This is a genomic window from Bradyrhizobium sp. U87765 SZCCT0048 (assembly GCF_018131225.1).
Classification (GTDB): domain Bacteria; phylum Pseudomonadota; class Alphaproteobacteria; order Rhizobiales; family Xanthobacteraceae; genus Bradyrhizobium_A.
This window is the reverse complement of record NZ_JAFCMM010000001.1, coordinates 1,940,785-2,167,898: the sequence shown is the minus strand read 5'-3', so window position 1 is coordinate 2,167,898 and position 227,114 is coordinate 1,940,785. Positions and strand designations below refer to the sequence as shown.

At 64.7% G+C, this 227,114-nt stretch carries 209 protein-coding genes, 2 tRNA genes, 4 pseudogenes and 2 CRISPR repeat arrays (1 of these 217 running past the window's edge); of the genes and pseudogenes, 131 read left to right on the top strand and 84 right to left on the bottom strand.

What is annotated here, in order from left to right; genetic code table 11:
- Positions 1 to 58: 58 nt before the first annotated feature.
- The 4 genes from JQ639_RS09565 (at position 59) to JQ639_RS09550 (ending at position 5,545) form a co-directional block, all read left to right on the top strand.
- Positions 59 to 1,297, top strand: a complete 1,239-nt coding sequence (locus tag JQ639_RS09565) for an MFS transporter (protein WP_211965876.1) — start codon at positions 59 to 61, stop codon at positions 1,295 to 1,297.
- 60 nt (positions 1,298 to 1,357) lie between these two features.
- Positions 1,358 to 2,344, top strand: a complete 987-nt coding sequence (gene acuI / locus JQ639_RS09560; protein ID WP_211965875.1) for an acrylyl-CoA reductase (NADPH) — start codon at positions 1,358 to 1,360, stop codon at positions 2,342 to 2,344.
- Between the two features lie 130 nt (positions 2,345 to 2,474).
- On the top strand, positions 2,475 to 3,008 hold the full coding sequence (locus JQ639_RS09555) for a hypothetical protein (protein WP_211965874.1): 534 nt from the start codon (positions 2,475 to 2,477) through the stop codon (positions 3,006 to 3,008).
- A gap of 542 nt (positions 3,009 to 3,550) precedes the next feature.
- On the top strand, positions 3,551 to 5,545 hold the full coding sequence (locus JQ639_RS09550; RefSeq protein WP_211966544.1) for a carbohydrate porin: 1,995 nt from the start codon (positions 3,551 to 3,553) through the stop codon (positions 5,543 to 5,545).
- A gap of 54 nt (positions 5,546 to 5,599) precedes the next feature.
- On the opposite strand, the gene JQ639_RS09545 is transcribed toward JQ639_RS09550, so the two are convergent.
- Positions 5,600 to 6,079: a hypothetical protein gene (locus JQ639_RS09545; protein WP_211965873.1), complete on the bottom strand. Its 480-nt coding sequence runs from the start codon at positions 6,077 to 6,079 to the stop codon at positions 5,600 to 5,602.
- A gap of 152 nt (positions 6,080 to 6,231) precedes the next feature.
- Positions 6,232 to 7,773: an efflux transporter outer membrane subunit gene (locus tag JQ639_RS09540; RefSeq protein WP_211965872.1), complete on the bottom strand. Its 1,542-nt coding sequence runs from the start codon at positions 7,771 to 7,773 to the stop codon at positions 6,232 to 6,234.
- A gap of 221 nt (positions 7,774 to 7,994) precedes the next feature.
- Here JQ639_RS09540 and JQ639_RS09535 point away from each other — a divergent pair, with 221 nt between their 5' ends.
- From JQ639_RS09535 to JQ639_RS09520, 4 genes are read left to right on the top strand one after another with little or no spacing between them, the layout of a single operon-like run.
- Positions 7,995 to 9,227 carry an efflux RND transporter periplasmic adaptor subunit gene (locus JQ639_RS09535; RefSeq protein ID WP_211965871.1) on the top strand — a complete coding sequence of 411 codons (1,233 nt, stop codon included), beginning with the start codon at positions 7,995 to 7,997 and terminating at the stop codon, positions 9,225 to 9,227.
- Between the two features lie 47 nt (positions 9,228 to 9,274).
- A complete protein-coding gene (locus JQ639_RS09530; RefSeq protein ID WP_211965870.1) occupies positions 9,275 to 12,514 on the top strand; it encodes an efflux RND transporter permease subunit in 3,240 nt (1,079 codons plus the stop codon).
- 40 nt (positions 12,515 to 12,554) lie between these two features.
- Entirely contained in the window at positions 12,555 to 12,935 is a 381-nt protein-coding gene (locus tag JQ639_RS09525) for a hypothetical protein (RefSeq protein WP_211965869.1), read from the top strand.
- Positions 12,936 to 12,985: 50 nt separating this feature from the next.
- A complete protein-coding gene (locus JQ639_RS09520) occupies positions 12,986 to 13,447 on the top strand; it encodes a hypothetical protein (RefSeq protein WP_211965868.1) in 462 nt (153 codons plus the stop codon).
- Here the strand turns inward: JQ639_RS09520 and JQ639_RS09515 are convergent.
- Entirely contained in the window at positions 13,413 to 14,018 is a 606-nt protein-coding gene (locus JQ639_RS09515; protein WP_211965867.1) for a response regulator transcription factor, read from the bottom strand. The two genes, JQ639_RS09520 and JQ639_RS09515, sit on opposite strands and share 35 nt — an antisense overlap.
- Before the next feature lie 244 nt (positions 14,019 to 14,262).
- On the opposite strand from JQ639_RS09515, the gene JQ639_RS09510 reads away from it, so the two are divergent.
- Positions 14,263 to 15,852: a sensor histidine kinase gene (locus JQ639_RS09510; protein ID WP_211965866.1), complete on the top strand. Its 1,590-nt coding sequence runs from the start codon at positions 14,263 to 14,265 to the stop codon at positions 15,850 to 15,852.
- Between the two features lie 12 nt (positions 15,853 to 15,864).
- Here the strand turns inward: JQ639_RS09510 and JQ639_RS09505 are convergent, their stop codons facing one another.
- Positions 15,865 to 16,287 (bottom strand): hypothetical protein, encoded by a 423-nt coding sequence (locus JQ639_RS09505; protein ID WP_211976400.1) that lies wholly within the window; start codon positions 16,285 to 16,287, stop codon positions 15,865 to 15,867.
- 93 nt (positions 16,288 to 16,380) lie between these two features.
- On the opposite strand from JQ639_RS09505, the gene JQ639_RS09500 reads away from it, so the two are divergent.
- Entirely contained in the window at positions 16,381 to 16,686 is a 306-nt protein-coding gene (locus JQ639_RS09500; RefSeq protein ID WP_211965864.1) for a hypothetical protein, read from the top strand.
- Between the two features lie 33 nt (positions 16,687 to 16,719).
- Here the strand turns inward: JQ639_RS09500 and JQ639_RS09495 are convergent, their stop codons facing one another.
- The 5 genes from JQ639_RS09495 to JQ639_RS09475 form a co-directional block, all read right to left on the bottom strand.
- Positions 16,720 to 19,422: a DUF2339 domain-containing protein gene (locus JQ639_RS09495; protein WP_211965863.1), complete on the bottom strand. Its 2,703-nt coding sequence runs from the start codon at positions 19,420 to 19,422 to the stop codon at positions 16,720 to 16,722.
- A 54-nt stretch (positions 19,423 to 19,476) separates the two neighbouring features.
- On the bottom strand, positions 19,477 to 20,460 hold the full coding sequence (locus tag JQ639_RS09490; protein WP_211965862.1) for an NUDIX hydrolase: 984 nt from the start codon (positions 20,458 to 20,460) through the stop codon (positions 19,477 to 19,479).
- 179 nt (positions 20,461 to 20,639) lie between these two features.
- Complete coding sequence (locus JQ639_RS09485) at positions 20,640 to 21,146, bottom strand: tyrosine phosphatase family protein (RefSeq protein WP_211965861.1); 507 nt, start codon at positions 21,144 to 21,146, stop codon at positions 20,640 to 20,642.
- A gap of 127 nt (positions 21,147 to 21,273) precedes the next feature.
- Positions 21,274 to 21,891 carry a YfbR-like 5'-deoxynucleotidase gene (locus tag JQ639_RS09480; RefSeq protein ID WP_211965860.1) on the bottom strand — a complete coding sequence of 206 codons (618 nt, stop codon included), beginning with the start codon at positions 21,889 to 21,891 and terminating at the stop codon, positions 21,274 to 21,276.
- Between the two features lie 78 nt (positions 21,892 to 21,969).
- Positions 21,970 to 22,620 (bottom strand): glutathione S-transferase family protein, encoded by a 651-nt coding sequence (locus JQ639_RS09475; protein ID WP_211965859.1) that lies wholly within the window; start codon positions 22,618 to 22,620, stop codon positions 21,970 to 21,972.
- Positions 22,621 to 22,735: 115 nt separating this feature from the next.
- On the opposite strand from JQ639_RS09475, the gene JQ639_RS09470 reads away from it, so the two are divergent.
- Positions 22,736 to 23,263 (top strand): winged helix-turn-helix transcriptional regulator, encoded by a 528-nt coding sequence (locus JQ639_RS09470; RefSeq protein ID WP_211965858.1) that lies wholly within the window; start codon positions 22,736 to 22,738, stop codon positions 23,261 to 23,263.
- On the opposite strand, the gene JQ639_RS09465 is transcribed toward JQ639_RS09470, so the two are convergent.
- A complete protein-coding gene (locus JQ639_RS09465; protein WP_211965857.1) occupies positions 23,247 to 27,890 on the bottom strand; it encodes an autotransporter domain-containing protein in 4,644 nt (1,547 codons plus the stop codon). The genes JQ639_RS09470 and JQ639_RS09465 overlap by 17 nt on opposite strands.
- 1,077 nt (positions 27,891 to 28,967) lie before the next feature.
- Here JQ639_RS09465 and JQ639_RS09460 point away from each other — a divergent pair.
- From JQ639_RS09460 to JQ639_RS09440, 5 genes are all read left to right on the top strand, one after another.
- Positions 28,968 to 30,449: an MFS transporter gene (locus JQ639_RS09460; protein WP_211965856.1), complete on the top strand. Its 1,482-nt coding sequence runs from the start codon at positions 28,968 to 28,970 to the stop codon at positions 30,447 to 30,449.
- Positions 30,450 to 30,451: 2 nt separating this feature from the next.
- Positions 30,452 to 31,975: an FGGY family carbohydrate kinase gene (locus JQ639_RS09455; protein WP_211965855.1), complete on the top strand. Its 1,524-nt coding sequence runs from the start codon at positions 30,452 to 30,454 to the stop codon at positions 31,973 to 31,975.
- Between the two features lie 63 nt (positions 31,976 to 32,038).
- Positions 32,039 to 33,670 carry a glycerol-3-phosphate dehydrogenase/oxidase gene (locus tag JQ639_RS09450; RefSeq protein ID WP_249123035.1) on the top strand — a complete coding sequence of 544 codons (1,632 nt, stop codon included), beginning with the start codon at positions 32,039 to 32,041 and terminating at the stop codon, positions 33,668 to 33,670.
- Between the two features lies 1 nt (position 33,671).
- Positions 33,672 to 35,219, top strand: coding sequence for an FAD-binding oxidoreductase (locus JQ639_RS09445; protein WP_211965853.1), 1,548 nt, complete (start codon positions 33,672 to 33,674; stop codon positions 35,217 to 35,219).
- An 8-nt stretch (positions 35,220 to 35,227) separates the two neighbouring features.
- Positions 35,228 to 35,815 carry a glycerol-3-phosphate responsive antiterminator gene (locus JQ639_RS09440; protein ID WP_211965852.1) on the top strand — a complete coding sequence of 196 codons (588 nt, stop codon included), beginning with the start codon at positions 35,228 to 35,230 and terminating at the stop codon, positions 35,813 to 35,815.
- Positions 35,816 to 35,865: 50 nt separating this feature from the next.
- Here the strand turns inward: JQ639_RS09440 and JQ639_RS09435 are convergent, their stop codons facing one another.
- The 10 genes from JQ639_RS09435 to JQ639_RS09390 all read right to left on the bottom strand — a co-directional run bounded on the left by JQ639_RS09435 (position 35,866) and on the right by JQ639_RS09390 (position 41,535).
- Positions 35,866 to 36,240 carry an antibiotic biosynthesis monooxygenase family protein gene (locus JQ639_RS09435; RefSeq protein ID WP_211965851.1) on the bottom strand — a complete coding sequence of 125 codons (375 nt, stop codon included), beginning with the start codon at positions 36,238 to 36,240 and terminating at the stop codon, positions 35,866 to 35,868.
- Between the two features lie 150 nt (positions 36,241 to 36,390).
- A complete protein-coding gene (locus JQ639_RS09430) occupies positions 36,391 to 37,596 on the bottom strand; it encodes a multidrug effflux MFS transporter (protein ID WP_211965850.1) in 1,206 nt (401 codons plus the stop codon).
- Positions 37,597 to 37,640: 44 nt separating this feature from the next.
- The gene (locus JQ639_RS09425; RefSeq protein WP_211965849.1) at positions 37,641 to 38,114 is read right to left on the bottom strand and encodes an SRPBCC family protein; all 474 of its coding nucleotides are present in this window, start codon (positions 38,112 to 38,114) and stop codon (positions 37,641 to 37,643) included.
- The gene (locus JQ639_RS09420) at positions 38,111 to 38,368 is read right to left on the bottom strand and encodes an SRPBCC family protein (RefSeq protein ID WP_211965848.1); all 258 of its coding nucleotides are present in this window, start codon (positions 38,366 to 38,368) and stop codon (positions 38,111 to 38,113) included. The genes JQ639_RS09425 and JQ639_RS09420 overlap by 4 nt, the downstream gene beginning before the upstream one ends.
- 77 nt (positions 38,369 to 38,445) lie before the next feature.
- Positions 38,446 to 38,856 (bottom strand): VOC family protein, encoded by a 411-nt coding sequence (locus tag JQ639_RS09415; protein WP_211965847.1) that lies wholly within the window; start codon positions 38,854 to 38,856, stop codon positions 38,446 to 38,448.
- Positions 38,857 to 38,979: 123 nt separating this feature from the next.
- Complete coding sequence (locus tag JQ639_RS09410) at positions 38,980 to 39,510, bottom strand: SRPBCC family protein (RefSeq protein ID WP_211965846.1); 531 nt, start codon at positions 39,508 to 39,510, stop codon at positions 38,980 to 38,982.
- Positions 39,511 to 39,535: 25 nt separating this feature from the next.
- Positions 39,536 to 39,943: a DoxX family protein gene (locus JQ639_RS09405; RefSeq protein ID WP_211965845.1), complete on the bottom strand. Its 408-nt coding sequence runs from the start codon at positions 39,941 to 39,943 to the stop codon at positions 39,536 to 39,538.
- A 193-nt stretch (positions 39,944 to 40,136) separates the two neighbouring features.
- Positions 40,137 to 40,568, bottom strand: a complete 432-nt coding sequence (locus tag JQ639_RS09400) for a VOC family protein (protein ID WP_211965844.1) — start codon at positions 40,566 to 40,568, stop codon at positions 40,137 to 40,139.
- 78 nt (positions 40,569 to 40,646) lie between these two features.
- Positions 40,647 to 41,204, bottom strand: coding sequence for an SRPBCC family protein (locus tag JQ639_RS35530; protein WP_211965843.1), 558 nt, complete (start codon positions 41,202 to 41,204; stop codon positions 40,647 to 40,649).
- The gene (locus JQ639_RS09390; protein ID WP_211965842.1) at positions 41,188 to 41,535 is read right to left on the bottom strand and encodes an ArsR/SmtB family transcription factor; all 348 of its coding nucleotides are present in this window, start codon (positions 41,533 to 41,535) and stop codon (positions 41,188 to 41,190) included. Before JQ639_RS09390 ends, JQ639_RS35530 begins: the two co-directional genes overlap by 17 nt.
- 198 nt (positions 41,536 to 41,733) lie before the next feature.
- Here JQ639_RS09390 and JQ639_RS09385 point away from each other — a divergent pair, with 198 nt between their 5' ends.
- Complete coding sequence (locus tag JQ639_RS09385; RefSeq protein ID WP_211965841.1) at positions 41,734 to 42,186, top strand: phage tail protein; 453 nt, start codon at positions 41,734 to 41,736, stop codon at positions 42,184 to 42,186.
- A 28-nt stretch (positions 42,187 to 42,214) separates the two neighbouring features.
- Here JQ639_RS09385 and JQ639_RS09380 read toward each other — a convergent pair whose 3' ends face one another.
- The gene (locus tag JQ639_RS09380; protein WP_211965840.1) at positions 42,215 to 42,877 is read right to left on the bottom strand and encodes a DNA-3-methyladenine glycosylase I; all 663 of its coding nucleotides are present in this window, start codon (positions 42,875 to 42,877) and stop codon (positions 42,215 to 42,217) included.
- Entirely contained in the window at positions 42,874 to 43,755 is an 882-nt protein-coding gene (gene ygfZ / locus JQ639_RS09375; RefSeq protein WP_211965839.1) for a CAF17-like 4Fe-4S cluster assembly/insertion protein YgfZ, read from the bottom strand. The genes JQ639_RS09380 and ygfZ overlap by 4 nt, the downstream gene beginning before the upstream one ends.
- A gap of 185 nt (positions 43,756 to 43,940) precedes the next feature.
- On the opposite strand from ygfZ, the gene JQ639_RS09370 reads away from it, so the two are divergent.
- Complete coding sequence (locus tag JQ639_RS09370; protein ID WP_211965838.1) at positions 43,941 to 45,275, top strand: dihydroorotase; 1,335 nt, start codon at positions 43,941 to 43,943, stop codon at positions 45,273 to 45,275.
- A gap of 186 nt (positions 45,276 to 45,461) precedes the next feature.
- The gene (locus tag JQ639_RS09365) at positions 45,462 to 45,908 is read left to right on the top strand and encodes a nuclear transport factor 2 family protein (RefSeq protein ID WP_211965837.1); all 447 of its coding nucleotides are present in this window, start codon (positions 45,462 to 45,464) and stop codon (positions 45,906 to 45,908) included.
- 201 nt (positions 45,909 to 46,109) lie between these two features.
- On the opposite strand, the gene JQ639_RS09360 is transcribed toward JQ639_RS09365, so the two are convergent.
- The 4 genes from JQ639_RS09360 to JQ639_RS09345 all read right to left on the bottom strand — a co-directional run bounded on the left by JQ639_RS09360 (position 46,110) and on the right by JQ639_RS09345 (position 47,942).
- On the bottom strand, positions 46,110 to 46,376 hold the full coding sequence (locus tag JQ639_RS09360) for a hypothetical protein (RefSeq protein WP_211965836.1): 267 nt from the start codon (positions 46,374 to 46,376) through the stop codon (positions 46,110 to 46,112).
- Positions 46,377 to 46,537: 161 nt separating this feature from the next.
- On the bottom strand, positions 46,538 to 46,915 hold the full coding sequence (locus tag JQ639_RS09355; protein ID WP_211965835.1) for a TIGR02301 family protein: 378 nt from the start codon (positions 46,913 to 46,915) through the stop codon (positions 46,538 to 46,540).
- Between the two features lie 77 nt (positions 46,916 to 46,992).
- On the bottom strand, positions 46,993 to 47,427 hold the full coding sequence (locus JQ639_RS09350; protein WP_211965834.1) for an NUDIX hydrolase: 435 nt from the start codon (positions 47,425 to 47,427) through the stop codon (positions 46,993 to 46,995).
- Positions 47,427 to 47,942 (bottom strand): hypothetical protein, encoded by a 516-nt coding sequence (locus tag JQ639_RS09345; protein WP_249123034.1) that lies wholly within the window; start codon positions 47,940 to 47,942, stop codon positions 47,427 to 47,429. The genes JQ639_RS09350 and JQ639_RS09345 overlap by 1 nt, the downstream gene beginning before the upstream one ends.
- A 63-nt stretch (positions 47,943 to 48,005) precedes the next feature.
- Between JQ639_RS09345 and JQ639_RS09340 the strand changes: the two genes are divergently transcribed.
- A complete protein-coding gene (locus JQ639_RS09340; protein WP_211965833.1) occupies positions 48,006 to 48,770 on the top strand; it encodes an SOS response-associated peptidase in 765 nt (254 codons plus the stop codon).
- A gap of 148 nt (positions 48,771 to 48,918) precedes the next feature.
- Here JQ639_RS09340 and JQ639_RS09335 read toward each other — a convergent pair whose 3' ends face one another.
- Genes JQ639_RS09335 through JQ639_RS09325 form a run of 3 tightly spaced genes read right to left on the bottom strand, consistent with a single transcriptional unit; the run spans position 48,919 to position 51,997 of the window.
- The gene (locus tag JQ639_RS09335) at positions 48,919 to 49,509 is read right to left on the bottom strand and encodes an NUDIX hydrolase (RefSeq protein ID WP_211965832.1); all 591 of its coding nucleotides are present in this window, start codon (positions 49,507 to 49,509) and stop codon (positions 48,919 to 48,921) included.
- Positions 49,510 to 49,544: 35 nt separating this feature from the next.
- Positions 49,545 to 50,972, bottom strand: coding sequence for an FAD-binding oxidoreductase (locus JQ639_RS09330; protein ID WP_211965831.1), 1,428 nt, complete (start codon positions 50,970 to 50,972; stop codon positions 49,545 to 49,547).
- A gap of 29 nt (positions 50,973 to 51,001) precedes the next feature.
- A complete protein-coding gene (locus tag JQ639_RS09325) occupies positions 51,002 to 51,997 on the bottom strand; it encodes an L-threonylcarbamoyladenylate synthase (RefSeq protein ID WP_211965830.1) in 996 nt (331 codons plus the stop codon).
- Positions 51,998 to 52,082: 85 nt separating this feature from the next.
- Between JQ639_RS09325 and JQ639_RS09320 the strand changes: the two genes are divergently transcribed.
- Positions 52,083 to 52,159, top strand: a tRNA-Pro gene (locus JQ639_RS09320).
- Here the strand turns inward: JQ639_RS09320 and JQ639_RS35245 are convergent.
- The 3 genes from JQ639_RS35245 to JQ639_RS09305 form a co-directional block, all read right to left on the bottom strand.
- A complete protein-coding gene (locus JQ639_RS35245; protein WP_349644615.1) occupies positions 52,138 to 52,410 on the bottom strand; it encodes a site-specific integrase in 273 nt (90 codons plus the stop codon). The genes JQ639_RS09320 and JQ639_RS35245 overlap by 22 nt on opposite strands.
- Positions 52,411 to 53,611: 1,201 nt before the next feature.
- Positions 53,612 to 54,220, bottom strand: coding sequence for an FMN-dependent NADH-azoreductase (locus JQ639_RS09310; protein ID WP_211965829.1), 609 nt, complete (start codon positions 54,218 to 54,220; stop codon positions 53,612 to 53,614).
- A 4-nt stretch (positions 54,221 to 54,224) separates the two neighbouring features.
- Complete coding sequence (locus JQ639_RS09305; protein ID WP_211965828.1) at positions 54,225 to 54,662, bottom strand: nuclear transport factor 2 family protein; 438 nt, start codon at positions 54,660 to 54,662, stop codon at positions 54,225 to 54,227.
- A gap of 113 nt (positions 54,663 to 54,775) precedes the next feature.
- Between JQ639_RS09305 and JQ639_RS09300 the strand changes: the two genes are divergently transcribed.
- Both JQ639_RS09300 and JQ639_RS09295 read left to right on the top strand, forming a co-directional pair.
- Complete coding sequence (locus JQ639_RS09300; protein WP_211965827.1) at positions 54,776 to 55,171, top strand: winged helix-turn-helix transcriptional regulator; 396 nt, start codon at positions 54,776 to 54,778, stop codon at positions 55,169 to 55,171.
- 74 nt (positions 55,172 to 55,245) lie between these two features.
- Positions 55,246 to 55,560 (top strand): annotated as a pseudogene (locus tag JQ639_RS09295) (integrase core domain-containing protein); the annotation flags it as partial.
- 100 nt (positions 55,561 to 55,660) lie between these two features.
- Here the strand turns inward: JQ639_RS09295 and JQ639_RS09290 are convergent.
- Positions 55,661 to 56,025: pseudogene (locus JQ639_RS09290) on the bottom strand (transposase family protein); the annotation flags it as partial.
- Positions 56,026 to 56,256: 231 nt separating this feature from the next.
- On the opposite strand from JQ639_RS09290, the gene JQ639_RS09285 reads away from it, so the two are divergent.
- The 6 genes from JQ639_RS09285 to JQ639_RS09260 all read left to right on the top strand — a co-directional run bounded on the left by JQ639_RS09285 (position 56,257) and on the right by JQ639_RS09260 (position 61,754).
- On the top strand, positions 56,257 to 56,685 hold the full coding sequence (locus JQ639_RS09285) for a tautomerase family protein (protein WP_211965826.1): 429 nt from the start codon (positions 56,257 to 56,259) through the stop codon (positions 56,683 to 56,685).
- A gap of 150 nt (positions 56,686 to 56,835) precedes the next feature.
- Positions 56,836 to 57,306: a (2Fe-2S)-binding protein gene (locus tag JQ639_RS09280; protein ID WP_211965825.1), complete on the top strand. Its 471-nt coding sequence runs from the start codon at positions 56,836 to 56,838 to the stop codon at positions 57,304 to 57,306.
- Between the two features lie 2 nt (positions 57,307 to 57,308).
- Entirely contained in the window at positions 57,309 to 59,483 is a 2,175-nt protein-coding gene (locus JQ639_RS09275) for a xanthine dehydrogenase family protein molybdopterin-binding subunit (protein ID WP_211965824.1), read from the top strand.
- On the top strand, positions 59,480 to 59,908 hold the full coding sequence (locus JQ639_RS09270; RefSeq protein ID WP_211965823.1) for a nuclear transport factor 2 family protein: 429 nt from the start codon (positions 59,480 to 59,482) through the stop codon (positions 59,906 to 59,908). The genes JQ639_RS09275 and JQ639_RS09270 overlap by 4 nt, the downstream gene beginning before the upstream one ends.
- Positions 59,909 to 60,031: 123 nt before the next feature.
- A complete protein-coding gene (locus tag JQ639_RS09265) occupies positions 60,032 to 60,526 on the top strand; it encodes a DUF3237 domain-containing protein (protein ID WP_211965822.1) in 495 nt (164 codons plus the stop codon).
- A gap of 7 nt (positions 60,527 to 60,533) precedes the next feature.
- Entirely contained in the window at positions 60,534 to 61,754 is a 1,221-nt protein-coding gene (locus JQ639_RS09260) for an MFS transporter (RefSeq protein WP_211965821.1), read from the top strand.
- 164 nt (positions 61,755 to 61,918) lie between these two features.
- On the opposite strand, the gene JQ639_RS09255 is transcribed toward JQ639_RS09260, so the two are convergent.
- Complete coding sequence (locus tag JQ639_RS09255; RefSeq protein WP_211965820.1) at positions 61,919 to 62,239, bottom strand: hypothetical protein; 321 nt, start codon at positions 62,237 to 62,239, stop codon at positions 61,919 to 61,921.
- 211 nt (positions 62,240 to 62,450) lie between these two features.
- Here JQ639_RS09255 and JQ639_RS09250 point away from each other — a divergent pair, with 211 nt between their 5' ends.
- From JQ639_RS09250 to JQ639_RS09235, 4 genes are all read left to right on the top strand, one after another.
- Entirely contained in the window at positions 62,451 to 63,080 is a 630-nt protein-coding gene (locus JQ639_RS09250; protein WP_211965819.1) for a flavin reductase family protein, read from the top strand.
- 194 nt (positions 63,081 to 63,274) lie between these two features.
- Entirely contained in the window at positions 63,275 to 63,685 is a 411-nt protein-coding gene (locus JQ639_RS09245) for a nuclear transport factor 2-like protein (protein WP_211965818.1), read from the top strand.
- Between the two features lie 17 nt (positions 63,686 to 63,702).
- Complete coding sequence (locus JQ639_RS09240; RefSeq protein ID WP_211965817.1) at positions 63,703 to 64,596, top strand: EthD domain-containing protein; 894 nt, start codon at positions 63,703 to 63,705, stop codon at positions 64,594 to 64,596.
- A gap of 27 nt (positions 64,597 to 64,623) precedes the next feature.
- Positions 64,624 to 65,736, top strand: coding sequence for an NADH:flavin oxidoreductase/NADH oxidase (locus JQ639_RS09235; RefSeq protein WP_211965816.1), 1,113 nt, complete (start codon positions 64,624 to 64,626; stop codon positions 65,734 to 65,736).
- 62 nt (positions 65,737 to 65,798) lie between these two features.
- On the opposite strand, the gene JQ639_RS09230 is transcribed toward JQ639_RS09235, so the two are convergent.
- Positions 65,799 to 66,788, bottom strand: coding sequence for a LysR family transcriptional regulator (locus JQ639_RS09230; RefSeq protein WP_211965815.1), 990 nt, complete (start codon positions 66,786 to 66,788; stop codon positions 65,799 to 65,801).
- A gap of 326 nt (positions 66,789 to 67,114) precedes the next feature.
- Between JQ639_RS09230 and JQ639_RS09225 the strand changes: the two genes are divergently transcribed.
- Positions 67,115 to 68,020, top strand: a complete 906-nt coding sequence (locus JQ639_RS09225; RefSeq protein WP_211965814.1) for a helix-turn-helix transcriptional regulator — start codon at positions 67,115 to 67,117, stop codon at positions 68,018 to 68,020.
- 190 nt (positions 68,021 to 68,210) lie between these two features.
- Here the strand turns inward: JQ639_RS09225 and JQ639_RS09220 are convergent, their stop codons facing one another.
- From JQ639_RS09220 to JQ639_RS09205, 3 genes are all read right to left on the bottom strand, one after another.
- A complete protein-coding gene (locus JQ639_RS09220) occupies positions 68,211 to 68,630 on the bottom strand; it encodes a DUF1304 family protein (protein WP_211965813.1) in 420 nt (139 codons plus the stop codon).
- Between the two features lie 297 nt (positions 68,631 to 68,927).
- The gene (locus tag JQ639_RS09215; protein WP_211965812.1) at positions 68,928 to 70,286 is read right to left on the bottom strand and encodes a flavin-containing monooxygenase; all 1,359 of its coding nucleotides are present in this window, start codon (positions 70,284 to 70,286) and stop codon (positions 68,928 to 68,930) included.
- 851 nt (positions 70,287 to 71,137) lie between these two features.
- A tRNA-Arg gene (locus tag JQ639_RS09205) sits at positions 71,138 to 71,213 on the bottom strand.
- A gap of 1,235 nt (positions 71,214 to 72,448) precedes the next feature.
- Between JQ639_RS09205 and JQ639_RS09200 the strand changes: the two genes are divergently transcribed.
- The 15 genes from JQ639_RS09200 (at position 72,449) to JQ639_RS09130 (ending at position 88,047) form a co-directional block, all read left to right on the top strand.
- Positions 72,449 to 73,669 (top strand): aminotransferase-like domain-containing protein, encoded by a 1,221-nt coding sequence (locus JQ639_RS09200; RefSeq protein WP_211965810.1) that lies wholly within the window; start codon positions 72,449 to 72,451, stop codon positions 73,667 to 73,669.
- A complete protein-coding gene (locus tag JQ639_RS09195) occupies positions 73,666 to 74,520 on the top strand; it encodes an SMP-30/gluconolactonase/LRE family protein (RefSeq protein WP_211965809.1) in 855 nt (284 codons plus the stop codon). The genes JQ639_RS09200 and JQ639_RS09195 overlap by 4 nt, the downstream gene beginning before the upstream one ends.
- Entirely contained in the window at positions 74,517 to 74,930 is a 414-nt protein-coding gene (locus JQ639_RS09190; RefSeq protein ID WP_211965808.1) for a Rid family hydrolase, read from the top strand. Before JQ639_RS09195 ends, JQ639_RS09190 begins: the two co-directional genes overlap by 4 nt.
- A 141-nt stretch (positions 74,931 to 75,071) precedes the next feature.
- Positions 75,072 to 75,914 carry a sugar phosphate isomerase/epimerase family protein gene (locus JQ639_RS09185; protein WP_211965807.1) on the top strand — a complete coding sequence of 281 codons (843 nt, stop codon included), beginning with the start codon at positions 75,072 to 75,074 and terminating at the stop codon, positions 75,912 to 75,914.
- Positions 75,915 to 76,018: 104 nt separating this feature from the next.
- Entirely contained in the window at positions 76,019 to 76,897 is an 879-nt protein-coding gene (locus JQ639_RS09180; protein WP_211965806.1) for a branched-chain amino acid ABC transporter permease, read from the top strand.
- Positions 76,897 to 78,708, top strand: coding sequence for a branched-chain amino acid ABC transporter ATP-binding protein/permease (locus JQ639_RS09175; protein WP_249123033.1), 1,812 nt, complete (start codon positions 76,897 to 76,899; stop codon positions 78,706 to 78,708). The genes JQ639_RS09180 and JQ639_RS09175 overlap by 1 nt, the downstream gene beginning before the upstream one ends.
- Positions 78,701 to 79,408: an ABC transporter ATP-binding protein gene (locus JQ639_RS09170; protein ID WP_211965805.1), complete on the top strand. Its 708-nt coding sequence runs from the start codon at positions 78,701 to 78,703 to the stop codon at positions 79,406 to 79,408. Before JQ639_RS09175 ends, JQ639_RS09170 begins: the two co-directional genes overlap by 8 nt.
- Before the next feature lie 117 nt (positions 79,409 to 79,525).
- Positions 79,526 to 81,076, top strand: coding sequence for a GMC family oxidoreductase (locus JQ639_RS35640; RefSeq protein WP_371745038.1), 1,551 nt, complete (start codon positions 79,526 to 79,528; stop codon positions 81,074 to 81,076).
- Positions 81,077 to 81,122: 46 nt separating this feature from the next.
- Positions 81,123 to 82,073, top strand: a complete 951-nt coding sequence (locus JQ639_RS09160) for an aldo/keto reductase (RefSeq protein ID WP_211965803.1) — start codon at positions 81,123 to 81,125, stop codon at positions 82,071 to 82,073.
- 124 nt (positions 82,074 to 82,197) lie between these two features.
- Positions 82,198 to 83,094 (top strand): enoyl-CoA hydratase, encoded by an 897-nt coding sequence (locus JQ639_RS09155; protein ID WP_211965802.1) that lies wholly within the window; start codon positions 82,198 to 82,200, stop codon positions 83,092 to 83,094.
- Positions 83,095 to 83,139: 45 nt separating this feature from the next.
- Positions 83,140 to 84,303, top strand: coding sequence for an acyl-CoA dehydrogenase family protein (locus JQ639_RS09150; RefSeq protein WP_211965801.1), 1,164 nt, complete (start codon positions 83,140 to 83,142; stop codon positions 84,301 to 84,303).
- 13 nt (positions 84,304 to 84,316) lie between these two features.
- A complete protein-coding gene (locus JQ639_RS09145) occupies positions 84,317 to 85,381 on the top strand; it encodes an acyl-CoA dehydrogenase family protein (protein WP_211965800.1) in 1,065 nt (354 codons plus the stop codon).
- Entirely contained in the window at positions 85,374 to 86,525 is a 1,152-nt protein-coding gene (locus tag JQ639_RS09140; protein WP_211966541.1) for an acetyl-CoA C-acetyltransferase, read from the top strand. The genes JQ639_RS09145 and JQ639_RS09140 overlap by 8 nt, the downstream gene beginning before the upstream one ends.
- Positions 86,526 to 86,527: 2 nt before the next feature.
- Entirely contained in the window at positions 86,528 to 87,130 is a 603-nt protein-coding gene (locus tag JQ639_RS09135) for a gamma carbonic anhydrase family protein (RefSeq protein ID WP_211965799.1), read from the top strand.
- Complete coding sequence (locus tag JQ639_RS09130) at positions 87,043 to 88,047, top strand: SDR family oxidoreductase (protein WP_349644788.1); 1,005 nt, start codon at positions 87,043 to 87,045, stop codon at positions 88,045 to 88,047. Before JQ639_RS09135 ends, JQ639_RS09130 begins: the two co-directional genes overlap by 88 nt.
- Before the next feature lie 248 nt (positions 88,048 to 88,295).
- Here JQ639_RS09130 and JQ639_RS09125 read toward each other — a convergent pair whose 3' ends face one another.
- The 5 genes from JQ639_RS09125 to JQ639_RS09105 all read right to left on the bottom strand — a co-directional run bounded on the left by JQ639_RS09125 (position 88,296) and on the right by JQ639_RS09105 (position 93,283).
- A complete protein-coding gene (locus tag JQ639_RS09125) occupies positions 88,296 to 89,879 on the bottom strand; it encodes a FadD3 family acyl-CoA ligase (RefSeq protein WP_211965797.1) in 1,584 nt (527 codons plus the stop codon).
- A 146-nt stretch (positions 89,880 to 90,025) separates the two neighbouring features.
- Positions 90,026 to 90,796: a TetR/AcrR family transcriptional regulator gene (locus JQ639_RS09120; protein WP_249123031.1), complete on the bottom strand. Its 771-nt coding sequence runs from the start codon at positions 90,794 to 90,796 to the stop codon at positions 90,026 to 90,028.
- 107 nt (positions 90,797 to 90,903) lie between these two features.
- Positions 90,904 to 91,797 carry an SDR family NAD(P)-dependent oxidoreductase gene (locus tag JQ639_RS09115; RefSeq protein WP_211965795.1) on the bottom strand — a complete coding sequence of 298 codons (894 nt, stop codon included), beginning with the start codon at positions 91,795 to 91,797 and terminating at the stop codon, positions 90,904 to 90,906.
- Positions 91,784 to 92,671 (bottom strand): SDR family NAD(P)-dependent oxidoreductase, encoded by an 888-nt coding sequence (locus JQ639_RS09110; protein ID WP_211965794.1) that lies wholly within the window; start codon positions 92,669 to 92,671, stop codon positions 91,784 to 91,786. The genes JQ639_RS09115 and JQ639_RS09110 overlap by 14 nt, the downstream gene beginning before the upstream one ends.
- 111 nt (positions 92,672 to 92,782) lie before the next feature.
- The gene (locus tag JQ639_RS09105) at positions 92,783 to 93,283 is read right to left on the bottom strand and encodes a nuclear transport factor 2 family protein (RefSeq protein WP_211965793.1); all 501 of its coding nucleotides are present in this window, start codon (positions 93,281 to 93,283) and stop codon (positions 92,783 to 92,785) included.
- A 112-nt stretch (positions 93,284 to 93,395) separates the two neighbouring features.
- On the opposite strand from JQ639_RS09105, the gene JQ639_RS09100 reads away from it, so the two are divergent.
- Positions 93,396 to 93,704 (top strand): nuclear transport factor 2 family protein, encoded by a 309-nt coding sequence (locus JQ639_RS09100; protein WP_349644616.1) that lies wholly within the window; start codon positions 93,396 to 93,398, stop codon positions 93,702 to 93,704.
- A 54-nt stretch (positions 93,705 to 93,758) separates the two neighbouring features.
- On the opposite strand, the gene JQ639_RS09095 is transcribed toward JQ639_RS09100, so the two are convergent.
- Positions 93,759 to 94,610, bottom strand: coding sequence for an SDR family NAD(P)-dependent oxidoreductase (locus JQ639_RS09095; RefSeq protein ID WP_211965791.1), 852 nt, complete (start codon positions 94,608 to 94,610; stop codon positions 93,759 to 93,761).
- 192 nt (positions 94,611 to 94,802) lie between these two features.
- Between JQ639_RS09095 and JQ639_RS09090 the strand changes: the two genes are divergently transcribed.
- The 10 genes from JQ639_RS09090 (at position 94,803) to JQ639_RS09045 (ending at position 103,578) form a co-directional block, all read left to right on the top strand.
- Positions 94,803 to 95,948 (top strand): acyl-CoA dehydrogenase family protein, encoded by a 1,146-nt coding sequence (locus JQ639_RS09090; protein WP_211965790.1) that lies wholly within the window; start codon positions 94,803 to 94,805, stop codon positions 95,946 to 95,948.
- The gene (locus JQ639_RS09085) at positions 95,945 to 97,135 is read left to right on the top strand and encodes an acyl-CoA dehydrogenase family protein (RefSeq protein WP_211965789.1); all 1,191 of its coding nucleotides are present in this window, start codon (positions 95,945 to 95,947) and stop codon (positions 97,133 to 97,135) included. The genes JQ639_RS09090 and JQ639_RS09085 overlap by 4 nt, the downstream gene beginning before the upstream one ends.
- Positions 97,136 to 97,161: 26 nt before the next feature.
- Positions 97,162 to 97,698 (top strand): nuclear transport factor 2 family protein, encoded by a 537-nt coding sequence (locus JQ639_RS09080; protein WP_211965788.1) that lies wholly within the window; start codon positions 97,162 to 97,164, stop codon positions 97,696 to 97,698.
- 92 nt (positions 97,699 to 97,790) lie between these two features.
- Positions 97,791 to 98,516, top strand: coding sequence for an SDR family NAD(P)-dependent oxidoreductase (locus JQ639_RS09075; RefSeq protein WP_349644617.1), 726 nt, complete (start codon positions 97,791 to 97,793; stop codon positions 98,514 to 98,516).
- A gap of 126 nt (positions 98,517 to 98,642) precedes the next feature.
- A complete protein-coding gene (locus tag JQ639_RS09070) occupies positions 98,643 to 99,716 on the top strand; it encodes an NAD(P)H-dependent flavin oxidoreductase (RefSeq protein WP_211965786.1) in 1,074 nt (357 codons plus the stop codon).
- Between the two features lie 11 nt (positions 99,717 to 99,727).
- Positions 99,728 to 100,501 carry an enoyl-CoA hydratase family protein gene (locus JQ639_RS09065; protein ID WP_211965785.1) on the top strand — a complete coding sequence of 258 codons (774 nt, stop codon included), beginning with the start codon at positions 99,728 to 99,730 and terminating at the stop codon, positions 100,499 to 100,501.
- 15 nt (positions 100,502 to 100,516) lie between these two features.
- A complete protein-coding gene (locus tag JQ639_RS09060) occupies positions 100,517 to 101,317 on the top strand; it encodes an SDR family oxidoreductase (RefSeq protein WP_211965784.1) in 801 nt (266 codons plus the stop codon).
- A 2-nt stretch (positions 101,318 to 101,319) separates the two neighbouring features.
- A complete protein-coding gene (locus tag JQ639_RS09055; RefSeq protein ID WP_211965783.1) occupies positions 101,320 to 101,778 on the top strand; it encodes a MaoC family dehydratase in 459 nt (152 codons plus the stop codon).
- A 41-nt stretch (positions 101,779 to 101,819) separates the two neighbouring features.
- Positions 101,820 to 102,482 carry a nuclear transport factor 2 family protein gene (locus tag JQ639_RS09050; RefSeq protein WP_249123030.1) on the top strand — a complete coding sequence of 221 codons (663 nt, stop codon included), beginning with the start codon at positions 101,820 to 101,822 and terminating at the stop codon, positions 102,480 to 102,482.
- Positions 102,463 to 103,578: an oxidoreductase gene (locus JQ639_RS09045; RefSeq protein ID WP_349644618.1), complete on the top strand. Its 1,116-nt coding sequence runs from the start codon at positions 102,463 to 102,465 to the stop codon at positions 103,576 to 103,578. The genes JQ639_RS09050 and JQ639_RS09045 overlap by 20 nt, the downstream gene beginning before the upstream one ends.
- 115 nt (positions 103,579 to 103,693) lie before the next feature.
- Here JQ639_RS09045 and JQ639_RS09040 read toward each other — a convergent pair whose 3' ends face one another.
- Entirely contained in the window at positions 103,694 to 104,779 is a 1,086-nt protein-coding gene (locus JQ639_RS09040; RefSeq protein WP_211965781.1) for a helix-turn-helix transcriptional regulator, read from the bottom strand.
- A gap of 255 nt (positions 104,780 to 105,034) precedes the next feature.
- Positions 105,035 to 106,192, bottom strand: coding sequence for an ABC transporter substrate-binding protein (locus JQ639_RS09035; protein ID WP_249123029.1), 1,158 nt, complete (start codon positions 106,190 to 106,192; stop codon positions 105,035 to 105,037).
- 378 nt (positions 106,193 to 106,570) lie between these two features.
- Here JQ639_RS09035 and JQ639_RS09030 point away from each other — a divergent pair, with 378 nt between their 5' ends.
- Positions 106,571 to 107,341 (top strand): SDR family oxidoreductase, encoded by a 771-nt coding sequence (locus JQ639_RS09030; protein ID WP_249123028.1) that lies wholly within the window; start codon positions 106,571 to 106,573, stop codon positions 107,339 to 107,341.
- A gap of 612 nt (positions 107,342 to 107,953) precedes the next feature.
- Here the strand turns inward: JQ639_RS09030 and JQ639_RS09025 are convergent.
- Positions 107,954 to 108,199 carry a hypothetical protein gene (locus JQ639_RS09025; protein WP_211965778.1) on the bottom strand — a complete coding sequence of 82 codons (246 nt, stop codon included), beginning with the start codon at positions 108,197 to 108,199 and terminating at the stop codon, positions 107,954 to 107,956.
- On the opposite strand from JQ639_RS09025, the gene JQ639_RS09020 reads away from it, so the two are divergent.
- From JQ639_RS09020 to JQ639_RS08990, 8 genes and pseudogenes are all read left to right on the top strand, one after another.
- Positions 108,198 to 109,739, top strand: a complete 1,542-nt coding sequence (locus JQ639_RS09020) for a porin (protein WP_211965777.1) — start codon at positions 108,198 to 108,200, stop codon at positions 109,737 to 109,739. The genes JQ639_RS09025 and JQ639_RS09020 overlap by 2 nt on opposite strands.
- Positions 109,740 to 110,187: 448 nt before the next feature.
- Positions 110,188 to 111,381: an ABC transporter substrate-binding protein gene (locus JQ639_RS09015; protein WP_211965776.1), complete on the top strand. Its 1,194-nt coding sequence runs from the start codon at positions 110,188 to 110,190 to the stop codon at positions 111,379 to 111,381.
- A 218-nt stretch (positions 111,382 to 111,599) separates the two neighbouring features.
- Positions 111,600 to 112,364 (top strand): ABC transporter ATP-binding protein, encoded by a 765-nt coding sequence (locus JQ639_RS09010; protein ID WP_211965775.1) that lies wholly within the window; start codon positions 111,600 to 111,602, stop codon positions 112,362 to 112,364.
- A complete protein-coding gene (locus JQ639_RS09005; RefSeq protein WP_211965774.1) occupies positions 112,357 to 113,079 on the top strand; it encodes an ABC transporter ATP-binding protein in 723 nt (240 codons plus the stop codon). The genes JQ639_RS09010 and JQ639_RS09005 overlap by 8 nt, the downstream gene beginning before the upstream one ends.
- 6 nt (positions 113,080 to 113,085) lie before the next feature.
- Positions 113,086 to 113,994, top strand: a pseudogene (locus JQ639_RS35635) (branched-chain amino acid ABC transporter permease); the annotation flags it as partial.
- Positions 113,995 to 114,126: 132 nt separating this feature from the next.
- Positions 114,127 to 115,035, top strand: a complete 909-nt coding sequence (locus JQ639_RS35630) for a branched-chain amino acid ABC transporter permease (RefSeq protein ID WP_349644642.1) — start codon at positions 114,127 to 114,129, stop codon at positions 115,033 to 115,035.
- Entirely contained in the window at positions 115,032 to 115,790 is a 759-nt protein-coding gene (locus tag JQ639_RS08995) for an SDR family NAD(P)-dependent oxidoreductase (protein WP_249123027.1), read from the top strand. The genes JQ639_RS35630 and JQ639_RS08995 overlap by 4 nt, the downstream gene beginning before the upstream one ends.
- The gene (locus tag JQ639_RS08990; RefSeq protein WP_249123026.1) at positions 115,780 to 116,586 is read left to right on the top strand and encodes an SDR family NAD(P)-dependent oxidoreductase; all 807 of its coding nucleotides are present in this window, start codon (positions 115,780 to 115,782) and stop codon (positions 116,584 to 116,586) included. The genes JQ639_RS08995 and JQ639_RS08990 overlap by 11 nt, the downstream gene beginning before the upstream one ends.
- 136 nt (positions 116,587 to 116,722) lie before the next feature.
- Here JQ639_RS08990 and JQ639_RS08985 read toward each other — a convergent pair whose 3' ends face one another.
- A complete protein-coding gene (locus JQ639_RS08985; RefSeq protein WP_349644619.1) occupies positions 116,723 to 118,300 on the bottom strand; it encodes a class I adenylate-forming enzyme family protein in 1,578 nt (525 codons plus the stop codon).
- Between the two features lie 318 nt (positions 118,301 to 118,618).
- Here JQ639_RS08985 and JQ639_RS08980 point away from each other — a divergent pair, with 318 nt between their 5' ends.
- The 13 genes from JQ639_RS08980 to JQ639_RS08920 all read left to right on the top strand — a co-directional run bounded on the left by JQ639_RS08980 (position 118,619) and on the right by JQ639_RS08920 (position 133,013).
- Complete coding sequence (locus tag JQ639_RS08980) at positions 118,619 to 119,542, top strand: NAD-dependent epimerase/dehydratase family protein (RefSeq protein WP_211965772.1); 924 nt, start codon at positions 118,619 to 118,621, stop codon at positions 119,540 to 119,542.
- Positions 119,543 to 119,665: 123 nt separating this feature from the next.
- Complete coding sequence (locus JQ639_RS08975; protein WP_249123025.1) at positions 119,666 to 120,562, top strand: SDR family NAD(P)-dependent oxidoreductase; 897 nt, start codon at positions 119,666 to 119,668, stop codon at positions 120,560 to 120,562.
- Between the two features lie 6 nt (positions 120,563 to 120,568).
- Positions 120,569 to 121,327 carry an SDR family NAD(P)-dependent oxidoreductase gene (locus JQ639_RS08970; protein ID WP_211965771.1) on the top strand — a complete coding sequence of 253 codons (759 nt, stop codon included), beginning with the start codon at positions 120,569 to 120,571 and terminating at the stop codon, positions 121,325 to 121,327.
- Between the two features lie 187 nt (positions 121,328 to 121,514).
- Positions 121,515 to 122,627 (top strand): helix-turn-helix transcriptional regulator, encoded by a 1,113-nt coding sequence (locus JQ639_RS08965; protein ID WP_211965770.1) that lies wholly within the window; start codon positions 121,515 to 121,517, stop codon positions 122,625 to 122,627.
- Between the two features lie 385 nt (positions 122,628 to 123,012).
- Positions 123,013 to 124,023 (top strand): NADPH:quinone oxidoreductase family protein, encoded by a 1,011-nt coding sequence (locus JQ639_RS08960; protein ID WP_211965769.1) that lies wholly within the window; start codon positions 123,013 to 123,015, stop codon positions 124,021 to 124,023.
- Entirely contained in the window at positions 124,020 to 126,113 is a 2,094-nt protein-coding gene (locus tag JQ639_RS08955) for a 3-hydroxyacyl-CoA dehydrogenase NAD-binding domain-containing protein (protein ID WP_211965768.1), read from the top strand. Before JQ639_RS08960 ends, JQ639_RS08955 begins: the two co-directional genes overlap by 4 nt.
- A gap of 53 nt (positions 126,114 to 126,166) precedes the next feature.
- The gene (locus JQ639_RS08950) at positions 126,167 to 127,045 is read left to right on the top strand and encodes a CoA transferase subunit A (RefSeq protein ID WP_211965767.1); all 879 of its coding nucleotides are present in this window, start codon (positions 126,167 to 126,169) and stop codon (positions 127,043 to 127,045) included.
- Positions 127,046 to 127,056: 11 nt separating this feature from the next.
- Positions 127,057 to 127,857, top strand: a complete 801-nt coding sequence (locus JQ639_RS08945; RefSeq protein WP_211965766.1) for a CoA-transferase subunit beta — start codon at positions 127,057 to 127,059, stop codon at positions 127,855 to 127,857.
- Between the two features lie 63 nt (positions 127,858 to 127,920).
- Positions 127,921 to 129,129 carry an acyl-CoA dehydrogenase family protein gene (locus JQ639_RS08940; protein WP_211966535.1) on the top strand — a complete coding sequence of 403 codons (1,209 nt, stop codon included), beginning with the start codon at positions 127,921 to 127,923 and terminating at the stop codon, positions 129,127 to 129,129.
- Positions 129,130 to 129,143: 14 nt separating this feature from the next.
- On the top strand, positions 129,144 to 130,214 hold the full coding sequence (locus JQ639_RS08935) for a phosphotransferase family protein (RefSeq protein ID WP_211965765.1): 1,071 nt from the start codon (positions 129,144 to 129,146) through the stop codon (positions 130,212 to 130,214).
- A gap of 10 nt (positions 130,215 to 130,224) precedes the next feature.
- Complete coding sequence (locus JQ639_RS08930) at positions 130,225 to 131,004, top strand: SDR family NAD(P)-dependent oxidoreductase (RefSeq protein ID WP_211965764.1); 780 nt, start codon at positions 130,225 to 130,227, stop codon at positions 131,002 to 131,004.
- Between the two features lie 173 nt (positions 131,005 to 131,177).
- Positions 131,178 to 132,383 (top strand): acetyl-CoA C-acyltransferase, encoded by a 1,206-nt coding sequence (locus JQ639_RS08925; RefSeq protein WP_211965763.1) that lies wholly within the window; start codon positions 131,178 to 131,180, stop codon positions 132,381 to 132,383.
- Positions 132,384 to 132,407: 24 nt separating this feature from the next.
- Positions 132,408 to 133,013: a VOC family protein gene (locus tag JQ639_RS08920; protein ID WP_211965762.1), complete on the top strand. Its 606-nt coding sequence runs from the start codon at positions 132,408 to 132,410 to the stop codon at positions 133,011 to 133,013.
- Between the two features lie 42 nt (positions 133,014 to 133,055).
- Here the strand turns inward: JQ639_RS08920 and JQ639_RS08915 are convergent, their stop codons facing one another.
- The 3 genes from JQ639_RS08915 to JQ639_RS08905 all read right to left on the bottom strand — a co-directional run bounded on the left by JQ639_RS08915 (position 133,056) and on the right by JQ639_RS08905 (position 137,611).
- Positions 133,056 to 133,808 carry a TetR/AcrR family transcriptional regulator gene (locus JQ639_RS08915; RefSeq protein WP_211965761.1) on the bottom strand — a complete coding sequence of 251 codons (753 nt, stop codon included), beginning with the start codon at positions 133,806 to 133,808 and terminating at the stop codon, positions 133,056 to 133,058.
- A gap of 303 nt (positions 133,809 to 134,111) precedes the next feature.
- Positions 134,112 to 136,559, bottom strand: coding sequence for an EAL domain-containing protein (locus tag JQ639_RS08910; protein WP_249123024.1), 2,448 nt, complete (start codon positions 136,557 to 136,559; stop codon positions 134,112 to 134,114).
- A 344-nt stretch (positions 136,560 to 136,903) separates the two neighbouring features.
- The gene (locus JQ639_RS08905; RefSeq protein WP_249123098.1) at positions 136,904 to 137,611 is read right to left on the bottom strand and encodes a transglycosylase SLT domain-containing protein; all 708 of its coding nucleotides are present in this window, start codon (positions 137,609 to 137,611) and stop codon (positions 136,904 to 136,906) included.
- Between the two features lie 463 nt (positions 137,612 to 138,074).
- Here JQ639_RS08905 and JQ639_RS08900 point away from each other — a divergent pair, with 463 nt between their 5' ends.
- The 3 genes from JQ639_RS08900 (at position 138,075) to JQ639_RS08890 (ending at position 139,452) form a co-directional block, all read left to right on the top strand.
- Positions 138,075 to 138,749, top strand: coding sequence for an HAD family hydrolase (locus JQ639_RS08900; RefSeq protein WP_211965759.1), 675 nt, complete (start codon positions 138,075 to 138,077; stop codon positions 138,747 to 138,749).
- 146 nt (positions 138,750 to 138,895) lie between these two features.
- On the top strand, positions 138,896 to 139,231 hold the full coding sequence (locus JQ639_RS08895) for a hypothetical protein (RefSeq protein ID WP_211965758.1): 336 nt from the start codon (positions 138,896 to 138,898) through the stop codon (positions 139,229 to 139,231).
- Between the two features lie 71 nt (positions 139,232 to 139,302).
- Entirely contained in the window at positions 139,303 to 139,452 is a 150-nt protein-coding gene (locus JQ639_RS08890) for a hypothetical protein (RefSeq protein ID WP_211965757.1), read from the top strand.
- Positions 139,453 to 139,502: 50 nt separating this feature from the next.
- On the opposite strand, the gene JQ639_RS08885 is transcribed toward JQ639_RS08890, so the two are convergent.
- Entirely contained in the window at positions 139,503 to 142,346 is a 2,844-nt protein-coding gene (locus tag JQ639_RS08885; protein ID WP_211965756.1) for an outer membrane protein, read from the bottom strand.
- 287 nt (positions 142,347 to 142,633) lie between these two features.
- Entirely contained in the window at positions 142,634 to 144,871 is a 2,238-nt protein-coding gene (locus JQ639_RS08880; RefSeq protein WP_249123023.1) for a sensor histidine kinase, read from the bottom strand.
- Between JQ639_RS08880 and JQ639_RS35805 the strand changes: the two genes are divergently transcribed.
- The 12 genes from JQ639_RS35805 (at position 144,788) to JQ639_RS08820 (ending at position 157,742) form a co-directional block, all read left to right on the top strand.
- Positions 144,788 to 145,570: a response regulator transcription factor gene (locus JQ639_RS35805; protein ID WP_211965754.1), complete on the top strand. Its 783-nt coding sequence runs from the start codon at positions 144,788 to 144,790 to the stop codon at positions 145,568 to 145,570. The two genes, JQ639_RS08880 and JQ639_RS35805, sit on opposite strands and share 84 nt — an antisense overlap.
- Before the next feature lie 392 nt (positions 145,571 to 145,962).
- The gene (gene goxA / locus JQ639_RS08870; RefSeq protein WP_211965753.1) at positions 145,963 to 147,927 is read left to right on the top strand and encodes a CTQ-dependent glycine oxidase GoxA; all 1,965 of its coding nucleotides are present in this window, start codon (positions 145,963 to 145,965) and stop codon (positions 147,925 to 147,927) included.
- Entirely contained in the window at positions 147,927 to 149,015 is a 1,089-nt protein-coding gene (locus JQ639_RS08865; protein WP_349644620.1) for an FAD-dependent monooxygenase, read from the top strand. The genes goxA and JQ639_RS08865 overlap by 1 nt, the downstream gene beginning before the upstream one ends.
- Before the next feature lie 97 nt (positions 149,016 to 149,112).
- Complete coding sequence (locus JQ639_RS08860) at positions 149,113 to 149,580, top strand: RidA family protein (RefSeq protein WP_211965752.1); 468 nt, start codon at positions 149,113 to 149,115, stop codon at positions 149,578 to 149,580.
- Between the two features lie 602 nt (positions 149,581 to 150,182).
- On the top strand, positions 150,183 to 151,736 hold the full coding sequence (locus JQ639_RS08855; protein ID WP_211965751.1) for an ABC transporter substrate-binding protein: 1,554 nt from the start codon (positions 150,183 to 150,185) through the stop codon (positions 151,734 to 151,736).
- 68 nt (positions 151,737 to 151,804) lie between these two features.
- A complete protein-coding gene (locus JQ639_RS08850; RefSeq protein ID WP_211965750.1) occupies positions 151,805 to 152,794 on the top strand; it encodes an ABC transporter permease in 990 nt (329 codons plus the stop codon).
- 8 nt (positions 152,795 to 152,802) lie between these two features.
- On the top strand, positions 152,803 to 153,708 hold the full coding sequence (locus JQ639_RS08845; protein ID WP_211965749.1) for an ABC transporter permease: 906 nt from the start codon (positions 152,803 to 152,805) through the stop codon (positions 153,706 to 153,708).
- Entirely contained in the window at positions 153,708 to 155,576 is a 1,869-nt protein-coding gene (locus JQ639_RS08840) for a dipeptide ABC transporter ATP-binding protein (protein WP_211965748.1), read from the top strand. Before JQ639_RS08845 ends, JQ639_RS08840 begins: the two co-directional genes overlap by 1 nt.
- A 24-nt stretch (positions 155,577 to 155,600) precedes the next feature.
- Positions 155,601 to 156,422, top strand: coding sequence for an SDR family NAD(P)-dependent oxidoreductase (locus JQ639_RS08835; RefSeq protein WP_249123021.1), 822 nt, complete (start codon positions 155,601 to 155,603; stop codon positions 156,420 to 156,422).
- Positions 156,423 to 156,471: 49 nt separating this feature from the next.
- Positions 156,472 to 157,083, top strand: coding sequence for a cupin domain-containing protein (locus JQ639_RS08830; protein ID WP_211965747.1), 612 nt, complete (start codon positions 156,472 to 156,474; stop codon positions 157,081 to 157,083).
- 117 nt (positions 157,084 to 157,200) lie between these two features.
- On the top strand, positions 157,201 to 157,377 hold the full coding sequence (locus JQ639_RS08825; RefSeq protein ID WP_211965746.1) for a hypothetical protein: 177 nt from the start codon (positions 157,201 to 157,203) through the stop codon (positions 157,375 to 157,377).
- Positions 157,378 to 157,475: 98 nt separating this feature from the next.
- Entirely contained in the window at positions 157,476 to 157,742 is a 267-nt protein-coding gene (locus JQ639_RS08820; protein ID WP_211965745.1) for a hypothetical protein, read from the top strand.
- A gap of 119 nt (positions 157,743 to 157,861) precedes the next feature.
- Here the strand turns inward: JQ639_RS08820 and JQ639_RS08815 are convergent, their stop codons facing one another.
- On the bottom strand, positions 157,862 to 158,626 hold the full coding sequence (locus JQ639_RS08815; protein ID WP_349644621.1) for a FadR/GntR family transcriptional regulator: 765 nt from the start codon (positions 158,624 to 158,626) through the stop codon (positions 157,862 to 157,864).
- 216 nt (positions 158,627 to 158,842) lie between these two features.
- Here JQ639_RS08815 and JQ639_RS08810 point away from each other — a divergent pair, with 216 nt between their 5' ends.
- Together JQ639_RS08810 and kdgT are read left to right on the top strand one after the other, a co-directional pair.
- Positions 158,843 to 159,994, top strand: a complete 1,152-nt coding sequence (locus tag JQ639_RS08810) for an alpha-hydroxy acid oxidase (protein ID WP_211965744.1) — start codon at positions 158,843 to 158,845, stop codon at positions 159,992 to 159,994.
- A 49-nt stretch (positions 159,995 to 160,043) separates the two neighbouring features.
- The gene (gene kdgT / locus JQ639_RS08805; RefSeq protein WP_211965743.1) at positions 160,044 to 161,078 is read left to right on the top strand and encodes a 2-keto-3-deoxygluconate transporter; all 1,035 of its coding nucleotides are present in this window, start codon (positions 160,044 to 160,046) and stop codon (positions 161,076 to 161,078) included.
- A 77-nt stretch (positions 161,079 to 161,155) separates the two neighbouring features.
- Here the strand turns inward: kdgT and JQ639_RS08800 are convergent, their stop codons facing one another.
- Entirely contained in the window at positions 161,156 to 162,178 is a 1,023-nt protein-coding gene (locus JQ639_RS08800) for an LLM class flavin-dependent oxidoreductase (RefSeq protein ID WP_211965742.1), read from the bottom strand.
- Between the two features lie 441 nt (positions 162,179 to 162,619).
- On the opposite strand from JQ639_RS08800, the gene JQ639_RS08795 reads away from it, so the two are divergent.
- Positions 162,620 to 163,228, top strand: coding sequence for a biliverdin-producing heme oxygenase (locus JQ639_RS08795; protein ID WP_211965741.1), 609 nt, complete (start codon positions 162,620 to 162,622; stop codon positions 163,226 to 163,228).
- Complete coding sequence (locus tag JQ639_RS08790; protein WP_211965740.1) at positions 163,225 to 165,783, top strand: HWE histidine kinase domain-containing protein; 2,559 nt, start codon at positions 163,225 to 163,227, stop codon at positions 165,781 to 165,783. Before JQ639_RS08795 ends, JQ639_RS08790 begins: the two co-directional genes overlap by 4 nt.
- A 130-nt stretch (positions 165,784 to 165,913) precedes the next feature.
- Here the strand turns inward: JQ639_RS08790 and JQ639_RS08785 are convergent, their stop codons facing one another.
- Positions 165,914 to 166,303: a PRC-barrel domain-containing protein gene (locus JQ639_RS08785; protein WP_211965739.1), complete on the bottom strand. Its 390-nt coding sequence runs from the start codon at positions 166,301 to 166,303 to the stop codon at positions 165,914 to 165,916.
- On the opposite strand from JQ639_RS08785, the gene JQ639_RS08780 reads away from it, so the two are divergent.
- The 5 genes from JQ639_RS08780 to JQ639_RS08760 all read left to right on the top strand — a co-directional run bounded on the left by JQ639_RS08780 (position 166,302) and on the right by JQ639_RS08760 (position 170,860).
- Complete coding sequence (locus JQ639_RS08780; protein ID WP_211965738.1) at positions 166,302 to 166,445, top strand: hypothetical protein; 144 nt, start codon at positions 166,302 to 166,304, stop codon at positions 166,443 to 166,445. The two genes, JQ639_RS08785 and JQ639_RS08780, sit on opposite strands and share 2 nt — an antisense overlap.
- A 103-nt stretch (positions 166,446 to 166,548) precedes the next feature.
- The gene (locus JQ639_RS08775) at positions 166,549 to 167,280 is read left to right on the top strand and encodes a S1 family peptidase (RefSeq protein ID WP_211965737.1); all 732 of its coding nucleotides are present in this window, start codon (positions 166,549 to 166,551) and stop codon (positions 167,278 to 167,280) included.
- 49 nt (positions 167,281 to 167,329) lie between these two features.
- On the top strand, positions 167,330 to 167,788 hold the full coding sequence (locus JQ639_RS08770; protein ID WP_211965736.1) for a hypothetical protein: 459 nt from the start codon (positions 167,330 to 167,332) through the stop codon (positions 167,786 to 167,788).
- Between the two features lie 107 nt (positions 167,789 to 167,895).
- Positions 167,896 to 169,956 carry a PQQ-dependent sugar dehydrogenase gene (locus JQ639_RS08765; protein WP_211965735.1) on the top strand — a complete coding sequence of 687 codons (2,061 nt, stop codon included), beginning with the start codon at positions 167,896 to 167,898 and terminating at the stop codon, positions 169,954 to 169,956.
- Positions 169,910 to 170,860: an SMP-30/gluconolactonase/LRE family protein gene (locus JQ639_RS08760; RefSeq protein ID WP_211965734.1), complete on the top strand. Its 951-nt coding sequence runs from the start codon at positions 169,910 to 169,912 to the stop codon at positions 170,858 to 170,860. Before JQ639_RS08765 ends, JQ639_RS08760 begins: the two co-directional genes overlap by 47 nt.
- Positions 170,861 to 170,883: 23 nt before the next feature.
- Here the strand turns inward: JQ639_RS08760 and JQ639_RS35625 are convergent.
- The 12 genes and pseudogenes from JQ639_RS35625 to JQ639_RS08700 all read right to left on the bottom strand — a co-directional run bounded on the left by JQ639_RS35625 (position 170,884) and on the right by JQ639_RS08700 (position 185,844).
- A pseudogene (locus JQ639_RS35625) lies at positions 170,884 to 171,665 on the bottom strand (PepSY-associated TM helix domain-containing protein).
- A 217-nt stretch (positions 171,666 to 171,882) separates the two neighbouring features.
- Positions 171,883 to 173,389: direct repeats of the CRISPR family, unit length 32 nt; unit sequence GTTTCTATCCACGCCTCCGCGGGGGAGGCGAC.
- 187 nt (positions 173,390 to 173,576) lie between these two features.
- Complete coding sequence (gene cas2, locus JQ639_RS08750; RefSeq protein ID WP_211965733.1) at positions 173,577 to 173,867, bottom strand: CRISPR-associated endonuclease Cas2; 291 nt, start codon at positions 173,865 to 173,867, stop codon at positions 173,577 to 173,579.
- Between the two features lie 10 nt (positions 173,868 to 173,877).
- Entirely contained in the window at positions 173,878 to 174,912 is a 1,035-nt protein-coding gene (cas1c, locus tag JQ639_RS08745) for a type I-C CRISPR-associated endonuclease Cas1c (RefSeq protein WP_211965732.1), read from the bottom strand.
- Positions 174,909 to 175,559 (bottom strand): CRISPR-associated protein Cas4, encoded by a 651-nt coding sequence (gene cas4 / locus JQ639_RS08740; RefSeq protein WP_211965731.1) that lies wholly within the window; start codon positions 175,557 to 175,559, stop codon positions 174,909 to 174,911. The genes cas1c and cas4 overlap by 4 nt, the downstream gene beginning before the upstream one ends.
- A gap of 15 nt (positions 175,560 to 175,574) precedes the next feature.
- Positions 175,575 to 176,528: a type I-C CRISPR-associated protein Cas7/Csd2 gene (cas7c, locus tag JQ639_RS08735; RefSeq protein ID WP_211965730.1), complete on the bottom strand. Its 954-nt coding sequence runs from the start codon at positions 176,526 to 176,528 to the stop codon at positions 175,575 to 175,577.
- Positions 176,525 to 178,276 carry a type I-C CRISPR-associated protein Cas8c/Csd1 gene (gene cas8c, locus JQ639_RS08730; RefSeq protein ID WP_211965729.1) on the bottom strand — a complete coding sequence of 584 codons (1,752 nt, stop codon included), beginning with the start codon at positions 178,274 to 178,276 and terminating at the stop codon, positions 176,525 to 176,527. Before cas8c ends, cas7c begins: the two co-directional genes overlap by 4 nt.
- Positions 178,273 to 178,938: a type I-C CRISPR-associated protein Cas5c gene (gene cas5c, locus JQ639_RS08725; protein WP_211965728.1), complete on the bottom strand. Its 666-nt coding sequence runs from the start codon at positions 178,936 to 178,938 to the stop codon at positions 178,273 to 178,275. The genes cas8c and cas5c overlap by 4 nt, the downstream gene beginning before the upstream one ends.
- A 120-nt stretch (positions 178,939 to 179,058) precedes the next feature.
- Positions 179,059 to 181,347, bottom strand: a complete 2,289-nt coding sequence (gene cas3, locus JQ639_RS08720) for a CRISPR-associated helicase Cas3' (protein WP_211965727.1) — start codon at positions 181,345 to 181,347, stop codon at positions 179,059 to 179,061.
- Between the two features lie 213 nt (positions 181,348 to 181,560).
- A CRISPR array of direct repeats spans positions 181,561 to 181,861; the repeat unit is 32 nt; unit sequence GTTTCTATCCACGCCTCCGCGAAGGAGGCGAC.
- 210 nt (positions 181,862 to 182,071) lie between these two features.
- Positions 182,072 to 183,328, bottom strand: coding sequence for an NAD(P)/FAD-dependent oxidoreductase (locus tag JQ639_RS08715; RefSeq protein ID WP_211965726.1), 1,257 nt, complete (start codon positions 183,326 to 183,328; stop codon positions 182,072 to 182,074).
- 145 nt (positions 183,329 to 183,473) lie between these two features.
- Positions 183,474 to 183,908 (bottom strand): pyridoxamine 5'-phosphate oxidase family protein, encoded by a 435-nt coding sequence (locus JQ639_RS08710; protein WP_249123020.1) that lies wholly within the window; start codon positions 183,906 to 183,908, stop codon positions 183,474 to 183,476.
- A gap of 13 nt (positions 183,909 to 183,921) precedes the next feature.
- Entirely contained in the window at positions 183,922 to 184,923 is a 1,002-nt protein-coding gene (locus tag JQ639_RS08705; protein WP_211965725.1) for a tripartite tricarboxylate transporter substrate-binding protein, read from the bottom strand.
- 147 nt (positions 184,924 to 185,070) lie between these two features.
- Entirely contained in the window at positions 185,071 to 185,844 is a 774-nt protein-coding gene (locus tag JQ639_RS08700; protein ID WP_211965724.1) for a GntR family transcriptional regulator, read from the bottom strand.
- A gap of 222 nt (positions 185,845 to 186,066) precedes the next feature.
- On the opposite strand from JQ639_RS08700, the gene JQ639_RS08695 reads away from it, so the two are divergent.
- The 4 genes from JQ639_RS08695 to JQ639_RS08680 all read left to right on the top strand — a co-directional run bounded on the left by JQ639_RS08695 (position 186,067) and on the right by JQ639_RS08680 (position 189,420).
- Positions 186,067 to 186,354 carry a UxaA family hydrolase gene (locus JQ639_RS08695; protein WP_211965723.1) on the top strand — a complete coding sequence of 96 codons (288 nt, stop codon included), beginning with the start codon at positions 186,067 to 186,069 and terminating at the stop codon, positions 186,352 to 186,354.
- Positions 186,355 to 186,442: 88 nt separating this feature from the next.
- Positions 186,443 to 187,645 (top strand): UxaA family hydrolase, encoded by a 1,203-nt coding sequence (locus JQ639_RS08690; protein ID WP_211966529.1) that lies wholly within the window; start codon positions 186,443 to 186,445, stop codon positions 187,643 to 187,645.
- 193 nt (positions 187,646 to 187,838) lie between these two features.
- Positions 187,839 to 188,261 (top strand): zinc-ribbon domain containing protein, encoded by a 423-nt coding sequence (locus JQ639_RS08685; protein ID WP_211965722.1) that lies wholly within the window; start codon positions 187,839 to 187,841, stop codon positions 188,259 to 188,261.
- A 166-nt stretch (positions 188,262 to 188,427) separates the two neighbouring features.
- Entirely contained in the window at positions 188,428 to 189,420 is a 993-nt protein-coding gene (locus tag JQ639_RS08680) for an Ldh family oxidoreductase (RefSeq protein ID WP_211965721.1), read from the top strand.
- Between the two features lie 9 nt (positions 189,421 to 189,429).
- Here the strand turns inward: JQ639_RS08680 and JQ639_RS08675 are convergent, their stop codons facing one another.
- Positions 189,430 to 190,074 carry a glutathione S-transferase family protein gene (locus tag JQ639_RS08675; protein WP_211965720.1) on the bottom strand — a complete coding sequence of 215 codons (645 nt, stop codon included), beginning with the start codon at positions 190,072 to 190,074 and terminating at the stop codon, positions 189,430 to 189,432.
- 115 nt (positions 190,075 to 190,189) lie between these two features.
- Here JQ639_RS08675 and JQ639_RS08670 point away from each other — a divergent pair, with 115 nt between their 5' ends.
- Positions 190,190 to 190,792 (top strand): TetR/AcrR family transcriptional regulator, encoded by a 603-nt coding sequence (locus JQ639_RS08670; protein ID WP_211965719.1) that lies wholly within the window; start codon positions 190,190 to 190,192, stop codon positions 190,790 to 190,792.
- Positions 190,793 to 190,888: 96 nt separating this feature from the next.
- Here JQ639_RS08670 and JQ639_RS08665 read toward each other — a convergent pair whose 3' ends face one another.
- Together JQ639_RS08665 and JQ639_RS08660 are read right to left on the bottom strand one after the other, a co-directional pair.
- Positions 190,889 to 191,437, bottom strand: a complete 549-nt coding sequence (locus tag JQ639_RS08665; protein WP_211965718.1) for a fasciclin domain-containing protein — start codon at positions 191,435 to 191,437, stop codon at positions 190,889 to 190,891.
- Positions 191,438 to 191,583: 146 nt separating this feature from the next.
- Positions 191,584 to 192,054: a MarR family winged helix-turn-helix transcriptional regulator gene (locus tag JQ639_RS08660; protein WP_211965717.1), complete on the bottom strand. Its 471-nt coding sequence runs from the start codon at positions 192,052 to 192,054 to the stop codon at positions 191,584 to 191,586.
- Between the two features lie 195 nt (positions 192,055 to 192,249).
- On the opposite strand from JQ639_RS08660, the gene JQ639_RS08655 reads away from it, so the two are divergent.
- The 5 genes from JQ639_RS08655 to JQ639_RS08635 all read left to right on the top strand — a co-directional run bounded on the left by JQ639_RS08655 (position 192,250) and on the right by JQ639_RS08635 (position 196,733).
- A complete protein-coding gene (locus JQ639_RS08655; RefSeq protein ID WP_211965716.1) occupies positions 192,250 to 193,290 on the top strand; it encodes an alpha/beta fold hydrolase in 1,041 nt (346 codons plus the stop codon).
- A 36-nt stretch (positions 193,291 to 193,326) separates the two neighbouring features.
- Entirely contained in the window at positions 193,327 to 193,743 is a 417-nt protein-coding gene (locus tag JQ639_RS08650) for an organic hydroperoxide resistance protein (RefSeq protein ID WP_211965715.1), read from the top strand.
- A 10-nt stretch (positions 193,744 to 193,753) separates the two neighbouring features.
- Complete coding sequence (locus JQ639_RS08645) at positions 193,754 to 193,951, top strand: hypothetical protein (RefSeq protein WP_211965714.1); 198 nt, start codon at positions 193,754 to 193,756, stop codon at positions 193,949 to 193,951.
- A 98-nt stretch (positions 193,952 to 194,049) separates the two neighbouring features.
- Entirely contained in the window at positions 194,050 to 194,469 is a 420-nt protein-coding gene (locus JQ639_RS08640; protein ID WP_211965713.1) for a hypothetical protein, read from the top strand.
- A 248-nt stretch (positions 194,470 to 194,717) separates the two neighbouring features.
- Positions 194,718 to 196,733 carry a GYF domain-containing protein gene (locus tag JQ639_RS08635; RefSeq protein ID WP_211965712.1) on the top strand — a complete coding sequence of 672 codons (2,016 nt, stop codon included), beginning with the start codon at positions 194,718 to 194,720 and terminating at the stop codon, positions 196,731 to 196,733.
- A gap of 28 nt (positions 196,734 to 196,761) precedes the next feature.
- Here the strand turns inward: JQ639_RS08635 and JQ639_RS08630 are convergent, their stop codons facing one another.
- Complete coding sequence (locus JQ639_RS08630; protein ID WP_211965711.1) at positions 196,762 to 197,019, bottom strand: DUF3551 domain-containing protein; 258 nt, start codon at positions 197,017 to 197,019, stop codon at positions 196,762 to 196,764.
- A gap of 212 nt (positions 197,020 to 197,231) precedes the next feature.
- Here JQ639_RS08630 and JQ639_RS08625 point away from each other — a divergent pair, with 212 nt between their 5' ends.
- Entirely contained in the window at positions 197,232 to 198,452 is a 1,221-nt protein-coding gene (locus JQ639_RS08625) for an MFS transporter (protein WP_249123094.1), read from the top strand.
- A gap of 24 nt (positions 198,453 to 198,476) precedes the next feature.
- Here the strand turns inward: JQ639_RS08625 and JQ639_RS08620 are convergent, their stop codons facing one another.
- Together JQ639_RS08620 and JQ639_RS08615 are read right to left on the bottom strand one after the other, a co-directional pair.
- Positions 198,477 to 200,117 (bottom strand): tetratricopeptide repeat protein, encoded by a 1,641-nt coding sequence (locus tag JQ639_RS08620; RefSeq protein ID WP_211965710.1) that lies wholly within the window; start codon positions 200,115 to 200,117, stop codon positions 198,477 to 198,479.
- Positions 200,118 to 200,352: 235 nt separating this feature from the next.
- Entirely contained in the window at positions 200,353 to 201,666 is a 1,314-nt protein-coding gene (locus tag JQ639_RS08615; protein WP_211965709.1) for an Hsp70 family protein, read from the bottom strand.
- Positions 201,667 to 201,866: 200 nt separating this feature from the next.
- Here JQ639_RS08615 and ribB point away from each other — a divergent pair, with 200 nt between their 5' ends.
- The 3 genes from ribB to JQ639_RS08600 all read left to right on the top strand — a co-directional run bounded on the left by ribB (position 201,867) and on the right by JQ639_RS08600 (position 205,685).
- A complete protein-coding gene (gene ribB, locus JQ639_RS08610; RefSeq protein ID WP_211965708.1) occupies positions 201,867 to 202,943 on the top strand; it encodes a 3,4-dihydroxy-2-butanone-4-phosphate synthase in 1,077 nt (358 codons plus the stop codon).
- Between the two features lie 299 nt (positions 202,944 to 203,242).
- Entirely contained in the window at positions 203,243 to 204,457 is a 1,215-nt protein-coding gene (locus JQ639_RS08605) for an acyl-CoA dehydrogenase (RefSeq protein ID WP_211965707.1), read from the top strand.
- Between the two features lie 307 nt (positions 204,458 to 204,764).
- Positions 204,765 to 205,685, top strand: a complete 921-nt coding sequence (locus JQ639_RS08600) for an MBL fold metallo-hydrolase (protein WP_211965706.1) — start codon at positions 204,765 to 204,767, stop codon at positions 205,683 to 205,685.
- A 9-nt stretch (positions 205,686 to 205,694) separates the two neighbouring features.
- Here the strand turns inward: JQ639_RS08600 and JQ639_RS08595 are convergent, their stop codons facing one another.
- Positions 205,695 to 206,543, bottom strand: a complete 849-nt coding sequence (locus tag JQ639_RS08595) for a DUF1499 domain-containing protein (protein ID WP_211965705.1) — start codon at positions 206,541 to 206,543, stop codon at positions 205,695 to 205,697.
- 384 nt (positions 206,544 to 206,927) lie between these two features.
- Positions 206,928 to 208,556, bottom strand: a complete 1,629-nt coding sequence (locus tag JQ639_RS08590) for a fatty-acid--CoA ligase (protein ID WP_211965704.1) — start codon at positions 208,554 to 208,556, stop codon at positions 206,928 to 206,930.
- 82 nt (positions 208,557 to 208,638) lie between these two features.
- On the opposite strand from JQ639_RS08590, the gene JQ639_RS08585 reads away from it, so the two are divergent.
- A complete protein-coding gene (locus tag JQ639_RS08585) occupies positions 208,639 to 209,838 on the top strand; it encodes an extensin family protein (protein ID WP_211965703.1) in 1,200 nt (399 codons plus the stop codon).
- 136 nt (positions 209,839 to 209,974) lie between these two features.
- Here JQ639_RS08585 and JQ639_RS08580 read toward each other — a convergent pair whose 3' ends face one another.
- Positions 209,975 to 210,655: a L,D-transpeptidase gene (locus JQ639_RS08580; protein WP_211965702.1), complete on the bottom strand. Its 681-nt coding sequence runs from the start codon at positions 210,653 to 210,655 to the stop codon at positions 209,975 to 209,977.
- A gap of 235 nt (positions 210,656 to 210,890) precedes the next feature.
- Positions 210,891 to 211,565 carry a L,D-transpeptidase gene (locus JQ639_RS08575; RefSeq protein WP_211965701.1) on the bottom strand — a complete coding sequence of 225 codons (675 nt, stop codon included), beginning with the start codon at positions 211,563 to 211,565 and terminating at the stop codon, positions 210,891 to 210,893.
- Between the two features lie 396 nt (positions 211,566 to 211,961).
- Here JQ639_RS08575 and JQ639_RS08570 point away from each other — a divergent pair, with 396 nt between their 5' ends.
- Together JQ639_RS08570 and JQ639_RS08565 are read left to right on the top strand one after the other, a co-directional pair.
- Entirely contained in the window at positions 211,962 to 212,936 is a 975-nt protein-coding gene (locus tag JQ639_RS08570; RefSeq protein ID WP_211965700.1) for a magnesium transporter CorA family protein, read from the top strand.
- Positions 212,937 to 213,089: 153 nt separating this feature from the next.
- Complete coding sequence (locus JQ639_RS08565) at positions 213,090 to 213,734, top strand: HAD family hydrolase (RefSeq protein WP_211965699.1); 645 nt, start codon at positions 213,090 to 213,092, stop codon at positions 213,732 to 213,734.
- Between the two features lie 218 nt (positions 213,735 to 213,952).
- Here the strand turns inward: JQ639_RS08565 and JQ639_RS08560 are convergent, their stop codons facing one another.
- Positions 213,953 to 214,708 carry an SDR family NAD(P)-dependent oxidoreductase gene (locus tag JQ639_RS08560; RefSeq protein ID WP_211965698.1) on the bottom strand — a complete coding sequence of 252 codons (756 nt, stop codon included), beginning with the start codon at positions 214,706 to 214,708 and terminating at the stop codon, positions 213,953 to 213,955.
- 73 nt (positions 214,709 to 214,781) lie between these two features.
- Positions 214,782 to 215,423: a pyridoxamine 5'-phosphate oxidase gene (pdxH, locus tag JQ639_RS08555; protein WP_211965697.1), complete on the bottom strand. Its 642-nt coding sequence runs from the start codon at positions 215,421 to 215,423 to the stop codon at positions 214,782 to 214,784.
- A 108-nt stretch (positions 215,424 to 215,531) separates the two neighbouring features.
- On the opposite strand from pdxH, the gene JQ639_RS08550 reads away from it, so the two are divergent.
- The 3 genes from JQ639_RS08550 to JQ639_RS08540 all read left to right on the top strand — a co-directional run bounded on the left by JQ639_RS08550 (position 215,532) and on the right by JQ639_RS08540 (position 217,475).
- Positions 215,532 to 215,951, top strand: a complete 420-nt coding sequence (locus JQ639_RS08550; RefSeq protein WP_349644622.1) for an RT0821/Lpp0805 family surface protein — start codon at positions 215,532 to 215,534, stop codon at positions 215,949 to 215,951.
- Positions 215,952 to 216,053: 102 nt separating this feature from the next.
- Positions 216,054 to 217,028 carry a DnaJ C-terminal domain-containing protein gene (locus tag JQ639_RS08545; protein ID WP_211965695.1) on the top strand — a complete coding sequence of 325 codons (975 nt, stop codon included), beginning with the start codon at positions 216,054 to 216,056 and terminating at the stop codon, positions 217,026 to 217,028.
- A 126-nt stretch (positions 217,029 to 217,154) separates the two neighbouring features.
- Positions 217,155 to 217,475 carry a hypothetical protein gene (locus JQ639_RS08540; protein ID WP_211965694.1) on the top strand — a complete coding sequence of 107 codons (321 nt, stop codon included), beginning with the start codon at positions 217,155 to 217,157 and terminating at the stop codon, positions 217,473 to 217,475.
- Positions 217,476 to 217,611: 136 nt separating this feature from the next.
- Here the strand turns inward: JQ639_RS08540 and JQ639_RS08535 are convergent, their stop codons facing one another.
- Both JQ639_RS08535 and JQ639_RS08530 read right to left on the bottom strand, forming a co-directional pair.
- Complete coding sequence (locus tag JQ639_RS08535) at positions 217,612 to 218,376, bottom strand: anti-sigma factor family protein (protein WP_211965693.1); 765 nt, start codon at positions 218,374 to 218,376, stop codon at positions 217,612 to 217,614.
- A 44-nt stretch (positions 218,377 to 218,420) separates the two neighbouring features.
- A complete protein-coding gene (locus tag JQ639_RS08530) occupies positions 218,421 to 218,909 on the bottom strand; it encodes a sigma-70 family RNA polymerase sigma factor (RefSeq protein ID WP_211965692.1) in 489 nt (162 codons plus the stop codon).
- Positions 218,910 to 219,073: 164 nt separating this feature from the next.
- Between JQ639_RS08530 and fabI the strand changes: the two genes are divergently transcribed.
- The 4 genes from fabI (at position 219,074) to JQ639_RS08510 (ending at position 222,318) form a co-directional block, all read left to right on the top strand.
- A complete protein-coding gene (gene fabI / locus JQ639_RS08525) occupies positions 219,074 to 219,892 on the top strand; it encodes an enoyl-ACP reductase FabI (RefSeq protein ID WP_211965691.1) in 819 nt (272 codons plus the stop codon).
- Positions 219,893 to 219,914: 22 nt separating this feature from the next.
- Positions 219,915 to 220,514 (top strand): histidine phosphatase family protein, encoded by a 600-nt coding sequence (locus JQ639_RS08520; RefSeq protein ID WP_211965690.1) that lies wholly within the window; start codon positions 219,915 to 219,917, stop codon positions 220,512 to 220,514.
- A 124-nt stretch (positions 220,515 to 220,638) separates the two neighbouring features.
- On the top strand, positions 220,639 to 221,727 hold the full coding sequence (gene aroC / locus JQ639_RS08515; protein WP_211966527.1) for a chorismate synthase: 1,089 nt from the start codon (positions 220,639 to 220,641) through the stop codon (positions 221,725 to 221,727).
- A 177-nt stretch (positions 221,728 to 221,904) separates the two neighbouring features.
- Positions 221,905 to 222,318, top strand: coding sequence for a hypothetical protein (locus tag JQ639_RS08510; protein WP_211965689.1), 414 nt, complete (start codon positions 221,905 to 221,907; stop codon positions 222,316 to 222,318).
- A gap of 77 nt (positions 222,319 to 222,395) precedes the next feature.
- On the opposite strand, the gene JQ639_RS08505 is transcribed toward JQ639_RS08510, so the two are convergent.
- Positions 222,396 to 224,078 carry a methyl-accepting chemotaxis protein gene (locus JQ639_RS08505; RefSeq protein ID WP_211965688.1) on the bottom strand — a complete coding sequence of 561 codons (1,683 nt, stop codon included), beginning with the start codon at positions 224,076 to 224,078 and terminating at the stop codon, positions 222,396 to 222,398.
- Between the two features lie 276 nt (positions 224,079 to 224,354).
- Entirely contained in the window at positions 224,355 to 226,037 is a 1,683-nt protein-coding gene (locus tag JQ639_RS08500; protein WP_211965687.1) for a methyl-accepting chemotaxis protein, read from the bottom strand.
- 411 nt (positions 226,038 to 226,448) lie between these two features.
- Between JQ639_RS08500 and JQ639_RS08495 the strand changes: the two genes are divergently transcribed.
- On the top strand, positions 226,449 to 227,114 hold the 5' portion of the coding sequence (locus tag JQ639_RS08495) for a DUF1194 domain-containing protein (protein WP_211965686.1). 174 nt of this gene lie beyond the right edge of the window; only the first 666 of its 840 coding nucleotides appear in the window; it begins with the start codon at positions 226,449 to 226,451; its stop codon lies beyond the right edge, outside the window.

Genomic DNA, 227,114 nt, shown 5'->3' with positions numbered 1-227,114 from the left:
TGTTTTCAGGCCGTGGCGCGACGATCCGATCGCGACCGGCCTTCCCGGGGGAAATGCCATGTCAGCCGACGCCGTCACCGTCACACCGCGTCCGTGGCGTACTCCGCTGCTGATCATCGCCTGCGGCGGTCTGATCGGCATGTTGACTTTCGGTCCGCGCTCGACCTTCGGTTTCTTCATTCAGCCGATGAGTCATGATCTCGGCTGGGGGCGGGACGTCTTCGCCTTTGCGCTCGCGGTGCAAAACCTGCTGTGGGGGCTCGGCCAGCCGTTCGCCGGCGCCATCGCCGATCGTTTCGGCACGCTGCGGGTGCTGTCGGTCGGAGCGCTGATGTATGCAGCCGGCCTGCTGCTGATGCGCTACTCCGGCTCGCCGACGGTGCTGACGCTGTCGACCGGCGTGCTGATCGGTTTCGGCCTGTCCGGCTGCTCGTTCAACCTCGTTCTCGCCGCGTTCAGCAAGCTGGTGCCGCCGCACAAGCGCAATCTCTCCCTCGGCGTCGGCACGGCGGCCGGTTCGTTCGGCCAGTTCCTGTTCGCGCCCGTCAGCGTCGCGCTGATCGACACCATCGGCTGGCCGGCGACGCTGACGATGTTCGCCGCGCTGATGCTTCTCGTGGTGCCGCTGTCGTTCGCAGTGGCGACGCCGCCTGCGGCCTCCATCGATGCGCCGGCGGAGGAGAAGCAATCCTTCACCCAGGCGCTGAGCGAAGCGTTCGGCCACCGCTCCTATGTTCTGCTGGTAATCGGCTTCTTCACCTGCGGCTTCCAGCTCGCCTTCGTCACCGCGCATCTGCCGGCCTATCTCGTCGATCGCGGCATGGCGGCGCAGACCGGCGGCTGGGTGCTCGCGGTGATCGGCCTGTTCAACATGGTCGGCTCGATCGGCGTCGGCTGGCTCTCCAGCTATTTTCCCAAGCGCTACATCCTGTCGACGATCTATTTCGTGCGCGCGATGTCGGTGGTCGCCTTCATCTCCCTGCCGATAACGACGACCTCGGCGATCCTGTTCGGCATCGTCACCGGCCTCACGTGGCTGTCCTCGGTGCCCCCGACGTCGTCACTGATCAGCCTGATGTTCGGCACGCGCTGGCTTGCCACGCTGTATGGTTTCGCGTTCGTCAGCCATCAGGTCGGCGGTTTCCTCGGCGCCTGGTTTGGTGGTCTCGCTTTCAATCACTACGGCTCGTATAACGTGGTGTGGTGGCTGTCGGTGCTGTTCGGCGTGCTGTCGGCGCTGATCAACCTGCCGATCGTTGAAAAGCCGGTGCTGCGCGCTGCGGCCGAGCCGGCGTGAGATGGGCGTGGGTCGGGGTGGGCCGGCCTCCGTCGTTGATTTCGAGATGGGGAGTTCGTCGTGGGTACGTTCAAGGCCATTCGCATCGACAAGGTTGACAAGGGCACGACCGCCGCGCTGACGCAGTTCGACGACGCCGACCTGATGGACGGCGACGTCACCGTCGCGGTGGAGTGGTCGACCATCAACTACAAGGACGGCCTTGCGATCACCGGCAAGGCGCCGGTCGTGCGCCGCTTTCCGATGATCGCCGGCATCGACTTCGCCGGCACGGTGCTGGAGTCGAGCAACCCGCAGTGGAAAGCCGGCGACAAGGTCATCGGCAACGGCTGGGGCATGGGCGAGACCCATCTCGGCGCCTATGCACAGAAAGCCCGCGTCAAGGGCGACTGGCTGGTGCGCCTGCCGGACGGCATGACAACGCGCGATGCCATGGCGATCGGCACCGCCGGCTACACAGCGATGCTGTCGGTGCTGGCGCTGGAGAAGCACGGCCTCAACCCGAAGCGCGGCGCCATCATCGTGACCGGCGCGGCCGGCGGCGTCGGCTCGGTGGCCATCGCCATCCTCGCCGGGCTCGGCTTTCATGTCATCGCCTCGACCGGCCGGACGTCGGAAGAGCAGTACCTGCGCAGCCTCGGTGCTGCCGAGATCCTTGATCGCAACGAACTTACCGCCGCGGCCAAGCCGCTCGCCAAGGAGTTGTGGGCCGGAGCGATCGACAGCGTCGGTTCGACGACGCTCGCCAACGTGCTGTCGATGACGAAGTATGGCGGCGCGGTTGCCGCATGCGGCCTTGCCGCGGGCATGGATCTGCCGACCTCGGTCGCGCCGTTCATTTTGCGTGGAGTGTGCCTTTTGGGCATCGATTCCGTGATGTGCCCGATCGAGACCCGCCGGCGGGCCTGGAGCCGTCTCGCTACCGATTTGGACCGCTCGAAACTCGCTGAAATTACTCAGGAAATTAGCCTCGACGAGGTCCTGTCCACAGCCCCTTCGATCCTCGCCGGTCAGGTCCGCGGCCGGCTGGTCGTGAAAATCATGTGAAACGTTCAGACTTTACCAACCATCGTGCGCCAATGTTGCCATGGTTGGTATGGTAAGCAGCGGGTTAAGGCAGGCCAAGGCGCGGCTTTCGGCGCGGTCGCCGGCAAACCCGATGAGTTGGAGTTGCATCATGTTGGCGCGTTTGATTGCTGGATCGCTCGTGGCTGCCAGTGTGGTCGTTCCCGCGATCGCCGAAGAAATGACCCCCGAACAGGCCCGGCAATTCGTCGCCAACAAGCTGTTCTCCTTCACCTGCTTCGATGGCTCGAAAGGATCGGGCCGCATCTACAGCGACGGTTCGGTCGCCGGCTCCATCCAGTTCGGCGGTTCGGGTCCGGTCCGCTACGCGCGGCTGCCGATCAACACGATCCAGGTTCGTCCCAATTCGGTATGCGCCTCGCTCAAGGGGCTGCCATTCGAACCTTGCTTCAACCTCACCAAGAACGACGAAGTCTCGTTCCGCGGCTCGGTATCGGGCATGGGGTTCGCGTACTGCGAATTCCACAAGCACGGCAACTCGATGATCATGGCGCGCGCGCAGATCCGTCCGCGCCGTCTGCACCCTGCGGAGACGCGCTCTGCCGATGCCACGCCGCGGTCGGAAAGCCGCGCCGAGCCGGTGAAGGCCGAACCCGCGCTGGAGCTGCGCCGCTCGACTGAGTGAGCGTTGCGTCGGGCGCTTTCTTCCATTCACGGCTGCCCGATACCGCAGGTCTCCCTGCGATGTAAGACACGCGCATGCGCTGTGGCTCGTACGCAACGTGCGACTGCTGTTTCTTCATCGTCACAGTCGTGCGCAATCATGGTGCTCGGCCGCATTCCGATGCGGTTCGGTCGACCTGCCTGTGTTGACAGAATGTCGCAGTTGGCTCATCAGGGCGGTGGGCATCCTATCCACCCGGGAGGATAGGCGCCGTCCGCAGGGGATGATGCGCGCGATGTCGTGGTCGTATTCCACGGCCTGTCGAGAGGGGCTCGTCCTCGCGCGCAAGGGGGCAGGCCAGCATGTTCGACGCCGTCGCTGATCGTGGGCCATCGGATCCCGTCGCATTACGTCTGTCACGTGGATGTCATAAATCGTGGAGCGTGACGGACGGTCGCTCGAACGTACGCATGGTGCGCGTGGCTCGCGCCTCGATCCCGTCTTTTGCGGCTCTCTGGCTGATGGCGTCTGCCACGCCGGGCATTGCCGCGGACTGGCCTGTCATGCCGGTGAAGGCGCCGATCGCCGCGGCAGGCTTCGACTGGAGCGGCTGGTATGTCGGCGGCCATGTCGGCTTCACGCGGGGCGAATCGAACTGGAGTGCCGCGCCGACCGGTGTCGGCGCGCCGGTGAATGGGGCCTTCGACCTGCCGTTTCATTTCGACGTGATGGCCGGAACGGGCAGCTACGTGGCCGGCCTGCAGGCCGGCTACAACTACGTCTCGCGATCGCGCGTGCTGCTCGGCGTCGAAGCCGATCTGACATTCCCCAATTCCGATGTGCTGGTGCCTTACTCGGTGCGCGGCAGCCAGCTCGTTGCGACGTCGCTGCTGGGTGCGGTGAGCTATGGCGAAGCCGTGATTCATTACGGCAGCGCCCGTGCACGCGTCGGTTATGTGTTCGATCAGTTCCTGTTGTATGGCACGGCCGGCTTCGCCTGGACCTACGATCAGGTCACGCGCACCCAGGTCGCCGGAACATCGCCCAACGGAAGCGCAACGCCGGGCACCGTAGACAACGCATTGCTGTGGCGGTTCGGCTGGGCGGCCGGTGCCGGCATCGAGTTGCCGATCGACAAGAACTGGAGCGCCAAGGCCGAGTATCTCGCCACTGGCTTTGGCCGCAAAGGCGCCGTGTTTCCCGCCGGCGCCGAAGGTTATGCGGCCGATCTGACGCTGCAAAGCATTCGCTTCGGCCTGAACTACCATCTCGGCGACACGTCGCGGCTTCCGGATCTGCTGATCAAGGGACCGACAGCGCTTGAGACCGACTGGTTCGCGGTCCACGGCCAGTTCACATACACCAACCAGTATGCGCCGCGTTTCCGCGCGCCCTACAGTGGCCCCAACAGCCTGGATGGCGGCATCGGCCGCGAGACCGCCGACCTCACCCTGTTCGCCGGCATCCGCTTGTGGCAGGGTGCCGAGGCTTGGATCAATCCCGAGATCGACCAGGGTCTCGGCCTCAGCAGCTCGCTCGGCGCCGCCGGTTTCCCGAGTGCCGAAGCCTACAAGGTCGGCGCCGACTATCCCTACCTGCGGCTGCACCGTGCGTTCCTGCGCCAGACCATCAATCTCGGTGGCGAGGTGCAGCAGCTCGATGCCGGACCCAACCAGTTTTCCGGATCGCAGACCTCGGACCGGCTGGTGTTCACGGTCGGCAAGTTCAGCGTCGGCGATGTCTTCGACACCAATCGGTACGCGCATGACCCGCGTAGCGACTTCCTGAACTGGGCGATCGTCGATACCGGCACGTTCGACTATGCCGCGGACGCGTGGGCCTATTCGGTCGGCGCTACCGCCGAGTGGTACCAGGGCCCGTGGACGCTGCGCTTCGGTCTGTTCGACCTGTCGATCGCGCCGAACCAGACGGCGCTCGACTCCCGCTTCGAGCAGTTCCAGTGGATCGGCGAGCTGGAGCGGCGCTACACCATCCTCGACCAGCCGGGCAAAGTCGCGGTCACAGGCTTCCTGACACGTGGACGAATGGGTAGTTTCGCCGACGCCATCCAGCTCGCCATGGTGACAGGCGGCCCTGCCGACATCACGGCGGTGCGCCGTTATGCCAGCCGCGGCGGTATCAGCATGAATCTGGAGCAGCAGCTCGTGCCGAACGTCGGTCTGTTCGTCCGCGCCGGCATCGCTGACGGCCGGCGCGAGCCCTATGAGTTCACCGATATCGACCGCACCGTCGCGGCGGGTCTCTCGCTGTCGGGCAAGCAGTGGGGGCGCGACGGCGATACCTTCGGCATCGCCGGGGTGGTCAACGGCATCACGACCGTGCATCAGGCGTTCCTCAACGCCGGCGGTCTCGGCATCCTGGTCGGCGACGGCATGCTGCCGAATCCGGGCTCCGAGAAGATCATCGAGGCCTACTACAGCTTCCCGGTGTTCGCCGCGAAGCTGACGCTGGACTATCAGTACATCGTCAACCCCGCCTACAACCGTGACCGCGGTCCGGTCTCTGTGCTCGGCGCCCGCTTCCATTCGCAGTTCTGAAGCGCCTGCGCAGGCCGTGACGGATCATGAATCCCCCGGCGTCATGCCGACGGATCAGTGACCGAACTGCCTGCCGTCCCAATGCAGCGTGGCCTGGCAGGCATCACCGCAATGCACGGTGAGCGCGGTGGCGCCGGCGGCCTGATCCAGATCGATCTCCCTGGCATACCCACGCCAGACCTCGCGGACCTCGACCGGTCCGCTCGCGATGTAGACATGGTGCAGGCAGCTGTCGCCGCGGCACAGTGCGGCGCGGTTGTTGCAGTGAACCTGATCGAGATGCAGCGAGACGAACGTTCCGCCATGAGCGCCGGGCAGGTAGCGCACATATCCGGTCCGCACCAGAAGCTGCTCGTCGCCGCAGGCCTTCTGCGCGGCACGAAGCGTGCGCTCCACGGCCGGCGGCAGCTGCTTCAGCCGTTCGACAGGAAGTGGCGTCCAGTCGCTGTGGGGACCCGCGAAGCTGAACGCAAACGCGTTCGATGCCGACGCGAGCAACAGTGACGTCGTCAACGCAATGATCGTCTTTATCATGTTGACCAACCTCCGTTCGAATCCGTCTGGCGCTGTCATTCGGCGCACGTGACTCGGGTCAGGCGGTGCAGCACACTACCACGACTCGCCGCCTGTCGCGAGTTGCGGTCGAAACACCGGACGCCGGCTCGGCACGCGCGCAGCAGTGCTGCTCAGAATGCGCCAGTCGCAGCGATGACCTCGGGGGTCTGCGGCGGCTCGAACACGCAGGCGCGCCAGTCGCGCGATGGACAATCGGCAGGCCAGTTTCCGCCAAGCGCCATGAACAATGCGGCGACGTCCGAAAGGCGGGTCGCTTCCGCCTGCACCCGCGCGATCGCGGCGTTGAAGTAGGTCTGCTGGGCGTTAAGGACAATCACCTGGTTGATCAGGCCGAGCGTGAGCTGCTTCTGGATCAGCTCGAGGCTGGCCTTGGCGGCGATCTCCGCCTTGATCGCGGCCTGCACCGCGGGCGCGTCGGTCTGCAGGCTGCGCAGCGCGTCGGTGACGTTCTGCATCGCGGTGATCACCGCCTGGCGGTACAGCGCTTCCGATTGCTCCAGCGCCGCCTCCGCCGCCTTCTGCTTGTGGTACAGCGTCATGCCGTCGAACACCGTGTGGCTGGCGCTCGCGGCCACGGTGTAGAACAGCGTCCCCGGCGTCATCAGCTCGGCGAACTTGAACGCGGCAGCGCCCGGGTTGGCCGACAGCGTGATGTTCGGCAGCCGCGCGGCGATCGCGACGCCGACAAGGGCGCTCGACGAATGCAGTGCCGCTTCAGCGGCGCGCACGTCGGGGCGCTGGCGCACCATGGTCGAGGGCAGGCTGACCGGCAGGTTGGCCGGCAGCGTCAGCCGCCGCAGGTCGAACTTCTGCAGCACTTCGTCGGCAGAGAACTGGCCGGCGAGGGCGGTCAGCAGGTCGCGCTGCACCGCGAGTTGCTTCTGCAGCGGCGGCAGGGTTTGCTCGACCTGGGCGAGCGCGGCCTCCTGGGTCAGCACATCAACAGCTGCGATATGGCCGAGCTCGAACTGGCTCTTGAGAATGCCGAGAATGTCGCGGGCGATCTTGATGATGCGCTCGGTGGCGGCGATCTGGCCGCGCAACGAGGCTTCCTGGATCGCCGCGGTGACGACGTTGGCGGTCAGCGTCAGGTACGCCGCCTCGAGCTGGTACTGGGCCTGCTCGGCCTGGGCGTCGAGGCTTTCGACGTTGCGCAGGTTCTGGCCCCAGATGTCCGGCGTGAAGCTGACGTTGAGCTGCGCGGTGTGCAGCGTGTAGCGGGTCTGCGGCGTCACTTCCGGGTCGACCGTGCCGTTGGCGGACTGCTGCAGGTCGGACGGGGTGTAGTTGGCGCCGATCTGCGGGAAGAACAGGCCACGCTGCGCCAGCGCATTGAACTGGGCGACGCGGATCGCGGCTTCCGACGCCTGCAGCGACGGATTGTGCTCGATCGACAGGCGGATCAGGTCGTTGAGCGGTTTTGAGCGGAACGCCGCCCACCAGCGGGTCGGGATGTCGGCGCCATTTGTGAAGCGCTGGCCGGCGACGCGCGGCGCGCCGGGGGCGGCGCGCGGCGAGGCCAGCGGCTCCGGGGTGTAGCCGGCGACGTCGGGCGTCGGCGGCGAGGAGAAGTTGGGCCCGACCGCGCAGCTCGACAGCAGAACGGCCGTGAAGGAGGCCAGCACAGCCGGACGACACTTCAGCATGGACATCGCGTTTCCCGAAAATAGCAAGGCACCAGGGATCGCGGCGCCGTCGGCAGAGGAAGGTAAGCGGGCCGCACCCTAGAAACTGTTCGCGGGGGCGGGAACTGCGATTTGTCCAGTTCGCAGCCGTGGTTTGTCACAGTGAATCGGCCGGCGGTTTGGGAGCATAAGAGGCGCGATTTGCCCAGGTGCTCGCGGGGGCGCGGGCCGAGCAAGCAGGTGCAGTGATGGCTAACCCAAAATCGAAGGCGATGCTGGCGGCGGGCGCCGTGCTGTGCTTCGCCGCAGGCGCATATTCGGTCAACCACCTGTCGGCATGGCTGGGAACGGGCGCAAAAGCCGTCAGCTCCGACGCCAACGCCAAGGCCGATACGGCGGATGTCAAGACCGGCTCGGTCGGTGGAGTTCCGAGCGTCCAGCTCAACGACAAGCAACTGTCGACCGTGAAGGTCGAGGTGGTCGGCGAAAGCGAGTTTCCGGTCGAGAGGTCAGCGGTCGGCAGTATCGATTTCAACGAGGACATGACCCTGCAGGTGTTCTCGCCTTATCAGGGGCGGATCCTGGAGCTGTTCGCAAAGGTCGGTGACGACGTCACCAAGGGACAGGTGCTGTTCACGATCGATAGCCCCGACCTGCTGACGGCGGGCTCGACCCTGATTTCGTCGGCCGGTGTGCACGAACTGACGACGCGGGCACTCACGCGCCTGAAGATGCTGTACGAGTCGCGGGCTATCGCCCAGAAGGACCTCGAGCAGGCGGTGTCGGACCAGCAGACCGCCGAAGGCGCGCTGAAGGCGGCGCGCGACGCGGTGCGCATCTTCGGCAAGACCGAAAGCGAGGTCGATGCGATCATCAGGGAGCGCAAGGCGGATTCGCGCCTTGTGGTGAAAAGTCCGATCAGCGGCCGCGTGACCGCCCGCGCCGCTGCGCCCGGTCTGTTTGTTCAGCCCGGGAATGCGCCGGCGCCGTTTTCGGTGGCCGACACGGCGACGATGTGGATGCTGGCGAATGTTGCCGAGAGCGATGTTCCGGCGGTGCGCCTCGGCCAGGAGGTCAAGGTTTCGGTGGCGGCCTACCCGAACAAGGTGTTCGAGGGGCGCATTTCCACAATCAACTCCACCGTGGATGCCAGCACCCGGCGCATGCTGATCCGTTCGGAAATCGACGATCCCGAACATGAGCTGCGCTCGGGCATGTTCGCGCGTTTCGTGATCCGGACCGGAGATCCGATCCGCTCGCCTGCGGTGCCGCTGGGCGGCGTGGTCCGTGAAGGCGATGGCACAATGACGGTGTGGGTCACGACCGATCGGCGTCGCTTCAGTCAGCGCACCGTCACCGTCGGCACGCAGAAGGATGGCATGCGGCAGATCCTCGGCGGGGTGAAGCCCGGTGAGCTGGTGGCGACTGACGGCGCGGTGTTCCTGAGCAACATGCTGGCGATCGGACAGGCCGGCGGCTGAACGGCTGCGATATCGCCGCGGCAAACCAATCACGAAAGAGGCAGGCTGTGCTGAAGGGAATTCTTGCGTTTGGCTTGACCCGGCGCCCGATCGTCATGTTGGGTCTGCTGGTGTTCATCGGTGCCGGCATCCTGGCGTTCACCAGGCTGAACATCGAGGCCTATCCCAATCCGGCACCGGTGATCCTGGAGATCACGGCGCAGGCGCCGGGGCTGTCGGCCGAGGAAATGGAGCGCTACTACACCGTTCCGATGGAGATCGGCCTCTATCCGACGCCCGGGGTGGACAATATCCGCTCGACGTCGTTCTACGGCCTGACCTTCGTGCGTGTGACTTTCAAGTATGGCGTCGATTATTATGCCGCCTATACCCAGGCGGCGCTCAGCCTGCAGCAGAACGTGACGCTGCCGCAGAACCAGATTCCGCAGATCCAGCAGTCGAGCCTCACCGGCGAGATCTTCCGCTACCAGCTCGTCGGTCCGCCGCATTTCGGGTTGACCAACCTGCGCACGGTGCAGGACTGGGTGGTGCTGCGGCGGCTGTTCTCGGTGCCGGGCGTGGCGCAGGTCAATTCGTGGGGCGGCACCACCAAGCAATACAATGTCGATGTCGATCTGCATCGGCTGGAGGCCTATGGCGTCACGGTTCCGCAGATCATTACCGCGCTCGGCAACGCCAATATCAATGTCGGCGGCCGCGAGATCACGGTCGGCCAGCAGTCGATCAACATCCGTGGCGTCGGCCTGATCGACAGCGGCGGCACCGACGATCTCACCAAGGGCTATCGCACAGAGGATGTCGAAAACATCGTCCTCAGCCAGTCGAACGGCGTGCCGATCACGATCAAGGACCTCGCCAAGGTCAATGTCGGTTTTGTTCCCCGCCTCGGCATCGCCGGGCGTGACCGCGAAGACGATGTCGCGCTGTCGATCGTGGTGATGAACCGCACGCTGCACACCAATGATGTGCTGCCGAAGGTGAAGGCCGAAGTCGAGAAGATGAACAGCGATGGCACCTTGCCACCGGGCGTCAAGCTCGTGCCCTATTACGATCGGGGGTCGCTGGTGTCGGTGACCACCCACACCGTGCTGCACAACCTGATCTTCGGCTGCGTGCTGGTGTTCCTGATCCAGTGGATTTTCCTCGGCGATCTGCGCAGCGCGATCATCGTTGGCGTCAACATTCCCTTTGCGCTGTTCTTCAGCGTGATCATCCTGGTGTTGATGAAGGAGGATGCCAACCTGCTGTCGGTCGGCGCGGTCGATTTCGGCATCATCGTCGATTCCGCGGTGATCCTGGTCGAGAACGTCTTCCGCAACTTCCAGTCGCGGCTCGACGAACGGCAGAAGGCGCTGGGCCATCTGAGCGATGGCGCCTGGGGCGACGATCCGACCCGGGAGCGGCCTGGCGCGCGTAACAGCTGGACCGATCGACTTCGCCTGATCCTGGTCAGCGGGCTGCAGGTCGACACCGCGATCCTGTTCTCCGCGGCGATCACGGTGGCGGCGTTCGTTCCGCTGTTCACCATGCAGGGCGTCGAGGGCCAGATCTTCAGCCCGATGGCGCGGACCTATGCCTATGCGCTGGCCGGCGCGCTGATCGCAACCTTCACGATCACGCCGGTGCTGGCGTCGTACCTGCTGCCCGACCGCGTGCATGAGACCGAGACCGTCGTGGTCCGTGCGCTGCGCGCGATCTATGCGCCGGTGCTGCGCTGGTCGCTCGCCCACCGCAAGACGATGGTGGCGGTCGGGCTCGGCTTTCTCGGGCTGATCAGTCTGCTGGGTACGCGGCTTGGCAGCGAATTCCTGCCGCATCTGGAGGAGGGCAATCTCTGGATCCGCGTCGCCTTGCCGCCGTCCCTCGGGCTGGACGCGGGCACACCGGCGACGGGGAAGCTGCGCGAGATTCTGCTGCGCCATCCGGAAGTCATTACGGCGGTGACCCAGCACGGCCGGCCGGACAATGGCAGCGATGCGTCGCCCTTCTCCAACATCGAGATTTTCGCGCCGCTGAAGCCGTACGATGAGTGGCCGACGGGCTACACCAAGGAGAAGCTGACGGAGGAGTTGAACAAGGAGTTCACCGACGCGGTGCCGGGAGCGACCTTCAATTTCTCGCAGTACATCCAGGACAACGTCGAGGAAGCCATCTCGGGGGTCAAGGGTGCCAACTCGGTCAAGATCCTCGGGCCGAACATGAAGGTGCTCGAGGAACTCGCGACCAAGGTCCAGGTCGAAATGGAAAAGGTGCGCGGTGTTGCCGATCTCGGCGTGTTCCACGTGCTCGGCCAGCCGAACCTCAACATCAAGGTGGATCGCGAGAAGACCGCCCGCTACGGGCTGAACACCGGCGACGTCAACACTGTGATCCAGGCCGCGCTCGGCGGCACCTCGGCCACCAATCTGCTCGAAGGCGACCGCCAGTTCAGTGTCGTGGTCAGGCTCGACAGGGCCTACCGCGACAATCTCGACCAGGTCGGCGACATCAAGGTGGGCTATGCCAACGCCAGCGGCGGCACCGCGTATATTCCGTTGCGTGAGCTCGCCACCATCACGCTGGATACCGGCGCATCCTACATCTACCACGAGACCAGTACGCGCTACATTCCGATCAAGTTCAGCGTCCGCGGCCGCGATCTCGGCGGCACCGTCGAGGACGCGCAAGAGCGGATCGCGAAGAATGTCAAGCTGCCGAGCGGCTACCGCATCGTCTGGTCCGGCGAATTCGAGGATCTCGAGCTCGCCAAGAAGCGGCTCGAGGTGGTGGTGCCGATCAGCCTGCTGCTGATCTTGGTGCTGCTCTATGGCCTTTTCAATTCGCTGCGCGACAGCCTGCTGGCGCTCGCGGGCATTCCGTTCGCGATCGCCGGCGGCATCGTCGCACTGTACGTGTCGGGCCTCGACTTCAGCATCTCGGCGGCCATCGGCTTCGTCTCCCTATTCGGCGTGTCGGTGATGGATGGCATCCTGATGATCACCTACTACAACCAGGTCAGGGCCGAAGGCATGCCGACGACGGAAGCCATGTTCCATGCCGCGACCCAGCGCATGCGGCCGATGCTGATGACCGCGATGTCCGCCTGCATCGGTCTGTTTCCGGCGGCGATCTCGACCGGCATCGGCAGCCAGGTGCAGCGGCCGCTCGCCACCGTGGTCGTCGGCGGCATGCTGATCGGGCCGGTCATGCTGCTGGTGGTGGTGCCGGCGCTGCGCATGATGTTCCTGCGCGGCGAGGACGAGGCCGAGGGCGCGGGCGGCTCGGGCCATCTGGCGCCGGCGGAGTGAGGCGTGTCGGATGTTTGACGGCAATCGGCGGGAGCAAAACATGAAGTCGGGTTGGCGTGTGGCGATCGCGGTGATGGTCGTGATGACCGGGACGATGACGATCGCGGCGGCCGGCACCGCGGACCGCAAGACGATCAAGTTTCGTGGTTCGACGGGGCCTGCCGTTGCGCCGCCGCCTCCGGCGCCCGTGCCGGTCGTGGCTGCACCGCCGCCTCCGCCCGCCCCGCCGCCCCCGCCTGTGCCGGTCGTCAAGCCGGCAACGCCGAAGGCGGCGAAGGCGATGTCACCCGCCACCAACGCACCGGTCGTCAATGGGACGACGATGACCAAGCCGGCCGCGACGACCGCGACCGTCGGCGGCTCCTCATCGGCGCCGACTGGAATCCTGAGCGGCAGCAGCGTGTCGATCCGGCGGCCCTGAGCGATCCGGCTGCACCGGGGGTGGGGATGTGACGAGCGAGCGACGTGCCCATGAGCAGATGGTTCGACTTCCTGATCGGAACGGAGCCGGCGGCCGCGGCAGTGCAGGCCACATCGTCCACCGTGGAGCGGTCGTGCCCCGATCGCGGCCTGAGCGAGCAGATCCGCGACATTCTTCGCCTCGAACTCGAAATCGCGGCGGAGTGCGCGCTGAAGCGGGGGAGCCTCGCTGCGGCGACCCGGCTCAAGGAGCTTGCGGACACCACGCGCGATGTCGATATGGCGGCCCTGCACGCCTATGCCCGTCTGCTCGACGATCTCGGGCGCGCGGAGAGAACTTCGCATGAACTGCGGCGGGTCGGCGTCGGCTGGTTTCCCGACAACGCCGCCGATTATGTCGCTGGGCTGGTGTCGCGGGCGAGCGCGCAGGTGGGAGCAAAGGCCGCGCCGGACGCGGCCCCGCAGTCTGCGGACAGTCCTAGGGTTCGATCAGCCGCCCGGTCACGGCCTTGATGGCGGCCTGGGTGCGGGTCGCAACGCCGAGCTTGATGCGGGCATTGTCGACATGAAAGTCGACGGTGCGCTTGGTCAGCCCGAGAATCTGGGCGATCTCCGCCGACGTCTTGCCGCGGGCGACCCAGGTCAGCGTCTCCACCTCGCGATCGTTGAGCTGCACGTCGCGGGCCCACACATCGGTGCGTGCGATGTGGGCAAGCCGGGCGGTGACGATCGCGGCCAGCACATCGAAATCGATCGGCTTGGTAACATAGTCGTCGGCGCCGAGCTGCCGTCCCTTGATCTCGCTTTTGCGGTCGGTCAGGGCGGTGAGAAAGACGAACGGCATGTTGTTGAAGCGCGGTCCGATCCGGGTCAGGTGCTCCAGCACCTCGAACCCGGACATCACCCGCATGTTGATGTCGCACAGGACGAGGTCCGGCATGGTCTTGAAAATCGCGGCGAAGCCTTCGCCACCGTCATAGGCGAGGGCGACTTCGAAGCCCCGTTCGGTCAGTTCCTCGGCGATCAGCGCCGCGGTTTCCCGATCGTCCTCGATACACAGGATCTTCTTCTTGGTCTGGGTCATCGGCAAGACACGGCTTCTCAAGACAACAGAATAAACATATCACGGCCCGCTCCTGCGATCAGGCCGGACGGGCAGCTTAGCCGATTGGCCCGGCAAAATACCGAGGTCTTCCGCGATCGGGCAAATGTGATAAATCACAGTAGCCGGGACCGGCAAAGCGTCATGATGAACGGCACAACCGGGCCCCTTGCATGGCGCCGCCGGTTTGAGCGCCTGGTTCGGGGCGCAGCCTCAGGTGACGACCATGTATCCGCGCTCGCTGAACTTCTCCCTGTCCCTGGTATTTGTGTTCTTTTTCCTGCTGGTGGCGGTGCTCGGATCGTTCAGCATCGAGCGTCTGAGCGAGTTCAACCGCTCGTCGGCGGATGTCCGCGACGTCTGGCTGCCGGCTACCCGCGTCATCGGCGATCTCAACAATTTCACTTCGGATTTTCGGGCGGCGGAGGGGCGCTACCTGCTGTCGTCGGCTTCCGAGTCGGCTGCCAGCAAGCGCGAACTTGAAAGCCTCGGCCATTCGGTGGAACAGGCGCAGGCGGCCTATGAGGGCCTGCGCCGTTCGCCGGCTGCTTCGGGCCTCTATGCCCGCTTCAAGGACGGTTGGATCGCGTACCGCCGCATGGTCGACCGGGTGCTGCAGCTGCACGAGGCCGGGCAGACGGCCGAGGCGGTCAACCTGTACCGCACGGCCTCGCAGGCGAGCTATGACGTGGTCAACGACGCCCTGGACACGGTGACCCGCCTCAACGTGACCAGCGCCAACGCGGCGAGCGACGAGGCCGATGCCGCCTATCGCAATGCGCGCGGCTGGATCAGTGCGGCGATGGTGATGGCGGCACTGCTGGGCATGGCGGCTCTGGTCTACGTCAAGCGCTTCATTTCGCGCCCGTTGCAGCAGCTGGCCGTCGGCATGCGCAGGCTCGCCGGCAACGACACCGACATCGAGATCCGCGGCGCCGAGCGCATCGACGAGATCGGCGAAATGGCGCGCGCCCTTGGCATCTTCCGCACCAACGCCATCGAGCTGATGCTGAGCCAGCGCTCGCTGTCGCAGCAGGCCTCGATGCTGGAGGAAAAGCTGGCGCAGGAGCAGCTGCTGACCCAATTGCAGCAGGATTTCCTGTCGATGGCTTCGCACGAGTTTCGCACGCCGCTCACTGTCATCGACGGGCAGGCACAGCGCCTGATCAAGCTCGGCGATCGCGGCGAGGTCGATGACACCGCGACGCGCGCCCGCAAGATCCGCACCGCCGTGCTCCAGATCACCACCGTGATCGACAAGCTGCTGAACAGCGCGCGCCTGATCGACAGCGGCGCCCAGCTCTATTTCCATCCGGCCGAGATCGATCTGCGCACGGTGCTGGCCGAGGTGTGCCAACTGCACCGGGAGATCGCGCCGCAGGCCAGGATCTCGCAGCAGCTGGGGACCGCAATCCTGCCGGTGTTCGGCGATGCGAAGCTGCTGTCCCAGCTGTTCGGAAATCTGATCTCGAACGCACTGAAATATTCGCCTGATGGCAGCCCGATCGAGGTGACAGCCATGGTCGAGCGCGGACAGGTCGCGATTACCGTACGCGACCAGGGGATGGGCATTCCGGACAAGGATCTGGCGGACATCTTCGGCCGCTACAAGCGCGGTAGCAATGTTTCGGGAATCGTCGGCACAGGGGTCGGGCTGTATCTGGTCAAGATTGTTGCCGATCTGCATGGCGGCGGTGTTTCGGTGGACAGTACCGAAGGCCGGGGCTCACGCTTCATCGTGGCTCTGCCGGTCTCGCGTTCGCCGGTGAAATCGCGGGTCCCCGAGCCTCTCGCGGCGAGTACGGGCGACTCCTGAGGCTCTCCTCGGTTACGCGTCAGTGGCGGGTTCGCTGCCGCAGGGCGACATGTCCTTGTAGAAGCGATCATAGGTCTCGCGGCTGACAATCAGTCCGACCTTGCGGGCGGCCTTGGCGAAGCGCAGGAAGGCCTGATGTTCGGCCTTGCGGCGGCTGCGCTGCGCTGGGGCATTGTCGTCACGATGGAGAGCTTTCCCGACCCTGCCAGCGGCAGCGGCGGGTGGCTCCTCCGGAATGTCATGTTCGGCTGAAGGTTTGCGGGGAGGCCGCGGTGGCATGGTCGTAGGCTCGGGAATCGCGCGACGAATTGCCACATTGTACCGCCAGGACAGGCGCGTGCGCCAGCTGAGAAAAATAACAGGACGCTTGCGGAGATGTGACAGTCGACGCAGCCCGCTCATCATGGTTGCATCATCGTGCCATGCCGAAGCCATCTGTCAGGTTCGTGTCAGGCGGGTTCGCTACCATTCATCGAGGGTATTGAGCCCATGGACAGGGTACCGTCCTGTGCCGCCAGTAGATCGATCTTGAAGCGTATGATCCTTGCACTGGCGGCGTTGCTCGGCCCGGCTGTCGTGACGCAGGCGGTTGCAGCGCCGGCGCCTGTTTGCACGGTAGCCGTGCTGCAGGCGGACGAACTGCCATACGCACCGTTCGGCACGTGGCTGGTCAAGGCGACGCTCCAGATCACGCCGCAGAGCGGCGTGCGCTATCAGACGACGCTGTTCGAGGCGCTGCCGTGGCACAAGACGCTGCGGCGGGGCGATCGCTTCGGCATCCGCTGCGATCGCTTCCAGCCCGAGACGTTGCGCCTCAGCGATCTTGTGCGCTGATTTCGTCGGCCATCACGCGCGGCCGATGGCTGGTCATGTCTGGCCGGCGTCTGGTGTCGGCGGGCGTCGGCGCAACAGCAGGCGCTGATACAGCCAGCCGATCGACACCAGCACGAGGCCGAGGCCCATGAACGACAGCGCCCGGAAGACCCCGGTCAGCACCGACATGTCGATCACGAACACCTTCAGCACCGTCAGGCCGATGATCACCGCGGACGCCAGCCGCGCCCGTTGTGAGGGCAGGACGAAGCCGACGGCGAGCAGCGCAACGCCGAACAGGAGCCAGACGACCGAGTAGGCGTACTGCTCGGAGTCGGTCGTCGAGCCCGTCAGCACCGGGCCCTGGTAGAAACGCCGGACCTCGAGGCTGACGAACGCCAGGGCCAGCACCAGCGCGACGCCGGCGATGGTGTGACCATAGGCAGCCGGCCGACGCGGCGGCGCGACAGTGCGGGCGAGCCCGAGCGCGAGTACGGCCGGCAGCGCGTAGCCGAGTGTCAGCAGGCCGATGATCGCACCGCCGACATCGGCGCCGGTGAACAATGGCCATTCGCTGGTCAGCAGCCCGAGCAGGATGCCGCCCGCGGCATAGGCGGCGAGCACGATCGCGCCGATGTTGTGAACGATGCTGCCGCTGCGCAGCCGCAGCCGCTCGAGGCCGATCGCCATGGCGATGGCGACGCAGACCTGCAGCGCGACCTCGGCAAGGCCGGCTTGCGGCGCATAGACGTCGCCGCGGTTGATCGCGTGGCGGATCTCCATGAAGGCGAGCAGCACCGTGAACAGGATCGCGGCCGCTTCCATCATGCGCAGCGGCACGTCGTCGCCGCGCCGCCGCAACAGGTGTGCGGCGGTCCAGAACGACAGCGCCGGCACGCCATATCCCCACAGCAGCCAGTTCAAGACCGGCGTCGTTCCGACTGCGGCGCCGGCGATGCGCGGCTCATAGCCGATGCGCAGCGTGACGATGGCGGTGAGGATCGCTGCGAGCCAGCGCAGGAACGGGATCGGCCGCTGGTTGGCGATCCAGGCCGTGCCGGCGGACATCAGCGCGAGCGCGATGGTGAGCCAGCCTTTTTCAAGCGCGAAGGTCAGTGCCAGCGCCAGCGCGCCGAGCGTCGCGGTGGCGAACAGCGCCGTCGCGATCGCGAGGCCCGGCCGATGCTCGCGCTTGTTGAGCGCTTCGGTCGCCGCGCCATACGCGGCCGCCAGCACGACGGCGACGATGGCGAACGGGATCGAGCGGTCGAAGGCGGCGATGCGCGCATAGAGCGCGATCAGCAGGGCGAGGGGGGTGAATGTCGCCGTGGCAGCCCAGATCACGGGAACGGCAGCGGCGATGGAGCGGCCCTGCGCCGCGAAGCCGGCGATGCCGAAACCGGCTGCGACCACGGCGGCGGCGATGAGATGGGCGGAGACGGACGCATCCTGCGGCTGTGGTGCGACGCCGGCCATGGCGCCGCCCGCGATGGTCAGTTCACCGATGTCGATGGTCACCACCCAGCTCAGGAACACGAGGGCGCTCATCACCGCGCCGGCGGCGACCGCGCCGATGGCCGCTTCGGCGCGCCACGCGATGGCGATGGTCGACGCGATCAGCAGCGTGAACACGACCAGTGTCGAGGCGGCATGATCGGCTGCGAGCACGATCAGTGTTGCACCGAGCAGGTAGGCGGCGAGCGCGCCGGAGGATACCGGCTCGACACGGCCGTGCTCCATCGTCGGTCCGAACAGGAAACCACAGACCACGAGGCCTGCGGCGAGCGCGAAGCCGGCGATGACATGTAAGGTGTGCGGGCCGATCATCGACGGGCCGCACTGCAGGCATGGCGCGAGCCACAGCAGCGCGAACACGACGGTGGTCACTGCGAGCCAGCGCCACAGCCGCAGCCGCGCCAGCGCGAAGGCCGCCGCCGTCACCACCGCGAGGTAGACGTAGAGCGCCCAGTAGTCCGGCTTGCCGGACGACACCAGGATCGGCGTGACGAACGCTGCGGCGAGGCCGAGGCCGCCGAGGGCAGGACCATGCAGCAGCGCCGCGGCGAGCGTTCCGAGCGCGACCGCGCCGAGCAGAAGGAAGGCGGCGGCGGGCGCCAGGAAATCATAGAGCGCGTAGGAGACATAGACGGTTGCGAATGCCACCACGGTGCCCGCGGCGGTGAGGATCGCGGGGATGTTGGCGATCGGAAGCACCGGTATCTGCGCGACGCTGTCCTTGCTCCGCGTGATCTCGCCGGCGGCGAGCAGTGCCAGCGCGAACAGGCCGCCGAGCAGCACGCGCACGCCGGGGCCGATGAGACCCTGCTCGATGGAATAGCGCACCAGGAACAGGCCGCCCAGCGCGAGCGTCACGCCGCCGAGCCACACCGCCCAGCGCGTGCCCAGTCGCTCCTCGAGCCCCGGCCGCGCCACGGGCGCGGTCGGCGGCGCGTCGGCGACCGGCGGAACGTCCGCGAGCACCTCGGGCTGAGGCTGCGGGGGCGGTGGTGGTGGCGATACTGCACCGGGGGCGAGTGCGGCGCTGTCGGCGATCGGCAACTGCGCCGCGATGTCTGGTGGTGGCGTGGGCGTCCCGATGGCCGGCGCAATCGGCGCGTCCGTCGTGGCGGCGGCGGGCGCGGCCTTGAGCGCGGCTTCGAGCGCGACGACACGTTCGGCCAGCTTGTCGCTGCGGGTCAACGCCTTGCGTGCGAAGATCGCGGCCACGATGGCGATGATCAAAGCCAGAAATTCCATGGATCCTCCAGATCGACCGGCATGCCATGCGGCGTGGCCGGCCGCCACAAGACGTCAGCGTCGCCCGCGCACGCGCAGGCCCGGCGCCGGCCGCTCCTGCAGCACGTCGCGACGGAAGCGAAACAGCGCGGCCGGGCGACCGCCGGTGCGCAGCGACATCTCGCCGGTTGGCTCGACGACAGCACCGGATTCGACCAGGCGACGGAAGTTCTGCTTGTGCAGATGCCGCCCCGAGATCGCCTCGACAGTGTGCTGCAATTCCGTAAGTGTGAATTCCGGCGACAACAGTTCAAACACCACTGGACGATATTTCAGCTTGGCGCGCAGCCGGGCGATCGCGGTGGCAAGAATGCGGCGATGATCGAAGCGCATCGCGACGCCGAGCGGCAGTCGAGTGGTACGCGCCAGCGCCGCAGGTCGGCCGTCACGGCGGGCCTCCTCGACGAGGCCGGCCTCATACAGCAGCTCGTAGCGGTCGAGCACGTGCTCCTCGTCCCACTGCACGCCTTCGCCGCCGAAATGCAGGCGGACGCGGTCGGCGCGCGGCAGCGCGCGGCTGGCGTTCGGTGCCTCGGGCTCGGCGGCCCAGGCATGCAGCGCCGGCAGGATGTGCCGTTCGATGATCTCCGGACGCGCCGTGCGCCAGTCCTCCCACGGGAAATAGCGGTACCATGGCTCGAAAGTCGCGCCGGCGACATGGGGCTGGGCGTTCGGTTCAGCCGTGCGCGTCAGCGCCAGATAACCGACGGAGACGATGTGGGCATCGGTATCGCCGGGGCGGGCATGGCGGCCCCGGTCGCCGAACGTGTAGAGCTGCTCGACATAGCCGAGATGCAGGCCGGACTGCTCCTGCACCCAGGCGCGCAGTCCGATTTCGAAGGTGCGGTGCGCCAGCGCATCGAACGGCCCGAACGGCAGGCCACGCAGCGTGTCGCCGTCGCTCCCCGGTGCGGTCAGCACCAGCGGCTCGTTGGCCTCGATCGCCACGATGGCGGCGGTGAGGCCGATTTCGATGGGCCTGAGGAACTTGTCGGACATCGCAGGTGTGCGGTCGTATCCGGGTTGGCGCGGGGGGAATCGCTGGACGGGCGATCGGCGGGTGCGCCTGAGCTTAGGTCAAACCGGGGGACGCGTCATCCAACGGGCGGGATAACTCCGGCCGTGGTGTTGATGAGCGCTGAGGATGGAAGCCAGCGCCTGCGGGCGTCTTGCGGCGATCAGTCGATCTCGACGCGGAACGGGCGCCCCTCGACGCTCATGTTGCCGGGGCCCATGGCGTCGAGCGCGCGCAGCATGCGGCCGTTCCGGCCGAGCGCCTGGTCGGCGAGGGTCACGATCAGGCGGTTGGGAAAGGCGCTCGGCGATGCCGCGCGGATCTGGCGGGCGATCGACAGCTCGTCGCGGTCGGGGCTCAGGAGACAGGCCGCGGCGAAGGCGCTCGCGGTCGAGCGGCTGATGCCCGCATAGCAGTGGATCACCATCGGTGCGTCGCGCCGCCAGGCGCGGATGAAGTCGAGCACCTGCCCGACATGGGCTGAGGAGGGCGCGACGAAGCCGTCGGCGGCTTCGGTGATGTCGTCCATCGAGACTTTGAGGTGGTTGGCCACCGGCACGGACGGCGGCCGTTCGGCCTTGTCGACATTGCCCATCACCGTGAGGACATAGCGCGCACCCGTCGCCGTTACGGTGGCGGGCAGATCGGCGAGCGAGCAGACGTGAAGCATGGCGATCCCTGAGGCTGTCGCGCCCTTATAGGCCCCGCTCGCGGCGGCGGGAAGGTGGAACCGGCGGTATGGTCGTGCCGATCGCGGCTGTCCCGCTGCGCGTCCGGCAAGAAAGCAGGCTTCGCTTCTAATCCAGCAGGCTTTTGAAGCGCGCCAGAAATTGCTTCTCCGCCTTGCCCGCCGGCCACGGCGTCATGTAGCTCGCCTCGGTCTCCGCCGGCAGGCCGGGATCACGGCCGAACAGGCGGCGGGATTCGGCCTGCGAGAATCCGGCGAGGTGGGTGGCCTCGAGATAGGCCGCGCCCATGTCGGCCTGCTTGATCTGCGCTTCGATTTCGGGCGCGAGTTCGGCCGGCAGCCCGAAGCGGATGTGAATCGCCGACAGCAGCCGCTTCTCGATCTGCTTGTAGGCGCCGCCGATGATCGCCTTGAACGGCGAGATCATGTCGCCGATCACATACTCCGGCGCGTCGTGCAGCATGGCGGCGAGGCGGATGCGGTGATCGATGCGCGGCGCGCGCGCGCGCAGCACGGCCTCGACCAGCAGCGTATGCTGCGCCACCGAGAAAATATAAGTGCCGGACGTCTGTCCGTTCCAGCGTGCGACCCGTGCGAGGCCATGGGCGATGTCCTCGATCTCGATGTCGAGCGGCGAGGGGTCGATGAGATTGAGCCGGCGGCCCGACAGCATGCGCTGCCAGGCCCGGGGTGTATCGGAGGTCGTGGTTGTCTTGGGCGGGGCCATCGTGTCGCGGGGCGTTCCGAATCGTCAGGTCTGCGACGGTTATAGGACGCCCGGCGGCCGTCTGGCGACCGCTCCTCGCTATTCCTTCGGGACGAGATGGAGATAGGGTTCCGCTTCCTTGAGCACGCGGGCGTAGGACGAGCGCTGCGACAGCCGCTGATGATAGCGCATGGTGTGCGGGTGGCTGTCGGCGAACGGCATGACGTCGTTGGCATAGAACAGCGCGGGTGCGGCTGCGCAGTCGGCCATGCTGAAGGCGTCACCCGCGGCCCATGTCCGTGTCGCCATCTCCGCCTCGATGACGTCGAGCGCAGTTCTAAGGCGCTTGCGGGCTGCCTCGACGTCCATGGTGTTCTTCTGCGCGACCGGACGCGCACGATCGGCGATGACGATTCCGATCTGGTCGTTGACATAGAAGTCGAAGAAGCGGTCGCGCATGCGCACCTGCCAGGCCGCGTCGGGATCCGCCGGCACGAGCGGCGTCGGTCCCGGCCGGTGCAGCGCGAGATATTCGATGATGATGCTGGCCTCGCCGACGGTGACGCCGCGGGTTTCGTCGCGCAGCACCGGGAATTTGCCGATCGGCCACAACGCCTTCACTTCTGCACTTTGAACGGGATCGCCGATGTTGAGCACGTTTGGCTCAAAGGAGATGTCGTTCTCGTAGAACGCGATCACCGCCTTCTGGCTGTAGGACGACAGCGGGTGAAAGTACAGCTCCAGCGCCATGGCGACATCTCCAGACCGATTGCGATTTGCAACTGGTTGCCTTGGTAGGAAAACCAGTGCGAAAATGCAAGTGGTTTATTTGAGAGTCGTCAGCCGATGCCTCCGGGAACGAGCCATGAATGATCCAAAACGGTCGGGCTGCCCGATCAACCTCACGCTGGAAGTGGTCGGCGACAAATGGAGCCTGCTGGTCATCCGCGACATCATCTTCGGCAACCGCAGGCATTTCCGCGAGCTGTTGACGCACTCCGAGGAACGCATCTCCTCCAACATTCTCGCCGACCGTCTGAAGACGCTGCTGGAAGCGGGCATCCTCACCCGCGCCGACGATCCCACGCACAAGCAGAAGGGCGTCTACAGCCTCACGGAGCAGGGCATCGAACTCTTGCCGGTGATCGCGCAGATGGCAGCGTGGGGCGTGAAGTATCTGCCCGTCACCGAGGAGCTCGGCATCCGCGCGCAGCTGCTGCGCGACGGCGGCCCGAAGATGTGGGCCGAGATGATGGACGAGCTGCGCGAGATTCATCTCGGCATCAAGCGCAGGAAAACGGGCCCCACAGTCGGCGAGCGGCTGCAGAGGGCCTATCAGGAGGTGGTGGCGCGTCGCGGCCGCGGCGACGCGCGCGCTAGAATTTCAGATTGAGCCCCGCACGGAACGACTGGTCGATCAGAGCGCCAGACACCTGGGTGCTATAGGATAGATTGACGCTCGCCTGTGCCGAAACCCGCGCATCGAGCCCGGCCTCGACCACGGCGGCGTCGCGGCTGAGCGGCGTGCCGGCGATGGTGAAGGGGCCGCCATTGGCGAAACTGACCATGGTGATCGGCGTGACCGCGCCGAACGCATGCCGCCAGCCGAGGGTCGTGCGAGCGGTGGTGGAGACGCCGGCGAGGTCGAAGCCGGTTGCGGCGTGCAGGCCGAGCGTCGTGAACGTCGCCTCCGTCGCTGGATTGTAGCCGGCGAGCGCTGCAGCGCCGCCCGCCTCGCGGAAGGTGTCGCTGCCGACATTGACATAGGCGGCGCCCGCGAAAGGCTCGAGGTCGAACCGGCCGACGCGCAGGCGATAACCGAGCTCGCCGAACACCTGCGTGGTCCAGGCACCGTACGAAGCGGTCAGCCGATCGGCGAAATTGGGAAGCAGGATGGTGCGGCTTGCAGCGAGGTCCTGCCAGCTGCCAGCGACGCCGACGCGCAGCGCCAGCGCATGCCATTCGGTGCCGGCATAGAGGCCGACATGGGCGTTGTCGCTGATGCCCGAGGCTCCGAGCTGCGACACGTCGAGCCGTGTCTGGCTGTAGCCGCCGACGAAGCCGACCCGCCAGCCGTCCCCGATGCGCGCGTCGGCACCGGCCAGCACACCGCTGGCGGTGCGGTTGATGCGTGAGGCGTTGCCGTCGCCAGCGAGATGACCCCATGCGCCGAGCGCCTGGCCCCACACCACGATGTCATGATCGGGCGTCCCTGCCGGTTGCCCGCCGTCGGCTGCCGCGTAGGCCATCATCGGCAGCGACGGCGCCCCGGCGGTGGCGAAGGCGTTGCGCAGGCGGTCCATCACCGCGTCGCGCACGATGTGGCTGTCCTGCAGCAGCACGGCGCGGCTGGAGGCATGGATCTCGCCGGAGAACTGGTCGAAGGCGCGGCGTGCGGTCGCTTCGTCCATCTGGAGCACGGCGCTCCAAACCGGGTTGCCGGTGCCGAGCCGGTCGATCGCGCTGCCGGTGGCGCGCTGGTTCGGTGTCACGCCGACGGCGGCGAAATCGGTGCTGTTGCGCGTCAGCGTCAGCGTCACGTTGTGCGCATCGTAGGCGAGGCTCGGCGTCAGGAAGGCGAGATTGGAGCTGAAGTCCGCGAAGGTGCCGGAAAGGCCGCCGGCCGCGGTGAGGAGGGTGTAGCTGGTCCGCAGTCCGTAGTTGCCGCTGCCGGCCAGCACGCTGACCCGGGCGCCGGACAACGTCGCCAGTCCGCTCGCGACGATGCGATCGCCCTGGCCGGCGGCATTGACCTCCGCTTCGTAGATTGCTCCGGGCGCGAACGTGACATTGCCGGCGACAGAGAGTGTGCCGATCGAGTTTCCCGGTGCGATGGTTGCGCCGGCGGCGAGCGTCACCGGCCCGACCGTGCCGTTGCCTTGCAGCCGTGCCCCGCCGTCCACCGTCATCGTGCCGCCGAGCACGCCGTTGACCGCCAGCGTGCCGGCCGTCACCGTGGTCGCGCCGGTGAACGCGCTGCCGTCGCCGCCGAGCGTCAGGCGGCCGTCGCCGCTCTTGGTGAACGCACCGCTGCCGCTGATCGCGCCGTCGAAGCCGAGCGCTGTGCCGCCGGCAGTCGCGATGGTGCCGGCGCCGGTGAAAGCGAGGCCGCGCGCGCTCGAGAAGCTGCTCTGCATGTTCAGCGTGCCGCCGTTGAAGGTAAGGCCGCTGCCGCTGGCGCCGAGATTATTGTCAGCGGAAACCTGCAGTACGCCGCCGTTGATCGTCGTGCCACCCTGATAGGTGTTGGCGCCTGTCAGCACCAGCGTGCCCGCGCCGGATTTGATGAGCCCGCCCGTTCCGCCGACGGTCTGGTTGAGCGTGAACGTGTTCGCCGTGTCGGCGATATCGAACCCGCCGCCGCCGGCCGCCAAGGTGACCGCGCGGGAGGTCGTCGTAAACGACGTGCCGGTGACCTGCAGCATGCCGCCGGTGAAGGTCAGCGCGCCGCTTGCAAGGCCGAGATTGGCGTCCGACGAGACCGACAGGGTACCGCCGGCGAGGATCGTGCCGCCGCTGTAGCTGTTGCTGCCGGTCAGCACCAGGGTGCCGCCTCCGGCCTTGCCGAGCGCGGTGCCGCTGCCGTCCGTGATCGTCGATGCGATCGTGGCCGAGATGTTGCTGTCGACATTGAACACGCCGGCATTGCCGCTGGCCGGGGCGATCGCCAGGGTGCCGCCGCTCAATGTGTAACCATTGGTCGAGAACTGCAGGGTGTCGAAACTTTGCGTGCCCGCCACCGTCACCGTGCCGCCGGCCGCGCCGGCGAACACGCCGACCGATCCGCCCCACGAGCCGTTGATCGCCGCCTGTCCGGGTTTGCCGGTCCAGTTGGTGCCGCCCGCGCTCCAGGTTCCTGCTCCGCCGTCGACGGTGCCATTGCCGGTGCTGTCGCTACCGTCCCAGAACTGCAGGTTCTGTCCGGTGCCGAGCACCGACAGGTTGACCTGGCCCGCAATGCTGGTCTCCAGCTGCGCATTGGCGATGGTGAAGCCGGAGGTGGTGGAGCTGAGGGTGGTGGCCGCGAAATTGCCGGACAGCGTGCCGCCATAGGTGAACAGGCGGTAGAAGCCCGCCGCGGCGATCCGCGCGTCCAGCGTGCCGCCGAGCGTCAGGTTGGTGTTGACGCGCACGAGGTCGTTGCCCGTCGCGGGATTACTGCCGCCGACCACCCCTGGGGTGTTGAGCTCGAAGATCGAGGTCGCGCCGGCGTTGAGCGTGAGGTTTCCCGCGACGGTCAGCGTGCCCGGCGAATTGCCGGCCGACAGCGTCCCGTTCACCACGGTGGAGGACACCGTGCCGGAGCCGCCAAGCAGAGCCCCCGCCGCGACGGTGACGCCGGAAGAGGCGGCGATCGAATTGTTCACGTAGAGCGAGCCGCCGCTCACCGTGGTGGCGCCGCTGTAGGTGTTGTTGCCTGAGAGTGTCAACGCGCCCGTGCCGACCTTGGTCAGTGCGCCGTCGCCATCGATATGGCCGGCGAACGTGGTGTTGCGGTTGTCGGTTCCTGTGGTCAGCAGGCTCGCCGCACTCAACTGGACGAAGGAGCCGCTGCCGCCGGCCAGGGATCCGAGGGTCTGATTACCCCCCTGCATCAGACCCGAACCGGTGTCATGCAGCGTAATGCCCACGGACGTCGACAGTCCATTGGCCGTGCCGAGGCTGAAAATGCCGCCGTTGTAGACGTCGATCGTCGGCGTATTCAGCAGGGTGCCGCCACTCGTCACACGCAGCACGCCGTTGTTGACGACAGTCGATCCGTAGTAGCTGTTGACGCCGTAGAGATCCTGGTAGCCGGTGCCGGTCTTCACCAGGCCGCCCGTGCCGGTGATGTTGCCGAAATACCCCGTGTTCTGGTTGGCGCCGCCGACCGTCAGTGTCGCCGAGCGCAGGGCGATCGTTGTCGCGGAATTGCCGTTGATGCCGCCGACGCTCTGGTCGAGGTTGTTCAGGTCGTAGGTGCCGCCCCATACGATCAGCGTGCGCGTCGCGGATATCGCGTTGGCCGCGCCCATCAGCAGCGTGCCGGCGTTCACGATGGTATCGCCGCCGTAGTTATTGGCGCTGCCCAGCGTCAATGTGCCCGTGCCATTCTTGGTCAGGCCGCCGGCACCTGAGATCACGCCCGCGAAGGTGGTGCTGGTGTTGTCGCTGCCGGCGGCCAGCGTCTGCCCCGAGGCGATGACCACATTGCCGCTGCCGGCAAGCGAGCCGACGGTTTCGCTGGTATTGAGATTATATGTTCCATCGACCGTGAGCCGAGCGCTCGCCAGCATGGTGGTGCCGCCCGAGGTCGTCAGGGTCGCACCGCTATCCACCTGATAGGCCTGGATACTGCTCCCGGTACCCGTCCAGGTGGTGGTTCCCAGGAATTCGAGCAGGCTCGCGCCCACGATGCTGCCGGCATAGTTGCCGCCGTTCACGGTGATCTGGGCGTTGAGGCTTCCGACCGTGCCCGCCCCCTGCAGGTTGCGGAGTCTTCCGGCATAGACATTGAAGTCAAGTGTGGCATTCGCGGCCACGGTGGTGCTGGCGAAGGTGGAGGGCGCTTCGCCGAATTGCCAAGATCCCGCCCGCACATAGCCGCCGTCGATGGACAGCGTGGGCGGACTGCTGATCGAATTGCTGGTGAACGCATTGACGACGATGGTGCCCTGCTCGCTGGCGGAGCCGAGGTGCAGAATCGCATTCTGGCCGAGTCTGCCGATGTTGACGCCGACAGAGCCGCCATTCTGGGCCGAGAGCGTGCCGGACTGATTGTCGTCGACGTTGATGGTGCCTGAAATGCTTGCGAGCGAGGCCGCAGCGCTCAGCTGACCGCCCTGCAGGTAGATCGGCGACGCGAACTGGTTGGGGCTGGAAATCACCTGATAATTGGTGATGTAGGTCTGGGCATAGCCAGCGCGGGTATCGACGGCCAGCCAGGCGGCGGTCGCCAGCAGCGCAGCGCGCCACGCGCGTACGACTCCAGCCCTGGAGGCATGAAAATTGCGGGACGTTGATGGGCCCGTCGTCGGCATTCGCGCCATGTTGTCAACCACGTCTTCTGAAGATCCGCAGCTGCGGAATCCACGCCTCAGTTGCAACACTTGTTACTTGAGCTCCGTCCGGCAGACAACGGATCGGACGAAAGCATGCAGCAATTGGACGCTATCGTACCAAGGTACCGCGACGGGGCTTCCGCGCAGGCGGCCTGGTGCGGGTGCTGTCCCGGCGCGAGACATGCAGGCTGAGTTCTGCAGGAAGCCGCACGCCGACAGAGCGCGCGGTGTTCCTTCAAGTCGGTGCGTGCCTGCTATCGCAGCTCGGAGACCAGCTTGCCCACTCGGCTTCGCTTCAGGCGTGCGAGGTGCTGGTGCGCACGTTGCCCATCGACGGTGAGCGCGAACGTACTGATGTGATCGCCGAGCGGCGCTTCGGCGATGACGAGGACGTCATGCGCCCTGTCCTGAGATCGATCTCCTTGATTTCGACGTCGAGCCGCCGCACGAGTCTTCGCGCGACTTCGCTGCGTTTGGGCGCGTCTCCTCCTTCAGGCGTACGTGCGATCGCCTGCCGCGCAACGGGGCCTGTGTGCTCTGTGTCGAAGTTGCGACGGCGCCACAAAGGTCGGCGCCGGAATTGAGACTGCCATGCCTGCCGACGGCATGACCGCTGCCCGTTCGCCACGATGGCGGCGGTTCTCCCCGATCGAGGGCAGCTTGCGGAAGACGGCGCGATCTCGATCAGGCGAGAATGGCCACCGGCATGTTGCACGCGCACGCGACATCGACCGGAACTCGCATCATCCGGGATTCAAGCCGCTGAGGACCGCAGCTGAATCCGAACGATGGCGCTACCTCGAGGGGACGGCATACACCCATATGATATATGCCCGCCGCGGACGATCGGTGGGCTGGCTGACCTTCATTTGCCGGTCGCCGGCTGCGTGAAGCACTGGCATGGGGACGGAATGGGCCGTGTCGTTGACATCCCCTCCGCTTTCTGCCTAGTGTGCAGGCACAGAAGCAAGATTGAAGACTATCTGTAAGATAGTCTCTTGCTATGCCTTCCACGCAAAAGACCTTCTTACAGATGCATCTGGGGGAAGGTCGTCCATGCAAGGCAATAGTTCTACATCCACGTCATCCAAGCCCACGAAGCTCCGCGGTATCGATGACGTCATCGCGTACATCGACGCGCAGACCGGTATCAGCGGTCGCGCCGGCATTGTCTGGTGGCTCGCGCTCGGCGGGCTGTTTCTCGACGCGTTCTCGAATTCGGCGCTGAGCGCCGGCCTCGGGCCCATGACGCGCGACCTGCATCTCACCGCCGCGCAGGTGGCGCTGCTCACCTCGTTCGCCTCCTGGGTCTCGATCGCCTTCAACCCGATCGGCGGCTGGATGGCTGACCGTTGGGGCCGTGTGCGGCCGCTGGTCATCGCCAAGGTGCTGGCGATCGTCGGCGCTGCGTTGGTGATGTTCGCTTCACATTTCGAAGTGATCCTTGCCGGCCGCTTTTTCGTCGGCGCGGCCTATGGCATCGACTTCGCGATCGCCATGGCGGTGCTCGCCGAATTCACGCCGGTGCGCTTCAAGAGCCGCCTGAACACCTGGCAGGGCATGTGGTACACGGCGGTGTGCAGCAACCTGCTGCTGGCGCTGCTGTTCAATTCGTGGAATGTCGGTGACGCGATCTGGCGCTATTCGGTGGGCGCGACCGCGGTGTTCGCCGTGGTCATCCTGGTGCTGCAGTTCGCGCTGCTGGTGGAGAGCCCGGTGTGGCTTGCCCGCAAGGAACGGATCGTCGAGGCCGCGCAGGCGATGAGCCGCATCTACGGCCGGCCGTTCGAGGCCGCGCCGAAGGCGGAGTGGATTCCGGTGGCCAATCAGGCGCGTCGTGGCCTCGCCAACGTGCTCCTGATCTTCCGCGGGGTCTACCTGCCGCGCACCGTCCTCGCGGCCACCGTGCAGATCGGCCAGTCGATCCAGTACTTCGCCATCGGGTGGTACCTGCCGCTGATCTCGGCCGCGATGTTCGGCAAGGACTTCGTGTTCGCCACCCTGGGCGCGCTGATGTTCAACGTGTTCGGCATCTTCGGCGGCTTCATGTCGCCGACCATCGGCCGGGTGTTCGGCCTGCGTGTCGCCTCCGCCGTCGGCTTCGCCGCGGTGTTCGTGATGCTCGTGATCCTCGGCCTGTTCAGCGACAAGCTGCCGATCTGGCTTGCCGCGATCGTGCCGTCGCTGTTCATCCTGTTCCACTCCGGCGGCCCCGGGGCCAACGGCAAGAGCCTGTCGTCGCTGTCGTTCCGCGGCGAGCTGCGAGCCGGCGCCAACGGCGTGATCGGCGCCCTGGGATCGACCGGTGCGGCGCTCGGCCTCCTGGTCTTCCCGCTGTTCAAGGAATGGTATGGCCTGAACCACACCTTCCTGATCCTGTCAGTGGTGCCGCTGATCGCCAGCATCATCTGCTTCGCGATCAAGTGGGATCCGACGCGCACGACCATCAACCCTGATACCGAGGTTGGTGCGCCGCAGTTCGAAGGCGACAAGGTGGCGGCCTCCGCCACGCTGCAGCCCTCGGCCACCAGGACCTGATCATGACGATGTCGCGCGATGTGATCCTGGCCATCGACGAGGGAACGTCCGGCACCCGTGCCGCGACGGTCTCCGCCGACGGTGAGGTCACCTGCCTCGATTACATCGGCCTCTCGGTCGACACGCCGCGTCCCGGCGTCGTCGAGCAGGACGCCGATGCGATCCTGGAGAGGACGCTCAAAGTCTGCCGCGCGACCATCGCCCAGGCAGACAAGGAGGGCCAGCGCATCGTCGCGCTGGCGCTCGCCACCCAGCGCGCCACGGCGGTGCTTTGGGACAAGGCGACCGGGCGGGCGCTCGTGCCCGCCATGGTCTGGCAGGACACCCGCTACGCCGCGGATCTCGATCGTCTCGCCCCCGCGTGGGACGCGACGCTCGCCCGGGAGGTCGGTCGTGCCGGCGGTGTGCGCTCGCCCTATCTGTGGGCGGCACGGCATCTGCAGGAGACGCCGGCGGTGGCGCAGGCGTTCCGCGACAAGCGCCTCGGCTTCGGCACCGTCGACACCTGGCTGTTGTGGCACCTGTCGCGCGAGCGCGTCTATGTCACGACATCCACCAATGCGGCGTCGGCCGGCGCCTACGTGCTGGCCGAGCACCGCTACCAGCGCGGCTGGCTCGATGCGCTCGGCTTTCCGCAGGACCTGCTGCCGGAGCTGCGCGCCGATGCCGGCGATTTCGGCCGTACCGATCCGGCGCTGCTCGGCATCGACGTGCCGATCCTCGCCAGCATGGGTGATCAGCACGCCGGCGCCATCGGCCTTGGCTGTCTCGATCGCGGCCAGGCGATGTGTATTCATGGCACCGGCAGCTTCATCGATCTCGTCATCGGCGACGCGCTGCCGCCGAAGGCCGGACTCTATGCCGGCACCACCACCATGGTGGCGCGCCGCGTCGGTGATGCCTCGCAGTTCGCGGTGGAGACGTTTGTCGCCACCACCGGTTCGGCGCTCGACTGGATCTGCGACAAGCTGCGCTGGTTCGAGAACGCCGCCGAGATCAGCCGCTTCGCCGCCGAGGCCGATGGCGCCAACGGTGTCATCTTCCTGCCGGCGCTCACCGGCCTGCGGGTGCCGCAGATGCAGCCCCATGCCCGCGCCGCGCTCACCGGCATCTCGATGGCCTCGACCCGCGCCGAGGTCGCCTATGCCATCCTCGAAGGCATCGCTCATTCCGTGGCGAGCTGCGTCACGGCTGACGAGGAGGTCTCCGAAGTCGGCGTTTCAGAGCTGATCGTCGGCGGCGGCCTCGCCTCCAGCGAGCCTTTGCTGCAGATGCAGGCCGATCTGATCGGCGTGCCGATCCGCCGCAAGCCGAACACTGCCCGCGCCACCTTGCGCGGCATCGCCTTCCTGGCCGGATCGACGGGCCTGTTCGGCACGCAGCTGCCGCGGAGCACCGCGGCGCATGCCGACGAGCGCGTATTCGAGCCGACGATATCCGCCGACCAGCGCGCCGCGCGGCGCAGCTTGTGGCACGCCCGTGTCCGTTCGGAACTGGAGCATGCGGCTATGCCGCGCGCCGATTGAGTTGAGAGATCTGCGACGATGAGTTTCTTTCCTGCCCGAAAGCCCGCCCGTGACCGTGCTGCCATGACCACGACCGAGCCGTTACGGTTCGTGCGCAGCGAGCAGCTCGACCGCCTCGCGGCCGAGCGCTTCGACATCCTGATCATCGGCGGCGGTGTCACCGGCGCCTATGCGGCACTCGACGCCAGCCTGCGCGGCTTCCGCGTCGCGCTGGTAGAGAAGGATGACTTCGCTTCGGGGACGTCGTCGAAGTCGTCCAAGATGGTGCATGGCGGTCTGCGTTACATCGAGCAGGGCAACCTCGACCTCGTCCGCCACTCGCTGCTCGAGCGCCAGCGGCTGCGCCGCAATGCCGGTCATCTGGTGCAGCGCCTGCCGTTCCTGTTCCCGATCCTGAAAAAGGACGGCGTGTTCGACCAGCGCCTGGCGAAAGCGTTCGAGAGCCTGCTGTGGACTTACGACCTTGCCGGCGGCTGGCGCGAGGGCATCCTGCATCAGCGCCTCAGCAAGGCCGAGGTGCTGTCACACTGCCCGACCTTCCGGGAGGACAATCTTGTCGGGGGCCTGATGTACTTCGACGCCCGCGTCGACGACGCGCGGCTGACGCTGACGCTGGCGCGCACCGCCGCCTTCCATGGTGCGGCGATCGCCAATCATACCAAGGCAGTGGAGATCACTCGCGACGCCCATGGCAAGGTCGACGGCGCCATCGTCCATGCCGACGGCCGGGAGATCGCCGTGCGCGCCAGGGCCGTGGTGATGGCCACCGGCGTGTGGCTGCGCGACTGGACCGGCATCCGCAAGGGTGAGGCGAAGACACTCGAGATCCGCCCGGCCAAGGGCGTTCATGTCGCCATTCCCTGGCTCAAGATCCGCAACGACTGCACCGTCACCATTCCGGTGCCCGGCCGCAGCCGCCGCGCCACCATCACTCGCTGGGGCAACGTCTCGTATCTCGGCACCACCGACGAGGACTACACCGGCGACCTCGACGACGTGATGTGCACCCGCGAGGAACTCGACTTTCTGCTGGAGGGTGCGCGCTCGGCGCTGAAGACGGACCTCACGCCCGACGACGTCGTCGGCAGCATCGCCGGCTGTCGGCCACTGGTGGCGCCGCCCGGCGGAAAGACGCTGGAGATCAAGCGCAACCACAAGATCGATATCGCTGATGACGGGCTCATCACCATCGTCGGCGGCAAGCTCACGACCTCGCGCCACATGGCCGAGCAGACCATTGACGCCGCCCAGAAAGTGGTCGGCCGCTCGGCGCGCTGCCAGACCAAGAAGGCCTATCTGCTCGGCGCCGCCGGCTACGACGCCCAGGCGATCGTCGCCTCGGGCGGGCTACAGGCCCATCTCGGCGAACGCTACGGTACCGAAGCGCGCTTCGTCAGCGACATCCTGCAGGGCGATCCGACCCTGACAGCGCCGATCGTCGAGGGCCTCGCCTACAGCGAGGCCGAGGCGATCTATGCCGTCCGCCACGAGATGGCGGGCAGCGTCGACGACGTGCTGTCGCGCCGCACCCGCGCCCGCCTGATGGCACGCGATGCCTCCGCGCGCGCGGCCGTGCGCGTTGGCGCCATTCTCAAGTCCGAACTCGGACTGTCCGACCAGATCGTCGCGCAACAGGTGAGCGACTATGTCGCCAGCGTCGCGCGGGAAAAATCCGTTCTCATGGGAGCCAACTGATATGCTGAGCAAAGAGGCCATCCGCCGTGGCTACAACCGCGGCAAGTACGTGGTGGGCGCACACACCCCGCCGGGCTGGGTCGCGCGGGTGAAGGAGGCCGGCACTGAGGCCGGCCTTCAGCGCGCGCCGATCGCAGTCGGCGACGATATCGTCGCGGCTCTGCGCAAGGCGTCCGACGAGGTACTGACCGCGACCGCCGATGTCGTCGGCTGGACGCGCGACTGGTGGGCCGGCTCGATGATCACCGAGACCGCCGGCAAGCCGGCGACGCCGAACGCGGTGGTCGTCAAGGTGTCGACGGTGGCGCAGGTGCAGGAGGTGATGCGCATCGCCGACCGCGCGTCGCTGCCGGTCACGGTTTCGGCCGGCCGCAGCAACGTCACCGGCGCGGCGCTGCCGCTGCGCGGCGGCATCGTGCTCGACCTCTGCCAGCTCAACAAGCTCGTCGACTTCGACAAGGACAGCCAGATCGTCGAGGTCGAGGCCGGCCTGTTCGGCGATATCTTCGAGGAGACCATCCAGCGCGACTACGGCATGACCATGGGTCACTGGCCATCGTCGTTCGCCATCAGCACGGTCGGCGGCTGGATCGCCTGTCGCGGCGCTGGCCAGCTCTCGACCCGCTATGGCAAGATCGAGGACATGGTTGTCGGGCTCGACGTGGTGCTGGCGGATGGTCGCCTCATTACGGTCGGCGGCTATGCCCGTGCGGCGCTGGGCTCGGACCTGCAGCAGCTGTTCATCGGCTCGGAAGGCACCCTCGGCGTCATCGTGCGTGCACGCCTGCGCCTGCATCGCCTGCCGGACTACGGCCGGGCCATCGCCTATGGCTTCAAGACCTTCGCCGTTGGCCTGGAGGCCTGCCGGCAGATCATGCAGCGCGGCGCCAATCCGGCGGCGCTGCGGCTCTATGATGCGCTGGAAAGCGGCCTGCAGTTCGGCCTGCCCGACAGCAACGTGCTGCTGATCGCCGACGAAGGCCCGAAGGAGATGGTCGACGCAGTTCTGGCGATCAGCGAGAAGGCCTGCGCGGAGCTCGGCGACAAGCTCGACGATGCTGTCATCCTCGAGCGCTGGCTCGATACCCGCTACCTCACCGGCAAGAGTGCGGAAGGTTTTACGCCGAGCCCTGGCTTCGTCTCCGATACACTGGAGATGACCGGCCGCTGGCGTGACCTGCCGGCGATCTACGACGAGGTCGTGGCGGCGATCAATGCCGTGCCGGGCACGCTCGCCGGCTCCGCCCATCAGTCCCACGCCTATGTCGATGGCGCATGCCTTTACTTCTCGCTGCGCGGCGAGGTTGCCGTCGACAAGCGTGCCGAGTGGTATCGGGCAGCCTGGGATGCAGCCAACGCCGTGCTGATCAAGTACAACGCGGCGCTGAGCCATCACCACGGCGTCGGCCTTTTGCGGGCGCCCTACATGGCGGAGGCGCTGGGTTCCGCGTTCCCGCTGCTGGAGGCGGTGAAGCGGGCGCTCGACCCCCAGAACCTGCTCAACCCCGGCAAGCTCGGATTGAGTGACAAGACGGAGTCCTCACGCTAAGGAGCGGTATGGACAAAACCCTGGCTGCGCGCCTCGCGCGGCATCCCGTGATTGCGACGCTCTATGGCGCCGACCTGATCGATGACTTCATCGGCAGTGCGGCGGAGATTTCGATCGTCGCCAATTTCGAGCTGCGCAGGCTGCAGTCGGTGGTCCAGGCCCTCATTGGCGCGAAGAAGTATCCGATCGTCAATATCGACAGCTGCGACGGCCTCTCCCAGGACAAGGGAGGGGTCGATTACCTCGCCGAGATCGGCGCCAAGGGCCTGGTCTCGACGCGCGTTGCCACGGTGCAGCGCGCCAAGCGGGCCGGCCTCGTGGCGGTGCAGAAGGTGTTCGTCACCGACCGCTCGACCTTTCCCCGCAGCGTTGCGGCGCTGGAGCAGAGCGAACCGCATCTGGTACAGCTGATGCCGGCGCCGATGTTGCCGCACATTCCACCGCAGTCGCGCAAGGCAATGCCGCCGATCATCGCCTCCGGGTTCGTCTGCGATCGCGCTGGCGTCGTCGCCGCCGTCAAGGCCGGGGCCGTGGCCGTGTCGACCTCCGACAAGGGGCTGTGGAAGCTCAGCGCCCAGGCGCTGCGCGGCGGGTAGCGCGCCGACGCTCACTGGCCTTGCAAGCTGTGCTGGCGGATCCGGTCGGATCAGAAATCGCCGGCCTCATACGCGATCTCATAGGCGCCCGGGCTTGCCTGCTCGATCAGCGGCAGCAGCTGCTCGCGGTGCGCGGCGAACAGCTCGGAGGCGAGCAGGGCCTTCTGGTCGTCGAGAGAATCGAACGCGGTCATCAATACCGCTGTGCGGCCATCGAGTGCGCGGTGCATCCGGCTGCCGCGAAGGCCCGGCACCAGGCCTGCGAAGCGGGCGCGGGCGGAGTCCTGCAGGGCGATGAAAGCGTCGATCTGGCCAGGCTTGACGACGAAGGTGTTGATCACGATCACCGGCCGGCGGCGCGGTGCGTCTGTGGAGGTTGAAGCCGGCAGCGCCAGCGAACTACGGGGAGCAGTCTGGAGATTCATCGGGGTGTCCTTGCCTTGAAGTCGCGGCATAGCCGCCACCATCGCAGAGAACGCTACGACCTCAACCAGACTTGAGGTCAAGGGCCGTCCGGCGGGTTTGGGCAAGGAGGTCGGCGCCGGCCTGGTGACCGGCGCGGACCGGACTTCTGGCTACTCCGCCGGCTGCGGCTCGGTGATGGCGCTGCCGCGCAGCGTGACGATGCTCAGCACCAGGGCGGCGATGGCACACAGTGCGATGATGGCGACCATCGGGCGGGGCGTTCCGTCGAACACCTGGGAGACGATCACGATCATCACCCCGCCAGAAACCATCTGCAGCGTACCGCCGAGGGCGGATGCCATGCCGGCGATCGGGCCGTGTTCTTCCAGCGCCAGCACCATGGTGGCGGGGATGACAAGGCCCATGGCGGCGAAGCCCAGGAACAGCAGCACCATCATCACCGGCAGGCTGTCGACACCGCCGAGATTGAGGCCGAGCAGTGTCGTGGTGAACAGGGCATAGGCCGAAGCGGCGGCGATCACCACGCGGCCCATGCCGAAGCGCTGGCCGAGCTGGGCGGCGAACTGCGACGCGCCGATGAAGCCGATGGCGTTGACCGAGATCGTCAGACTGAAGCTGGTCGGCGTCAGGCCGTAGTGCTCGATATAGACGAACGAGGAGCCGGCGAGGAAAGTGAAGAAGCTCGCCATACCGAAGCCGCCGATGAAGGTCAGGCCGAGGAAGTTCCAGTGGCGCATCAGGTAGCCGAAACTGCCGAGCACGCTGCGGACGCTGACCTCGACGCGTTCGCTCGCAGGGCGGGTCTCCGGCAAGGCGAGCGCCGTCAGCACGAGCGCCACGATGGCGGCGACGGCTGCGGTTCCGAACACCGCGCGCCAGCCGAGCGTCACGATCAGCGCGCTGCCGCCGAGCGGCGCAAGGATCGGTGACACGCTGATCACGAGCATCACCAGCGCCATCAGCTTGGTGGCCTCGATGCCGGTGTGCAGGTCGCGGATGACGGCGCGCGGGATGACCATCACCGAGGCAGCGCCGATGCCCTGCACGAAGCGGAAGGCGATCAGCCAGCTGACGTCGGGCGCAAATGCGCAGCCGATCGAGCCGATCACGAACAGGATCAGGCCGACATAGAGCGGCGGCTTGCGCCCGGCCATGTCCGATACCGGACCATAGACCAGCTGGCAGAGGCCAAAGGCGATGAAGAACGACATCAGCGTCATCTGCGTCGCCGCCGTCGAGGCGTGCAGGTCGGCAGCGATCGTCGGCAGCGCCGGCAGATACATGTCGATGGCGAACGGCCCGACGCAGGACAGCAGGCCGAGGACGATGGCGTTCTTGGTATAGGACGATAACATGAGACGGACTTCCAAATGAGATGGTGCAGCTCCCGCCGCTCCGGTCAGGGAGCTGCCATCAGGAGTGCGAGACGATCGAGAGTTTGCGTCCAGCCTGGCTGCATGCCGTCGAGCATGCGACTGGCATGGGCGATGAGAGCGGTGGCGCGGCTATGGACGATGAGCTGGGTTCCGCCTTCATCGTCGGCGAACGTGACGATTGTGTGGCCGTCCAGCGCGATGCGGCCATCGGTGTCGAAGGCCTGGAGACGGTAGGCGAGGCGAGACAGCGGCATGACGTCGTCGTAGGTCCCGCGCATGGCATACTCGGCGCCGTCGGGACCGCGCATCACGATAAGCAAGGTACCGCCGGCTCGCGCGTCGATGGTGCAGATCGGCGTGGAGAAGCCGTTAGGTCCCCACCATGTCTTCAATTGCCCGGCTTCGGTCCAGGCCCGCCAGACCTGGGCGCGGGGGGCGGCGATCAAGCGGCTCAGGGTCACCTCGGCGACGTCGTCGCGATCGGGCGGCCGGGTCACTGGTTGCGCTCCTGCCGTGCCAGCTGTTCGGCGAGGCGCTCGAAGGCGTTGCTCCAGCCCTCGGTGTGGCCGTTGCGCGCGCCGACCGACAGGAACGGCGCGTGGTGGAAAACCATGCGGGTGCGGCCTTCTTCGTTGGCGAATGTGATGGTGACCACCGTCTCCTCGCCAACGAGGTCGCGTGGCGCGTCGAACATGCGCGTGATCAAAAGTTCGTCGTTGCGGATCGATTTGATGTCGGAAGCGATGGTCATGGGAGATGGTCCGCGCCGCAGAAGGGGACGACGAGAGGCCGGCGCCGGGACGGCGGCCACGGAGCCTCGTGGCGGTGTCAAGCCGGCTTTTCGCAGTTGACCATCCAGGGCGTGCCGAATTGATCGGTCACCATACCGAAGCGTTCGGCCCAGAATGTTTTCTCGATAGGCATTGTCACCGCGCCATTTTCGGACAATGCCTTGAATACCCGTTCGGCCTCGGCCGGGGTATCGACATCGAGCGTGACCGAGAAGCCCTGCATCTGGCGGTAATGGCCGGGAGGCGCGTCGGAGCCCATCAGCAGGCGGTCACCGAGTTTGAGGCGTGCATGCATCACTTTGTTGGCCCACTCGGGCGGCACGTGCGCTTCGGCGGGGCTGCCGGCATGCGGCATCATCATCTCGATCGAGGCGCCGAGGGCCTTCTCGTAGAACTTGAAGGCGGCCTCGCAACTGCCGGGGAAGAACAGGTAAGGGGTGACGTTCACGGGATCCTCCTTGGGAATGATCTTGAAGCCGGAGAACGAGAACACGACGGCGTAGCGCTGGGACAAGGCTCCGGGCGGCATCGGCGTCGGGAGCTTGCGTGGTGACGGCATTGTGTCTTTCCCTTATCGCTCGCAGGCGACTTTCAGCTTGGCAAGGCCTGCCTCGAAATCGTCGCCGACCATGCGATCCATGTTGATGAACAGGTGCATGATCTTGCCGATGTACGGCACCGGACCGTGCATCGCCCACGTCACCGTGGTGGATTCGCCGCGCGGCGCGAAGCTGAACTCGGCGACGTTGTGAGCCTCGAACGGCGAGATGAAATCAAGCTTGATGGCGACCTTCTCCGGCGAGGTGTCGAGGATCTCCATCCGCCCGCTTCCGACATTCTTGTCGCCCTCCCAGGCATACACTGCGCCGCGGCCGCTGGCTGCGCCGCTGTAGGTGCGCTTCATGTCGGGATCCTTGGTCTCGTAGGGAGACCATCGCGGCCACTGGCGAAAGTCGTCGATCATCGACTGGATGCGCGCCGCCGGCGCCGCGATGCTGGTGCTGCGGCTGATCGCGAAAGTGTTGGGACGGCTCGCCGCGTAGATCAGGAACAATGCAAGCAGAATGGCGATGGCAACGGCGATCGTGGCAAGGATGGTCATGTCGAATGCCTTGGTTGAGCGATGGTCAGCGCCGGAACGGAAAAATCTGGCGAAGCTGGGGATCGCGCAGGAATAGCCCGCCCCACATCATGATGCCGAGATAGACGCCGAACAGGGTGTGGGTGAGCAGCGGGCTGCCGTTGAGCACATGGACATAGATGGCTCCGCCGAGATAACCGGTCATCAGTACCGCGCCGAGCACCGACGTCAACGGAATGGCGTAGAGCAGCGTGCACAACAGCGTCAGGATGCCGAGGGTGCGGGCGAGGCTGGTCGGGATGCCGAGTTCGCGCGACGTTTCTATTACGACGTCGAGCGGGATCAGTTTGATGGCACCGTCGAACAGCAGGAACAGAATGACCAGGCCGGACAGCACGCGGCCGGTCCACACCAAGGCGTTGGATTCGGAGGTTGTCGTCACGGCAGTTGTCATGGTTTGCCCCGGGATCTGATGATGGTGAGAGAGGAAACCGGGGCGCGTGGCCCCGGCCGGTGATGGTCAGGCGTGTGCGAGGTAAGCGTCGAGCTGATCGAAGGTACGGCTGATCGAGAAGTCCTGAGCGCCCTGCGACTGGCGAGAGGGATTGTCAGACATGGCGATGATCCTGATTCTCTGACGCCGACGATCAGTGTGGCAGCGCCGGCAGCATGTGGGCGAAGCTCCAGGCGTGGCCGAACGGATCGACCACCTGGCCATAGCGCGCGCCCCAGAAGGCATCGAACGGCGCGGTGAGGACCGTGCCGCCGGCGTCGGCCGCGCGCTTGACGGCCTCGTCGCAATTGGCGACTTCGAGATGGATCACCACCGACGTGCCGTTCAGCTTTGCCGGGGAGACGATCTTGTCGCCGCCCGGGCAATTGGGCAGGTCACTGAAATCGTCGACCACGAAGATACGCATGCCGAGGATCGAAAGCTCGACATGCATCAGGCGCTTGCCGTCCTCGGCAGGCACGCGCATCGTTTCGGTGGCGCCAAGCGCCTTCTTGTAGAATTCGACGGCCTCGGCCGCGCCGCGGATGACGAGATGAGGCGTTACGGCCTGAACGGCAGCAGTCATGGTCAACTCCATCGATGGGCGATGATGCGAAAGAAGTGGAGCGTGGTCGTGGAGATTGGCATCCGCGACCACGAGAAGTCAGCTCGCAGCGAGCAGCATCTGCTCGATACGGTCGAGCGCCGATGCCACGCCGCCCTCGACACCGCTCGCCACATGGGCGTCGCGATCCTCGCGGGTAGCGTGGGCAATCAGGCAGGCATAGTGCGTGCGGCCGTTCGCCTCCGTGAAGGTGACGGTGACGATCGCCTCCTTGTCGTTGTGCGGCGGCACGTCGTAGATCTGGGTGTGGACAAGCCGCTCGGGGCGGACGATCTCGCGGTAGACGCCGGTGATCGGGTGCGGTGTACCGTCGGCACCACGCATCTCGAAACGGAAACGGCCGCCGACACGCAGGTCGATCTCGCAGACCATGGTTTCGAAGTCGTCGCAGCCCCACCAGCGCCGGACATGTGCAGCGTCGGTGACCGCCATCCACACCAGTTCGCGCGGGGCGGCGAAGCTGCGGGTGATCAGCAGCTCGCGGTCGGACGGCAGCGTGAGCGTGAAGTCGCTGGGCCTGTTTGGTCCTGATTCATCGTCGTGATGCGCGCCGGTGCCGACTGCACTCGACGATGTCTTGCTAGCTCTTGCGTCCACGTTCGTCCTCCATGGCCTGCAGTTCACGCAGGTAGTCGTCGAGACGATCGAGGCTCTGCTCCCAGAACCGCCGGTAGTGCGCCAGCCAGTCATTGACCTCGCGCAGCGGTCCGGCCTCGAGCCGGCAGGGGCGCCACTGTGCCTCGCGGCCGCGGGCGATGAGCCCGGCGCGTTCCAGCACCTTGAGATGTTTGGAGACGGCCGGCTGGCTCATCTTGAAGGGCTCGGCCAGTTCCGTGACCGTCGTCTCGCCGAGCGCCAGACGGGCCAGGATCGCCCGGCGGGTCGGATCGGCGAGGGCGGCAAGGGTCGTGGAGAGGCGATCGCTCATTTCTATAAAACCATATGGTTATATAACCTTTTGGTTCTATAGTCATGATGGCGAAGGCCGTCAAGCGGGTGACCGGAGCATCATTTGCGAGAAAAGTTCCGCTCTTGCGCGCTGTGATTGGCGGTGGCTGCGGGGGGCTTCGACTAGGGTACGTCGCCCAATCGATTAGGGCGGGCTATATTTTAAAAGGAGTTTTTGATGAGTATTGATGATGATCTGATCGGAACCATCGTTTTTTCCGCCGGCATCCACACACCACCGAACTGGCTGGCCTGCGACGGAAAGCCCTATCTGCGAAGTGATTTTCCCAAACTGTTTGCAGCTATCGGCACGCTCTATGGCGCCGGCGAGCCCGACGACAAAACCTTCCGTGTTCCCGATATGAGGGGGCGCGTCGCGGTCGCGGTCGGTGGCGCGGATGCGGAGCTGAACCACACGCTGGCATCGCCAGTCGGCAAGGCTACCGCGTCAGTAAACGGCACGACCGGCGGCGCGTCTGGCACACAGCATATGCACGGCAGCGCTCGCGGCGATCTCGAGGCGGGTGATCCGTTCGACTTTACGCCCGGCGGACACAACCACTCGTTCGCGACCGCTTCGTCGACTATTCAACCGGGGCTGATTCTGAACTGTCTCATCAAGGCGAAGTAGGCACCCGCGTCTTCAGATGCGCCGCCCGCTATGAGCGGGCGGCGGGTTTGCGGACCGCAGATTTGGCAGTAGCCTTCACCGACAGCATCTTCGGGCGCTTGGCCTTGCCGCAGGTGGCGTGGCAATGGCAGCTCACGAGATGGTCGTTGACCATGCCGGTTGCCTGCATGAACGCGTAGACGATGGTTGGGCCGACGAACTTGAAGCCGCGCGACGCCAGATCCTTGGAGATCGCGATCGAGACCGGCGTCGACGCCGGCACGCTCTTGGTGGTCTTGAAGGCGTTGACCTGCGGCTTGCCGCCGACAAAATCCCAGAGCAGCTTCGCGAAGCCCGGGCCTTCCTCCATGATCTTGATGTAGGCCTTCGCGCCCGCGATCGTGCCCTCGATCTTGGCCCGGTTGCGCACGATGCCGGCGTCGTTCATCAGCGCTTCGACCTTCTTCGCATCATAGCGCGCGATCTTGTAGGGATCGAAGCCGTCGAACGCTTTGCGGAAGTTGTCGCGCTTGCGCAGGATGGTGATCCACGACAGCCCGGCCTGGAAGCCGTCGAGGATCAGCTTCTCGAACAGCGCGCGGTCGTCGTATTCCGGCACACCCCATTCCTCGTCATGATAGGCGACGTAGAGCGGGTCCTCGCCTGGCCAGGTGCAGCGGATGATGCCGTCGACGTGCTGTTTGCCGGTCATACCGACACCGCCTTGGTCGGGGCGCGGATATCGTCGGGCACGGCGATCTGCACGGCAATGCCGTCAGCGGTGAGCGACAGCCCTGCGTCGAGCGCCTCGCTCGCACGGTCGGTGCGCAGCAGCGCCAGGGCCTTGCCGTCGGCCGAGGATCCCAGCGTGCCGATGGGCTTGTCGCCGGCGGTGATGCTGGTGCCCGGGGCAGGCGCAGTTGCGTCGAGCACGAGGCGAACGGTGCGGGTGCGCGCGGTGCCGCGGTGCTGCATGCGCGACACCACTTCCTGGCCGATGTAGCAGCCCTTGTCGAAATCGACGCCGTGCAGGCGGTCCATGTTGGTCTCGTGCGGGAAGGCATCGCCGTAGGCGAAGTCGGCGCCGCCGCGCGGCACGCCGCAGGCGATGCGATGCGCATCGTAGGCGGCAGGCGGCAACCACGTGGCGCCGATCAGCTGCGTCGCCTTCTCGGCGAGATCCTGCGGCACCAGGATGCGCCACCCCAGCGCTTCGAGACGCGGATCGGGGAAAGCGAGATCAGGCGGTGTGGCCGGCGCGCCGTCCCACACCGCGAGCACGCCGAGGCCTCCCGACAGGTTATCCACCGCGACCTTGGCGCGCAGCTTGTAGAAACCGAGCTTGGTGGCGAGCGCATCCGCCAGCGGCAGCGGGCAGTCGAGCAGAAAGCCGCCGCCGTGGCCGATAGGGGCCTCCGTGATCAGGAAGTCGGCCACGATCTTGCCCTGCGGCGTCAGCAGCGCTCCGAAGCGCGCGACGCCCGGGCGCACCTGATCGATGTCCGAGGTGACGAGATTGTTGAGGAAACTGCGTGCATCGTCGCCGCTGACCTTGATCACCCCGCGATCGGGGAGAAACGCTGATTTCATGAGGTTTCCGTGCGAAATTCGCTTGCCAGATGGTGGTGTGGAACGTAAGTCGCCGAACGGCGTGCGGCAAGGCCCACCCGGCGACGGGCCGGCCTGGAACAGCTCTTATCCGCGTGCCGGCACAGAGAACACCCGTTTTCCGTCGGGCCGCCTGAAGGGCTGCGCGTTCCGGCGCGCGAGGACCGATGACCAGGACTTACGACCTCATTCTCAAGAACGGCACCGTCGTCAATCAGGATGGTGCTGGCGTGCGCGACATTGCGGTGGCGAACGGGCGTATCGCGGCCATCGGCAGCTTCGATGCGGCGCAGGCCGGCGAAACCGTCGATTGCACCGGCCTGCATATCCTGCCGGGCGTGATGGACACCCAGGTGCACTTCCGCGAGCCGGGCCTCACACACAAGGAAGACCTCGAGACGGGCTCGCGTGCCGCAGTCCTTGGCGGTGTCACCGCCGTGTTCGAGATGCCGAACACCAATCCGCTGACCGTGACCGAGCAGGCGTTCACCGCCAAGGTCGCCGCCGGCCATCATCGCATGCACTGCGATTTCGCGTTCTTCATCGGCGGCACGCGTGACAATGTCGATGACTTGCCCGAGCTCGAGCGCGCGCCGGGCTGCGCTGGGGTCAAGGTGTTCATCGGTTCGTCGACCGGCAGCCTCCTCGTCGAGGACGACGAGAGCCTGCGCCGCATCTTCAAGGTCATTCGCCGCCGCGCCGCCTTTCATGCCGAGGACGAGTACCGCCTGAACGACCGCAAGGGTCTGCGCATCGAGGGTGACGCGCGTTCGCATCCGGTGTGGCGCGACGAGATCGCGGCGCTGCAGGCGACGCAGCGCCTCGTGGCGCTGGCCCGCGAAGCGGGCAAGCGCATCCATGTGCTGCACATCTCGACCAAGGAAGAGATCCTCTTCCTGCGTGACCACAAGGATGTTGCCTCGGCCGAGGCGACGCCGCATCACCTGACGCTGGCCGCGCCCGAGTGCTACGAGCGGCTCGGCACGCTGGCGCAGATGAACCCGCCGGTGCGCGACGCCAGCCACCGCGACGTCATCTGGTACGGCATCGAGCAGGGCATCATCGACGTGCTCGGCTCCGACCACGCGCCGCACACCCTCGAGGAAAAGAGCAAGACCTATCCGGCCTCGCCCTCGGGCATGACCGGCGTGCAGACGCTGGTGCCGATCATGCTGGACCATGTCAACGCCGGACGGCTGTCCCTCGCGCGCTTCGTCGATCTCACCAGCGCCGGTCCCGCGCGGCTCTACAATATTGCCTGCAAGGGCCGCATCGCAGCCGGCTACGATGCCGACTTCACGATCGTCGACCTCAAGCGCAGCGAGACCATCACCAACCGCTGGATCGCCTCGCGTGCCGGCTGGACGCCCTACGACGGCGTGCGCGTCACCGGCTGGCCGGTCGGCACCTTCGTGCGTGGTCGCCGCGTGATGTGGGAGGGCGAGGTGACGACGCCGTCGCAGGGCGAGACCGTGCGCTTCCTGGAGACGCTGAAGCCGTAAGGCGCAGCGCTGTCGGTTGCGTCATTGGCGTCACCTCTCCGATCGTCATTCGGGACGCCGCGCAGCGGCGATCCGGAGACGCGAAGGTGACGACGGCCGCCTGCGGCAATTGGCCGGTGACCGCTGCTCCATGCGATATGCTCTGCTCGAGGCGCGCCGGATGATGCGCGCCTGGAGGGCAGGGCCATGTCGACCGACGATGACGTGACGGCGATCGCGGCCGTGATTGCACGGCAGTTCGACAGCCTGAGCTGGCGCGACAGACGAGGCGGCGACTGGGATGCCTTCGCCGCTGATTTTCTGCCCGGTGCTGTACTGGTCGCCGCCGCGCGTCCGGCTGCTGTGCAGTCGGTCGAGGCCTTCGTCGCACGCATGCAGAGCCTCGCGGCCGGCGAGCTGCATACGCTGCAGGAGACGGTTCTCGGTCAGCACATCCGCGTATTCGGCAACATCGCCATTGCTGCCATCGGCTGTGGCATGGTGGAGAACGGCGCCGAGCAGTTGCCCAGTGTCGAGATGATGTTGCTGGTCAGGACCGACGGCGTCTGGCGGATCGTGGCGCAGGCCTGGGACAAGGTGGGCGACGGGCGGCCGTTGCCAGACGACCTTGCGGGACTTGGCTCCTCATCCTGACGAGCACGGGGAGCCGAGATCTCGCGTCAGGGGCCGAGGCATCGTGGCCTGGGGAAGCGAAGCGATACCCGGGGTCATGACGCGCCGGCCCGCATATCGCCGCGCTCATGCGCGCGGGCGGCCGAAATTTGTGACGAAGGTCTACCGGATGACGCGGCCTGGCTTCGCCTGCTCGGGGCGGGCGGGCAAGGACATGCCGGCTTACTGCCGGGAGCCGATGAGGGAGAACTCGCCGTTGCGGATGCGGCCGGGCAGGCCTTCGACGAACTTGGCGACCGCGTCCTCGCCGTAGGTGCTGACGAGTTCGGCGAACGCTGCGAACAGGCTGGCCTGGGCCAGGCAATCGCCGTCGATGCCGTCATGCCGTGCTTCCGCCCAGGCCTCGTTGAGGTAGCTGAGCGCAGCCTGCTTCTGCTCATGGTCCGGCAGCGGGTCGTGGGCAGTCGTGAAGGACGGCAAATGGCTCATGGAATGCAATGACCTGCGTGGCGCGCCCGCCGATGTGGCGGGTCGGCTGTGCGCAAAGCTTTAGCACGGGCCGGGCGGCGGCCTAGGTCAGTTCTTTAGGAAAGGTTAATGGCAGGAGGACGGGTTGTTGCTTTTGGAACCCGCTATTGCGCGGGCGCAGATCAGTTGGCGTAACGCGCCGTCAGATCGCGAGAAATCTTAGACCCTTCATCGAGATAGCGGCGAATCGCAAGTTGCGCCGCCGGGGTGCAGGTGCGGTAGGTCTGCTGGAAATTGTGGTAGCCGCGGTTGAAGCTGGCGATCATACGGGCGCGCCGGTCGCCGGATGGCGTCTCGGCATCCACAAGCGCTTGCATCTCGTTGCGCCACTTCATGCCCTCGTTGCTGCCGCAGATCGCCCGCAGATAGTGCAGCGAGCCGAGAATCTCGGCGAATCGCTGCAGGTCGGCGTCGAACGGGGCAGCCGCGTCCTGCGCCCGCGCGGCGGTCGGGCCGGCGGTGAGGGCGATCAGCAGAGCGATGGCTGAGAGCCTGAACATAGGGCGGGGATATGCCTGCTCGGAATGGCGGACGCAAGGCGAACGGGTTCCCGCCGGACGCGGGGCGGATGGCGCGGTCAGCTCCCGACCATGGCGCGGGCGGCGTGAATGATCTCGGCAAGGCCCTCGGTGGTCCGCAGCGGCCCGATCGCATCCGGGGCGAGCCATTTTGCGTCATCGAGTTCCTCGTTGAGCACAACCTCGCCGGCCAGCCAGCGGGTGGCGAACGACAGGATGACGAAGTGACCGTTGGCGCCGAGGTCCGGGTTCGGAAGCACCTCGCGCCAGCCGGACAGGCCAGCGATCTCGATCGTGAGGCTTGTCTCCTCGCGGACCTCGCGGGCAATGGCCTCGACCAGGGTTTCGCCGAATTCGACCCGCCCGCCAGGCAGGGTGTAGACGCCCTTGCCGGGCTGGCGGGCGCGGCGCACCAGCAGGATGCGGCCATCGCGGAAGATCGAGGCGCTGACCGCGAGTTGCGGCCGGATCGGCGCGGGTGAACCGGGACTCATCAGGCCGTCATGATACGGTCGACGTCGGCTTCGCCGTCGGCGCCGTTGATGATGCCGCCGGCGTGGGCGACCAGCGGCTTGACCCAGCCGGTCGCCTGGGTGGCGAGCTGCGCACGGCTGTGGTCGTGTTTGACCTGGCGCATCGCATCGCCTACCGCGGTGAGGATCGAGGTCATCGTGGTGGTGATGCTGTCGAACTCGCCGCGGATCGCCGGATCGGCTTCCTGATAGGCCTGGATGGCGAGATCGCGCGCCTTGAAGTTCGAGGCCTGGAAGTGTTCGGCGTAGGACAGCGGCTCCCAGCTGAGGAAGTCCTCGGCGCAGTCCGGCAGGTCCGGGATCATTTCCAGCAGCATGATGGCTTCATTGAAATGATTCAGGTAATCGGTGGCAAGGCCGGTGCGGGGATTGATATTGGCGGCGCGAAGCTTGGCGGCGCGCGCGGCATCCGCCGCTGTCACCTCACCGGGAGCGGCGGTATCGATCGAGGATATCTTCGGCGCCGGCAGGTTCATCTGCGAAAGTGTTAGGCGGCCAGGGTTAAGAGGCTCTGAAGATGATGGTATCGGGATGAGGAAATGTGCGGTCGCTACGTCCTTCTGACGGCGCCTGACGCCCTGCGCCAGCTGTTCGCCTATGGCGAGCAGCCCAACATGCCGGCGCGCTACAACATCGCGCCGACCCAGCCGGTGCCTGTGGTGCTGCACGACATGGGCGCGCGCCATTTCCTCCTGATGCGGTGGGCGTTCATGCCGGCTTGGGTCAAGGACCCGCGCGCCTTTGCGCTGGTCATCAACGCCCGTTCCGAGACGGTGCGGGAGAAGCCGGCGTTCAAGAACGCGATCAAGCGGCGGCGCTGCCTGCTGCCGGCCGATGGCTACTATGAGTGGCAGGACCGCGGCGGTCGCAAACAGCCATTCTATATCCGTCCGCGCGACGGTGCGCCCATGGCTTTTGCAGGAGTCGCGGAAACCTGGGTCGGGCCGAACGGCGAGGAAGTCGACACTGTTGCGATCGTCACGACCGCCGCTGCGCCGGACATGGCGGCGCTGCATCACCGCGTGCCGGTCACGATCGCGCCGGAGCACTTCGAGCGCTGGCTCGACTGTGCCGCCTTCAACGTCGATGCTGTGCTCGGCCTGATGGTGCCGCCGCGCGCCGGCGCGATGGTCTGGCACGAAGTCTCGACCGCGGTGAACCATGTCGCCAACGATGACCCGCAGCTCATCCTGCCGCTCACCGAGGAGCAGGCTGCTGCGGAGCGCGAGGCCGCTGAGGCCAGGAAGGCACCGCGTGCGCCCCGCGCGAAGGTCGTCGATGACAGCCAGGGATCGTTGTTCTAGAGGATCGCCCGTCTGAAAATCCGGGCTGTCATTCCGGACGGGGCACGTGAGCGGGCCGATCCGGAATCCCGCCACGCGGGCGGCGATCGGAGAGGTCGCGAATGCCGGATTCGCGCGCTTGTCGCGTGCGCCCTCGGAGTGATGGGGCCTATTCGCTGCGATTGAAAATCCGCAGCGCCGCGTGCTGCAGCAGCATGATGGTCTTGGCGTCGACGATGCGGCCGTCGACGATCATGGCCATCGCCTCGTCGAATGGCAGCTCCAGCACCTCGATGTCCTCGCCCTCGTCGGCGAGGCCGCCGCCGTCGCCGATCTTCATCGACGGATCGTACTCGGCGACGAAGAAGTGCAGCGTCTCGGTGACCGAGCCCGGGCTCATGAACGCCTCGAACACCTTGTGCACCTGTGCGATGCGGTAGCCGATTTCCTCCTCGGCCTCGGCGCGAATGCGCTCGTCCGGCGCGGCGCCGTCGAGCAGGCCGGCCGGCACCTCGATCATCAGGTCATCGTAGCCGCTGACGAAGGCGGGATAGCGCAACTGGCGCGTCAGGATGACGGTGCGGCGAGCGCGGTTGTACGGCAGCAGGGCTGCGCCGCTGCCGCGATCATAGGTCTCGCGGTGCTGGGTCTGCCAGGTGCCATCCGACCGCCGCCATGCGAAGGTGGTGGTCTTGAGGATGTACTTGTTGTCCGACAGCAGGCGGACATTCTCGACGCGGATGCGGTCGGCGATGCTCATGTCGGGGGAATCCTTCGGGGCGCGGGGGGCGGTGATCACACCACCTTGCCGGGATTGAGGATGCCGAGCGGGTCGAGTGTCGTCTTCAGCGTGCGCATCAGGTCGAGCGCGACCGGATCCTTGAAGTGGGGCAGCTCGTCGCGCTTCATGAAGCCGATGCCGTGCTCGGCCGAGATCGAGCCGCCGAGCCGCGCCACGATGGCGTGCACGGTCTCGTGCACTTCTTCCCAGCGCGCGAGGAAGGCGTCCTTGTCGGCGCCGGCCGGCTGGGTGATGTTGTAGTGGATGTTGCCGTCACCGAGATGACCGAATGGTACGGGACGCGCACCGGGGATGAGCTTGACTACGGCCTCGCTGGCTTCCGCGATCAACTGCGGCACCGCGGCAACGGGGACCGAGACGTCGTGCTTGATCGAGCCGCCCTCGGCCTTCTGCACAGGCGAGATCACCTCGCGCAGCGTCCAGAACGCCTGGCGCTGGTCGAGGTTGGCCGCGATCACCGCGTCGTCGACGAGGCCATCCTCCATGGCGCGCTCGAGGATCGCCTCGAGGGTGGCGCGGGCGTCGTCGCGCTGCGACGAGATCTCCATCAGCACATACCACGGATGACGGCTGGCCAACGGATCGCGGATGCCCGGTCCATGACGGACGCAGAAATCGATGCAGATCTCGGCGATCAGCTCGAAGCTCGTCAGTGTGCCCGCCGCTTCCGCCCGCGCCAGTGTCAGCAGCTTCAGCGCGGCCTCCGGCGAGGCGAGGCCGATGAAGGCGGTCTCGACCGCGCGCGGCTTGGGGAACAGCTTGAGCACCGCGGCGGTGATGATGCCGAGGGTGCCTTCCGCCCCGATGAACATGTCGCGCAGGTCGTAGCCGGTGTTGTCCTTCTTGAGCTTGGACAGCGCGTTGATGATGCGGCCGTCGGCCAGCACCACCTCGACGCCGAGGGCGAGGTCACGCGCCACGCCATAGGCCAGCGCCGCGGTGCCGCCGGCGTTGGTGGAGAGATTGCCGCCGATGGTGCAACTGCCCTCGGCGCCGAGGGACAGAGGAAACAGGCGGTCGGCGGCATCGGCGCGCTGCTGGGCGGTCGCCAGCACGACGCCGGCCTCGCAGGTCATGGTGTTGGATGCGAGGTCGATGTCGCGGATCTTGTCGAGCCGGCGCAGCGACAGCACGACCTCGCCATTGTGCGGCGTCTGGCCGCCGACGAGGCCGGTGTTGCCACCCTGCGGGACCAGCGCGGTGCGGGTCTCGCTGGCGAGCTTGCAGATCGCCGCGACCTCGGCGGTCGAGCCCGGGCGCAGCACCAGCTGGGAGCGGCCCTGGTAGAGGTTGCGCTCCTCCACGAGATAGGGGGCAAGGTCGTTGGGATCGGTGACGGCGTAACGCTCGCCGACGATGGCGGCAAAGCGCGCGATCAGGTCGGGCGACAGCGTGGGGGCGGGCCGGTCGGCGGTGCTCATGTCAGCTCCTTGAAAATGGTGCGGTTGCGTCAGTCCTGCGGCGCGGCGGCGCGGCGCAACCGGTCGTTGATGGCTTCCCCGAGATCGCTGTGGGGAATCGGCATCACGGCGATGCCGGCGGCGCCGGCACGGTCGAGCGTGCGCAGGTAGCCGAACAGGTGCGCCGCGGCCTCGACGAGGTCACCGGCGGGGGACAGGTTCAGGATCGCCGCGGCCTGCTCCGCGCCGGGGATCAGGGCAGGGCCGAAAGCCAGGAGGGCCTCGCCGGGGGCGAGGCTCGCCGCGTCGAGGCGCACGCGGGTGCGGGGTGCATAATGGGAGGTCAGCATGCCCGGCGCGAGCGGCCGGGGGCCATCCGCGCTGCCATGAGCCTCCGGGCCGGCGTCAGCGAGCCGCATGCCGAGCGCGGCCTCGATCGCCTCGCGCGGCACGCCGCCCGGGCGGAGCAGGGTCGGGGCTGCTAGACAGGCGACGATGGTCGATTCCACGCCGACCATGACCGGTCCGCCGTCGATGATCAGCTCGATTCGGCCGCTCAGGTCGCTTGCGACATGGGCGGCGGTGGTCGGCGAGACATGGCCGGAGAGGTTGGCCGAAGGCGCGGCGACCGGGCGGCCGAGCGCGGCCAGGATGCCGTGGGCCACCGGGTGGGCGGGGACGCGAATCGCCACGGTGTCGAGGCCCGCGGTGGCGAGGTCGGCCACCGGGCAGTCGTCGGTCTTCGGCAGCACCAGAGTTAGCGGCCCCGGCCAGAATTTTTCTGCGAGTTCCAGGCTACGGGCATCGAATCGGGCGAGCTTTCGGGCCGCCGCGAGATCCGCCACATGGGCGATGAGGGGGTTGAACGACGGGCGCCCCTTGGCCGCATACAGCCGGGCGATGGCCTCCGGATTGGTGGCATCGGCCCCGAGGCCGTAAACGGTCTCGGTCGGAAATGCCACCAGGCCGCCCCGGGCCAGGGTTTCGGCGGCTTTTTCCTGTGAATCGGGCCCCGCGGGCAGCGTCTCGGTGGTCGGTTTCGGCATTATGGAAGTGTTTTAGCTGAAGATTTTTCTTCAATAGCAGTTCTTGCGGTCTGCGAAACCCTTGGCTATAACGCCGCCTCCTAGTCGGAGTGTGGCTCAGCCCGGTAGAGCACTGCGTTCGGGACGCAGGGGTCGTAGGTTCAAATCCTACCACTCCGACCATGGTTTCTTTGGCTTTTTTGCCTGTCTTCCCGCTCACCATTCAGCCTGATCAGCGTTTCAACCACCGAAACGTGTTGGGGCTTTGATGTGATGACTGCCACTGCGCCCTGCATGAAGTCCGGGTGGTGGTGACCGTAAACCTTCTGCAAGGTTTCAACCGACATGCCGAGGTAGCCGGCGGCTTCCCAGGCCGGAGCAGCACGCTGCATCAGCAAGGTCGCCGCGGTATGCCGCAGGGTGTGCGGTGTCACCTTGTTGTCCAGGCCGGCGAGCCTTACCGCGCTCCGCCCCCCCTTTGGACCGAACTGACGGCATTGCCGTTGAATTCGATGAAATGTTGTCTGATCAGGCCGCGGTCGCGCCACCGCCGCATATGAGCGAGCAATCTTGGCGGCAAAGGCGCTGGTGGTTGCCGCTTCTTCGTCATTCGTCGGCCAATAGCCAGGCGGTAGAAGATGCCGCGATCAAGATCGACGTATGACTTGCCCTCGGTGGCGGTTGTGGGGCGGTACTGCCGTTCAATCGGCGGATATGAATACTGAATCGGTCGGCGTAAGTCGCAAGCTTATCGCTATCGGTGAGTGAGCTGGCCGCGCTAGTTATCATGTTCTTGCTGAGCTGGAGTCAGTTGGTGACCGATAAGGTTTTCGAAGAAATGGAGTCAGTCAGCGCACTGATAAGCAAATTCGTTTTTTCTTATCAGTTAAGGTCTGCTGCAGACGCGCTAGCCTTCCCATCGTGCTTCCAGGGAACAAACAGTCGATCGAGCGTGACATTGCATTGGCGCTCTGATGGCTCGGGTTAGTCGAATGTCGGTATCAGGCCGCAGTTCGGGAGGCACCAGGTCGCCCTTGCTAGGCTCCTCATTCCGAATGACGTACCTTCATCGGCGCGATATCTCTTAGTTCCGGTGTGCGTGCGGCGGCCTGGCTGCTCTAAACTGCTGTAATCAAGGCGGTACTCGATATCATTCTTGTCACGGCAGAGAGAGCAGCGGTCCGAGGTCCCGTTGACGGCCCATTTGTTGGACGATTGCATTCAGCAGAACGTCGCGGCTTGGACGGCCGACAAGGTCGAGTGTCCGCGCTCTATTGCTGGCTCGCTGGCCTCCCAAAATTGAGCGGCGAATTGCCGCGCTTAACTGCGAAGTGGATTAAGTTGGGCGATCTTGCGGTATGATTCGCCCGCCGATGGGCTTGCTCAGCCTCGTCATCCTCCATCTCACTTCCCTGCGGAGATTCCATGACGGGCGCCGAGAGGCTCTCTCGACACTCAACCCGTCACGGAAATCCCGGCTGCTCTTTCACTCTCAGGGCGCGTTGCAGGGCGGCTGTGCGAAAACGCTCGTCTGACTGCGATCGCAGGCCTAAGACCTTTTTGGGTCGCGCCACCTGAAGTTCGAGTCATTCTAGAGTTTAAACCGGACGATTCTGCTCAGCCGAACAGCGCGGACTACAGGGCAAGCGTCTCCACGGCTTCCGTCGCCCTCGACACGGCCCCGATCGCCAGGCTCGGGATGTTCGTTCCCTCGACCCGAACGGTCTGTACATCCGTGATGCCGATGAAGCCGAGGATCCGGCGCAGATAGGGCTCCACGTAGTCCCAAGGCCGCCACGGGCCTTCCGTGAAAACGCCGCCCGAAGCCAGAACCAGGATGGCATTCTTGTCCTTCGCCAGGCCGAGGGCGCTGCCATCGGCATATTGGAAGGTCCGGCCAGGTCGCACGACCAAGTCGATCCAGGCTTTGAGCGCCGAGGGAATCCCGAAATTCCACATCGGGGTCGCGATCACGAGAAGGTCGCTTGCCAGGAGCTCGTCAGTCAGCTCGTCGGATCGGCGAGCTAAGACCCTCAGGCGCTCCGTTTCGGCCGGATCCCTGGTGGTGATGGCGCGAAGCGTCGTCCCGTCCAGGTGGGGCAATGCCTCGGCCGCCAGATCGCGGCGGACGAGCCTGGCCGAGGGATAACGGGCGGCAAGTCGCGCAGCGAGCGTGTTGGCGACGGCGCGGCTCGCCGAGTCCGTCCCTCTCGGGCTTACTTCGATCATGAGGATCTGTTTCATGGCGTCAGCCCCGTGCCTGCGCCGTCAACGCGTTCCAGGCCGCGAGCGAGTCCATGTAGTCCCGCCAATGCGCGATTTTACGGTTCTCAATCCGGACGATTGAGCAAAAGCGGTTGTCGTACTGGACGCCGGTGGCGAGGATCGTCCCGTGGACCTCGTATTCGATGACGATGACACGGCCGTCGTCGGCCTTGTGGACCACTAGCTTGTCCGTGGCCTGCAGAGCGACGGCGCCGACATAGCCCTTGAACGCCGCCATCAGGTCGGTTCGACCAGTGATGATGCGCGGCCAGCCTGGTACCTCATAGAGCACCTCGTAGATCGTCTCGCTATTGAGGGTGTCGAAGAAGTGCTCGCCGTCGACGAGGTCGCTGAGCGCGACCCGGACCAGATCGAAGTAGGCGGCGGCTGGCGCATAGGCGGCATATTTCGAACTGACCATCTGGCTTTCCTTGAGCTGAAAAATTGCTTACCGAATGAGAGCTGCATATAAATCGGAAGCTTTCTTCGCAGAAGGAGGCACTTTGAGATCAGTCACTTACGTTGAGGTAAGTCATGGGCAAGCCGAACCCGATCCGACAGCTGGATCCCGCGGCGATCTGCAGGAGCTCTGACCCTCTGGCGGTCCGCGAGTTGCTGACCAAGATCGGCGACAAGTGGACGATCTTCGTCGTGCTCTCGCTCGACCTGCTCGGCGGGCGTGCACGGTTTTCAGAGCTCGAACGCGCCGTACCCGGGATTTCGCAGCGTATGCTGTCCAGCACCTTGAAGAATCTAGAACGCGACGGGCTGGCGATACGCGAGGTGTTTCCCAAGGTGCCGCCTCGCGTCGAATACGAGATTACCGACCTGGGAAAGAGCCTGCTGCGCCCGACACAAGGCTTGGTCGACTGGGCGAAGGACAATTGGGAGCAAGTCAGGCGAGCGCAGGGCAGATACGACCAGAGTTAACTACGAGAATCGCAGGAGATGACCCGGCTGGCGAAGCAAGCTCGCGTTCACTCTTTCCGATTTTTAGCCGCAGGTATCCGAAGACGATCCCTGTCGACCAGGGCGAGTTCGTCTCCCGCGACATGGACCTGTGGGCATACGCCCGGGGCGTCACGCTCGACTTCTCGCGGCCCGGCAAGCCGACCGACAATGCGTTCATCGAGGCGTTCAATGGGCGGTTCCGGGCGGAATACCTGAACGCCCACTAGTTCCTGACACTTGACGACGCGCGGATGAAAATGGAGGAATTGCGCAGATACTACAACGAAGATCGCCCACACGGAGCAATCGGCAACAAGTGCCCGATTGCGTTGAAACGTCCCGATGACGCACCCAGCCCGTCATCGTGACAAAGGCCCGAAACTGAATCTTCGGGCGGTCCAAAGAACGGGGGCGGACCAAAGCCAGAACTGAATCTCCTTATAAACGAGGGCAACTCGGGGAGCAGGTCAGCAGCATTGATCCAGATTTGAGCCGAGACAGCAGTTTTCCGGCAAGTCGAACGTCGTCCACCTCAACGGGGCTCAGCGCCAGCCGCACTGGGAGACCATTGCTATCGACGACCGCATGGATTTTCTCGTCAAGCCGCCTCGTGACCTTCCCATTGATGATTCGCACTGGTTCCTGGTGATGCAGGCTCCATGCTGGTGCACGCGGACAATCGAAGTATCGATCATCTGCACCGCGGCATCGTGGGCCGCGGCAAGCGCGTCTATGAGGACACGTCGATCGTTTACCCTGCGAATGCCACGCGGCTTGTTTGGCAGCATCGGCTTAATGGCAGTCCATTCAGACTCATTGAGTTCGTAGCGCATGATTGTCCCTCCAGTCGGAGTTTGAACTACGGGGTAGAGCGGACATCGACCTGCCGATAATCCCCGATCAAATTGTCAAAAATGACTCGTAGGTTACATTTTGCTCGGCCGAACGTTGGACCAAACTGTCCGAATTGTAAGGAAGCTGGCGCTGTTCTTCCGGGAAAGAAGCCCGCGTAAAACCAGATGGGGAAATACCGCCGCCGGTTCGACGGCAATTAGGAGCATAAAATGCCATTGCTGCGCTTCGATCTACTTGAAGGGCGTTCAGCCACAGAAGTGAAGGCGTTGCTCGATGCCGTGCATGAAGTCCTGGTGGAGGTTTTCGGTGTGCCGCTTCGAGACCGGTACCAGATCGTCCATCAACACAAAACTGAGCACTTCCTCGTTCAGGACACTGGCCTGGGTCTGGACCGTTCTAAAAACGTTGTCGTGCTGCAAGTCGTTACGCGGCCACGATCGAAAGACCAGAAGTTAGCTTTTTATCGGCAGCTTTGCCACCAGCTGAAGATGAAATGTGGCCTTAACCCGCAAGACCTGATCGTTTCGCTCGTTCAAAACACAGACGAAGATTGGTCGTTCGGACTTGGCGAAGCCCAGTTCGTTACCGGCGCCCTCGGAGGCGATCATAGCTCGCGCGGTACCAAAAGTTCTGTTTAGAGACAAAACAATGTTCGTCCTCGGACATTCCTGTCCGGAGTGACAAGAACTCCGCCGGTCTGGATGCTGCGGCATTCCACTGTACGCTCTTCCGGAACATTGCGCGGCGCGAGGCTGTCACGTCACGCGCTGGAAACGGAAGGATAAGGCATGGCTTATACCGTCAAAATCAACGGAAACACCCGCAGCGTCGATGTCGATGGCGACACGCCGCTGCTTTGGGTCTTGCGCGACGTGCTCGGAATGACGGGCACGAAATTTGGCTGCGGCATGGCGCTGTGCGGCGCATGCACAGTGCATGTTGACGGCTCCCCGGTTCGATCCTGCGTCACCACGATCGACAGCATCGGCACCTCGCAAGTGACGACGATCGAGGCGGTAGGCGCCACACCTTCGGGCGCCAAGATCCAAAAAGCGTGGCTCGACCGGGAGGTCGCACAATGCGGTTACTGCCAATCCGGTCAGATCATGTCGGCATCGGCGTTGCTGGCCGGCAACCCGCATCCAAGCGATGCTGACATCGACGATGCGATGAGCGGCAATATCTGCCGCTGCGGAACGTATGTGCGAATCCGCGAGGCCATTAAGCTTGCCGCGCAGACCAACGGAAAGGACGGCTAGTCATGATCCGCGATCGTGCAACTTCCCGCCCCCAGGGTACCGATTTTTCCCGGCGCAGCTTTCTCTTGACCAGCGCTGCCATCGGCAGCGGGATGGTGTTGAGTCTGAGTCTCCCGCTTGGCTCGAGCGAAGCGTCGACGGAAGCATTCGCGCCAAACGCCTTCATTCAGATCGGTAGCGACGGGCAGGTCGTGCTTATCATGCCCTATGTCGAGATGGGGCAGGGCACCTATACCTCGATTCCGATGTTGATCGCTGAGGAGCTCGAGGTGAGCCTGAGCCAGGTGCGGCTCGATCACGCGCCACCCAACGAAAAGCTCTATGCCAATCCGCTGCTCGGCGTGCAGGCCACCGGTAACTCAAACGCAATGCGCGGGGGATGGATGCCGATGCGCCAGGCCGGCGCGACGGCGCGAACCATGCTGGTCGCGGCTGCGGCCAAACGTTGGGGTGTCGATGCTAAGGTATGCCGCGCGCAGGACGGTCAAGTGGTGCATCAGCCGACCGGCCGGAAGCTGAAATACGGCGAGCTGGCGGCCGAAGCAGCAAAACTGCCGATTCCCGCGAACGTAACGCTCAAATCTCCCGACCAGTTCAAGTTGATCGGCACCCCGGTGAAGCGGCTTGACGGCCCATCAAAGGTCGACGGCACGGCGCAATACGGCATTGATGCGCGCCCTGCTGGCGTCAAGATCGCGACCTTGGCGCAATCTCCGGTGACGGGCGGACGCGTGAAGAGCCTCGATGACTCGGCAGCAAGGACCATCAAAGGTGTCCGCCAGGTGGTCCGCCTCGACGACGCCGTCGCCGTTGTAGCCGACCACATGGGGGCGGCGAAGAAGGGGCTCGCCGCCCTGAAGATCGAATGGGATGACGGCGAGAACAGTGCGCTTTCGACCGCAGACGTCGCGAAAGAACTGGCTGAGGCGACGCTCGGTAAAGGGTCGGTAGCGCAGACCGTCGGGAACGTCGACAAGGCAATGGCCTCCGCCGCCATCAAGGTGGAAGCCATCTATCAGCTTCCTTTCCTGGCACATGCCACGATGGAGCCTATGAATTGCACCGTGCATCTTCGCAAGGACGAATGCGAAATCTGGCTCGGTAACCAGGCGGTGACGCGTGTGCAGGCGATGGCCGCGAAAATCGCCGGGCTTCCGGTGGAGAAGGTCATCATCCATAACCACCTGATCGGGGGCGGCTTCGGCCGCCGGCTTGAGCCTGATGGGGCGATCTGCGCGGTGGAGATCGCCAAGCATGTGGATGGCCCGGTGAAGGTCGTGTGGACCCGGGAAGAAGATATCCAGCACGATCTGTATAGGCCGTATTGGTTCGACCGCATCTCTGCCGGGCTGGACGCGCAGGGCTTACCCATTGCCTGGAAAAACCACTTCGCCGGCTCCTCGGTGATCGCGCGCTGGGCGCCGCCGTTCTTCAAGAACGGCCTTGACGTGGACTCGACAGAGGGCGCGATCGATCTCGTCTACGACTTTCCGAATCTGCACGTCGAATTTTCGCGCGTCGAACCCAAGGTCGTCACGACCGGCTTCTGGCGGAGCGTCGGCCCCTCGCACAACGTGTTCGTGGTCGAGAGCTTTGTCGATGAGTTGGCCGCCGCCGCGAAGCAGGACCCCGTCGCCTATCGCCGCGCACTGCTCGGAAAATCGCCACGAGCGAAAGCCGTGCTTGATCTCGTTGCGGAGAAAGCGGGCTGGGGACAGCCGCTGCCGCCAAGGGTCGGTCGCGGCGTCTCGCTGCAATACGCCTTCGGCAGCTATCTCGCGCAGGTCGCGGAAGTGGAGGTCGCAAAAGACGGTTCTGTCCGCGTTCGCCGGGTGGTCTGTGCGATGGATTGCGGCACCATCGTCAATCCTGACACCGTGCAGGCTCAGCTTCAGAGTGGAATCATTTTCGGCACCACCGCCGCGCTTTACGGCGAGATCACGCTGAAGAACGGCCGTGTGGAGCAGGAAAACTTCGACACTTATCAGATGATCCGCCTCAATGAGGCGCCGGTGATCGAGGTTCACGTCGTCAAGAGCGTGGAGCCCCCTGGCGGAATGGGCGAAACCGGGACCTCCGGTATCACCCCTGCTATCGCCAATGCGATCTTTGCGGCCACGGGAAAACGCCTGCGCAAGATGCCGGTCGATTCTGCCGCCCTGAAGCAGCCCGCTTGAGCAAGACGGAGCTGCACATGCCAGGAAATCTGAATTCGGCTGCAGAGAAGAAAGCCTTCGTCATGGAGGCTTTCGACACCCTGTTCAACAAGCGTGACTACAAGGCCGCCGAGTCCTACTGGTCGCCTGATTATGTCCAGCATAGTGCGCACATTGCGCCCGGACGGGAAGGGCTGTTCGATCTGGTCAGGGCCTTACCCGCCGGGCATCGCCACGAAAGCGGCCTGGCTGCGGCCGAGGGAGATCTTGTCTTTCTCCAGAGCCGCTACAGCGGAACCGGTCAGCCGCGCGCGTTGATTACGATCGATATCGTCAGGATCTCTAATGGTCTTTTGGCGGAGCATTGGGATGTCTGGCAGATGGAAGCTTCCGCGACGGAGTCGAAGAGCGGGCTGCCGATGTTCGGCGCAAGATTTCCGGATTGATCGCCGCGATATGTACACCGACTATCCCGCTTACAGCGGCCGACGCAAACCTGAAAGGCTTTCGCCACATCTAATAGCCGGGGCAGCAAGGCCCATAGACGCAGCCGAAAGGGAGCCGCGAACATGTCGACCATCGCATACGAAAGTCTGCCTGAGACCCTGAAGACGGTTCGGACACGACCGTTGTTTGTGATGCGGCTCGACGTGCGCAGGCTCCAGGTCGTCGGGCAGGCGCCCAGTGTGCATCGGCGGGTCGGCGTCGTTTTCGGGGGCGCGTTCGAGGGCGAGCGCTTGTCTGGCGAGGTGCTGGATGGCGGCAACGATTGGCAATCGCTTCGCAGCGACGGATCGCTGGGATTGGATGTGCGGCTGATCCTCAAGACCAACGACAATGCCCTGATTGGCATGTCCTATCGCGGCATTCGGAACGGCCCGCCGGATGTCTTGAAGAGAATCGACCAGAGCGAGGTCGTTGATCCTTCAAGTTACTATTTCCGCATCAGTCCGATGTTCGAAGCCGCTGCCGAGAAATATCAATGGCTGAACCACATCGTCGGCATCGGGATTGGCCATCGGCAGGTGGATGGCCCGGTGTACAGTATCTTTGAAGTGTTGTGAGGCCGGCATGGGTGAGAGCCTATCGGCGGGAATGCAGTGGCTGCTCGGCACAGCGTGTGGGCTGTTAGTCGCCAGTCTCTATTACGCGCAGCCGCTCACGGGCCTCATCGGTCCTGCGCTGGGAATGCCGCCTGGGGCAGTTGGCCTGCTCGTAACGCTGCCCCTGGCCGGCTATGGAGTGGGCCTCCTGCTGGTAGTCCCACTGGGAGATTTGGTCGAAAACCGGCGGTTGGTGCTGGCTCTCGTGGCGCTGGAGGCCGGCGCCCTCGCATTGGTGTCTCAATTGTCCAATGCTCAAGCCTTCCTCTCGGCATCTTTCATGGTCGGATTGGCCGCTTCGGCCGTTCAGGTGCTGGTGCCTTACGTCACCTATCTCGCGCCGGAGGCTATTCGGGGCCGTGCCGTCGGCAGGGTCGTCAGCGGCGTGATGCTGGGCATCATGCTGGCTCGGCCGGTTTCGAGCATGGTCGCGCATCTCTGGTCGTGGCGAACCATATTCGGCATTTCTTCCGCCGCGATGCTGATCCTGTTCGCAATGCTGCGCATGTTCCTGCCCCCACGTGCGCCAGCGCCTGGATTGAGTTATCGCGCGCTGCTTCTGTCGCTGGGCGACATTTTCATTCACACCGAGGTCTTGCGGCGGCGGGCATTTTACCATGCCTGCATGTTCGGGGCATTCAGCGTGTTTTGGACCGCCGTGCCGCTTTGGCTCAGCGGACCGCGATTTGGCCTCTCGCAGAGCGGCATTGCCTGGGTGGCGTTCGCTGGTGTCGCTGGCGCGATCGCGCCTCCCTTCGCAGGCCACATGGCCGACCGAGGCTTCAGCCGGTTAGGTACGATTTGTGCGATGCTGCTGGCGTCGACCGCCTTTCTCCTTTCGGATCTGGCCCTTGCCACCCCCGCGCCGCTGGGACTTGGACTCATCGTTGCCGCCGCGATCGGACTGGATTTTGCGGTCTCGGCGAATCTCGTCTTCTGTCAGCGGGCGATCTACGCGCTCGACGTCGAGCGGCGTAGCCGGATCAACGGCCTGTTCATGGCCTCCTTCTTTGCGGGTGGGGCGGTCAGCTCCGCTGTGAGCGGTTGGTGCTATTCGAGGTGGGGCTGGCCCGGCGTTTCAGCCCTCGGTGTCGCAATGCCGATCCTCGCGCTATGTTATCTAGCCGGTGAGCGCGGCGCAGCTCCCACGCCTTCTGGTGAGGAACCACGTCAGGCCAACGCCGCTTGAGCGACCGGATAGTCGAGATATCCTTTTTCGTCCTGGGTGTACCAGGTGCTCATGTCGTCCGGCATCAGCGGCAGATGGTTTGCGAAGCGGCGCGGAAGGTCCGGATTGGCTAGAAAGAGCCTGCCAAAGCCGATTGCGTCGGCCTGTCCGCTGTCAAGTGCCGCTTACGCCTTGGCTTGATCGTAGTCGGTGTTGAGCACCAGCGGCCCCCCGAATGCCTTGCAGATCAGAGGTGCAATCGGCGGCCGATCTGCCCGTCCAAATGTTCCATCGTAGCCGGGCTCGCGAACGTCGAGGAACGCGATACCGAGTCCGGATAGGCTGCGAGCGACGGCTTCGAAAAGAGTCTCCGGATGACTGTCGTTGACGCCCCGCCGATCCCCGACGTGATCGCGGGTGTTACGAGCCCGGGTGAGGGGGGCCATCAGGATTCGGTTTGGAGCGCTGATCGTGCCTAGCTGGATGGGATCGAATAGGGAAGGCATCGGTGGTCTCCTTGCTCGCCAATTGTAGCAAGCAGCTAAGGTCTGATTCACTCGGGATAAGAGCCGCTTCGTTCCGGACATTTGGGACTTTTTAGACGATCACCAGCAAAGAGACGGCGTTGTCCGGAGTGTTCGGAAAAAAAGTCAGCTTTTCCTGATCGATTTTCACATCATCTGGCTGGAATGATCGTTCAGACCTCTGGAGTAGACCATGCAGTTTGACTTTACGACACTGAATGCGCAGCAGCGCTACAAACTTCTTGGCGCGACCATTGTGCCGCGGCCGATCGCCTGGGTGTCGTCGCTCGGGAGCGACGACCGCGTCAACGTCGCGCCGTTCTCATACTTTAATGTTTTCGGCGAGGATCCGCCCGTGGTAGCTTTCTCAATCTTGAACCGCTCCCTCGAAGATCAGAAGGATACGGGGCGCAATATTCGGGGTCAGCGCGAATTCGTGGTCAATCTTGTCAGCGAAGAAAATCTCGCGAAGATGAATGTCACCGCGATCGATTTTCCACCCAACGTCAGCGAACTGAGTGAGGCGAACCTCCATACGGTTCCGTCGCTGCATATCAAGACGCCGCGCATCGCAGAAAGCCACGTGTCGCTGGAATGCTCGGTGATGGACATCATCGCGCTTGGCAAGATGCGATCAATGGTGCTCGGCGAGGTGCTGGCGATGCACGTGCGAGACGATGCGGTGATCGACGCCGAACGGGGGTGGATTGACACGACGCGGTTGCAGTTAGTAGGCCGCACTGCGGCAAACTCCTACACGCGCACTACCGATGTCATTTCCTTGCACAGCATTCCGCTAGATAGTTGGAAGGTTTCTTCCTGAAAAGCGGCGGAAGCCTGATCGACAGAACGGGCGATACTTCCGCGGGCATTGCGGACCACGGCGTCCGTGCTGTTCGAACTGCTAAACGGTTTTTCCTGGGTCCGTAGCAGACTAATATAGCCCCAGGTTATCGGGCGGCGGCGATACGTCCGGAGAGCGACGACGATACAAAGACTAGTTTGGAGCGAAGCGGCATGGCCATCGCCGAAGGTGTGACTGAAGCCAATCGCGCGATCGTACGGTCCTTCTACGAAGGCGGCGGAAGGCATGACCTAGCAGGCTTCGCGAGCCAGCTGTCCGATCGTTTCGAGGTTTTCGTGCCGGACTACCTGCCTTGGGGCGGACGCTCCGACAAGACGCGCTACATCACCTGGGTGATCCCGCAAGTCGCGCGCAGCCTGGATTTTGGTCGCCTAAAATTCGACAGCCTAACTGCCGAGCAAAACCACGTCGTCGCGTTCATTGAAATAGGGGTGAAAGGAACGGACGATTCGATCCTTATTTCTGAGCATTGGGATCTGTTCGACAGCAAAGCCGTGAAACTTCGCGTCGCGTATTACGAACCCGGAATTCTCCTCAAGAAGCTGGGTCTGCCCGCGCTCTGACCGAAGGAAACAAGCAAATGACCGCTATGGATTACGCGAGCCGCGACAAGATGGTACGACAGCACACCTACGCCTCTGTACGCCGCCGCGATGGTCTGCCGCAGGACCTGTTCGCGAAATATTGGCGGGACGTCCACGGGCCGCTTTGTGCGCGTCTTCCCGGCCTCGGTTACTATGCTCAGCAACACTTCGATCGCGATCATCGTGCTAACCTCTGGCCGGTGGCGGATGGCGTACGCGAGATCGCCGCTACGCTGGACGGCGCTGCCGAGATCGGATTCGCGACGGAGGCCGACCAGGCATTGTTCGCCGAAGCGGGATCAATTCTGTACGAGGATGAGGCCAATTTCATCGGTGAAGCCGTAGCCTACAACATGCCTCACGGCGCCAAGACTTTGGTCGACCGTGACGAAGACGGCATCCGGAATGGCGCCGAACGTCTTCATCGAGTCCATGTCTATATGAACCGCGTTCCGGGAAATGACTCGGCCGACTGGCTCGTTGGTTTCGGTGCGGAGTTCGCGGCCAGTAGCGCGGTGCAGAAGCTGAAACTGCATTTGCCGGAGCCGTATAGTAACGCCCATCCGGCGCCGCCATCCCCGAACGTCGACCACATCGTCGGGGAGGATCGGCTCAATCTTGCGGTCATGGAAATTGCGTTCGAAAACGCGAGGGTTGCTCGCGAATTCTTCTCGGAGTCTGCTTTTCAAAAAGCGTTTGCTCGTCAATCGCGGCATGTCCAATCCATCGGCGCTTATCTTGTCACCGGCGTCTATACTTATGTTCGCGACGGCGTACCGACGCCGGCGGGGCTTCGCGGCAGCAGTCAGGCCGAACTCATCGACGCCGTCGGTGCGGCGAACCAACTCAGCGCCAAGGTGAACAAACTGTTCGTTCAGGGCGCTTCGTAATTTTCAATAACATTTGAAGGCATCCAGATGAGCGTCCTGTTCTCACCTTTGAAACTGCGCGAGATCACCCTGTCCAACCGCATCGTCGTATCGCCGATGTGCCAGTATTCGGCTGAAGACGGCGAACTCAACAGCTGGCATCTGGCTCATTTGTTGGGTCTGTCTATTTCCGGCGCAGGCATGCTTTGCACCGAAGGTACCGCTGTCACGCCTGAAGGCCGCATTACGCCAGGCGATCTCGGTCTTTGGGACGACAAAACCGAAGCATCTTTTGTGCCCGTCTTGGCCGCTATCAGGAAGTATTCAAAAGCCGCCGTTACGGTTCAGCTCGCGCATGCCGGCCGCAAGGCGTCGAGCCATGTGCCTTGGCGGGGTGGCGAGCAGATCTCTGTTTCCGACGGTGGTTGGGCGACGGAAGCGCCTTCAGCGCTGGAACACAAGCCCGGAGAGGCAAGGCCTCGCGAACTCGATTCCGCCGGAATGAAGAGGGTTCGCAGCGCCTTTGTCGAGGCGACAAAGCGGGCGGCCCGACTCGGATTCGATGGCGTCGAGATCCATGGCGCACATGGTTATCTGGTCCACGAGTTTCTCTCGCCAGTTTCCAATCAGCGAACCGACGAATACGGTGGCTCTTTGGCCAACCGCATGCGCTTTCCCCTCGAGATTTTCGAGGCAGTGCGTGAGGCCTTTCCTGCCGGTAAGCCGGTCGGCGTCAAGGTATCCGCCACCGACTGGATGGAAAACGGTTGGGACCTTGCACAAACAGTCGAGTACGCGAGGGAGTTGAAGAAGCGGGGCGCCGACTGGGTGACAGCGTCCTCCGGCGGGATATCTCCGCTACAAAAGATCAAGGCAGCTCCTGGCTATCAGCTTCCCTTTGCGGAGGGCGTCAAGAAAGGCGCGGAGGTCAACACCATCGCCGTTGGCCTGATCACGGAGCCGCGTCAGGCCGAGGAGATCGTCGCCAGCGGCACGGCCGATCTCGTCGCGCTCGCGCGGGCGATGCTTTACGATCCCCGCTGGGGCTGGCATGCGGCCGCTGAGCTCGGCGCAAAGGTGCAGGCGCCGCCCCCCTACTGGCGCGCAACACCGCACGGGCACCACGATCTATTCGGCGACGTGAACTCTGGGCTGCGCTGACGGGTAGAACCGTTCGCGAGCGCGCGTGCGAAGCGGACGGAAAATTGCGACGAAGAAAACCGTCACGCAACCTCGTCGAGGCGGTCGCCCCAGAATGCAACGGCTTCAGGCGGCTCGTCGTCGCGCGATACGCTCGTGCACTCCGCCAACCTGTTGCTCTCTTCGTCGCTGATCATCGAAGGCAAGTTCTCCGCGAGGAAATCGATGAATACGCGGAGTTTGGGCGGCATGAATCGGCTCGAAGGCCATGTGATACGAACGGTCTCTGAAGTGCGAATTTGATTGTCGAGAATACGAACCAGGCATCCTTCCTGGATCTCCCGCTGGACTGTGAAAAGCGGCAGGCAGGCGATGCCGTGCCCGAGCCTGACCAACCTGATCAAAGGCGTAATAGCGGTAACGGTCGCCTTTGTTGGCAAAGCCGCTTCGTGATCGCCCGACCGTAGTGGCCAACGCTTTGGTTTTCCTTTCCCAGCGGGTTTGTAGTGGAGGCAATCATGGGTCGCCAGATCGGCCGCCGTCCTCGGAACGCCCATGCGAGCCAAATAGTCGGGCGAACCCACGATTACGGAGCGAAGGGTTCCGAGACTGCGGGACATCAGCCGGGAATCTTCCGGCTCCTCGATCTGGATCGCCGCATCGTAGCTGCCTCCGATCAGGTCGCTTGGTTCGTCACAAAAATCCAGATCGAGCTCGATATCCGGATATTGTCGCATGAACAGACTGATGACGGGAGTCATGAAAGCACCGACCATCGGCAAGCTAATCCGCAGCTTCCCTTCCGGGGCAGACTTGCCGCGCACGAACTCCTGCTCGATCGATTTGATTTCCGAAATGATCCTCCGGCAACTCTGGAGGAATAGCTCACCTTCCTGAGTCAAAGTGATAGCGCGGGTATTTCGATTGAAGAGGCGCACTCCCAGCCGCTCCTCCAGCCTCGCAATCGCCTTGCCGATCGCGGACGATGATAAGCCCAGTTGCTGGCCGGCCAAGGTGAAATTCCCGGCTTCGGCTGTGCGGACAAAGGTAGCCAGAGCGCTGAGACTGTCCAAGTTTCGCCTCCGATCTCGAGCGGGACGAGCCACCGACTCCGAGAGAATCGGGATGTCGTCCCGGGCGGTTGAATTGAGCTGGACGACCCTCTCGATGCCTGCGAGGGCTGGCGCAGCCAGCGTTGCCGTAGAGATACGTGCCCGCCAGCCTAGAATATTTTAAAAAACGAGCCTACATTGAACAAAATGGCCCTGGCACCGGGCGAGCTAGGTTCTCAGCTCCGCGAGCGTGCCCCCCAATGGCTGGACTTTGGGCACTGGCCGGCAGGGCAGGGGAGCCGGATGCCACTATATTTTCTTGCTCGGCTCCGCCAGGAGGGGTGTGGATGCAGCAGCCTGAATCGATTGAAGAAATGCTCGCCAGGAGATTCCATGTCGAGCGTCCGACAACCCTGATTGCGAAGACGGTTTCGTCCGCTCCGATCATGTTTTCGCGGTTGCGGAGTACTCAAGCGATGCACGGCCGCTCGATGTCGGTGCCACCCGAAGATGCCTTTACGTTTCAAGTCCCCTTGAAGCTGCCCTTTTTCTCTGGATTGTGGACCGCCGGTAAGCGCCTCGCGCATAACCCTGCTTCCCCGGGGGACGCCTTTCTATTCGATCTCAACAACAATCCGACGGTCGGGTTGAACAATCCGTTCGACAGTCTTCGGTTCTTCATTCCACGAAAGTCGCTGGACGAGCTTGCTTTTGATCAGGGGCTTCGGGCGGTAGGCGGTCTTCGCTCAGCGGAATTCGGCAGTCGTGACATGGTGCTGTATGGCCTGGCTCAGGCGATCGTCGCAACCATGGAGCGGCCGGGCGAGGGCAATTCGCTATTCGCGGACTACGCCGCCTTGGCGTTTCACAGCCATATTGTCCGAGCCTATGGCAGCATATCGGCCCTTCAGCAGAGCCCGCGCGGATTGGCGGCGTGGCAGATGCGGCGTATCGCCGATTTCATCGATGCAAATTTAAGCGACGATATCTCGATCGACCAGCTTTCGAAGGAATGCGGCCTCTCGGCGCGCTACTTTGCGCGCGCTTTCAAGCAGTCGACCGGCATGCCGCCGCACCAATGGCTGATGAAACGGCGTGTCGACAAGGCAAAAGAACTACTCCAGATGGTAGACTGGGAGCTGACGGACATCGCGTCCACTTGCGGCTTCGTCGATCAGAGCCATTTTACCCGCGTCTTCTCGCGGGTTGAGGGCAATAGCCCCGGGCGGTGGCGCCGCGAGCGATGGCGATAGACGGCATATCGCCGACACTCCGGACTCGCAGACATATTTGTCCGGTGTCACATCAAGACTGACTCATAGAACCGGCGATAAGTCTGAGAATGACGCCATCGACCGCAAAGCCGAACGCCCATTCTTGGAATCGCGGGGTGTCCGAATGCTGCGATTCAATCAGGCAATCGAGAGTAAGAAAGAACATACGTCAAAGCGCAGCTTTCCGATGCCGAAGGGCAATTGTACTCAAGGTGAGCGCCGGGAAGACAAGTTGAACGAACCCGAGCAGATAGGCTTGAGTAGAAAGAAGCAGAGTCGCGGCGGCGACAACGGCAAAAATGCTGCAAAACACGATGAAAGCCAGACCGGCTTCGGTCTGGCCTCGGTCGAGCAGCAAGACCCCTGCCACGCCACCGGCCGCAGCCATTAGATTATAAAAGCCCTGGTTGATGAATAGCGCTTTCAAGACGACGGCTTGCGTTGCCGGCTCGACGGCCATGCCAGGATTGAGCTGCGGCAATAGAGTTCCATACACAATTGGGTAAGTCCAAAGAACCGCCTCGATAATAAAAAATCCAAAAAACGTAGCGATCGTGACGTATATGGATGCCCGAGTGAGGCTAGTCATGTGTTTGATCCTTGATTCGTAGGGCGTTGATACAGGCTGAGCCAGCATCCATGCGCAGTGGCCGATGTCGTCGGACAAATCGCCGAGGCCGATCAATACTGCGACAACGACGATGGAATAGATTGCAAAGATCGAAGTCGCGACGCACGTCGACAGCTTCCATTCGGATGCATAGATCGGATAGAGAGTGGCCGATGCCGCGCTTGCCCAGAGTGTATGGCCGACGATGCCCGCAGAGACCCAGAAACTTGCCTGCTTTCCAAGCGTGTATTTTCTTTGAACTATACCGAGACATGCTTATCGCGGCAGAGGGCGCCGGTTTGTGACAGTGGTTATTTGGCTCAGGTCGCGCGTCAGTTGCCCGACATAGGTGCGGTAGTCGACCTCCAGTGTGTATCGCTCGGCTTCCAGATACGTCCTGCGCTGGTAGTCACGATGCGCGTGAATTTCACGGACCTGTTCGGCTCGCTCCGGGAGACCGATTTCTCCGGACAGCAGTGCGGCCAGCCAGCGCCCTTGAACCTCGACCAATGGAATTGTCGGCCCGACTGGCTGCACGAGACCGGCAAAAATCAGGCCGCTATGCTTCACAGACATCATACGTCGGTACAGCGCGGATGCATCCGCATCGGGATCGAATAATTGCGGATCTAGAAACGGAAAGCTCGTGCGATAGCCAGTCGCATAAATGATCGAATCAAATGTCTTGGTGGTTCCGTCCTCGAATTGGACGTCGTGGCCATCGAGCTTGCGAATGTTTGGCTTTATGCCGATCCATCCGTGCCCCAGATATGGAAGCAGTTCTTGGCTCAGCGTTGCGTGCTCTCGCCACATTGGATGCGATGGTTTCGGAAGCCCAAAGCGGCTTTGGTCGCCGGTGACGGCGCGAACGAACCAAGCCATGATCCTTCTGACCCAGGGCGTGGGCAATCGGAGGCTCTTCGAGACCATCGCCGACCAATGATCGGTTGGACGGCCGAACATATATTTCGGCATGATCCACGCGCTGCGGCGCGTGGATATCGTGATCTCACGCGCGCGGCGACAAAGGTCGACAGCGATATCCACCGCCGAATTGCCCAGCCCGACCACCAGAACGGACTTTCCGTCGTAAGGCTCCGCGGTTCGATAGTGGTGTGAGTGGATCGCCCGACCGGAGAATGTGCCGGGAAAGTGTGGCAACCTGGGATCCCAGAGATGACCGCTCGCGACAATGACATACTGATACTGACGGACTTCGCCGGTCGAGAGGCGAACACTCCAGCGCTCATCGGCTTGCTTGGCAACGCTTTCGACCGACGTACGAAATGTAATCGCCCGGCGAACATCAAAAGCGTCGGCGTAGGCTTCGAGATATCCGAGAAACTGTCGATGTGAAAGAAAGTCGGGCAGCTCTGTTGAGATTGGAAAATCGGAATAGCCGAGGTTGTCGCGACTTGTGTCGATATGCAAGCTGGCATATGCCGAGGATAGGCCGTTGTCGTTCTCGTAGCGCCACATGCCGCCGATATCGGAGCCCTTTTCAAAGCAGTCGAACGCGATGCCACGCTGTCTCAAGGCTTTTCCAACAGCGACGCCTGACGAGCCCGCACCTATGATGCAAACCTCGGCCAGGTTGCTCGGCTTTGCGTCCGCCTGAACGGGCTCGATCGTCATGTGGTGTCCCAAGGCCAACTCCCTTTCCCCGGCGGAAGAGCTGCGACCTCACGAACTAGGGAAAGAAAGCGCAACATGGAAGAGAGGTCTGTAGAGGAACTCTCCGGACAGATATTTCCGCAATCCGACGAGGAACGCGCGGGACGCTGGTTTATTCATCGAGCGCTATCCCGACGTCCGGTTGGACTGGAGCTTCGAGAACGCCAGGCCGATCTGATCGGCGAGGGGCTCGATGCCGCGATCGGAGGCAGCATGGAATTGGAGCCCGGCGTGATCGCTCAGCGATTGGCGCCCCTGCATGTCATTGCGGTGGCATCGCCGGAGTATCTTGAAGGCCGCCTGAAAGGCCGCACCCTGCTAAAACGACCCCACGAGTTGGCCGCGTTCGATCGGATCTCCATGCGCTCACCTCAAACCGCTCGCGTACACTTCTGGAAAATGCGCCATCAGAGAGGGCGACGAAGTGACGCTGGAGCAAAAGGCGCGGATCGTGGCCAACGATCCCGAAGTGATCTGCCGCGCGGCCTTGACGCGTTTAGGTGTGGCGATGATGGCCGTGCCATTTGTAGAGCGGCATATCAAAAAGCGGCGTGTTGCAACGCCTGTTGCCCGATTGGCACTCCGATCTCGGGGCAATCTCGATCTACTATGCTAGCCGGCAATTGCTGCCCGCGAAGATCCGCGCTTTCATCGACCACATAACCGCAGCATCCCGCGAACAAAATCTGGCGCAGCCAGCGGAAGGATGACTGGCGTCGTGGAATGCGGCTAGGCGCAGCCTTAGCCCTCTCAGCAGAACCCAATTTCAAAAGTAAATTCGCAGCGCTATCCGCCTCGGCGAAGAGAGGCAGTGGCGCACTCGACACGATTCGAACGTGTGGCCTTCTCCTTCGGAGGGCGACGCTCCATCCAGCTGAGCTACGGTGCTTACTGCTTACGCAGTGCTTACGTGGGTTTTGTCGGGGTGTTAAGCCCCTGCACGCATCCCTCGCAAACCCTTGTATTCCAATCCTCTTTCTGACGCTCCTTTCACATCAACCGGCTTGACAGGTGCCTTCGGAGAGCATCGCTCGTCGCGCGCTTCCAAAACGCGCCTCCGCTGTCTCACCGACGACGAGGATCCCGCTTTCACGAGCATCTGTCCAAGATTCGACGCGGCCGCGGCGTGGTTAATCGCACGATCTCCTTCAGATCGCTTCGTCTGCAGCATTGCGAGGGCCGTAATCGGATTGATGAGCGCGGCTGCACCCGCCTCAAAGCTCACGCCGCCCGGCAGAACCATCACGTCTGCCCCACTGACAACCTGATATTGCGCGTGGGTAGACTAGTGCTAACCACCAGATAACCACCGATATCCCGTGAACAAACGGTGCAGGACGAGGTCGAGTGACGCAGAAAGTTGAGACATTTCAACGATATTTGGCGAGGCGCCAACGTTCGGGACGCAGGGGGCGTAGGTTCAAATCCTACCACTCCGACCATGGTTTCTTTGCCGATTTTCCCGCCACTGTTCAGCCGGATCGCCGTTTCAGCCATTTGAAACGGAAACAGTGCGTCGATGTGATCTGCGTGCCCATCATTCAAGCCCGGTGTTCCGCGTCGCGCAGCGCTGCGCATACCTGACCGGACAACCACGGAACTCCCGATCATCATACAAGACATGAGGCAGAGATCCCGGTGACGGGGGGCTCGGACGCCGCCGCGTCAGATCTGTCGAAATGTCCAGGCCGGCCCTGGTGTCGGTCGGGGTCATGATGCTGCGGCCATCATGCCGAGGTGTTGTCCTGGCGGCTTTGCTGTCATCTAGCCCGGATCGGCTGCGCGATCCCGGTCGCGACGGCTTGATTGTCGATGGCGTGGCATCGCCGGCGATCTGTTCTGTCAGCGCTGCAGCCGATTAAGGCGATGGGCTTTTGCCGAGCATCGCTGTGATTCGTCGCGCCTGAAGCCGAAGGCGCCTCACAGCTGTCGTGCAGATTTTGAAAGTCACTCGCTGCGCGCGACACGCGCCTGGAGCCCGTCTCCGCAGAAAGACGTGACGCTCGGCCAATAGTCCCTTTGGAGGATGCCAGTTCGCGATTGCTGAAAAGTAATGCGTGCGGCGCCGCATCATTGCGTCGGCTCAATCGAGCACAAACGAGACATCCGGGGAGTAAGAAGCCATGTCAGTCCAGGAGCTGCGCGCAAGGTTGTCTGGTTCTGGTCCGGCGCTGTTCTTTCCTGATCCGGAAGTCCCGGCGATCTTCAATTTCGATCAAGGGCTCGCAGCTCCCGAAACCTTTCCGACCGATGACCTGGTGCGGCTTGCGCGCAAGGCACTCGACGACCACGGCGCCAAGGTGCTGGACTACTTCGATCCGGCGACCGGCTATGAGGAGTTGGTCTTCGGCTTCAAGGGCCTGCGCAAGGAAATCGCTGACCGTATCGCGCGCACGCAAGGCAAGCAGCTCGGCACACGCGGTGTCATCCTGACGTCTGGCTCGGTGCAGGGCATCGCGCTCGCGGCCAACGCCTATGTGAACCAGGGCGACGTTGTCGTCGTCGAGGCCGCCTCCTTCCCTTACGCGCTGCGCTTCATGGAGATGGCGGGCGCGGATCTGCGCACCGTGCCGGTCGATGACCACGGCATGGATATCGATGCGCTCGCGGATCTGCTCGGCAAGGTCGAGGCGGAGGGCAAGACGGTCAAGCTGGTCTATACCATCCCGACCTTCCAGACGCCCACATGCACCGAGATGTCAGTGCCGCGCCGCCGTCAACTGCTCGATCTGGCGAACGAGCACAATTTTCTGATCATCGAAGACAATGTCTATGGCGACCTTCGCTTCGCCGGCGAGGAGCTGCCGACCCTGCTCAGCCTCGACGCGGACGAGCGTGTCATCCAGTGCGGGAGCTTCTCCAAGGTCGTCGCGCCGGCGCTGCGCCTCGGCTGGATCGCCGGTCCTGCTGCCGCTATCGAACCGCTCGCGGCAGTGCGCCAGGACCTCGGCGTCGGCCAGTGGCATGCGCGCGTCATGACCTCCTACATGGCCGACGGTCTGCTCGACAGGCATATCGCGGAGGTCAACAAGGTCTACAGGAGCAAGGCCGAGACGGCGGCGCGCGCCGTCCGCGATTATTGCGGCAACTATGTCACCTTCCGCATGCCGCAGGGGTCGTTCTACCTCTGGCTCGAAATCGACGAGCGCGTGGACTGGCAGCGCGCGGCCGAACTGTCGGCGAAGGAAGGCATCTTCTTCCGCCCCGGCGAGCGCTTCATGGGCGAAACCGACGGCCGCCAGTTCCTGCGTCTCGCCTACAGTCATGTCAGCGAGGACATCATCGAGCGCGGTATCAGGAAACTCGGCGAGATTCTGAGTGCCTGTGCCCGGGTCCCGGCATGACGGCCGCGGCGCGTACGTTTGCGGGAGGATTCATCTATCCTGAATGCCCCCGCTGGCGTGATCAGCAGCTCTGGTTTGCCGACCAGCATGATGGTCTCGTCCATGTGCTGGACGGCATCGGCGACCGGCTGCATCATTTCGCAGTTCCTGGTGGTCCGTCCGGAATGGGCTGGTTGCCTGGTGGTGATCTGCTCGTTGTGTCGATGCATGAGCGCAAGCTCCATCGTCGCGGCGCGGATGGCCGGCTCACCGTCCATGCAGATCTCAGGGATGTCCATCCCTTCCATTCCAACGACATGGTGGTCGACGCCAGCGGGCGTGCCTATGTCGGCAACATCGGCTTCGACTTCTACGCGGGCGACGCGCCTGCGCCAACGGTCATGGCTATAGTCACGCCCGAAGGGAAGGTCAGTGTTGCCGCCGACGACCTGATGTGCCCCAACGGGACCGTCATCACCCCTGACGGCCGGACGCTGATCGTTGCGGAATCGATGGCCGCGCGGCTGACCGCCTTCGACATCGGCGCGGACGGCGGGCTGTCTGGCCGCCGCCTCTTTGCCGCCATCGACGGTCACGTGCCCGACGGCATCTGTCTCGATGCGGAAGGTCATGTCTGGGCCGCGTCGCCTTACGAAAAGGTGGTGCTGAGGGTCAGTCCCGCAGGCGAGATCGTCGCACGTATCACGATCGCCGACGCCAATCCCTACGCCTGCGTGCTCGGCGGCACTGATGGCCGGGACCTCTTCATCTGCGTCGCGCCGCATCACGATCCCGACGTGACGGTAAAGCTCAGAGGAGGCCGTATCGATGTCGCCCGTGCCTCGGTACCGATGGCTGGGGGCCCGCGATGAACCAGGCTTCGAACATTGCGCGGTTCAATCCGCTGGACATGGTCTTCCCGGGCATGAGCCAGGCTGTGGGCTGTGGCGATTTCGTGCTGGTGTCAGGGCAGGTGGCGCTGAAGGACAGGCAGATCGTGGCGATCGGCGATCCCGCCGGCCAGGCCGAGCAGGCGTTTCGCAACATCGAGGGCGTCCTTGCCGAAGCCGGCCTGACGCTCGGCCATGTCGTCTCGCTGCGCTGCTATCTCACGCACCGCGACGCTTACCAGGCCTATGCCGCGGTCAAGAACCGCATTTTCGCCGACAACCCGCCAGCGGCGACCGCCGTTGTCGTCAGCGAGCTCGTCCTGCCCGAGCTTCTGGTTGAGGTGGAGGCGATCGCTTGGCGCCATGCGCTCGGCAGTCCGACGGTGGTGTAGCCGCGAGGGAAGGCCGCCGGGCCGGGCCGGCCTGGCCGCATGTTGAGCGCCGGGTTAGCGTCCGGATGGACGTCTCCACTTGCTGTCACTGTCGGCGGTACGCCGCCTTTATGATTCGGAGAACGAAGCGAGATGCACCGCTTGGAGCGCGAGCTCGTCTGCAGCTCCCACACGGTCAGCGGCGTGACGCCTGGCGGACCGGTGACCTCGCGCCATGGCTTTGATGCGCGTGTCGCGGCATGTGCGGCAGCCGGCTATAGTGGCATGTGTCTTCATTTCAGGGATTATGCCGAGCAGCGCGCGGCCGGGTATGGTGATGAACAATTGCGCGAGGTGCTTGCGCGCCATGGCATGGTGCACCTCTCGGTTGAGTTCCTGAGCGATTGGTTCCTGAGCGATCCGGATGCACGCCGGAACGAGGCAATGGCTTTCGACGCAGCGCGGGCGTATCGGGCCGGCCTCCTGCATGTCGGGCCAGACCTCGCCGGGCGCGGCGTCTCGCACGAGCAGATGCGGACCAGCTTTCTCGCGCTGTGCGAACGGGCGGCCCGGCGCGGCATCGCGATTGCGCTGGAGATCGTGGCCTGGGGGAACGTGCGCGATGTCGACACGGCGCTCGCGCTGATCGACGGTATCCCCAATGCAGGACTGGTGATCGACATCTGGCACTTTGCGCGTGGCGGAATCCCGTTTTCGGAGCTGGCGCGCATTCCCGCCGATCGCATCCTGTCGGTTCAGCTCAATGATGGCGCGCGCGAGCTTGTCGGCTTGGTGTCCGAGGACACCTTGCATCGCAAGCTCTGCGGCGAGGGGGTGTTCGACCTCATCGGCTTCGTCTCTGCCCTGGACGCCGCCGGCGTCAAGGTTCCCCTTAGTGTCGAGGTGATCGGGCCTGAACTGGCGTCGCGGGATCTTGCCGACGCGGCGTTCACATCGTTCGCGACGACATGGCAGGTCATTCGCGATGCGGTGATGACGGCCTGAGGCCGCGTCCGCGCGCCCCGCGGACCTATTAGTCCGTTCGAACGATGCCGCGGGTAGCGCGGCTCTGGATAACGGCAGACAAAATCGCGTCCGGGAGGAACCTTGTGCTCAGCGAGATACTGATCATCGTCATCCGCGGAATCGCCATCGGGTCGATTTTTGCGACGATCGCGATGAGCTTCAATATCGTCCATGGGGCGACGAACATCTTCAACTTCGCTCAGGGCAACATGTTCATCCTGGGCGGGTTTGCCGCCTATTTTCTCGCCAATCAGGTCGGCTTGGGCTCATGGGCGCTGATGCTGGTGGTCACCGGCGTCGGCGTCGCGATCATTGTTACGATCCAGGGCTACATCACGCTCCTGCCGCTGCGGTCCTCGGTCGAGCAGGATTCTTGGCTGATTTCCACGGTGGCGGTATCCGTGATCGTCGCAGCCCTGCTGATGATCACGCAGGGGCCGTTCGCCTATTCCGTCTCGGGCGTGGTGCCGAGCTTCCGCATCCTGGGGACGCGAACGCCGGGCGCCTATGCGCTCGCCATCGGCGCGATGGTCTTCTGGTACTTCGCGTTGCGCTTCTTCCTTCGCAAGACGTTCGTCGGCCTCGCCATCAGCGCGCTGTCGCAGGACTTCGACGCGGCACGTGCCGCGGGGCTGCCGGTGCGCCGCCTTCAATTGATCGCGTTTGCCATCAGCGGGCTGATGGTCGGGTCGGTCGGCTTTCTGGTCGCTCCCGTCATTTCCGTCAGCCCCGATGCTGGCCTGAAGTATGTGCTCAACGGGTTTGTCGCGGCGGTTGTCGGCGGCATCGGCAGCAATATCGGCACCCTCATCGGTGGTCCGCTGGTCGGAGTCGTGGCCATGCTGACCGCCTACAAGGTTGGAGGCGCCTATCAGGATCTCGCGTCGTTGCTGGTTCTTGTCGGAATCCTGATGTTCAGGCCGCAGGGATTGTTCGGCCGTGTGGCAGCGAGGCGGGTGTGATGATGCGGACCACGACCGCTCAGGCCCAGTCCGGCGCGTTCGCGAAGGCAGGCGAGAGCAAATCAAAGGGCGGATTCAATTCTGACCTGGCGCAGCTCTGGATCGGGGGAGTGCTGGTCGCGCTGACCGGCTTCGGACCGCTCATTGTCGGAAATTCCTACTGGATCCACACGTTCCAGCTCGTCAACATCTACATTTCGGCCGCCATCTTCCAGAATTTCCTGTTTGTCGACGCAGGCCAGAAGTCGTTCGGGCAGGGCGCGATCCTCGGCATCGCGGCCTATGGTGCGGCGATCCTGTTCGGCCTGCATGGCTGGTCCTTCGGGCTGGCCGCGCTAGGCGGTATCGTCGCGGCGGTGGCCGGCGGTCTGCTGTTCGCGCTGCCGGCGCTCCGCGTCCAGGGATTTCATCTCGGCTTTGTGACCATGAGTGCGGCGATCGTCTTCCCGCAACTCCTGGTCACGCTCGATAAGTGGACCAATGGCATCAACGGAATCAGCATTTCGGTTCCGTGGCTGACGGATACGCTGGCCTTCGGTCTCTCGCCGCTGGCGTTTGTCATTGCCGTCTTTCCGATGCTGGCGCTGGCGGTGCATTACAAGCTGCGACGGTCGCGGCTCGGACGCAGCATGTTCGTGGCGGCGCTGAGCCCGGAGGCGGCGCGCTCACTCGGCATCAAGCCCGGCCTGATGCGCTTTACCGCTTTCGTGATCGCTTCGATAGGAACCGGCATCTGCGGGGTCCTCTACCTGCCTGCGGTGGCCTTCGTCAGCCCGCAGGGCTTCAACATCGAATTGTCCTTCGTCTTCTTCTTCGCCGTGATTGTCGGCGGCCGAGGCCAGATGCTCGGGCCCATCATCGGTATCTGGATCGTCTTCATCCTGCCCAACATCATGTTGGCGCAATTCGTCGAATACCGCCTGCTGATGTACGGGTGCCTGACGCTCGCGGCGGTGCTGATTTTCCCTGACGGAGTTGTCGGCTCGGTCGAGCGTCTCCGCGCCAGGCGCCAGCAGACGGGGGGTGGCGAGAATGCGTTCCGGATCGACGGCTTTCTTGCTCTGCTCAGGTCGGGCAAGGATACGTCGGAACCCGCTGCAGATGTCGCCGTCGAGGTGCGGGGGGGCACCAAGACGTTCGGCGCCGTTGTGGCCGTCGATGCCGTCGATCTCAAGGTGCGCAAGGGCGAGGTGCACGGCCTGATCGGTGCCAACGGCTCCGGCAAGACCAGCCTGCTCAACGTGCTCACGGGTCTCAGCAAGCTCGATGCGGGATCGGTGATGATTCACGGAACGGACGTCACGCGGCGGACGGCCGACGGCATCGCCAACATGGGTATGGGACGCACGTTCCAGGCGCCCCGCATCTTCGCTCAGCTCTCGCTGTGGGACAATCTCAGGATCGGCATCGACGCGCGCGTAGGTCCCGGCAGTCCTGATATCGAGGCGCTGGCGCACGCCATGGAGATGGAGTTTGGCCAGGACAGCGCCAGCCTGCTCTCGCATGGCCAGCGCCGCCTGGTCGAGGTGATGCGAACGGTGCTCAAGGAAGCGACGATCGTGCTGTTCGACGAACCCGCCGCTGGCCTGTCGCAAACCGAACGCCAGAACTTCGCGACTCTGGTCCGCTTCCTCAGCCGCCAGATGGGCAAGACGATCATTCTTGTCGAGCACGATCTCGACCTCGTCTGGGGGATCGCAGACACGATCACGGTTCTGGAGCAGGGCCGGGTGGTGTCGTCGGGGAAGCCGACTATGGTCGCGAGGGATCCGGCTGTGCAGCACATGTTCGTCGGGGCACGCCATGCTTGAAGTCTCGAACCTGGTTGCCGGTTACGGAACCATTCCGGTCCTGCGGGATGTCTCGCTGACAGCGAAAGCCGGTGAGATCCTGCTCATCGGCGGCGAAAACGGTGCGGGCAAGTCGACGTTGATGCGCTCGATCGCGGGCTTCAACAAGCCTGACGACGGCGTCGTTATTCTCGATGGCAAGCCAATTGGCGGCCTCGCGCCGGAACTGATCGCGCGGTCCGGTTTGCGTCTGGTGCTCGATGGCCACCGGGTATTTCCCGAGCTCAGCGTCTTCGACAACCTGCGCATCGGCGCTGCGGCAAGACCCGGCGATCGCGCGGGCTTTGCGCGGGCGGTGGACGAGATCTACACCGTCTTTCCCATTCTCAAGGAAAAGAGCAAACGCTACGCGCGCGACCTGTCGGGCGGTCAGCAGCAGATGCTCGCGCTCGGCCAGGCCTTCATCGCCCAGCCCAAGGTGCTGCTCTGTGACGAGCCGTCGATGGGGCTGGCACAGTCGCTGCTGCCGCCGATCCTGGCCTTCCTGCGCCGTTGGGCACAGGCAGGAACAGCGGTTGTCATCGTCGAACAGCACCTTGCCGTGACCGCGCCGTATGCCGACCGCGCCGTGATCATCGAGCGTGGCCAGGTCAAGTTCTCCTGCCTTGCCTCGGACCTCGATGCCAAGCTGAACGCCGGAGTCGCCGCCGGAGACGCGTAGCACGGCAGGCGGACGACGCGACGAATGATCTCGTGTTGAGGGGGGCAGGGCGTGCCAGCGTCATCGGCCGACAGCGAATTCGACTATATCGTCGTGGGAGCGGGCGCGGCCGGTTGCGTGCTGGCGGCGCGGCTGTCGGAAGACCCCGGCGTGCGGGTCGCGGTGCTGGAGGCGGGAGGGCTCGACAACGCGCTGCTGGTCCGCATCCCCGGCGCCAACGTCGTCACCGGCACCCATCCGGCCTACAACTGGAGCTACCAGAGCGAGCCGGTGCCGGATCTGGCAGGCCGGCAGCTCTATTGGGCGCAGGGGCGCATCGTCGGCGGGTCCAGCTCCATCAACGGCATGATGTACATGCGTGGTCATCGCTCTGATTACGACAACTGGCGCGCGCTCGGCTGCGCCGGCTGGGGCTATGACGATGTCCTGCCGGCCTTCAAGAAGTCGGAGACCAACGAGCGCGGCGCCAATGACATTCACGGCGACGCGGGGCCGCTGCAGGTGAGCAAGGGGTACGGGACAGCCCCTGTCTGCGACATGTTCCTGGAGGCGGCCGCGGAATGCGGTTTCCCGCTGACCGACGACCCCAACAAGGATGCGCCACAGGCTTTCGGCCATGTCGACATGACTATCGGCCGGGGGCGCCGGTCGAGCACGTCGGCGGCTTTTCTCCGGCCCGCCCTGAGCCGCAACAACCTCGTGCTGTTCGCCAATGCCTCTGTGCTGCGTATCGTGTTCGCAGGCCATGTCGCTGTGGGCGTCGAATATCAGCAGGCGGGCGAGCGCAAGACGTTGCGCGCCGCGCGCGAGGTCATCCTGTCGGGCGGAGCGGTGAACAGCCCGCAACTGCTGATGCTGTCGGGGATCGGGGATGCTGCGCGGCTCAAGGAGCTGGGCATCCCGGTGAAAGCCGACCACGCGGAGGTCGGAAAAAACCTGCAGAACCATCCGATGTACAAGCTGATGTACACGACGTCCAAGACGGTGAGCGCCTATCGCTATGTGCAGCCATGGGGCGCGCTGAAGAGCGGCTTGCAGTATGTCCTGGGGCGTCGCGGGGTGCTGAGCAGAGGCGTTTTCCCGACCACCGGTTATTTCCATGCTGAGGAAGGAGATCCGTCCAGCGAAGTGCAAGTCTGCATGGCGCCGGCGCTTGTCATCCGCCGCGGACCGGGTGTGTTCGGCCTGCTGCCGACGGAGCACGGGTTCACCCTACTGCTCAACCATGGCGCGCCGTTCAGCCGAGGCGAGGTTCGTCTGAAGTCGGCCGACCCGTTGGCCCATGCGGCGATCATGCCCAACTATTTTTCCGACCCGCGTGACATTCGCGTTCTCGCCAGGGGCGCTGAAAAGCTCCGGGAGATCGTCCTGTCCACCAGGCTCGGGGCGTCGATCGGTCGGGAATTGCAGCCGGCGGCGCCGATCAGGTCGATCGACGATATCTGCGACGATATTCGGGCAACCGCGGCCACGCACTACCATCCCGCCGGGACTTGCAGAATGGGGGTGGACGCGGCGGCGGTGGTCGATCCGCAGCTGCGTGTGCGCGGTGTGGAGCGGTTGAGGGTGGCGGACGCCTCGATCATGCCGGTGATTGTCAACGGCAACACCTATGCGGCGACGGTCATGATCGGCGAGAAGGCGGCCGATCTCATCAAGGCCGCCTGAGATCCTCGCGCCCAAAGTTGCCGGTCGACATCGAGAAGGGGACAATATGGAAAAGCGGGTGTTGGGGCGATCGGGCCTTGAGGTCTCGGTGGTCGGGCTGGGATGCAACAATTTTGGCGGGATGATCAAAGCGCTCGATCTGGCAGGCGCGCGCCAGGTGGTGCATGCCGCGCTCGATGCGGGCATCACCCTGTTCGATACCTCTGATTCCTATGGCGTCGACGGCGGTTCGGAAACGTGCCTTGGTGACATTCTCGGCGACAGGCGCAAGGACGTCGTTCTGGCGACCAAGTTTGCCTCGCCGATGAACCGGCAGAAGAGCAGCCGCTACAACGGCTCGCGCGGCTATATCATGAGCGCGGTCGAGGACAGCCTGCGGCGGCTGAAGACCGACTACATCGACCTCTATCAATATCATTTCCCCGATCCGCTGACACCGATCGAGGAGACCTTGCGGGCGCTCGACGACCTCGTGAAGCAGGGCAAGGTGCGTTATCTCGGCTGCTCCAACCTGCCGGCCTGGCAGCTCGTCGACGCCAGCTGGACCTCGTGGCATCACGGGCTGAACAGCCTGCTGTCGACCCAGACCGAGTACAATCTGATCGCGCGGCAGGCCGAAGCCGATCTGTTCCCGGCGATGCGACGGACCGGCATGACGCTGCTGCCCTACTTTCCGCTCGCCAGCGGTCTGTTGACCGGCAAGTACCGCAAGGGCCAGCCCATCCCGGAGGACACGCGGATGAGCATGCCGTACTTCCGCGCCGGCCTCAGCGAAGCCAATCTGGATCGGGTGGAAGGGCTGATCGCCTTCTGCGAGGCGCGGGGCCGCTCGATCCTGGAACTCGCGTTCTCATGGCTGCTGGCCCAGCCGATCGTCTCCAGCGTGATCGCCGGCGCGACCAGGCCGGAGCAGGTGCAGGTCAATGCGCGCTCGACAGTCTGGAAGCTGACGGCGGACGAACTTGCCGAGGTCGATGCCTTTTGCAGGCTGCAATGATGTGGGAGGGTGCCGCAGGCTTCCTGTTCGGGGCGGTGCTTTAGTCTCTTTGGACGATTGCCGGCAGGGGCCGTCAACCTAGTGTCGGCCGTACCTGAAGCAACATTGCGGACTGACGCCGAACATGACCGACCTTGTGGAACCGCGCACCGCGGAAATCAGCTACGAGACCGACGCACCGGTGCGCTACGAGACCGAAGGTCCGATCGCGTGGGTGACTCTCGATCGTCCCAAGTTCAACAACGCGCAGAACTCGCAGATGACCTATGCGCTCGACGATGCCTTCAAGCGGGCGGTCGACGATGATGCGATCAAGGTCATCATCCTGCGCGGCGAGGGCAAGCACTTCTCCGCCGGCCATGACATCGGCACGCCGGGACGCGACGTCAACAAGAGCTTCGATCGCCGCTTGATGTGGGCCGATCACGTCAACAAGCCCGCGGCCGAAATGCTCTACACGCGCGAGCATGAGGTTTACCTCGGCATGTGCCGGCGCTGGCGCGAGATTCCCAAGCCGACGATCGCCCTGGTGCAGGGCGCCTGCGTGGCGGGCGGATTGATGCTGGCCTGGGTGTGCGACTTCATCATCGCCACCGACGACGCCTTCTTCCAGGACCCGGTGGTGCGTATGGGGATTCCGGGCGTCGAGTATTTCGCCCATGCCTTCGAACTGCCGCCGCGTGTCGCCAAGGAATTCCTGATGCTTGGCGAGCGACTGCCGGTGGCGCGGGCGGAGCAGTACGGCATGGTCAACAAGGTCGTCCCGCGCGACCAGCTGGAGGCGGCGGGCCGGACGATGGCGAGCAAGCTTGCGGAGTATCCGCGGCTCGGCCTGTGGCTGTCCAAGCAGGCGATCAATCATGTCGAGGAGCTGCGCGGCAAGCGCACCGCGATGGATGCGCACTATCATATGCACCACTTCGCCCATGCGCAGAACGATCTGACGACCGGCAATACGCTGGGCGGGCAGGATGCCAGGAGCATGGCGGCAGCCAACAAGAAGCAGGCCGGCCAGAGCTGAGCCCCCAGCCGAGACAGACATCTGAGCCAACAGGATTGTGTTCGCGTGGATCTGACCTACACCGACAAGCAGAAAGCCTTCCGGCAGGACGTGCGCACGTGGCTGGAAGCTCACGTGCCCCAGCAGCCGCTGCCGTCGTTCGACGCCAGCCGTGAAGGCTTCGAGGCGCATCGCGCCTGGGAGCGCGTGCTCAGCAAAGGCCGATGGGGCATGGTGACCTGGCCGGAGAGCTATGGCGGGCGTGGGCTCGACCTGGTGCAGTGGCTGATCTTCGAAGAAGAGTACTATCGCGCTGGCGCGCCGCTGCGGGTCAACCAGAACGGCATCTTCTTGCTCGGGCCGACGCTGATGGAATACGGCACCGCCGAGCAGAAGGCGCGCTTCCTGACGGCGATGGCCGCGGGTGACGAGATCTGGGCTCAGGCCTGGTCCGAGCCCCAGGCCGGCTCCGACCTTGCGGCCGTGCGCTCGTCGGCCGTGCGTGACGGCGACGACTATGTGCTCAGAGGCCACAAGATCTGGTCCTCGCGCGCGGTCTTTGCCGATTGGGCCTTCGGCCTGTTTCGCACCGATCCGGACTCGCAGCGTCACAAGGGCCTGTCGCTGATCTTCTTCCCGCTCAATGCGCCGGGCGTGCGCGTGCAGCCGATCTCGCAGATCGACGGTGAGACCGGCTTTGCCGAGATCTTCCTCGACGAGGTCCGCGTTCCCGCCTTCAACCGTCTCGGCAGTGAGGGCGAAGGCTGGACCATCTGCATGGCGACCGCGGGCTTCGAGCGTGGACTGATGCTGCGCAGCCCGGCCCGGTTTCAGGTCGCGGCGCGCAAGCTCGTCGAGCTCTACAAGGCGCATGAGGCGGAGGTCGACCCGAGCGTCAGGGCCGCCGTTCTGCAGTGCTGGATGGATGCGGAAGCCTACGCGCTGTCGATCTACAGCACGGCGTCGCGCCTGATCGCGGGTGGCCAGATTGGAGCTGAAGCGAGCACGAACAAGATTTTCTGGTCGGAGATGGACATCGCGCTGCACAAGACCGCGCTGTCGATTCTCGGGGCACGCGCCGAGCTGCTGCGAACAGCTCCTGCGGCAGGGGATATCGGTCGCTGGCTGGACGGCTACTTCTTCTCGCTGGCCGGTCCGATTTACGCCGGCTCGAACGAGATTCAGCGTAATATCATCGCCGAGCGTGTCCTCGGCCTGCCGCGGGCCTGAGGAGGGGCGAAACATGGATTTCCGTTTCTCCGAAGAGCAGACCATGATGGCGGGCACCGTCCGCGAGCTGCTGGCCGACGTCTGCCAGCCGGCCGACCTTCGGCGGCTGATGGCAACGGGCGCGGCGCGCGACGACGATCGCTGGTCGAAGATTGTCGAGATGGGCCTTGCCGGTGCGCTGGTCGCTGAAGAGCATGGCGGCCTCGGCCTTCGCGCCGATGACTTTGTCCTGCTGGCGGAAGCCTGCGGCTATGCGGGCTTGCCGGAGCCGCTGGTCGAGAATGCCGGCGTTGCCCTGCCTCTGCTGGCGGCCTTCGCGGGCGATCCGCGTGCCGCAGCGCATCTGCGGCGCGCGCTCGACGGGGAAGTGACGGTGACGGTCGCGCACCCGGCGAATCCGTTCGTTGCCGACGCCGACACGGCGGCAGCAGTGATCATGGTGCATGACGGCGGGGTGCATCTCGTTGAGCTTGCGTCGGCCAGGCTCACCGCCCAGCCAAGCATCGATCCGTTCCGGCGGCTGTCTTCCGTCGCGTTCGACGCGTCGTCGGGCACGCTGCTTGGCGACGCCAGGGCAGCCGCGCCGCATCTCGACTCCGCGCTCGATCGCGGCGCGCTGTTCGCCGCGGCGCAGATGCTCGGGATGGCCCAGCGCTGCGTCGATCTTTCGGTCGACTATGCCAGGGATCGGCAGCAGTTCGGCAAGCCCATCGGCTCCTATCAGGCGATCAAGCATCACCTCGCGACGGCCCAGGTCAAGATCGAGTTTGCGCGTCCGGTGCTGTATGCTGCGGCGGCGACGCTGGTCAACGCCGATCTTCAGTCGCGCGCGCGCATCTCGCAGGCCAAGCTCGCCAGCGCGGATGCTGCCGACGTTGCGGCACGCACCGCGATCCAGGTTCATGGCGCGATGGGCTATTCCTGGGAAGTCGACGTTCACTTCTTCCTCAAGCGCACGATCGCGCTGACCAATTGGTGGGGCGGAGCCGCCTTCCACCGCGAGCGTGTGGCCGCCCGTGTCTTCGGCGCGCCGCTCGGACCTGAACACACCTTCGCTGCGGAGGCCAAGCATGCCTGAAGCCTATATCATCGATGCCGTTCGAACCCCCGTCGGGCGCAAGAAGGGCGCGCTCGCGTCGATGCATTCGGCCGATCTCGGCGCCCATCCGATCAAGGCGCTGATGGATCGTACCGGGCTCGATCCGAATGCCGTCGATGACGTGATCTATGGCTGCACGGATACGATCGGTTCGCAGGCCGGCGATATCGCCCGCACCTGCTGGCTGGTCGCGGGGCTGCCGGACCATGTTCCGGGCGTCACCGTCGATCGCCAGTGCGGCTCGGGGCAGCAGGCCGTGCACTTCGCGGCGCAGGCCATCATGAGTGGCACGCAGGATCTGGTGGTTGCCGGCGGCGTGCAGAACATGAACATGGTGCCGATGGCGTCGGCGATGATCGTCGGGCAGCAGTACGGTTTCCCGGACCCGTTCAGCACCTCACCCGGCTGGCTCGCGCGCTATGGCGACCAGGAGGTGAGCCAGTTCCGGTCGGCGGAAATGATCGCCGAGAAATGGCAGTGTTCGCGCGAGGAAATGGAGCAGTTCGCGCTCGAAAGCCACCGGCGGGCCGTCGCGGCGGCAGATGCGGGGCATTTTGTCGACGAGATTGTCCCGGTCGGCAATTTTTCCGTCGATGAGACGCCGCGCCGCGACACCACGCTTGAGAAGATGGCCACCCTGAAGACGCTGATCGAGGGGGGCCGCGTTCATGCCGGCGTCGCCAGCCAGAACGCTGACGCCTCCGCTGCGTTGCTGCTCGCCTCGGAGCGCGCAGTGAAGGACCATGACCTCAAGCCGCGCGCCCGCATCCATTATATGACGGTGCGCGCGACCGATCCTGTCTGGATGCTGACGGCGCCGATCCCGGCCACCCGCCATGCGCTGGAGAAGACCGGGCTCAAGATCGATGATATCGACCTGTTCGAATGCAACGAGGCCTTTGCGTCCGTGGCGTTGGCATGGATCAAGGATCTGGGCCTTCCGCGCGACCGGGTTAACGTCAATGGCGGGGCCATCGCGCTCGGTCATCCGCTGGGCGCGACCGGCGCGCGGATCATGACCACGATGCTGAATGAACTGGAACGCCGCAAGGGCCGCTACGCTCTGCAGACCATGTGCGAGGGCGGCGGTCAGGCCAATGTGACTGTTCTGGAGAGGCTCTGATCGTGCCGGTCTATTCCTTCGAAGGCATCGTGCCGGTCGTCGATCCGACGACCTACCTGCATCCAACGGCTGTGGTGATTGGCGACGTCACGATCGGGCCGCGCTGCTTCATCGGTCCGGGAGCCTCGCTGCGTGGGGATTTCGGCCGGATCACGGTTGTCGGCGACGCGAGCGTGCAGGACAATTGTACGCTGCATACCGGGGCCGGCTCTGATTGTGTCGTCGGTCGTGGAGCGACCGTGGGGCACGGGGCCATCCTGCACGGTTGCGTCATCGGGGAGAATGCGCTGGTCGGCATGAACGCGGTCGTTCTCGATGGCGCCGTCATCGCAGAAGACAGTCTTGTCGCGGCGCTCAGCCTGGTCAAGAACGACACGGTGACGCCGCCACGCAGCCTGATTGCCGGGAACCCGGCCAAGGTCATCAAGGAAATGCCGGAAGAGATGATCCGTTGGCGCAACAACGGCGACGGCGAATACCAGCGCCTCGCGGATCGCTCGCTGGCGGACCTCGTCGAATGCGAGCCGCTTTCCACGCCGGAGCCGAACCGCCGCCGCAATGCCGGCAGCGCCCGCGCCGTGCGGCTTTCCTCAAACGTCAAGTGAGACAACCGGATATGTCGGGCATCTGCGAAAACAGGGTGGTCATCGTCACGGGCGCGGGCCGCGGCCTCGGCCGGGCTTATGCACTAGGCCTTGCCAGGGAGGGCGCCAAGGTCGTCGTGAACGATCTCGGCGTCGGGACCCATGGCGATGCCACCGGCGAAACGCCGGCGCAGCTGGTTGTCGAGGAAATCCGGGCCATGGGCGGCGAGGCCGTAGCCAATTACGACGACGTGTCGGACTACGAAGCCGGCCGTCGGATCGTCACGGCCGCTGTCGACAGCTTTGGTGACCTCCACGCCGTCGTCAACAACGCGGGCTTCGTGCGCGACCGCATGTTCGTGTCGTGCACGCCGGACGAATGGGATGCGGTGCTGAGGGTCCACTTGCGGGGCCACTTCTGCACCAGCCGCCATGCGGTCGATTACTGGCGGGCGCAGCAGAAGGCCGGGAAGGCGGTTGAGGCGCGCATTATCAACACATCGTCGGGCGCGGGGTTGCAGGGCAGCGTCGGCCAGAGCGCCTATGCCGCCGCCAAGGCCGGCATCGCGACACTCACGCTGGTTCAGGCCGCCGAGCTTCGCCGCTATGGCATCACGGCAAACGGGCTTGCGCCGAATGCGCGTACGCGGATGACCGAGACCGCCTTCGCGGAGGCCATGAAGGCCAAGGCGGATGAATTCGATGTTTTCGCACCTGAAAATACCGCGCCACTGGTGGCCTGGCTGTGCAGCGCGCGCTCGAGCGACGTCACCGGGCAGATCTTCGAGCTGATCGGTGGCAAGATCCGTGTCGCCCTTGGCTGGACCGATGGTCCCGAGTTCGACAAGGGCGAACGCTGGGAGGCCGCAGAGCTCGGCGACAAGATTCTGCAGCTCGTCGCGGATCGTCCGGCGGCCAAACGGGTCTATGGAGCCTAACCGGCGGCTGCGCTGAAGCCGTCTCAACCCGTCCGGCGAGTGGCGTGGACAAGTGCGGCCCTCACAAGCGTTCGCGTCGGTCGCGAGACTCAACTCACGGCATGTCTTCTGGCGGTCAGTGCGATACCCGTTGAGGTGTTCGGCCGGCGCCAGCCTGGATCGTGAGCGTCAGGGGCGTATCAACTGACGACAACAGGTCGCTCGGCTGGTGCCGGGCGCTTGAAGGGGCGGGCGCACTCCGCGTGTGATCAGGATGCCGCGGGAACGGGATTCCGCAGCATGTTCTTGAGAACCTTGCCTTGGGGGCTGGTGGGGAGGGACTCCCGGATCTCGACGCTGCGCGGGCATTTGTAATTGGCCATGTGCGCGCGCGACCAGTCCAGGAGTTCCTTCTCGGTCGCCGCAGTTCCCGGGCGGAGCACGACGAAGGCCTTGCCGACTTCTCCGAGGCGCTCGTCGCTCACGCCGATGACCGCGACGGTGCCGATCGCGGGGTGGGTGCTCAGGAGCCGTTCTATTTCGGCGGGATAGCAGTTGAAGCCGCCGGTGATGTACATGTCCTTGAGGCGATCCTCGATGCGCAGGTTGGCGTCTTCGTCGAAGTAGCCGATGTCGCCGGTATGCAGCCAGCCATCCTTGTCGATGGTCTTGGCCGTGGACTCCGGATCCTCGAAATAGCCCTTCATGACGATGTAGCCGCGGATCACGACTTCGCCGCGCTCGCCATCGGCGAGGAACTTTCCGTCGGGGCCCATGATGCGGACGTCAACGCCCGGCGAGGCCTTGCCGGCGGTGTTGGCGATGACATCGTCCGGATCATCGGCGCGGCACATCGTGCCGTATCCGCCACATTCGGTCAGGCCATAGCCGTTGACCACGCCCGCGAAGCCGAGCTCTTCACGCATGCGCCGGATGAGAATCGAGGGAACGACAGCTCCGCCTGTGATGCCGAGGCGCAAGCTGCTGGTGTCAAATTTGGCGAGTTCAGGGTGTTGCAGCATGCCATGGAAGATCGCAGGCGGGCCGGGAATCACGCTGATCTTCTCGTCGGAAATCCGCTTGAGAATCTCACCGGCATCGTAAGTGAGATGGGGCATGAGAACTGCGCCGCGCATCAGCGAGACGATGGCGCCCGAGCGATAGCCGAAGGCATGAAAGAACGGCGCGATGACCAGGACGCGGTCGTGCGCACGGATGCCGACGCGGGTCGCCCAGGCGTCGATGGCGCGCAGGCATTGCCGGTGGCCGTACATCACACCCTTCGGATACCCCGTGGTGCCGGAGGTGAACAGCATGTCGCAGAGATCGTCGGGACCGACGGCTGCGACGCGCTGTTCGAGATCGGAAGCGCTGATGCCGTCACCGGTCGCAAGGAAGGTATCCCAGTCGACGTCGCCCTCGCGGGCGCCGTCGAACACGACGACCTGGCGCAGCAGCCCTCGTGTTTCCGGGGCGAGCTGATCGGGATAGTACTGCCCGAGGAAATCTCCCACGCTGAACATCATGCTGGTGCCGCTGCGGCGGGCAAGCTCGGCGACTTCCGTTCCCTTGAAGCGGGTGCTGGTCGGGATCAGGATCGCGCCGACGCTGACCAGCCCGAGTGCGGCCACGAACCATTTCCAGCTGTTCGGGGCCCAGATCATGATCCGGTCCCCCTTCTGCACGCCGGCCGCGATCAGCGCCTTGGCGGCGCGCCGGCGCGCAGCATCCAGCTCGATGAAGTTGAGCTTGATGCCGTCTTCGATGGCGGTTTGCGTGCCATAAAGCTCGGCGGCGCGCGCGCACAGCGCGGGGATCGTGGTGAACTCCCAGTCGGCTTGTTCGATCGTCATCTCTTCACCTGTCTGGGGCGGCTGGCGAGGTGCATCCGCGAGCGTGCGTCAACTGTCGCGAAAATAAGAACTCTCGTCCAGCATGCATCGTCCGAAGGGACGAATGGAATGGGTCGTTATGCCGGCCTGCTTGTCACCAGCGTCAGCTATTTCAGCAATTTTTCCAGGTCGTCGACTTGCTGGCGCAGCGCACTGATGGTTCGGCTCACGTTCTCCATGTCGACGGAACTGCTTGCCGGGGCCACGAGGCTTTGCAATGCGAGATCGGCGATGATTTCACCGATCTCGGTCGGCGTCTTCGCGCCGCTCGGCGAATACCAGCGTGACGCCCAGTTGGCCATGCCGATGACGGCGAAAGCCGCCAGCTTGGCATCGACCTGGCGAAACTCGCCGCTGGCCATGCCGTCCGAAATGCACTGGACATAGAAGTCGTAGATGTGGCGGCGGCCCTGCATATACACAGGCCCGAGTTCGTCGGGGATCTGGGTCTCTAGCTGCGAGAGGAGGATGAAGCGCGAGCCCGCCGACAACCGTCGCACCATGCCGTCGACGATGGCGCGGCGCAGCCGCTCGGTCGGCGAGAGCCCGGGGATCTTGATCAAGGCCTGGAGCCGGTGTGAGGGCGTCAGCGCCTCGGCCTCGACGAGCGCGGCCAGGATCTCTTCCTTGTTGCGGAAGTAATGATAGATGGCGGAACGTCCGAGCCCCAGCGCCCGCGCAATGTCGTTGATGCCGGTCTGGGCATAGCCTTTGGAGCCGAACAGTTGTGCGGCGATGTCGATCAGCTGCTCGCGCACCAGCTCCTTGCGTGGGTTGGTCGCGACTTTTTGCGGTGTGCTCGAGCCATTTTTCTTCAACGGAACGCCGGAGCTTCTGTCGATGGTCGTAGCGCCTGGGGAGCGCGTCGTCTTGTTCAAGGCCGGCCCTTTCGTGCTCCGCAGGCGGCGGCGACGTGGCGATGCTGTCCGACCAACGCCCGCCATCATTGCCGCCTGTCTGAAGGTTCAATGAATGATGTCTGCTCTCAGCCGCCTGGCGGCCCGCGGCTGTCGCCGGCGAGCGCCTGGTAGACGGGTGCGCCGAACAGCGCACGACGCGACAGGGGGCGGTGGCCGTCGACGTCGAGCACGTCATAGCGTTCGGCGAGTTCGGCCGAATAGAAGGTGCCGCCAGACAGCGTCATCAGATCCGGCGACCGGTAAATCGCAGCCAGGATGCGGCCGATGAAATACGGCGTTTCCACATGATCGCGAGAGCCGCCGCTTTGGCCGACAGTGCCGTCCTGCAGCTTGGACAGCGTGCGCTCGGTGCCGACGAGGCCAGGCCAGATCGAGATCGCCGCGACGCCAAAGGGGCGCATCTCGTGCGCCATGTCGTGTGCGAATTTGTCCTGCCCGGCCTTGCCGATGCCGTAGGGCAGGCTGTGGCGATAGATCTTGCCGCCGGGACCGGAAGTGTTGGCGATCAGGCCGCTGCGCCGCCGGGTCATGATCGGCGCGGCGAAATAGCTTGCAACGTAGCTTGAGCGCAGTCCGACGTCGATCATGTCGCGCCACAGCGACAACGGACGCTCCCAGAACAGGCCGTCCGGCACGGCTGAGTCCGGCATGGCGAAGGCGTTGTTGACCAGCAGATCCAGACGACCCTGCTCGGTCTCGACGCGGCGGAACAGTGCTTCCGTCTGGCTGTCGTCGAGGTGATCGCAGATGGCCGGAATGCCCTTGCCGCCAGCTGCATCGATGGCTGCGGCGGTCTGCCGAACCGTTCCGCCCCAAGGACTGGTAGCGGCCTTGTCACTGCGGCCCGTGCAATAGACGACAAAGCCGGCTTCACCGAGCGCAATCGCGATGCCGCGGCCGAGGCCGCGGCTGGCGCCGGTAACGACGGCGACGGGTCTTCCATCCTCAGACCTCGCCATCGGGCTTCCTGACGTAGGCGAGTCCCAGGGGCTGCTGGTGGTTGTCGAGATGGCCCGCGAAGGCCTCGGTCACCGTTTCGAAGGTCCATTCGCCGGTCAGGACGGGATCGGCGATCATGGGATGGGTCACAAAGGACAGCTGGCCGTTGGCGATGCGAACGATCTGGCCGTTGATGTTTGCCGCGGCGTCCGACAGCAGGAAGCTGACGACGGGAGCATTGACCTCCGGCGGCGGCAGCGAGGCGTAGTGGACCTCGCGATTGGCCGCCTGGACGGACATGAGGGCTGCATTCTGCGCGGCCATCGCCGTTTCGGCGAGCGGCGAAATGGCATTGACGCGAATGCCGCTGTTACGGAGTTCCATCGCCCAGCTGTAGGTGAGCGAGGCGATCGCTCCCTTGGAAGCACCATAGCCCCCGAGCGCGATGTCGCCGGCATGAGATCCCGACGCGACGTTGATGATGGAGCCGCCCTTGCCGAGCTCACGCATGCGCTTCACGGCATGGCTGCCGCACGCCGCGGTGCCGAGCACGTTGACCCGCAGCATCAACTCGAGGTCAGCTTCCGAAAGACCCTCGATTTGAGCCGGGCGAAACACGCCGGCATTGTTGACGACACCGCTGATCGTGCCGAAGGCGTCGATGCATGTGTCCACGAGTGAGCGGGCAAAGTTCCACGATGAAATATCCCCGGCGCTGGCGACTGCACTGTCGCCGGCTCCGCGGATTGCCGCCACCGTGCGATCGGCGGCTGCGGGATCGATATCATTGACCAGGATCGAGGCCCCGAGCGCGGCCGCGTGCCGGGCATAGGCAGCGCCCAGACCCGAGCCGGCTCCGGTAATGACGACGGCTTTGCCGAAAAGTGGTTTCATGATCGCATTCCAAACAATGTTTGTGCCTTCGCCGGTGAGTGCCGGCATCATGCATTCGGACGATGCCGGGCGTTCCGGCGGCGGTTCAGTTGGCGGATTGCCTGAAGAATCTCAGCGTTGCGGGGCGACGCCGCTGGACAGCAGGGCCCGTGCCTCGCCGGTTCCGTTGAGGAGACGGTTCTTGCGGCCGCTGACGCGCCACCCGTTCTCGGTCCGGACCATGTCCCAGCGGTTGGCGCTGGCGCGCTCGACGCGCCAATGGTCGCCCTGGTTGAGATAGACGCGCGAATAGCCGGTGGCGACGGCCTGGTCGCCGTCGACGGTGACATGGGGCATGCTGATGACATGGGCGCAGCCGTCGGCGACATAGCCGACATGCGGCTCACGATCGACAAGGGCGCCGATGTTGTCCGCACCCTTGAGGGGTGGATCGCCAAAGTCGTAGTGGCCATCCTTCGTCCAGAGAGAGGCCGTGGCCGCTTCGTTGCGGCTGTCGACCGAGGGGCCGTAGGCGGCGAGCACCTGGTAGATCGCGAGCTGGTCTTCCAGCACGCCAATGCGTTCTTCGAGCAGCGCAAGTCGAGCTTCTACATCGGCCACAGAGGACTCCATCGCTATGATCCCCGGCGCGCCGAAGCGCGCGGCCGCGCATTGCTGCAGGTAAATTGGCCCTCGCCATCGTTCAATTGGAGGATGAGGCGGCGGCCAATGTCGCGGAGCGACGGTGCATGGGAGACGGCCGAAAAGGAGGACGCTGGCGGGGCACGACCAGATGCGCGCGTATCTCGACGCCAAGCCAACGGGCGATCACACCGTGCACATGGCGCAGAATATCGTCATCGAGGTCGTTGACGAAACCCATGCCACGGGCACGGCGAGCTTTGCCTACTATGGCACGCGCCGCGACGATCCCACGGCAACCCTGCCGCGCGTGATCGGGCGCTACTTTGATCGCTATGTCTGCACGGCCAGTGGCTGGCGCTTCGCCCATCGCCGCACTGACATGATCTTCCGGGCGCCCGATCGTCCATAATCGCTGGTGCCGGGTGGTGGCGTCTCCCGGGCGTCGCGTCGAGAGCGCCGCATCTCAGCCGACGGTCTGTGCGCCGTCCACCACCAGGACGCTGCCCGAGACGTAGCAGGCGTCGTCCGAGGCGAGATAGGCGAAGGCGCCGGCAAGGTCTTCCGGCTCGCCCGTCTCGGTCTTGCCCAGCAGCTTGGAGGGGCGCACCGCAATCTGGGGATTCTGGTTTTCGACGGGCGCAAGGCCGATGCCGAGGTCCGTGCGCACCCGGCCGGGGCAGACGGCGTTGAAGCGAATGCCGGCCGGAGCGTATTCTGTGGCCAGCGATTTGGTCAGGGCGATGACGCCGGCCTTGGATGCGGCGTAGGCCGCGGCATAGGCGATGCCTTCCAGGCCCGCCGTCGAGGCGGTGCTGACGACGTTCCCCCTGGAAGCGGTCAGTGCAGGTAACGCCTGGTGGATGATGTGGTAGATGCTGGTCAGATTGACCGCGAGAACGAGCGACCAGTCCTCGCCGGTCGTCTCGGCGAAGTGGTTGCGGCGATAGATGCCGGCATTGTTGATCAGGCAATCGAGACGGTTGTGAAAGGCCAGGGCGTTGTCGATCATCCGGCGCGATGAGGTCACGTCGGCGGCGTCGTACGCGATCGCATCAGCCCTGCCGCCGAAGTCCCGTGCGATGGTGGCGGCAACCTGTTGCGCGCCAGCGAGATTGCGGTCGGCGAGAATGAGTGTGCCGCCTTCTGCTGCAATCCTCAGCGCTGTCGCGCGGCCGATGCCTGCCGCCGATCCCGTCAGCAGGACGACCTTGTTGTCGAAGCGTCTCAGGGCCATTGTGGAGACCTCCTCATGGGTCGTTGTGTTGTCCGCAGACGGCAAGCTATGCCCGCCCATCCAATCGCGCGATATCGACATCAGCGACAGCGATTGACGTCATCGGCGCGCGTGGGGACATCCCTCGTTCGGACGATGTTTGCGGCGCAAGGCGATGGCATTCCACTCCCGATGCGCTCGCTCTTTCAATCGAAGACGAGTCATTGAATAGTGACGCGATGACGGCCGGCTGGCTCAGCGCTGGTGAAGAAAAGAAATCGACAACGACAGCCCATGATTCTCGACCTCACGCCCGACCAGCAGATGATCCGAGAGGAGGCCCGGCGTTTCCTCCAGGCGCGCGCCGCGTCGGAGGCTCTACGTCAGGTTGTCGATTCTGGCGGCGGGACCGACGAGGAGTTGTGGGGGACGATCAGCCGCGAGCTCGGCTGGTGCGGCATGGCGATCCCCGAGCAATATGGCGGGCTGGGCCTCGGCGCCACGGAACTGACGCTGCTTTTGGAGCTTGCCGGCAGTCACCTCGTCTGCACGCCGCTGTGGGCGACGGTGGCTCTCGCCGCGCCGCTCCTGCTGGCGGCGGGTTGTGAGGCGGCCAGGATGCGGCTTCTTCCGGCCATCGCGAGCGGCGAGCTGGCTGCCACCGTCGCGTATCCGGCGCTCGGATCCGTGAACCCGTTGCATTCCGTCTCGATCGCTGCGGAGGCTGTCGCTGATGGTTATGTGTTGCGTGGCCAGGTCGACAAGGTGGTCGATCTCGCGGCGGCCGATCTTGTTCTCGTTCCCGCTCAACTTGCGGACGGGACGGTGGCGCTGTTCGCGCTGTCGCGGAGCGATGGCTTCGAAGTCGCTCCCTGTGTGACGCTCGATGTGACACGGCCGATAGCTGGCCTGAAGCTCGACGGTGTCAGCGTGCCCGCGACGTCCCGCATCGATGCGGGCGGCATTGCCGCGGACGCAGCTCGCAGGGCGCTGGCCGAAGCCAATCTCGGCCTTGCGGCCGAGCAAGTCGGTGCGGCTCAGGGGGCACTCGACATCACGCTCGCCTACATCGCCGAGCGCGTTCAGTTCGGTCGCACCATTGCGTCCTTCCAGGCGGTGAAACATCGCTGCGCGCGGTTGGTGGTGGATATTGCCGAGGCGCGGTCCCTGGTCTATGGCGCGGCAGCCCGGCTGGACGGCGCGTGGGATGCCGGCGAGGGCGCGCTTGAAATATTCGGCGCACGCGTGATCGCGACCGACGTGCAGTATCTCACCGCCGAAGAGGCGATCCAGCTGCATGGCGGGGTCGGCTTCACCTGGGAGTACGATCCGCACCTCTATCTCAAGCGTGCCCAGGCGAGTGCATCGCTGCTGGGCGCGCGTGACGCGCACCTCGAGGTGATCGCGGGCGTGGTTCTTGGTGCAGGAGTTGGGGCATGACCGCGCCCGGCAGCGATCTTGCCGCCTTTCGCCGTGAGGTGGCGGAGTGGATGGCCGCTCACCTCAGTGGCGAGTATGCGCAACTGAAATTTCGCGGTGGCTCGGGAGAGGGCGATGCTCTGCCCGAGCTTCGCAAGGCGTGGGAGCGTGAGCTCGCCGCAGGTCGCTGGACCTGCCCGGGATGGCCTGCCGCCTACGGTGGACGCGCCTTGTCTGTCGCCGAACAGGTGGTGTTCCAGGAAGAGTATGGCCGCGCCGGTGGACCGGGCCGCATGGGCCATATCGGTGAAGGTCTCATCGGACCGACCCTGATCGCCTTTGGCACTGAGGACCAGAAGAAGCGTTTCCTGCCCGGTATCCGCAACGGCACGGAATTCTGGTGCCAGGGCTATTCCGAGCCTGGCGCTGGCTCCGATCTCGGTGGCATCCGCACCCGTGCACGACTAGATCCGGACACCGGAGAATGGGTCGTCTCCGGTCAGAAGGTGTGGACCTCGCTTGCGCATCTCTCCGACTGGATTTTTGTCATCGCGCGTTGCGAGGAAGGTTCGGTCGGGCGCAACGGGCTGATCTTCCTGTTGATGCGGCTCGACCAGCCGGGCGTCGACATTCATCCGATCCGCCAGATCGGCGGCGGCAGTGAATTCAACTCCGTGTTCTTCGACGGCGCCCGTGCAGCGGCCGGCGACGTCGTCGGCCGGCCGGGCGACGGCTGGGCGATCGCCATGGCGCTGCTGGGCTTCGAACGTGGCATCTCCACGCTCGGCCAGCAGATGAGCTTCGCGCAGGAGCTCGAACTCATCGTCGAGATCGCCCGGGAAACCGGCGGCGTTCATTCGCCGGCGTTGCGCCAGCGCATTGCCCGCGCATGGGTCGGCTTGCGCGCGATGCGCTACCTCGCGATGCGTGTGCTGAGCGAGGATCAGACGGCGGACACGCGCCGCGAGGCGCTGGGCTACAAATATCACTGGTCGAACTGGCACCGCGACCTCGGACGGCTGGCCATGGACGTTCTCGCGCTCGACGGCAATGTCGTGAGCGACGATCCGCGCCGCGAGAGGCTTCAGCAGCTGTTCCTGTTCAGCCGTGCCGACACGATCTACGGCGGCACCAATGAGATCCAGCTCAACATCATTGCCGAACAGGGGCTCGGCATGCCGAAGGAGCCACGCGGCAAGCTTGGCTGATACGTCACCGGAGGGAGGAGAGCAGCATGGGCATTCGCGAGCCCGATATACGGGAGCTTGCGTCACGCGAGGCCTTGCGTCGGCTGGTCAGTCTCTATTCTCGTGCAGTCGACCGTCGCGACTTCGTCCTGCTGCGCAGTCTCTACCATGATGATGCGTTCGAGGATCACGGCGATATGTTCTCCGGCGCCCCGGATGCCTACGTCGCCTTCGTCGAGAAGGCGCTGTCAAATTATGAGGCGACCGCCCATTACGCCGTCACCATGAATTTCGAAACCGACGGCGATCGTGCCGAGGGCGAGGTCTACAAGATCAACTACCATCGGACGGCCGGCACCGGCGCTTATGAAGTGATCACCGGCAGCCGCAGCCTCGATCGTTATCGCCGCGACAATGGCGAGTGGCGCTTTCTCGGCCGCGCGATCACGCTCGACTGGTCGACCAAACGTCCGGTGGACCCCGAGGCCTATCGCGACTTCGCCGCCGGCAGCCAGCCCTGGCGGCCGGGGCCGGATGACCTGTCCTATCGCGTTCTGACATTGCTTGGCCGTTTCAATCGGTGATGTGTTTTCAAAAAAAAGGTAAGCGGTCCTGTTCCGCCTGGAGGAGACAAATGACAACATCCAATCGACAATTTGCCGGGAAAATTGCCGTCGTGACCGGTGCCGCAAACGGCATTGGGCGTGCGGCCGCACTCGCCTATGCGCGGGAGGGAGCGGATGTCGCCGTGCTCGACCGCGAGGCGGATGCGCTGGCTGAAACCGTGGAACTCGTCCGTGCGTCTGGCGTGCGTGCGTTTCCGCGCGTCGGCGACATGACCAAGCAGGACGAGGTGGTCGAGACGTTCGCCGCCATCAAGCGCGACTTCGGGCCGGTCGACATCCTGCTCAACAACATCGGGCAAACCGCGCGCGAAAATTACTCCGAGTTCTGGCAGGCCAAGCCCGAGACACTGCAGTTCGTCATCAACGTGTCGCTGATGACGACGTTGATGTGCACCCGCCAGGTGGTCGAGGATATGCGCGAGCGACGCGCCGGCAAGATCGTCAGCATCTCCTCCGACTCGGCCATGAACGGCGACATCGGGACCGTTGACTACGCTTCGGCCAAGTCCGGCGTCCTCGGTTTCACCCGCGCGCTCGCACGCGAGCTCGGACCGTTCAAGGTCAACGTCAATGCGATCTGTCCGGGGCCGACCAACACCCGGGCGATGCAGCGCATCCCCAGGGACGCTTACGAGCGGGCCAAGAACGCCATTCCGCTCGGCGAACTGTGCGAGCCGGAAGATATCGCCAATGCCGCCGTGTTCCTGTCGAGTGTCAATGCGCGGTTCATCACCGGACAGACGCTGATGGTCAATGGCGGCCGCGTCTTCTACTGAAGAAGCGGCACAAGAAAGATGTTAGTTCATTCAGACGATGTTCCGGCCTGCGCGGAAGATCATGTGAATTGAGACAGGCGCGATATCGGTGGTGCGCCCCAGGAAGATACGACGGAAGGTTCGACGATGCCCGGTTCCCTGCAAACGATCCTGTGCGATCGCCTCGGCAGTCGCTATCCCATCGTCCAGACGGCGATGGGCTGGGTGGCCGATGCGAACCTGACGGCGGCGACCTGCAACGCTGGTGGCTTCGGCTTCTTTGCCGGCGCCACCACCGAGTCGGGCGACGTGGAAAACCAGCTGCAGGCGATCAAGTCGAAGACCGATCGCCCCTTTGGCGTCAACTTCCACATGTTCCAGCCGAACGCCGAGGAAGTCATCGCCGCGGTGATCAGGCACAAGGTCAGGGCGGTCAGCTACGGCCGCGGGCCGGACGCCAAGACCATCAGACGGCTCAAGGATGCCGGTGTTGTCTGCATGCCGACCGTCGGCGCGCTCAAGCATGCCGTCAAGGCGGTTGAGCTCGGGGCCGATATCATCACCGTGCAAGGAGGGGAGGGCGGTGGACATACCGGCGCCGTGCCCACGACGATTCTGTTGCCTCAGGTGCTCGACGCAGTGAAGGTGCCGGTGGTTGCCGCTGGCGGCTTCTTTGATGGACGCGGGCTGGCCGCTGCGCTGTCGTATGGCGCGGCCGGGATCGCCATGGGCACGCGCTTTCTGATGACCAGGGATTCGCCGGTGCCGCTTTCGGCGCTGGAGCGCTATCTCAAGACGAACGATCCCACCGACATCCGTGTCACGACGGCCGTCGACGGCCTGCCGCAGCGTTTCATCGAGAACGCCGAGATCAGGAGGCTCGAAAACATGGGCCTGCCGGCTCGACTCGCCATGAGCATGAAATATGCCCGTCAGTGGGGCAGGGAGTCCGGCCTGGGACCGATCGCCATGGTCAAGCTCGGGCTGAAAGTCATGTCCAGCGGTGACAACAGTTTTGCCCAGACGGTCATGGCCCCGAACCTGCCGACGCTGGTCCAGCGTGGTGTGGTTGCGGGAGATGCGGATGCCGGTCTGCTGCCGAGCGGGCAGGCCGCGGCGATGATCAGCAAGCTGGAAAGCTGCGAGGATTTGATTTCACGTATCGTGCAGGAGGCCACAGTGCGGCTCAGGTCGGCCTCGGCCCTCGTTGCAGCGGCCTAAGGGAGTGTGAGATGAGCGATCAGTTCTGGACCAGGATCGAGGCCGGCGTCGCCGAGCTGGTGATCGAGAACCCTCCGGTCAATGCCCTCGACAGCATCGGCTGGCGCAAGCTGTCCCAGGCGATCGACGCGCTCAACGCTGATCCGGAGGTTCGCGTCATCGTCATTCGCGCCGAAGGCCGTGGATTCTGCGCGGGGGTCGACATCAAGGAGTTGCAACAGCACCCGGGACGCATCCCGGAGGTCAATGCCGGCAACTGGGAGACGTTCCGCGCGGTGCACCGCGGCCTGAAGCCGGTGATCGTCGCGGCTCACGGCTACATCCTGGGTGGCGGCATCGGCATTTGCGGGTCAGCCGACATCATCATCTGCTCGCCCGATGCGACATTCGGCGTTCCCGAGGTCGATCGCGGTGCGCTCGGCGCCGGCGCGCATCTGCAGCGGCTGTTTCCGGTGCAGAAGGTCCGCCAGATGTATTTCACCGGTGAGCCGATCGATGCCGCGGAAGCCTATCGGCTGGGGGCGGTCGAAAAGATCGTTCCGCGCGAGGAGTTGCGCGCGGCCGCGCTCGAACTCGCCGCGAAGATCGCCGCCAAGAGCGCGATCATGATCAGGCTTGCGAAGGAGGCGCTGAACGGCGTCGAGGACGGCGACCTCGAGAAGAAATATCGCTGGGAGCAGGGTTTTACGGCGCAGGCCTACCTGACCTCCGAATCGCAGGAAGCCCGTGATGCTTTCGTGTCCAAGCGCGATGCGGACTTCGCCGCAAAGAAGACAGAGCAGTAATCAGGACCACCAGTCATGAACGCCACGAAAACCATTCCCATTCCTCCCTATGTCGACGGTCATGGGCTGCTCAAGGGGCGCTCGGTGCTGATCACCGCCGCAGCCGGCGTCGGCATCGGATTTGCCGCCGCACGCAAGGCCGTCGAGGAGGGGTGTCGGGCGATCATGATCTCCGACATCCACGAGCGTCGGCTGGCAGAAGCCGCGGAAAAGTTGCGTGAGTATTCCGCAACGGTCGAAATCTACAGCCAGATTTGCAACGTCACCAGCGAGGAGCAGGTCCAGTCGCTGATCGAAGCGGCGGAGGACAAGCTCGGCGGCATCGACGTGCTGATCAACAATGCCGGTCTCGGTGGCCTCAAGCCGATCGTCGAGATGACCGACCAGGAGTGGAACCTGGTGCTCGATGTCACGCTGACCGGCACCATGCGAATGACGCGCGCAGCCCTGAAGAAGATGATGCCGCGCGGCCGTGGCGCGATTGTGAACAATGCGTCCGTGCTCGGCTGGCGTGCCCAGAAGGGGCAGGCTCACTATGCTGCCGCCAAGGCCGGTGTCATGGCACTGACGCGCTGCTCCGCAGTCGAGGCTGCCGAATATGGCATCCGCATCAATGCGGTCTCGCCCTCCATCGCCATGCACGATTTTCTCAAGCGTGCGTCGCCGCAGGAGCAGCTCGACGCACTGGCGAGCCAGGAGGCCTTCGGTCGCGCGGCGGAAGTGTGGGAGATCGCCAACGTCCTGATGTTCCTCGCCAGCGATTATGCCGGCTACATGGTCGGGGAAATCGTTTCAGTCTCGAGCCAGAGAGCCTGACGATGGGCCTCGTCTTCTCCTCGCCGCAGGAAGCCGTCGCCGCCATCGGGCAGAAGCTCGGAGCAAGCGACTGGCTGACCATCGACCAGGAACGCATCGATACCTTCGCCAAGGCGACAGGCGACTTCCAGTGGATCCATGTCGATCCCGAGCGCGCCAGGAGTGGCCCCTTTGGCGCCACCGTGGCGCATGGCTACCTGACCTTCTCGCTGATCAACATGTTCCTGCCCGATCTGTTCAGGGCCGAAGGCATGAAGATGGGGATCAACTACGGGACCGATCGGCTGCGCTTTCCGGCGCCGGTGCCGGTCGGCTCGCGGGTTCGCGCGGTGGGCGAACTCATCAACGCCGAGCCGATGGATGGCAACGCCGTCCAGACAACGGTGCGGGTGACGATCGAGATCGAAGGCAACGCCAAGCCCGGCTGTGTGGCCGATATTCTCGGGCGCTACTACTTCTGAGACGGCATCGCGCGCGGCGACTTCGCGGATGGGAGGATGACTTGGAGAGTGGTTTGGAAAGCAGCTTGAAGCAATCAGGCGACATGCAGGCTGATATTCTCGCGCGGCTGGACCGGATCGAGTCTCGCGATGAAATCCGTCAGCTGATTTCCAAATATTCGCTGGCGCTCGACATGCGGGACATGGACGCCATGGCGAACCTTTTTCCGGAAGACGTCAAGGTCGGCGATGGCAGGTCCGGCCGGCGGGAATTGCGCAATTGGCTCGACGACACGATGCGCAACCAGTTCGATGGCACGTCCCACCATGTCGGCTCGACCATCATCGAATTTGTCGATGCGAACAACGCGATCGGTATCGTCTACTCCAAGAACGAGCATGAGTGCGGCGCCGAGTGGGTCATCATGCAGATGATGTACTACGACCGCTATGAGCGGATCGATGGCCGGTGGTATTTCCGGCGGCGACAGCCGCTCTATTGGTATGCGACTGATCTGAACAAGCCGCCTGTGGGCGCGCGCAAGATGCGCTGGCCGGGCCGAGAGCCCTATCAAGGTTCCTTCCACGAACTGTTTCCGTCGTGGAAGGAGTTCTGGGCGCGATCGGGCCCGTCGGAGGAGGCGCTGCCGGCGCCCGCTCCGCTCGAAGGATTCATTGAAGCCATGCGCAAAGGAAATAATGTCCGTGGAAACCGCGTGCGCTGATCGCCGGGTGAACGAGCGGTTGTTCGAGCCGGTCAGGGTTGGCCCGCTCGCGCTGCAGAACCGCATCGCGATGGCGCCGATGTCGCGCTACTTTTGTCCGGACGGCATCCCGCACGACGATGTGGCGGCTTACTACGCGCGGCGGGCGGCCGGTGGCGTCGGGCTGATCATCAGCGAAGGCACCTATATCGGTCATCCGACGGCCGCCAGCTATGAGGGCGTGCCGTTCTTCGCCGGTCCCGCATTGGATGGCTGGACCAGGGTTTTGGCGGCGGTGCACGCGGCCGATGGCAAGATCTTTCCGCAGCTGTGGCACAGCGGCAGCTTTCGCCAGTCGTCGATGCCGCCGCAGCGCGGTATTCCGGGTGCTGGGCCGTCGGAAAATCTCAACGCCTTTACCGGCTATCCGGAGCCGACCAGGGCGATGACCGAGGCGGATATCGAGCAGGTGGTTAGCGCCTATGCGGATGCCGCTGACGCAGCCAGGAGACTGGGCTTCGACGGTGTCGAGATCCACGGTGCTCATGGCTATCTCATCGACGAATTCTTCTGGGCTGCAACCAACCGGCGTCATGATCGCTATGGCGGCGATCGCCGCCAGCGAACGCGGCTTGCCGTCGAGGTGGTCGAAGCCATGCGTGCGCGGGTCGGCAGCGACTTCCCCATTTCCTTCCGTTACTCGCAGTGGAAGCAGCAGGACTACAAGGCGCGGCTGGCTGACACGCCGACCGAACTTGCCGAGGTGCTGGAGCCGCTGGTCGATGCGGGGGTATCCATCCTGCATTGTTCGACGCGGCGTTTCTGGGAGCCCGGTTTCCCCGACGAGGGTGATTTGACGTTGGCCGGCTGGACCAGGAAGCTGACGGGATTGCCGGTGATCGCCGTCGGCGGCGCGGGCCTCGATCGGGCAGGCCTCAACGAGGCACAGGCGACCTCGCTCGAGGTGCTGGAAAAGCCGCTGATGCGCGGCGATTTCGACATCCTTGCCGTCGGCCGGGCGTTGCTTGCTGATCCGAATTGGCCGTGCCGGGTCAGGGACGGGCGTGTCCATGACGGCGTCGGCTACACCAAGGCGCACCTCGAGACACTGTTCTGAACTTGTGATTCAGTCGGCCGGACTGCACTGGCCGATCTCAGCCGGTGCAGCGGCGTACTGATATCAGGAACGCCACTGCCGAGCTGCTTTCACGTGCCCCTTCCACGTGATTCTTTCATTTGGCCGGTTGCGCGACCTGGCGCGCGGGCTCACCAAGAACCACGGCACTGTTGAGCACGAGGCGGACGAGTTCGGTCTGGCGTGTGATGCCGCTTTTCGAAAAGATCGAGCGCAAGTGAGCGCGAGCCGTGTTGCGGCTGATGGCGAGCGAGTTTGCCGCATCTTCAAGGGACAAGCCTGCCGTCAGGCGCCGGGCGACGCCCGCCTCGGCCGGGGTCAGATCGAACAGCTGGCGGACGAGTTCGCTCTCGACCTCGGGATTGGCTTCCGAGTCACGAATGTAGACGGCCACCGCGGAGTCGTTCAGGCCGTTGTCCTTGGCCACGATCGGTCGAACGATGATGCCGAGATTGCGTGATCCCGAGCGCTTCGTCAGCGAGATCGCGCGTGTCATCGTGGCTTCCTGGCTCGCGGCACCCTGCAGTGCTGCCTTGATCGCAGCCTGGAACAGTTTGTCTTCGTTGTTGCAGACGGCCCGCAGGCGATTGGTCAGGATTTGCAGCCCATCGCGGGCCGACAGCAACTGGTTGGCCGTTGGCGAAGTGCGGAGAACCTTGCCGGAGCGATCCAGAATGACGACGCCGACATAGAGGCGGTCCATCACGTCCGAGAAGACCATGCGTTCGACCTCGCTGGTGCCCATGCGGCAGGCAATTTCCAGCCCTCGAGCGAGCTGTGCGACGAGGATCTCGCAGACGGAGCTCTCTTCCTGGTCGAATTTCGTCTCGCTGCGTTCCCTGAACATCCAGAGTGTATAGCGCGTGCTTTCATTGGCGCCCCGATAGGTCGCCGACTTGCCGTGGCACTGGTTTGAGAAATGGGACAACTGGCGCGCTCCGTCGGCCTTGGCCGAGTCGGCCTGACCTCCCGCCGCGAAGTCGGTCGGGTCGCGTGTGGCGATGACATACGTCATCTCGCTCGCGTGGGTTCCCTTTTCGATGGCGAGCACGGCGGCACAGGCGCCGAATTGCTCGCGGATCATTTCGAGGGTGTGCTGCAGAGGGGTGCCGTTGAGGACGTTATCGGTGACCTTGCTCAGGAATTGCCCGAACGCGACGATGGATCCCGGATGAAAGTTCAATGTCGAATCCCCCTTTGGCGTTTTTCTTGTGCCGCGAGATTTGTTTGGCCGGCGCCCGATATCTGCGCTTCTCCCGACAGGCCCGGAGGCCTTTTGACAATATGTCTGAAATTCACCGTCGCGTCAAATTAACATTGGGGCGTTGAAAATTCACCGAAACGTCAAAGTGGCGGTATTATAGTAGTTGTTTCGACTCAAAAAGAAGCCGGGCTCGCGGCCCGGCTTTTCATGGTCCTTGGCTCGGTTTGATGGGGCTTAGCTGCCGCAGTCTGCCCGCTTGACGAGGCCGTCGCTGCGCGGCTGATAAATGTCGGTCACAACCTTGATGGCCTGGGGAGCCGGCAGGAAATGATCGGTCTTGCTGGCTTGCAGCGGCCCGATCATGGCTTCGATCTTGCCGGCATTCGCCTCGATCCAGGCCGCGATGGACCGGCCGTCGGTCTTGCCAGAGCCGTTGATCGCCGCCGCGAGGATGAGCGGCTGGATGTAATAGGGCGTGAGTGACGGTGCGCCGCCCATGCGCTCGAGATCAGGTACCGTATCCTTGGCGCGCTTGACGAACTTGGCGAAGGGCGACGTCCCCGGCGCGTCGCTCGGGCAATAGGTCATGCCGACGAACTGTGTGCTGTAGACGCCATCAAAGACCTCCTTGCCGAGGACCTTCGCGTTGCCGAGCGCGAAATTCGTCATCGTCTGGCTGGCGAGGACAGGCACAGCCCAGCCGATGTCCGACCGATTCTCCAGCAGCTTGCGCGAGTCATCGCCGATCGAATTGATCAGAAGCACCGCCTGGGCGCCGGAGCGGCGCATCGACAGCAGCTGCGGCGTCATGTCTTCCGTGTGAAAGGCGAACTCCTGCACGATCGTCGGTTCGACATTGCGTGATTTGAGGTATCCGACGATTTCGGAGGCCGCGGCCTTGGACATGCCGCCGTTGTCCGAAATGAGCGCCAGCTTGGTCAGCTTGAGCACATCGAGCGCGTAGTCGATGTTGGCGCGCATTTGGTTGAGGCCGGTGACCGAGTCGGAAAAGTGGTAGGGGCCGACGTCTGGCGTCAACTGCGTTGACGCCGCCGTCGAGATCTGGGCGATGCCCTTTTCCTTGGTCAACGCGACGATTGGAATCGCCTCTTGGCTGGTGATCGGGCCAACCAGCACCTGCACGCCTTCATTCTCGATCAGGCGGCGTGCTTCGCTGACGGCGTGCGTCGGGTCGGTGGTTGTATCGGCCAGAACCAGTTTGACCTTTTTGCCGAGTACGCCGCCCGAGGCATTGATATCCTCGATGGCTAGCCGCCAGGCGGTTTCGGCGACCTTGCCGACCGAGGCCCCGCCGCCTGTCATCGACGCGATACCGCCGAACTTGATGACGTCCTCAGCTCGTGCGCAGCCGACCGCCAGCGCGATCGCCATTGCCGAGACTGTGCCGACAGCGAGGTATCGCGTCATAGAGCCACTTCGTTGCAAAAGCATATTCTTCCTCCCCTGAGTCCAGCTGGCAGCAAGTCATTGAGAAGCGACGCCAGCATCGTCCGCTTGGACGATGGGTCGTCGCTTGAGGCAAATTCCCGAAAAAGGGGAGTGCGACATTCGGTACCGCTTCGGTGTCTTGCTTCGGATTGCTCGCCGCTGTCGCGACTTCAGTGATGTGGTAGGATTGACGGGATCAACCCTATCGTCCGAAAGGACGAATACCAGCGCAGTGCACCTGACTATGGTCGACAAAATGACAGGACACACAAACGGGCAGAGCCGCCGATGATCGCGGAACGAGGCGCAGATCGATTGTCCATGGCCGGAAAGGTCGCGCTGGTGACCGGTGGCACCAAGGGACTGGGGCGCGCCATCGCGACGACGCTGCTTGATGCTGGCGCCACCGTCGTGGTTTGCGGACGAAGTCAGCCTTCATCTTTGCCGCAGTGCGAGGGCAGGCAGGCTGAATTCCTCGCATGCGACGTTCGCAGTGCGACGGAGTGCAAGGCTCTGATCGAGGCCACGGTGGCGAGCCACGGCCGCCTCGATCTCCTGGTGAACAACGCGGGTGGATCTCCCGCGGCAAATGCCGCCACTGCGTCGCCGCGCTTTTCCGAGGCGATCGTCGCGCTGAATTTGCTGGCGCCCATTCATCTGTCCCAGGCGGCGTACCAGACCATGAGTCCGCAGCACGGTGGTGGCACCATCATCAACATCGCGAGTGTCGCAGGTCGCAGGCCCTCGCCTGGCACGGCTGTGTATGGTGCAAGCAAGGCGGGACTCCTGAGCCTGACCAGCAGCCTGGCTCAGGAGTGGGGTCCGACGGTGCGGGTGAACGCGATCATCGTCGGGCTGGTCGAGACGGACAATACGGAGCTGACCTATGGATCGCTCGAAGCCCAGCTGGCGATCGCTGAAGCCACGCCGATGAAGCGCATGGGGAGGGGCGAGGACGTGGCTGACGCGGTCCTGTTTTTCGCCAGCCCGCTCGCCGCATTCATTTCAGGGGCTGCGCTCGAGGTGCACGGTGGCGGCGAGCAGCCACATTTTCTTGACCTCGTGCGGCGCTACTCGCCGCAGTCGACATGAGCTTCGACAGCCGCACGGAGCCTGCGGCTGTCGAGTATCATGATGAGCGGGAGCTCGCTGCATCCTGTCGTTTGCTCGCTGCATCCTGTCGATTGGCGGGATTTCTCTCTTCCATAGCGTGATCATCCGACCGCCTTGATCTGCGGTCTCTCTCCTCAATAAATCGACGCGTCATCGTGTCGCCTGTCCGATTTGTGCTGCGGTGTGGCGCGATCCGGTTGCTCTTCTGGCGGATCGTGATATCGCCTGCGCGATGGACCGGAGCCTGCTGTACAATCGTCCATGAATGGAGATTGCGCGGCGACATTTCATCTCACTTGGGTTGTCGTGAGGCGTCATGGCGCGCCGAAGGCTGTCTTTCTGCTGAATGATCAGACGCGAAACGGCGCGAATCTTGTTCGTAGACACGGTCTCAAGGCGTTCTGCGCGTGATGCGATGAACGAGAGAGTGCGCGAGCAACGCGACAGGACTGGCCATCGGGTTGATTGACGGATGTTGGTTCTACCTGAGCGAGAGCCCTGTCCTCATCGAAACTTAGACAATCTTGTGCGGCGCGCCGTTGCTGCGTTCGATGTATCGAAAGATGGAGGTGAAGAATTCACTACGTTACTTCATTTGGACGATGTCTGAATCGTGACAATGAAAACAATGCAGGCATGAAGCCGCGTCCTCTGGCTGCGGATTGAGTTGGTAACGGTGCCGCTTCGCATGAGGATCGCAACTGAAGGGAGATTTTCAGTTGCAGCAATCACCACTGCGATATGGGGCTGGTTCAGGTCGTCACAACAGCAAAGCGTCTGGGCGAGGGCTTGGTAGCCGCGTCCAAACGTCACTGAGCTGGCCGCTGCTTCAGACATGCTGGTTAACTTCAAAATGGGTAATGTGGAGGGGAGAATGACGTCAGGGTTGAGGGTGGCAAAGCGCGTCTTGCTGGGTGCGGCTGCAGGCATCGTCACGGTGGCTGGTGCTCAAGCGGCTGATCTTCCGGTCAAGGCGAAGCCTGTCGAATATGTAAAGGTCTGCTCCGCGTACGGCGCGGGCTTCTATTACATTCCGGGGACGGACACCTGCATTCGCTTCGGCGGCAGCATTCGCATGAATATCGGACTGAACGGCAGCGCGACGGAATTCCCGCCGTGGCAGGGCGGCACCGCTGGCGCAAACTCCTACAACAGGAATTACTTCAACACGTATGAGCGGTTCAACCTGCTCCTGGATACACGGACCAACACCGACTACGGCACGCTGCGCACATTCTACAGCGCTCTGTTCCAGTGGTTCCAGGGTCGCGACAACATCGCCGGCGGTTTTGTCGAGAACGACTTCATGTTCATTCAGTTTGCCGGCTTTACCTTCGGCAAGGCTGTCTCGATGTTCGACCCGCAGTGGGCGCTGTCGAAGCCGCTGACGTCGTCGAGCTTCATTCCCGGCTCGAACTCGATGACGGGTCTTCCGATGCTGGCTTACACGGCGTCCTTCGGAAATGGCTGGTCCGCCACGATCGGGCTTGAGGACGCGCAGCCCTACCGCTCCTCCGGCGTCGTCAACACGTCGAACACCTTCCTCGGGCCGTTCGGCTCCAATCCTCTTGCTCCGACCTACGGGACTGCAACGAACAGCTTCGTCGGAAATGCGCAGATTGGCGACCACGTCCCCGACATCGTGGCGAACGTTCGCCTGGACCAGGCCTGGGGATCGCTGCACGTTGCCGCGGCGGCTCATGAAGTTCACGGCACTTACTACATTCCCGCGCTGAGCGACTCGGGGAAGCCCAATTCGACCTGGGGCTATGCGGTGACCGGTGCGTTCGAACTGAAGAACCTGCCGACCGGCGTGGGCGACAGCCTGAAGGTCGAGGCCAGCTTCGCCAACGGCGCTCCGCGCTACAATTTCGGCAACAACTATGACGGGACCGGTGCGGGCCGCTTTGCGCGGGTCAACGGCCAGACCCTCGCTTTCGGGTATGTGCTGGATGGCGTTTACGCCAACGGGACCAAGATCTTCAAAAGCGACTCATGGAATGTCGAGGCCTATTACGAGCACTACTGGAATCCGGCGTGGCGGACCTCGATCTACGGCGGCTACGCCCATGTCAGCTACGGCTCGGGCGGCAACGCCCTGTTGATGGCGGCGGCGGCGAATGGCCTGATGAACAGTGGTACGGTCTCCGCGACCGGCGACTTCTCGTTCGGAATCCTGCAGGTAGGCACGCGTACGGCCTGGACGCCGGTCAAGGATCTGCAGCTTGCGGCTCAATTCACATATGACCGCATCAATCAGAACCTGAACGGCACGGCAACTCTGACCGGTGTTCCGGGTTATGCGCCGGCATCGACGTTCACGCTGCGAAGCCAGAACGTCTATAGCGGTACACTGGATATCATCCGGTCGTTCTGAGGCGTCCCACAAAGGGAAAAGCATCGTCCATCTCATGAAGATCTCCGCGGCCTCCGGCAGTGCCCTGCCGGAGGCCTTTTCATTGCGGGTGGCTTGAGGTGTACGGGATGGCTCGAAGTCGCGCTTGCCCGGGGGCGGCACCTCGCGTTTTCCGTGAGAAAGCCGTCGCATTGCAGCTGGGACGAGAGGTGCCAGTCGAATGATTTCCCGGGTTTTTATCTCGTGCCGGGCGGCGTGAAGGTGTGCAGGGAGAGTGCCTTGTCAAGCCTCCGCCGTGGTCAACCACACCTTCATCTGCGATAGTCTCTTCAGACGATGTAACGAAGCCTGAGCGCTGCGAGCGTAGCCGTTGCCAGTGCGTGAGATTGCGAGCGAAACACTCGCCACGACCTGCTTCTGATCCGCATGGCGAACGAGCTGGCCTATAAAAATCGTTGGGGAAGGAAACATGAAATTCGCTGTTGCGACGCTTGTCGCATTGTCTTTGACGTCCGCCGCCTACGCCCAGGACGGCCGGGTCAGGATCGGGGTTCTCAACGACCAGAGCACGTCGTTCTCCGCCATCGGCGGCACCGAGGTCATTGCGGCGGTCAAGACCGCGGTCGCCGATTTCGGTGGCGAAGTTCTCGGCAAGCCGATCGAGGTTGTGTCCGCCGATCACCAGAACAAGCCGGAGGTCGCATTGGCGATCGCCAGGCAATGGCTCGATCAGGACAACGTCGACGTCATCGTCGACGTCGCCAACTCGGCTGTTGCGTTGAGCGTCAATACGCTGCTGGGCGAGAAAAAGCGGATCGGCCTGTTCGTTTCGCCGCTCACCGATCGGATGACCGAGGAGAACTGCAACGGCTACGGTATCGCATGGGCATACGACGCCTATTCCGTTGCCCGCTCATCCGTGCATGCGCAGATGGAGCAGGGCGGCGAAACCTGGTACGTGATTTCGCCGGACTACGAGGGCGGTAAGGTCCTCGAGAATACCGTCAAGACCACAATTCAGGAGGAGGGCGGCAAGATCGTCGGATCGGTGCGCGCGCCGCTCGGCACCACGGATTTTTCATCCTACATTCTGCAAGCACAGTCCTCGGGGGCGAAGGTCATCGCGATTACGCTGAACGGCCCCGAGTTGATCAATGCGTTGAAGCAGGTTCAGGAATTCGGTCTCATCCAGCGAGGGCAGCGCGTCGCGCTGACCGTCCTTCACCAGTCGGAAGCGCGATCGATCGGCCTTGCCACCCTGAAGGGCATCCAGTTCGCTTCTCCCTGGTATTGGAACGCCGACGAGGCGTCGCGGAAGTTCAAGGACGCCATGATGCAGAAGACCGGCAATGCGCCGGGCTGGATCGCGGCGGGCAGCTATTCGGCCGTGCTGAACTATCTGAAGGCTGTCAAGGCTGCCGGATCCGATGCGCCGGACGCTGTTCTGGCCCAGCTGCGCTCAACGAAGATCGACGACTTCTTTGCGCATAACGCAACGCTTCGGCCAAACGGCCGGCTTGTCCATGACATGTACATGCTTCAGGTCAAAAGCCCGGGAGAGGCAGCCGACAAGCAGGACGTGTTCAAGGTTCTCGCAACCGTTCCGGCTGAAAAGGCATTCCAGTCGCTTAATCAGTCGAAGTGTCCCCTTGTGAAGAACTAGCGGGTGACCGCTGCCGCTGGCGGCGATCCCGAAGCACGCAGGGAGCGGCAGAATGGGGCGCGTGGCGACCATTCGGCCCGGAATGATCGGCAGCATGGCGTGCGATCATGGTCGTTTGATGCGGCGGATGGTGGTTGGCGGCGTTGCTGCATGCTCTCGACGCCGATGGCATTCGTGTCGATCTACCGGTCGCGTTTGATGTGTGAGGAGCGAAAAGCGTGCAGGCTGCGGCCAGTGATTACATCATCGAAGTATCGGGGTTGACCAAGACGTTCTTTGGTTTCGCCGCCGTCAAGGATGTCGACCTGAAGATCAGACGGCACTCGATTCATGCGTTGATTGGCCCGAACGGGGCCGGAAAGACTACGACGTTCAACCTCATTACAAAGTTTCTGCAGCCAAGCGCGGGGCTGATCAAATTCAACGGAGCGGACATTACCTCGCTTCGTCCGGAGCAGGTGGCGCGCAGGGGAGTTGTTCGCTCGTTTCAGATCTCCGCGGTCTATCCGCGCATGACCGTGCGGGAGAATGTGCTCATCGCCCTGCAGCGCCCGCTGGGGATCTCCTACAAATTCTGGCGCGGCGATGGCGCACACAGGACGCTCGATGGACGCGTGGATGAGCTGCTGGATGACGTCGGCCTCCTGACCTATCGGAACGAGCCTGCCGCCAACCTGCCATATGGACGTAAGCGCGCGCTCGAAGTTGCGACGACCCTGGCGCTTGATCCTGAAATGTTGCTGCTCGATGAGCCAACCGCCGGTCTGGGACATGAAGACGTCGATCGGATCGCGGCATTGATCCGCCGCATTTCCGCTCAGCGATCGATCCTGATGGTCGAACACAATCTGTCCGTTGTGGCTGCACTGTCGGATACCATCACGGTTCTGGCTGGCGGTCGCATTCTCGCTGAAGGGAGCTATGAGACGGTGTCGCGCGATCCGCGTGTCGTCGAGGCCTATATCGGAGGCGTCGATGATTGATCTGCCGCATCGAAATGGCCCTCTTCTCGATGTGCGCGATCTCCATGCCTGGTACGACGAAAGCAAGGCGCTGCACGGCGTCGAGTTCGACGTCGCACCCGGCAAGGTGGTCACGCTGCTGGGACGTAACGGGGCGGGAAAGACCTCGACCTTGCGGGCGATCATGGGACTGTTGCGTCGCAAGAGCGGTGTCATCCGCTTCGACGGGTATGATATTGCGCGCCTTGCGCCCGAATCCGTGGCGCGCAGCGGCGTCGCCTATTGTCCCGAGGAGCGCGGCATCTTCGCCAGCCTGACGGTGGCGGAAAATCTCGGGCTGCCGCCGGTCATCGGCCCAGGCGGCATGAGTGATGCCGACGTGCTGGCCCTGTTTCCCAATCTCAGGGATCGCTGGTCGAGTCCGGGAACGAAGCTGTCCGGCGGCGAGCAGCAGATGCTGGCGATCGGCCGGATCTTGCGGTCTGGCGCGAGGCTTCTGCTGCTCGATGAGCCGACCGAAGGCCTGGCGCCGGTTATCGTCAAGAGGATTGGCGCGCTGATCTCCACGCTCAGGGAGCGCGGATACACCATCTTGCTCGTCGAGCAGAATTTTCGCTTCGCGGCGAGGCTGGCCGATCGCTTCTACATCGTTGAGCACGGAAAGGTCGTCGATGGCTTCGACCGTGACGACCTCGCGGCAAGCGAACAGACAATAAAGACCTATCTCGGGGTATAGACCGAAATGACTGATCTGATGGCGATCCCGCCCGCGCTGCTCTATGGCCAGTTGCTCGTCGGCCTCATCAACGGCTCGTTCTATGCCATGATGAGTCTCGGTGTCGCAGTCATTTTCGGGATGCTGCGCATTGGCAATTTCGTCCATGGCGCGCAGTACATGCTCGGCGCATTTGCGGCATGGTACCTGCTCAACCTGCCGGAGCTGTTTCCGTCGCTGGATCTTCCTGCGGTCGGCTACTGGTGGGCCCTGGTCATCGTTCCGCTGGTCGTCGCCGCGGTCGGGGCGTTGATGGAGCGCCTGTTCATCCGGCGGATCTACGATCTCGACCATGCCTACGGTCTCCTGCTGACGGTTGGACTGGCCATGATCATCGAGGGCTTGTTCAACGTGCGCTATGGCGCGGCGGGTCAGCAGTATGACGTACCGGATTCGTTGAAGGGCGCGGTTGATCTCGGCTTCATGATGCTGCCCTACTATCGCGCCTGGGTGGTCGCTGCGGCGCTCATTCTCTGCTTCGGCACCTGGTATTTGATCGAGCGAACCAAGCTCGGCTCCTATCTCAGGGCGGCGACCGAGAATCCCGAACTGGTGCGCGCCTTCGGAATCAACGTCCCCCGCATGCTGATGTTGACCTATGCATTCGGTGTGGGGCTGGCGGGTCTCACGGGGGTGATGGCGGCGCCGATCTATCAGGTCGGCCCGCAGATGGGACAGAGCATCATCATCACCACTTTTGCGGTGGTGGTGATCGGCGGCATGGGCTCCATCCTTGGCGCCATCGCGAGTGGCCTGATGATGGGCCTCGCCGAAGGGCTCACAAAGGTCTTCTATCCTCAGGCCTCGACGACGGTCATCTTCGTCATCATGGCCGTCATCCTGATCCTGCGTCCGGCGGGGCTCTTCGGCAAGGATACCGCGGTGCATTCAGTGGCCGACGTCTCGTCGGGGCGTGCCGGCAGCATCCTGGAAAATGGCCCGTTGTGGTTCGGCGTGCTGCTTGTCGTCGGCGTGGTCCTGCCGTACCTGATATTCCCGATCCTGGCCATGAAGATCCTGTGCTTCGCCCTGTTCGCGATGGCCTACAATCTGATCTTCGGCTATGTCGGTCTGCTCGCCTTCGGCCATGCCGCATTCTTCGGCGCCTCCTCCTATATCACCGCCCAATCCGCGGCCGTGTGGGGCTTGCGGCCCGAGCTCTGCGTCCTGCTCGGCGTTTCCGCCTCGACCGTGATCGGTGTCCTGTTCGGCTGGCTGGCGATCAGACGCCAGGGTCTCTATTTCGCGATGATCACCCTGGCCCTCGCGCAGATCGTCTACTTCTACGCGTTGCAAACTGGCTGGACGCATGGCGAAGACGGCATTCAATCAGTGCCGCGGGGGATGCTTTTCGGACTTGTCGACCTCGGCAACTCGACGAACATATATTTCGTGACGCTCGCGGTTTTCCTCGCCGCTTTCGCTTTCATCTACCGGATCGTGCATTCGCCCTTCGGGCTGACACTCAAATCGATCCGGGAAAATCCGGCGCGGTCGACGTCGCTGGGCTATTCGACAGACCACTTCAAGTTGATCGCCTTCACTCTTTCCGCCATGCTCTCCGGGCTGGCGGGCGGCCTGAAGGCCATCGTCTTCCAGATTGCATCGCTTGCCGATCTCCATTTCGGCGCGTCGGCAGATGTTCTTCTGATGACGTTGATCGGAGGCGTGGGAACGCTGCTCGGCCCGGTCGTCGGCGCCGCGGTTCTGGTCACCCTTCAGACCAAATTCGCAACATCGGGGGCCTGGGTCGTCGTGATCCAGGGGGCCATTTTCGTGTTGTGCGTGCTGTTCTTGCGAAAGGGCATCATCGGAACCCTTGAAGAGATTTTGGCCAATCGCGGCGTGCGTCGGGCGGGGGGCGGCCTGGAAAGCGTTTCGCCATCAAAAGAGTCTCCGGCGGAGGCCGCGCGTTGACGCGTCCCGTCGCCATCGTCATCGGTATGGGACCGGGGCTCGGACGCGCGCTCGTCCGCGCCTTCGCCGCTGACGGCTTCGCGGTCGCGTTCGTCGGCCGTCGTGCGGATGCCATTGCTGCTTATGAGCAAGGCCTCAGGAAGCAAGGGTATGAGGTCACCGGCTTCGCGGGCGATGCCGGTGACACCGCCGCCATGGACGGCGTTCACCAGCAGATCCGGGCGCGCTACGGCGAGGCGGAGGTCCTGATCTACAATGCCGCTCTCATCGAGCCGGCGAGGTTCGTGACGCCGTCTGCGATCGAAATGGCCAGGTATGGCGCTGCGGACGGGTGGGCCGCGCATGGTGAGCCCGCCAGCGTCGACTATGTGATCAACGCCTTCCGGACCAATGTTGCGGGCGCGCATCATGCCGCCAGGACCGTCGCGCCGGCGATGATCAGGCGCGGTCACGGCACCATTCTGTTGACGGGCGGCGTCCTCGCATTCGATCCATGGATCGAATGGGGCGTGACATCCATGGGCAAGGCTGCGCTGCGCAGTCTCGGCCATTCTCTCGCGAAGGAGTTGTCCGGGGCGGGCGTCCACGTCACCACCGTTGCCATCCACGGCACGATGGAGGCGGGTACGCCATATGATCCTGATCTCGTCGCACAGGCTTATCTCGCCCTGCAGGGGCAGTCGCGAGACAGCTGGAGCGCGGATTTTCATTTCAAGGCCGAAGAGCAAAGCGGAGTTGATCCCGATGCGCACTGAAAGCATTTCGCCGATCCGGTTGGACGGAAAGCGTACACTGGTGACGGGCGGTGCGAGTGGTATTGGAGCAGCGACCGCCCGTGTTCTGTCTGATCTGGGCGCCCGAGTCGCGATTGCCGATATCGATGGCGAGCGGGCCGAAGCCGCCCTCGGCGACACGAAGGCCGTGGCCTGGACGCAGGGCGACGTGTCGAATGCCGAAGACAGCGAGCGCATGGTGGCCGAAGCTGCTGGGGCGCTCGGCGGGCTGGATCTGGTGTTCAACTCTGCCGGGATCGGGGATGATCTCGTGCCGGTGCATGCGCAGGACCCCGAGCGCTGGCGCAGGGTTGTGGACGTCAACCTGTACGGCACCTATCTCGTCTGTCGCGCGGCTGGCCGCATCATGGCGGCGCAAAAGGCGGGCGCCATCGTCAACGTGTCGTCCATCGTCGGCCTCGACGCGTTTCCCGGCCGCTCGGCTTATGGTGTCGCCAAGGCGGGAATCATTCACCTGACAAAGACGCTGGCCTGTGAATGGGGTGGTGTCGGCGTCCGTGTCAACGGCATCGCGCCGGGCTACACGCGTACGCCGATGGTGCAGGCGCTGCTGGACCGGCAGGTCTTCGACCCCTCCGTGGTGGAGGGGCGCACGCCGTTGCGGCGGCTTGCCTCCTCCAACGAGATGGCCAGTGCGGTCGCTTTCCTGCTCTCGGACTGGGCGTCTTATATCACCGGCGTCGTTCTGCCCGTCGACGGTGGCTGGAGTGCCTACGGCGCCGCCGGAGACGTCGGCAAGCACATGCCGGTAGGGTGAGGCCGGGGATCAGAGCGCGTTTGCTTCCGATGGAATCGCAAACGCGCTCTCGTTTTTTGTTTTGACGCGTTTTCTTCACGCGAAGCGGTGCCCACCACCGGATCAAGTCCGGGGGCATGCTTCGCTCGAAAACGATCTAACCGCCACGGCGGAAGCGGTCGAGGTCCTGTTCGCGCAGGGCCCTTACAAGTTCGCGCTTCCGGATTTTCGCTGCCTCGACCGGCATCTCGTCCACGAAATGAACGACACGGGGGACCTTGTACGCGGCGAGGTTCTGGCGGCAATAGGCGATGATGTCCTCAGCGCTGACATCGCTGCCGGATGTCCGTACGATCACCGCGACTGGAATTTCGCCCTTGCTCTCGTCAGGCAGGCCGACGACCGCGCACATGGCGGTTGCCGGGTGCTTGTAGAGCAGGGTCTCCAGTTCCAGCGGATAGATGTTGTGGCCGCCGGCGATGATGACGTCCTTCTTGCGATCGACGATGAAAAGATAGCCGTCCTCGTCGAGATAGCCGAGATCACCCGAACGCCAGCCGTCGCCGGTGAAGGCTTCGCGGGTGGCCGTCTCGTCCTGCCAGTAGCCGGCGGCGACGCAGTCGCCCTCGATAATGACTTCGCCCACCTGGCCCGCCGGCAGGGGCTCGCCGTCATCATCGACGATCGCGATCCGCGAGCTGCCGACCGGGAGCCCGGCCGCGCCCGGCTTTCTCACGCCCACGGTCGGCTCCATGACATTCTGACCGCAGGTTTCGGTCGCGCCGTAGACCTGGGTCACGCGGGCGCCACTCAGCGCCTCGAATCGCTGAATCACCGGCTGAGGAACCGGCGAGCCGCCCGTGGTGCAGACGCGCAGCGATCGGAGATCGTGCTGTGCGGGATCGTACTCGTTGACGATATAGACGTACATGGTCGGCGTGCCGCCGAAATAGGTCGCCTTGTACTTTCCGATGTCGCCGAGCACGCGGTGCGTGTCCCAGCGCTCGTGAAGAACGATCGTCCCACCGGCGTAGAGACAGAGGTTCAGCGTCACGTTCAGCCCGAAGTTCGTGAACAGCGGAACGGCGCACAGATAGGTTTCCGCGCCGAAGCGTGACCGGTGCGAAACCATCATGTCGCGCAGCGTGGAGGAAATATTGAAGTGGGTCTGTGCCGTTCCCTTCGGCGAGCCGGTCGTGCCGGACGTGAAGAACAAGCAGGCGATATCGCGCGTGTCGCAGTCGGCATCCACAAAGTTTCCGGACGCGGCATCCATCATGGTCACAAGGTCGGAGCCGCTGCGGTCCCCAGACGCCACGAAGCAGTGCTTCAGGCCCGCAAATTCGTCGCGAATTTCCGCGAAATAGGGCCAGGTCGCCTGATCGGCGATCAGCGCGGTCATGCCGGTGTGGTCAATGATCTTGCGCAACTCTGGGTGGCGAAACATGGCGCTGATCGGCGCCGGGATGGCGCCAAGCCGCTGGCAGGCCCAAAAGCCGATTGCCATCAGCGGCGTACTCGGCAGATAGAGGCCGACACGGTCACCCTTCTTCACACCGTGATCGCGCAGGACCTCGGCCAACTGGGCGGTCCGGGCGCCGAACTGCGCGTATGAGATGGTTTCGTCATTGGCGATGATGAAAGCCCGGTCCGGCGTCAATCGAATTGCACGGACCAGTATCTGTGAAAGGCTTTCCATGACTATTTCCTGCTCGTCTGTCTGCCGACGTTTCACCCGGCTGACATGTCATTGTCTTGAAGCTACCTGATCGATGGCACCATGTCAGGGGCCGCGCCCGCCACAGCCAGGGAGCCACGGGCGTGGCGGCGACATCCGGCGGCTCTCCGTGACTGACTGGCATCAGCACTTGAACAGGTCAGCTTCACAGATCGTCTTGCACCCCGGGAATCAGGTGACATCGTCTGATTGAGTTAGGCCGGATCGTTGCCGGAGAAGAGCTGCCGAATACTCCAAGCGGACGATGTGCGTGGATGGTGATGTCCCCAGTTTGCGTCTTCGGCGTGAGAAGCGCGGCTGTGCGAGGGGAGCGTTGTGAAAATCCTGATTGTCGGCGGAACGGGCATGATCGGAGGTCACGCGGCCGTTCATCTGTCTGCGCAAGGCCATGAGGTGGTGCTGGCCTCTCGACGGCCGGCCGCTGGCGAGACGCCAATGGCTGGGTTCCCGACCCTTGTCGGGGACTATACCAAGGGAGACTTCACGACCGCCGACCTTGCTCCATTCGACGCGATTGTGTTCGCAGCCGGCAATGACATCCGCCATCTGCCCAAGGGGCTGGACGAGCGTGAGTTCTGGCGCGTCACCCAGATCGAGGGCGTTCCCGCTTTCGTGGCGCGCGCGCGGCAGGCCGGTGTCAAGCGGCTGGTCCATCTCGGCAGTTATTATCACCAGGTCTTGCCTCATCTCGCCGACACGAATGCCTATGTTCATGCCCGCATGCAGGCCGATCATGGGGCGCGTGCTCTGGCGACCGCCGACTTCAATGTGTCCACCCTCAATCCACCGTCGATCGTTGGCGTCATGACCGGTATTCCTGCGCGGCGCTATGAAGTGCTCGCCGCATGGGGGCGGGGCGAGCTGCCCGACATCCCGGATTTTGCACCGGCCGGCGGCACCAACTACATGTCGGTTCGCTCTCTGGTCGAGGCGATCGAAGGTGCCCTCCGAGGCGCTGAGTCGGGCAAGGCCTATCTCATCGGTGATCAGAATCTCACGTTCCGAGCCTTTTTTCAGATGATCGTCGAGGCCGTCGGGGGCACGCGCAGCATCGAAGAACGCAATGAAGAGCATCCGCTGCTGCCTGACGCATTTATCGTACCGGGCCGGGGCCATGTGCTCTCCTACGAGCCTGAGCCGGGCGAGGTCGCGATGCTCGGCTATCGCCGGAACGACGTGCGGCGGGCTGTCGATGAGATTGTGGGATCGCTTGAGCCCGCGCGGGCGGGGCACCAATGAGCCTTGATCGCCCTGCTTGTCATCCGCCGGTTCGGCTGCACGGCTCGGTGGCAGGGATCTCGTCGTCGATTGGGCAGGCCTCTCGCACGAACATTTGCTTCAAGGCCTATGGGGGAAGGGACGATGACTGAGGACGGCGAGCTGTCCCTCCTGGGTCTCTCCAGCAAGGTGGCGCTGATCACCGGCGGTGGTGCGGGCATCGGGCGCGCGACCGCCGAGTTGTTTGTGAAAGCGGGAATGCGTGTCGCCATCGCCGAGATCGATGAGGCGCGGGCTGAAGATACCCGTCGCGCTCTTGTCGCGGTCCGCGCGGACGCCGTTGTCGTTACAGCGGATGTCCGCAAGGCAGGCGATGTCGGGCGTGTCATTGGCGAGGTCGACAAGCATTTCGGCCGCCTCGATGTCCTGGTCAACAATGTCGGCGACTATCTGGGTCATAAAACGGAGTTCGCGGATTCGACCGAAGAGCAGTGGGATGCTCTCTATGCGATCAACCTGCGGCATGTGCTGCTCATGTCCAGGGCCGCGATCCCGCTGATACGGAGGAGCGGCAAGGACGGGAGCATCATCAACGTTTCCACGATCGAGGCATTTCGCGGCATTCCGCTCTCCGTGGTCTATTCGGCGTTCAAGGCGGCGATCACCGGCTTTACGCGAAGCCTCGCTGTTGAGCTCGGCCAGTATGGCATTCGCGTCAATGCGATCGCGCCGGAAACCACCAATACAGCCCAGATCACCGCAACCTCACGGGTTCCGCCCGAGAACCGGGATTATCTTGGCCGCTGGTTTCCAATCGGACGCTTCGGAGAGGGAAGCGATTCCGCGGGCGCAGCCTTGTTCCTGGCGTCGCCGCGGCTGTCCGGCTGGATCAGCGGATCTACCATTGTCGTCGATGGTGGTGCGCTGGCCGCCGGCGCGTGGATGCGGCTCCCTGACAACGGCTGGACTCATCTGCCCATCATCACGGCTGACGGCTACACGCCGCGCCCGCATCGTAGCGAAGGCATTTCAAGAGGATAGCGGACTATGGCTGGGCGACTGCGAGACAAGGTTGCGTTTATTACCGGCGGTACAGGCGGCATTGGCGCCGTGGCCTGCAAGGTGTTCGCTGAGGAGGGAGCAAGGGTTTCTGTGTCGGGGCGCCGCGTAGCAGAGGGCGAGCAGATTGCCGCCGATATTCGGGCCGCGGGCGGCGACGCGCGTTTCGTGCTGACCGATGTCACCAAGGCGGACAGCGTGAAGCGTGCGATCTCCGAAACCGTTGAGCACTTCGGCCGGCTCGATGTCGTCTATAACAATGCCGGCGGCTCATCGGCCAAGGACGGGCCGGTGACTCGGACACCGCCAGATGTCTTCTGGAAGACGGTCGAGCTCGATCTGTTCGGGACGTGGCTGTGCTGTCACTACGGCATACCGGAGCTGATCAAGGCCGGCGGAGGCGCCGTCATCAATACGGCATCGATCATGGGCGCGATGGGCGTGCCGAACCGCGATGCCTATTCAGCCGCCAAAGGCGGCGTGATCGCACTGACACGATCCATGGCGGTCGAATATGCCGCAAGTGGCGTGCGCGTCAACGCGCTCGTGCCTGGCGCCGTGGCGACGGAACGGGTGCTCGGATTCTTTGCCAGCGAGCCCCACCTGGAAGTGCAGCGCCGCGCCTACCTTCTGGGTCTTAGCGAGCCCATCGATGTCGCAAATGCCGCGGTATTCCTTGCCTCCGATGAGTCGAAACGCACGACCGGCCACATGCTGGGCGTCGATAGCGGCATCCTGATCTCCTAGCGATCGTTGCCGGGGTGTCGGGTCGCCGTCCCTGAAGGAAATGTCTCGCGGAGTGCGTATCTTGACGTGGCGATCGGGGCTCGTGCGCTGAGAACAAATGACGTCTGGCGATCGGCAACCAGATCGCCAGGAGATTGAATGTCGATCGCGGCCGATCGGTCCGGAAGGATGCGCAGGGAGGATGCTCATGGCGTTGCCTTCGAGGTCAGCCATCGCGTTTGGTCAATTTCTGAATACGGTGTCGAGGGGCGTGCTGGAAGGCGCGCCGCTTGCCGCTACGCTGGATGTCATCCGGGCTCAGTTTAATGCCTGCGCCGCTGCGCTTCATGTCGAGCGGCGCGGGCACCCGGACGAGCCGACCGTCCTGGTGATCAGGGAGCATGCTGGTGATGTGGCCGCCATGCGGGATGTCCTCGAACCATCCTGCGACCACGACATCGAGCATGAAGTCCTCGCCAGCCGATGCCATGGTATGGCCTCGTGCGGAACGGCGCTGGATGGCGCGGTGCGATATACGCTGTGGATCTATCGTGACCGCGCGGAGCCGGAGTTCGATGCAGAGGAGGAAGCGATCGCGCAAATCCTCGTGACGCAGGTGGCGCACGGGCTGGAGGTCGCCAGCCGCATCGACAGCAACACGTTCGAGCGAACACTCTATCTGGACGTGCTCGACAAGCTGAATGTCGGCTTCGTCATGATTGATCAGAGCTGCAGGGTGATCCGCACCTCGAGGCTGGCGGAACGCATCCTGAGCCGCCGTGATGGCCTGCTGATTCAGGCCGGCAAGTTGTGCGCGGTCAACAGCCTCGAGGACAGGGAGCTGCAGAAGGCGATCAAGGCCGCTACGCAAAGAACAGCTGTCGGAGACCTCGAATCGTCGCGCGGCCTGTCATTCACCAAGCGCTCGGGCTCACGCACCCTGGGCGTGATGATTCGCCCTGTGACGTCGGGCGTCGACAAAACGATTTCAGTCGTCATCTACATCCGTGATTGTGACATGGCGCCGGATGTCGAAAGTGAATTTGTTCGCCAGATGTTCGACCTGACGCCCGCGGAAGCGGCGGTGACCCGAGGGCTTGCTGCGGGTCTCTCATTGGAAGACGCCGCGATCTCACTCGACATCAGCCGTAACACCGCGCGCGCCCATCTCCGGTCGATCTTCTCCAAGAGTGGCATTACGCGTCAGACCGAACTGGTGCGGCTGGTGCTCAACAGCGCCGTGATACTGGGTGACCAGAAATCGTTGGAGACGGGGAAATCATCGAGCGGGCAGACAGCCTGTCCAGCTTCCCAGGTTTGAGTGTGGCCAGAACGAGGCCTTCGACTGTTGACAAGATTCAGCGGCGCAAGAGCGCAGTGCGCATGCCGTGGGCGCCCAAATGCCGGCGTGACGACGATCGGGATCAACGCCGCGCCATGCTCGGGGAGCGGTGGTCGTTGCCGTCAGGCGAGCTGCGTTCCAGATCCATCCCGCGGGCATGAGCCATTCACTTTCGGCTGGTTGGCCGTAACGATCGCTCCGGTCCGGAGTGAAGGTCCCCCTGTTGCCAACGGCCCGCGAAACCGGCGCGAAGTCCCGCTGCCATAGTCCCATCAGACGATGTTCGGGGCGTACCGCTGGCGCATTTCTTGATGGGATCTCAAGACGCCAATCGTGCGCATGACGGGTAGAGGGCCGCGCCGGAATGAAAGCAGTTGTTTGCAGGGCCTTTGCTCCCCGGGCGGGGCTCAGGATCGAGGATGTTGCGGAACCGGTGGCGCTGGCCGGGCAAGTCGTGATCCGCACGGAGGCCTGCGGTGTCAACTTCTTTGATGGCCTGATGGTTGAGGGGCAGTATCAGACCACACCCGAACTCCCGTTCACGCCGGGCAGCGAGGTCGCCGGAACTGTCGCCTCCGTGGGCGCCGGTGTCGTAGGGCTGAATGGCGGGATGCGCGTTCTGGCCTTCACCGGTATCGGCGGGTATGGCGAACAGGTCGCGGTCGATGCATCGCGGGTGTTCCCGATTCCCGCGGGCGTCGGCGCGGTCGGGGCGGCCGGCTTTCTCATCACCTATTCCACCTCGTATCACGCGCTGAAGGACCGTGCTCAGATCAAGCCGGGAGAAACGCTGCTGGTGCTCGGCGCCGCGGGCGGCGTTGGCCTCGGGGCCGTCGAGCTCGGCAAGCTGATGGGCGCTCGCGTGATCGCAGCAGCATCGACAGACGACAAGCTAGCGCTGTGCCGCACGTACGGCGCTGATGAGACCATCAACTACGGCACTGACGACTTGCGCAAACGTGTCAAGGATCTCACCCGCGGACGGGGCGTTGATGTCGTCTATGACCCGGTGGGCGGCAGCCTGACGGAAGCTGCCGTGCGCTCTCTGGCGCAGTTCGGCCGTCACCTCGTGATCGGGTTCGCGGCCGGTGATATTCCCAGGATTGCGCTCAACCTTCTGCTGCTCAAGCAATCGGCAATGATCGGGGTGTTCTGGGGCGCCTATGCGCGATCGGAGCCGGCGAAAAATGCGGCCAATGTCGCCGAGCTGATGAGCTGGTACGCCAAGGGCCAGCTCAAGCCGCATATCTCTGCCGCGTATCCGCTCGAGCGTTGGGATGATGCGCTCGATGTGGTGATGACCCGTGCCGTTCAGGGCAAGGTCGTTATCACCACCGGCACTGTCGATCACACCACGGAATGTATGTCAGCATGAAAAAACTCGATACACAGACTGTGTCGGTCGCAAAACGCGGCAGTCTTCTCGTCGTCACCATCGACAATCCACCGGTCAACGCGCTGTCCCATTCGGTGCGGGCCGGCCTGCTCGAGGCTGTCAACGCGCTCGAGAGCGACGCTGATGCCCGGGCCATGGTCATCATCTGCAAGGGGCGTACCTTCATTGCTGGCGCCGATATCCATGAATTCAAGCGGCCGATGCAGGCGCCGCTCCTGGGCGAGGTGATCGAGCGGCTTGATGCGGCGACGAAGCCGATCGTGGCGGCGATTCACGGAACGGCGCTGGGGGGCGGGCTCGAAGTGGCGCTCGCATGCAGCTATCGTATTGCGCTGGATCAAGCCCGCGTGGGCTTTCCCGAGGTCAAGCTCGGCATTCTGCCGGGATCGGGTGGGTCCGTGCGCCTGCCGCGTCTGATCGGTGTCGCGCCGGCGCTGACGATGATCAGTGAAGGCGGGCAGATCTCGGCGCGTGACGCCTGTGACAAGGGACTAATCGACGCAGTCGTCAGCGAGGATCTTGAGGCGGCTGCGATCTCCTTCACTGAGAAGCTGGTTGCCGAAGGCGCCAAGGTTTGCCGCGTCAGTGCGCTGCCCGTGCCAGGCTTCGACCCGGCGGTGTTCGACACGAGCCGCGCAATGCTGTCGAAGAAGTACAAGGGTTTCAGGGCGCCTCTGGTGGCTGTCGATCTCATGAAGATGGTCACCGAGACGCCGTTCGCCGAGGCGATCGCATCCGAATACAAGGTCTGCAAGGACCTGCTCGTCTCCCCGCAATCCCGGGCGCTGCGTCATATTTTCGCTGCCGAGCGCGAAGCTCTCAATGTCGCTGGCGTTGGCGCCGACTTGCGACCGCGCGATGTGCGTCGGGTCGCCATTGTGGGCCCGGGTACGATGGGCCGCGGCATTGCCTGCTGCTTCCAGAATGCCGGAATTCCGGTCATCCTCATCGGTCGCAGCGACGACAGCCTGGCGTCCGCTGTCAAGGCGATCCGGAAGATTCATGAGGCCAACGTCAAGCGGGGCGGCATCACGGCGGATGAGATGGAGCGCCGCATGGCGCTGCTGACCACGGCAACGTCGTATGAAGCCGTTGCTGACGTCGATCTGGTGATCGAGGCCGTGACCGAGGAACTGAACGTCAAGAAAGATATCTTTGCCAGGCTCGATGCAGTGCTGCGGAAGGATGCCATTATTGCGACCAATACCTCGTTCCTGGACATCGAGGAACTGGCGGCGTCGAGTGCCGATCCGAGCCGCGTTGCGGGCATGCATTTCTTCAATCCCGCGCATGTCATGAAGCTGCTCGAGAATGTGCGGGCGCTGAAGACGGCTCCCGATGTGCTGGCGACCACGACCGCGCTCGGCAAGCGTCTTGGCAAGGTGCCGGTCATGGCAGGCCGTTCGGAAGGCTTCATCGCCAACCGCATGCTGTCGAAGCGGACACGCGAGGCGCAATTTCTGCTCGAGGATGGCGCTACACCCCAACAGGTCGATCGCGTGTTGACCGCATTCGGCTTTCCGATCGGTCCGTTCGCGCTCGCCGATCTTGCGGGCATGGATATCATGGCCGCGGCGCGCGCGGCGCGTGTTGCCCGTATGTCCCCCCGCGAACAGCGCTGCAATATCGTTGACCGGCTGGTTGCCGCGGGCCGCCTCGGGCAGAAGTCGAGCGCAGGCTATTATGCCTATGACGAGAGCCGCAAGCCTTCACATGCGCCGGAGGTCGATATGCTGCTTGAGGCGTATCGCAGCGAGTACGGTCTCGCGGCCCGCGCCATCACCGACGAAGAGATCCTCGAACGCTGTCTTTACGCCATGGTCAATGAGGCGGCCAAGATCCTCGAGGAGGGCGGGGCGGCAAGGCCCGGTGACATTGATGTCATCTGGACCAATGGCTTCGGCTTCCCGACCTATCTCGGAGGGCCGATGTTCTATGCCGATGCGGTCGGTTTGCCCAGGGTCAAGGAGGCTCTCGATAAGTACAGCGAGCTTGTTGGTGAGCCATTTTTCAAGCCGGCACCTCTCATCGAGCGGCTGGTTGCAGAGGGACGGGGTTTCTACGGCTGATGCCGTCGTCCCCGGCCATACCGGAACAGAATGAAGAACGGAATGAGTTGGCTATGAACAAGGAAATGGACCTGAAGTCGGTCGTCGGCCAGTTGCGCGACGGTATGACGATTGGTGTGGCGGGCTGGGGTCCGCGGCGCAAGCCCATGGCGTTGATCCGGGAGATTCTCCGTTCTGATCTCCGGGACCTGACGATCGTTGCCTATGGCGGCCCGGAAGTCGGTATGCTCTGTGCGGCCGGCAAGGTGAAGAAGCTGGTTTACGGCTTCGTGTCGCTTGATGCGATGCCGATTGAGCCGTACTTCCGCAAGGCGCGCGAGGCCGGCGTAGTGCAGGTCAGCGAACTCGATGAGGGCCTGCTTCAGCTTGGTTTGCAGGCTGCCGGTCACAATCTCCCTTTCGCGGCGACCCGTGTCGGCCTCGGCTCGGACGTGATGAAGTATAATCCTGATTTCAAGACCGTCACGTCACCCTACCAGGATGGCACGGTGCTGCTGGCCATGCCGGCGATCAAGCTCGACGTGGCACTGATCCACACGAGCCGGGCCGATCGCCTGGGGAATACCCAGACCGATGGTCCCGATCCCTTCTTCGATGCGCTGTTCGCCCGTGCCGCCGGCAAGGTGTTCGTCACGACCGAGGTGCTGGTCGATCGCATCGACGCTGAATATTCGCACCTGGCCAAGCAAAACCTGTTTGAGCGCTGTCTGGTCACCGGCGTGGTCCAGGCGCCGCTCGGCGCCCATCCGACCGCGTCGCATGATGCGTATGGCTGGGACATGGATCACTTCAGGGCCTATGCCGCTTCGGCTGGCGAGGACGGCGGCTGGCAGCGCTATTTCGACCAATACGTCGAGGGGGGCGAGGCCGGCTACACCTCGCGTGTTGGAGGTGAAGCCAAGATCCGCGCCCTGCCGCTCCCCATTTTCTGATCGGATACGAGATGACCGCTGTAAACGACTTCACGCTGGCTGAACTGATCATCGCGGCATGCGCGCAAGCGTGGCATGGCGACGGCGAGGTGCTGGCCACGGGGATTGGCCCCTTGCCGCGTCTGGCGGCGGGGCTCGCCAAGCTCACCTTCGCGCCAGGCCTCATGATGACCGACGGAGAAGCCTATCTCGTCGAGGACCCGGTTCCGCTCGGACCTCGCGGCGACTACGCGCCAAAGTTCTCGGGCTGGATGCCATATGGCCGCGTGTTTGACAGCGTCTGGAGCGGCCGCCGCCACGCCATGGTGACGCCGGTCCAGCTGGATCGGTACGGGCAGGGTAACATTTCCGCGCTCGGCGGCAGTTTCGACAAGCCCAAGGTCGCGATGCTGGGCGTGCGCGGTTTCCCGGGCAACAGCATCTGCCACAAGAATTCGATGTTCATGCCGAACCACACCAAACGCGCCTTTGTCGAAGGCGAGGTCGATGTGGTCGCGAGCGTCGGCTACAATGAGAAGAACTGGCCCGCAGGCGCCAAGCCCGCCGATGTCAAACTCGGCATCGTGGTGACCGACCTCTGCGTGTTGGACTTCAACGGCCGCGACCACGCGGCGCAGGTCCTGTCCCTGCATCCGGGGGTGACCTTTGAGCAGGTTCAGGCGGCGACCGGCTTCCCGGTTCTGCGGGCTGCCGCCATGACGACCACGCCCGCACCGACCAGCGAACAGCTTACCATTATCGGCAGGCTTGACCCGCACAATATTCGCGCCACCGTCCTCAAGGGCAATCCTCCCGGCATCCGCGCCGCATGACGCGAATGAGGCCGGCGGCCAGTTTTCGCCAGCCTCTCCCTGAATTTCGGCGAAGGATGAATGATGGACTTCGAATATAGTACAAGGACAAGGGATCTGCTCGGACGTCTCAACGCGTTCATGGACGAACACGTCTATCCCAACGAGCGTCGCTATCATGACGAGGTCGCTGCCGATCGTTGGGGCCACCCGCCAATCCTCGCGGAGTTGAAAACCAGGGCGAAGTCGGCCGGGCTGTGGAATCTGTTCCTGTCGAAATCCACCCATGCCACTGGCCTGACCAACGCCGAATACGCGCCATTCTGCGAAGTGATGGGTCGCGTTCATTTCTCCTCCCAGGTGTTCAACTGCTCGGCGCCCGACACCGGCAACATCGAGACGATCGAACGTTACGGCTCCGAGGAGCAGAAGGCGCGATGGCTACCCGGTCTGCTCGATGGATCGAAGCGATCCGCCTTTGCCATGACGGAGCCGGATGTCGCGTCCAGTGATGCAACCAATATTCAGAGTTCCATCGTTCGCGATGGCGACGAGTACGTCATCAATGGCCGCAAATGGTGGATCTCGCGCGTCGGCGATTCGCATTGCGATGTCCTGATCTTCATGGGCAAGACCGATCCGACCGCCGCGAAGCATCTGCAGCAGTCGATGATCCTGGTGCCATTGAAGACCGCTGGCATCACTGTTGTGCGCCCAATGACTGTGTTCGGCTATGATGATGCACCGCACGGCCACATGGACATGACGTTCGAGAACGTTCGCGTCCCGGTATCCAATATTCTGCTGGGCGAGGGGCGCGGCTTCGAGATCGCACAAGGGCGCCTTGGCCCGGGACGCATACATCACTGCATGCGCCTGATCGGGCTTGCCGAACGATGCCTCGAACTGATGTGCCGGCGCGTCAAGAAGCGTGTCAGCTTCGGCCGCCCGATTGCGGAGCAGTCGGTGACGCTGGAGCGCATCGCGGAATCACGCATCCTGATCGACCAGGCGCGGCTGCTCACGCATCGGGCGGCGCATATGATGGACACGGTCGGGAGCAAGGCCGCTCGGGCCGAGATCGCGATGATCAAGGTCGCGGCCCCCAACATGGCCTGCAAGGTGATCGATTGGGCCATCCAGGCGCACGGCGCGGCCGGGGTGTCGCAGGACTTCGTCCTCGCCAACTACTATGCGCATGCCCGCAAGATCCGCTTCGCTGACGGTCCCGATGAAGTACATCGCAACCAGATCGGGCGTCTTGAACTTGCGAAATACGCCGAGATCGGCTGAGCAGGGAGCGCGTCATGGATGCCAGCCGGTTTGTCGGCACCGAGCCGCTGCCTGCGGGGAGCCCCATCGATAGCGCTCGGCTGCACCGCTATCTGAGGGCGAACATGGACGGCTGCGAAGGCGAGCTGTCGATCGAGCGCTTTCGCGGCGGGCAATCGAATCCCACGATGCTCCTGAGGTTTGACGGCAAGCCAGGATTGGTGCTGCGCAAGAAGCCGGATGGCAAGCTGTTGCCGTCAGCGCATGCCGTCGACAGGGAATTCCGCGTCATCACCGCCTTGCGGGACACGGATGTGCCGGTGGCGCGGGCTCGCTTGCTCTGCGAGGACGAGAGCGTCGTCGGCACGATGTTCTATGTGATGGATTATGTCGTGGGCCGATCGTTCTGGGCGCCGTCGCTGCCGGAGCAATCGGCTGCGGAGCGTCGCGCGATCTACATGGAAATGAATCGCGTGGCCGCGGTTCTCCACAATACCGACTACAAGGCGGTTGGCCTGGAAAGCTTCGGCAAGCCGGGCGATTACGTCAGGCGCCAGGTCGCGCGCTGGACGACGCAATATCGGGCATCGGAAACCGGGACGATCGACGCGATGGATCGCTTGATCGAATGGCTGCCGGGCAATATCCCTCCCGGGCGCCGGACGTCGCTGATGCATGGCGATTTTCGGATCGACAACATGTTGTTCCATCCGACTGAGCCGCGCGTTCTGGCACTCGTCGACTGGGAGTTGTCGACGCTTGGCGAGCCGATGGCCGATTTCGCCTATCACATGCTGACGTGGCGGTTGCCGAACAAGCCCTATCGCGGCCTTGGCGACCTCGATATCGCTGAACTCGGCATTCCCGATGAGCGTCACTATCGCGATGCTTACCTCAGGGCCTCCGGTCAGGAGGGCGTCTCCGACCGGGATTGGTACACATACCTCGCCTACAGCCTGTTTCGTGTCGCGGGCATTCGACAGGGCATCATGAAGCGCGTTGTCGAGGGCACAGCCTTGAGCCCGCATGCGCGCGAAGCCGGAGCGCTCGCGCGGCCGGTGGCCGAACTTGGTTGGCAATATGCCGAACTGGCGATGAAATCGTGAGGAGGGCGTTGTGAGCGGGACGCAAGGTCTGTTTCCATCTGACGGGACGGCCATTGTCATCGGCGGCAGCGGCGGTGTTGGGGCCGAGATATGCCGGGTTCTGGCGCGCGACGGCTGCAACGTGGTGCTGACCTACCACAGCAATGAAGCCAACGCCGAAGCGGCTGCTGCGGCCGTGCGCGGCGAGGGGCGCAAGGCGTCGATCCACAAGCTCAACATCGAGGATGCCGAGGCAACGCGTGTCTTCATCGATAGTGCTGCCGGGACCAATGGCGGTATCCATACCGTCGTCTATGCGGCAGGTCCCCTGGTGCCGCTCATTCATCTCAGCAAGATCGAACCCGAGCAGATGCGCAAGCATCTGATGCAGGACGCGTTCGGGTTCTTCAACGTCGTGCACTACGCGATTCCCCATCTGCGGAAGACGAGGGGGGCGATTGTCGCCTGCCAGAGTGCCGCGCAGTCTCGCTACGCCGCCGCGGATGGATTATCGGTCGTTCCCAAATCCGCGGTGTATGCGCTGATGAAGGGCGTCGCGAAGGAAGAGGGCCGCTACGGCATTCGCGCCAATGGTGTCGCACTTGGCATTATCGAGGCAGGACAGCATGCGGAACTGACCAGGCTCGGCTATATCGATGAGAAATATGGCCAGGCTGCCGCCTTGAACACGCCGCTGCGTCGCAACGGCAAGGCGATCGACGTGGCTGAGGCGGTCTCATTTCTGGCGTCGAGCCGCGCGGGGTTCGTCACCGGTGAAGTGATCAATGTCGACGGTGGCTATCACGTCTGACCCGATTGCGGCCCGCGCCGCAGCCGGGGGCGTTAGTCTTTTCAGACGATGTCTGCCCGTCGCTGGCCTGTAACACCTTCGTTGAAAGCCGTGGGTTCTGGAGAGTTCGAAGGGGCGAGAGTGCCCGTTTTTTCCGGACCCCTGCCGCAGCACAACAAGTCCGGAGCAATCCCTTGCGTGAAGCCGTTATCGTTTCTGTTGCCCGCACGCCGATTGGAAAGGCCTTTCGCGGCGCGTTCAACGACACCGAAGCGCCGGCGCTGTCCGGTCATGCGGTTCATGAGGCGGTCAAGCGGGCCGGCGTCGAGGCGGATGCCGTCGACGATGTGGTTCTCGGCTGCTCTGCCCAGCAGGGCACGCAAGGCTACAACATCGCGCGCCTGACCGCGGCCGCTGCGGGCCTGCCGGACAGTGTGGCAGGGATGACGATCGATCGGATGTGCTCCTCGGGACTGATGGCCGTGTCGATCGCCGCCAAGCAGATCATCGTTGACGGTATGGACACCGTAGTTGCCGGCGGCGTCGAGTCGATCAGCCTGACGCAGAACAAGCACAAGAACAGCTATCGCGCCCGTTCCGTGACGGTCACCGAGAAATGGCGTCATATGTACATGACGATGATCGAAACGGCGGAGATCGTCGCCCGAAAGTATGGCGTCAGCCGGGAGGCGCAGGACGAATTCGCGCTGGCGAGCCAATTGCGTACCGCCGCGGCGCATCAGGCCGGCCGGTTCGATGACGAGATCGTGCCGATGGCCTCTCGCAAGACGGTCGTCGACAAGGCGACCAATGAGACGAGCTATCAGGATGTCGTATTGACCCACGACGAGGGGTTTCGTGCCGACACGGACCTTGCGGGTCTGGCAAAGCTCAAGCCGGTCTTTGCCGACGGCGAAGTCATCAAGCTCGGCGAATCCATCACGGCCGGTAATTCCTCGCAGCTCTCCGACGGTGCGGCGGCCTTGGTTCTGATGGAGCGGAAGCGTGCTGAAAGCCTCGGACTCAAGCCGCTTGGCGCCTATCGTGGGATGGCCGTCGCGGGGTGTGCGCCGGAAGAGATGGGCATCGGCCCGGTCCTGGCTGTGCCGAAGCTTCTGCAAACCCACGGGCTGAAAACCGCCGACATCGGCCTCTGGGAACTCAACGAGGCCTTTGCGAGCCAAGCCATCTATTGCCGCGACAAGCTCGGCATCGATCCGGAGAAGCTCAATGTCAATGGCGGCGCCATCGCGGTCGGCCATCCATTCGGCATGACGGGGGCGCGCACCTGCGGGCATTTGCTGATCGAAGGGCGCCGTCGTGGCGTGAAATACGGCGTCGTCACCATGTGTGTCGGTGGCGGGATGGGCGCGGCCGGCCTTTTCGAAATCTTTAACTGACGCGGCCAGGCCAGGAGGCGAGCGATGGTGAACGCAGGCAACGACATCCAGGCGGGGCTCAAGCCCATCCTCGGGCCGGCAACCCAGTTGGGCTTCGTTGTTCGGGATATCGAAGCCGCCATGAAGCATTGGATCGATGTATTCGGTGTCGGCCCGTTCATCTTCATGGAACGTGGCGTCAGCCAGCCGGTCGGCGTCACCTATCATCGCGGCCAGGGCGTCTCGGTGGAGCTGAGGCTGGCGTTCGCCTATATGGGGGATGTCCAGATCGAATTGATCGAACAGACCAACAATGCATCCTCGCCCTACCTGGATTTTCTGGCCTCGGGTCGGGAGGGCCTCCAGCATCTCGGCTTCTGGGTGCATGACTACGACGAGGCAACACGGCGCATCGAGGCCGCTGGTTACGAACGTGACTATGAGATCAAGGTCGCCGGCCCGACACAATCCATCGTCTACTACCGGTCACCCGCACTCTATGGACCGATGCTCGAGATCGTGCCGCCGATGTGGCGTCGTTCACGTCAGGCGGTGCTCGACCATATCCGCGATTACACGGGAGCGGACCCCATCATCCGGTTCGATACCTATAGCGCGTTCATCGCCCATACGGGGGTGACGTTCGACTGAACTCGCAAGATCGCGCAGGTGGCAGAAGCCGCCTGCGGAAGTTTACTTCAGCAGCTTTTCCAGATCGCTGAGTTGTTGCCGCAAGGCAGCGATCGTCTGGCGGGCCGCGCCGAGGTCATGTGAACCGCCGCTGTCGTGCTTGCGCAGGCTCGCCAGTGCAAGATCCGCGATCATCTCGCCGATCTCCATCGGCGTTTTGGAGCCGGCGGGGGAGTACCAGCGCGACGTCCAGTTCGCCATGCCGATGACGGCAAACGCCGAGATCTTGGGATCGACGTTGCGGAATTCACCGCTGGCGATGCCGTCGGTTATGCAGCGGACATAGAATTCAAAGATATCGCGCCGGCCCTGATTGTAGAGGGGCCCCAGCGCTTCCGGGATCTGCATCTCCAGGCGTGAAATGAGAATGAAGCGCGAGCCGGAGGAGAGCCGCCGGACAATCCCGTCGACGACGGCGCGGCGCAGGCGTTCGGATGGCGAGAGGCCCGGCTCGGCCATCAGCTGCTGCAGCCGATGCGACGGCGTCAGCGCCTCGGACTCGACCAGTGCGGCGAGAATTTCTTCCTTGTTGCGAAAGTAGTGATAGACCGCCGATCGGCCCAGACCCAGAGCCTGTGCGATTTCATTGATGCCGGTCTGGGCATAGCCCCTGCTGTCGAAGAGCTCTGCGGCAATGTCGATCAGCTGCTCGCGAACCAGCTCCTTGCGTGGGTTCGTCGTATCACGGGGTCTCGGGCCGCTGTCTCGATCGAACTGCTCTGTTGCGCTGGTATCGCTCGCCTCTTTTCGTGCCATAACTGCCGTTGTCCTTCCGATCTACGTTGTCTGGCGCCGAAAATCACCTTGGCCTGCGTTTGCAACTATAAAATGCCTCTGATGCGAAGCGTGTCAATCTCCATCCATTAACTGCTGATATATCACGATCTTTTGCTAAGAGGGGTCGGCTCGATAGCGGTGTTCACTCATTGTCATTTACCCGCTGCCCCAACGGCGATGCCGCTCGCGGTTCGGCTCGACAACGAAACCGGTCTTGCTCCAGTGCGATATGGGATCAGCTTGATTGAGCATTCACCAAACCGGCGGCAGCTCGAGCAGATGCTACTGCGCGAGGACGCGATTTCGCCTTTGCTGGCTTCGCCCCGCTTCGTGCTCGATACCGATAGCGACCAGTGGCGCCTGCTCGGAGACGATGGGTGGAGAAAAGACGAACCCCTGCACGAGGTCGCACTTGAGACTACGAAGCACGTCGACTTCGGCCTGCAGCTCGGCCCCTTCCGCCACGACCGTCATGCCGAGCCCGTGCGACAAGGCGATGATGCCGCCGAGCAGTTTGCGCTTCTCCGGAGCGCTGGAGACGCCGTCCACAAAAGCCCGGTCCACCTTCAGCAGGTCGAAGGGCAGGCGCGTCAGATAGCCGAGCGAGGAATAGCCTGAGCCAAAGTCGTCCAGCGCCAGCCGCACGCCCAGGCCGGACAGGGACGTGAGGGTGCGGCTGATCCGCTGTTCGGTATGATCCACGAACAGGCTTTCGGTCAGCTCCAGACACAGCAAATGCGCGGGAAAGCCGGTCTCCGCCAGCACGGCAGAAACCGCCGTCTCGAAATCTCCGTTCCAGATCTGCGCCGGCGAGACGTTGACCGAGACCGAGCGGGCCGGCAAGCCGGCATCGAGCCAGGCGCGGCCTTGCCGGCAGGCCTCGCGCAGCACCCACAGGCCGAGATCGACGATGAGCCCCGAGCTTTCGGCGATGGGGATGAACTCCGCTGGCGAGATCGGCCCGCGCTCGGGATGGGTCCAGCGCAGCAGCGCCTCGAAGCCGGTGACACGGCCGCTCCTCAGGTCCACCTGCGGCTGGTAATGGGCCTTGAGGGCGCCCGTCTCCACGGCATGGCGCAGATGGCGGCCAAGATCGAGCCTTTGATCGGCCGCCTGGGCGTAGACCGGATCAAACAGTTGCGCCCGGCCGCGCCCGGCCTCCTTGGCCATGTAGAGCGCGAGGTCCGCATTGCGTACGGCGCTCTCTGTCGTCGCGCCATGCTCCGGCAGGCGGGCGATGCCGATGGTGGCGCCGACAAAGGCCTCGCCCTCGGCGAGATTGACCGGGCCGGACAGCCTTGCGATGAGCCGATCGGCAAGCCCGGCCAGCGCGACATGGGACATGCCGCGTTCCTCCGCCAGCACGGCGAATTCGTCGCCGCCGAGCCGGGCGATGAAGGGGCTCGGCCCCAACTCCTGCCGTAGCACAGCCGCAACATGGATCAGCAATTCGTCACCGGCGGCATGGCCGAGAGAATCGTTGACCTCCTTGAAGCGGTCGAGGTCGATGAGCAGCAGTGCGCCGCTCTGGCCGTCGCGAGCGCAGCTTTCGATCATGCTCGCCAGCTGACGCTTGAACAGCGCACGGTTGGCAAGGCCGGTCAGTGGATCGCTGTAGGCGAGCTGCTCGAGCTGGCGCTCGGCTTCCTTGCGTTCGGTGACGTCCTGCACGGTGCCGATGATGCCGATGACCTTGTCATGCGCGATCTCCGCCTTGCAGATCACCGCAAGATCGCGGACCGTGCCGTCCGCATGCCGCATCCGCAGGTCGGTGGCTTCGGTCCTGCATGTGCGCAGCACCCGGTTCTGCATGTCCCGGAAGCGATCGGCTTCACCATCCAGGAAATAGGGCCTGATGTTCTGATAGGTCGGCTCGAACCTGTCGGGCTCAAAGCCGAGAAGCTGGTAGAGCTCGGTCGCCCAGACTGCGCGGCCGCGGTCCAGCCGGTAGCTCCAGGTGCCGATCTTGCCGAGCCGATGCGCTTCTTCCAGGGCGCGCGTGCGCTGGTCGAGCAGCGCCCTGGCCGCCTCAAGCTGGGTGATGTCGCTGGATGTGCCGCGATAGCCGAGAAAGCAGCCATCTTCGGCGAAGATGGGCTTGCCGCTGGTGCAGATGCTGACGCGCGACCCGTCTTCGCCGATCAGCGTATAGGTGAAGTCGCGAAAAGGGCGATGGGCCTCCATATCGGCGCGGTGCCGCGCCATGGCTGCCTCGTCCTCCGGCGCGTAAGCCAGCTCCCAGCGTGCCTTTCTGCCGGCGGCCACGGTCTGGAAGGCCGCATTTCCAGCGAGCGACTTGGGGTAGGGCAGCAGCCGATGGTCGGCGTCGCTCTCCCAGCACCAGTCCGAGGCGGTGCTGACAAAATCGGCGAGCCGTTGCTCGCTGTCCGCGAGGCGCCGCAGCGCGGAGGTCTCCTGCGTGATGTCGCGCACAATGCCGGAGACGCGCCGGACCTCGCCATGCACGTCGAATTCCGGCTCGCCATGCACGACGCAGTCGAGCAGGGTGCCGTCGGGCTTGCGCAGCTTCGTCTGCACCGCATAGGGCTGGCCGGCCCAGCAGGCTGCGTAGTGCGCCTCCAGAATTTTGCGACTCTCGGACAGGTAACGCTCGCGCACCTTGGCGATGGCGATGAAGCCGTCGTCTGTCTCTAATTCGTAGAAGGCAGCGAGTTCGGGTGAGATCCAGAAATCGGTGGCGTCGGCGCTGTCCGCCTCCCAGTAGCCCATCCGGGCCAACCGGATGGCGCACCGCAGCGACCGTTCTTCATGCCAGCGACGCCGCGCTATCCGCGTGGAGGCTTGCCCTTGCGACAATCTGCGAGCAGCCATCGGTCACCGACGAGAACGCCAACGTGCAACTACAGAGTCCATTCGTTAGCACAGAGCGCGGTAACTTTGGAGTGATGGTGGAGCCGATCTCGGGTTCCTCCGAATGATGGTGTAATTTAAGTAAATCCTGCAAGCAGTCCCAGAATATACGCACGGAGATCATCCATGATGATCGCATTGAGTGCGGCCACGGGGCCATCGAGCGCTGGTCGGGCAGTGCAGTAGCTTCTCTTCCTTGAAGGCTAGCTTTTGTCGTTCGCTGCGAGCCTCGAAAACTGCCGTTTCATGCCGTTGACCCTGGCAAGATAGCCGCTGACCAGGTGATCGCCGCACCGCTCTCCGGCCGCGGGCTGAAAGCCGCGGCGCATGAAGGCGCGGGCGGGACCGGCGCCGCAAAGATGGATGAGCGCGGCGAGATCCTGCTTCTGCTGCTGGGTTGCCGTGCTGCCCGGCATGGAGGCGAGCACGCCTGCGACATTGCGATCGAGATACACCGCCGCAAGCTCGGTGGCGTGACTCGGCAACGCGCGGATGTAGAGACGGGAGAACCAGCAGTCCGCGGCGACGACGGTATGATGGCGGATGCAATAGCGGCTGGCCTCGGCGAAAGCCGGGTCGGTCATTTGATACAGGCCGACGGCGCTCGAAGCAGGTTTGTAGATCGCAAGCGGATTCCAGGTCGCTCGCCAGCGCCAATAGGTGCGCGCCACCGGGCTGCCGGTGCTCTCGGTTTGCGCCAGCGCCGCCAGCAGTTCCGCAGTGACGTTGTCTGTGGAATAGGTGCGGAAACGGGCTCCGTACAACCGCCAGGTTTCCGGCGGCTCCTTGTCGAGGGCCGATCCCACAAAGAAGAACAGTTCGGTCGGCTTGCGGACCACCTGATAGATGATGTTCACAAGGGGGGCCAGGACCAGCAGCATCGCGATGGCCGCGGCGATGCGCACCGCCATCGGCGTCAGGGACAGCTTGTGGCGGATCCAGCGCGCACGTGCCCCGCCGAGGACATGACCGGAGGTTGTGGCCCGGCCCGGCTGGCCGCGCTCTCTGCGATCAGTGGATTTGGCGGCGAGCGAAGGGGGCACGGGAATGGTCAGCCTGCTGTGTCATGACGCCGCCGCGGCGGGCGTGATGGGGAATACGCCGGAACTCGAGGCGCTCTCGCGGTTCCCCGGATTCGCGGGAACTCGTGGAGGGCGGGTGGACCCTAGGGCCGAAAGATTGCCAGGATCCTGACGAACGCGACCCTTATCGGCTGCGCGGATCTCGGCAGCGGACCCTGCTGGCGCGTGGGTCTCGGTCCGCCGAGGCGTGGACCGGTGTGGCGCGGTGGCCGTGGCTGTGGTCAGCTGCGCTATCGCGCTGCCCGGCCGCACGCAGGCATCGACCGGCGGGCGAAGTGAAAAGGAGTGCAGCATGCGCATCGAGACGTCGTTCCTGTTCGATCTCGACGGCACGCTGGTCGATAGCGTCTATCAGCATGTTCTCGCCTGGAAGGACGCCCTCGACCAGGAGGGCATCGAGCTCTCGGTGTGGCGGATCCACCGCAAGGTGGGCATGAGCGGCGGGCTGTTCACCAACCAGTTGCTGCGCGAGACCGGCGGCGAGATCAGCCCCGACAGGATCGCACGGCTGCGTGCTCGCCACGCCGAAGCCTATAACCGGCATGGCCACACCGTGCGGCCGCTCCCCGGCGCGCGTGAACTGCTGCAGTGGCTGACCGATCACGGCATCAAATGGGCCATTGCCACCAGCGGCCGGATGGAGACCGCGGCGCTCAATCTCGCCGCGCTCGGCGTCGATCCGCACCAGAGGGTGATCGTGACGCGGGACCAGGTTCAATATGCCAAGCCTGACCCCGACCTGTTTCTCGCCGCGGCGGACCGGCTGCAGGTTCCGATCGAAACCTGCGTCGTCGTCGGCGACAGCATCTGGGACATGCTCGCGGCGGTGCGCTGCCGTGCCCTCGGCGTCGGCCTGCTGAGTGGCGGCTATGGCGACGCCGAACTGCGACAGTCCGGCGCGGTGCGTGTCTACGACGATCCCGCCGACATGCTCAGCCATATCGACGAGGTCGGTGGTCGGCGCTGACGCTCGGGGCGTGACCGCTGCACGATCATCCATCGCGATCTGCGCCTTTTGTGCGCGCATGCCGTCTGATCCGGTGTTGCTGCTGGGGCAGCGGAACAGGAACGTCCGGCGGTGGTTTGTCCTGCATCCCTGATGGAGGATGCGCGATGGCCGATCGCAAGACAGAGGCTGATATCGATCATGGCGGATGGCGCGAGGCTGCGGTGCAGGACCGCCCGCAGGAGGAGCACGCAATGGCAGAAGGCCCGGGACAGACGCCGCCGCTGATCGAACGGGTGCTGGATGGCGTCACCGATGTTCAGTTCGCAACCGCACAGGCGACCGAGCAGCTCGCCGAGGCGGGGCAGCGACTGGTGCATGCCCTGCATGTGGTGCGGCGTCAGCCGGTCGCGAATTCGCTTGCCGCGATGATCCGCGCCAACCCGTTTGTGGCGACGGGCGCGGCTTTCCTGCTCGGTGTGTGGGCGGCGCGCCGGCGATAGCCGTGTCGCCGCGTTCGGTACCCGCGCGCGCGAGGGGCGCGGCGGGACGTCAACTTGATGCGAGGCGTGACATGATCCGCAAGCTCGGAAGTGGTGAATACAGGCTCTACTCCCGCAAGGTCGATCCGAAGACCGGCAAGCGCCGCAATCTCGGCACGTTCAAGTCGCGGGCTGCCGCCGTGAAGCACGAGCGCGATATTCAGTATTTCAAGCGCCACTGACCGGGGCGGGAGGCCGGGCGCGGCGCCCGGCCTCGTGTCGATCGGTCGGCTCAGTGGCCGAAGCGGTAGTTGACGCCGAGCGTCAGCAGATGCCGACTGGTCTTGACCGGCTCGGACGAGACGGCGCTCATGAGTTCCGGTGCGACGAAGTCGATGGAGCGGGTGCCAAAGTCGAGATACTTGTATTCGGCGTTCACCGACCAGTTCGACGTCAACGCATGTTCGATGCCGGCGCCGGCGATCCATCCAGGGGTGGTCGCGCTGCGTGTCGTCAACGTGCCTTCCGGCACGCCGCCGAAATTCAGCGCGTAGGTCTCGCGCGCCAGCACGCCGCCCGCCTTGACGTAGAACAGGTTCTGGCCCGTGGCGTAGCCGAGGCGTCCTGTCAGCATCGCCAGATTGCGCGTCGCGTTCTCGCAGTTGACTCCGGCGAATGGCAGCGGGTTGCCGCCGAAGCAGGTTTCCGTGCCCTCGAGCTGACTGAGCGATCCGGCGATCTCGACGCCGGCCACGATCTGGCCGACCTGATAATTGACGCCGACCTGAACGCCGCCCAGTGCGCCGCCGACGTTCACACGGTCGCCGGTCGGAGGCGGCGGAAACGGATCGGACCAGTTGCTGCGGCCGAAGCCGGCGCCGATGTGGCCGCCGATATAGGGACCGGTCCAGTTGGTCGCCGGAGCTTCCGTACCTGCAGCATCACGCCGAACCGCAGACCCGCCGAACCGGTAGGACGCCTGCAGGAAGCCGCCGTAGCGCTCGCTGGTGTATTTGAGCGGTGAAATCTCGGCGAAGCCAGGGAAGCGCGTGTCCGCTTCCGTGGTGGTGAACATCCAGTAGCGGCCGCCGATGCCGACGTTGAAGTGATCGGTGACGGCGTAGGAGAGGATGGCCTCGAGTTGCGTGCCCCAGCCGTGTCCCGGCGCCGGCGCCGGATTGATGTCGGGCCGGAACCAGTGGTTGTCGACCGTGGCGTGATCGACGTAGGGTAGATAGGCGGCGTCGATCTCGAGCTTCAGGCGATCGGACAGGCCGATCTGGGCGTTGAGGCCGACGGCGACGCCGCGCCATTGCTCGGTTTCGGAGAGGCCCACCACCTCGTTCGAGGCCGGGGTGCCGCAGGCGTCCGGAGACTGGCCGATCTGCGTGCAGCCGAAGCCTCGGGCGCGCTGATAGAGGTAGCGATAGCCGGCGTAGGCGCCGAGCCATCCTGAACTGCCGTTCACGACCGTCGTACCGATGTCGAGGCTGGCGTAGCGCAGACTGCTGTCGCGAACATCATGCACCGTGTTTGAATAGCGATCGTTCTCGGGCGTGAAGTCCTCGTCGTTGAGCTTGCCGTTGACGAGCGAGCCCAGTCCGAAATTGCCTTTCACGAACAGACCGCTGCGGTGATCGAGCCGCACGAAGCTCTCGGCCGCATGGCCGTCCATGCCGCTGTAGACGAGACGGGAATTCAGCCGTCCGACCCCCGTCGCATCCGAGAGATCCTTCTGCATCCGGCCGTTGCTGTACCAGTAGCGGGTACCGACCTCGATGGTCCAGTCGCCAGGCCGCCGCGCGGACTTGAAGGCGAGGTTGTCGTTGAACGCTGTCGACCGTGGCGAGGCGCCGAGGTGGTAGTTGAGGCCCATCCTGACGAGATGGGCACGCTGGGCAGCGCCGACGCTCGAGGCGTTGCCGAACTGGTCGGTCAGGTCGACGGTTTTCGTTCCGAAGTCGAGATAGTTGTATTCGAGCTTGCCGGACCAGGCAGGAGAGAACGCGTACTCGACGCCGGATCCCAACACGTAGCCCCAGCGCAGGGATGATCCCGTGAACGAATTGGGCAGATCGTTGCGTGCAGCCTGCAGCCGCTCGCTCGCCCAGGCCGCGCCGGCCTTGCCATAGATGAGGAAATTGTCGTGAGCCCAGCCGAGACGGCCGGCGAACGTGCCCAGCGCGTCGATATGACTGTGGCAGGCGAAGTTGCCGGTCACGCCGTTCACCTCGCCGGTGGCGCACTTGGCGAAGCCGTCAAGGTTCGACCAGCTCGCATCGATCTCGCCGCCGAACACCGCGGCGCCGATCTGGCGATTGAAGCCGATCTGTGCGCCCGCGATCATGCCGTCCATCGTGCCCGTTCCCGGGAATCCGAAGCTGGACGCCGCGGCAAGACTTCCGGTCGCGGATGTCCATTCGGTGGTTCCCCAGGTGCCTCCGGTGTGCACACCGACATAGGCCCCGTTCCAGATCTGCGCCGGAAGTCCAGCCGATGTCACGGAGCGGGTCAGTGGAGCGCCGGTGAGCTTGGTATTGAGGCCGAGCTTGATCAGGTGGACCGACTGGTCGAGCTCCACGTTCGCCCGGGCGCCACCCGCGTTGACGACATCGAGCCAGCCGTTGCCGAAGCCCAGGTAGTTGTATTCGATCTTGGCCGAGACCGCCGACGACAGCGCGTATTCGACGCCGGCGCCGAGCGCCACTCCGGTGCGGACGTGACGGCTCTGCCAGGGATCGGACCATAGCGTCCCGGGATTGGGCGTCATGGTCAGCTTTTCGTATGCAAGGCCGCCACCAGCCTTGCCATAGACGAGGAAATCGCCGAACGCGTAGCCGAGTCGGGCGGTCAGTGCGGCGAGCGCCTCGACCTTCGTGTTGCACGCGAAGTGCGCCCTGGCGCACTGTGCGCCGCCGTCGATATCGGCGAAGCTGCCTTCGCCCTCGATGCCGAGCACCAGATCTCCGATCTGGTGATTGTAGCCGGCCTGGGCGCCGCGGACGATGCCGCCGCCGGTGAAGGACCCCGAGAACGGCTCGAGCACCGGCGGAAGATCCGCGGCATCTTTCCACGTGCTTTCGGAGACGGCGTTACCGATATGAGCGCCGACATAGAAGCCGGTCCAGCTCGGCAATCCGCTGGCGTCGGCCTGCGCCGGCCCGATCAGTGCCTGACCAACGAGTAGAAAGCATGCGGAAGCGCCGCATGTCGAAGAGAGTTTGACCAAGGCGCCCCCGCCGGATGAATCAGTGTCGTGTCCGGGCAGGATAGGGCGAGTCGTTCAGGCGTCTCCAGACATCAAATGTAACGAATGCGACGCGATGTAACGCAATGTAATGGAAAGAGTGACCCTGCCGCATCAGCGGCGCGAGATCTTGCGGCGGAACGTTCCGTTACCGCGCGCAAGCGCTGTTTCCGCGGTCATGCCGGCGCTGTCTCCAGCGTGATTCGTACGCTGGTTCCCTCGTTCTCGATGCTGTCGATCGCAATGCGCCCGTTGTGTGCCCGGACGATCTTGTCGACGAGGAACAGCCCGAGGCCGGATCCCTCGACACTCTCCGCGTTCGAGCCGCGCGTCGTGTTGGCGAAGACCCCGGCGAGATCGTCGGCGGGGATGCCGATGCCGCGATCGGTGACGTCGATGATGAGGTCCGTCCCCTGGATCGCGAGGGAAAGGCCGACCGGGGTGTTGCCCTTCAGCGCGGTGTATTTGACCGCGTTCTCCAGCAGATTGACGATCGCCAGTTCCAGCATCCCGGCGTCCGCCATGATGGAGGCGGCCGCGGCGTCCGGCTGCATCGACAGGTGGATCTCCGGGCCGTTGAGAAGGTCGCGCGCCCGCTGAAAGGCGGAGGTGATGATCGGTCCCGCGCTGGCGCGCACGATCTGCGGCCGGAACGATGGTCCCTGCAGGCGGCTGCGGGCCTGATTGATTTCCAGCATCTCGACGAGACGTGCGATGGCACGCCGGATGCGGTCGATGCGGTTGCGGTTCGGCACGTCGTCGGGCGCGAGCGCGAGGCCGATGCTGTCGATGCTGGAGCGGATGGCGGCAAGGGGCGTGCGGTACTGGTGCGAGATCACCTCGAGAAAGCGGACCTGTAGAAGTTGCGACGCCTTCTCCGCGCGCAGGGCGTCTTCGGCGACTTGCCGCGCCGCGATGAGTTCGCGCGTCTGTTCGGCGACACGGCGGTGAGCGACCTGCTCGGCGGCCTGGGCCGTCTCCAGCGCATCTTCGCGCATGCGGCTGTTGAGGACCTCGGCGGTGCGCAGCCGGATGGCGAGCGCGCCGGTCAGCAGGATGGTGAGCACGAGGCCGGCGATGCCATAGCCGTGGACGGTCCAGTCGGGCATCAGGAAAATGCCGAGGCGCTGCGTCATCGACAGCGAGGCGCCGATGCACAGCGCCGTGAAGGCTGCTGCGCGCAGGCGGCTGGCCGCGCCTTCGTCGTTCATCTGCCGCAAGCCTTGCACCATGTTGATCAACGCCATCAGGATGCTGAAAATCGTCCCGACAGGACCGAAGAAGGTGTTCTCGCCGCGGAACGCGAACACGATGCCGATGAGGCCCATCACGGTCGCCAGCTGGTAGATACGGTGCAGCAGCGGGGCCTTGTGACGAAGATCGAGAATGCTGGAATAGGCCAGTGCACTCGCGACGAGCCCGGCCCACGCATTGAACCCGATGAAAATGTCGTTGGCTGCGCCGTTGCCCGGAAACAGGTAGACGTGGCTGTAGCCGAGGTTGCCCATGTAGATCAGGATGATGCCGAGCGTGCTGAATGCCAGCAGCGGATACTGTGCCTTGCGGTCGAAATAGAAGAAGACGAGCTGGGTGATGCAAAGCGCGCCCATGCCGCCGAACCAGATGCCGAAGATGCTGGCGATCGCTGCGGCATGGCGGCCGCGCTCCTCGACCGAGCCGAGCTGCAGGTTGAGGTGCGTCGACGAGTTGGTGTTGAAGATCCGGATGTAGACCTCGGTCGGCACGCCCGGCCTGAACTCGAGGCGCACGGCGTTGTCGAGCCCGGACAGTCCATCGCGCGGAAGCGGGCGATGATCCCCCATTTCGTGGCGGACGAAATTTCCCGCGTCCGGCATCGCGCCGGGGGCGGCGGTGTAGACGTCGATCTCGTCGAGGAAGTTCGGGGTCAGTGACAGGATCGCCTGCGGCGCCGCGCCTCCCTTGGGCGTCAGCCTGACCCAGACTGCCGAGCCGAGATAGCCGAAATTGATATCGGCGCCGCGAACCGGATGAAACTGGAGCTGCCGTGCGGGATCGAGGATCTCTTGCAATGTGAGGGTGGAGGTCGGATCGGCGAGAATCGAGACCTGGCCAGCCAGTTCCGGCAACCGGGTGGGCTGACGTTCTGCTGCGGCGACGAGCGAAACTTGGAAGGCGACGAGAATCAGCAGCGCCAGCGCCGCGACGATTCGGCGGCCGTGCGCCTGCGGCAAATCGGCCGAGGTCTCGCGGGCAGATGGCTCTTGCGTCCCCGTGCTGATCGGGTCACTCACTGAGATCGGGATTCGCACGCGGAACGAGACTTTGCGGATCCCGGATTGGCGCCGCTCATGACTGCTTCTCCTGTTTCCCAGCCTGCACCCGATGATGGCGCTGCCGGCGGTGTGAAGATCATCCTGGTCGAGGACGATCATGACTTGCGGCAGAGCATGGCGGAGTATCTGCGTCTGCGGAACTTCCACGTCACCGACGTCGCGTCCGGCATCGCGTTTTACAAGGCCCTGCCGCGGGAGCGCTACGACATCGCGGTGCTGGACGTCAATCTGCCCGACATCAGTGGTTTCGAGCTCGCGCGCGACATCGCGTCCCGGCGGGATGATGTGGGGCAGGGCATGGGCATCATCATGCTCACGGCTCGCACGGCGCGCGACGATCGTGTCCGTGGTTACAAGGACGGTGCCGATCTTTATCTGACCAAGCCGGTCGACGGCGAGGAACTGGCGCTGGCGATCCTCAATCTCGGTCGCCGTGTTCGGAGCGCCGCGGCGCCGGCCGATTCGGGGCCCTCTGGACCTGTCGCGACGACCGAGGACGTGCCGTGGCGGCTCGACCGTCAGGGCCAGATGCTCCATGCTGCGCCGGGCGTCTCGATCCGCCTGTCGGCGCGGGAGGTCGTGCTGCTGGAGTATCTCGCGGAACGGCCAGGCGTGACGGTGTCGCGCGACGGGATCTCCAGTCTGTTCAGCCAGGTCGAGCAGGATCCGGAGAGCCGGCGCCTCGATGCCGCGCTCGCACGCCTGCGCGCCAAGCTCAAGACGGCAGGGCTCGAACTGCCATTGCAGGTCGTGCACGGCGCGGGCCTGCGTCTGGTTCGGACGATCGACGTCGTCTGACACCACATTGGCGCGCCTCCTTTTGTGGGCGTGTGGTTACCGATTTCATTCCGGACGAAATGCCGCACGGCGATCGCACCCGATGCGTCGCAATGTAACGCGATGTAACGCAATCTACCGATCGGTGACGCGATGGCGCCTGATCGTGCTCTCTCGCGCGCATCCGGCGCGCATTCCGTCCGCTGGACTGGCGTGCGGCAGAGCCCGCGGCGCCTGCGCGTCCGCATCCGGCAACACGCTATTAAATAATTCTGCTTAGTCGGCCTGTAGTGCCGGATCGATCGCAGCATGCGCGATCCATGCGCCAGCGCGTCGTCGTTTGCATGTTCGCCCTGCTGATGACCGATGCGGCCGGAGGAAGTCTCAGGGATCGAAGTGAAGGGATTGTGGAAATGAAGCGGCGCGATTTTCTGATCGGTGCATCTGCTTTCGGTCTGGCGGGGCCTGCTCTTTTCAAGGCGGCCGTATCGCCGGTGGAAGCGCAGCAGCCGGCGCCGGCTGGCGCGCGCATCGTGCGCGCGGCGATCTTCCCGGCGATCGGCTTCTCGCGCGTCGGCAATGGTGATGAATGGTTTCTCGCGCCCGAGGTGCCGGGCCTGATGACCGAACCGAAGGGCGGTTTCAAGCAGGGGCCTGATCGGCTCAAGAAGCAGGTCCAGCGCTTCCGCATCTATGGCTATGACGATCAGGGCCGCGTGGTGCGTGAGCTCGGCGCGGCCGACGGCGTGCGCTGGACCGTGCATGTCGCCAATACCAAGGCCGCCTGGTATGGCTACTCCAACGCGATGGATGGTGGTGATCGCGCGCCCGGTATCCCCGGCGCGCAGCGCAACGCTTTCATCGAGCCGGCGCGCCGCGAGGCGATGCTGGCGATCGATGCCGGTGCGGTCCGCATCGAGGGCGCGTCGAAGAACGCCGATGGCCGCGATGCGGCGCATCAGATGGCCGGACGGTTCTGGGGCAGGATGCCGGTCAAGCTCGGCCATCTGCGCACCGACGAGGCCGCGCGGCTGCTGGTCTTCCCGGCGGACGGCGTCGCCAACAGCGCGCTGCCGCAGAACCCGGTGCGCGATTTCACCAACAACGATGGCTGGCACGACGACTGGTGCGACGGCTGGGTCAAGGCCACCGCGCGGGTCGGCGACGCCGATCTCGAATGCGAGCCGGCCTGGGTGGTGTGCTGCGGCCCGAAATTCGCACCGCAGATCGAACCGATCGTGACGCTGTACGATGCGGCGCGGGAAGCCATGATTGCGTCCGGCCACATCCAGGCGGTCGCCGGCAAGGTCTCGTTCCGCCGTGACGTACTCCCGATCCTCCGGCGCTCGGGCATGATGCAGTGGGTCGCGCAGGCCTCGTATCTCAGCAAGGCGTGGGGCGATCTCGACGATCTGTCGGATCCGGCGGTCATCAGGTCGCTCGCCGATCCCGCGCCGACGGCGCGTGCGGCGCGCGACAAGGTGCTGGCGGCGTTCCGCAAGCCCGGCGGCGAGGACGTCCGTTCGGCCGCGCTGCCGCCGATGCTCGGCGACGGCATCAACTTCCCGGGCAGCCCGACCGGCTGGCTGACGCTGACGGCCACGCAGTACGCAATCCTCGACAGCTGGGCGCGGGGCGACTTCGTCAACGACCTTGACGATGCGGCGGCGGATGCCGTCAGTCAGATCGACGATCTGCCGCTGTCGATGCGGCCGGAAGCCCTGACCCGCGCGGCGCTCGATGCCTGCTCGGGCGGTGCGTTCCATCCGGGCGTTGAAATCACCTGGCCGATCCGCCACGCCGAGCTCTACCGTTCGAGCAAGGACACGCCGCTGCCGTTCCGCATCGCGATCTCCCGGCGGCCGGGCCTGATCCAGGACGTCGGGCTGCAGCTCAATCCGCAGAACGTGTTCGCCGGCAATCCGCAGCGTCCGCAGGACGGAGCGCCGGTCGGCCCGCAGGCGCCGGGCGACCTCACGCGCTGGATGGGCGTTCCCTGGCAGGGCGACGCATTCAGCTGTCAATCGGTGCTGACCGGCGATGGCTTCCCGACGCCGGTGTGGTGGCCGGCGCTGCTGCCCGTCGACGTGCTGCCGGAAGGCTTCTACAAGCAGATGATGCGGACCGATCTTCCGCTCGAGGAGCGGCTGCGTTTCTACCACGCGCGTGTCGCGTGGTCGCGTGGTGCTGCCGGCATCGGCCTGCATGTCGAAGCCAGCTACACCGACGGTTTGCGTCGCATGATCGACCTGTGGTCGAAGATGGGCGTCGTCGTGCGTCGCAGCGGTCCGAAGGACATCGCCGGCGTCCCCGCTGAAGTCTTCGTCGAGGTGCAGCGCGGCACGACCGACTTCGCCGCAAACAAAGAACCAATCTAGTGGCGGCGCGGCAGGCCGTCATTCTCGGTGCGGGCATGGCCGGCATGGCCTCTGCACGCGCCTTGCAGCGCAAGGGATTTCGTCCGCTGCTGGTCGCCCCGCAGCCTGACGTCGCCAGTCGGGGCGAAACGCTGTCGGCGCGGGCATTCCCGTCGCTGGAGGCGCTGGGATGGCTGGACCTGCTGGGCGACGACACCGCGCTCGCAAGCCGCGGACGTTTCTCCGTCTGGGGCAGCACGGCGCTGCGCCGCGGCGCCGCGGCTTCGGAGGAGGTCGGGGGATGGCATGTCGACCGTGCGCGGCTCGAGGCGCGGATGGCGACGGCGCTCGCGGCTGATGGCGTCGACCGCATCGCGGCCGAGGCGCGGCAGCTGATGCGTTCGGCGGACGAGGTCACGATCGGGCTGTCGGACGGATCGTCGGTCACGGCGGAGTTCGTCGTTGACTGCACCGGCCGTGCGGCCATCAGCTGTGGTCCTGACACGTTGCACCGGCTGGACAGGCTCGTGGCCTGCTACAGCATTCATCCGCTCGATGACGATGTCGAGGCCGTTGCTGCGACCCTGGTCGAGGCCGTGCCGTTCGGTTGGTGGTACATGTCCATGATGCCGGGCAGCCGGGTCCTCGTGGGCCTGTTCACGGACTCCGATCTTCTGCCGTCCGGTTTGCGCAAGGATGCTCCGGTGTGGGCCGGGCTGGCATCGCAGACTAGCGTGATCGCCGCCCGGCTGGAAAGTCTGGGCATTGATCTGGCGACCTCGGCGGAGCTGCAGTTCGCATCGGCGGCGACGGTGACGGCGGCGACGCTGGTCGAAGGCCGCATCGTCCGCGCCGGTGATGCCGCCAGCGCGATGGATCCGCTGGGCGCCAATGGAATGGCGACCGCGCTGTGGAGCGGCCTGCGCGCGGCGGAGAGTATCGCCGGGCTGGTCGGCGGCGACGCGTCGATTGCGGTGCGCTACGAGCAGCAATTCCTGCAGGGCATCGCGTCCCATCTCGCCACCCAGGCCGGACTCTATGCGTCCGAGCACCGCTTTGCCGACGCGCCGTTCTGGCAGCGTCGTCGCGATCCGTGGAGCGCCCGCTGATCGATCGCGCGCGTCTCTCGCGCCGCTCGCCGCGCGAGCGGGCCGGAAAAAATCTTTCACCCCTGACAGAGTTTCTGTCCTGACCCGGAGGTTATCCATGATCGTCCATTCGAAACTGCTCGCGGGCCTCGTTGCCTGCGCGCTGCTGTCGAGCCACGCCTTTGCCGGCGACGTCAAGATCATTCCGCCAGTGGCGGGCGGCGTGCAGCCGAGCGGATCCTGGAGCGTCGGCGCGCGCGCCGGCGAGTTCATTTTTGTCGGCGGCATGCGCGGCGTCGACCCCGTGACCAACAAGCTGGTCGAGGGGGAGGAGGCGCGCGTGCGCCAGATGTTCCTCAACATGAAGCAGGTCGCCGCCGCCGAAGGCGCCACTTTGCAGGATGCCGTGCGGCTGACGATCTATGTCTCCGACGTGGTTCGCCTGCGTCCGGTGGTGAACAAGGTGCAGGAAGAGCTGTGGGGCAAGGGGCCGTATCCGCCGCGCACCGTGCTCGAGGTGCGCAAGCTCGATCAGGACGACATCGCGGAGGTCGATGGCACGTTCTACGCGCCGGTCAGAAAGTAACGCGTCTCATGTCGTTGCGAAGGCCCGGTCCACCGACCGGGCCTTCTTTTCTTGAGCGCAAGCTTTTTCGAAAGTGCGGGCGCTTAGCGTCAACATTGTGCACGATCAGCATCATCGCGAGTCCGCCGATAGATCTATCGTTACGGTGTCGTGCCAGGTCGCAGCGACCGATGCGGCATTTCAACGCGCTGCCGCGCACGCGCGATGCGCGCGCACGTCGCAAGAGCGCCAGTCATCCATGATAGCGTCTCGAATTGCGGGGGCCTGATGTGTCGCCTGCGTGTGTGTCGTGCGTCGCAGTGTGCGCGATGACGCGCTGCTGCTGGCGTCACGTAGCGCGAGCGAATGCTGGAGCATTCATCGGCATTGCCGCGGGTCGTCGTGACCGGTGGCTCATATGGAGAGCCGGAAATATATCGATATCCTCATTCAAGTGACTTGAATAAGGTTGTGGTTGGATTTAATCCTGTCGGCGGAGATTGACGGGCCGATCAAGAAGCCCGCTTTCCTCAAGGGGCGCATTTTTCATTATCCGCGGCTGCGTTCGATCGCTGGCTGGTGCCCCTTTGCATGACCTGTTCAGCAACGGAGGAAACCTACCCATGACGATAAGCAGGCGCGAACTCCTCAAGACGACCGCTTTGGGCGCTGCAGCATTGTCGCTGCCGGCTGTCGCTGGAAATGCCGCGGCGGCGAGCGGACCTCTGATCTTTGCCGCGGCGGGGACCGTGACAAGCAGCTGGGATCCGACCTCGCACACCGTGGCGCCGCAGATCACCGCGGAAGGCTTTCTCTTTGGCCATCTGACGAAGTGCCCGATGAGCGAAGCCAATCCGAGCGAGATCCTGCCTGATCTCGCGACCGAATGGTCGATCGTCGACGAGCACACGCTGGAGTACAAGCTGCGCCGCGGCGTGACGTTTCATGACGGCAAGCCGTTCACGGCCGAAGACGTCAAGGCGACCTACGAATATGCCTCCAACCCCGACAGGCCGGCGTCCGCCTGGTATCCGGGGCGTGTCGATGTCGAGATCGTCGACGACCATACGGTGCGGCTCAACACCAGCAAGTACGGCTATCCCGCGCTCAACTTCTGGTACGTATCCAGCTTCCTTCCCATCATGTCGGCGGCCGATATCCGCAATCCCCAGACACTGAAGCAACGGCCGAACGGAACCGGGCCGTTCAAGTATGTCGAGACCGTCGGCGACCAGATCAAGTTCGCGGCGTTCGACAAGTTTCACGAAGGCAAGCCGTCCATCGAGCAACTTGTCTGGGCGTATGTCCCCGATGCCAACACCCGCGTGCTGGGCCTGCTGAACGGGCAATATCACCTGACGGAACGTCTCGAGCCCGAGCAGTATCTCTCGCTCAAGAAGGAGGCGAAGCTCAAGACGGACCGCTCGCTGTCCAGCGAGAACAAGTATCTGCATTTCCGCTGCAACAAGCCGCCTTTCAACGATTCCAGGGTGCGGCTCGCCGTTTGTCATGCCATCGACCGGACGCAGGTGCTGGCCGTGGTCGGCGAAGCCGGGCAGGCATCCAATTGCCATGTCTCGCCGGTCAAGTTCGGCTTCACCGAGGTCAAGGGATATCCCGACTACAATCCGGAGAAGGCTCAGGCCCTGCTGGCCGAGGCGGGATTTCCGAAGGGGCGCGGATTGCCCGAAATCGAGTACATCACCTCGGTCGGCTTCTACCCGAAGACGCGCGAGTACGGTGAACTCATTACGGCGATGCTTCAGGAGCAGGGTTTTCCGGTCAAGCTCACGACGCTGGAGCCCGCGGCCTGGGAGGAACAGCTCTATCGCCGTGCCGACGGCCAGGGGCCGGGACACATCATCGACGTCGGCTGGATCACGGGCTCGCCGGAGCCGGACCTCGTGCTGCGCCCGAACTACCTCTCCAAGTTCGCCCTGATCAACGGCATCAGCGATCCCGCGATCGACGTCTCGCTGGAAAAGGAGCGCAACGCCACCTCCACCGAGGCGCGTCTCAAGATCCTTCGCGAGGAGACCCTGCCTCTCATCGCGGCGAAGGCGCCGAGCATTTCGCTGTTTTCCTCGGTGTTCCTGCGAGCGATGAGCGGAAAGCTCAGCGGCGTCAAGTTCTATCCGAACGGCCCGATCGACCTGTCGAAGGCGACGCTCTCCTGAGATTGCCCGGCGGGCGATGCGGCATGGGCCGCATCGCCCGTGTCCGCTCCTCACAGGTGAGATGACCGATGGCCTTTGCTCTGGAGTTTTTCCTGCGGCGCATCAGTCAGGGTGTGCTGATCATCCTGCTCGTTGCGTTTGTCATCTTCACGCTCCTGCGCGTCGCGCCGGGAGATCCGATCCGCATCATCCTCGGGCCGATGGCGACGCCGTCGGCAATGGAGGAAGCCGCACAGCGTCTCGGCTTGCGCGACCCCATCCCGCTGCAGTTCGCGCGCTATCTTGGCGATCTCGCCAGGGGCGATTTCGGCACCTCATTCATTCGCGGCAAGCAGGGCGGTGCGACCGGAGGATCGCAGGATGCCGGCGGCTCCGCGCCTGCGGAGCGCGCGTCGGTCATCGCACTGATCGGCCGGGCGCTGCCCTACACGCTGCTGCTTGCGGCGAGCGGATTCCTGCTGGCCTGCGCCCTGTCGATCCCGCTCGGCATTCTGGCCGGCGTCAGCAATGGCGGCTGGTCGCAGAAGCTCGCGCTCTATCTGTCATCGTTCCTGGTGTCGTTGCCGAACATCTGGGTCGGGATCGTGCTGATCTATCTTCTGTCGGCCAAGACCGGATGGCTGCCGGCCATCGGCTATCGCCATGTCGGCTACGTGCTCATTCCGGCCATGGTCTTGGCGATCGAACTGGCGCCGGTGATGATCCGCTCGATCTCCGTGGCGGTCGCCTCGAACATCCGCGAACCGTTCTACGACATCGGCCAGGTTCGCGGACTGACCGCAAGAACGATGCTGTTCCGCCACGTCCTGCGCAACGCCGCGGTGCCGCTGCTCAACAGCTTCGGCGCCCAGATGATTGGCATGCTGCTCGGCGGCCTGTTCGTGGTGGAGTACATCTTCAGCTTTCCCGGCGTTGGCCTGCTGACGATCAACGCGGTGTTTCAGCGCGATTTTCCCGTGATCCAGACGGTCGCGATCTTCGCGAGCGCCGTTCTTGTCGTCATCAATATCGCCGTCGATTTCGCCTCGACCACGATCGACAGGCGTTTGAAGTTCTGAGTTTGGCCATGACCGTTTCCCCATCCGCCATCACCGCGCCCGCCCGGAGCCTTAGCGTCAATGCGCGCATCCTGCGCACCGCATGGCGTTCGCCGGACATGAAGATCGCGAGCCTTCTGTTCGTTCTGTTGCTCGTCCTGACTGTCGCCGGACCGTTCCTCATCGATGCATCCGCCACGAAGATCACCGTGCAGGACAAGTTTCTTCCGCCCTTTTTCATGGACGGCGGACGCCTGCCGCATCTTCTGGGCACCGACCAGCTTGGTCGTGACCTGCTGCTGCGCTCTCTGATCGGCCTGCGCAACGCGTTCCTGATCGGAACCGCCAGTGTCGTCCTGATGTTCGTTCTGGGGTGCGCCATCGGAATCTTCTCGGGCTACCGCGGAGGATGGACGGATGTCGTCCTGATGCGGGTGACGGACGTCCAGATGTCCATTCCCGTGATCATCCTCGCGATCACCATCCTGGGCATGTCCAGGCCGAACGCCTTCACCATCATCGCCGTTCTCGTCCTCGCAGGCTGGCCGACCTATGCGCGTGTCGCGCGCAGTGTGACCCTTGCCGAACGGCAAAAGGAATATGTGCGCGCCGCCCGGATCATCGGTGCCTCGGATGTCCGCATCATGTTGCGGCACATCGCGCCGTCGATCCTGCCCTCGATCGCGTTTGTCGCGGTGCTCGACGTCGCCCGCATGATGATTTTCGAGGCGATCTTCGGCTTCATCGGCATCGGCATCCAGCCGCCGACCCCGACCTTCGGGACCATCATTTCGGGCGGCACGCAATACCTGCTTAACGCCTGGTGGATCACCATCGTGCCCGGCTGTCTTCTGGCGCTGTCGCTGGGCAGCCTCAACCTGATCGGCGGTGTGCTCGAGCGCAGCCGGAACCTCGTCCTGCAGGGAGCGGCCTGATGGCGGAGCCCCTTCTGAAGGTCGAGAACCTCAGTATCGCCATCGGGGCGAACGCCCCGCGTAAGCTGCTGTCGGACGTCAGTTTTACGGTGCAGCCGCGGGCCGTTCTCGGCGTGATCGGGGAGAGCGGATCGGGGAAGACCCTGCTGGCGCAGGTGCTGGTCAATTGGCTGCCGCCGCCGCTGCGGATCGCTTCCGGCAAGGTCATCTATCGCGGCTCCGATCTCCTCGGCATGTCCGGCGCTGCGATGGCGGCCTTGCGAGGCCGCGAAATCGCCTACATCGGCTCAAATCCCACCACGGCGCTTGATCCGACGATGCCGGTCGGCCACCAGATCGAGGAAAAGCTCAGGAAGATCGAACCCGGTCTGTCCGGCAGGGATGCGCGCCACCGTGTGATCGAACTCCTGGATGCGGTTCGCATCCCCTCGGCCGGGGCGCGCTTCGACGAGTATCCGTTTCAGTTCTCCGGTGGCATGATGCAGCGCGCGATGATTGTCGATGCGCTGATCTCGCGGCCGAAACTGCTTGTCGCAGACAACATCACGCAGCCGCTGGACGTCACGGTCGCGGCGCAAATTCTGCGGTTGCTGCGCGAGCTGCAGCGCGACTTCGAGACCTCCATCGTCTTCGTATCCTCGTCGCTGGGAACGATCACGGATATCGCCGACGAGGTCGTGGTCCTGCATCAGGGCAGGGTGGTCGCGACACAGGACAAGGCGGCGCTGCAGGCGCAGCCGTCTCACGCCTATACCCGCGAGCTGCTCGCGAAGGTGCCGCGCCTCTGGAGCGGCGTCGGTGAGGTCCCCCGGCCGAGCGCCGAGCCCGTCGTGCTGAAAGTGGTCGATGTCGCCAAGTTGTACGAGGTCAAGGATCGGGCGTCGCTGTTCGGCAAGAAGCAGGTGCAAGCCGTGCGCGGCGTGTCGTTCGAGGTGCGTCGCGGCGAGAGCCTGGGTCTGATCGGCGAATCCGGCTGTGGAAAGTCGACGCTGTCGCGCCTGCTGTCGTCGCTGGAAAAGCCGGATACCGGCGCGATCGAGGTGGACGGCGGCGATGTTGCGGTGCTGCGTGGCGAGGCGCTGCTGGCGATGCGCCGCAAGTTTCAGCTGCTGCTGCAGGATCCCTACAACGCCATCCCGTCGCATGCATCGATCGGGGCCACGATCGAGGAGCCGCTGCGCATCCATCGTCTTGCTTCGGGCCGCCGGTTGAGAGAGCGGGTCTGCGAGGTGATGACGGAGGTCGGCCTTTCGCTCGACCTCTATGACAGCTTGCCCGTAGGGCTGAGCGCCGGGCAGCGTCAGCGTGTCAACATCGCGCGCGCGATGGTGCTGGAGCCGAAGCTGCTGATCCTCGACGAGACGCTGTCCGCTCTCGATCAGGTCGAGCAGGCCAGGCTTCTCGACCTGTTCGATGGCCTCCAGCGCAGGCACGGCATCACCTATCTCTATATCTCCCATGATCTCGCGATGGTCCGTCGCGCCTGCGCGCGTATCGCGGTGATGTATCTCGGCCGGATCGTGGAGATCGGCGACAACGCGACGATCTTCGACAACCCGTCTCACCCCTACACACGGACCTTGCTGAGCTCCGTCAGCACCGTGGAGGCAAAGCCGTTCCTGCCCCAGACCTATCTGCTCGAGGGCGAGCCCCCGGACCCGATCCACATCCCGCGGGGCTGCTCGTTCCAGAGCCGTTGTCCGTTCGTCTTCGACGCCTGCCGAAGCCGGGAGCCCGCGCTTCTGGCCGGTGGCGCCGGGCATGCCACTGCCTGTCATCTGGAGCCGCGGCAGCTGCCGGCAGCATCGTTCGGGATGTCCGGACAATCCGCGCGACGTGCGGTCGATGAGCACGGCGTCAATGGATGATCTGCCGGGGCCGACCATCGGGCGATGGGCACGAAATCCGCTTTCGAGTGCCGAAGAGGCAGAGACCTCGTACCAGGAGAACGCATCATGAGACTTGCCGGAAAGAGAGCCTTGATGATCGGAGCGGCGACAGGCATCGGCCAGGCCGCGGCGCTGGCCTTTGCTGCCAATGGTGCAGGGATAGTCGTCGCCGACATCAACCTGCCCGCAGCGGATGGGACGGTCGCGGCAGCTGCGGGAGACGCGGGCCATGCCTCGGCCCTGGCTTGTGACGTTCGCGACGAACACAGTGTTCGGGATGCCGTCGCCACGGCCGAGGCGCGCATGGGTGGGCTCGATACGCTCGTCGTCTTTGCCGGCCTGCAGCGGCTGGGGCACGCCGAGGGCTTCGCCGCGGCGGACTGGGATGCCGTCTTCGATGTCAATGCGCGTGGCACGTTCTTCGCCGCGAAATATGCCGCGCCGGCGCTGCGCCGGGCCGGCGGCGGAAGCATCATCACAACATCGTCGCTGGCTGGACTTCGCGGCGCTCCGGGAATGACCGGCTATGCCGCGGCCAAGGGAGCGGTCATCGCTTTCACGGTGGCGCTGGCGCAGGAGCTCGCTCCCGACAACATCCGCGTCAACTCTGTGCTGCCGGGGTGGATCGACACGCCCTTCAACAATCCGGCGATCGCCCTGATGGGCGGTGTGGAGGCACATGGCGAGGTGGTCAGGCGGATCGTGCCTCTCGGGCGCCAGGGAACACCGGACGAGGTTGCCCCCATTTACGTATTTCTGGCATCCGAGGAATCCCGCTATATCACGGCCAAGCAGATGATGGTCGATGGCGGCATGGCGCACTAGGACCATCGATAACGACGACCGAGCCGGTCGCGTCCGACAAGGGTCTGGGATGACGAGGAAGAAAAGCCAAGAGCCGCAACGGGATGGCCTGACCAATACCAAGAAGAGCCTCGGTTTGCGGCTGCGCCTTGCGCGGCAGATGAAGGGTTTGACGCTGAAGGAGCTCGCTGTCCGCGGGGGATGCTCGGAAAGTTTGCTCTCCAAGGTTGAGAACGGAAAGGTTCTGCCCTCCCTTCCGATGATTCACCGCGTCGTCCAGGTGCTGGAAACCAACATCAGCTGGCTGTTCGACGAGCCGTCCGACGACGAAGCTGTGATCTTCCGCAAGGGCGCGCGGCCGTTCATCACCCTGGACAAGCGCAAGCGGGCGTCGCGCGGCGTGATGCTCGAGCGCATCATCCCCTACAAGGAAGGCCATCTTCTCCAGTGCAATATCCATCATCTGGAAGTCGGCGGATTGAGCGGGGAGACGATCACGCATGAAGGCGAGGAAGTCGGCTATGTTCTCGCCGGGGTCGTCGAACTGACCCTGAATGGTGACAGGCACCGGCTCGAGACCGGTGATGGCTTCTGCTTCCGTTCGAACATTCCGCATTCCTACCGAAACCTCGGCGACGCCGCGGCCAGCATTCTCTGGGTCTGCACACCGCCGACATTTTAAGATGGACAGCCCCGTTACGCTGGCTGACGATAAACAGTCATCGAATCGGATGCATCGTGAGGCCGTATGCGCACATGATGCCGGGCGGCCGGGATTGCGGCTGCCGCGAAGAGCGCGATGAACCGCTCGCTGAAGATCGCGATGGGAAGTCTGGCGGTTAGTGCCGCGGTGCTGGTGATCAAATACGCTGCCTACCTGGTCACGGGCAGCATCGCGCTCCATTCCGATGCTCTGGAAGGCATCATCAATGCCCGGCGCCAGCCGCGGGTGGACTTGGCCCCGAGTCGCGCATGAGTCAACAACGCCCCGTTAAATTTACCTGAAGCATCGCCTCCGCGACTCGGACTATAGCTCCACGTGCAGAAGCGAATGCAACGGGATCGAGCCGCATCATGCACAATGCTTTCGACGTGTTTGTGGATGGCAGTGCGTCCATCAAGCATGTGATTGCGCAGATGGCCGTCGGGGGCGTGATGCTTGCAGCGACGTTGTTGCTGCTGTCGCGTATCATGGCGTGCTTGTCGATCGGTGCTCCGCCGGCAATGCGCACCTCTGAGACGGTGGTGAAGGCCGTTGCCTCGGCGCGGGCTATCGTCGTGGAGTGTGAGGCAGGTCGAGCAACTGCGCGTCGACATGCGGCTGGGGCCTGCCGCAGCTGATCGAAGCGATGATCGCTGAAGGGGGCACCGGCGCTGCAGCTCCCGGTGAAGCGCATCCGTAGCAAGCCGCCCGCGCGAGCGCTGGTGGCTCTCCTGTCAACCGCCGCGCGGCTCGACCATCACTTCGCCAGCAGGTGCTTGCGCTCGATGCGGCTGAGCGAGGTTTCGAGCCGCTCGCTGTCGCGCCGGATCTCTTCCACCGTCTCGAAGACGAAGCGGACATGCTCGGTCGCACGCGCCTCGGCATCGGAGGCACGGCCGTCGACGACGGCATCGGCCAGTGCGATATGCTGCTCCAGCAGCCGCTCGCGCACGCCCTCGCGCAGGTAGAGCTGGCTGCGGCTGTAGAAGATGTTGCTGCGCAGCAGGTCAGCGAGGGCGCGCATGACATGGAGCAGCACCACGTTGTGGCTGGCCTCATAGATCAGCAGGTGAAGCTCGACGTCGGCTTCGCCCTCCTGGGTCGGATCCTCGAGGCCGTGGGCGCGCTTCATGCGGCCGATGCATTCGCGGATCGCCGCGCGGTCGATGTCAGTGGCACGCTCGGCGGCGAGCCGTGCGGCGTGGGCCTCCTGGATGCGGCGGAATTCGAAGTAGTCGGCGGTGACGCGCGGCTTGTCCTCGAGCAGGGTGGCGAGCGGCTGCAGCAGCGGCGACAGGAATTGTGCGACACGGGTGCCCGAGCGGTCGCTGACGAGCAGCCCGCGCTCGACGAGGAGGCCGAGGGCGTCGCGCAGGGAAGGCCGCGAGATCTGCAGCTTTTCGGCGAGATCGCGCTCGGGCGCGAGTCGTTCGTCCGGCCGCAACGTGCCCTCGAGGATGAGCTTCTCGATATGGTCGGCGATCGCTTGCGCGACCTTGGGTGTCCGTACGGTGTTGATCACGCTCGTCGTCGTCTCCTGAAGAAGCTGTCCCTGCCAGTGGCCGCCGGCATCTTCTCGTGGCCCCCGCTTGTGCAACCCGGATGATGGGTCGATCAAGAGGGATTGACGGCATGGTAAAATCTTTTTACCACGACCTTCAACGGGTACAGCATAGTTCCAAGGTGGCCGATCGTCGCCGCGGTCGATCGTCGCCCGGCAACCAGGGGGAGGTCACGCGTGCGTCTGGCGCAGTGCCACAATTTTCACGACTTCCGCCGCCTGGCGCAGCGCCGGCTGCCCGGACCGATCTTCAACTACATCGACGGCGCGGCCGAGGACGAGGTCACCTACCGTCGCAATACCGAGGCGTTCAAGGCGTGTGACCTCGTGCCCAGCATTCTGCGCGGCGTCGCCGATGTGGACCTGTCGACCACGGTCATGGGCCAGAAACTTGCGGTGCCGTTCTACTGCTCGCCGACCGCGCTGCAGCGCCTGTTTCATCACCAGGGCGAGCGCGCCGTCGCTGCCGCTGCGGCGAAGACCGGCACGATGTTCGGCGTGTCCTCGCTCGGCACCGTCAGCCTCGAGGAGGTGCGCCGCGCCCACGCCGGTCCGCAGGTCTACCAGTTCTATTTCCACAAGGACCGCGGCCTCAACCGCGCCATGATGCAGCGGGCGCGGGAGGCCGGCGTCGAGGTGATGATGCTGACCGTGGACAGCGTCACCGGCGGCAATCGCGAGCGCGACCTGCGCACCGGCTTCACCATTCCATTCCGCCTCAACCTCAACGGCATGGCGCAGTTCGCGATGAAGCCGATGTGGGGGATCAATTACCTCACGCATGAGAAATTCAGCCTGCCGCAGCTCGACGCCCATGTCGATTTCGGCGGTAGCGCGATGTCCATCGGTCGCTATTTCACCGAGATGCTCGATCCGTCGATCAGCTGGGACGATGTCGCCGAGATGGTGCAGATCTGGGGCGGCGCCTTCTGTCTGAAGGGCGTGATGGCCCCGGCGGATGCGGTCCGTGCTGCCGAGATCGGCTGTTCCGGCGTCATCGTCTCAAACCATGGCGGTCGCCAGCTCGACGGCTCCCGCGCCGCGTTCGACCAGCTCGCGGAGATCGTCGATGTGGCGGGGGATCGCATCGATGTGATCATGGACGGCGGCATCCAGCGTGGCACCGATGTGCTCAAGGCGTTGTCCGTCGGCGCCAAGGCCGTCGGGCTTGGGCGCTATTACCTTTATCCGCTCGCGGCGGCCGGCGAGGCCGGCGTCACCCGCGCACTGCATCTGCTGCGTGTCGAGATCGAGCGGGACATGCGGCTGATGGGCTGTCGCTCGATCGACCAGTTGTCGCGCAGCAACCTGCGCTTCAGGCAGGCCTAGCGCTTTCACGCCGAACCACCACAACACAAAAACAAGAGAAGGGAAGAAAATGCGAATCAAGGCTGCGATCGAGAAGGTGCCTGGCGGATTGATGCTCGTGCCGCTGGTGCTCGGCGCCATGTGCCGGACGTGGTCCCCCGGCGCCGGCGCGTATTTCGGCTCGTTCACCAACGGCCTCATCACCGGCACGGTGCCGATTCTCGCCGTATGGTTCTTCTGCATGGGCGCGACCATCGATCTGCGGGCCACAGGCACCGTGCTGCGCAAGTCGGGCACGCTGCTCGCCACCAAGACGCTCGTTGCCTGGCTGGTGACGCTGGTGGCCATCCGCGTTTTGCCTGAGGGCGGCATCGAGACCGGTCTCCTCGCCGGCATCTCGGTGCTCGCCATCACCTCCGCGATGGACATGACCAATGCCGGCCTCTACGCCGCGCTGATGCAGCAGTACGGCAAGAAGGAGGAAGCCAGCGCCTTCGTGCTGATGTCGGTCGAATCCGGCCCGCTGATCTCGATGCTGATTCTCGGTGCTGCCGGCGCGGCGGTGTTCGAGCCGCGGCTGTTCGTTGGCGCCGTGCTACCGTTCATCATCGGCTTTGCTCTCGGCAATCTCGATCACGAGTTGCGGGCGTTCTTCGGCCGCTGCGTCCACCCGCTGATTCCGTTCTTCGGCTTCGCGCTTGGCAACGGCATCGACATGAAGGTCATTCTCACCAGCGGCCTGCCGGGTATCCTGCTCGGGCTCGGGGTGATCGTCGTCACCGGCATTCCGCTGATGCTTGCCGACCGGTTCATCGGCCGTGGCAACGGCGCCGCGGGTCTTGCGGCGTCGTCGACGGCCGGCGCTGCGATCGCCAATCCCAAGATCATCGGCGACATGATCCCGGCCTTCCAGAAGGTCGCGCCGGCGGCCACCGCCCTCGTGGCGACGTCCTGCCTCGTCACGGCGATCGTCGTGCCGATTCTCACCGCGATGTGGGCCAAGCGCATGGGCTGGAAGCCGGAGGCGAGCGCCGACGATCTCGCAGCCGACGATGGGCGGCGCGATGATGTCGGAGCCGGCGCCGTCTCGGCGGTGCATCACTAGGCGGCCGATTGGTTTCGCAAGTCCGGACATCATTCTTCGACAAGGCGGCGCAGCAAAGCGCCGCCTTTGTCGTGATGTCAGCGCCAGCCGAGCGCGGGCGCGACGTGCTTGAGGATCGCCTCGATGACATGGGCGTTGTAGGCGACGCCGAGCTGGTTCGGCACGGTCAGCAGCAGGGTATCGGCTTCCGCGATCGCCTCGTCCGCCTTCAGTTGTTCGATCAACACGTCCGGTTCGGCCGCGTAGCTGCGGCCGAAGATCGCGCGGGTGCGCTCGTCGATGAAGCCGACCTGGTCGTCGTCCTGGCCGGAGCGGCCGAAATAGAGGCGGTCGCGGTCGTCGACCAGCGCGAAGATGCTGCGGCTCACCGATACCCGCGGCTCGCGGGTGTGGCCGGCCTCCTTCCAGGCGGCGCGATAGGCCCGGATCTGCGCGGCCTGCTGGACATGGAAAGGCTCGCCGGTCTCATCGTTCTTGAGCGTCGAGCTCTGCAGGTTGACGCCGAGCTTGGCGGCCCACACCGCGGTGGCGTTGGAGCCGGCGCCCCACCAGATGCGCTCGCGCAGGCCCGGTGAATGCGGCTCGAGGCGCAACGCGCCGGGCGGGTTGGGAAACATCGGCCGCGGGTTGGGCTGCGCGAAGCCTTCGCCGCGCAACAGATCGAGGAACACCTCGGTGTGGCGCCGGCCCATGTCGGCGTCGGTCTGCCCTTCCGCGGGGCTGAAGCCGAAATAGCGCCAGCCGTCGATCACCTGCTCGGGCGAGCCGCGGCTGAGCCCGAGCTGCAACCGCCCGCCGGCGATGAGATCGGCGGCGCCGGCATCCTCGGCCATGTAGAGCGGGTTTTCGTAGCGCATGTCGATGACCGCAGTGCCGATCTCGATGCGGCTGGTCCTGGCGCCGACCGCAGCCAGCAGCGGGAACGGCGACGCCAGCTGGCGTGCGAAATGATGCACGCGGAAATAGGCGCCGTCCGCGCCCAGTTGCTCGGCCGCGACCGCGAGATCGATGGACTGCAGCAGCGCATCGCCTGCGGTGCGGGTTTGCGATTGCGGCGAGGGTGCCCAGTGGCCGAAGGAGAGGAAGCCGATCTTTTTCATGCGTGGGGTCCGTCGATGTCAGGCTGTCAGTATCTGATAGATGCCGGGCGCGGGGCCTCGACGCCGGACCATATCAGATTGTCGGCGGTGCGGTGGGCTCCGCACAGACGTCGTCGACGCCATTCTCACCAACCGGCTGGTACGGTCGCGAATCGCCGGAGCGACGTGCAGCCAGAGCACATTGACGCGACTTTGTTCGCGGACGCCTGTTCCAGAATGGGAACGGCGCACGCTGGAGATTGCGTACTCGGGAACCGAACGCGGTTGCCGCGGTTGTCGATGGGCCGTTGGCTTCCATGTTCTACACATCCGAGCGGTGATGCAGCTTGGAGTGAGCCTGGTTCGGCCGGGATGTCTCCCCAACAGCTTTGCGGCGATTGGCCTGTCGGGTTTCTCCGGCAAGCCGGCGCCGCGTGTGACCGATAAGAAGCGAGGCCGGTTTTGACATTGTCACTGCAATCTTCCCTGTCTGCTGCGAACCCGCCCGAAGCCGCCGTGTCGATGCGCGCTTTGTTGCGCGAGGCGTCGGCCGTGCAGCATGCCGCGCTCGATGCAGGCATCGGCCCGCTGTTTGCTGCCGGCGAGGATGGATACCGCGTCTTCCTGCGGGCGTCTGCGAGAGCCTTGCTGCCGATCGAGGCGGCGCTGCAGCGTGCGGGCGTCGCGACACTGCTTGAAGACTGGCCGGAGCGGGCACGATCCCAGGCTCTGATCGAAGATATCGCCGCGTTCGGTGAAGCGCCGCGGGTTGATAGCGATTCGCCGGCGATGACAGGTGAGGCAAGCCTTCTGGGCGTGCTTTACGTGTTGGAGGGCTCCCGGCTCGGCGGCTTGTGGCTGCTCGGCCACGCCATGGCCAACGCGAGCCCGCGCATGCAGGCGGCGACGCGCTATCTTGGTCATGGCGCCGGCAAGGCGTACTGGCCGACATTCCTGTCCCGGCTCGAGGCGTCCGACGCGGCGAGGCGGGCTCCGGGGCAGGCCGTTGCGGCCGCGGTGGAGACGTTCGATCGGTTCGCGTCGGCTTTTCGGGCGGAGGCGGTGCAATGAGCGAGGGCGCAGCTACGGTCGATCTGACGAACTGCGATCGCGAGCCGATCCATCTGCTCGGCCGGGTGCAGAGTTACGGCTTCATTGTCGTCGTGTCGCTTGCGACATGGCGCGTCGAAAGGGTGTCTGCGAATGTCGTGGACTGGCTCGGCGTTGAGCCGGGCGCGATGATCGGCCAGCCGCTCGACGCGTTCTTTCTCGAGGAGGCATTGCACACCATTCGCGGCAATCTCCAGAGCGCCGTGATGGGCGATACCACAGCCCGCATCTTCGGCGTTCGGCTGACGGCGGGCGGCTTGGTCTGCGACGTCGCCGTTCACGCACTCGGCGATCGTGTCGTCGTCGAATGCGAGCGAAATGTCGATGATGCGGCGCTGAATGCGTCCGCCATCGTGCAGGGCATGGTGGCCCGTCTTCGCCAGGCGGATACCGAGCGTACGTTCTTTCGGAGCGCGGCGCGTGAAATGAGGGCGCTGACCGGCTTCGACCGGGTCATGATCTATCGTTTCGACGATGATGGATCGGGCGAGGTGATCGCGGAGTCGGCGCAAAACGATGTCGGCTCCTATCTCGGCCAGCACTACCCGGCCTCCGACATTCCTCAGCAGGCCCGCCGCCTCTACGAACGCAACTGGTTGCGGATCATTCCCGATATCGATGCCGAGACGTTCGCCGTCGAGCCCGGGCTGGACGAGCACGGTCGCCCGCTCGACATGTCGATGAGCACGCTGCGCAGCGTGTCGAGCATTCATCTCGAGTATCTGCGGAACATGGGCGTGCGGGCGTCGATGTCGGTCTCGGTGCTGCGCCAGAACAAGCTGTGGGGCCTGATCGCCTGTCATCACTACGCGCCGCACTATGTCGGGTTCGGGCGCCGCACCGCGGCCGAGCTGTTCGGCCAGATGTTCTCGTTGCTGATGGAGAACCGTGAGCGCGAGACGGAAGTCGCTGTCGAGGCCCGTGGCCAACTGCTGCACCAGCGCCTCGTTACCGTGATGGCCAGCGAAAATATGCGCTTCGACAGCATTATCGGCCATCTCGACGATATCGCGGACCTGCTGGTTTGCGACGGCATCGGAGTTTGGGTGAATGGTCGGGGCGTGCTGCGCGGGCTCGCGCCGACCGAGGCCCAGTTCGCGGGCCTGATCGAGCACTTGTGCCGCCACGAGGTCACTGAGATCCTGGCGCGGCAGGAGATCGCCGCGAGCTATCCGGCCGGCAGGGATTTTGCCGATCGCGCCGCCGGCATGCTGGTGATGCCGCTGTCACGACCGGCGCGGGATTTCATCCTGTTCTTCAGGCAGGAGGCCGCGCGCAATGTCAACTGGGCGGGTAATCCCGCCAAGTCCGTGACCATCGGTCCCCATGGGGAGCGCCTGACGCCGCGCAAGAGCTTCGAATTGTGGAAGGAGACCGTGCGCGGGCAGTCGGTGCCGTGGAAGCCCGTCGAGCGTCGCATCGCCGAAAATCTCCGCTTCAGCCTGCTGGAAGTCATTCTGCGGCTCACTGACCAGACGCTTGCCGAGCGGCGACGCGCCGAGCAGCGCCAGGAGCTTCTCGTCGCTGAGCTCAATCATCGCGTCCGTAACATCCTCGCTCTGATCCGGGGCGTAATTTCGCAGAGCCGCGATAGCAGTCAGACCGTGGAGGCTTTCACCGCGGTCGTTGGCGGGCGCATTCAGGCGCTCGCACGCGCCCATGATCAGATCACGGCCGAGCAGTGGGGGCCGGCGCTGTTCTCGGCGCTGGTCAACGCCGAGGCCGGCGCCTATCTCGGCGCCAAGGGCGAGCGCGTGCTGATTTCGGGACCGGATGCCCAGATCGCTCCCGAGGCGTTCACCACGGTGGCGCTGGTAATGCATGAAATGATCACGAATTCGGCTAAATACGGTGCGCTCAGCGATAGCCGCGGCGTCGTGGCGATCGATACAGGGTTCGATCCGGTCGGCCGCTTCACGATCAACTGGCGAGAACAGGGCGGCCCGCCTGTCAAGCCGCCGCTGCGGCGCGGTTTCGGCAGCACGGTGATCGAACGTTCGATCGCCCATGATCTCAAGGGTGAGGCGCGGATCGATTTCGCACTCGATGGGCTGCGGGCAGCGTTCGTGGTGCCTGCGAGCCATGTGCGCCAAGCGAGCGACATCGGGCCGCCGTCGCGCGCGGCCGAGCTGCGCTTGGCGCGGGCGTCGAGCCTTCTGCCGGACGACATCCTCGTTCTTGAAGACAACATGATCATCGCTCTTGACGTCGAGGAGATGGTGCGCAAGCTCGGCGTATCGTCGATCCGCGTCGCCAGCAGCGTCGATCGCGCGCTGCAACTGATTGGCGAGAAAACGCCGGATTTCGCCCTCCTCGATGTCAATCTTGGCAGTGAGACGAGTTTCGAGGTCGCCGAGCGGCTGGTCGATCTCGGTGTGCCGTTTGCGTTCGCCTCGGGCTACGGTGAGCAGATCGCGTTTCCACCACGACTGTCGAATGTTCCGCGGATGCGCAAGCCGTATTCGACGGATGCCTTGCGCGAAACCATTGAGGGCGCGTCCTCCACCGCGACGTAACCCTGCCCATGGAGCCTGTTGCGGGAGCGCAGTGACGACATCCGAAGACGGGCCACGCCGGGGGCGGCGTGGCCCGTCTTCAGGCCTTGGCTGATGCCCGGCTCCTGGTCTGGGCCGGGTCAGTTCATGATCAGCTCTTGGCCGGCACCCAGGTGGTGCTCGCCTTGTCGTAGGTATAGCCATGGGCGGACTTGAGACTGTCCTTGGTCTCGTCGAGCGTCAGCCACCACTTGTCGTTCTTGTGCGCGGTCTTGATCGCGCTGAACGGCACGATGACGTCCTTCTCGCCGACGCCGAGGAAGCCGCCGACGCCGATGACGAGGCCGGTGATCTTGCCCGACTTGTCGACGAGGACGTCGTCGATGTCGCCGATCTTGCTTTCCTTCGGATCGTAGACCGACTGCTTGTAGTAGTTGGTCACGGTCCAGCTTTCGGACGGTGCGCTGCTGAGCGTTGTCGCGGCATACGCGCTGGTCAGCGTCGCGGCGGCAAGCAGACATCCGGCGGCAAGCTTCTTCATGATCGTGGTCTCCTTCTGTGAACGTCGAGTTTTCAGAACCCGGCACGACACGTCGGGTTCCTGGTTCGGCGGTCGCTTTTTCCCGAAGTTTGCAGAGCGCGGCGACGTGCAGATCGTGATCGGCTGCGCTGGTGTCAGGTGAGGCGGCTGCGTCTCCGGCAGCGGCGATCGACTGCGGATTCGGCGGATGCCGGGCGGGATGCGAGCCTTGACGAGGCTCGGCGCGGCGTGCGAGACGGGCGCCCATGGTTCGAGGTCTGCTTCTGATCGGTCTTGCTGTTCTCGTCGCAGTGCCGGCGTCCGCGCAGGGGCTGCCCTGGCAGGATCGCGACCGCCCGCGGGAGCCGACGCGGTCGCTGTCGCGGCCGCCGGTGGACGCGACCATCAGCCGCGAGAAGACTGGAACCGGTTTCTTCGTCGACGACAGCGGCACCATGCTGACGGCGCGCCATGCGGTGGATGCCTGCGTGCGCGTCGTGGTGGCGAAGGAGGGGCGGGCGACGAGCGCACGCGTGCTGGCGCTGTCCGACCGCGCCGACATCGCCTTGATCAAGGTGCCGCGCACCTGGGGGCTGGCCGCGGTCTTCCCGAAGAGTGCCCCTCCGGGGCTCAACGACATGGTGTTCGTTGGAGCCTATGACCGCCTGCCGGGTCTGATCGCCCGCGGCGGCACGCTCGCCAACGCCACCGTGGCCGCGGCGACGGACCCTGCCGGGCAGATGGCGCTGGATTCCGATGCAACCTTCGGCGCCAGCGGCGCGCCGGTGCTCGACGCGCGTGGGCTGGTCGGCGGCGTCATCAGCCGCCGCACGACGCCGACCCGGGTCATCGCGGTGGGCGCGGATGAGGCCAAGGCATTCATGGCGGGACATGGTGTGCGGTTCGTCCAGGACGATCGGCCGCAGCTCGCAGGTGGCGCCTCGCGCGCCAACCGCGCGGCGTCGATTTCGGCCCGTGTCACGTGCTTGCAAAACTAGCCGGGCAGAGTCGCGGGATCGTCCCTTCCGCAGGTTCTCCATTCCCGTCATGCATCTGTCATCTTGTCTTCGCTTCGCCGGCCGCGTCGGCCTTCTTCTCGCCGTGCTGCTGCCGGGGATCGGCGGCGTGTCCGTCGTCGCTGCGCAGGCCCAGGGGCTGGACTTCCGCGATCCGTCCAAGGCGCCGCCGTCCTGGGGCCAGTTTGCCAAGCTGGTGCAGTATCGCTTCGAGAGCTGGATCGAGGCCGACGACGAGGTGGCGCGGCGTTTTCGTGCGTATGTGAAGGAGCGAGCCGGGCAGGACGATGGCCTGCCGCCGGCGCTGGTCGTGCGGGCTTGGCTCAATCCCGATGGCTCGGTGGAGAAGGTATCGTTTCCGGCGCTGAAAAACGCCGCGGCGGACGCCGACCTGCGCACCATCCTGACCCGCGGCAATGTCGGCGAAGCGCCGCCGCCCGAGATGCTGCAACCACTGAATTTGCGCTTCTCGATCAACCCCAAAAAATAGCCCCACAGCCGATCGCCGGCATGGGTGCGCGGTGTGCCACCCCGCTTGGCGTGCGCCCTCGCGCGCGCTAGCGTTCGTGGCTGTCAATGGACACCTCGGGAGCCGGGATGATCGGGATATCGCCGCGTCGGCTGCTGGCCGCCGCCGTTGTCATTGCGGCGACGATGGTCGGCGGCGCGCCACAGGCCGGGGAGGCCGTGCGCAAAAGCGGCTATGTGATCGGTCCGGAGACCTGCGGCGACGGCGCACTGGCGTTTCCGAAGCTGCGCATCGGCCTCGCGCAGGGTTTCTGCGCCGGCCTCGTCGCGAGCGAGGATGACGGCCTGAGGTTTCCGCGGAGCATCGTGCAGGTTCCGGACAGCGCGCTGTTCGTCATCGCCGACATGGGCGGCTGGGGCAGCGGCCAGGGCCGCCTGCTGCGGCTCGATCCCGCTGCGCCGGCGGGCGCGCGCATCCGCGAACTTCTGACCGGCCTCGACTATCCGTTCGGCCTTGCCATTGGTCCGGATCGCAAGGTCTACGCCTCGACTGCGGAGACCATTTTCCGGTTCGATCCGCGCGCTGACAATCCGGCGGCGACCGTCGAGACCATCGTGCACGGCCTGCCGGGGCGCCGCATCCGGCTCTCCGACGGCACGCGGGTCGAGGACAGCAGCCATCCGCTCAAGGCCTTCATGTTCGACAGGACCGGGCGCCTGTTCGTCAATGTCGGTTCGCACAGCGACGACTGCATCACGCCAGGGCCGATCCGCAAGCCCTGTCCTGCCGGCGAAGGCGCATCTCCGCTTGCCGCGATCTGGATGTTCGTGCCGCCCGCGGGCGGCGTGTTTGCGACGCTGAAGCCGAATGATCCCAATCCGCATCGCGAGATCTATGCGCAGGGCCTGCGCAATTCGATGGCGCTGGCGCTGCACCCGGATTTTCCCGATGCGGGCTTCGCCTTCCTGCAGGGCGAGAACGGCCGCGACCTGCCCGACATCTTCAAGCCCAACGAGGAGATCAACGCGATCGAGCCGGGCAAGCACTATGGCTGGCCGTATTGCTACGACAACACCACCGAGAGTCCGGAGTTCAAGGCGGTGCTGGCCGCGGCCGGGCCCTATCGCCATCTCTGCGCCAACACTGCGCGCTATCGCCAGCCGGCGACGCTGATGCCGCCGCACGGCGCGCCGCTCGCCATGCTGTACTATCAGGGCTCGAAGTTTCCGCAGCTTGCGGGCCGGCTGATCGTCGGGTTGCATGGCTACCGGCCGACCGGCAGCCGCGTGCTGGTGTACGAGGTCGATGCCAGGGGCTTTCCGGTCAAAAGCTCGCCGCCGGTGCGCTACCATGTCAGCTGCGGGACGGAGCCGACGCACACGTTCCAGGCCGATGGTGTCGACGTGGCGGCCGCGCCGTTCACCGAGCTGGTGTCCGAATGGCACAAGGTCAATGGCGTGCGTCCGCAGGGCGCCCCGGTCGGCCTCACGGTTGCCGCGGACGGTGCGATCTGGCTGGTCGAGGACAAGAACCGCACGGTGATCCGCATCGATGCCACTACGGCGGCGCCGGATGCGGCGGAGCCTTGCGACCGGCGCAGCGATGCCCAGATCGATGCTCTTGCCCGCTTTGTCGCCGCCAGTGCGCCGAACCGTGCGCGGCTGTCGGCGTTTCGCGCCGGCGTGGTCGAGAAGCATTGTGTCGGCTGCCATGCCGATTTCGGTCTCAAGGCTGGCCTGTCCGACGCGCAGAAGGACGACACCGTGCTGCGCTTCATGCTCGGCCAGGACGGCTGGATCTTTCCGGGTGATCCCGACGCCGGCAAGCTGCGCACGCGGCTGCGCGGCGTCGGCGCCGAACGCCTGATGCCGCCGGGCGGCGAGGGGCTTGCCGCGCATGAGGCGGGCTATGCGCAGTTGCTCGACCGGGTCGATCTGCTGGTCGGCACCATGGTGCCGGGCACGCGGATGCGGATCCGCGGCGGGGTGGTGCAGCGCCGGTTCTTTGCCCGTGACGGCCGCGAATGCGGCAACATTCCGGCAGGGAAGGTCGTCGTGGTGACGGAATCTCCCGCCACAGGAAAGACGGGCTTCAGCCGGATTTATCGGCCGGCCGATCTCTATCTCAACGGCGACTGCAGCGATGACCAGGGCTACTACATTCCGCAAGGTTCTCTCGCGCCTCTGTGAGGGCGCCCTGGTGCTGGCATGGTGCGGCGCTGCGCAGGCGGACGAGCCGCTGTTCGCGAGCCGGCGCATCACGCCGCCGGGCGAATACACCTTCGGCATCGAGGGGCCGGCGGTGGATGCCAGCGGCGCGCTGTTCGTGGTCAACTTCGGCAAGCCGGGAACCATCGGCCGCCTCGCGCCGGGCGCGCCGCAGTCGGAGCTGTTCGCGACGCTTCCCGAGGGCAGTGTCGGCAACGCCATCCGCTTCGACCGCGCCGGCACCATGCTGGTCGCCGACTACAAGCGCCACACCATTTTCGCGCTCGCGCCCGGCGCGTCGGCGCCCGAGGCGCTGTTTACGTCAGACCGCTTCAACCAGCCCAACGATCTCGCCATCGCCGCTGACGGCACGCTCTATGCGAGCGATCCCAACTGGAAGGGCCGCAGCGGCCAGATCTGGCGCATCGCCCGCGCGGCCGATGGCTCCGTCCGCGGCGAGGTAATGACCGCGCCGCGCGCCATGGGGACCACCAACGGCATCGATCTCAGCCCGGATGGCAGGACGCTGTATGTCGGGGAATCCGGCACGGGCCAGATCTGGGCCTATGATCTCGACGGCAATGCCTTGAGCAACGCGCGGCTGGTGACGACCTTCGCACCCGACACCATCGATGGCCTGCGCACCGACGCCGCCGGGAGGCTGCTGGTCGCGCGCATTCTCAAGGGGGCGATCGCGATCGTATCGCCGGATGGCAAAATGGTGCGCGAGATCGCGCTGCAGGGACCGGAGCCGACCAACCTCGCCTTCGGCGGCGACGATGGTCGTACCGTGTTCGTCACCCAGCGCAAGGGCGGCTATGTCGAAAGCTTCCGCACCGACCGGGAGGGCCGCGAGCACTGTCTGCTCGCGGGGCGCTGCCGCTGATCGCAGCAGCCGGCGGGGTTGCCTTATCCTGCGGGTTGCGTCAGCCGGGCTTTGCCGTCCTGATCTATGTCGTCGAGGCAGTGCAGTGGCGAGGGGCGCCGCGACAGCCACAGATAAAGCCCGCTGTCGAGCACCACGATGGTGACGAAGTCGATCAGCGCCCAGACGACCACCAGCGCCCACGCCGGCGTCACCAGGCCGAGCAGATTGTGCAGGTCGAGCCAGCGCAGCCGCGACGAGCGCTCGTTGCGCACCGTGCCGAATTTCAGCCGCCGCATGAACGGCCCGTACGCCACGACGCCCGACACGATGGCGACGACGAACAGCAGCGCCATCATCCCCATGAACAGCTCGCCGGGCAGGCCGATGAACAGGTCGCGGTGCAGGCTCAGCATCACGTCGAGGAACGAGCGCCGTCCTGGTCGGACGGCTTCGACTGCTTGAGCACTTTCGCGGCGTGGGAATCGAACCGGATCCAGTGCATCGACTTGCGGTCGGCGTTGAACGCCTCCCACGACGGCGCCATGAACACCATGATCCTGGGCTCGTCGTCGTCGACGAACGCCGAGACGATGGTTTCACCGGGATACATCTTGCGGCTGGTCGCGACGACCTCGTCGAGGTTTACGCTCCGGGCATCCAGTCCGACGCTGGCATAGGGCAGGCCGTCATCCTGCTGGTCGCCGATCTCGTCGCGGAACACCAGCGGCAGGCCGCTGATGCAGATCAGCAGCAGGAACAGCGTGCAGATCAGGCTGGTCCACTTGTGCACCCACAGCCAGCGGCGCAGGGTCGGTCCGGTCATCGTCTCACCGTCGGTCGCGCCCGCACCGGGTGAACCGCGGGGTGCGTCGGACCGGTGGAGGAGACGGTGTGTGTGGCATATCCGCTTGGCGGCTATAATCCCTTCTGGTGGCCTTGCCGCTGGAATCGTTCAAAGCGGGGGATATTCGTGGTGCTGCGCAGCACATACGCAATGCCAGGTGCCTGGAGGCGACATACGTTCACGCCGTCTGCGCGATGTTTTCAACCACGCCCCCGCGGGGGAGGCGACGAACGTCACCCGACAGAGCCCGGGCACAGTGACCTGGCTGCTATCCACGCCTCCGCGGGGGAGGCGACAGCAGTCGCCCCGAAATAGGAAACAACGATGGTTTGTTTCTATCCACGCCTCCGCGGGGGAGGCGACGAGGGGCTGCGCGATCTCATCGCGATCTGCGAGCCGTTTCTATCCACGCCTCCGCGGGGGAGGCGACCACACGCCCTGATCGGTCGCCGAACCCGAAATCTGGTTTCTATCCACGCCTCCGCGGGGGAGGCGACCTGGAGCCGACAGGCTGGCATCGACGAACCAGAAGTTTCTATCCACGCCTCCGCGGGGGAGGCGACAGTGGAGGCAAGGACGTTGAGGCGTTGATGGCGGAGTTTCTATCCACGCCTCCGCGGGGGGGGGCGACGCGACACTTTGCGGGGACCGGTGAGACCGGGTCTGTTTCTATCCACGCCTCCGCGGGGGAGGCGACGTCACCGTGAACGAGGACGTGGCGATCAAATAGCGGTTTCTATCCACGCCTCCGCGGGGGAGGCGACGGCTTGGCTTCAGGTCATATTGCACGTCTCCGTGGTTTCTATCCACGCCTCCGCGGGGGAGGCGACGTTCCTCGCTCGCGAATGGCTGCGAGCTTGGCAGAAGGTTTCTATCTACGCCTCCGCGGGGGAGGCGACATCCTCGTGCGCAAGAGCGCGTGGATCAATCGCGCCGTTTCTATCCACGCCTCCGCGGGGGAGGCGACCCGCGCCCTGTTGATTGAGATACGGCTGCAGATTCTGTTTCTATCCACGCCTCCGCGGGGGAGGCGACAATCGGATGGGGTCTTCACTCCGGCAGAATCTATCGTTTCTATCCACGCCTCCGCGGGGGAGGCGACCCCGCGCCGTCCACCCCCATCGCCAGCAGCTTCTGTTTCTATCCACGCCTCCGCGGGGGAGGCGACGCGATTGCTTTCAACTCGCCCAAGATCGCCATCGATGTTTCTATCCACGCCTCCGCGGGGGAGGCGACTCGATTTCCGCGGCGCAGTTCCCGCCACGTGTAGTTTCTATCCACGCCTCCGCGGGGGAGGCGACGCTCAGAAGGCCGTTGAGACCGGATGGCGCTGGAGGTTTCTATCCACGCCTCCGCGGGGGAGGCGACGGCCAGGACCGCGCCGCCGAAGAAGCCGCGCTGCGTTTCTATCCACGCCTCCGCGGGGGAGGCGACTCCTGGCGACGCGTTCACGGTAGCCAGCGTGGTGGCGTTTCTATCCACGCCTCCGCGGGGGAGGCGACCATCGGCGTCTTTATCGATGAAGGCTATATGCTTCCGGTTTCTATCCACGCCTCCGCGGGGGAGGCGACAATCTGATGCTTGCTGGTCTCAGCAATCTTCAGGTGTTTCTATCCACGCCTCCGCGGGGGAGGCGACCTCCCCCGTCTTCTAGTGTTCGACCAGATCGCAGTTTCTATCCACGCCTCCGCGGGGGAGGCGACCGCTCCTGCTCTAACCTATTCTGTTGTCATGGGAAATTATGTCCGTTGCGCGAAGTGGTCGCGCTGATCGTCTTTGCGTCTGTGCTGTGAGTGATATGTCGCCGGATTCTATTTTATCATCAGCGTCTTACGGAGAGCGCGAACATCCCGGAAGATTCGGGTGCGCTTGCGGTTCGCGCCGGGGTTGTTAGACGATCAAGGGGCCGCCGAGATTGGCTGCGGGCTTGGCGCCCACATGCTCCACGCGCCTTTGCCAGTTGGCACCCAGATAATAGTAACGCAGGCTGTCATGCTCGGGTTTGATCAAGCCCTCAAGGCGGGCCTTCAGCCTGGCCCATTGTGCCGGATCGACCTCGATCTCGAAAACTGAAAACTGGACCCGCTGGCCATAGTCACGGCAGGCTCTGGCGACGCGCCGCAGGCGCGCCTCTCCGCCCGGCTCGCTCGTACGCACGTCATAGGTCACAAGGACGAGCATGATGAGTTCGCTATTTCCAGAACCAGGGCGGGTAAGCGTCGAGATCCCCGCGCAAGTGCCGTGCGAGAAGCTGGGCCTGCAAGTGCGGGATCAGCCCGAGAGGTGCGGCTTCATCTAGAAATGGATGTTTGCGCTCCTCCTTCTTGCGATCCTGCCAGGCAGTGAGGGTCGTCCGCCGGCCCTCGTCGGTAAGCAGGACCGCGCCGCCATCTCTGGTTTCGAAATCCCGCGCTCGCAACTGACGGCGATTGATCAGGGATAGCGCCAATCTGTCCACCAGCACGGGCCGCAATTCCTCCATCAGATCAAGTGCGAGACTTGGCCGTCCTGGCCGTTCGCGATGCAGGAAGCCGACCGCAGGATCGAGTCCGACCCCTTCGGCTGCGCTGCGGCAATCGTGCGTAAGCAACGTGTAGAGAAAGGACAGCACCGCATTGACCGGATCGAGCGGTGGGCGGCGGCTGCGCCCGCGGAATTGAATCTCCCGGTCGGGCGAGCGAACAAGATGCCCAAGGACGGAGAAGTAGTTCTGAGCCGCCTCTCCTTCTGCGCCGCGCAGCGTATCGATGCCTTCGTTGGTGAACGCCACGCGATCAAGGATGCGTGCCAGGCGATCCACGACTGTTGCGACGTCCTTACGTCGCTCTTCGGTCATGTCTTCCCCATAGTCGCGCAAGGCGCGTTGCAGCACGACCCGTTGATTGGCGACCTTGGCCGAAATCAGGCCACGCACGAGATCGTCGGGGGCCTCGGCGGCGCGGTATTGCGCGCGCCGCAGCAGCACGTTGCCGCTGACCGGTCCCTCGATCCTGGCCTGAAAACGCCCGGCGCGATCAAGAAGGACGACGGTGATGCCGAGCGGTGCGAGCGCCTGAATCAATGGTGGCGAAATCAGGATGGCGCCGAAAGCGACCACCGAGCCCAGCATGTGGAAGGGAACGTGTGCACGCTCGGTACCATCCACTTCTGCGACCAGATTCTCGCCGTCCTTGCGGAGACTTGCCCCTTCGGTCGTCACGTAAAGCGTGTTGAGAAGTTTCTTCACGATGCAGGCTCATCGTGGGCGATGGCGTTCCGAACTGCTTTCAAGCGAAATTCGAGGGCGGATTGCTTGACCGCTTTCGGGCGGCAGAGCTCGATGAGAGAGCAGGCGCGGCAGCGGTCGCTGCGATAGAGCGGCGGCGGCGTATGCCCTGCGGCGATCACGCGACCGATCTGCCGGGCGGTGTCCTCCGTGAGTTGCCGCAGCGCCATATCGAACGGCACGACGGTGCGGCGCTTGGTCTCGGCATAAAATATCGCGCCCTCCGGCACTGCCTTGCCCGTCATCTCCTCCAGGCACAGCGCCTGTGCGCAGAGCTGAACTTCGTCGGCGCGATGCAGCTTGATCTTGCCGCGCTTGTATTCGACGGGATAGGGCGTCTCTCCGGCTTTGTCTGAACGGAATTCGACGATATCGGCGACGCCGGCGAGATTGAGGCGGCGGCAGGACAGCGGGAGCGCGGTCACACGCCTGACGCCTCGCCGACTGCGCTCGGCGGGATCATGCGCGACATCGTGCAACACGCGTCCTTCCGCGGTGAAGCGATTCTCTTCCCACAGACGCTCGACATGGATCAGTGCGGCCTGGCGCAGACAGTAGACCGCGTGTTGAAGCGCAGAGAGGGGGATGGGGTCGTCGTGATCCTCCATCCCAACCTCCTGCGATCAGAACAGCTCGACGATCTCGACCTGGTCGGGCAGGCCGTCGCGATCGACCGTAACGTGGTAGTCGGAGAAGCGGCGGGCCGGAAGGTAGTTGCCGAGGCGATCACTGCCAATCTCGAACAGGTCGTCGTCCACCTTGCGCTGGATCTTGACCCGGTCGAACAGCGCGTGGGCATGAGCGTTGCCGAGGCTCGAGGCGTGCTTGAAGGCGATGCCGCGTCGCGCCGCCATCTCGCCCCGGGCGGCGGAGCGGTCATGCTCGAACATCATCGACAGGCTCTTGAACAGGTGATCGAGATCGTCCTGTCCGAACCCGGTGCGCTCCGCAAGCTTGGCATTGACGAAGATGTGGGCGCGGTAGAGGCCATAAGGAACGATGTGCTTGCGCCCCATGGTGCGGTTCTCGGTGCGCTCATCGCCGTCGTTGCCCTTGTCGCGGTCGCTCTTCTCTTTCTCGCTGGTGGCGGCCATGCGGGTGATGGAGATTTCCAGCGGCAGGATCGGCTCGACCGAGCTGGCGAAGCTGACCTGCACCGGGCCGCGCACCTGGCCGGCATTGATGCCGGTGCTCATCACTGCGCCGAACGTGCGGACATCGAAGAAGTTGTCGCACATGAACTTCGTCAGGGCGCGGGCTTCCTCGTCGCCCTGCGGATTGAGCCTGGCGTCCCTCGCGACCTTGTCGGTGTCGCCGCGTACGGCCTTGTAGGCTTCGCGGTGCTTCTCGTTGAGGATCGCGCCTTCCTGCACATAGATGCGGTAGCCCGGCTGGTCGCCCTTGGCGAGCTCGGTGTAGTTACGGATCTTGCGCTTGAGCGAGACGTCGCTCACCAGTCCATGATTGGTCTCGGGGTCGAGGCGCGGCAGGTTGCCGGCGTCGGGATCGCCGTTCGGATTGCCCCGTGTCACGTCGAACAGGTAGACAATATCGTAGCGGTTGGTGAGGGCGGTCATTCCTGGGTCTCCCCGGCGTCGGAATTGGCAGGCTTGCGAAAGAACTCGTTGCGTTGGTGGTAGTAGCCGAGACCGAACAGGGCCTGGCTCTTGTCGGGGAGGCTCGCGGGAAATGGGTCTTTATCCGGCGACATCACTTCCATGATGGCCCCCACCGCTTTTTCCAGGTTGACCCGTAGGCCCGGCCGCTGTTTGCCGATCTTCGACAGATGGTTGGCTGATCCGGATTCCAGCAGGTGAAAGACCTTGCGCGGCTGCGCTGACGCAGCGCCGTAGAACTTGTCCTTGATGGTCGCGTTGACGTTGCTGCCGAGCGCCATCGACTGGATGTGTTCGTAGACGGCGAACAGCCGGCCCAGCAGGTAGCCGGGCTCTTTGCAGTTTGGATCGAGCGACACGGGGGCCCTCACTTCGAAGTTCCGGATCAGGATGGATTTCAGGATGGCGAGGCGCATGGCGTTGACGTCATGGTCTGCGCGCAGGCGCATGATCAGGGCGGACAGCAGCGTTGCGGGATAAGGCGTATCGGTCAGGATTGCCCGCAACCATTCGCCGGCGAGATTGGGCTGGATGTTCTCGCTCCTGCGCAGTACCGCCGTCTCGATCAGCATCTTCCAGAGCGACGGCGCTTCATCCCGCGGCGGCGGATCGATACGCATGCGGTCGAGGTGGCGCAGGTAGCGCTGCGCGATGACGCCAAAATCATCCTCGATGTAGAAGCGGATCGACAGCCGCGCCGCGTTCGGCGCAAGTCCGAGGATGAAAAAGCACACGTTGGGCGGCAGATCGACGCGAAAATCCTCGATCGGCCGTCCGGCGCGCAGCTTGGCGAGCAGGCTTTCGATCTTGCCGGCTTCGACCTTCTCGTCGACGGCGAGAAAGCTGCCGAAGATGTCTTCCGCGGCTTGTGCCGCAGCCGCGTCCGAGGCATCGGCCCAGAACACCGTGGAAGCGTCGCCGACCTGGATGCGATGGCCGCTGTCGCGCGCGAGAAAGCGGTTGAGCGCGGATGTGTAGGCGAATGCCGCGGCCTCCGAGACGGGAGCGTTGTCGCCCTGCTCGTTGCCGTACGATTTGAAGGCGTCGAGATTGAAGGAGACGATGGAGCCGCCCGCGGATTGGGCGCCCCAAACGCCTTTGATCGCGGGATGGAGGCGGGCAACGGCACCACGATGGCCGGTAACAAGGCAAACAGCTTCGCTCTTGCCTTTGGCGGTGGTCAGACGGCCCCAGAGATCTCGTGCAGCAGGCCGATCGTGGAGCCGGATACCAACCAGACGTTCGCTTTCAAGCGCGAACACAATGTTCTGATCCTTCATATCATCGGGCCAGCCGCGGGCCGCGAACTCGGCGGGTGTCCAGCTCTCAAGAAATCGCAAAAGGGCCTGCAACCCCTCGTCGTCGCTGTTGGCCAGCCAATTTCGATGGTTCGATATGAATGCCGCGTGCTCCTTCGCGGTGCGTTTGCCTTCGCCGGCGGTTACGCCGAGCACATAGGCGGTCTTGTCCCAGAGGAAGTTCGGGGCGATGCCTGACGCCCGTTTGGGAGGTTGTGGTACAGCTAGTAAAGTCGGTGACCTCTTCTTCCCCTCGCTCTGGCGCAGGTCAATCGGGTCGTGCGCGACACTGCCGTCCGGATGCAGCGCAATCAGGAAGCTGATCTTTTCCAGCGAGTAGCCGAACGACGGTACCTCGCCGCGGGCGGCCATGCGGTCATAGGCTCGCACGAGGGAGGCCAGCGCGCTCATCGCCGGATCTCCGGTGAATCCGGCGGCGGCACCTTCACCACCCCCTTGTCGAGCGCGGCACGGAAGAACAGCGACGCGCCGCCGCGGGCGTGATCGATGTCATAGAGCATGAAGCCGAGGTCGCGCGTGTCCTCGATCGCCGGCGGCAGTGGCGCATCGGGAGCGAGCAGCTCGAAATGGGCGGGAAATTCGCGGGTGCCGAGGCAGGGCTGATGGAAGCACTGCCCTTTGCGTGCCCGACGGTTGAAGGTGTCGAGGTGCTTGGCGACGTTGTCGTCGGGGCCGGCCTTGGCGGTCAATTCGAAATGCGCGGAGATCACGTAGGCGACGTCGCTCAGCACCATCGAGGCGCGCTGTTGGCGGTTGTCTTCGATGACGAGGGCGAGATTGCCGATGTCGCCGCTTTTCATGGCGGCGGCAATGGCGCGGGTCGAGGCCTTGGCGCCGACCTCGTTGCGCCGGATCGACTGGAAGCGGATTGGCTTGAGCACCCGAATCTCATCGACGGTCCAGCGGATCGCCGGCTTCCAGTGAATGGCTTCGAGGATGCCGCGCGCAGCTGACGGCGTCATCACATCATAGGAGACGCGCTCGACCTTCATCTCCGGGCGCGTGAACAATGCCCATCTCCCCGACACGAGGAGACGAATTCCGTACGACATGAGCGCCCCGCCTCGGTCTTTCTTCTTTTCTGTCGTGGTCATGAATTTGTGCAACTCATGCTTGCATGCAGTGTGCAGCAGGACAAGAGCATTTTGACAAGTGGTCGCAATGTACAGTCCTCAGATCAGCCATTCGTCAATGCCGAGTGTGTCCGCATCTTCCCACATCAAGCCGACCTCCGGCGTATAGAGCCGCATGGCGGTCAGCACCGGAAACTGGTCGCCGAGATCGTCGACATATTGGACCTGCTCGTTCCTGATCAGGCGGGCATGGTCCCTCGGCGGCACCTGAACGATGTAAGGTTGCAGACGCCGCGCGGCGGTTGCGGGCGGCAGTCCGTTGCGTAGCGCTGCAAGCGTGCGTTCGGTATCTTCGTCGCGTGGGACGATCACCGGCTGCATTCCGTTCTGAATGAGACGGAATCCATCGCCGACCCGGCGGTAGGCAAAGCTGCTGCGGCCGCTGCTCACGGCAAACTGCTGCAGCGTCTGTACCGGGGTTATGAGGCCGTCGGCGTTGGGCACCATGATGCGGTCGAGACCTGCATCGCCCTTGCGCCAGTAGACCTCGCGAAAATACGCTGCAATGGCCTCCGGCGTGAACAGATCTCCGTGATGCTCGGCGAGGATGCGTCGCGTGTCGCCGATCAGCCCGGCGATTTCACTCGGCGCCCTGGCTTGCGCGGGCTGGAAGATGGTGACGATGCTGTCGTCGGGCTGGCGGCCTCCCTCACGATTGCAGCGGCCGGCAGCCTGGGTGATCTGGTCGAGGCCCGCTTCGGCGCGCCAGACCCGGGGAAAATCGAGATCGACGCCGGCCTCGACCAGTGAGGTTGCGATCACGCGGCATGGCTGTTTGTCACGCAAGCGCGATCGGATGGCATCGAGCAACGGGCGCCGGTCGATCGCGGCCTGGCGGGTGCTGAGATGGAGCAGGGCAGCGATGCCATGCTCCTTGGCCGCGCGATAGAGGGTGAGCGCGTGCCGACGGCTATTGACGATGACGAGCGCCTGATCGGTGTCCGCGATCTCGGCGATCAGTTCGTCGTCGGTCATCGGCCCGCGCAGGCGCTGGGTGGTGCGGGCAAGCGCTCGGTGCAGCCGCGCTGGATCGGGAGCGAGTTCGCGCTCCGGACTGATCGTGAAGCCGCCGCCAAAACCGGGTGCGGCCAGTGCCGGCTGCGTCGCCGTGCACAGCACGATGGTGCAGCCATAGTTGCGGGCCAGTTCGTCCAGCGCAGCGACACTCGGCCGCAATACGTGGTGCGGAATCGTCTGCGCCTCGTCGAGCACGATCACCGCATTGGCGAGGTTGTGCAGCTTGCGGCAGCGCGACGGGCGATTGGCGAACAGGCTCTCGAGCAGTTGCACATTGGTGGTGACGACGACCGGCGCCTGCCAGTTTTCCATCGCCAGCCGCAGCTTGGCTTCCCGATCGCCGTTCCTGAATCTATCCTCAGCATCTGCCGTGGCCGGCTCGAGCGCGCAATGGTGCTCCAGGACGATATCGGAGCCCAATACGTTGCGGAAAATGGCGGCGGTCTGATCGATGACCGACGTGAAGGGGATCGCATAGATGATACGGTGCATTCTCCAGTGTCGGGCATGGTCGAGTGCGAAGGCGAGCGAAGTGAGCGTCTTGCCGCCGCCGGTCGGCACATTCAGTGTGAACAGGCCACGTTCGAGCGTGGCTTTGCCGCGCACATGGCTGAGAATCTCGGCGCGCAGCCGATTGACCGGTGTCGCCGGCGCCTTGTGCTGCTTGTCCGCCATGTGGGTGTCGAGCGCGGCGATCAGGTTGCTGATGCAATCGCGCAAGCGCGGCCAGTGGCGATCAACCTGTCGGCCCTCACGCTCGGCATAGAACGACTCGGTGTCGAGGAAGTCAGCATCCACCAGGCAGGAGAACAGCATGCGGCCGAGAAAGGCGAGCTGAAAGGGAACGCGGGCTGGATCGGGATGCGGTCTGAAGTGTGTGGGCGCGAGTTTGGTGGCATCGAGGATGAGTTCGTTGCGCCAGACCGGGTCCAGTGGAGAGAGCTTCTTCTCGAGGCGCTCGTCGAGCGATCCGGTCTCCGCGCTCCGGTCGGGCAGGCCCCCATGGTGGCCCGCGATGGCATAGGTCAGCAGATCGGCGATCGCCCTGTCGCGCCCTTCGATCGGCAGTTTCAGCACTTGCTGGGCACCGGCGGTGGCATGATCGACGCTCGGTCCGTGGCCTCCAATGTAGATCTGGAAGGCTTGCGCATACTTGCCGAGATCATGGAGAAGCCCCGCCAGCGCTGCAGCCCTGCCTGCGCCGAACTTGTTGCCCAGTTCCGCAGCGAGGCGTGCGACTGCGTTAAGATGATCGAGAAGCCGCTGCCAGTCGGAGCGATCAGCGCGTTTGGTCGAATGCGCGTAGTGCATGGCGCTGCCGGAGGGAGGACAATCGACGGATGAATGAAGCCGGAGCAGAAAATGGCGGAGCTTCGAAAGAACAAAAAATCGAATTCTCCAAGTGTGGAAACTGGAGGCTGCCTCGTCAAGTCTTCTGTCGTGGTAAGGGTGGTCAACTCCGATGATGGTATTCTGTGCGGGTCTGGTGGGCAGGGGTATGGGGCCCGACTGCGCGATCGACGTATGCCTATCCACGCCTCCGCGAAGGAGGCGACTTCCGCTGAGCTACTTTGGCACTGGCGTGAATACGTTTCTATCCACGCCTCCGCGAAGGAGGCGACCTTGATCGTCGCGCCGGGTACTTTCTGTTTTGGGGGTTTCTATCCACGCCTCCGCGAAGGAGGCGACACGGATCATGTTTGCGACAGGCGAGCACTTCAACATGTTTCTATCCACGCCTCCGCGAAGGAGGCGACGGCCTGCTGCGCGATGACCGGCGCTGCGCCTTGCGCGTTTCTATCCACGCCTCCGCGAAGGAGGCGACTGCTCAGCCTTTAACCTGTTCGGCTTGCTGGCGAAAAGGCGGCGTCTGCGCGAACCTGTCGTGAAAAATCGCTGCAGGTTGGCCGAGGTCGCGGGGCTGGTCGTGAATACTGTTATGTTTCAGGGTGTTAGATCGAGCGCGAAGGTGCCGGGAAATCCCGGCATGCTTCAGGTTCGCGCCACAACCGAGGGCGGACGGCTCGGAAAGATCCTAGCGCGCGCTCGGCACGGCCTTGCCGAACTCCGCGAACGCGGCTTTCAGCGCGGCCGGGCCTTCGGCGATCAGCGCGGCGCCGGGATGGAAGCCCGACGCCAGCATGCGGCGGCCGAGCATATGGTCGGCGGGGCGGTTGATGGAATCGATCGCCAGCAGTTCGTCATCGCGCAGGTGGTAGATCGAGAATGCGCCGTCCTCCGCCGCACCGCTGATCACCTGGCGTGTCGCGCCGTGGGCGAGGCCGACCATCTGCAGCTTCGCCGGTCCCTGGTCGGACCAGAACCACGGCACCTCGCGATAGCCCGCCGTTTCCGGCTTGTTCGTGAGCACGCGTGCGGCATGCCGCGCCTGGTCGGTGGCGTTCTGCACGGATTCGAGGCGCAGTCGGCTGCCGGTCTGCCAGTGCTCGTAGGACGCGCAGTCGCCGATCGCGAGGACTTCCGCGACCGAGCTGCGCAGCGTGCCGTCGACAGCGATGCCGTTGTCACAGGCGATGCCGGCCTGCTCGGCAAGGGCGATATCGGGATTGGCGCCGATGCCGACAATGACCATGTCGGCGGCGATTTGTGCGCCGTCGGTGGTCAGCACCGCGATGACGTGGCCGTTCGCGCCTTCAAGCCGGGCGACACCCGTGCCGGTCAGCAGCTTGACGCCAAGGCTCTTGTGCAGCTCGGCCATGTAGGCCGACATCGGCGGCGCCAGCACGCGGCCCAGAATGCGGTCCGCCGCCTCGATCACCGTCACCTGCTTGCCGAGGCCGGCGAGCGAGGCCGCGGCCTCCAGCCCGACGAAGCCGCCGCCGATGACGGCGACAGCCTGCGCGGTCGGGATCGCCGCGCGCAGCGCGCGTGCGTCGCCGACGGTGCGCAGGGTGAAGACGCCCGCGAGGTCGTGGCCGGGAACCGTGAGGCGGCGTGCCCGCGCGCCGGTGGCGAGCACGAGATGGTCGAACGGCAGCGGTGCGCCCTGGGCGAACTCGAGCCGCCGCGCACGCAGGTCCAGCGCGGTCGCGCGCGCGCCGAACCGCAGCGTGACGGCGTTGTCGACATAGGTGCTCTCGGCGCGCAGCAACTGCGGCGCCATGTCCGGCGTCTTGAGGAAAGCCTTGGACAGCGGTGGCTTGTGATAGGGAATGTCGGTCTCGTCCGACACCAGCGTGACCGGGCCGTCGAACCCCTCCTGTCGCAGGCTCGCCGCGAGCTGGCTGCCGCCATGGCCCGCGCCGAGAATGACGATGCCATGGCCGCTCATTGGCCCCTCTTTTGTTGCGTTGCAGCAAGGCAGGGGGCGGGCGGGCGCGGTCGACTGTGCATGCGGGACGGCTCGATCGTCAGAAAATTACAGCGGTCGGAGGCGTCTCTAGCGCAATCGCGTTCGCACGTCGATGCCCGGCCGTTCAGGCTGGTGAGGTCCATTCGCGGATCACGGCCGTCGCGGCGAAGTTCGACAGACGTGCCCAGTGCGGGGCGATGCGCCAGTAGGCAAGATTCGGCCTGCGCAGGCGATCGCGCCCGTCCGGCCACGTTGCATAATAGGCCTCGCGCAACGCGGCGCCATCGACGCCGCTGGCCGGCATCATGTGCGCGAGGCCCTCGAGTTGCAGCGTCGTCTCCTCGGCACCGTAGACCACGAGTGCGATGCGCGGATCGCGCGTCAGGTTGATGTGCTTGCGGCTGTCGGACGTGGTGTCGAAGATCACGTCGCATCCATCGGAGACGGCGATGCCGACGACGGCCGCCTGCGGCGCGCCGTCGGCTGCGCGGGTCGCGATCACGGCGAGCCGATGGTCGCGCAGGCAGGCGATGATGTCGGTCTTGCTCAACGCGGACATCGGCATCTCCAGGTCAACGCGCGGTCGCCGGCGTCACACCCGCCGTTTTGAGCAGACCGCCCCACCGGTCGATCTCGGCGAGGAAGCGCGTCTTGTGTGCCTCGGGTGACCATTCGGATGGCGGGAACGGCGTGGTGCCGACCGCCTTGAAGCGCTCGATCACCAGGGAATCGGCGAGCGCGATGGCCAGCGCCTTGTTCAACTTGGCAACGACTGCCGGTGGCGTGTCCTTCGGCGCGTAGAGGCCGTGCCAGATTGCCATGTCGAACTCCGGCAGTCCCGCCGCGGGGGCGGTCGCGACCTCCTTGATGGCGTCGATCGGCGTCGCCGACGTGACGATGTAGCCGCGCACCGTGCCGCTGACGATCTGCGGCACTGCAGTCGTCGACTGATCGCACAGCGCGTCGACCTGGCCGGTGACGATATCGTTCATCGCCGGACCGGTGCCGTTGTAAGGCACGTAGACCTGCTTGAGGCCGATGGCCTGGCTGAGCAGGATGGCGCAGAGATGGGCGTTGGAGCCGACGCCGGCGTGAGCCATGGTGATCTTGTCGCCCTCGCGCTTGAAATAGGCGACCAGCTCCTGCGCGGTCTGTGCGGCCAGCGTCTTGCGTCCGACCAGCACCATCGGTCCGGTGTTGATGAGGCCGAGCGGTGTGAATGCCGTCCTGGTGTCGTAGCTGAGATTGCTGTAGAGGCTCGGCGCAGCCGTCAGCGCGAGGTGATGGATCAGCAGCGTATAGCCGTCCGGCGCTGTGCGGGCGACCCGTGCGGCGCCGATGGTGCCGCCGGCGCCGGCGACATTTTCGACGATGACCTGCTGTCCCAGCGTCTGGCTCATGGAATGCGCGAGCAGACGGGCGATGACGTCGGATGGGCCGCCGGCCGCGAATGGCACCACCAGTGTGATGATGCGGGTCGGGTAGTCGTCGGCCGCGGCGTCGCCGGGCCGTGCGACGCCGGCAAGCACCAGCAGGGCGAGAGCAAGGCGTCGGCAACGGATCGCGAAACTCATTCTTGTCGTCCTCCCCGGGAGAAGCGTGACATTCAGAATGTAGCAGAGCGGTGCGAAGGAAGCGGAACTGTCGTCAGCTGCGAGAGCGGCCGGCAGGGTTGGTCGATGGCGGCGCGGGACAGGTCGCGTCCGGCGCCGCTGCGCGCGTCATCTCAGATCCGACAGGTAATGAGTGGCCTCGGTGAGGCAGACGCTGAGACGATGTTCGACCGCGCGGCCTTCGAGGTCGAAGGCGGTGCGGTCGATGAGAAGGGCGGGCGTGCGTGGCGGCGAGCCGAGCGCGCCGGCGTCCGTCGCCGAGAGCGCCACGGCCTTCAGCCGCTCCTCGGCCCGCGCGATGCGCGCGCCGAAACGGGTGGCGTAGAGCTGATAGAGGTTGTTGGGGATCGGGGAGCCGGTGAGGCGGGTGAACCGCGTCGCCGGGAGCAGAATGGTCTCGACGATCGCCGGCCGGCCCGCGAGCGAGCGCAGCCGGCGGATGCGGATTACCCGCGCCTCCGGCGGCAGCGCCAGCGCCGCGGCGGTGGCACGCGGCGCCTTGATTTCGCTGGTCCCAAGCACGCGGCTTTCAGGATAGACGCGCGCACCATGGTCCGGTGTCAGCTTGAAGAACTGGAACAGGATCCGCGGCTCGTCATGGGCGGCAACGAAGGTGCCGCGGCCCTGATAGCGCACCAGCAGGTTCTCGCCGGCCATCTCGTCGAGCGCCTTGCGGACCGTGCCCTGGCTGACGCCGAGATCGGCCGCGAGCTCGAATTCGTTGGGGATCGCCTTGTCCGGCGTCCAGCGCCCCTCGGCGATGCGGCGGATCAGCGTCTCTTTCACCTGGCGGTACAGTGGCCGGAAATCCGGCGTTGCCGCGCGGCGCGCCGCGCCGGACGCGGCGGTCCCGGCAACATGGTGGAGGGGCGCGCGCTTCATCGTTGACAGCCTATCAGGTCTTATATCTTATACAAGACTTGAAGCGATCTGCACGCGATGCGCTCGCTCGATCGTCAGTGTTGCCGTCATGGCCGGGCTTGTCCCGGCCATCCACGCCTTGCTTGTCATGAGGTCGTGAAGACATGGAGGCCCGCGACAAGCGCGGGCATGACGGAATGAGAAAATGCGATCATCCGTCCCCCGGATCTCTGGAAAGGCGCCATGACTCACCCCCACTGTCTGGTCCACTCGCCGAAGGATAATTGCGGCGTCGTGGTGGTCGAAGGTCTGAAGGCCGGCACCGACATGCTGTGCCTGATCACCGAGACCGACACCACGTTTCGCCTGATCGCGAAGATGGACATTCCGATCGGCCACAAGGTGGCGCTGAACGATATTCCGGCGCAGGCCACGGTGTGGAAGTACGGCGAGGATGTCGGCATCACCAAGGCGGCGATCGGGAAGGGCGAACACCTTCACGTTCACAATGCCAAGACCAAGCGCTGGTGAGGGCACCATGTCCAGTCCCGTATCGATCGTCACAGACTATGCCCATGCAAAAACGCAGCTCGCTGACGTCCGCGGGCGCTCGATCGAGATGCCGTCCTACAAGGCGCCTGCGATCAGCCGTGCGACGTCGTCCGCGATCACCGGCTGGCGCCGCGACAACGGCCGTGTCGGCGTGCGCAACCATGTGGTGATCCTGCCGCTCGACGATCTCTCCAATGCCGCCTGCGAAGCGGTCGCGAACAACGTCAAGGGCACGCTGGCGATCCCGCACGCCTATGGCCGGCTGCAGTTCGGAAAGGATCTCGACCTGCATTTCCGCACTCTGATCGGCACCGGCAGCAATCCCAATGTCGCCGCGGTCGTGGTGATCGGCATCGAGCCGGCCTGGACCAAGGTCGTCGTCGACGGCATTGCGAAGACCGGCAAGCCGGTCGCCGGATTCGGCATCGAGGAGCACGGCGACATCGCCACCATCGCGAAGGCGTCCTATGTGGCGAAGGATTACCTGCAGTGGGCATCCGAGCTGCAGCGCGAGCCGTGCGACCTCTCGGAACTGTGGATCTCGACCAAGTGCGGCGAGTCCGACACCACCACGGGGCTGTCGTCGTGCCCGACCGTCGGCAACATGTATGACAAGCTGCTGCCCAAGGGCATCTACGGCGTGTTCGGCGAGACCTCGGAGATCACAGGCGCCGAGCACCTGTGCAAGGCGCGTGCGGCGAGCTCCGAGGTCGGCGAGCGCTGGTACGCAATGTGGAAGGCCTATCAGGACGAGGTAATCGAGGCCCACAAGACCTCCGATCTCTCCGATAGCCAGCCGACCAAGGGCAACATCGCCGGCGGCCTCACCACCATCGAGGAGAAGGCGCTCGGCAATCTCGAAAAGATCGGCCGCACCTCCCGCTACATCGACATCCTCGAACCGGCGGAGACGCCGGACAAGGGACCGGGACTCTACTTCATGGACTCGTCGTCTGCGGCGGCGGAGTGTGTCACCCTGATGGCGGCGGGGGGCTATGTCGTGCATACCTTCCCGACCGGCCAGGGCAATGTCATCGGCAATCCGATCGTGCCGGTGATCAAGATCTCGGGCAATCCAAAGACGCTGCGCACCATGCCGGAGCATATCGACTGCGACGTCACCGGCATCCTTCGCCGCGACCTGACCATCTCGGACGCCGGCGATGCCCTCATCGACATGATCGCGCGCACCGCCAACGGCCGCCTCACCGCGGCCGAAGCGCTCGGCCACCGCGAGTTCTCGCTGACCAAGCTCTACCGCAGCGCCTAAGGCGCGGATGCATTCTCTCGTCGTCATGCCGGGCCGGCGCACAGCGCCGTGACCCGGCGATGCATCGCAGCGCCAGTGGTATTCGCGATGCCTTTCCGCGTCTGATGCATCATCAGTCGACTTCGGCTATTGTTGGCCTGCCGCAATGTGGTGGGCCGTCCTTTGGGGGCGTCGTTGCGGCAGGTGATCCGTCATGGGCAGCAACAAGCAGAAGCGCGAGGCGATCGACGCCAAACGGCAGGCGCAGAGGGACGATGTGCGCGAGCAGGCGCGCCGCGAGATCGAGCTAAGCCGCCGTCGTGATTTCGAGGCGAGGCTGGCGCGGGGCGAGGTGGCGGTCGAACCCTCGCGACTTGCGCCGTCGAACAGCTATTCCATTCCCCACTTCGTCGAGCGCGGGACCTATCAGCCCCAGCCTTTTGTCTGCAAGGACTGCGGCGTCGCGGAAGTGTGGACGCCGCTGCAGCAGAAATGGTGGTACGAGACGGCCAAGGGCGATGTGTTCACCACGGCGACACGGTGTCGCGCCTGTCGCGCCAGGGAACGCGCGCGCAAGGCCGCGGCTCGGCGTGCTCATCTGGAGGGGTTGGCCAGGCGAAAGCTCCCGGCCTCATGAGGGTCGAGCAGGACTGCAAACCGGGACGTTGCTCCTGACGAGTGGTCGGGTTCGTTCTGGTCGTTCCGGAGCACCGCTGCGCGGCGTCCATCACGACGGTCTTTCGATATCGCTCATGTCGATTCTTGCCGCTACACTCCGGCTTCAATCCCATCAGGAGCGGCCCATGAAGCTCAGCCTCGCCGACGCCACCACATGGACCGCCGACGTCTTCGCGCGTCACGGCTGCAGTGCCGATAACGCCGGTGCGGTGGCGCGCGCGCTGGTGACGGCCGAAGCGGATGGCCTGAAGGGCCATGGGCTGTCGCGCATCCCGACCTACCTGACGCTGCTGAGAAGCGGGAAGGTCGATGGCCAGGCCACGCCGGTGGCGACCCGGACGGCGCCTGCGGTGCTCGCGGTCGACGCCGCGAACGGCTTTGCCTACCCGGCGATCGATCTCGCGCTGCGCGAGCTGCCGCCGCTGGCCCGGGACCAGGGTGTTGCGACCGCCGCGATCCACCGCTCCAGCCACTGCGGCGCCGCCGGCTGGCATGTCGAGCGGCTGGCGAGTGCCGGCCTCGTGGCGCTGATGGTCGCCAACACGCCGGCGGCGATGGCGCCGTGGGGCGGTCGCGTGCCGGTGTTCGGGACCAATCCGATCGCTTTCGCCGCACCGCGCGATGATGCATCGCCATTGGTTGTCGATCTCTCGGTGTCCAAAGTGGCGCGCGGCAATCTCGTGGCTGCGAAGCAGCGCGGCGAAACCATTCCCGAGGGCTGGGCGCTCGACGCCAACGGTAACGCGACCACTGATCCCGCCGCAGGCCTCAAGGGCACCATGGTGCCGCTCGGCGACGCCAAGGGGGCGGCGCTGGCGGCGATCGTCGAGGTGCTGGCCGTCTGCCTCGCCGGCGCCGTGCCATCGGCGACCGCCAGTTCGTTCCTCGATGCCGAGGGCGGCCCGTCAGGTACGGGCCAACTCATGGTCGCGTTCGATCCCTGCGCCTTCGGCCACGACCGCTTCGCACCGTTGATGACGACGCTGGCGGCGTCGATCGTGATGCAGGATGGCGCACGCCTGCCAGGTGCGCGGCGCTTCACGCAGCGCGAGGCGGCGATGCGGGATGGCGTCGCCATTCCCGAGGAGGCGCTCGCCGCAGCAGATCAGCCGGGCTGAGCGGTCATTTCACACGTAGCTCTGGAGACGTTGACCCGGCAGCAGATCGTAGGGCGCCTGCCAGCTGGGCAGTGCGCGCACGCGGTCCAGCCAGGCGTGGATCGCGGGATGGCTCGCGGCGAAGTCGTAGCCGGATTCCTCTGGCGGGAACATCATATAGCCGACCATCGAGATGTCGGCGATGGTCGGCCGTTCGCCGGCGGCGAAGGCGGAACGTTCGAAGTGCCGTTCCGCGACGCGCAGGGTGTCCTTGAGCCGCTTCTGCAAAAAGGCGATGTCATGGGGATCGGGAGACGGCGTGAAGGCGCGCATGAAGCGCAGCGGCGCGAGATAGCCGCTGAGCTTGTGGTTGTCCCAGAACAGCCAGCGCAGCACTTCGAAGCGCTCGGTGTCGTCGTGGCCCTCGAAGCGGCCGTGGCGCGCGGCGAGGCGCAGCAGGATCGGCGCGGTCTGGCTCAGTCGCAGGCCGTCGTCCTCGAGCACAGGGATCTCACCCATCTCATTGACGCTGGCGCGCCATTCCGGACTGCGGGTGACGCCGGCGCCGAAATCGGTCCAGACCTTGTCGAACGATTGGCCGCAGAGGGCCAGCATCAGCGCCAGCTTGTAGCTGTTGCCGGATTCGGGGAAGTAATGCAGGCGATAGGCGGTCATGGCGATGCCTCGTCGATATCGGCGCGGGTGTGGTTGCGTTTGCCGAACCCTGTGTTAGGAAATACAGAACATTTGTTCTGGATCGTCAACCCGGCAACAGGGATGCGCTTTCGGCATGGCGGCGCTGGACACGGCAGGCGGACGCGGGCAGCGGCTGGCTGAAGCGGCGCTGCGCGTCATTGGCCGCGCCGGTATCGACAGCGTGACTCATCGCGCGGTCGCGGCGGAGGCCGGTGTCTCGCTCGGGGCTGTGACGCATCACTTTCCGACGCGTGACGCCATCGTCGACGCCGCGCTCCGCCTCGCGGTGGCGCGTGAGGTCGGCCGCCTGCAGGCGCTGGCGAACGCGCTGAAGCGCGAACGATTCGATGTCGAGGTGTGGATCGCTACGCTGGTCGGCGGGTATGCGCGCGAGCTCAGGACGAACGGCGACATCCACATCGCCTGCTACGAGGCGATGCTGGCTGCGGCACGGAACCCGCGCCATCGCGCCGCCGTGGCGGAGCTGTTCGACGCCTGGCGGGCGAGCGCCGAACTCGCCCTGCGGGCGGCGGGATCGGCTGCGCCGCGTGCCCATGCGGAACTGTTCGTGTCCGCGCTCGTCGGTCGGCTGCTGCAGCAACTTGCGATGCCAAGCCGGCACTTCCGTCGGAACGCCATTGCAGCGCTCGCAGTTCTGGTGCGTTCGTGCGTGGACGACAGCGCGGCGCGGGGATGAAAGCAAACGGCCCCGCTGCGGGAGGCTGCAGCGGGGCCGGCGGCGACGCGCCGGGGCATCAGTGGCTGTGGTCGGTGCGTCGCGGCGTGCGCGCCGTCAGCTCGGCAACAGCACGCTGTTGACGACGTGGATGACGCCGTTCGACTGGTTGACGTTGGGAATCGTCACGCGGGACACGCCGCCCTTGGAATCGACCAGCGAGATCATGCCGCCCGAATTCTTGACGGTCAGCGTTTCGCCTTCGACCGTGGTCAGCACCTTGCCGTCGGTGAGGTCGGCGGCTTCCAGCCGGCCCGGGACGACATGGTAGGTCAGGATCTTGGTCAGAGTGGCCTTGTTCTCCGGCTTCACGAGTGTCTCGACGGTGCCCTTCGGCAGCTTGCCGAACGCGGCGTTGGTCGGCGCGAACACGGTGAACGGGCCGGGGCTGGATAGCGTGTCGACGAGGCCGGCGGCCTTCACCGCGGCCACCAGCGTCGTGTGGTCGCGTGAATGCACCGCGTTGTCGACGATGTTCTTCGACGGATACATCGGCGCTCCGCCGACCATCACGGTCTTGTCCTTGGCCATGACTTGAACGGCCGGGGCGGCGATCATCAGCGAACCGATCGCGGCGGCTGCGAGAATGGCATTCATCTTCAGCATCAGTTTTCTCCCATGGGCCAGACGCGTCCGTGGATGTCCACGGGCGTCGCGAACGAAAACGACATCCGGCGTCGCGAGATGCGATGTCCGGCGTCCATGGGAGGTACGGCACGGCCCGAAATTGGTTTCGCGCCGACCAGCAGCAGTTAATCCTCGGCCTGCGCGTGCCGGATCAGGTTGTCGCGCAGGTTGGCGATGCCCTTCTGCATCCGGCTGAACTCATCGGGCTTCAGTCCGGAAGCCGCGACAAGGTTCATGCCGAGGCCCTTCTCGCGAAGCCGGCGGCCGGCGTCGGTCAGGCTGACGCGCACCTGGCGTTCGTCGGCGGGATCGCGCCGCCGCGTCAGGTAGCCCATCCCTTCGAGCTTTTTGAGGATCGGGGTCAGGGTGTTGGATTCCAGGAACAGCTTTTCGCCGAGGCCGCTTACGGTCTGGTCGTCCTCCTCCCACAGCGCCACGACGGTGATGTACTGCGGATAGGTGAGGCCGAGTTCCTTGAGGATCGGCTGATACGCCCGCCCATAGGCGAGATTCGCCGAATAGATGGCGAAGCACAGAAAATCGGCGAGGCGCGGCCCGTTGGGGCCGTCGGCGGCGGGCTTGTCGGAGCGTTTCATGAAGCGGGTCCTGTGGCGTTCGAGCGCGCTGGCTTGTCACACAAGGATGTGAAGTCTCGTACCCATATATATCGTATGCGATCTTATCGGAAGGGGTTGACTTCAGCCGCCGCGGCGATTTATTTATCGCACAGGAATTAATCGTAAGCGATTTAAATCAGGGTGGCGCCGCCAACCCGATCCAGGAGACCCTTCATGTCCGACCTCGTCGATCCGCGCCGCCGGCGTTTTCTCGGCACCGCAGCCGCCGCTCTGGCCGCGGCATCGTTCGGTGTGCCTGCAACGGCGCGTGCACAGGCCGCCGGCCCGGCGCCGTCGTCAGCTGCGGCGACAGGCAACGGCTTCGGCCCGCTGAAGCAGATCCGGGCTGGCGATCTCGACGTCGGCTATGTCGAGGTCGGTCCGGCGGGTGGTCCGGTGGTGCTGTGCCTGCATGGCTGGCCCTACGATATCCACAGCTATGCCGAGGTCGCACCGCTGCTTGCCGCCAGGGGCTACCGTGTCATCGTGCCGTACCTGCGCGGCTATGGCACGACGCGTTTCCTGTCGGACGCGACGCCGCGCAACGGCCAGCAGGCCGTGGTGGCGGCCGATGCGCTGGCGCTGCTGGACGCGCTGAAGATCGAGCGGGCGGTGCTCGCCGGCTACGACTGGGGTGCGCGCACTGCCGACATCGTCGCGGCGCTGGCGCCGCAGCGGGTCAAGGCGCTGGTGTCGGTGAGCGGCTATCTGATCGGCAGCCAGGCCGCCGGCGCCATGCCGCTGCCGCCGCAGGCCGAGCTGCAGTGGTGGTACCAGTTTTACTTCGCGACCGAGCGTGGCCGTCTCGGCTATGACAGGAACCGCGCGGCGTTCGCACGCCTGATCTGGCAGATCGCCTCGCCGCGCTGGGCGTTCGACGATGCCACCTTCGCGCGATCGGCCGCGGCCTTCGACAATCCCGACCATGTCGCCGTGGTCATTCACAACTACCGCTGGCGGCTCGGCCTTGCCGAGGGCGAGGCGCGCTTCGACGCCGACGAGCGCAGGCTCGCCGCCGCGCCGGTCATCACGGTGCCGACCATCACCATGGAGGGCGACGCCAACGGCGCGCCGCATCCCGAGCCCGCGGCCTATGCCGGCAAGTTCTCCGGCCGCTACGAGCACCGCCTGATCACCGGCGGCATCGGTCACAACCTGCCGCAGGAAGCGCCGCAGGCCTTTGCCCAAGCCGTCCTCGACGTCGACCGCTTCTGATCCCCTGCAACGTTCATTCAACCAAGGAGACTGACCATGACCTCGATCGACAAGGTTCTCTACACCGCGAAGACCCACACCACCGGCGGCCGCGACGGCGCAGCCCGCTCCTCCGACGGACGCCTCGATATCGCGCTGTCGCGGCCCGGCAGCTCCGGCGCCGGCACCAATCCCGAGCAGCTGTTCGCGGCCGGCTGGTCGGCCTGTTTCATCGGCGCCATGACCCGCGCCGCCCAGGGGCTCGGCGTGAGCCTGCCGAAGGATGTCGCTGTCGATGCCGAGGTCGATCTCGGCACGGCCGGCGAAGCGTTCCAGCTGCAGGCGCGTCTCGCGGTCAGCCTGCCGGGCCTCGATCCGGAAGTCGCCCGCAGCGTCGTCGACGCCGCCCACCAGCTCTGCCCGTATTCGCGGGCGACGCGCGGCAACATCGATGTCGCGCTGAGCGTGGCGTGAGGAGGTTGTCATGTGGAGCCTCAACATGCTCCGGGTGATGCTGGTGATGGCGCGGGCGCTCGCCATCGCCATCTCCCCGATGGTGGTGGCAATGGCCCATGTCGCCACCACCTGGCCGCAGGACCGCCGCGGCTGCATCCCCGCCCGTGTCAGCCTCGTACGGACCGAACGCCGCGGGCGTGCTGTGGAAAACGTCGGCGCGCGCTGAGACGCGCCGGCGATTTCCGCCGAATGCTTCCCAAACGCGCCGCTCCCCACTACAACGGTGGCCCACAATCGACCGCCGTTACATAGAAGGATTGGGGAATGGCCGAAGCCGATCTGGATGCCGTCATCCGGGACATCGCGAAGAAGCAGAACAAGGTGCTGCAGGATGCCGTCAAGAAGCGGCATGACGGGCTGATGGCGCTCTCCGCGAAGGCCAAGGACAAGGGCGCCAGGGATCGCTTCCGGCAGCTCGCCAAGGAGACCAGGGTTCATGCCGCCGCGGCCGTCCGCCGCCTGCAGATCTCGGCTCAGAATGCCGCCGAGAGCTATGCCCGCGCCATCAAGCGGGTCGAGGAAGAGACCGCCGCCGCGCTGAAGGCTGCCGCCGAGAAGCTCGCCCAGGAGGCGGCCGCCAAGAAGGAGACCGCCGCGAAGAAGGCTGCCGCCAAGGCTCCGGCAGCGAAGAAGGCTCCAGCAAAAAAGAAGCCGGCGGCCAAGGCGAAGACGGCTGCTGCCTGAGGCTGCGTGGGGCGCGCGTGAGCGCGCCCCGATCCCTCCCGGACGATTGTCCGGTCTCGCCCGACCGGCGATGGCGCCGCCTTGGCGCCTAGCGTCTGGCGTCTGAGCGGCACGGCGTTCCGCCGGCTCGATACGCGCGGCCCGTTTGATTCTCGCTCCGGTTGTGGCAGGCTTTCCGTTGGGGGCGAACGTCCGGCCGCGAGCATGCGCGGCCGGCCTGACGGTGCGCCCTCGCGGGGTGGAGCACGATGGGCGTCGCGTGGTTCTTGCAGGATGGTCGCGACCGGGTCGGTCCGCTCAGTGAAGCCGAATTGAGGCAACGTATCGCCGGCCATGCGCGTGCCGACCGCCTCTGGGTCTGGCGCGACGGTTTCGACAACTGGAAGACGGTGGCCGAGGCGCTCGAACCAGCGAGCATCGCGCCGCGGCGCCGCGCGAAGTTTCGCTGGGCGCTGTACGGCGCCATTCCCGGCACGCTACTGACGGCGTCCGATGTGCTGCTGGAATGGCGCGGGCCCGTGCTGCGGCCGTGGAACGACCTCGGGACGGCGGAGAACATCGGCTATCTCTTCGGCGCCATCGTGCCGCTCATGCTCATCGGCTTTCTGGCGGGGACAATCCGCGATGCGCGTGCGGGGCGTGCAAAAGCTGTTCGCGAGGCGCCCGAGCCGTTGCAAGCCGCTCCGGCCGCGGCCGCGGCATCCGATGCTGTCCCATCGCATCGTTTCAACAACTTCATCGCCCGCAACTGGCGCGGTGAGTACTCGCTGCCGGTGGCCTATTGGGTCTTCGGCATTCTCGGCAATATCGCGATCCTGCTGGTGCCCTATGGCATCAGTCTCGCGCCCGGTGTGAAATCCGGCTTCAGTCCGTTGCCGCTGTTCGTGGCATTCAGCGGGATGTGGTTCGCGATTGCCGTGATCCAGATGTGGCAATGGGTCAGTGTCTGGCGCTCCGCCGGCCGCTACATCGCGACGCGCCGCGCCAGCGGACGGATCGCGCCGTGGGGCTACGTCGCGCGCATCATGGTGTTCCTCGGGCTGTTGCAGGGGGTGGCAATCGGGATCAAACAGGCCGCGCCGCAGTTGCGCGAACTCGGCCGCATCGCTTTCTATGACGACCCGGATGTGCCCGACTACAGCATCCGCGTGATGCGTAACGGCACCGAGGCCGAGATCTCCGGTGGCATCAAGTATGGCCTGACGGACGATTTCGCCGTGGTCCTGCGCGCGTCGCGGCAGATCCGTGTCGTGCATCTGACCAGCGTCGGCGGCCGCATCGGCGAGGGCGAAAAACTCTATCAGCTGATCAAGGACAACGGCCTGATCGCCTACGTGTCCGGACGATGCATGTCGGCATGCACGGTCGCTTTCGCCGGCGGACGCGAGCGTGTTCTCCTGAAGGGCGCCACGCTCGGCTTCCATCGCGGCTCGTTCGCGGGCAAGGACGAGAAGGATACGCCTGAGCTGATCGGACAGCGGCGGGTCTTCTCGGAAGCCGGTTACAGCCCGCAGTTCATCACGCGGGCACTGGCGACGGAAAACGCCAGCATCTGGCAACCGTCTGCGGCTGAGCTTCTGCAGGCCCATGTCATCACCCGCGTGTCAGACGGTGGCGACTTTGCGAGCTCGGGATACGAGTTTGCGCTGACGCGCGCCAACCTCGCGGACTGGATCGTGCAGAGCAACAGCTGGATGGAGGCGGTGCGCAAGCGCGATCCCGACCGCTTCGACGGCATTGTCGGTGTGATTCATGACGGTGTCGTCGCGGGCAAGACCGAAAACGAACTCGCGGTCAGCATGGGCAACAAGGTTCACGATGCCGTGGTCGCGCTGCAGGTCCGCGCCGCCGACGACGTGCTCATCGACATCGCCAACCTGCACGCCGACAGCATCGATATGCTGGCGGCAAGGAGCGCCGCGAGCTGCTTTGCCTATGCGTCGACCGAGCCGGCGGTCGGGGCCGACACGACGCCGGAACTGCAGCAGCGCGCCGAGCGCATCAGGGAGCGGGTCACCCAGACCTGGGCGGAGCGGCCCGAAGCCACGCAGCAGGCCGACAAGGCGCTCTGGGCCAAGCTCATCAAGCGGCTGATGGCCAGGGGCATGACGCGGGACGACTTCGACCTCATGGAGCGCACCGATGTCGCCGACAAGGACAAGCCGCGGTACTGCCGCAGCCGGGCGCTACTCTATCGCGAGGCGGTCGCGTTGCCACGCAAGGAAGCGGCGATGCTGATTCGCGCGATCATTTCGGGCGGCTGAGGGCCGCAACAGATCGTGATGCCCTGACTCACGCCCGCGAATGCCGGCGGTGGTGACGGCGTGGCGCGTCGACGTCGTAGACCTGCTGCGGCGGCACCATCACGTTGCGGCGGCAGTCGCCATAGGTGCCGGACAGCGCGGCCATGCACTGCTGGAACGTCGAATACATGCAATCGTGGTTGCCGAGGCGGCACCACGGATAATAGACGTCGGCCCGGGCCGGGGCGGCACTTGCCAGCGTGGCGGCGACGGCCGCTGCCGCGGCGGCGAGGAGGGCGGTCTTCATGGCGGACTCCCTGGTTCTCAGAGCACAAACACCGTTGCGGAACCTGGTGTTCCCGCTACCGTTGTTCAAGTCGTCGTCATTGCCCGATGCGAGGCCGAATGACCGAGCCGATGTTGAACGTGCCCGTGGCTGCCGTGCCCCCCGCGACGCGGCCCGACGCTGCGATCGCGCAGCCGCCGCGCGGCGCCACGCTGGCCGCCACCATCGGCAACATGCTGGAATTTTACGACTTCCTCACCTACGGTTTCTTCGCCGTACAGATCGGCCGGACGTTCTTTCCGTCCCATAGCCCTTATGCCAGCCTGATGCTGTCGCTCGCGACCTTCGGCGCCGGCTTCATCACCCGGCCGATCGGCGGCGTGGTGATCGGCCTCTACTCGGATCGTGCGGGGCGACGCCCCGCCATGGTGCTGAGCTTTGCGATGATGGGCTGCGCCATCGTCGTGCTGGCGCTGCTGCCGTCCTATGCCAGTATCGGTATTGCCGCGCCGATCCTCGCCATCCTTGCGCGCATGGTGCAGGGCTTCTCGCTCGGTGGCGAGGTCGGCCCCACCACCGCCTACCTGATCGAGACCGCGCCGCCGGGGCGCCGCGCCAGCGCCGTCGCCTGGCAGCCGGCCAGCCAGCAGATTGCGGCGACCTTCGCCGCCTTCGTCGGCCTCGTGCTGTCATCGGTGATGTCCCATGACGCGCTTGACGCTTATGGCTGGCGCATTGCCTTCCTGATCGGCGCGCTGACGCTGCCGTTCGGCCTGTGGCTGCGCGCGCGCATGCCGGAATCGATCCATTTGCCGGAGGAGCATGTTCACGCCACCGCGCAGGGTGCGGACGGGCGCGGGCGATGGCAAGGCCATCGCCGGCTGATGCTGCTCGGGCTCTTTGTGCTCGCCAGCGGCACCATCACCACCTATGTCACCCAGTACATGACGACCTATGCGGAGACCACGCTGGGCGTCGGCGCGGGCCTTGCGTTCGCAACCTCGGTGGTCAGCAACGGCCTCGGCATCCTCGGCGCGCTGATGGGCGGCTGGCTCGCCGACCGGTATGGCCGCTGGCCGGTGATGGTGTGGCCGCAGCTTGCCGCGCTGCTGCTGACCTGGCCGGTGTTCCTCTGGATGGTGACGGCAAAGAGCCCGGCCGCGCTGCTCGGCGGCTTCGGACTGCTGGCCCTGATCGGCTCGCTGCCGTTCACCGCGTTCTACGCCGCGATGACCGAAAGCCTTCCGAAGCCGATCCGCGGCAGCCGCTTCGCCATCCTCTATGCGGTGGCGATCGCGCTGTTCGGCGGCACCGCGCAGCTCGTCGTCACCTGGCTGATCCATGTCACCGGCGATGCGCTGGCGCCGGCGTGGTACCTGCTGGTCACGGGCGTGATCGGTCTCATCGCTATGGCGCTGATGGAGGAGACGATGCCGCCACACGGCGAGGTGTGACGCGCCGACCGCGACAACGCCCATCTATCGTCTGGCGACACCCTGCACGATGGCGCCGAACAGTTCCAGCATCTGCTGCTGGGTCGCCTGGTTGGCGCGAGCCTGATTGGCCTTCTGAAGCTCGGCATCATAGCCGCGCTGAGCCCCGGCGTGGCCGAGCCCCGCCGCTCGCTGCAGCAGAGCGAGCCTGGCCTGCTCCGGATTGGGAACGGCAACGAGCCCGCGATCGATCAGATCGACCAGGCTGACCATGGAGTCGGGATCGCCAAGCTCGCTGCCACGGCGGAACAGGGCGATGGCGGTGGTGGTGTCATGGCGGTCATAGAGATACATGCCGCCGAGGTTGTCGAAGGCCGCAGGGTAGCTCGCCTGGGTGAGGCGCGACAGGATATCGAACGCGAGCTTCTTGTCCTTGAATTGGGCGGCCCGCGCCAGCTGGTACTGCAGACGCGGTTCGGACGGAAAGGCCTGTCCGGCTTTCGTACAGGCGTCAAAGGCCTGATCGGCCTGCCGCTTCAGCAGGTCGAAGGATACGCCGTCTCCCACATGCCGCGCGTCGGTGGGATTGCCGGCGAGGCGATCGCATTCCGCGGCCATCTGCTGCAGTTTCTGCTGCGCTTCGGCCGCAGCCTGCTGCTGGAGACGTTCGCGGTCGGCGGCTTCCCTGGCCTGCTGCGCGGCCAGAGCTGCCCGCTCGGCAGCGTCTCTGGCGAGGCGCTCGTCGTCGGCCCGCTTTTTGGCCGCCGCGGCTTCGACGCGCTGGCGCCAGTCGGCGATGATGTCGCGCGTCACCGGTTTGAACGCGTCGCCGGAACGCGCATGAAAGCCTGGTCCATCATAGAATTCATAGGTGCCGTCGTCGCCCCGCCAGTACCACAACTTGGCGCTTCCCGTGGTCGGATCGAAGAAGCCGAATGTGTCGGGGTCGTCGACCCGCGCAGCGGTGCGTTTGATCAGCTTCGCGTTCTGCGAGCGCCAGAGCTCGATGGCTTGCCGGGTGATTGGTGTCAGTTCGGCGCCGGTGCGCGGATGAAAGCCCATCAGGTCGAACAGTTCGATACTGCCCTGTTCGTTGTTGGCGAACCAGACGATCGGCTCGCCGGTGACGGCATCGAAGAATTTCGGATCGCTGGAGGTGATTTGTGTCGGGCGATGGCCGTTCCTGTATTGCTCGAGCTTCTCGACGATCTGCGGCGTCAGCGGGCGGCATTCCCGGCCGGTTTCGGGATCAGTCCCGACGCGGTTGAGTGTCTTGATGCTGTTGCGCGTCATCACGTAGCATTTCTCGGCGACGCCGTTGCGCTGGAAATTGGCATCGATCCGGGCGATCAGCAGCGAGTGTCCGATCGCGAACGCGCAGAGCCCCGCGATGCCCAGTCGGCGCTTGATCTTCGAGAACGACAGGGTCCAGCCGGCGAGGATGACAATGACGACGAAGCTGGCCCAGAGAACAGCGCGTGCGAACCCGCGGTTGAGGTCGTAGACGTCGGCGATTTCCTCGGCATAACTGCGGGCGATGAAGAAGTAGATCAGCTCGTTGCACAGCCAGAAGATGATGCCGCCGAGCAGCAGGCATCCCGCCAGGATGACGAGCACCCGCGCGGTCGTTCCGAGATGTCCGAGTGTCTGCGCGACGAGCGCGCGCAGCTGTCCGATGAATTGCACGGCTGCCCCCTGCAAAAATTCGAGAGCGAGATGAAAAAAATGAAATATGAGCCGGACAAGGATAGGGGTCCGGGCGTCCTTTTGTCAAAGCCTCTGCCGCGACGGCGGAATTCAGTCCGCTCCGGCGAGGAAGGCGAGGCGCCCGGGTCCCTTGTCGGGGCGTCAGGTCACGGCCTCGCAGCAGATCATCAGCCTCTTCCCGATCGGCTCTTCACGAGCGCCCGTCCGTGCCAATTCAGGCCGCCACCGTCCACCTCTCCGGCTCCGCGGTCTGGCCGATCAGGGCGAGCCCGAAAGCGATGGATTCGAACTGGTCAGCGGAAGTCAGCCGTTCGGCGCCGAAGCGCTCGCGGAACATGCGCTGCACTGCCGGCACGAACGAGGTGCCTCCGGTGAGAAACACCTTGTCGATGTCCTGCGCGGCGAGGCCCGCCTGGTCGAGCACGGTGTCGACGGTGGCGCCGAGGCGGGCGACGTCGTCCTCGATCCAGCTCTCGAAATCGGCCCGGGTGATGGTCGCGCCGATGTCGATGCCGCTGCTCTTGAAACGGAAGTCGACGCGCTCGTGCTGCGACAGGCCAACCTTGGCCTGCGAGATCGCGCGGTAGAGCGCAAAGCCGAGATCGTCCTCGACGATGGTGATGAAGTTGTGCAGCGCCTCCGGCTTGTCGGCTGTGCGTGCCAGCGTGTGCATCTCGCGCAGGTCGCTCGATCCCTTGAGCATCGCCAGCTGGTGCCAGCGCGCGAGGTTTGAGTAGTAGTGGCTGGGGATCGTCAGCACTTTACCGAGCGAGCGGTAGGTCGAGCCCTTGCCGAGCTTCGGCGACACCACATGGTCGACGATGCGAAAATCGAAGTTGTCGCCGGCGATGCCGATGCCCGCGTGTCCCAGCGGTTCGGCGCGCAGCGCGCCGCCCTTGCGGGTGAAACGCATCACCGAGAAGTCGCTGGTGCCGCCGCCGAAGTCGGCGACCAGCACGGTGGCGTCGTGGTCGAGATGGCGCGCGAACGAGAATGCCGCGCCGACCGGCTCGTAGACGTAGCGCGCGTGTTCGGCGCCGAGCCGCGCGAACGCGCTCTGGTAGCGCTGCATCGCCAGCGCTTCGTCCGGGTTGCCGCCCGCGAACTTCACCGGGCGGCCGACCATGATGGTCGGCGCGGTGAGGTCGAAGCCGGCGCCGGCGTGGCGCGTCAGCGTCCGCAGGAAAGCGGCAAGCAGGTCCTCGAACTTGTAGCGCTTGCGGAACACCTGGGTGGTGTTGAATGCGTTGCTGGCGGCGAAGGTCTTGAACGACTGGATGAAGCGATGGACGGCGCGGCCTTCGAGGAACTGCTCGATCGCCCACGGGCCGCCCTCGGCGCGCGGGTCGAGGCCGCTGCCCGGCCGGTCTTCCCAGAAGCACAGCGCCGAGACGTAGACGCTGTGGTTCTTGCCGCCATGGTCGAAGCGGATGGCATCGACCTGGCCGTCGGGGCTCGCCAGCGCGACCACGGTGTTGCTGGTGCCGAAATCGACGCCGATGGAGACAGCAGGAGAGGAACTCGGCATGAAGGATCCGACAACGTGGGCAGGGATGGGGAAGGGGGCGGACGTTTAGCGGCTTCGGGCGCGAATGCCAACCCCGGATTGGGCTGTTTCAAACGCCTGAATCCGCCCCGCCGAGCTGCCATGTCGTGGAACCATGGTTGCGCGCCCCCATATGATGCGCCATACGATGGGGAAGACCCGTTATTCCAGAGTGAGCGCCGATGCCGCATCCCATTTCCGACGTCCTGAAGGCCTTCGCGGCCGGTGAAATCGTGGTGGTGACCGATGATGACGACCGCGAGGGTGAGGGCGATCTCATCGTTGCCGCGTCGCTCTGCACGGCGGAGAAAATGGCGTTCATCGTCCGCCATACCTCCGGCATCGTCTGCGCGCCGATCACCGTCGAGGACGCCCGCCGCCTGCGGCTCGATCCGATGGTGGCGCACAACGATTCCAACCACTCCACCGCGTTCACGGTGTCGATCGACTACAAGCCGGGCATGACCACCGGCATCTCGGCGGAGGAGCGCACCGCGTGCTGCCGCGCGCTCGCCAATCCCAATGTCGGCGCCGGCGACTTTGCCCGCCCGGGGCATATCTTTCCCCTGATCGCCCGCGACGGAGGCGTTCTCCTGCGTTCGGGCCACACCGAAGCGGCGATCGATCTCTGCCGGCTCGCGGGCCTGCCGCTCGTTGGCGTCATCAGCGAATTGATGAACGACGACGGCACGGTGATGAAGGGCGCGCAGGTCGCGGCGTTCGCCGACAAGCACCAGCTCAAGCATGTCACCATCGCTGACATGATCGCCTACCGCCAGGCACGAGAGAAGCTGATCGAGCGGGTGTCGTCGTTCACGGTCGACAGCCCGATCGGGCCTCTGGAAGGCCACGCCTACCGCTCGCCGTTCGATCCGATCTATCATGTCGCGTTCGTCTACGGCGGCATCGGCGACGGCAGGAACGTGCTGACGCGTTTCCACAAGCCGAACATCGTCAAGGATCTGTTCAACGGCCCGCGCAGCGTGCTGGCGGCGCTCGAGCAGTTCAAGGCGCGCGGCTCCGGCGTGCTGGTCTACCTGCGCGACGGCGCGGCCGGCGTGCCGGTCGAGCCGCTCGCCGAGGCCGCCTCGGTGGAAGCCGATCGCAACCGGCAATGGCGTGAGGTCGGCGTCGGCGCGCAGATCCTGCGCGACCTCGGCGTCACCTCGATCCGCAACCTGACGTCGTCGACTCACGACTACAAGGGTCTGTCCGGCTTCGGCATCGAGATCGTCTGCAGCGAGCCGCTGGAAGGCTGACGATGCGCCACGTGCGCCCGCATTCTGCGGGCGCGATGCGGATGCCGGCTGGCGATGCGACAACTCCCTGGCGAGCCGGCGGGGAGCCTGTCACGCCGAGGCGTCGGCCGGCTGGCCGACCGGCCCCCGAGCGGGGCCATTGCGCCGATAAACGTTTTAAGCTTAAAATATATCCCGCATGGGCCTCTGCGTGGCGGGGCCTTGCATTGTGACCGCAAGACCGTAACCTGCCGCCAACGCCGCCGGGTCGTCATCCCGCGGCAAAATGTCAAATAATTCAAAAGGAAAGAGGACCACCCATGAGCGTGCGTGCGCAAACCAAGGACAAGCCGGCCGCGGCGTCGTTCCAGTGGGACGACCCTTTCCTGCTCGAGGATCAGCTCACCGAAGACGAGCGCATGATCCGCGACACTGCGCGCCAGTACGCCCAGGAAAAGCTGCTGCCGCGGGTGACGGACGCCTATCTCGAGGAGAAGACCGACCGCGAGATTTTCCGTGAGATGGGCGAACTCGGACTGATCGGCGTCACCTTTCCCGAGGAGTACGGCTGTGCGAACGCCGGCTACGTCGCCTATGGCCTCGTCGCGCGCGAGGTCGAGCGTGTCGACTCCGGCTATCGCTCGATGAACAGCGTGCAGTCGTCGCTGGTGATGTATCCGATCTACGCCTATGGCGACGAGACCCAGCGCAAGAAGTACCTGCCCAAGCTCGCTTCGGGTGAATGGGTCGGCTGTTTCGGCCTGACCGAGCCGGACGCCGGCTCCGATCCCGGCGGCATGAAGACCCGCGCCGAGAAGGTCGCCGACGGCTACCGCCTGACCGGCACCAAGATGTGGATCTCCAACGCCCCGATCGCCGACGTGTTCGTGGTGTGGGCGAAGTCCGCCGCGCACGACAACCAGATCCGCGGCTTCGTGCTGGAAAAGGGCATGAAGGGTCTCTCGGCGCCGAAGATCAAGGGCAAGCTCTCCCTGCGCGCCTCGATCACCGGCGAGATCGTGATGGACGGTGTGGTGGTGCCGGAAGAAAACCTGCTGCCCAACGTCTCCGGCCTCAAGGGCCCGTTCGGCTGTCTCAACCGCGCCCGCTACGGCATTTCGTGGGGCGCCATGGGCGCCGCCGAGGACTGCTTCCATCGCGCCCGCCAGTATGTGCTCGACCGCAAGCAGTTCGGCCGGCCGCTCGCCGCCACCCAGCTGGTGCAGAAGAAGCTCGCCGACATGATGACCGACATCTCGCTGGGCCTGCAGGGCTCGCTGCAGGTCGGCCGCCTGATGGATGCCGGAAAGATGGCGCCGGAGATGATCTCCATCGTCAAGCGCAACAACTGCGGCAAGGCCCTCGACATCGCCCGCGTCGCGCGCGACATGCATGGCGGCAACGGCATCTCCAGCGAATTCCAGGTGATGCGTCACGCCCAGAACCTCGAGACCGTGAATACCTACGAGGGCACTCACGACGTTCACGCCCTGATCCTCGGCCGCGCCATCACCGGCATCCAGGCGTTCTCGTAAGCGACGCTCGCTGGCCCTCATCCTGAGGAGCCCGCGTCAGCGGGCGTCTCGAAGGATGAGGCCCGAGCGTTACGGCCTCATGGTTCGAGACGGCGCTCGCGGGCCTCCTGACCATGAGGAGCGGGCGCGATGTGCGCCCGTATACTCATCCTGCTCAAATGCGAGCCGAGCCTGCGGGCGGCGCGGTTGTATCGGCAAAGTGCGCCATCATATTCTGCGTCATGGCCGGGCTTGTCCCGGCCATCCACGTCTTTTCCTCGCGGCGGAGGAAAAGACCTTGATCGTGCCGGAGCTGCGAGAGGCCCCCATGGCTGACGACAACGACGACATTCCCTTCAACCGCGACTTCCCGCTGAAGCATGGCGTGGTGGAAGAGGTCGTGCCCGGCGTGCGGCGAATCGTCTGCAACAATCCCTCGCCCTTCACCTTCACCGGCACGGTCAGCTACATCGTCGGCCGCGGCAAGGTCGCGATCATCGATCCCGGTCCCGACAACGAGGTCCATGCCAACGCACTGCTCGAGGCCGTGCGCGGCGAGACCGTCAGCCACATCCTCGTCACCCACACCCACAAGGACCATTCGCCGAACACGCCGCGGATCAAGGCGGCGACCGGTGCGACGGTCTATGCCGAAGGGCCGCACCGCGCATCGCGCCCGCGCTATGAGAGCGAGAAGGCGACCACCGAGTCCGGTGCCGACCGCGACTTCGTGCCGGACGAGGTGGTGCGCGACGGCGACGTCATCACCGGCGATGGCTTTGCGCTCGAGGCGGTGTTCACGCCCGGCCATACCGCCAACCATGTCGCTTTCGCCTGGCCGGAGCGCAAGCTGACCTTCGTCGGCGACCATGTGATGGGCTGGTCGACCTCGATCGTCGCGCCGCCGGACGGCTCGATGGTCGACTACATGGCGTCGCTCGAGAAGCTCGCCGGGCGTGACGAGACGCTGTACTTCTCCGGCCACGGTCCGGAGATCCCGGAAGCGCAACGCTTCGTGCGCTTCCTGATCCGTCACCGCAAGGCACGCGAGGCATCGATCCTGCATCGTCTAGCCAAGGGCGAAGCCGATATTCCGACGCTGGTGCGTGCGATTTATATCGGCATCGATCCGCGCCTCACGGGGGCTGCGGGTTATTCGGTGCTGGCCCACCTTGAGGACCTCGTCCACCGCGGCGTGGTCGCGACCGAGGGCGATCCCACCATCGTGGGCAGCTACCGCCTGGTTTAGGACTCGCGCCTACCGCTTCGCCGGTGCCTTGGGGGCGACCGGCTTCGGCGTCGGGGCCTTCTTGGCAGGCTTGGCATTGTCGGCGGCGTCGTTGATATCGTCGATCAGCTTGCTGACGCGAGCGGCGTTGGAGCCGAGATCGTGCGCGAAGTAGCGTGACGCCGAGCGAATATCGACGCGCGAGCCGTCGCCATCGGGCTGCACGCGGATCGAGATGTCCTCGCGAAAGCCCATGATCGGCGTGCGTGCCACTGCCTCGATGCGCCCAATCATGCGCGGAGGCTGCGGCGCGCGCTCGTCGATCACCAGCCACTTGCGGCGGTTGACGAGCTTGAGCGTCACGTCGTAGGCGCTCTGCGGCGCGACGTCCAGTGTCACCGGCTCGATGTCGGGATAGGCCTGCTGCTGCTGTTCGGCGGAATAGAGGCCGGCGTAGGCGGCGGGGTTGGCGCCGTCGCCGGTGCGCAGCCGCGCCAGTGCGTCGAAGCGCGGGGGATCGATCGGATCGGTGGTAATGTCGTGGATCGCCGGCAGCTTGCGGTACTGCAGGCCGAGATAGGCCGGATACGCCAGGATCACGATATCGAGCACGAGGGCGACGAGAATGCGTCCCATGCCGCGCGAGCCGTTCTGCCAGATCGCAGCGAAGGCGGCGAACGCCACCAGGATCGACAGCGCGGCGAGACCGAGCGCGCCAAAGAAGGTCATCAGCGCGGGCTTGAATTCGAGAAAGCCGAAGCGGATGACGATGATCGATACCGCCGTGGCAATCAGCGAGAACACCGCCAGCAAGCGCGCCCAGGTGGCGAGCGCCGAAACCGGCTCCAGTTGGTAAGGCGCGGAGAACCTGCGAGCCATCTCGTCGTCCCTGTTGGGTCCGCCTGGGCCGCGCCCCGTGGTGCGGATCGGCCGCCGGCCGCATCTCGAACCCAAAAGGCCGGGCCCGTGCCGGCCTCATCCGGCGGGACCGCCATGGGCGGGCATCGTGGGATGGAAACGAAGGCTGGCGACGAACAGGTCGGTTGAGACCACGCCCGGGCGGTAAATTCAAGCGGCGATTGATCCGGACCGGGGCGGGGCGCAGCCCTCCACGGCGAGGCCCGGCGGGACGGGTGACCCCTGCAGCGTCATGTCCGGATCGCTGCTCGACGGCCGCAATGACGGCCAGGCGGGGCCTGAAACGCCTCGTGCCCGGCGCGGGCCGGGCACGATCTCATCGGTGATGGCTGGCGTCCGCCGGACTTACGCCGCCGCGGTCGGCAGCGTGTAGTCCTTGAACTGGTCGCGCAGCGCGGTCTTCAGGATCTTGCCGGTCGCGGTGTGGGGAATCGCCGAAACGAAGGTGACGTCGTCGGGCATCCACCACTTGGCGATCTTGCCGTCCATGTAGCCAAGGATTTCTTCGCGCGTCGCGGTCTGGCCGTCCTTGAGTTGTACGATCAGCAGCGGGCGTTCATCCCATTTCGGATGGGCGATGCCGATCACCGCGGCTTCGGCCACCTTGGGATGGCCGACGGCGAGGTTTTCGAGATCGATCGACGAGATCCATTCGCCGCCGGACTTGATCACGTCCTTGGAGCGGTCGGTGATGCGCATGTAGGCGGCTTCGTCGATGGTCGCGACGTCGCCAGTGTCGAAGTAACCCTCCTTGTCGAGGATGTTGCTATCGACGCGGAAGTAGGCCTTCGCCACTGCCGGGCCGCTGACCTTGAGGCGCCCGAAGGTCTTTCCGTCCCACGGCAGCTCCTTGCCTTCGTCGTCGGTGATCTTCATCTCGACGCCGAACGGCGGGTACCCCTGCGTCTGCTGCACGTCGAGTTTCTTGTCGCCCTCGAGCTTGTCGAACGGCGGCTTGAGCGCAGCGAGCGTTCCGATCGGGCTCATCTCGGTCATGCCCCAGGCATGGCGCGACTCGATGCCCATGTCGGCGAATGCCTTGATCATCGAGCGTGGCATCGCCGAGCCGCCGCACACCACGAGCTTGAGGCTCGGCAGCGACAGCTTGTTGTTGGCCATATGATTGAGCAGCATCAGCCACACCGTCGGCACGCCGGCCGTAATCGTCACCTTCTCGGTGTCCATCAGCTCGTAGACCGAGGCGCCGTCGAGCTTGGCGCCGGGCATGACCAGCTTGGTTCCCATCGATGGAGCAGAAAACGCAATGCCCCAGCTGTTGGCATGGAACAGAGGCACCACCGGCAGCATTGTGTCGCTGGCGCTCGCGCCGAGCGAGTCCTTGTTGTTCGCCATCAGCGCATGGAGAACGTTCGAGCGATGGGAATACAGCACGCCCTTGGGATCGCCCGTCGTGCCGGATGTGTAGCACATCGCCGCCGCGGTGTTTTCGTCGAACTCCTTCCAGGCGAAATTGCCGTCGACCTCGGCAATCCAGTCCTCGTATGCGACGGCGTTCTTCAGCGTCGTCTGCGGCATGTGCGCCTTGTCGGTCAGCACGACGTAGCGCTCAACGCTCGGCAGGCTGCCTGCGATCTTCTCCAGGATCGGGACGAACGTGAGGTCGGTGATGACGATGCGATCTTCGGCGTGGTTGACGATCCACGCGATCTGATCCGGAAACAGCCGCGGGTTCACGGTGTGGCAGACGGCACCGATGCCCATGATGCCGTACCAGCACTCCAGATGCCGCCAGGTGTTCCATGCGATGGTCGCGACGCGATCGCCGAGCTTGATGCCGTCACGGTCGAGGCGCTGTGCGACCTTGAGCGCGCGGCTGCGGATCTCGGCGTAGGTGGTGCGGTGGATCGGCCCTTCCACCGACCGGCTCACGACCTCCTGGCTGCCATGGATTCGGGCGGCGTGGTCGATAATCCGATGGCACAGCAACGGCCAGTCCTGCATCAAGCCAAGCATCCGGTGTTTCCTCCTCACAAATCATTGTTGCTGCCCCCGGCCGCTTATTCCGCTTGGTCGGAAAATGCTCTAGGGGATTGTCATGAAGTCTAGCGCGGACCGCGACGGTCGCAAATGGTCAACTGGCGGAAAGCCCTGCGGCCAAAGGACAATACGCCCTTTTGGGGTCGCGTTCTGCCTGTTGCTGGGGGCCATGCCGGCGCTGGCGCGGGGCGACGTTCCGCTGCCACGGCCGCGCCCGGCTGCGGCCCCGGCCCGGCCTGTCGCGCCAGCCGGGCACACGCCGGACCAGGCCGAAACGCGCCAGCACACCACACCGGCAGCCGAAGGCGAGCAGGCGGCGGAGGGCGAAGGGACGGCGCCTGCCGACACGGCGGCTGAGCCGCCGGGAATGGCGCAAGCGGGCAAGGCTGGGGTCGCTGCCGCGCGACCCGTACCGGCGCCGCCGCCGCAATCACCCTGTCGTCTTGCGTTGACTGACGATATTGCGATTGCGCCGAGCATCGCGCCGATCCGTGGTCCGGGGGCGTGCGGGGGTGAGGATCTGGTGAGGCTCGAGGCAGTCGTCATCGGCGGCAGTCGCCGCGTGGCGCTCAAGCCGGCGGCGATCCTGCGCTGCCCGATGGCACGTGCTGTCGCCGACTGGGTGCGTACCGACATTGCGCCGCTTGCCGAGCGCCTCGGCTCGACGGTGAGCGAGGTCGAAAATTTTGACTCGTTCGAATGCCGCGGCCGCAATCGCATCGTCGGCGCCAAGCTGTCCGAGCACGGCCGTGCGAACGCACTGGACGTGCGCGGTGTGCGCCTGGCGAGTGGCCGCTTCATCTCGCTGACCGACCGTGCCGAGGCACGGCCGGTGCGCGAGGAGGTGCTGCACTCGGTCTGTGCGCGCTTCACCACCGTGCTCGGTCCCGGTTCGGACTGGTATCACGAGGATCACATCCATCTCGATCTCGCTGAGCGCCGCGGCGGCTACCGGATGTGCCAGTGGAATGTCTACGATCCGTTGCCGACGGTGGCGCCGCTGTTGCCGGCAGAGCGGCCGCCGGAGGCGCCGCCGCGCGAGGTCGCCGAACGTGCCGAGCCCGGCAAGGGCAGCGGCCGTGACGGCCATCCGGCGGGCGAGGCTGCTCAGCCCCAGGATGGCGCGGCGCCGGCCGTGGAGGCTGACGGGCAGGGCAGCGAGGCGGAGCCGCAGGCCGCAGAGCCGCCAGCCGTGGCGCCCGCCAGGAAGCCGGCGCGCAAGCCGGCTCGCAAGCGCGCGCCACCGCGCGCGTCCTGATCGACATCGCTAGCCGCGGATTGCAAGCCGTGAGCGAGGCTACCGGGTGGCGTAGCCGGCTCTTGCGTTCGCGAGGGCAACAAAAAAGCGCCGGTCGCCCGGCGCTTCTTCAATTCAGAGGTCCTCGTGGCGGGCGTCAGTTCGCTGAACTGGCCGGGCCCTGCAGCGCGAGCTTGGGGTTGGTCGGCGAGTCGCCATGCTTGGGTTCGAGCACCACGACGACGCTGTTCATCTTCACGCGGCTGTAGAGGTCGATGACGTCCTCGTTGGTCATGCGGATGCAGCCCGAGGAGATCGACTCGCCGATGTATTCCGGCTGGTTGGTGCCGTGGATGCGGAACAGGGTGTCCTTGTTGCCCTGATAGAGGTAAAGCGCGCGCGCGCCGAGCGGGTTGTCGATGCCGCCGGCGACCTGCTGCGGCAGGCCTTCGATGCGCTTGTGGATGTCCGCGGTCGGCGTCCACTTCGGCCATTCCTGCATGTTGCCGACGCGGGCAACGCCGGAGAAGGCGAGCGCTTCCTCGCCGACAGTCACGCCGTAGCGGATCGCCTTGCCGCCATCGAGCACGTAGTAGAGGTAGTGATTGTCGGAATCGACCAGGATCGAGCCCGGTGCTTCCTTGCGGTGATAGTCGACGATGGCGCGACGATACGGCTCCGGAACGCTGACCTTGGCATAGCGTGCCTTCGACAACTGGTCCTTGTCACGCGACGTGAGACTGGCTTCCGGAGCCTTCTCATAGACGGTGGCCTGCATGCAGCCCGCGAGCATCAGGCTCGCGCAGATCAGGCCCAGCTTCACTCCGAAAGACGCCATCGGTTCATTCCCAAGCAAATCGACTTTTCGCAAAGTCATTATAGATGTCTGTGTCTGCGCGTGCCCTACTTTTGGGTGCGACCGCTGCGCGCAGTCGGCGCCGCACCAAAATCGATATGTCGGGCGCCGCGGATGCGCCGCCCGTGCTGATCGCATGCAGCCCTGTCGCGTGGATTGCGCTCAAGCCGCAAAACGCGGGCGAAACCGCCCGCGTGTTCCCGCCGAACCGGTCGGCTCAGTAGGTTCCGCCGCCGCCTTGCAGCGCCATCTTCGGATTGTAGGGCGAGTCGCCCTGCTTCGGCTGGAGCACCACCACCACCGTGCCGAGCTTGACGCGGTTGTAGAGGTCGATCACGTCCTCGTTGGTCATGCGGATGCAGCCCGACGAGATCGAGGCGCCAATGTATTCCGGCTGGTTGGTGCCGTGGATGCGGAACAGCGTATCCTTGCCGCCCGAGTACAGGTACATCGCCCGTGAGCCCATCGGATTGTCAGGGCCGGGTGCGACAAAGGTCGGCACGCCGAGACGTTCGATCTCGCCCTTGGTCGGGTGCCATGCCGGCCATTCGGTCATGCTGCCGACCTTGGCGACGCCGGACCACGCCATGGCTTCCTCACCCACGGTGATACCGTAGCGGATCGCCTTGCCGCCATCGAGGACGTAGTAGAGATAGTGGTTGTCAGAGTCGACCAGGATCGAGCCCGGCGCTTCCTTGCGGTGGTATTCCACAATGGCGCGGCGGAATGGCTCCGGCACCTGGACTTTCTGGTAGCTGACCTTGGCGAGATACTCCTTGTCCCGCGGCTTGAAAGTCGCCTCGGAGGTTTTCTCGTAGGTGGTGGCCTGCATGCAGCCTGCCAGCATCAGGCTGGCGGCCACAACTCCCAGTTTGGATCCGAGCGACGGCATCGCAGTTCCCGTTGAATTCCCAGCGCAATTTTGCGGGATGGGCAGCCCCCAGCCGCCGATTCCGGATGACGATGATTATCGCATGTACCTGCGGCAATTCCACTCATTCCCACGCCCTTGCGCCATCCGGCGAACCACCTGTGGCATTTTTGTCGCGGGCTTTTCGGGCGCTGCCGTACGATTGGGCAAGTCCGCTGCGCGGCCGGACCAGTGTCACGTCGGCGTCGCAAAACAATGCTGTTCAACCGCGGACCCCGGGGAGTGGCGGCATGCGGTGGGGCCGCGCCGCTGTTGCACGAATCGCGTCGATTTGCGCTTTGACGGACGAAGAGCCGGCTGCGGCGGCGTAACCGTCCGGCAGGCAACCGGATCGGGGCGATCAGAGAAGGATTTTCGATGCTGACAGCTTTCGTCCCGGCCGCTGGCTCGCTCAAGAAGCTCGACGACCTCAGCCTGGACGCGCTGCCCCAGGAGGCGGTCTGGATCGACCTGAAGACTCCGTCGCCGGGCGAGGACAAGGCGGTGGAGAAGCTCGTCGGGATCGAGATCCCCACCCGCGAAGACATGCAGGAGATCGAGATCTCCAGCCGTCTCTATATCGAGAATGGTGCGCGCTACATGACCGCGACCCTGATGTGCGCGGCGGATTCGGGGGCGCCGCGCACCACACCGGTGTCGTTCATCCTGACCGATCACCGGCTCGTTACCGTACGCTATGACGAACCCAAGCCGTTTCCGCTGGTGGCAGCCAAGCTCGCCCGGGGCTGTCCCCAGCACATCACCGGCGACACCGTGCTGATTGACCTGCTGGACGCAGTGATCGATCGCAATGCCGATATCCTCGAGCGCGCCGGCGCCGATGTCGACAGCGTCAGCACCCAGATCTTCGAGCCATCCGCCGAACGCGGTCATGCCCGCACCTATTCGCAGATCCTGCTGTTCATCGGCAAGAAGGGCGACCTCGTCTCCAAGGTGCGGGAGAGTCTGGTGTCGATCGGACGCGTGCTGTCCTTCGTCGCTGTCGAAACCGACAACGGCCGCTGGAGCAAGGAACAGAAGGCGATGTTCAAGACCATGCAGCGCGACGTGCAGTCGCTGACCGATCACGCCTCCTACCTCTCCAACAAGATCCAGTTCGTGCTCGATGCCATGCTCGGCGTCGTCAATCTCGAACAGAACAACATCATCAAGCTGTTCTCGGTGATGGCGGTGGTGCTGATGCCGCCGACGCTGATCGCCTCGATCTACGGCATGAACTTCAAGCTGATGCCGGAGCTCGAGTGGACGCACGGCTATCCCATGGCGCTGGTCGCCATGGTGCTCGCCGCGGTGTTGCCTTATGTGTTCTTCAAGTGGAAGAAGTGGCTGTAGGGCGCTTGCCGCGGCCGGCCCGTCGCTTCCGGAAGGCCTGGTATTTCGTCCGTCCGCTGGACGGCGCGGCGTTTCTCGCCTATCGCCCGGTGGTTCGGGGCCGGCGGGGTTGCGCGTGCGCGCCGTTGGCCGGGCGTTTCTTCCGGATGAGCCATGGATACCATTTTCTTCGATCTCGACGGCACGCTGACAGATCCCAAGCCGGGGATCACGCGCTCGATCCAGTACGCGCTGCGCAAGCTCGATCGTCCCGTGCCGTCGGAGGACGATCTGACATGGTGCATCGGGCCGCCGTTGCGCGCGAGCTTCGTCACGCTGCTCGGTGGTGAGGAATTCGCCGACCGCGGCGTCGAGCTCTACCGCGAGCGTTTCGCGGATACGGGCCTTTATGAGAACGCCGTCTATCCTGGCATCGAGGCGACGCTCTCCGCGCTGCAGGCGACGGGGCTGACGCTGTTCGTCGCCACCAGCAAGCCGCGGGTGTTTGCCGAGCGCATCATCGATCACTTCGCCCTGCGCGGCTATTTCACGCGTGTGTTCGGCTCCGAGCTCGACGGCACCCGCGTCGACAAGGGCCATCTGCTGGCCTATGCGCTGGCGGAAACCGGGGTCGATCCTGCTCGCGCGGTGATGATCGGCGACCGCAGCCATGATGTCGTCGGCGCGGCGAAGAACGGCCTGCGCGCCATCGGCGTCACCTATGGTTACGGCAGCGCGTCGGAATTGACAGGCGCCGGTGCCGCGAGTCTGTGCGCGTCACCGGAAGACGTGCTCGACCGCGTGATGGGCTGGCGCTGAGAGGCAATCGTCGGTCGGCGAGATCCTGGGATCTCACGTCTCGAGATGGAAGCGTTCGCTTCTTTCGCATTTCGCGTCCTCCTCATGGTGAGGAGGCGCGTTAGCGCCGTCTCGAACCATGAGGCCGAGGCGTTGCGTCAGCGGCCTCATCGATCGAGACGCAGGCTTCGCCTGCTCCTCAGGATGAGGAGTGGTGATGCCTTTAACGCGCGACAAGTTTAGACGTGCTGGCCGCCGTTGATGTGGATCTCGGCGCCGTTCACGTAGGACGACGTTTCCGTGCACAGCACGTAGATGATCTTGGCGACCTCGTCGGGCGTGCCGAGGCGGTGCATCGGGATCTGGCTTTCGACGATCTTTTCGGTGCCTGGGGACAGGATCGAGGTGTCGATCTCGCCCGGCGCGATGGCGTTGACGCGGACGCCGACACGGCCGAAATCGGATGCCATCTCGCGTGTCAGCGATGCGAGCGCTGCCTTTGAGGTGGCGTACGCCGCGCCCGCGAACGGATGCACCCGTGAACCTGCGATCGAGGTGACGTTCACCACTGAACCCTTGGCGGCTTTCAGTTCGTTGACGAGGCCGCGCGCCAGCATGATCGGCGCCATGAAGTTGACGCGAAACACCTTCGCCCAGGTCTCCATGTCGGTGTCGAGTGTGCCGAGCCGCGCGCCGCCTGGTGCCTTCGGCGAGATCGCGGCGTTGTTGACCAGCGCATGCAATTCGCCGGTCTCGAGGCGGGAGCGGATCTCCTTGATCGCCGCGAGCGTGCTGTCCGGATCGGACAGGTCGACCTGGATATGATCTTCAGGGCCGGCGTCCCACGGGCATTCTTCGGGGAAGGCATGGCGCGAGCAGGTGATGACCCGCCAGCCGGCGCTGGAAAACCGGATCACGGTGGCATGGCCGATGCCGCGGCTCGCGCCGGTCAGGAGCAGCGTGCGGCGTGGCGTGTTGGAAGCGGAACTGGGCATCGGGGTCTCGTTCAGGCACGGTCAGCGGGCGAAGCGTCGGCAGGCCGTCCGGACGGGGCCGGACGACAGTCGGTCAGGGATAGAGCCGGATCTTGCTCCAGGCTTCGCTCGCGGAAGTGCGGCGGAACTCGATCCGGTCGTGCAGGCGGAACGGGCGGTCGTGCCAGAACTCGATGGCCAGTGGCGTGATGCGGTAGCCGCTCCAGCCCGGCGGCCGCGGGACCGATCCGATGAGATGCCTTGCACCTTCTCGCGCGATCGCCTGCTCGAAAGCAAAGCGGCTTTCGAGCGGCTGGGACTGCTTGCTGGCCCAGGCGCCGATCTGGGCCTGGCGCGGGCGGGTGGCGAAGTAGGCGTCGGCCTCGGCGTCGGTGACCGGGCTGACGAGGCCGCGCACGCGGACCTGGCGGCGCAGCGACTTCCAGTGAAACACCAGTGCGGCCTTGGGAGTGGCGGCGAGCTCCTGGCCCTTCTGGCTGGCAATATGGGTGTAGAACACGAAGCCGTCGGCATCGAAGCCCTTCAGCAGCACCATGCGCACGTCCGGCAGGCCGTCCTTGTCGACGGTCGCCAGTGCCATCGCGTTGGGATCGTTGGGTTCGGTCCCGCTCGCCTCCTTAAGCCATTCCGAAAACAGCGCAAATGGCTCCTGTGCAGCCGTAAAATCACCAGCTGTTAACTGATCCTGGTGTTCGATGGGAGGCGCGTCGGTCATGGTATGGAGTATCCGGGGTTGCGCTTGCCAGCGTTTGGGAACGCATGTCGGCCCCTATATAGGGGATGCAACGGCGATCGCCTAACGGCGACGCGGCGCGGAATTGCGTTGATCGTCGCATTGCTGGTCGGGGCCGGTGCCGGTGGCTGCTCGTTCCGCATGAGCCAGACGCCGGAGGTCAAGGCCGACGGGGTTGACATCTCCGATGTCACCGGCTCGATCGCTCCGGCTGTCGAGGTCGACGAAGGGCCGAGCGACAGCGATCTCGCCTTCGCCCGCAATGCCGCCTCCGACGTGCTGACGCGCGGCGGCAAGGATTCGAGCCAGCCGTGGGAGAATCCGAAGACCGGTGCCCGCGGCTCGGTGACCCCGCTCGCGAGTTCCTACACCAGCGAAGGGCGCACCTGCCGGGATTTCCTGGCAAGCTACGTCAAGGGCAAGTCGGAGGCCTGGCTGCAGGGCGAGGCATGCCGCGCGGGCCAGGGGCGGTGGGAGATCCGGGCGATGCAACAGTGGAAACGGGGCTGAGGCGCCTTCCCACCCCGTTGCAAAAATGCCACGGACGTCCCACATGAGAGGAAACCGGGCTGTTCGGCCCGATCCAGGTATTTCCCGAAGGAGATGAGACGGATGCGCGACCCCTACGAGGTCTTGGGGGTGCAGCGAAGCGCCAGCGCTGCCGAGATCAAGAGCGCGTTTCGCAAACTCGCCAAGAAGCATCACCCCGATGCCAACAAGGACGACCCCAAGGCCGCCACCCGCTTTGCCGAGGTGAATACGGCCAACGAGATCCTGGGCGACGAGGACAAGCGCAAACAGTTCGACCGCGGCGAGATTGACGCCGAGGGCAAGCCACGTTTCCAGGGCTTTCCGGGGGGTGGGCGGGCCGGAGCCGGCCGTGCGGGCGGTTTCGAGTACAGCTTCCGCGGCGGGGACGCCGGCGGAGCCGGAGGTTCGTTCGAGGACATTCTCTCCAGCATGTTCGGCGGCGCGGCCGGTGCGGGCATGCGTGGCGCAGGCCGCGGCGGCGCCGGTGCGCGCACCTTCGAGTTCGACGGTAGCCCGTTCGGCGGCGGCCCGGATCTCGACCTGAGCGTCACCATGACGATTTCGCTCGAAGAGAGCGTCAATGGCGGCGAGAAGCGCGTGCGCCTGCCGACAGGCAAGGAACTCAACGTTCGCATTCCCAAGGGCGTGACGTCGGGTCAGCAGATTCGGCTCAAGGGGCAAGGCGAGAGCGCGCCGGGGCACCCGCCCGGCGACGTGCTGATCACGCTGTCGATCGCGCCGCATCCGGCGTTCAAGGTCGATGGTGAGGATCTGCGCGTCGATTTGCCGGTGACGCTTTATGAAGCGGTGCTCGGTGGCAAGGTGCGCGTCCCGACGCTCGACGGTGCCGTGGAATTGTCGGTGCCGAAGAACACTTCGAGCGGCCGCACCTTCCGCCTAAAGGGCAAGGGCCTGCCGAAGGGGCGCAGCGGCAACGGCGATCTGTTCGTCACATTGCGCATCGTGCTGCCGGACGGCGCCGATGCCGAGCTTGAGGCGCTGATGGAGAAGTGGCGCGCGCATCATCCCTACAATCCGCGCAGCGGCATGGCCTGAGTTCGGCGCGTTCCCGGCAATTTCGTGAAAATACGTGAGGCATTCGCGACATCTTCGTGTGCGCTGCGTTGAAGTAGCGCGCGCGAAACGCTGGTAATTCGTGCACGAACCGTTATATCGGAAGGCATGACCGACAATCCTTCCTCTCCCGATTCACCGTCCCGCGCCGACAAGCAGCAGGCTGCGTCCGCGGAAGCTGCAAAGGCACTTGCTGAATACGAACAGCGCAGCGTTGCCGTGCGCCAGAACATGGAGCGCCTGCGCGCGCTTCGCCTCGCCAAGGAAGCCGAAGAGGCCGCGCGTGCGCCGGCCACGCCCGTCCGCAAGCGTGCCGCATCGTCCGCGCGCGGTGGCGCGAAGGGCAAGGCCGAGAGCAGCAGCAAGTCAAAGTCAGTGCCGCTGACCCAGTGGCTGGCATCCCAGCGCGATAGCGGTCGTTCGAGCTGATACGCGTCCGCGTCGCGGCGCAGCGTACGCCGCTCTGCATTTTCGCCAATCATCAGTAGTCGAGGCGTCGAATCCCGGGCGCTGGATCTCGCTGCCTTGCGTGCGGTCGGTCACCGCACGCGGGCGTCGTGGCGCGTCAGCGTGTCTCGAGTTCCGCGTAGGCCGCCGCCGCCACCGTCTTCAATCTGTCGTTGTTCGCCGGACCGCTGATCACCCAGCCGAAATCGTCCTGTGTCCACTGCACCGAGGCGGTGTTGCCGCTCTCGCGATAGATCAGCGCGGTGGTCGGTGCCTTCAGCGGCGTGCAGTACAGCGTCACACGTTCGCCCGTGGGGCTCTCGTACATGAACAGCGCAGCCGGCGCGGTGATGCCCGGCAGCAGCCGGCCGCCGAGCAGCTTGAGGTTGAATTTGGTCAGATCGGGCGCGCGCAGTGTCGTGCCGACGCGGCGCGACAGCCAGGGCAACAGGTGATCCTCGCTGCCGCTCACCTCGATGGGGTGGCGCACCTCGCCCGTGTAGAGACGATGTGCAGTGATCGCTTCGTTACGCAGCGCGTCAATCGGCTTCATCTCGTTCGCCCAGGCATTGCGCGCCATCCAGCCGGCACCGCTGCCGACGACAAAGGCGAGCAGCACTGCGGCGATCGCCCCCCAGACCAGGCGCCGCGGTCGTGCCGCCAGTCGCTCGAGGTCAAGTCGCGGTGGAACGGGTTCGTCCGCCACGCTGCCATAGCGCTGCTGCAGGGCTTCGCCGAGCGCGCGCCAGGTGTCGACCCGGTCGGCGTCGTCAGGATGCGCCGCCAGCCACGCCTGCACCGCCTGGCTGCGCTCGGCGGGCAGCTCGTTGTCGACAAAAGCGTGCAGTTCGTCTTCAGTGACGGGAATGTCGCGGTCGGTCATCGTCGTCGTCTCTGTCCAGAACGTCGCGGCACGTTGAGCCGCTGTTACTTGATGCGGCGCAGCGCCGGGCGCTTGCCATCGAGATAGGATTTGACATGGGCACGGGCGCGCGCGAGGCGGGACATCACGGTGCCGATCGGCACACCCTGGATATCGGCGACCTCGCGATAGCTCAGGCCCTCCAGCACCACCAGCAGCAGCACGGCGCGCTGGTCTTCGACCAGTGTCGCCAGCGCATTCGCGATATCGCGGCCCTCGGCTTCCGTCCCGCTGGCATCGATCGCCGTGTCCATGAGGGGCGTCATCGGTGGTTTGCGCGCCAGCGAGCGGCGGCGGTTGCGATTGAGGTTGGTCAGAATGGTGTACAGCCAGCTGCGCAGGTCGCCGCCGATGAACAGCCGCTCGGAGCGCAGCGCCCGGACCAGCGTGTCCTGCACGAGATCATCGGCGATCTCGCTGTCGCGGGTCAGCGCGCGTGCATACCGGCGTAGCGCCGGAATGAGAGTCTCGATGCTCTGACGAAAGGCGCTCATGGTTGCGTGCTGGCCAGTGTCACGGTCAAATCCTACCCGACAGAACACCTGAAAGTTGCGTCTATTCCGCCGCTTAGGCGCAATCGGCGGTTGAAGGCCCCTGCCGCCTGTGTCATGGAGGGGCGCGGTCCGGAAGGGCCGCGAGGTTGAGGATTGGTGACATTATGACGATCACGTCGGGCCTGATGAAGGGCAAGCGCGGCATTATTCTGGGCGTGGCCAACAACCGCTCCATTGCGTTTGGTATTGCCAGGGCCTGCCATGCCGCCGGTGCGGAACTCGCGCTCACCTGGCAGGGCGACGCACTGAAGAAGCGCGTGGAACCGCTAGCCGCCGAACTGGGCGCGATCCTGCTTGGCCATTGCGATGTTACCGATCCGGCGACCATCGATGCGGTGTTTGATGCCGCGAAGGCGCAGTGGGGCAAGATCGATTTCGTGGTCCACGCCATCGCCTTCTCCGACAAGGATCAGCTCGACGGCCGGTACATCGAAACCACCGCCGACAACTTTTCCAGGACGATGCTGATCAGCTGCTACTCGCTCACCGCGGTGGCGCAGCGCGCCGAGAAGCTGATGAACGACGGCGGCTCGATCATCACGCTGACCTACTATGGCGCCGAGAAGTGGATGCCGCACTACAACGTCATGGGCGTTGCCAAGGCGGCGCTTGAGGCGTCGGTGCGCTATCTCGCCGCCGATCTCGGCGAGAAGAACATTCGCGTCAACGCCATCTCTGCCGGCCCGATCAAGACGCTGGCCGCGGCCGGCATCGGCGACTTCCGCTATATCCTGAAGTGGAACGAGTACAACGCGCCGATGCGGCGCACCGTGACCATCGAGGATGTCGGCGATAGTGCGCTGTATCTGTTGTCCGACATGTCGCGCGGCGTCACTGGCGAGGTGCACCATGTCGACGCCGGCTATCATGTCGTCGGCATGAAGCGGCCCGACGCGCCGGACATTTCGCTCGGCAAGGATTGAGCGGGAAGGTTTGACGTCGGAAATGCCCGCACCTGTTCTTTATTATATTCGCCACGGCCAGACCGACTGGAATGCAGCCGGCCGCTTTCAGGGCAGCCAGGATATTCCGCTCAACGATCTCGGACGCAGCCAGGCCGTACAGTCCGGCCGTATCCTCGGGCGTTTGCTCAGCAACGATGCGCGGGTGGCGGCGGAGCTGCCCTATGTGGCAAGCCCGCTCGGCCGGGCACGGCAAACCATGGAGTTGCTGCGCGGCGCCCTCGAACTGCCGCCGGAGCCCTACGCCATCGACGCGCGGCTGCGGGAGATTGCCTACGGCCGCTGGGAAGGCGCGACGCTTCCGGAGATGCAGGCCTCCGATCCGGATATCTTCGCCAGCCGCCAGATCGACAAATGGGGCGTGCCGCCGCCCGGCGGCGAGAGCTATGCCGCGGTGACCGAGCGGATGCGCGAGTGGTACGTTTCACTGACCGCCGATACCGTGGTGGTGGCGCATGGCGGCACCGCGCGCGCCCTGATGGTGGTGCTCGGGGTCGAGACGACGCAGAGCGCTCCGGAAATCCCGATCGGGCAGGGCGTGGTCTACGTGTTTGCCGACGGCGCCTGCACCAGGCACGGCTGAGGTTCGGCTCGCCCAGGGGCGATCGGGGCGATTTGACCCCCGAGGCCCTGCGCGCTACGAGACGGGACCGGCCCCGCCCATGGCGCGGACCGCCCCGATCCCGCAACCCGGACCGCCGCTTACGATGTCGTTCAACACCTTCGGCCAGCTATTTCGCGTCACCACCTTCGGCGAGAGCCATGGGCCGGCGATCGGCTGCGTGGTGGACGGCTGTCCGCCGCAGATCCCGCTGACCGTCGACGAGATCCAGCGCGACCTCGACCGCCGCCGTCCGGGACAATCGCGTTTCACCACCCAGCGCCAGGAAGCGGACGCGGTGAAAATCCTGTCGGGGGTGCTGGTGCGCGACGACAGCGGCGAGCAGGTCACGACGGGAACGCCGATCGCGCTGCTGATCGAAAACACCGATCAGCGCTCCAAAGACTATTCCGAGATCAAGGACAAGTTTCGTCCAGGGCATGCCGACTTCACCTACGAGGCGAAGTACGGCCTGCGCGACTATCGCGGCGGTGGCCGATCCTCGGCGCGGGAGACCGCGACCCGCGTCGCCGCCGGCGCCATCGCGCGGAAGGTCATCGCCGGCATGACCGTGCGCGGCGCGCTGGTGCAGATGGGGCCGCACAAGATCAATCGCGACAACTGGGACTGGGACCAGGTGGCCCAGAACCCGTTCTTTTGCCCTGACAAGGACAGCGCGGCGTTCTACGCCGACTATCTCGATGGCATCCGCAAGAGCGGCTCGTCGATCGGCGCCGTGATCGAGGTGGTCGCCGAGGGCGTGCCGGCGGGTCTCGGCGCGCCGATCTATGGCAAGCTCGACAGCGACATCGCTGCCGCGTTGATGAGCATCAATGCGGTCAAGGGTGTCGAGATCGGCGCCGGCTTCGACGCCGCGCTGCTCACCGGGGAGGAAAACGCCGACGAAATGCGCATGGGCAACAATGGCCCGGAGTTCACCGCGAACCACGCCGGCGGCATTCTCGGTGGTATTTCGACCGGCCAGGCGATCGTCGCGCGTTTCGCCGTCAAGCCGACGTCGTCGATCCTGACCCCGCGGCGGACGATCGACCGTGCGGGTGCCGAGACCGAAATCCTCACCAAGGGACGGCACGACCCCTGCGTCGGCATCCGCGCCGTCCCGGTGGGCGAGGCGATGATGGCCTGCGTGCTCGCCGACCACCTGCTGCGCCACCGCGGCCAGGTCGGGCGCTGACTGTTCGGTTGGCCCGATCGCGCCAGCGGGCGGCTGCGCTGACGTTCTCTCCTCGTCTTCCGTTCACGGCCGTGCCTGGTGGCGCGAACGACCGTCCGTGATCTCCACCCGCGCGAAATAATGCCGGCACAGCGGTGTTCACATCGTGCGGGGCGTTGGATCACGGAGGGTGATGTCATGATCAGAAAGATCACGATCGTTCTCGCGATGACTGCCGCAATCAGTCTTGCTGTCGTTCCCGCGGCCGCGCTGGCGCGCGGCATGGGCGGCGGCGGCTTCCACGGCGGAGGCGGCTTTCATGGTGGCGGGTTCGCGGGCTTCCACGGCGGGGGCTTCCACGGCGGCAGCTTCGCCATGATGGGCGGTGGGGTCGGCCATCCGATGGCCTGGCATGGTTTTGCCGGCCCCAGATCGACCGGCATGCATGGCTTCCACCATCATCACTTCCGGCGCTTCGCGCCGTTCGCGGTCGGCTTCGTCGGGCCGTACGGCTATTGGGACGATCTGTATGATGACGACAGCTGCTATCAGGCGCGGCGGGTGCCGACGCCGTTCGGCTGGCGCTGGCGTGAGGTCTATGTCTGCAACTGAACGTTGCCGTCCATAAAAAAAAAATCGGCGGCTCGATGAGCCGCCGATCTGTTCGTCCGGTGTGCGAGATGGCGCCGTCAGGCCGCGCGTACGTCGGTGAGGAAGCGTTCGACTTCCATCTTGAGACGTCCACTGTCGCTCGCCAGCATTTGCGCCGACGACAGCACCTGGCTCGATGCCGATCCGGTTTCGCCCGCGCCGCGGCTGACGTCGTTGATGTTGCCGGCGAGGCTGTTGCTGCGCTGCGCCGCGTGCTGGATGTTGCGCGAGATCTCCTGGGTTGCCGCGCCCTGTTCCTCGACGGCGGCGGCGATGGTGGAGGAGATTTCCGAGATCAGGTTGATGGTCGAGCTGATCTCGCGGATGCTCGCCACCGAGATCTCGGTGGCCGACTGGATGCCGCTGATCTGCTGGCTGATCTCCTCGGTGGCCTTGGAGGTCTGGGCAGCGAGCGCCTTGACCTCGGAGGCGACCACCGCGAAGCCGCGGCCGGCGTCACCGGCGCGGGCTGCCTCGATGGTGGCGTTGAGCGCCAGCAGGTTGGTCTGTTCGGCGACAGCGCTGATCAGCTTGATCACGTCGCCGATGCGGGCCGCAGCCTGCGTCAGTTCGGCGATGCTGCCATCGGTCTTCTGGGCCTGCCGGACGGCTTCGCCGGCGACGCGGCTCGCTTCCTGCACCTGGCGGCTGATTTCCTGCACCGACGAGGTGATTTCCTCGGTGGCGCTGGCGACCGACTGCACGTTGCTGGAAACGTCCTGCGAGGTCACGGCGGCCTCGTTCGAGATGCGTCCGGTGGCTTCCGCGGTGTTGGTCAGCGTGTCCGCGGCTGCTTCCAGTTCCGTCGATGACGACGACAGTGATCCGACCAGTTCGCCGATGACGGTCTCGAACTGGCGGGTGATGCCGTCGACGCGCTGGCCGCGTGCGATCTTGGCCTCGGCCTCGACGGCCGCGGCAGCATCGGCGTCGCGCTTGGCGATCAGCGCATTCTTGAAAATCTGCAGCGTGTCGGCCATCTGGCCGATCTCGGTCTTCTCGCCCTGATGCGGGACTTCGGCCGAGAGGTCGCCGCTCGACAGTCCGCGCATCGGCGAGATGATCGATGCGATGCCGCGCGACACGTCGCGGATCAGGTACACGCCAACGGCGATGCCGATGAGGATGGCCATCACCAGCGTGCCGATCAGCATCTTGAAGGCCAGCGAGAACGAATTGGCCGCGTCGACAGCGGCGGCGTCGGCGCCGCGGTTGTTGAGGTCGATGTCCTTCTGCAGCACCTCGTCGGCCTTCAGGCCGAGCGGGTTGACCTTGCTGGCGTTGAGGTCGCGCGTGGTGGCGAAGTCTTCCTTGCGCGAGATCGCGAACAGACTGGCGACCTCGGCGGTGTAGGCGCTCCAGGTCTTGCCGAACTCCTCGTACAGCGCCCGCTCCTCCGGCGAGGTGACCAGCGGCTCATAGGCCTTGCGGCTCTTTTCGATGCTCTCGGCCACCGTGGTCAGCAGCTTTTCCTGCGCCGCCTTGCCGGCTTCGTCGGTCGCCATGATGTGCGAGCGCACGACGATGCGGTAGGTGATGGTGTTGGCCCGCAGTTCACCAAGGACGCGGACGCTTGGCAGCCAGTTGGTCTGGATGTCGACGGTGCTGGCGTTGATGGCGTTCATCTGCCGGATCGCGAAGGCGCCCATGCCGCTCATGACGAGCAGCAGGATCGCGATGACCGCTGTGATCTTGGTGCGAATAGAGAGCTTGGAGAGCATCGAGAGCGTCCTTGGAGACAAGCCGGCGATACCCGGCCGGATGCATCCATCCGGCGGTAGCGCAGGCATGCTGGGGGTGGGCGGGGGCAGTACCAGTCGGAGCCAGAGGCCGTCGGCCAAGGTCGTCCGCGCTTTGGATTGTTAATCAATTAGCTAAAATCTTGGTAAACGGCACCTGCATACCGAGACCGAAAACAGCCGCGGATTCCCAGCTGATGGGAATTCACGGCTGTTTTGGAGCGCTGACGCTGTTGCGAGGCTGTCCAGGAGAAAAAATTATGCCGCGCGAACCGATTGGAGAAAGCGGTCGACCTCGCTCTTGAGGCGCGTGCTCTCCACCGACAGCGACTGGGCGGCGGTGAGAACCTGGCTTGAGGCGGAGCCCGTCTCGTTGGTGCCCTTGTTGACCTCGCTGACATCACCGGCGACCTGGGTGCTGAGCCGGGCCGAGTTCTGCACGTTCCGCGCGATTTCTTGCGTGGCTGCACCCTGTTCTTCGACAGCGGAGGCGACCGCGGCGGAAATCTCGGAGATCAGTGTGATCGTTTCGCCGATCTTCTTGATGTTGCCGACCGAGCGCTCCGTCGCCTCGCGCATGCCACCGATCTGGGTCGTGATTTCGTCGGTCGCCTTGGCGGTCTGGGACGCCAGCGCCTTCACCTCCGAGGCGACGACAGCGAAGCCGCGCCCGGCCTCGCCGGCACGCGCGGCCTCGATGGTGGCGTTGAGCGCGAGGAGGTTGGTCTGCTCGGCCACCGCGGTGATCAGCTTGATCACGTCGCCGATACGGCCTGCTGCCGCCGACAGCTCCATGATGCTGGCGTCGGTCTCTCCGGCCTGGCGCACTGCTTCGCCGGCGACGCGGCTTGCCTCCTGCACCTGCCGGCTGATCTCGCGCACCGAGGACGAGATCTCCTCGGTCGCGCCGGCGACCGACTGAACGTTCTCGGAGACCTCATAGGACGCCGACGCCGCCGAGCCCGAGAGCCGCTGAGTGAGATCGGATGTCTGTGCCAATGTGCTGGCGGAAGCTTCCAGTTCTGTGGAGGCCGATGCCAGAGCCTGCACCGTGTCGCCGATCATCGCCTCGAAGTCGCGGGTGATCCGGTCGATCTTCTGTGCGCGCGCAACCTTGTCCGCGGCGTCTGCCGCGGCGGCGGCATCGGCTGTCTGCTTGGCGATCAGCGCGTCCTTGAACACCTGAAGCTTGTCGGCGATCTGGCCGATCTCGGTAGGCTCGCCCTGGTGCGGGATCTCGGTGGAGAGATTGCCGTCGGCGAGTGCCTCCATCGGGGAGATCACCGAGCCGATGCCACGCGCGATATCGCGGACGAGATAAATCGCCGCCCACAGGCTCAGCGAGATCGCGAGCGCGAGCGTGCCGAGGAGGACGCGGATCGACATCGTGAAATCGCTGTCGGCGTTGTTGCCGGCGACTTCGGCGCCCTTGTCATTGAGGGCCACGAGTTTTGCCAGTATCGCGTCCATTGCGCGGCCAGGCGGGGTTGCCTTGTCGGTGTTGACGACCACGGCCTGGGCGATATCGCCCTTCTTCGCGAGTTCGGCGACCTCGGTGGCGGCGGCGCGATATTGCTGCCAGAGCTTTGCAAGTTCGTCGTAGAGCGCGCGCTCTTCGGGGGAGTTGATCAGTTTCTGATACTTCGCCGCAGCGCGATCGTACTCCTCGATGCGGCCGTCGAGCAACTTGTCGATACCGCCCTTGGCCTTGGCGTCGGTGATCAGCATGTGATCGCGCAAAATGGCGCGATAGCGCGCCGACTGCACCCGCAGTTCGCCCAGCCAGCGCACGCTTGGCAGCCAGTTGGTCTGAATATCCTGGGTGGCGCTGTTGATCGCCCGCATCTGGAAGAAAGCGAACACGCCCATGAACGTCATCGCGATGAAGAGGAACGAGACGACAGCGATGATCTTGGATCGGATCGAGAGCTTGGCGAACATTCTGGTAGCGTCCTTGAAACGTCTGGCACTTCTCTGCGGCCACGGGGGTGGTGCAGCGCTTGGGGGCAGTCGGGGACCGGCAAAACGGCGCGGTCTTCAGTTCCAGTCGAGCCGGGGTCTCGCGGCGCCGGTGCGTGGACCGGCCGGGACGCAGCCCACGGGGCAGGCTTGCGCGGCAGGGACCGGCGGGTGGTCGCCGGAGCCCGAGACGTCAGGATCGCGCATAAATCTTGAGCAGTTCGGATGAATTGTTTGTAAATATTTCTATAATTGAAGGTACCAAGGTATAGGCACGATTGAAATTTTATCCGTGTACTCGTTTTTGGATACGGTTTTTCCTGCACGTGATTGTTGTTTGGACGGAGCGCGGACGGCATGCGACGATCCCGTGTCAACGACGGGAGGGCCGCCATGCGCTGGATCTCGATCGGAGCCGCCCTGATCGCCAGCGCGATCACGGGTGCTGATGTCGCCGGGGTGGCCGCGCCGGCGTCGCCGTCCGTGTCTGTAGCGGACAAAGGCGACTTGCCGGCGGTCGACGTCGAGCTGATCCTTGCGGTCGACGTGTCCTATTCGATGGACATGGACGAACTCGCACTGCAGCGCGAAGGCTACGCTCTCGCCATCACCTCCAGGGAGTTCCTGCAGGCTCTCAAGACCGGGCCGAACGGCAAGGTGGTGGTGACCTATTTCGAATGGGCCGCCGCCAACGATCAGAAGGTCGTCATTCCCTGGCGTGTGATCGATGGTCCGGAATCGGCGGATGCAGTCGCCGCCGAAATCCTGAAAGCGCCACTGCGCCGCGCATCGCGGACCTCGATCTCGGGGGCGATCAATTTCGCCGTGCCGCTGTTCGACCAGAGCGGTTATCGCGGCCTGCGCCGCGTGATCGATATCTCCGGCGACGGGCCGAACAACAATGGCAGCCCGGTGACGGTGGCGCGTGATGCGGCGCTCGAGAAGGGCATCGTCATCAATGGCCTGCCCATTATGCTCAAGGAGCCGTCGTACTCGACGATGGATATCGAGAACCTCGACTTCTACTACGAGGATTGCGTGATCGGCGGCGCCGGTTCG

Bases quoted from the DNA above. Each gene is read 5' to 3' on its own strand.
- JQ639_RS09565 (WP_211965876.1), top strand. From the start codon at position 59: ATGTCAGCCGACGCCGTCACCGTCACACCGCGTCCGTGGCGTACTCCG.
- JQ639_RS09555 (WP_211965874.1), top strand. From the start codon at position 2,475: ATGTTGGCGCGTTTGATTGCTGGATCGCTCGTGGCTGCCAGTGTGGTC.
- JQ639_RS09550 (WP_211966544.1), top strand. From the start codon at position 3,551: ATGCCGGTGAAGGCGCCGATCGCCGCGGCAGGCTTCGACTGGAGCGGC.
- JQ639_RS09545 (WP_211965873.1), bottom strand. From the start codon at position 6,079: ATGATAAAGACGATCATTGCGTTGACGACGTCACTGTTGCTCGCGTCG.
- JQ639_RS09540 (WP_211965872.1), bottom strand. From the start codon at position 7,773: ATGTCCATGCTGAAGTGTCGTCCGGCTGTGCTGGCCTCCTTCACGGCC.
- JQ639_RS09535 (WP_211965871.1), top strand. From the start codon at position 7,995: ATGGCTAACCCAAAATCGAAGGCGATGCTGGCGGCGGGCGCCGTGCTG.
- JQ639_RS09525 (WP_211965869.1), top strand. From the start codon at position 12,555: ATGAAGTCGGGTTGGCGTGTGGCGATCGCGGTGATGGTCGTGATGACC.
- JQ639_RS09520 (WP_211965868.1), top strand. From the start codon at position 12,986: ATGAGCAGATGGTTCGACTTCCTGATCGGAACGGAGCCGGCGGCCGCG.
- JQ639_RS09515 (WP_211965867.1), bottom strand. From the start codon at position 14,018: ATGACCCAGACCAAGAAGAAGATCCTGTGTATCGAGGACGATCGGGAA.
- JQ639_RS09510 (WP_211965866.1), top strand. From the start codon at position 14,263: ATGTATCCGCGCTCGCTGAACTTCTCCCTGTCCCTGGTATTTGTGTTC.
- JQ639_RS09505 (WP_211976400.1), bottom strand. From the start codon at position 16,287: ATGGCTTCGGCATGGCACGATGATGCAACCATGATGAGCGGGCTGCGT.
- JQ639_RS09495 (WP_211965863.1), bottom strand. From the start codon at position 19,422: ATGGAATTTCTGGCTTTGATCATCGCCATCGTGGCCGCGATCTTCGCA.
- JQ639_RS09490 (WP_211965862.1), bottom strand. From the start codon at position 20,460: ATGTCCGACAAGTTCCTCAGGCCCATCGAAATCGGCCTCACCGCCGCC.
- JQ639_RS09485 (WP_211965861.1), bottom strand. From the start codon at position 21,146: ATGCTTCACGTCTGCTCGCTCGCCGATCTGCCCGCCACCGTAACGGCG.
- JQ639_RS09480 (WP_211965860.1), bottom strand. From the start codon at position 21,891: ATGGCCCCGCCCAAGACAACCACGACCTCCGATACACCCCGGGCCTGG.
- JQ639_RS09475 (WP_211965859.1), bottom strand. From the start codon at position 22,620: ATGGCGCTGGAGCTGTACTTTCACCCGCTGTCGTCCTACAGCCAGAAG.
- JQ639_RS09470 (WP_211965858.1), top strand. From the start codon at position 22,736: ATGAATGATCCAAAACGGTCGGGCTGCCCGATCAACCTCACGCTGGAA.
- JQ639_RS09465 (WP_211965857.1), bottom strand. From the start codon at position 27,890: ATGCCGACGACGGGCCCATCAACGTCCCGCAATTTTCATGCCTCCAGG.
- JQ639_RS09460 (WP_211965856.1), top strand. From the start codon at position 28,968: ATGCAAGGCAATAGTTCTACATCCACGTCATCCAAGCCCACGAAGCTC.
- JQ639_RS09455 (WP_211965855.1), top strand. From the start codon at position 30,452: ATGACGATGTCGCGCGATGTGATCCTGGCCATCGACGAGGGAACGTCC.
- JQ639_RS09450 (WP_249123035.1), top strand. From the start codon at position 32,039: ATGACCACGACCGAGCCGTTACGGTTCGTGCGCAGCGAGCAGCTCGAC.
- JQ639_RS09445 (WP_211965853.1), top strand. From the start codon at position 33,672: ATGCTGAGCAAAGAGGCCATCCGCCGTGGCTACAACCGCGGCAAGTAC.
- JQ639_RS09440 (WP_211965852.1), top strand. From the start codon at position 35,228: ATGGACAAAACCCTGGCTGCGCGCCTCGCGCGGCATCCCGTGATTGCG.
- JQ639_RS09435 (WP_211965851.1), bottom strand. From the start codon at position 36,240: ATGAATCTCCAGACTGCTCCCCGTAGTTCGCTGGCGCTGCCGGCTTCA.
- JQ639_RS09430 (WP_211965850.1), bottom strand. From the start codon at position 37,596: ATGTTATCGTCCTATACCAAGAACGCCATCGTCCTCGGCCTGCTGTCC.
- JQ639_RS09420 (WP_211965848.1), bottom strand. From the start codon at position 38,368: ATGACCATCGCTTCCGACATCAAATCGATCCGCAACGACGAACTTTTG.
- JQ639_RS09410 (WP_211965846.1), bottom strand. From the start codon at position 39,510: ATGACCATCCTTGCCACGATCGCCGTTGCCATCGCCATTCTGCTTGCA.
- JQ639_RS09405 (WP_211965845.1), bottom strand. From the start codon at position 39,943: ATGACAACTGCCGTGACGACAACCTCCGAATCCAACGCCTTGGTGTGG.
- JQ639_RS09400 (WP_211965844.1), bottom strand. From the start codon at position 40,568: ATGACTGCTGCCGTTCAGGCCGTAACGCCTCATCTCGTCATCCGCGGC.
- JQ639_RS09390 (WP_211965842.1), bottom strand. From the start codon at position 41,535: ATGAGCGATCGCCTCTCCACGACCCTTGCCGCCCTCGCCGATCCGACC.
- JQ639_RS09385 (WP_211965841.1), top strand. From the start codon at position 41,734: ATGAGTATTGATGATGATCTGATCGGAACCATCGTTTTTTCCGCCGGC.
- JQ639_RS09380 (WP_211965840.1), bottom strand. From the start codon at position 42,877: ATGACCGGCAAACAGCACGTCGACGGCATCATCCGCTGCACCTGGCCA.
- ygfZ (WP_211965839.1), bottom strand. From the start codon at position 43,755: ATGAAATCAGCGTTTCTCCCCGATCGCGGGGTGATCAAGGTCAGCGGC.
- JQ639_RS09370 (WP_211965838.1), top strand. From the start codon at position 43,941: ATGACCAGGACTTACGACCTCATTCTCAAGAACGGCACCGTCGTCAAT.
- JQ639_RS09365 (WP_211965837.1), top strand. From the start codon at position 45,462: ATGTCGACCGACGATGACGTGACGGCGATCGCGGCCGTGATTGCACGG.
- JQ639_RS09360 (WP_211965836.1), bottom strand. From the start codon at position 46,376: ATGAGCCATTTGCCGTCCTTCACGACTGCCCACGACCCGCTGCCGGAC.
- JQ639_RS09355 (WP_211965835.1), bottom strand. From the start codon at position 46,915: ATGTTCAGGCTCTCAGCCATCGCTCTGCTGATCGCCCTCACCGCCGGC.
- JQ639_RS09350 (WP_211965834.1), bottom strand. From the start codon at position 47,427: ATGAGTCCCGGTTCACCCGCGCCGATCCGGCCGCAACTCGCGGTCAGC.
- JQ639_RS09345 (WP_249123034.1), bottom strand. From the start codon at position 47,942: ATGAACCTGCCGGCGCCGAAGATATCCTCGATCGATACCGCCGCTCCC.
- JQ639_RS09340 (WP_211965833.1), top strand. From the start codon at position 48,006: ATGTGCGGTCGCTACGTCCTTCTGACGGCGCCTGACGCCCTGCGCCAG.
- JQ639_RS09335 (WP_211965832.1), bottom strand. From the start codon at position 49,509: ATGAGCATCGCCGACCGCATCCGCGTCGAGAATGTCCGCCTGCTGTCG.
- JQ639_RS09330 (WP_211965831.1), bottom strand. From the start codon at position 50,972: ATGAGCACCGCCGACCGGCCCGCCCCCACGCTGTCGCCCGACCTGATC.
- JQ639_RS09325 (WP_211965830.1), bottom strand. From the start codon at position 51,997: ATGCCGAAACCGACCACCGAGACGCTGCCCGCGGGGCCCGATTCACAG.
- JQ639_RS09310 (WP_211965829.1), bottom strand. From the start codon at position 54,220: ATGAAACAGATCCTCATGATCGAAGTAAGCCCGAGAGGGACGGACTCG.
- JQ639_RS09305 (WP_211965828.1), bottom strand. From the start codon at position 54,662: ATGGTCAGTTCGAAATATGCCGCCTATGCGCCAGCCGCCGCCTACTTC.
- JQ639_RS09300 (WP_211965827.1), top strand. From the start codon at position 54,776: ATGGGCAAGCCGAACCCGATCCGACAGCTGGATCCCGCGGCGATCTGC.
- JQ639_RS09285 (WP_211965826.1), top strand. From the start codon at position 56,257: ATGCCATTGCTGCGCTTCGATCTACTTGAAGGGCGTTCAGCCACAGAA.
- JQ639_RS09280 (WP_211965825.1), top strand. From the start codon at position 56,836: ATGGCTTATACCGTCAAAATCAACGGAAACACCCGCAGCGTCGATGTC.
- JQ639_RS09275 (WP_211965824.1), top strand. From the start codon at position 57,309: ATGATCCGCGATCGTGCAACTTCCCGCCCCCAGGGTACCGATTTTTCC.
- JQ639_RS09265 (WP_211965822.1), top strand. From the start codon at position 60,032: ATGTCGACCATCGCATACGAAAGTCTGCCTGAGACCCTGAAGACGGTT.
- JQ639_RS09260 (WP_211965821.1), top strand. From the start codon at position 60,534: ATGGGTGAGAGCCTATCGGCGGGAATGCAGTGGCTGCTCGGCACAGCG.
- JQ639_RS09255 (WP_211965820.1), bottom strand. From the start codon at position 62,239: ATGCCTTCCCTATTCGATCCCATCCAGCTAGGCACGATCAGCGCTCCA.
- JQ639_RS09250 (WP_211965819.1), top strand. From the start codon at position 62,451: ATGCAGTTTGACTTTACGACACTGAATGCGCAGCAGCGCTACAAACTT.
- JQ639_RS09245 (WP_211965818.1), top strand. From the start codon at position 63,275: ATGGCCATCGCCGAAGGTGTGACTGAAGCCAATCGCGCGATCGTACGG.
- JQ639_RS09240 (WP_211965817.1), top strand. From the start codon at position 63,703: ATGACCGCTATGGATTACGCGAGCCGCGACAAGATGGTACGACAGCAC.
- JQ639_RS09235 (WP_211965816.1), top strand. From the start codon at position 64,624: ATGAGCGTCCTGTTCTCACCTTTGAAACTGCGCGAGATCACCCTGTCC.
- JQ639_RS09225 (WP_211965814.1), top strand. From the start codon at position 67,115: ATGCAGCAGCCTGAATCGATTGAAGAAATGCTCGCCAGGAGATTCCAT.
- JQ639_RS09220 (WP_211965813.1), bottom strand. From the start codon at position 68,630: ATGACTAGCCTCACTCGGGCATCCATATACGTCACGATCGCTACGTTT.
- JQ639_RS09215 (WP_211965812.1), bottom strand. From the start codon at position 70,286: ATGACGATCGAGCCCGTTCAGGCGGACGCAAAGCCGAGCAACCTGGCC.
- JQ639_RS09200 (WP_211965810.1), top strand. From the start codon at position 72,449: ATGTCAGTCCAGGAGCTGCGCGCAAGGTTGTCTGGTTCTGGTCCGGCG.
- JQ639_RS09195 (WP_211965809.1), top strand. From the start codon at position 73,666: ATGACGGCCGCGGCGCGTACGTTTGCGGGAGGATTCATCTATCCTGAA.
- JQ639_RS09190 (WP_211965808.1), top strand. From the start codon at position 74,517: ATGAACCAGGCTTCGAACATTGCGCGGTTCAATCCGCTGGACATGGTC.
- JQ639_RS09175 (WP_249123033.1), top strand. From the start codon at position 76,897: ATGATGCGGACCACGACCGCTCAGGCCCAGTCCGGCGCGTTCGCGAAG.
- JQ639_RS09170 (WP_211965805.1), top strand. From the start codon at position 78,701: ATGCTTGAAGTCTCGAACCTGGTTGCCGGTTACGGAACCATTCCGGTC.
- JQ639_RS09160 (WP_211965803.1), top strand. From the start codon at position 81,123: ATGGAAAAGCGGGTGTTGGGGCGATCGGGCCTTGAGGTCTCGGTGGTC.
- JQ639_RS09155 (WP_211965802.1), top strand. From the start codon at position 82,198: ATGACCGACCTTGTGGAACCGCGCACCGCGGAAATCAGCTACGAGACC.
- JQ639_RS09145 (WP_211965800.1), top strand. From the start codon at position 84,317: ATGGATTTCCGTTTCTCCGAAGAGCAGACCATGATGGCGGGCACCGTC.
- JQ639_RS09140 (WP_211966541.1), top strand. From the start codon at position 85,374: ATGCCTGAAGCCTATATCATCGATGCCGTTCGAACCCCCGTCGGGCGC.
- JQ639_RS09130 (WP_349644788.1), top strand. From the start codon at position 87,043: ATGCGAGCCGCTTTCCACGCCGGAGCCGAACCGCCGCCGCAATGCCGG.
- JQ639_RS09125 (WP_211965797.1), bottom strand. From the start codon at position 89,879: ATGACGATCGAACAAGCCGACTGGGAGTTCACCACGATCCCCGCGCTG.
- JQ639_RS09115 (WP_211965795.1), bottom strand. From the start codon at position 91,797: ATGGCGAGGTCTGAGGATGGAAGACCCGTCGCCGTCGTTACCGGCGCC.
- JQ639_RS09110 (WP_211965794.1), bottom strand. From the start codon at position 92,671: ATGAAACCACTTTTCGGCAAAGCCGTCGTCATTACCGGAGCCGGCTCG.
- JQ639_RS09105 (WP_211965793.1), bottom strand. From the start codon at position 93,283: ATGGAGTCCTCTGTGGCCGATGTAGAAGCTCGACTTGCGCTGCTCGAA.
- JQ639_RS09095 (WP_211965791.1), bottom strand. From the start codon at position 94,610: ATGTCGATATCGCGCGATTGGATGGGCGGGCATAGCTTGCCGTCTGCG.
- JQ639_RS09090 (WP_211965790.1), top strand. From the start codon at position 94,803: ATGATTCTCGACCTCACGCCCGACCAGCAGATGATCCGAGAGGAGGCC.
- JQ639_RS09085 (WP_211965789.1), top strand. From the start codon at position 95,945: ATGACCGCGCCCGGCAGCGATCTTGCCGCCTTTCGCCGTGAGGTGGCG.
- JQ639_RS09080 (WP_211965788.1), top strand. From the start codon at position 97,162: ATGGGCATTCGCGAGCCCGATATACGGGAGCTTGCGTCACGCGAGGCC.
- JQ639_RS09070 (WP_211965786.1), top strand. From the start codon at position 98,643: ATGCCCGGTTCCCTGCAAACGATCCTGTGCGATCGCCTCGGCAGTCGC.
- JQ639_RS09065 (WP_211965785.1), top strand. From the start codon at position 99,728: ATGAGCGATCAGTTCTGGACCAGGATCGAGGCCGGCGTCGCCGAGCTG.
- JQ639_RS09060 (WP_211965784.1), top strand. From the start codon at position 100,517: ATGAACGCCACGAAAACCATTCCCATTCCTCCCTATGTCGACGGTCAT.
- JQ639_RS09055 (WP_211965783.1), top strand. From the start codon at position 101,320: ATGGGCCTCGTCTTCTCCTCGCCGCAGGAAGCCGTCGCCGCCATCGGG.
- JQ639_RS09035 (WP_249123029.1), bottom strand. From the start codon at position 106,192: ATGGCGATCGCGCTGGCGGTCGGCTGCGCACGAGCTGAGGACGTCATC.
- JQ639_RS09030 (WP_249123028.1), top strand. From the start codon at position 106,571: ATGGCCGGAAAGGTCGCGCTGGTGACCGGTGGCACCAAGGGACTGGGG.
- JQ639_RS09020 (WP_211965777.1), top strand. From the start codon at position 108,198: ATGCTGGTTAACTTCAAAATGGGTAATGTGGAGGGGAGAATGACGTCA.
- JQ639_RS09025 (WP_211965778.1), bottom strand. From the start codon at position 108,199: ATGTCTGAAGCAGCGGCCAGCTCAGTGACGTTTGGACGCGGCTACCAA.
- JQ639_RS09015 (WP_211965776.1), top strand. From the start codon at position 110,188: ATGAAATTCGCTGTTGCGACGCTTGTCGCATTGTCTTTGACGTCCGCC.
- JQ639_RS09005 (WP_211965774.1), top strand. From the start codon at position 112,357: ATGATTGATCTGCCGCATCGAAATGGCCCTCTTCTCGATGTGCGCGAT.
- JQ639_RS35630 (WP_349644642.1), top strand. From the start codon at position 114,127: ATGAAGATCCTGTGCTTCGCCCTGTTCGCGATGGCCTACAATCTGATC.
- JQ639_RS08990 (WP_249123026.1), top strand. From the start codon at position 115,780: ATGCGCACTGAAAGCATTTCGCCGATCCGGTTGGACGGAAAGCGTACA.
- JQ639_RS08975 (WP_249123025.1), top strand. From the start codon at position 119,666: ATGACTGAGGACGGCGAGCTGTCCCTCCTGGGTCTCTCCAGCAAGGTG.
- JQ639_RS08970 (WP_211965771.1), top strand. From the start codon at position 120,569: ATGGCTGGGCGACTGCGAGACAAGGTTGCGTTTATTACCGGCGGTACA.
- JQ639_RS08965 (WP_211965770.1), top strand. From the start codon at position 121,515: ATGGCGTTGCCTTCGAGGTCAGCCATCGCGTTTGGTCAATTTCTGAAT.
- JQ639_RS08960 (WP_211965769.1), top strand. From the start codon at position 123,013: ATGAAAGCAGTTGTTTGCAGGGCCTTTGCTCCCCGGGCGGGGCTCAGG.
- JQ639_RS08955 (WP_211965768.1), top strand. From the start codon at position 124,020: ATGAAAAAACTCGATACACAGACTGTGTCGGTCGCAAAACGCGGCAGT.
- JQ639_RS08950 (WP_211965767.1), top strand. From the start codon at position 126,167: ATGAACAAGGAAATGGACCTGAAGTCGGTCGTCGGCCAGTTGCGCGAC.
- JQ639_RS08945 (WP_211965766.1), top strand. From the start codon at position 127,057: ATGACCGCTGTAAACGACTTCACGCTGGCTGAACTGATCATCGCGGCA.
- JQ639_RS08940 (WP_211966535.1), top strand. From the start codon at position 127,921: ATGGACTTCGAATATAGTACAAGGACAAGGGATCTGCTCGGACGTCTC.
- JQ639_RS08935 (WP_211965765.1), top strand. From the start codon at position 129,144: ATGGATGCCAGCCGGTTTGTCGGCACCGAGCCGCTGCCTGCGGGGAGC.
- JQ639_RS08920 (WP_211965762.1), top strand. From the start codon at position 132,408: ATGGTGAACGCAGGCAACGACATCCAGGCGGGGCTCAAGCCCATCCTC.
- JQ639_RS08915 (WP_211965761.1), bottom strand. From the start codon at position 133,808: ATGGCACGAAAAGAGGCGAGCGATACCAGCGCAACAGAGCAGTTCGAT.
- JQ639_RS08910 (WP_249123024.1), bottom strand. From the start codon at position 136,559: ATGGGCTACTGGGAGGCGGACAGCGCCGACGCCACCGATTTCTGGATC.
- JQ639_RS08905 (WP_249123098.1), bottom strand. From the start codon at position 137,611: ATGGCGGTGCGCATCGCCGCGGCCATCGCGATGCTGCTGGTCCTGGCC.
- JQ639_RS08900 (WP_211965759.1), top strand. From the start codon at position 138,075: ATGCGCATCGAGACGTCGTTCCTGTTCGATCTCGACGGCACGCTGGTC.
- JQ639_RS08895 (WP_211965758.1), top strand. From the start codon at position 138,896: ATGGCCGATCGCAAGACAGAGGCTGATATCGATCATGGCGGATGGCGC.
- JQ639_RS08890 (WP_211965757.1), top strand. From the start codon at position 139,303: ATGATCCGCAAGCTCGGAAGTGGTGAATACAGGCTCTACTCCCGCAAG.
- JQ639_RS35805 (WP_211965754.1), top strand. From the start codon at position 144,788: ATGACTGCTTCTCCTGTTTCCCAGCCTGCACCCGATGATGGCGCTGCC.
- JQ639_RS08880 (WP_249123023.1), bottom strand. From the start codon at position 144,871: ATGATCGTCCTCGACCAGGATGATCTTCACACCGCCGGCAGCGCCATC.
- goxA (WP_211965753.1), top strand. From the start codon at position 145,963: ATGAAGCGGCGCGATTTTCTGATCGGTGCATCTGCTTTCGGTCTGGCG.
- JQ639_RS08860 (WP_211965752.1), top strand. From the start codon at position 149,113: ATGATCGTCCATTCGAAACTGCTCGCGGGCCTCGTTGCCTGCGCGCTG.
- JQ639_RS08855 (WP_211965751.1), top strand. From the start codon at position 150,183: ATGACGATAAGCAGGCGCGAACTCCTCAAGACGACCGCTTTGGGCGCT.
- JQ639_RS08850 (WP_211965750.1), top strand. From the start codon at position 151,805: ATGGCCTTTGCTCTGGAGTTTTTCCTGCGGCGCATCAGTCAGGGTGTG.
- JQ639_RS08845 (WP_211965749.1), top strand. From the start codon at position 152,803: ATGACCGTTTCCCCATCCGCCATCACCGCGCCCGCCCGGAGCCTTAGC.
- JQ639_RS08840 (WP_211965748.1), top strand. From the start codon at position 153,708: ATGGCGGAGCCCCTTCTGAAGGTCGAGAACCTCAGTATCGCCATCGGG.
- JQ639_RS08835 (WP_249123021.1), top strand. From the start codon at position 155,601: ATGGGCACGAAATCCGCTTTCGAGTGCCGAAGAGGCAGAGACCTCGTA.
- JQ639_RS08830 (WP_211965747.1), top strand. From the start codon at position 156,472: ATGACGAGGAAGAAAAGCCAAGAGCCGCAACGGGATGGCCTGACCAAT.
- JQ639_RS08825 (WP_211965746.1), top strand. From the start codon at position 157,201: ATGAACCGCTCGCTGAAGATCGCGATGGGAAGTCTGGCGGTTAGTGCC.
- JQ639_RS08820 (WP_211965745.1), top strand. From the start codon at position 157,476: ATGCACAATGCTTTCGACGTGTTTGTGGATGGCAGTGCGTCCATCAAG.
- kdgT (WP_211965743.1), top strand. From the start codon at position 160,044: ATGCGAATCAAGGCTGCGATCGAGAAGGTGCCTGGCGGATTGATGCTC.
- JQ639_RS08800 (WP_211965742.1), bottom strand. From the start codon at position 162,178: ATGAAAAAGATCGGCTTCCTCTCCTTCGGCCACTGGGCACCCTCGCCG.
- JQ639_RS08790 (WP_211965740.1), top strand. From the start codon at position 163,225: ATGAGCGAGGGCGCAGCTACGGTCGATCTGACGAACTGCGATCGCGAG.
- JQ639_RS08780 (WP_211965738.1), top strand. From the start codon at position 166,302: ATGATCGTGGTCTCCTTCTGTGAACGTCGAGTTTTCAGAACCCGGCAC.
- JQ639_RS08785 (WP_211965739.1), bottom strand. From the start codon at position 166,303: ATGAAGAAGCTTGCCGCCGGATGTCTGCTTGCCGCCGCGACGCTGACC.
- JQ639_RS08775 (WP_211965737.1), top strand. From the start codon at position 166,549: ATGGTTCGAGGTCTGCTTCTGATCGGTCTTGCTGTTCTCGTCGCAGTG.
- JQ639_RS08770 (WP_211965736.1), top strand. From the start codon at position 167,330: ATGCATCTGTCATCTTGTCTTCGCTTCGCCGGCCGCGTCGGCCTTCTT.
- JQ639_RS08765 (WP_211965735.1), top strand. From the start codon at position 167,896: ATGATCGGGATATCGCCGCGTCGGCTGCTGGCCGCCGCCGTTGTCATT.
- JQ639_RS08760 (WP_211965734.1), top strand. From the start codon at position 169,910: ATGACCAGGGCTACTACATTCCGCAAGGTTCTCTCGCGCCTCTGTGAG.
- cas2 (WP_211965733.1), bottom strand. From the start codon at position 173,867: ATGCTCGTCCTTGTGACCTATGACGTGCGTACGAGCGAGCCGGGCGGA.
- cas4 (WP_211965731.1), bottom strand. From the start codon at position 175,559: ATGGAGGATCACGACGACCCCATCCCCCTCTCTGCGCTTCAACACGCG.
- cas7c (WP_211965730.1), bottom strand. From the start codon at position 176,528: ATGACCGCCCTCACCAACCGCTACGATATTGTCTACCTGTTCGACGTG.
- cas8c (WP_211965729.1), bottom strand. From the start codon at position 178,276: ATGAGCGCGCTGGCCTCCCTCGTGCGAGCCTATGACCGCATGGCCGCC.
- cas5c (WP_211965728.1), bottom strand. From the start codon at position 178,938: ATGTCGTACGGAATTCGTCTCCTCGTGTCGGGGAGATGGGCATTGTTC.
- cas3 (WP_211965727.1), bottom strand. From the start codon at position 181,347: ATGCACTACGCGCATTCGACCAAACGCGCTGATCGCTCCGACTGGCAG.
- JQ639_RS08715 (WP_211965726.1), bottom strand. From the start codon at position 183,328: ATGAGCGGCCATGGCATCGTCATTCTCGGCGCGGGCCATGGCGGCAGC.
- JQ639_RS08710 (WP_249123020.1), bottom strand. From the start codon at position 183,908: ATGTCCGCGTTGAGCAAGACCGACATCATCGCCTGCCTGCGCGACCAT.
- JQ639_RS08705 (WP_211965725.1), bottom strand. From the start codon at position 184,923: ATGAGTTTCGCGATCCGTTGCCGACGCCTTGCTCTCGCCCTGCTGGTG.
- JQ639_RS08700 (WP_211965724.1), bottom strand. From the start codon at position 185,844: ATGAAGCGCGCGCCCCTCCACCATGTTGCCGGGACCGCCGCGTCCGGC.
- JQ639_RS08695 (WP_211965723.1), top strand. From the start codon at position 186,067: ATGACTCACCCCCACTGTCTGGTCCACTCGCCGAAGGATAATTGCGGC.
- JQ639_RS08690 (WP_211966529.1), top strand. From the start codon at position 186,443: ATGCCGTCCTACAAGGCGCCTGCGATCAGCCGTGCGACGTCGTCCGCG.
- JQ639_RS08685 (WP_211965722.1), top strand. From the start codon at position 187,839: ATGGGCAGCAACAAGCAGAAGCGCGAGGCGATCGACGCCAAACGGCAG.
- JQ639_RS08680 (WP_211965721.1), top strand. From the start codon at position 188,428: ATGAAGCTCAGCCTCGCCGACGCCACCACATGGACCGCCGACGTCTTC.
- JQ639_RS08675 (WP_211965720.1), bottom strand. From the start codon at position 190,074: ATGACCGCCTATCGCCTGCATTACTTCCCCGAATCCGGCAACAGCTAC.
- JQ639_RS08670 (WP_211965719.1), top strand. From the start codon at position 190,190: ATGGCGGCGCTGGACACGGCAGGCGGACGCGGGCAGCGGCTGGCTGAA.
- JQ639_RS08665 (WP_211965718.1), bottom strand. From the start codon at position 191,437: ATGCTGAAGATGAATGCCATTCTCGCAGCCGCCGCGATCGGTTCGCTG.
- JQ639_RS08660 (WP_211965717.1), bottom strand. From the start codon at position 192,054: ATGAAACGCTCCGACAAGCCCGCCGCCGACGGCCCCAACGGGCCGCGC.
- JQ639_RS08655 (WP_211965716.1), top strand. From the start codon at position 192,250: ATGTCCGACCTCGTCGATCCGCGCCGCCGGCGTTTTCTCGGCACCGCA.
- JQ639_RS08650 (WP_211965715.1), top strand. From the start codon at position 193,327: ATGACCTCGATCGACAAGGTTCTCTACACCGCGAAGACCCACACCACC.
- JQ639_RS08645 (WP_211965714.1), top strand. From the start codon at position 193,754: ATGTGGAGCCTCAACATGCTCCGGGTGATGCTGGTGATGGCGCGGGCG.
- JQ639_RS08640 (WP_211965713.1), top strand. From the start codon at position 194,050: ATGGCCGAAGCCGATCTGGATGCCGTCATCCGGGACATCGCGAAGAAG.
- JQ639_RS08635 (WP_211965712.1), top strand. From the start codon at position 194,718: ATGGGCGTCGCGTGGTTCTTGCAGGATGGTCGCGACCGGGTCGGTCCG.
- JQ639_RS08630 (WP_211965711.1), bottom strand. From the start codon at position 197,019: ATGAAGACCGCCCTCCTCGCCGCCGCGGCAGCGGCCGTCGCCGCCACG.
- JQ639_RS08625 (WP_249123094.1), top strand. From the start codon at position 197,232: ATGCTGGAATTTTACGACTTCCTCACCTACGGTTTCTTCGCCGTACAG.
- JQ639_RS08615 (WP_211965709.1), bottom strand. From the start codon at position 201,666: ATGCCGAGTTCCTCTCCTGCTGTCTCCATCGGCGTCGATTTCGGCACC.
- ribB (WP_211965708.1), top strand. From the start codon at position 201,867: ATGCCGCATCCCATTTCCGACGTCCTGAAGGCCTTCGCGGCCGGTGAA.
- JQ639_RS08605 (WP_211965707.1), top strand. From the start codon at position 203,243: ATGAGCGTGCGTGCGCAAACCAAGGACAAGCCGGCCGCGGCGTCGTTC.
- JQ639_RS08600 (WP_211965706.1), top strand. From the start codon at position 204,765: ATGGCTGACGACAACGACGACATTCCCTTCAACCGCGACTTCCCGCTG.
- JQ639_RS08595 (WP_211965705.1), bottom strand. From the start codon at position 206,543: ATGGCTCGCAGGTTCTCCGCGCCTTACCAACTGGAGCCGGTTTCGGCG.
- JQ639_RS08590 (WP_211965704.1), bottom strand. From the start codon at position 208,556: ATGCTTGGCTTGATGCAGGACTGGCCGTTGCTGTGCCATCGGATTATC.
- JQ639_RS08585 (WP_211965703.1), top strand. From the start codon at position 208,639: ATGAAGTCTAGCGCGGACCGCGACGGTCGCAAATGGTCAACTGGCGGA.
- JQ639_RS08580 (WP_211965702.1), bottom strand. From the start codon at position 210,655: ATGGCGTCTTTCGGAGTGAAGCTGGGCCTGATCTGCGCGAGCCTGATG.
- JQ639_RS08575 (WP_211965701.1), bottom strand. From the start codon at position 211,565: ATGCCGTCGCTCGGATCCAAACTGGGAGTTGTGGCCGCCAGCCTGATG.
- JQ639_RS08570 (WP_211965700.1), top strand. From the start codon at position 211,962: ATGCTGACAGCTTTCGTCCCGGCCGCTGGCTCGCTCAAGAAGCTCGAC.
- JQ639_RS08565 (WP_211965699.1), top strand. From the start codon at position 213,090: ATGGATACCATTTTCTTCGATCTCGACGGCACGCTGACAGATCCCAAG.
- JQ639_RS08560 (WP_211965698.1), bottom strand. From the start codon at position 214,708: ATGCCCAGTTCCGCTTCCAACACGCCACGCCGCACGCTGCTCCTGACC.
- pdxH (WP_211965697.1), bottom strand. From the start codon at position 215,423: ATGACCGACGCGCCTCCCATCGAACACCAGGATCAGTTAACAGCTGGT.
- JQ639_RS08545 (WP_211965695.1), top strand. From the start codon at position 216,054: ATGCGCGACCCCTACGAGGTCTTGGGGGTGCAGCGAAGCGCCAGCGCT.
- JQ639_RS08540 (WP_211965694.1), top strand. From the start codon at position 217,155: ATGACCGACAATCCTTCCTCTCCCGATTCACCGTCCCGCGCCGACAAG.
- JQ639_RS08535 (WP_211965693.1), bottom strand. From the start codon at position 218,376: ATGACCGACCGCGACATTCCCGTCACTGAAGACGAACTGCACGCTTTT.
- JQ639_RS08530 (WP_211965692.1), bottom strand. From the start codon at position 218,909: ATGAGCGCCTTTCGTCAGAGCATCGAGACTCTCATTCCGGCGCTACGC.
- fabI (WP_211965691.1), top strand. From the start codon at position 219,074: ATGACGATCACGTCGGGCCTGATGAAGGGCAAGCGCGGCATTATTCTG.
- JQ639_RS08520 (WP_211965690.1), top strand. From the start codon at position 219,915: ATGCCCGCACCTGTTCTTTATTATATTCGCCACGGCCAGACCGACTGG.
- aroC (WP_211966527.1), top strand. From the start codon at position 220,639: ATGTCGTTCAACACCTTCGGCCAGCTATTTCGCGTCACCACCTTCGGC.
- JQ639_RS08510 (WP_211965689.1), top strand. From the start codon at position 221,905: ATGATCAGAAAGATCACGATCGTTCTCGCGATGACTGCCGCAATCAGT.
- JQ639_RS08505 (WP_211965688.1), bottom strand. From the start codon at position 224,078: ATGCTCTCCAAGCTCTCTATTCGCACCAAGATCACAGCGGTCATCGCG.
- JQ639_RS08500 (WP_211965687.1), bottom strand. From the start codon at position 226,037: ATGTTCGCCAAGCTCTCGATCCGATCCAAGATCATCGCTGTCGTCTCG.